This is a genomic window from Subdoligranulum sp. DSM 23681, assembly GCF_057005535.1.
The window spans coordinates 2,239,842-2,467,907 of sequence record NZ_CM168050.1; the positions used below are offsets into that span (position 1 = coordinate 2,239,842).

At 62.3% G+C, this 228,066-nt stretch carries 209 protein-coding genes, 2 tRNA genes and 2 riboswitches (2 of these 213 running past the window's edge); of the genes, 148 read left to right on the forward strand and 63 right to left on the reverse strand.

Annotated elements, in window-relative coordinates:
• From nifS to thiC, 10 genes are all read left to right on the forward strand, one after another.
• On the forward strand, positions 1 to 977 hold the 3' portion of the coding sequence (gene nifS / locus AC127K_RS10320) for a cysteine desulfurase NifS (protein WP_483720524.1). 214 nt of this gene lie to the left of the window's left edge; only the last 977 of its 1,191 coding nucleotides appear in the window; its start codon lies off the left edge, out of view; its stop codon occupies positions 975 to 977.
• Positions 978 to 987: 10 nt separating this feature from the next.
• Positions 988 to 1,383, forward strand: a complete 396-nt coding sequence (gene nifU, locus AC127K_RS10325) for a Fe-S cluster assembly scaffold protein NifU (RefSeq protein ID WP_483720525.1) — start codon at positions 988 to 990, stop codon at positions 1,381 to 1,383.
• Between the two features lie 75 nt (positions 1,384 to 1,458).
• The gene (locus AC127K_RS10330; RefSeq protein ID WP_483720526.1) at positions 1,459 to 1,878 is read left to right on the forward strand and encodes an RrF2 family transcriptional regulator; all 420 of its coding nucleotides are present in this window, start codon (positions 1,459 to 1,461) and stop codon (positions 1,876 to 1,878) included.
• A 411-nt stretch (positions 1,879 to 2,289) separates the two neighbouring features.
• On the forward strand, positions 2,290 to 4,782 hold the full coding sequence (locus AC127K_RS10335) for a glycoside hydrolase family 31 protein (RefSeq protein WP_483720527.1): 2,493 nt from the start codon (positions 2,290 to 2,292) through the stop codon (positions 4,780 to 4,782).
• A 97-nt stretch (positions 4,783 to 4,879) separates the two neighbouring features.
• Positions 4,880 to 8,290: a SpaA isopeptide-forming pilin-related protein gene (locus AC127K_RS10340; RefSeq protein WP_483720528.1), complete on the forward strand. Its 3,411-nt coding sequence runs from the start codon at positions 4,880 to 4,882 to the stop codon at positions 8,288 to 8,290.
• Between the two features lie 60 nt (positions 8,291 to 8,350).
• A riboswitch (TPP riboswitch) is annotated at positions 8,351 to 8,458 on the forward strand.
• Positions 8,459 to 8,740: 282 nt separating this feature from the next.
• On the forward strand, positions 8,741 to 9,259 hold the full coding sequence (gene thiW, locus AC127K_RS10345) for an energy coupling factor transporter S component ThiW (RefSeq protein WP_483720530.1): 519 nt from the start codon (positions 8,741 to 8,743) through the stop codon (positions 9,257 to 9,259).
• A gap of 10 nt (positions 9,260 to 9,269) precedes the next feature.
• A complete protein-coding gene (thiM, locus tag AC127K_RS10350; protein WP_483720531.1) occupies positions 9,270 to 10,091 on the forward strand; it encodes a hydroxyethylthiazole kinase in 822 nt (273 codons plus the stop codon).
• The gene (thiE, locus tag AC127K_RS10355; protein ID WP_483720533.1) at positions 10,078 to 10,719 is read left to right on the forward strand and encodes a thiamine phosphate synthase; all 642 of its coding nucleotides are present in this window, start codon (positions 10,078 to 10,080) and stop codon (positions 10,717 to 10,719) included. Before thiM ends, thiE begins: the two co-directional genes overlap by 14 nt.
• Positions 10,720 to 10,828: 109 nt before the next feature.
• Entirely contained in the window at positions 10,829 to 11,635 is an 807-nt protein-coding gene (thiD, locus tag AC127K_RS10360; RefSeq protein ID WP_483720534.1) for a bifunctional hydroxymethylpyrimidine kinase/phosphomethylpyrimidine kinase, read from the forward strand.
• Positions 11,636 to 11,657: 22 nt separating this feature from the next.
• A complete protein-coding gene (thiC, locus tag AC127K_RS10365; protein ID WP_294540246.1) occupies positions 11,658 to 12,968 on the forward strand; it encodes a phosphomethylpyrimidine synthase ThiC in 1,311 nt (436 codons plus the stop codon).
• Between the two features lie 90 nt (positions 12,969 to 13,058).
• On the opposite strand, the gene AC127K_RS10370 is transcribed toward thiC, so the two are convergent.
• Positions 13,059 to 13,868, reverse strand: a complete 810-nt coding sequence (locus AC127K_RS10370; RefSeq protein WP_483720537.1) for an MBL fold metallo-hydrolase — start codon at positions 13,866 to 13,868, stop codon at positions 13,059 to 13,061.
• A gap of 389 nt (positions 13,869 to 14,257) precedes the next feature.
• Here AC127K_RS10370 and AC127K_RS10375 point away from each other — a divergent pair, with 389 nt between their 5' ends.
• The 3 genes from AC127K_RS10375 to AC127K_RS10385 are packed head-to-tail and all read left to right on the forward strand — an operon-like array spanning position 14,258 to position 17,094.
• A complete protein-coding gene (locus tag AC127K_RS10375; RefSeq protein ID WP_294540250.1) occupies positions 14,258 to 15,304 on the forward strand; it encodes a TRAP transporter substrate-binding protein in 1,047 nt (348 codons plus the stop codon).
• Entirely contained in the window at positions 15,301 to 15,789 is a 489-nt protein-coding gene (locus AC127K_RS10380; protein WP_294540252.1) for a TRAP transporter small permease, read from the forward strand. Before AC127K_RS10375 ends, AC127K_RS10380 begins: the two co-directional genes overlap by 4 nt.
• Positions 15,790 to 15,792: 3 nt before the next feature.
• A complete protein-coding gene (locus AC127K_RS10385) occupies positions 15,793 to 17,094 on the forward strand; it encodes a TRAP transporter large permease (RefSeq protein WP_483720538.1) in 1,302 nt (433 codons plus the stop codon).
• Positions 17,095 to 17,178: 84 nt separating this feature from the next.
• Here AC127K_RS10385 and AC127K_RS10390 read toward each other — a convergent pair whose 3' ends face one another.
• Positions 17,179 to 17,379 (reverse strand): hypothetical protein, encoded by a 201-nt coding sequence (locus AC127K_RS10390; RefSeq protein ID WP_483720539.1) that lies wholly within the window; start codon positions 17,377 to 17,379, stop codon positions 17,179 to 17,181.
• 274 nt (positions 17,380 to 17,653) lie between these two features.
• On the opposite strand from AC127K_RS10390, the gene AC127K_RS10395 reads away from it, so the two are divergent.
• From AC127K_RS10395 to cysG, 5 genes are all read left to right on the forward strand, one after another.
• Entirely contained in the window at positions 17,654 to 20,227 is a 2,574-nt protein-coding gene (locus AC127K_RS10395) for an FAD-dependent oxidoreductase (protein WP_483720540.1), read from the forward strand.
• Between the two features lie 212 nt (positions 20,228 to 20,439).
• Positions 20,440 to 21,426, forward strand: a complete 987-nt coding sequence (locus AC127K_RS10400; RefSeq protein WP_483720541.1) for an ABC transporter substrate-binding protein — start codon at positions 20,440 to 20,442, stop codon at positions 21,424 to 21,426.
• Positions 21,389 to 22,411 carry a FecCD family ABC transporter permease gene (locus AC127K_RS10405; protein ID WP_483720542.1) on the forward strand — a complete coding sequence of 341 codons (1,023 nt, stop codon included), beginning with the start codon at positions 21,389 to 21,391 and terminating at the stop codon, positions 22,409 to 22,411. The genes AC127K_RS10400 and AC127K_RS10405 overlap by 38 nt, the downstream gene beginning before the upstream one ends.
• Positions 22,404 to 23,180: an ABC transporter ATP-binding protein gene (locus tag AC127K_RS10410; protein WP_483720543.1), complete on the forward strand. Its 777-nt coding sequence runs from the start codon at positions 22,404 to 22,406 to the stop codon at positions 23,178 to 23,180. The genes AC127K_RS10405 and AC127K_RS10410 overlap by 8 nt, the downstream gene beginning before the upstream one ends.
• Positions 23,181 to 24,497: a siroheme synthase CysG gene (gene cysG, locus AC127K_RS10415; RefSeq protein ID WP_483720544.1), complete on the forward strand. Its 1,317-nt coding sequence runs from the start codon at positions 23,181 to 23,183 to the stop codon at positions 24,495 to 24,497.
• Positions 24,498 to 24,536: 39 nt separating this feature from the next.
• Here cysG and AC127K_RS10420 read toward each other — a convergent pair whose 3' ends face one another.
• The 5 genes from AC127K_RS10420 to ptb form a co-directional block, all read right to left on the reverse strand.
• Complete coding sequence (locus AC127K_RS10420) at positions 24,537 to 27,551, reverse strand: GLUG motif-containing protein (RefSeq protein WP_483720545.1); 3,015 nt, start codon at positions 27,549 to 27,551, stop codon at positions 24,537 to 24,539.
• Positions 27,548 to 30,058 carry an efflux RND transporter permease subunit gene (locus tag AC127K_RS10425; protein WP_483720546.1) on the reverse strand — a complete coding sequence of 837 codons (2,511 nt, stop codon included), beginning with the start codon at positions 30,056 to 30,058 and terminating at the stop codon, positions 27,548 to 27,550. Before AC127K_RS10425 ends, AC127K_RS10420 begins: the two co-directional genes overlap by 4 nt.
• 204 nt (positions 30,059 to 30,262) lie before the next feature.
• Positions 30,263 to 30,338 (reverse strand) — tRNA-Pro (locus AC127K_RS10430).
• 70 nt (positions 30,339 to 30,408) lie between these two features.
• Positions 30,409 to 31,476 (reverse strand): butyrate kinase, encoded by a 1,068-nt coding sequence (gene buk / locus AC127K_RS10435; RefSeq protein WP_294540274.1) that lies wholly within the window; start codon positions 31,474 to 31,476, stop codon positions 30,409 to 30,411.
• A gap of 60 nt (positions 31,477 to 31,536) precedes the next feature.
• Positions 31,537 to 32,451 (reverse strand): phosphate butyryltransferase, encoded by a 915-nt coding sequence (gene ptb / locus AC127K_RS10440; RefSeq protein WP_294540276.1) that lies wholly within the window; start codon positions 32,449 to 32,451, stop codon positions 31,537 to 31,539.
• 514 nt (positions 32,452 to 32,965) lie between these two features.
• Here ptb and coaD point away from each other — a divergent pair.
• From coaD to acrA, 7 genes are all read left to right on the forward strand, one after another.
• Entirely contained in the window at positions 32,966 to 33,454 is a 489-nt protein-coding gene (gene coaD, locus AC127K_RS10445; RefSeq protein ID WP_294540278.1) for a pantetheine-phosphate adenylyltransferase, read from the forward strand.
• 105 nt (positions 33,455 to 33,559) lie between these two features.
• Positions 33,560 to 34,744, forward strand: a complete 1,185-nt coding sequence (locus AC127K_RS10450) for an acetyl-CoA C-acetyltransferase (protein WP_483720547.1) — start codon at positions 33,560 to 33,562, stop codon at positions 34,742 to 34,744.
• A 24-nt stretch (positions 34,745 to 34,768) separates the two neighbouring features.
• On the forward strand, positions 34,769 to 35,554 hold the full coding sequence (locus AC127K_RS10455; RefSeq protein WP_483720548.1) for an enoyl-CoA hydratase-related protein: 786 nt from the start codon (positions 34,769 to 34,771) through the stop codon (positions 35,552 to 35,554).
• A 36-nt stretch (positions 35,555 to 35,590) separates the two neighbouring features.
• Positions 35,591 to 36,463, forward strand: coding sequence for a 3-hydroxyacyl-CoA dehydrogenase family protein (locus AC127K_RS10460; RefSeq protein ID WP_294540285.1), 873 nt, complete (start codon positions 35,591 to 35,593; stop codon positions 36,461 to 36,463).
• A 73-nt stretch (positions 36,464 to 36,536) separates the two neighbouring features.
• Entirely contained in the window at positions 36,537 to 37,706 is a 1,170-nt protein-coding gene (locus tag AC127K_RS10465) for an acyl-CoA dehydrogenase family protein (protein ID WP_483720549.1), read from the forward strand.
• 15 nt (positions 37,707 to 37,721) lie between these two features.
• The gene (acrB, locus tag AC127K_RS10470) at positions 37,722 to 38,507 is read left to right on the forward strand and encodes an acryloyl-CoA reductase electron transfer subunit gamma (RefSeq protein WP_204647247.1); all 786 of its coding nucleotides are present in this window, start codon (positions 37,722 to 37,724) and stop codon (positions 38,505 to 38,507) included.
• Between the two features lie 17 nt (positions 38,508 to 38,524).
• Positions 38,525 to 39,631 (forward strand): acryloyl-CoA reductase electron transfer subunit beta, encoded by a 1,107-nt coding sequence (gene acrA / locus AC127K_RS10475; protein WP_483720550.1) that lies wholly within the window; start codon positions 38,525 to 38,527, stop codon positions 39,629 to 39,631.
• A 116-nt stretch (positions 39,632 to 39,747) separates the two neighbouring features.
• Here the strand turns inward: acrA and AC127K_RS10480 are convergent, their stop codons facing one another.
• Positions 39,748 to 40,431, reverse strand: a complete 684-nt coding sequence (locus AC127K_RS10480) for a hypothetical protein (protein WP_483720551.1) — start codon at positions 40,429 to 40,431, stop codon at positions 39,748 to 39,750.
• A 41-nt stretch (positions 40,432 to 40,472) separates the two neighbouring features.
• Positions 40,473 to 41,024: a 5-formyltetrahydrofolate cyclo-ligase gene (locus tag AC127K_RS10485; RefSeq protein ID WP_483720552.1), complete on the reverse strand. Its 552-nt coding sequence runs from the start codon at positions 41,022 to 41,024 to the stop codon at positions 40,473 to 40,475.
• A 205-nt stretch (positions 41,025 to 41,229) separates the two neighbouring features.
• On the opposite strand from AC127K_RS10485, the gene rfbC reads away from it, so the two are divergent.
• Genes rfbC through AC127K_RS10510 form a run of 5 tightly spaced genes read left to right on the forward strand, consistent with a single transcriptional unit; the run spans position 41,230 to position 47,143 of the window.
• The gene (gene rfbC, locus AC127K_RS10490; RefSeq protein WP_294542869.1) at positions 41,230 to 41,796 is read left to right on the forward strand and encodes a dTDP-4-dehydrorhamnose 3,5-epimerase; all 567 of its coding nucleotides are present in this window, start codon (positions 41,230 to 41,232) and stop codon (positions 41,794 to 41,796) included.
• Positions 41,797 to 41,817: 21 nt separating this feature from the next.
• Positions 41,818 to 42,618 (forward strand): ABC transporter permease, encoded by an 801-nt coding sequence (locus AC127K_RS10495; protein WP_294542870.1) that lies wholly within the window; start codon positions 41,818 to 41,820, stop codon positions 42,616 to 42,618.
• Positions 42,619 to 42,632: 14 nt separating this feature from the next.
• Positions 42,633 to 43,403 carry an ABC transporter ATP-binding protein gene (locus AC127K_RS10500; protein ID WP_294542872.1) on the forward strand — a complete coding sequence of 257 codons (771 nt, stop codon included), beginning with the start codon at positions 42,633 to 42,635 and terminating at the stop codon, positions 43,401 to 43,403.
• A 21-nt stretch (positions 43,404 to 43,424) separates the two neighbouring features.
• Positions 43,425 to 45,293 (forward strand): glycosyltransferase family 2 protein, encoded by a 1,869-nt coding sequence (locus tag AC127K_RS10505; protein ID WP_483720553.1) that lies wholly within the window; start codon positions 43,425 to 43,427, stop codon positions 45,291 to 45,293.
• A gap of 11 nt (positions 45,294 to 45,304) precedes the next feature.
• Positions 45,305 to 47,143, forward strand: a complete 1,839-nt coding sequence (locus AC127K_RS10510; protein ID WP_483720554.1) for a glycosyltransferase family 2 protein — start codon at positions 45,305 to 45,307, stop codon at positions 47,141 to 47,143.
• A gap of 72 nt (positions 47,144 to 47,215) precedes the next feature.
• Here AC127K_RS10510 and atpC read toward each other — a convergent pair whose 3' ends face one another.
• From atpC to AC127K_RS10560, 10 genes are read right to left on the reverse strand one after another with little or no spacing between them, the layout of a single operon-like run.
• The gene (gene atpC, locus AC127K_RS10515) at positions 47,216 to 47,617 is read right to left on the reverse strand and encodes an ATP synthase F1 subunit epsilon (RefSeq protein ID WP_294542648.1); all 402 of its coding nucleotides are present in this window, start codon (positions 47,615 to 47,617) and stop codon (positions 47,216 to 47,218) included.
• Positions 47,614 to 49,014 (reverse strand): F0F1 ATP synthase subunit beta, encoded by a 1,401-nt coding sequence (gene atpD, locus AC127K_RS10520; RefSeq protein WP_294542647.1) that lies wholly within the window; start codon positions 49,012 to 49,014, stop codon positions 47,614 to 47,616. The genes atpC and atpD overlap by 4 nt, the downstream gene beginning before the upstream one ends.
• A gap of 38 nt (positions 49,015 to 49,052) precedes the next feature.
• A complete protein-coding gene (gene atpG / locus AC127K_RS10525; protein ID WP_294542646.1) occupies positions 49,053 to 49,898 on the reverse strand; it encodes an ATP synthase F1 subunit gamma in 846 nt (281 codons plus the stop codon).
• A 21-nt stretch (positions 49,899 to 49,919) separates the two neighbouring features.
• Entirely contained in the window at positions 49,920 to 51,434 is a 1,515-nt protein-coding gene (gene atpA / locus AC127K_RS10530) for a F0F1 ATP synthase subunit alpha (protein ID WP_483720555.1), read from the reverse strand.
• Between the two features lie 12 nt (positions 51,435 to 51,446).
• The gene (gene atpH, locus AC127K_RS10535) at positions 51,447 to 51,986 is read right to left on the reverse strand and encodes an ATP synthase F1 subunit delta (protein WP_294542890.1); all 540 of its coding nucleotides are present in this window, start codon (positions 51,984 to 51,986) and stop codon (positions 51,447 to 51,449) included.
• On the reverse strand, positions 51,983 to 52,483 hold the full coding sequence (gene atpF / locus AC127K_RS10540; protein ID WP_294542889.1) for a F0F1 ATP synthase subunit B: 501 nt from the start codon (positions 52,481 to 52,483) through the stop codon (positions 51,983 to 51,985). The genes atpH and atpF overlap by 4 nt, the downstream gene beginning before the upstream one ends.
• A 43-nt stretch (positions 52,484 to 52,526) precedes the next feature.
• Positions 52,527 to 52,805 (reverse strand): ATP synthase F0 subunit C, encoded by a 279-nt coding sequence (atpE, locus tag AC127K_RS10545; RefSeq protein ID WP_204647263.1) that lies wholly within the window; start codon positions 52,803 to 52,805, stop codon positions 52,527 to 52,529.
• 48 nt (positions 52,806 to 52,853) lie between these two features.
• A complete protein-coding gene (locus AC127K_RS10550; protein WP_483720557.1) occupies positions 52,854 to 53,600 on the reverse strand; it encodes a F0F1 ATP synthase subunit A in 747 nt (248 codons plus the stop codon).
• Between the two features lie 4 nt (positions 53,601 to 53,604).
• Positions 53,605 to 54,030, reverse strand: a complete 426-nt coding sequence (locus AC127K_RS10555) for a hypothetical protein (protein ID WP_483720558.1) — start codon at positions 54,028 to 54,030, stop codon at positions 53,605 to 53,607.
• Between the two features lie 26 nt (positions 54,031 to 54,056).
• Positions 54,057 to 54,320, reverse strand: a complete 264-nt coding sequence (locus tag AC127K_RS10560; protein ID WP_483720559.1) for an AtpZ/AtpI family protein — start codon at positions 54,318 to 54,320, stop codon at positions 54,057 to 54,059.
• 253 nt (positions 54,321 to 54,573) lie between these two features.
• Here AC127K_RS10560 and AC127K_RS10565 point away from each other — a divergent pair, with 253 nt between their 5' ends.
• A complete protein-coding gene (locus tag AC127K_RS10565; protein ID WP_483720560.1) occupies positions 54,574 to 55,284 on the forward strand; it encodes a hypothetical protein in 711 nt (236 codons plus the stop codon).
• A gap of 87 nt (positions 55,285 to 55,371) precedes the next feature.
• Here AC127K_RS10565 and AC127K_RS10570 read toward each other — a convergent pair whose 3' ends face one another.
• Genes AC127K_RS10570 through AC127K_RS10580 form a run of 3 tightly spaced genes read right to left on the reverse strand, consistent with a single transcriptional unit; the run spans position 55,372 to position 59,484 of the window.
• Positions 55,372 to 57,258 carry an ABC transporter ATP-binding protein gene (locus AC127K_RS10570; RefSeq protein WP_483720561.1) on the reverse strand — a complete coding sequence of 629 codons (1,887 nt, stop codon included), beginning with the start codon at positions 57,256 to 57,258 and terminating at the stop codon, positions 55,372 to 55,374.
• 16 nt (positions 57,259 to 57,274) lie between these two features.
• Positions 57,275 to 59,014 (reverse strand): ABC transporter ATP-binding protein, encoded by a 1,740-nt coding sequence (locus AC127K_RS10575; RefSeq protein ID WP_483720562.1) that lies wholly within the window; start codon positions 59,012 to 59,014, stop codon positions 57,275 to 57,277.
• The gene (locus AC127K_RS10580) at positions 59,011 to 59,484 is read right to left on the reverse strand and encodes a MarR family winged helix-turn-helix transcriptional regulator (protein WP_483720563.1); all 474 of its coding nucleotides are present in this window, start codon (positions 59,482 to 59,484) and stop codon (positions 59,011 to 59,013) included. Before AC127K_RS10580 ends, AC127K_RS10575 begins: the two co-directional genes overlap by 4 nt.
• 180 nt (positions 59,485 to 59,664) lie before the next feature.
• On the opposite strand from AC127K_RS10580, the gene AC127K_RS10585 reads away from it, so the two are divergent.
• The gene (locus tag AC127K_RS10585) at positions 59,665 to 60,597 is read left to right on the forward strand and encodes a LysR family transcriptional regulator (protein ID WP_483720564.1); all 933 of its coding nucleotides are present in this window, start codon (positions 59,665 to 59,667) and stop codon (positions 60,595 to 60,597) included.
• A 141-nt stretch (positions 60,598 to 60,738) separates the two neighbouring features.
• On the opposite strand, the gene AC127K_RS10590 is transcribed toward AC127K_RS10585, so the two are convergent.
• Positions 60,739 to 61,110: a Fur family transcriptional regulator gene (locus AC127K_RS10590; protein ID WP_294541727.1), complete on the reverse strand. Its 372-nt coding sequence runs from the start codon at positions 61,108 to 61,110 to the stop codon at positions 60,739 to 60,741.
• Positions 61,111 to 61,356: 246 nt separating this feature from the next.
• Here AC127K_RS10590 and rbr point away from each other — a divergent pair, with 246 nt between their 5' ends.
• On the forward strand, positions 61,357 to 61,899 hold the full coding sequence (gene rbr / locus AC127K_RS10595) for a rubrerythrin (protein WP_294541725.1): 543 nt from the start codon (positions 61,357 to 61,359) through the stop codon (positions 61,897 to 61,899).
• 65 nt (positions 61,900 to 61,964) lie between these two features.
• Here rbr and AC127K_RS10600 read toward each other — a convergent pair whose 3' ends face one another.
• On the reverse strand, positions 61,965 to 62,738 hold the full coding sequence (locus AC127K_RS10600) for an HD domain-containing protein (protein WP_483720565.1): 774 nt from the start codon (positions 62,736 to 62,738) through the stop codon (positions 61,965 to 61,967).
• A gap of 208 nt (positions 62,739 to 62,946) precedes the next feature.
• Here AC127K_RS10600 and AC127K_RS10605 point away from each other — a divergent pair, with 208 nt between their 5' ends.
• The 6 genes from AC127K_RS10605 (at position 62,947) to mgtE (ending at position 68,631) form a co-directional block, all read left to right on the forward strand.
• Positions 62,947 to 63,525 (forward strand): TetR/AcrR family transcriptional regulator, encoded by a 579-nt coding sequence (locus AC127K_RS10605; protein ID WP_294541720.1) that lies wholly within the window; start codon positions 62,947 to 62,949, stop codon positions 63,523 to 63,525.
• 91 nt (positions 63,526 to 63,616) lie between these two features.
• Positions 63,617 to 64,123: a PTS sugar transporter subunit IIA gene (locus tag AC127K_RS10610; RefSeq protein ID WP_483720567.1), complete on the forward strand. Its 507-nt coding sequence runs from the start codon at positions 63,617 to 63,619 to the stop codon at positions 64,121 to 64,123.
• Positions 64,124 to 64,244: 121 nt separating this feature from the next.
• On the forward strand, positions 64,245 to 64,829 hold the full coding sequence (locus tag AC127K_RS10615) for a hypothetical protein (protein ID WP_483720568.1): 585 nt from the start codon (positions 64,245 to 64,247) through the stop codon (positions 64,827 to 64,829).
• 12 nt (positions 64,830 to 64,841) lie between these two features.
• Complete coding sequence (locus tag AC127K_RS10620) at positions 64,842 to 66,185, forward strand: transglutaminase-like domain-containing protein (protein WP_483720570.1); 1,344 nt, start codon at positions 64,842 to 64,844, stop codon at positions 66,183 to 66,185.
• 64 nt (positions 66,186 to 66,249) lie between these two features.
• Positions 66,250 to 66,888 (forward strand): RpiB/LacA/LacB family sugar-phosphate isomerase, encoded by a 639-nt coding sequence (locus AC127K_RS10625; protein ID WP_294541707.1) that lies wholly within the window; start codon positions 66,250 to 66,252, stop codon positions 66,886 to 66,888.
• 381 nt (positions 66,889 to 67,269) lie between these two features.
• Positions 67,270 to 68,631 (forward strand): magnesium transporter, encoded by a 1,362-nt coding sequence (gene mgtE, locus AC127K_RS10630; RefSeq protein ID WP_483720571.1) that lies wholly within the window; start codon positions 67,270 to 67,272, stop codon positions 68,629 to 68,631.
• Between the two features lie 70 nt (positions 68,632 to 68,701).
• Here the strand turns inward: mgtE and AC127K_RS10635 are convergent, their stop codons facing one another.
• Positions 68,702 to 69,751, reverse strand: coding sequence for an aldose epimerase family protein (locus tag AC127K_RS10635; RefSeq protein ID WP_483720572.1), 1,050 nt, complete (start codon positions 69,749 to 69,751; stop codon positions 68,702 to 68,704).
• 16 nt (positions 69,752 to 69,767) lie between these two features.
• On the reverse strand, positions 69,768 to 70,115 hold the full coding sequence (locus AC127K_RS10640) for a YerC/YecD family TrpR-related protein (RefSeq protein WP_483720573.1): 348 nt from the start codon (positions 70,113 to 70,115) through the stop codon (positions 69,768 to 69,770).
• 280 nt (positions 70,116 to 70,395) lie between these two features.
• On the opposite strand from AC127K_RS10640, the gene AC127K_RS10645 reads away from it, so the two are divergent.
• The 4 genes from AC127K_RS10645 (at position 70,396) to AC127K_RS10660 (ending at position 72,757) form a co-directional block, all read left to right on the forward strand.
• Positions 70,396 to 71,517 (forward strand): sodium ion-translocating decarboxylase subunit beta, encoded by a 1,122-nt coding sequence (locus AC127K_RS10645; protein WP_294542983.1) that lies wholly within the window; start codon positions 70,396 to 70,398, stop codon positions 71,515 to 71,517.
• A gap of 27 nt (positions 71,518 to 71,544) precedes the next feature.
• Positions 71,545 to 71,676: an OadG-related small transporter subunit gene (locus tag AC127K_RS10650; protein ID WP_294542982.1), complete on the forward strand. Its 132-nt coding sequence runs from the start codon at positions 71,545 to 71,547 to the stop codon at positions 71,674 to 71,676.
• A gap of 111 nt (positions 71,677 to 71,787) precedes the next feature.
• Positions 71,788 to 72,330 carry a sigma-70 family RNA polymerase sigma factor gene (locus AC127K_RS10655; protein WP_294542981.1) on the forward strand — a complete coding sequence of 181 codons (543 nt, stop codon included), beginning with the start codon at positions 71,788 to 71,790 and terminating at the stop codon, positions 72,328 to 72,330.
• 151 nt (positions 72,331 to 72,481) lie between these two features.
• Positions 72,482 to 72,757: a zinc-ribbon domain containing protein gene (locus AC127K_RS10660; RefSeq protein ID WP_204647283.1), complete on the forward strand. Its 276-nt coding sequence runs from the start codon at positions 72,482 to 72,484 to the stop codon at positions 72,755 to 72,757.
• A gap of 83 nt (positions 72,758 to 72,840) precedes the next feature.
• Here the strand turns inward: AC127K_RS10660 and AC127K_RS10665 are convergent, their stop codons facing one another.
• A complete protein-coding gene (locus AC127K_RS10665; protein WP_483720574.1) occupies positions 72,841 to 73,395 on the reverse strand; it encodes a hypothetical protein in 555 nt (184 codons plus the stop codon).
• 406 nt (positions 73,396 to 73,801) lie between these two features.
• On the opposite strand from AC127K_RS10665, the gene AC127K_RS10670 reads away from it, so the two are divergent.
• The 8 genes from AC127K_RS10670 to AC127K_RS10705 all read left to right on the forward strand — a co-directional run bounded on the left by AC127K_RS10670 (position 73,802) and on the right by AC127K_RS10705 (position 83,170).
• Positions 73,802 to 74,992, forward strand: coding sequence for a dihydroorotase (locus AC127K_RS10670; RefSeq protein WP_483720575.1), 1,191 nt, complete (start codon positions 73,802 to 73,804; stop codon positions 74,990 to 74,992).
• A gap of 14 nt (positions 74,993 to 75,006) precedes the next feature.
• Positions 75,007 to 75,873, forward strand: coding sequence for an orotidine-5'-phosphate decarboxylase (gene pyrF, locus AC127K_RS10675; RefSeq protein WP_294542826.1), 867 nt, complete (start codon positions 75,007 to 75,009; stop codon positions 75,871 to 75,873).
• Positions 75,854 to 76,639 carry a dihydroorotate dehydrogenase electron transfer subunit gene (locus AC127K_RS10680; protein ID WP_483720577.1) on the forward strand — a complete coding sequence of 262 codons (786 nt, stop codon included), beginning with the start codon at positions 75,854 to 75,856 and terminating at the stop codon, positions 76,637 to 76,639. Before pyrF ends, AC127K_RS10680 begins: the two co-directional genes overlap by 20 nt.
• Positions 76,632 to 77,549 (forward strand): dihydroorotate dehydrogenase, encoded by a 918-nt coding sequence (locus tag AC127K_RS10685; protein WP_483720578.1) that lies wholly within the window; start codon positions 76,632 to 76,634, stop codon positions 77,547 to 77,549. Before AC127K_RS10680 ends, AC127K_RS10685 begins: the two co-directional genes overlap by 8 nt.
• Positions 77,550 to 77,689: 140 nt before the next feature.
• On the forward strand, positions 77,690 to 78,286 hold the full coding sequence (gene pyrE, locus AC127K_RS10690) for an orotate phosphoribosyltransferase (RefSeq protein ID WP_483720579.1): 597 nt from the start codon (positions 77,690 to 77,692) through the stop codon (positions 78,284 to 78,286).
• 21 nt (positions 78,287 to 78,307) lie between these two features.
• Positions 78,308 to 79,438, forward strand: coding sequence for a glutamine-hydrolyzing carbamoyl-phosphate synthase small subunit (gene carA, locus AC127K_RS10695; RefSeq protein WP_294542979.1), 1,131 nt, complete (start codon positions 78,308 to 78,310; stop codon positions 79,436 to 79,438).
• A gap of 2 nt (positions 79,439 to 79,440) precedes the next feature.
• Positions 79,441 to 82,680, forward strand: coding sequence for a carbamoyl-phosphate synthase large subunit (carB, locus tag AC127K_RS10700; RefSeq protein ID WP_483720580.1), 3,240 nt, complete (start codon positions 79,441 to 79,443; stop codon positions 82,678 to 82,680).
• A 214-nt stretch (positions 82,681 to 82,894) separates the two neighbouring features.
• On the forward strand, positions 82,895 to 83,170 hold the full coding sequence (locus AC127K_RS10705; protein WP_204647292.1) for an HU family DNA-binding protein: 276 nt from the start codon (positions 82,895 to 82,897) through the stop codon (positions 83,168 to 83,170).
• 131 nt (positions 83,171 to 83,301) lie between these two features.
• Here the strand turns inward: AC127K_RS10705 and AC127K_RS10710 are convergent, their stop codons facing one another.
• The 3 genes from AC127K_RS10710 to AC127K_RS10720 form a co-directional block, all read right to left on the reverse strand.
• On the reverse strand, positions 83,302 to 83,964 hold the full coding sequence (locus AC127K_RS10710) for a hypothetical protein (RefSeq protein ID WP_483720581.1): 663 nt from the start codon (positions 83,962 to 83,964) through the stop codon (positions 83,302 to 83,304).
• Between the two features lie 18 nt (positions 83,965 to 83,982).
• A complete protein-coding gene (locus AC127K_RS10715; protein WP_483720582.1) occupies positions 83,983 to 84,393 on the reverse strand; it encodes a hypothetical protein in 411 nt (136 codons plus the stop codon).
• Positions 84,394 to 84,479: 86 nt separating this feature from the next.
• Positions 84,480 to 85,070 (reverse strand): TetR/AcrR family transcriptional regulator, encoded by a 591-nt coding sequence (locus AC127K_RS10720; protein ID WP_483720583.1) that lies wholly within the window; start codon positions 85,068 to 85,070, stop codon positions 84,480 to 84,482.
• A 141-nt stretch (positions 85,071 to 85,211) separates the two neighbouring features.
• A riboswitch (THF riboswitch) is annotated at positions 85,212 to 85,306 on the forward strand.
• Between the two features lie 139 nt (positions 85,307 to 85,445).
• Here AC127K_RS10720 and AC127K_RS10725 point away from each other — a divergent pair.
• The 18 genes from AC127K_RS10725 (at position 85,446) to AC127K_RS10810 (ending at position 103,852) form a co-directional block, all read left to right on the forward strand.
• Positions 85,446 to 86,015, forward strand: a complete 570-nt coding sequence (locus AC127K_RS10725) for a folate family ECF transporter S component (protein ID WP_294542481.1) — start codon at positions 85,446 to 85,448, stop codon at positions 86,013 to 86,015.
• A gap of 19 nt (positions 86,016 to 86,034) precedes the next feature.
• Positions 86,035 to 86,307, forward strand: a complete 273-nt coding sequence (locus tag AC127K_RS10730; protein ID WP_483720584.1) for a hypothetical protein — start codon at positions 86,035 to 86,037, stop codon at positions 86,305 to 86,307.
• A gap of 79 nt (positions 86,308 to 86,386) precedes the next feature.
• Positions 86,387 to 87,703: a BMP family ABC transporter substrate-binding protein gene (locus AC127K_RS10735; protein WP_483720586.1), complete on the forward strand. Its 1,317-nt coding sequence runs from the start codon at positions 86,387 to 86,389 to the stop codon at positions 87,701 to 87,703.
• An 82-nt stretch (positions 87,704 to 87,785) separates the two neighbouring features.
• Positions 87,786 to 89,336: an ABC transporter ATP-binding protein gene (locus AC127K_RS10740; protein ID WP_483720587.1), complete on the forward strand. Its 1,551-nt coding sequence runs from the start codon at positions 87,786 to 87,788 to the stop codon at positions 89,334 to 89,336.
• On the forward strand, positions 89,336 to 90,445 hold the full coding sequence (locus AC127K_RS10745) for an ABC transporter permease (protein WP_483720588.1): 1,110 nt from the start codon (positions 89,336 to 89,338) through the stop codon (positions 90,443 to 90,445). Before AC127K_RS10740 ends, AC127K_RS10745 begins: the two co-directional genes overlap by 1 nt.
• Positions 90,442 to 91,431 carry an ABC transporter permease gene (locus AC127K_RS10750; protein ID WP_483720590.1) on the forward strand — a complete coding sequence of 330 codons (990 nt, stop codon included), beginning with the start codon at positions 90,442 to 90,444 and terminating at the stop codon, positions 91,429 to 91,431. The genes AC127K_RS10745 and AC127K_RS10750 overlap by 4 nt, the downstream gene beginning before the upstream one ends.
• A gap of 280 nt (positions 91,432 to 91,711) precedes the next feature.
• A complete protein-coding gene (locus AC127K_RS10755) occupies positions 91,712 to 93,733 on the forward strand; it encodes a hypothetical protein (protein WP_483720591.1) in 2,022 nt (673 codons plus the stop codon).
• A gap of 83 nt (positions 93,734 to 93,816) precedes the next feature.
• Positions 93,817 to 94,509 (forward strand): ABC transporter ATP-binding protein, encoded by a 693-nt coding sequence (locus AC127K_RS10760; RefSeq protein ID WP_483722189.1) that lies wholly within the window; start codon positions 93,817 to 93,819, stop codon positions 94,507 to 94,509.
• Complete coding sequence (locus AC127K_RS10765) at positions 94,496 to 95,809, forward strand: ABC transporter permease (RefSeq protein WP_294540069.1); 1,314 nt, start codon at positions 94,496 to 94,498, stop codon at positions 95,807 to 95,809. The genes AC127K_RS10760 and AC127K_RS10765 overlap by 14 nt, the downstream gene beginning before the upstream one ends.
• A gap of 101 nt (positions 95,810 to 95,910) precedes the next feature.
• Entirely contained in the window at positions 95,911 to 97,266 is a 1,356-nt protein-coding gene (locus AC127K_RS10770) for an MATE family efflux transporter (protein WP_483720592.1), read from the forward strand.
• Positions 97,267 to 97,298: 32 nt separating this feature from the next.
• Positions 97,299 to 98,057, forward strand: coding sequence for an exodeoxyribonuclease III (locus AC127K_RS10775; RefSeq protein WP_294540065.1), 759 nt, complete (start codon positions 97,299 to 97,301; stop codon positions 98,055 to 98,057).
• Between the two features lie 99 nt (positions 98,058 to 98,156).
• Entirely contained in the window at positions 98,157 to 98,696 is a 540-nt protein-coding gene (locus AC127K_RS10780; protein WP_294540063.1) for an RNA polymerase sigma factor, read from the forward strand.
• Between the two features lies 1 nt (position 98,697).
• A complete protein-coding gene (locus AC127K_RS10785) occupies positions 98,698 to 99,240 on the forward strand; it encodes a hypothetical protein (RefSeq protein WP_483720593.1) in 543 nt (180 codons plus the stop codon).
• Between the two features lie 5 nt (positions 99,241 to 99,245).
• Entirely contained in the window at positions 99,246 to 99,812 is a 567-nt protein-coding gene (locus AC127K_RS10790) for a hypothetical protein (protein WP_294540059.1), read from the forward strand.
• Positions 99,813 to 99,857: 45 nt separating this feature from the next.
• Positions 99,858 to 100,802, forward strand: a complete 945-nt coding sequence (locus tag AC127K_RS10795) for a hypothetical protein (RefSeq protein WP_483720594.1) — start codon at positions 99,858 to 99,860, stop codon at positions 100,800 to 100,802.
• Between the two features lie 157 nt (positions 100,803 to 100,959).
• On the forward strand, positions 100,960 to 102,327 hold the full coding sequence (locus tag AC127K_RS10800) for an MFS transporter (RefSeq protein ID WP_294540055.1): 1,368 nt from the start codon (positions 100,960 to 100,962) through the stop codon (positions 102,325 to 102,327).
• Positions 102,328 to 102,440: 113 nt separating this feature from the next.
• Positions 102,441 to 103,376, forward strand: a complete 936-nt coding sequence (locus AC127K_RS10805; protein WP_483720595.1) for a zinc dependent phospholipase C family protein — start codon at positions 102,441 to 102,443, stop codon at positions 103,374 to 103,376.
• Positions 103,373 to 103,852, forward strand: coding sequence for a peptidylprolyl isomerase (locus AC127K_RS10810; RefSeq protein ID WP_294540052.1), 480 nt, complete (start codon positions 103,373 to 103,375; stop codon positions 103,850 to 103,852). The genes AC127K_RS10805 and AC127K_RS10810 overlap by 4 nt, the downstream gene beginning before the upstream one ends.
• Before the next feature lie 90 nt (positions 103,853 to 103,942).
• On the opposite strand, the gene AC127K_RS10815 is transcribed toward AC127K_RS10810, so the two are convergent.
• From AC127K_RS10815 to AC127K_RS10825, 3 genes are read right to left on the reverse strand one after another with little or no spacing between them, the layout of a single operon-like run.
• Positions 103,943 to 104,410, reverse strand: coding sequence for a hypothetical protein (locus AC127K_RS10815; protein WP_294540051.1), 468 nt, complete (start codon positions 104,408 to 104,410; stop codon positions 103,943 to 103,945).
• Positions 104,411 to 104,455: 45 nt separating this feature from the next.
• On the reverse strand, positions 104,456 to 106,000 hold the full coding sequence (locus AC127K_RS10820) for a sensor histidine kinase (RefSeq protein ID WP_483720596.1): 1,545 nt from the start codon (positions 105,998 to 106,000) through the stop codon (positions 104,456 to 104,458).
• Between the two features lie 16 nt (positions 106,001 to 106,016).
• A complete protein-coding gene (locus AC127K_RS10825) occupies positions 106,017 to 106,700 on the reverse strand; it encodes a response regulator transcription factor (RefSeq protein ID WP_294540049.1) in 684 nt (227 codons plus the stop codon).
• 246 nt (positions 106,701 to 106,946) lie between these two features.
• On the opposite strand from AC127K_RS10825, the gene AC127K_RS10830 reads away from it, so the two are divergent.
• Positions 106,947 to 107,786: a glycerophosphodiester phosphodiesterase family protein gene (locus tag AC127K_RS10830; protein ID WP_483720597.1), complete on the forward strand. Its 840-nt coding sequence runs from the start codon at positions 106,947 to 106,949 to the stop codon at positions 107,784 to 107,786.
• Between the two features lie 70 nt (positions 107,787 to 107,856).
• Entirely contained in the window at positions 107,857 to 108,453 is a 597-nt protein-coding gene (locus AC127K_RS10835) for a DUF4830 domain-containing protein (RefSeq protein WP_483720598.1), read from the forward strand.
• Between the two features lie 62 nt (positions 108,454 to 108,515).
• Here AC127K_RS10835 and AC127K_RS10840 read toward each other — a convergent pair whose 3' ends face one another.
• Together AC127K_RS10840 and thrS are read right to left on the reverse strand one after the other, a co-directional pair.
• Positions 108,516 to 109,874 (reverse strand): sodium-dependent transporter, encoded by a 1,359-nt coding sequence (locus AC127K_RS10840; RefSeq protein WP_294540043.1) that lies wholly within the window; start codon positions 109,872 to 109,874, stop codon positions 108,516 to 108,518.
• A 178-nt stretch (positions 109,875 to 110,052) separates the two neighbouring features.
• Positions 110,053 to 111,861, reverse strand: coding sequence for a threonine--tRNA ligase (gene thrS / locus AC127K_RS10845; RefSeq protein WP_483722190.1), 1,809 nt, complete (start codon positions 111,859 to 111,861; stop codon positions 110,053 to 110,055).
• A 706-nt stretch (positions 111,862 to 112,567) separates the two neighbouring features.
• On the opposite strand from thrS, the gene rny reads away from it, so the two are divergent.
• On the forward strand, positions 112,568 to 114,130 hold the full coding sequence (gene rny, locus AC127K_RS10850) for a ribonuclease Y (protein ID WP_294540039.1): 1,563 nt from the start codon (positions 112,568 to 112,570) through the stop codon (positions 114,128 to 114,130).
• A 163-nt stretch (positions 114,131 to 114,293) separates the two neighbouring features.
• Here the strand turns inward: rny and AC127K_RS10855 are convergent, their stop codons facing one another.
• Entirely contained in the window at positions 114,294 to 115,103 is an 810-nt protein-coding gene (locus AC127K_RS10855; protein ID WP_483720599.1) for a YesL family protein, read from the reverse strand.
• A 235-nt stretch (positions 115,104 to 115,338) separates the two neighbouring features.
• Here AC127K_RS10855 and AC127K_RS10860 point away from each other — a divergent pair, with 235 nt between their 5' ends.
• A complete protein-coding gene (locus tag AC127K_RS10860) occupies positions 115,339 to 116,646 on the forward strand; it encodes a DUF3048 domain-containing protein (protein WP_294540036.1) in 1,308 nt (435 codons plus the stop codon).
• A 119-nt stretch (positions 116,647 to 116,765) separates the two neighbouring features.
• Positions 116,766 to 118,160 carry a DUF3048 domain-containing protein gene (locus AC127K_RS10865; protein WP_483720601.1) on the forward strand — a complete coding sequence of 465 codons (1,395 nt, stop codon included), beginning with the start codon at positions 116,766 to 116,768 and terminating at the stop codon, positions 118,158 to 118,160.
• Positions 118,161 to 118,245: 85 nt separating this feature from the next.
• Here AC127K_RS10865 and AC127K_RS10870 read toward each other — a convergent pair whose 3' ends face one another.
• Positions 118,246 to 118,872 carry a histidine phosphatase family protein gene (locus AC127K_RS10870; RefSeq protein ID WP_483720602.1) on the reverse strand — a complete coding sequence of 209 codons (627 nt, stop codon included), beginning with the start codon at positions 118,870 to 118,872 and terminating at the stop codon, positions 118,246 to 118,248.
• 274 nt (positions 118,873 to 119,146) lie between these two features.
• Here AC127K_RS10870 and AC127K_RS10875 point away from each other — a divergent pair, with 274 nt between their 5' ends.
• Complete coding sequence (locus tag AC127K_RS10875; RefSeq protein ID WP_294540030.1) at positions 119,147 to 119,836, forward strand: helix-turn-helix domain-containing protein; 690 nt, start codon at positions 119,147 to 119,149, stop codon at positions 119,834 to 119,836.
• Between the two features lie 7 nt (positions 119,837 to 119,843).
• Here the strand turns inward: AC127K_RS10875 and AC127K_RS10880 are convergent, their stop codons facing one another.
• The 6 genes from AC127K_RS10880 to AC127K_RS10905 form a co-directional block, all read right to left on the reverse strand.
• Entirely contained in the window at positions 119,844 to 120,095 is a 252-nt protein-coding gene (locus tag AC127K_RS10880) for an AbrB/MazE/SpoVT family DNA-binding domain-containing protein (protein ID WP_294540028.1), read from the reverse strand.
• 259 nt (positions 120,096 to 120,354) lie between these two features.
• The gene (locus tag AC127K_RS10885) at positions 120,355 to 121,947 is read right to left on the reverse strand and encodes a hypothetical protein (RefSeq protein ID WP_483720603.1); all 1,593 of its coding nucleotides are present in this window, start codon (positions 121,945 to 121,947) and stop codon (positions 120,355 to 120,357) included.
• Positions 121,940 to 122,497, reverse strand: a complete 558-nt coding sequence (locus tag AC127K_RS10890) for a sigma-70 family RNA polymerase sigma factor (protein ID WP_483720604.1) — start codon at positions 122,495 to 122,497, stop codon at positions 121,940 to 121,942. The genes AC127K_RS10885 and AC127K_RS10890 overlap by 8 nt, the downstream gene beginning before the upstream one ends.
• 121 nt (positions 122,498 to 122,618) lie before the next feature.
• On the reverse strand, positions 122,619 to 123,029 hold the full coding sequence (locus tag AC127K_RS10895; RefSeq protein WP_483720605.1) for a pyridoxamine 5'-phosphate oxidase family protein: 411 nt from the start codon (positions 123,027 to 123,029) through the stop codon (positions 122,619 to 122,621).
• Positions 123,030 to 123,101: 72 nt separating this feature from the next.
• Positions 123,102 to 124,304, reverse strand: coding sequence for an LL-diaminopimelate aminotransferase (locus AC127K_RS10900; RefSeq protein WP_294541206.1), 1,203 nt, complete (start codon positions 124,302 to 124,304; stop codon positions 123,102 to 123,104).
• Positions 124,305 to 124,379: 75 nt separating this feature from the next.
• Positions 124,380 to 125,384, reverse strand: a complete 1,005-nt coding sequence (locus AC127K_RS10905) for a nucleoid-associated protein (protein WP_294541204.1) — start codon at positions 125,382 to 125,384, stop codon at positions 124,380 to 124,382.
• A gap of 118 nt (positions 125,385 to 125,502) precedes the next feature.
• Between AC127K_RS10905 and AC127K_RS10910 the strand changes: the two genes are divergently transcribed.
• The gene (locus tag AC127K_RS10910) at positions 125,503 to 125,790 is read left to right on the forward strand and encodes a hypothetical protein (RefSeq protein WP_483720606.1); all 288 of its coding nucleotides are present in this window, start codon (positions 125,503 to 125,505) and stop codon (positions 125,788 to 125,790) included.
• A 58-nt stretch (positions 125,791 to 125,848) separates the two neighbouring features.
• On the opposite strand, the gene AC127K_RS10915 is transcribed toward AC127K_RS10910, so the two are convergent.
• Both AC127K_RS10915 and AC127K_RS10920 read right to left on the reverse strand, forming a co-directional pair.
• The gene (locus tag AC127K_RS10915) at positions 125,849 to 126,208 is read right to left on the reverse strand and encodes a hypothetical protein (RefSeq protein WP_294541200.1); all 360 of its coding nucleotides are present in this window, start codon (positions 126,206 to 126,208) and stop codon (positions 125,849 to 125,851) included.
• A 31-nt stretch (positions 126,209 to 126,239) separates the two neighbouring features.
• On the reverse strand, positions 126,240 to 127,616 hold the full coding sequence (locus AC127K_RS10920) for a uracil-xanthine permease family protein (protein ID WP_483720607.1): 1,377 nt from the start codon (positions 127,614 to 127,616) through the stop codon (positions 126,240 to 126,242).
• Between the two features lie 164 nt (positions 127,617 to 127,780).
• Between AC127K_RS10920 and AC127K_RS10925 the strand changes: the two genes are divergently transcribed.
• Positions 127,781 to 128,725 carry an AEC family transporter gene (locus AC127K_RS10925; RefSeq protein WP_483720608.1) on the forward strand — a complete coding sequence of 315 codons (945 nt, stop codon included), beginning with the start codon at positions 127,781 to 127,783 and terminating at the stop codon, positions 128,723 to 128,725.
• 64 nt (positions 128,726 to 128,789) lie between these two features.
• On the opposite strand, the gene AC127K_RS10930 is transcribed toward AC127K_RS10925, so the two are convergent.
• Positions 128,790 to 130,163: a citrate synthase gene (locus tag AC127K_RS10930; protein ID WP_483720609.1), complete on the reverse strand. Its 1,374-nt coding sequence runs from the start codon at positions 130,161 to 130,163 to the stop codon at positions 128,790 to 128,792.
• 365 nt (positions 130,164 to 130,528) lie between these two features.
• On the opposite strand from AC127K_RS10930, the gene AC127K_RS10935 reads away from it, so the two are divergent.
• Complete coding sequence (locus tag AC127K_RS10935; RefSeq protein ID WP_483720610.1) at positions 130,529 to 132,775, forward strand: hydratase; 2,247 nt, start codon at positions 130,529 to 130,531, stop codon at positions 132,773 to 132,775.
• A gap of 59 nt (positions 132,776 to 132,834) precedes the next feature.
• Here the strand turns inward: AC127K_RS10935 and AC127K_RS10940 are convergent, their stop codons facing one another.
• From AC127K_RS10940 to AC127K_RS10950, 3 genes are all read right to left on the reverse strand, one after another.
• Positions 132,835 to 133,695, reverse strand: coding sequence for a C39 family peptidase (locus tag AC127K_RS10940; RefSeq protein ID WP_483720611.1), 861 nt, complete (start codon positions 133,693 to 133,695; stop codon positions 132,835 to 132,837).
• 235 nt (positions 133,696 to 133,930) lie between these two features.
• Positions 133,931 to 134,794, reverse strand: a complete 864-nt coding sequence (locus AC127K_RS10945) for a patatin-like phospholipase family protein (protein WP_294541188.1) — start codon at positions 134,792 to 134,794, stop codon at positions 133,931 to 133,933.
• On the reverse strand, positions 134,791 to 135,246 hold the full coding sequence (locus tag AC127K_RS10950) for a 2-thiouracil desulfurase family protein (protein WP_294541186.1): 456 nt from the start codon (positions 135,244 to 135,246) through the stop codon (positions 134,791 to 134,793). Before AC127K_RS10950 ends, AC127K_RS10945 begins: the two co-directional genes overlap by 4 nt.
• 124 nt (positions 135,247 to 135,370) lie before the next feature.
• On the opposite strand from AC127K_RS10950, the gene AC127K_RS10955 reads away from it, so the two are divergent.
• Positions 135,371 to 136,528 carry an AI-2E family transporter gene (locus AC127K_RS10955; RefSeq protein WP_294541184.1) on the forward strand — a complete coding sequence of 386 codons (1,158 nt, stop codon included), beginning with the start codon at positions 135,371 to 135,373 and terminating at the stop codon, positions 136,526 to 136,528.
• Between the two features lie 72 nt (positions 136,529 to 136,600).
• Complete coding sequence (locus tag AC127K_RS10960; protein WP_483720612.1) at positions 136,601 to 137,791, forward strand: AI-2E family transporter; 1,191 nt, start codon at positions 136,601 to 136,603, stop codon at positions 137,789 to 137,791.
• A 94-nt stretch (positions 137,792 to 137,885) separates the two neighbouring features.
• Here AC127K_RS10960 and AC127K_RS10965 read toward each other — a convergent pair whose 3' ends face one another.
• Together AC127K_RS10965 and AC127K_RS10970 are read right to left on the reverse strand one after the other, a co-directional pair.
• Positions 137,886 to 138,806 (reverse strand): SufB/SufD family protein, encoded by a 921-nt coding sequence (locus AC127K_RS10965; protein WP_483720613.1) that lies wholly within the window; start codon positions 138,804 to 138,806, stop codon positions 137,886 to 137,888.
• Positions 138,807 to 138,823: 17 nt separating this feature from the next.
• A complete protein-coding gene (locus AC127K_RS10970) occupies positions 138,824 to 139,558 on the reverse strand; it encodes an ATP-binding cassette domain-containing protein (RefSeq protein WP_483720614.1) in 735 nt (244 codons plus the stop codon).
• A 545-nt stretch (positions 139,559 to 140,103) separates the two neighbouring features.
• Between AC127K_RS10970 and asnB the strand changes: the two genes are divergently transcribed.
• Together asnB and AC127K_RS10980 are read left to right on the forward strand one after the other, a co-directional pair.
• A complete protein-coding gene (gene asnB / locus AC127K_RS10975) occupies positions 140,104 to 141,684 on the forward strand; it encodes an asparagine synthase B (protein ID WP_483720616.1) in 1,581 nt (526 codons plus the stop codon).
• Positions 141,685 to 141,705: 21 nt separating this feature from the next.
• Positions 141,706 to 142,194, forward strand: a complete 489-nt coding sequence (locus AC127K_RS10980) for an N-acetyltransferase family protein (protein WP_483720617.1) — start codon at positions 141,706 to 141,708, stop codon at positions 142,192 to 142,194.
• An 85-nt stretch (positions 142,195 to 142,279) separates the two neighbouring features.
• Here the strand turns inward: AC127K_RS10980 and typA are convergent, their stop codons facing one another.
• On the reverse strand, positions 142,280 to 144,106 hold the full coding sequence (typA, locus tag AC127K_RS10985; RefSeq protein ID WP_294542465.1) for a translational GTPase TypA: 1,827 nt from the start codon (positions 144,104 to 144,106) through the stop codon (positions 142,280 to 142,282).
• A gap of 196 nt (positions 144,107 to 144,302) precedes the next feature.
• On the opposite strand from typA, the gene AC127K_RS10990 reads away from it, so the two are divergent.
• The 13 genes from AC127K_RS10990 to AC127K_RS11050 all read left to right on the forward strand — a co-directional run bounded on the left by AC127K_RS10990 (position 144,303) and on the right by AC127K_RS11050 (position 160,835).
• The gene (locus tag AC127K_RS10990) at positions 144,303 to 145,964 is read left to right on the forward strand and encodes a putative manganese-dependent inorganic diphosphatase (RefSeq protein WP_483720618.1); all 1,662 of its coding nucleotides are present in this window, start codon (positions 144,303 to 144,305) and stop codon (positions 145,962 to 145,964) included.
• Between the two features lie 324 nt (positions 145,965 to 146,288).
• Positions 146,289 to 147,509, forward strand: a complete 1,221-nt coding sequence (locus AC127K_RS10995) for an MFS transporter (protein ID WP_483720619.1) — start codon at positions 146,289 to 146,291, stop codon at positions 147,507 to 147,509.
• 28 nt (positions 147,510 to 147,537) lie between these two features.
• Positions 147,538 to 148,272: a PASTA domain-containing protein gene (locus AC127K_RS11000; protein WP_483720620.1), complete on the forward strand. Its 735-nt coding sequence runs from the start codon at positions 147,538 to 147,540 to the stop codon at positions 148,270 to 148,272.
• Between the two features lie 197 nt (positions 148,273 to 148,469).
• Complete coding sequence (locus AC127K_RS11005; protein ID WP_483720621.1) at positions 148,470 to 149,690, forward strand: AfsR/SARP family transcriptional regulator; 1,221 nt, start codon at positions 148,470 to 148,472, stop codon at positions 149,688 to 149,690.
• A gap of 84 nt (positions 149,691 to 149,774) precedes the next feature.
• Positions 149,775 to 149,851 (forward strand) — tRNA-Arg (locus AC127K_RS11010).
• A gap of 191 nt (positions 149,852 to 150,042) precedes the next feature.
• The gene (locus tag AC127K_RS11015) at positions 150,043 to 150,312 is read left to right on the forward strand and encodes a permease of phosphate ABC transporter (RefSeq protein WP_294542974.1); all 270 of its coding nucleotides are present in this window, start codon (positions 150,043 to 150,045) and stop codon (positions 150,310 to 150,312) included.
• Positions 150,313 to 150,585: 273 nt separating this feature from the next.
• The gene (locus AC127K_RS11020) at positions 150,586 to 152,421 is read left to right on the forward strand and encodes an NAD(P)-binding protein (RefSeq protein ID WP_483720623.1); all 1,836 of its coding nucleotides are present in this window, start codon (positions 150,586 to 150,588) and stop codon (positions 152,419 to 152,421) included.
• The gene (locus tag AC127K_RS11025; RefSeq protein WP_483720624.1) at positions 152,415 to 154,181 is read left to right on the forward strand and encodes a [FeFe] hydrogenase, group A; all 1,767 of its coding nucleotides are present in this window, start codon (positions 152,415 to 152,417) and stop codon (positions 154,179 to 154,181) included. Before AC127K_RS11020 ends, AC127K_RS11025 begins: the two co-directional genes overlap by 7 nt.
• 363 nt (positions 154,182 to 154,544) lie before the next feature.
• The gene (locus tag AC127K_RS11030) at positions 154,545 to 155,456 is read left to right on the forward strand and encodes an ABC transporter permease (RefSeq protein ID WP_294538948.1); all 912 of its coding nucleotides are present in this window, start codon (positions 154,545 to 154,547) and stop codon (positions 155,454 to 155,456) included.
• A gap of 36 nt (positions 155,457 to 155,492) precedes the next feature.
• Positions 155,493 to 156,569, forward strand: a complete 1,077-nt coding sequence (locus AC127K_RS11035) for an ABC transporter permease (protein ID WP_366776618.1) — start codon at positions 155,493 to 155,495, stop codon at positions 156,567 to 156,569.
• 13 nt (positions 156,570 to 156,582) lie between these two features.
• The gene (locus tag AC127K_RS11040) at positions 156,583 to 157,596 is read left to right on the forward strand and encodes an ABC transporter ATP-binding protein (protein WP_483720626.1); all 1,014 of its coding nucleotides are present in this window, start codon (positions 156,583 to 156,585) and stop codon (positions 157,594 to 157,596) included.
• Between the two features lies 1 nt (position 157,597).
• A complete protein-coding gene (locus AC127K_RS11045) occupies positions 157,598 to 158,641 on the forward strand; it encodes an ABC transporter ATP-binding protein (protein ID WP_483720627.1) in 1,044 nt (347 codons plus the stop codon).
• A gap of 271 nt (positions 158,642 to 158,912) precedes the next feature.
• A complete protein-coding gene (locus AC127K_RS11050) occupies positions 158,913 to 160,835 on the forward strand; it encodes a peptide ABC transporter substrate-binding protein (RefSeq protein ID WP_483720628.1) in 1,923 nt (640 codons plus the stop codon).
• 147 nt (positions 160,836 to 160,982) lie between these two features.
• On the opposite strand, the gene AC127K_RS11055 is transcribed toward AC127K_RS11050, so the two are convergent.
• Positions 160,983 to 161,636 carry an HAD family hydrolase gene (locus tag AC127K_RS11055; RefSeq protein ID WP_483720629.1) on the reverse strand — a complete coding sequence of 218 codons (654 nt, stop codon included), beginning with the start codon at positions 161,634 to 161,636 and terminating at the stop codon, positions 160,983 to 160,985.
• A 220-nt stretch (positions 161,637 to 161,856) separates the two neighbouring features.
• On the opposite strand from AC127K_RS11055, the gene AC127K_RS11060 reads away from it, so the two are divergent.
• The 5 genes from AC127K_RS11060 to AC127K_RS11080 all read left to right on the forward strand — a co-directional run bounded on the left by AC127K_RS11060 (position 161,857) and on the right by AC127K_RS11080 (position 167,500).
• On the forward strand, positions 161,857 to 162,936 hold the full coding sequence (locus tag AC127K_RS11060; RefSeq protein ID WP_483720630.1) for a branched-chain amino acid aminotransferase: 1,080 nt from the start codon (positions 161,857 to 161,859) through the stop codon (positions 162,934 to 162,936).
• A 199-nt stretch (positions 162,937 to 163,135) separates the two neighbouring features.
• Entirely contained in the window at positions 163,136 to 164,641 is a 1,506-nt protein-coding gene (locus tag AC127K_RS11065) for an amino acid adenylation domain-containing protein (protein ID WP_483720631.1), read from the forward strand.
• Positions 164,642 to 164,659: 18 nt separating this feature from the next.
• Positions 164,660 to 164,896, forward strand: coding sequence for an acyl carrier protein (locus tag AC127K_RS11070; protein WP_294538925.1), 237 nt, complete (start codon positions 164,660 to 164,662; stop codon positions 164,894 to 164,896).
• 9 nt (positions 164,897 to 164,905) lie between these two features.
• On the forward strand, positions 164,906 to 166,474 hold the full coding sequence (locus AC127K_RS11075) for an MBOAT family O-acyltransferase (protein ID WP_483720632.1): 1,569 nt from the start codon (positions 164,906 to 164,908) through the stop codon (positions 166,472 to 166,474).
• Between the two features lie 9 nt (positions 166,475 to 166,483).
• A complete protein-coding gene (locus AC127K_RS11080; RefSeq protein ID WP_294538919.1) occupies positions 166,484 to 167,500 on the forward strand; it encodes an SGNH/GDSL hydrolase family protein in 1,017 nt (338 codons plus the stop codon).
• Between the two features lie 301 nt (positions 167,501 to 167,801).
• Here the strand turns inward: AC127K_RS11080 and AC127K_RS11085 are convergent, their stop codons facing one another.
• Together AC127K_RS11085 and AC127K_RS11090 are read right to left on the reverse strand one after the other, a co-directional pair.
• The gene (locus AC127K_RS11085) at positions 167,802 to 169,253 is read right to left on the reverse strand and encodes a cysteine peptidase family C39 domain-containing protein (protein ID WP_483720633.1); all 1,452 of its coding nucleotides are present in this window, start codon (positions 169,251 to 169,253) and stop codon (positions 167,802 to 167,804) included.
• Positions 169,254 to 169,265: 12 nt separating this feature from the next.
• Complete coding sequence (locus tag AC127K_RS11090; protein ID WP_483720635.1) at positions 169,266 to 170,096, reverse strand: DUF624 domain-containing protein; 831 nt, start codon at positions 170,094 to 170,096, stop codon at positions 169,266 to 169,268.
• Between the two features lie 161 nt (positions 170,097 to 170,257).
• Between AC127K_RS11090 and AC127K_RS11095 the strand changes: the two genes are divergently transcribed.
• The 23 genes from AC127K_RS11095 (at position 170,258) to cls (ending at position 196,167) form a co-directional block, all read left to right on the forward strand.
• The gene (locus AC127K_RS11095; protein ID WP_483720636.1) at positions 170,258 to 171,076 is read left to right on the forward strand and encodes a hypothetical protein; all 819 of its coding nucleotides are present in this window, start codon (positions 170,258 to 170,260) and stop codon (positions 171,074 to 171,076) included.
• A 412-nt stretch (positions 171,077 to 171,488) separates the two neighbouring features.
• A complete protein-coding gene (locus AC127K_RS11100; RefSeq protein ID WP_483720637.1) occupies positions 171,489 to 172,604 on the forward strand; it encodes a chorismate mutase in 1,116 nt (371 codons plus the stop codon).
• 33 nt (positions 172,605 to 172,637) lie between these two features.
• Complete coding sequence (aroB, locus tag AC127K_RS11105; RefSeq protein WP_483720638.1) at positions 172,638 to 173,669, forward strand: 3-dehydroquinate synthase; 1,032 nt, start codon at positions 172,638 to 172,640, stop codon at positions 173,667 to 173,669.
• 15 nt (positions 173,670 to 173,684) lie between these two features.
• Complete coding sequence (gene aroC / locus AC127K_RS11110) at positions 173,685 to 174,797, forward strand: chorismate synthase (RefSeq protein ID WP_483720639.1); 1,113 nt, start codon at positions 173,685 to 173,687, stop codon at positions 174,795 to 174,797.
• Between the two features lie 28 nt (positions 174,798 to 174,825).
• Positions 174,826 to 176,082, forward strand: a complete 1,257-nt coding sequence (locus AC127K_RS11115) for a shikimate kinase (protein WP_483720640.1) — start codon at positions 174,826 to 174,828, stop codon at positions 176,080 to 176,082.
• A 47-nt stretch (positions 176,083 to 176,129) separates the two neighbouring features.
• Positions 176,130 to 177,146, forward strand: coding sequence for a 3-deoxy-7-phosphoheptulonate synthase (gene aroF, locus AC127K_RS11120; RefSeq protein WP_294538896.1), 1,017 nt, complete (start codon positions 176,130 to 176,132; stop codon positions 177,144 to 177,146).
• Positions 177,147 to 177,178: 32 nt separating this feature from the next.
• Entirely contained in the window at positions 177,179 to 178,468 is a 1,290-nt protein-coding gene (gene aroA, locus AC127K_RS11125; RefSeq protein ID WP_294538893.1) for a 3-phosphoshikimate 1-carboxyvinyltransferase, read from the forward strand.
• Between the two features lie 4 nt (positions 178,469 to 178,472).
• Complete coding sequence (locus AC127K_RS11130) at positions 178,473 to 179,327, forward strand: prephenate dehydrogenase (RefSeq protein WP_483722191.1); 855 nt, start codon at positions 178,473 to 178,475, stop codon at positions 179,325 to 179,327.
• Positions 179,328 to 179,345: 18 nt separating this feature from the next.
• On the forward strand, positions 179,346 to 180,341 hold the full coding sequence (locus tag AC127K_RS11135) for a helix-turn-helix transcriptional regulator (RefSeq protein WP_483720641.1): 996 nt from the start codon (positions 179,346 to 179,348) through the stop codon (positions 180,339 to 180,341).
• Between the two features lie 23 nt (positions 180,342 to 180,364).
• The gene (locus AC127K_RS11140; RefSeq protein ID WP_483720642.1) at positions 180,365 to 182,437 is read left to right on the forward strand and encodes a hypothetical protein; all 2,073 of its coding nucleotides are present in this window, start codon (positions 180,365 to 180,367) and stop codon (positions 182,435 to 182,437) included.
• Positions 182,438 to 182,546: 109 nt separating this feature from the next.
• A complete protein-coding gene (locus tag AC127K_RS11145) occupies positions 182,547 to 183,953 on the forward strand; it encodes an undecaprenyl-phosphate glucose phosphotransferase (protein WP_294538882.1) in 1,407 nt (468 codons plus the stop codon).
• Between the two features lie 37 nt (positions 183,954 to 183,990).
• Entirely contained in the window at positions 183,991 to 185,145 is a 1,155-nt protein-coding gene (locus AC127K_RS11150) for a glycosyltransferase (RefSeq protein ID WP_483720643.1), read from the forward strand.
• Positions 185,142 to 186,194: a glycosyltransferase family 4 protein gene (locus AC127K_RS11155; protein WP_294538877.1), complete on the forward strand. Its 1,053-nt coding sequence runs from the start codon at positions 185,142 to 185,144 to the stop codon at positions 186,192 to 186,194. The genes AC127K_RS11150 and AC127K_RS11155 overlap by 4 nt, the downstream gene beginning before the upstream one ends.
• Positions 186,195 to 186,210: 16 nt before the next feature.
• A complete protein-coding gene (locus AC127K_RS11160) occupies positions 186,211 to 187,197 on the forward strand; it encodes a glycosyltransferase family 2 protein (protein ID WP_483720644.1) in 987 nt (328 codons plus the stop codon).
• Positions 187,181 to 188,317 carry a UDP-galactopyranose mutase gene (gene glf / locus AC127K_RS11165; protein ID WP_294538871.1) on the forward strand — a complete coding sequence of 379 codons (1,137 nt, stop codon included), beginning with the start codon at positions 187,181 to 187,183 and terminating at the stop codon, positions 188,315 to 188,317. The genes AC127K_RS11160 and glf overlap by 17 nt, the downstream gene beginning before the upstream one ends.
• Before the next feature lie 189 nt (positions 188,318 to 188,506).
• Entirely contained in the window at positions 188,507 to 189,169 is a 663-nt protein-coding gene (rpe, locus tag AC127K_RS11170) for a ribulose-phosphate 3-epimerase (protein WP_483720645.1), read from the forward strand.
• Positions 189,170 to 189,208: 39 nt separating this feature from the next.
• Positions 189,209 to 190,237, forward strand: a complete 1,029-nt coding sequence (locus tag AC127K_RS11175; RefSeq protein ID WP_294538866.1) for an RnfABCDGE type electron transport complex subunit D — start codon at positions 189,209 to 189,211, stop codon at positions 190,235 to 190,237.
• Positions 190,206 to 191,132, forward strand: coding sequence for an Rnf-Nqr domain containing protein (locus AC127K_RS11180; RefSeq protein WP_483720646.1), 927 nt, complete (start codon positions 190,206 to 190,208; stop codon positions 191,130 to 191,132). Before AC127K_RS11175 ends, AC127K_RS11180 begins: the two co-directional genes overlap by 32 nt.
• The gene (locus AC127K_RS11185; protein WP_483720647.1) at positions 191,113 to 191,763 is read left to right on the forward strand and encodes an Rnf-Nqr domain containing protein; all 651 of its coding nucleotides are present in this window, start codon (positions 191,113 to 191,115) and stop codon (positions 191,761 to 191,763) included. The genes AC127K_RS11180 and AC127K_RS11185 overlap by 20 nt, the downstream gene beginning before the upstream one ends.
• A gap of 33 nt (positions 191,764 to 191,796) precedes the next feature.
• Positions 191,797 to 193,071: a DUF1015 domain-containing protein gene (locus AC127K_RS11190; protein ID WP_483720649.1), complete on the forward strand. Its 1,275-nt coding sequence runs from the start codon at positions 191,797 to 191,799 to the stop codon at positions 193,069 to 193,071.
• Between the two features lie 48 nt (positions 193,072 to 193,119).
• On the forward strand, positions 193,120 to 193,650 hold the full coding sequence (locus AC127K_RS11195) for a hypothetical protein (RefSeq protein ID WP_483720650.1): 531 nt from the start codon (positions 193,120 to 193,122) through the stop codon (positions 193,648 to 193,650).
• Positions 193,647 to 194,486 (forward strand): putative RNA methyltransferase, encoded by an 840-nt coding sequence (locus AC127K_RS11200; protein ID WP_294538855.1) that lies wholly within the window; start codon positions 193,647 to 193,649, stop codon positions 194,484 to 194,486. Before AC127K_RS11195 ends, AC127K_RS11200 begins: the two co-directional genes overlap by 4 nt.
• A gap of 127 nt (positions 194,487 to 194,613) precedes the next feature.
• Positions 194,614 to 196,167, forward strand: a complete 1,554-nt coding sequence (gene cls, locus AC127K_RS11205; protein WP_483720651.1) for a cardiolipin synthase — start codon at positions 194,614 to 194,616, stop codon at positions 196,165 to 196,167.
• A gap of 60 nt (positions 196,168 to 196,227) precedes the next feature.
• Here the strand turns inward: cls and AC127K_RS11210 are convergent, their stop codons facing one another.
• Positions 196,228 to 196,476, reverse strand: a complete 249-nt coding sequence (locus AC127K_RS11210; protein WP_294538849.1) for a hypothetical protein — start codon at positions 196,474 to 196,476, stop codon at positions 196,228 to 196,230.
• An 81-nt stretch (positions 196,477 to 196,557) separates the two neighbouring features.
• Between AC127K_RS11210 and AC127K_RS11215 the strand changes: the two genes are divergently transcribed.
• Positions 196,558 to 197,439 (forward strand): hypothetical protein, encoded by an 882-nt coding sequence (locus AC127K_RS11215; protein ID WP_483720652.1) that lies wholly within the window; start codon positions 196,558 to 196,560, stop codon positions 197,437 to 197,439.
• Here AC127K_RS11215 and pdxR read toward each other — a convergent pair.
• The gene (gene pdxR, locus AC127K_RS11220) at positions 197,403 to 198,839 is read right to left on the reverse strand and encodes a MocR-like pyridoxine biosynthesis transcription factor PdxR (protein ID WP_483720653.1); all 1,437 of its coding nucleotides are present in this window, start codon (positions 198,837 to 198,839) and stop codon (positions 197,403 to 197,405) included. The genes AC127K_RS11215 and pdxR overlap by 37 nt on opposite strands.
• A gap of 189 nt (positions 198,840 to 199,028) precedes the next feature.
• On the opposite strand from pdxR, the gene AC127K_RS11225 reads away from it, so the two are divergent.
• Positions 199,029 to 199,709: an ECF transporter S component gene (locus AC127K_RS11225; protein ID WP_483720654.1), complete on the forward strand. Its 681-nt coding sequence runs from the start codon at positions 199,029 to 199,031 to the stop codon at positions 199,707 to 199,709.
• 62 nt (positions 199,710 to 199,771) lie between these two features.
• On the opposite strand, the gene AC127K_RS11230 is transcribed toward AC127K_RS11225, so the two are convergent.
• Complete coding sequence (locus AC127K_RS11230) at positions 199,772 to 200,311, reverse strand: TetR/AcrR family transcriptional regulator (RefSeq protein ID WP_483720655.1); 540 nt, start codon at positions 200,309 to 200,311, stop codon at positions 199,772 to 199,774.
• A gap of 145 nt (positions 200,312 to 200,456) precedes the next feature.
• Here AC127K_RS11230 and glgB point away from each other — a divergent pair, with 145 nt between their 5' ends.
• Entirely contained in the window at positions 200,457 to 202,223 is a 1,767-nt protein-coding gene (gene glgB / locus AC127K_RS11235; RefSeq protein ID WP_483720656.1) for a 1,4-alpha-glucan branching protein GlgB, read from the forward strand.
• Positions 202,224 to 202,358: 135 nt separating this feature from the next.
• Here glgB and AC127K_RS11240 read toward each other — a convergent pair whose 3' ends face one another.
• Entirely contained in the window at positions 202,359 to 202,502 is a 144-nt protein-coding gene (locus tag AC127K_RS11240; RefSeq protein ID WP_483720657.1) for a hypothetical protein, read from the reverse strand.
• 277 nt (positions 202,503 to 202,779) lie between these two features.
• On the opposite strand from AC127K_RS11240, the gene AC127K_RS11245 reads away from it, so the two are divergent.
• From AC127K_RS11245 to AC127K_RS11270, 6 genes are read left to right on the forward strand one after another with little or no spacing between them, the layout of a single operon-like run.
• Complete coding sequence (locus AC127K_RS11245; RefSeq protein WP_483720658.1) at positions 202,780 to 204,114, forward strand: RnfABCDGE type electron transport complex subunit C; 1,335 nt, start codon at positions 202,780 to 202,782, stop codon at positions 204,112 to 204,114.
• A 2-nt stretch (positions 204,115 to 204,116) separates the two neighbouring features.
• Positions 204,117 to 205,100, forward strand: coding sequence for an RnfABCDGE type electron transport complex subunit D (locus tag AC127K_RS11250; RefSeq protein WP_483720659.1), 984 nt, complete (start codon positions 204,117 to 204,119; stop codon positions 205,098 to 205,100).
• Positions 205,100 to 205,684, forward strand: a complete 585-nt coding sequence (locus tag AC127K_RS11255; protein ID WP_483720660.1) for an RnfABCDGE type electron transport complex subunit G — start codon at positions 205,100 to 205,102, stop codon at positions 205,682 to 205,684. The genes AC127K_RS11250 and AC127K_RS11255 overlap by 1 nt, the downstream gene beginning before the upstream one ends.
• Before the next feature lie 2 nt (positions 205,685 to 205,686).
• Positions 205,687 to 206,373 carry an electron transport complex subunit RsxE gene (gene rsxE / locus AC127K_RS11260; protein WP_204648154.1) on the forward strand — a complete coding sequence of 229 codons (687 nt, stop codon included), beginning with the start codon at positions 205,687 to 205,689 and terminating at the stop codon, positions 206,371 to 206,373.
• Entirely contained in the window at positions 206,370 to 207,008 is a 639-nt protein-coding gene (locus AC127K_RS11265; protein ID WP_483720661.1) for an electron transport complex protein RnfA, read from the forward strand. The genes rsxE and AC127K_RS11265 overlap by 4 nt, the downstream gene beginning before the upstream one ends.
• Before the next feature lie 20 nt (positions 207,009 to 207,028).
• Positions 207,029 to 207,865 (forward strand): RnfABCDGE type electron transport complex subunit B, encoded by an 837-nt coding sequence (locus tag AC127K_RS11270; protein WP_483720662.1) that lies wholly within the window; start codon positions 207,029 to 207,031, stop codon positions 207,863 to 207,865.
• Between the two features lie 89 nt (positions 207,866 to 207,954).
• On the opposite strand, the gene AC127K_RS11275 is transcribed toward AC127K_RS11270, so the two are convergent.
• On the reverse strand, positions 207,955 to 208,887 hold the full coding sequence (locus AC127K_RS11275; protein ID WP_483720663.1) for a nucleotidyltransferase family protein: 933 nt from the start codon (positions 208,885 to 208,887) through the stop codon (positions 207,955 to 207,957).
• Positions 208,888 to 209,132: 245 nt separating this feature from the next.
• Between AC127K_RS11275 and AC127K_RS11280 the strand changes: the two genes are divergently transcribed.
• Complete coding sequence (locus AC127K_RS11280) at positions 209,133 to 210,314, forward strand: patatin-like phospholipase family protein (RefSeq protein WP_483720664.1); 1,182 nt, start codon at positions 209,133 to 209,135, stop codon at positions 210,312 to 210,314.
• A 61-nt stretch (positions 210,315 to 210,375) separates the two neighbouring features.
• Entirely contained in the window at positions 210,376 to 211,971 is a 1,596-nt protein-coding gene (locus tag AC127K_RS11285) for a putative PEP-binding protein (protein WP_294541382.1), read from the forward strand.
• Between the two features lie 100 nt (positions 211,972 to 212,071).
• Here the strand turns inward: AC127K_RS11285 and AC127K_RS11290 are convergent, their stop codons facing one another.
• Positions 212,072 to 212,803 (reverse strand): RsmE family RNA methyltransferase, encoded by a 732-nt coding sequence (locus AC127K_RS11290; protein WP_483720665.1) that lies wholly within the window; start codon positions 212,801 to 212,803, stop codon positions 212,072 to 212,074.
• Between the two features lie 3 nt (positions 212,804 to 212,806).
• Complete coding sequence (gene prmA / locus AC127K_RS11295) at positions 212,807 to 213,724, reverse strand: 50S ribosomal protein L11 methyltransferase (protein WP_483720666.1); 918 nt, start codon at positions 213,722 to 213,724, stop codon at positions 212,807 to 212,809.
• Between the two features lie 73 nt (positions 213,725 to 213,797).
• Here prmA and AC127K_RS11300 point away from each other — a divergent pair, with 73 nt between their 5' ends.
• Genes AC127K_RS11300 through AC127K_RS11315 form a run of 4 tightly spaced genes read left to right on the forward strand, consistent with a single transcriptional unit; the run spans position 213,798 to position 216,257 of the window.
• The gene (locus AC127K_RS11300; protein ID WP_483720667.1) at positions 213,798 to 214,376 is read left to right on the forward strand and encodes a GNAT family N-acetyltransferase; all 579 of its coding nucleotides are present in this window, start codon (positions 213,798 to 213,800) and stop codon (positions 214,374 to 214,376) included.
• A gap of 43 nt (positions 214,377 to 214,419) precedes the next feature.
• Positions 214,420 to 214,863 (forward strand): SpoVA/SpoVAEb family sporulation membrane protein, encoded by a 444-nt coding sequence (locus AC127K_RS11305; protein ID WP_294541408.1) that lies wholly within the window; start codon positions 214,420 to 214,422, stop codon positions 214,861 to 214,863.
• 6 nt (positions 214,864 to 214,869) lie between these two features.
• Positions 214,870 to 215,904, forward strand: coding sequence for a stage V sporulation protein AD (locus AC127K_RS11310; protein ID WP_483720668.1), 1,035 nt, complete (start codon positions 214,870 to 214,872; stop codon positions 215,902 to 215,904).
• Positions 215,901 to 216,257, forward strand: coding sequence for a SpoVA/SpoVAEb family sporulation membrane protein (locus AC127K_RS11315; protein WP_294541412.1), 357 nt, complete (start codon positions 215,901 to 215,903; stop codon positions 216,255 to 216,257). Before AC127K_RS11310 ends, AC127K_RS11315 begins: the two co-directional genes overlap by 4 nt.
• 72 nt (positions 216,258 to 216,329) lie before the next feature.
• On the opposite strand, the gene rpsT is transcribed toward AC127K_RS11315, so the two are convergent.
• Positions 216,330 to 216,599, reverse strand: a complete 270-nt coding sequence (rpsT, locus tag AC127K_RS11320; protein ID WP_204648758.1) for a 30S ribosomal protein S20 — start codon at positions 216,597 to 216,599, stop codon at positions 216,330 to 216,332.
• A gap of 194 nt (positions 216,600 to 216,793) precedes the next feature.
• Between rpsT and spoIIP the strand changes: the two genes are divergently transcribed.
• The 10 genes from spoIIP to ftsZ form a co-directional block, all read left to right on the forward strand.
• Positions 216,794 to 217,939, forward strand: a complete 1,146-nt coding sequence (gene spoIIP / locus AC127K_RS11325; RefSeq protein WP_483720669.1) for a stage II sporulation protein P — start codon at positions 216,794 to 216,796, stop codon at positions 217,937 to 217,939.
• A 78-nt stretch (positions 217,940 to 218,017) separates the two neighbouring features.
• Positions 218,018 to 219,415: an asparagine--tRNA ligase gene (gene asnS / locus AC127K_RS11330; protein ID WP_483720670.1), complete on the forward strand. Its 1,398-nt coding sequence runs from the start codon at positions 218,018 to 218,020 to the stop codon at positions 219,413 to 219,415.
• Entirely contained in the window at positions 219,415 to 220,455 is a 1,041-nt protein-coding gene (gene mutY / locus AC127K_RS11335; protein ID WP_483720672.1) for an A/G-specific adenine glycosylase, read from the forward strand. Before asnS ends, mutY begins: the two co-directional genes overlap by 1 nt.
• Before the next feature lie 175 nt (positions 220,456 to 220,630).
• Positions 220,631 to 220,873, forward strand: coding sequence for a phosphatase (locus AC127K_RS11340; RefSeq protein WP_294541424.1), 243 nt, complete (start codon positions 220,631 to 220,633; stop codon positions 220,871 to 220,873).
• Positions 220,874 to 220,994: 121 nt separating this feature from the next.
• Positions 220,995 to 222,248: a murein hydrolase activator EnvC family protein gene (locus AC127K_RS11345; RefSeq protein WP_483720673.1), complete on the forward strand. Its 1,254-nt coding sequence runs from the start codon at positions 220,995 to 220,997 to the stop codon at positions 222,246 to 222,248.
• Between the two features lie 59 nt (positions 222,249 to 222,307).
• Entirely contained in the window at positions 222,308 to 224,344 is a 2,037-nt protein-coding gene (locus tag AC127K_RS11350; RefSeq protein WP_483720674.1) for a peptidoglycan DD-metalloendopeptidase family protein, read from the forward strand.
• Positions 224,345 to 224,494: 150 nt separating this feature from the next.
• Positions 224,495 to 225,277: an NAD(P)-dependent oxidoreductase gene (locus tag AC127K_RS11355; RefSeq protein ID WP_483720675.1), complete on the forward strand. Its 783-nt coding sequence runs from the start codon at positions 224,495 to 224,497 to the stop codon at positions 225,275 to 225,277.
• Positions 225,274 to 225,864, forward strand: coding sequence for a dipicolinate synthase subunit B (locus AC127K_RS11360; protein WP_294542808.1), 591 nt, complete (start codon positions 225,274 to 225,276; stop codon positions 225,862 to 225,864). The genes AC127K_RS11355 and AC127K_RS11360 overlap by 4 nt, the downstream gene beginning before the upstream one ends.
• A 63-nt stretch (positions 225,865 to 225,927) precedes the next feature.
• Entirely contained in the window at positions 225,928 to 227,241 is a 1,314-nt protein-coding gene (locus AC127K_RS11365) for a UDP-N-acetylglucosamine 1-carboxyvinyltransferase (protein WP_483720676.1), read from the forward strand.
• 224 nt (positions 227,242 to 227,465) lie between these two features.
• On the forward strand, positions 227,466 to 228,066 hold the start of the coding sequence (gene ftsZ, locus AC127K_RS11370; RefSeq protein ID WP_483720677.1) for a cell division protein FtsZ. The gene runs 620 nt beyond the window's last position; 601 of the gene's 1,221 nt are visible here — the first part of the coding sequence; the start codon lies at positions 227,466 to 227,468; its stop codon lies beyond the right edge, outside the window.

Genomic DNA, 228,066 nt, shown 5'->3' on the forward strand with positions numbered 1-228,066 from the left:
AGTCGGATAACCAGGCCCTGCGCTCGGCGGCCTATCTGGGCGCCCGCAAGGGCAAAAAGCATCTGGTCTCCACCACCATCGAGCACCACGCCGTGCTCCACACCCTGGCCGCCCTGGAAAAGGAAGGCTTTGCGGTGACCCTGGTGCCGGTGCCGGAAAACGGCATCGTCCGTCCGGCGGACATCGCCGCGGCCCTCCGGCCGGATACCTGCCTGGTCAGTGTGATGTTTGCCAACAACGAGATCGGCACCATCCAGCCGGTAGGGGAGATCGGCGCCCTGTGCCGGGAAAAGGGCATCCTCTTCCACACTGATGCGGTGCAGGCGGCAGGCCACCTGGACATTGACGTTCAGGCCCTGCACATCGACCTGCTCTCCCTCTCCGCCCACAAGTTCCACGGTCCCAAGGGGGCCGGGGTGCTCTACGCCCGCAAAGGGGTGGCCCTGACCCCCCTCATCGAGGGCGGTGCCCAGGAGCGGGGCCGCCGTGCCGGCACCGAAAACCTGCCCGCCATTATGGGCATGGCTGCGGCGCTGGAACAAGCCTGCGCCCACCGGGCCGAAAACGCCGCCCGGATGGCCGCCCTGCGGGATCGGCTCATCGAAGGACTTTCCGCCATTCCCCATTCGGTGCTCAACGGGGACCGGGAGCACCGTCTGCCCGGAAACGTGCACTTCTGTTTTGAGGGCATCGAGGGCGAATCCCTGCTGCTCCTGCTGGACGACGCGGGCATCTGCGCCTCCTCCGGCTCGGCCTGCACCTCCGGGTCCCTGGACCCCAGCCATGTGCTGCTGGCCATCGGCCGTCCCCATGAGATCGCCCATGGCTCCCTGCGCCTGACCCTGTCCCCCGATACCACCCAGGCCGAGATCGACCGCACGGTGGAAGAAGTGACCCGGGTGGTCACCTACCTGCGGGGAATGTCCCCGGTGTGGCGGGACCTGGAAGCGGGCAAAACACCTTTTGTAATTCAGTGAGGTAACGATAATGGCTCTGTACAGTGAAAAAGTCATGGATCACTTCCGCCATCCCCGCAACGTGGGCGTCATCGAGAACGCCGACGGCGTGGGTGAGGTGGGCAACGCCAAGTGCGGCGACATCATGAAGATCTATCTCAAGATCGAAAACGATACCATTCAGGACGTGAAGTTCGAGACCTTCGGCTGCGGCAGCGCCATTGCCTCCAGCTCCATGGCCACCGAACTCATCAAGGGCAAGCCGGTGTCCGAGGCCATGACCCTGACCAACAAGGCAGTGGCCGAAGCCCTGGACGGTCTGCCGCCCCACAAGATGCACTGTTCGGTGCTGGCGGAGGAAGCCATCCAGAAAGCCCTGCAGGACTACTACGCCCGCAGCGGCGCCACCCCGCCCACCGGCGTCTGATCCGGCCCGCCCTTGCAGCCTGTTCGCAAAATGATGTATAATCAGGAAGGAGAACGAACAGAGGTGTTGCAAGGAATGATTTCCACAAGAGGGCGGTATGCCCTGCGCATCATGGTAGATCTGGCGGAACACCGGGGGGAAGGCTATGTCCCCATGAAGGAAGCCGCCGCCCGACAGGGCATCTCCCTGAAATATCTGGAACGGATCCTGCCTGCCCTGACCCGGGGCGGCCTGGTGGAAGGCCAGCAGGGCAAAGGCGGGGGATACCGCCTGTGCCGGGAACCGGAACACTGCACCGCCGGGGAGATCCTGCGCCTGACCGAAGGCGATCTGGCCCCGGTGGCCTGTCTGTCCTGCGGGGCCGCCCCCTGCAGCCGGCAGGCCCAGTGCAAGACCCTGCCCATGTGGCGGGAGTTCTACCGCATGACAAACGAATATTTTGACGGCATCACCCTGGCAGACCTGGTCCGCAACGGCCCGGACGCCGCCGTGTGAATGCCTGTTTCCCCCAAAAGCCTTGCCGCACGCCGGCAGGGCTTTTTGCATATTGAAAACCACTCGTCAGACCAGTGGTTCAGGATAAGACTTTTGCCGATGATGCCAAACGTTACCCCCTGAAAATAAGAAGGGTTCAATGCGAGGATAAGAAAGCAGCTCCCAAAATGAAGCACATCCCCACTTTCGCAACTGGCAGACCCTACCAACGCCACATGAAGCGCGCGCTGGTATTCCAGGGGTTCAGTCATCTGTGAAAAAACGGTTTTGCCGGGGGGATGACTGCAGGCCCCGGTATGCGGAAGAAAAGTGTGGCCGGAAAATCCCGTGCAGGGCAAAAAGGGCGGGGAAATATGGTATAATGGGAAAAAACACCACAAGCCCGACACAGGGCGGAAGGGGACCTGTATCATGTATCTCTGCAAAGAATTCCGGGAGATGGAGCCGCTGGACGGCGGCTTCCTGATTCATACCAACTGTGCAGACATCAAGGTCTGCTTTGTCACCGATGAGATCGTCCGCATTCGGGTCTCCTTCGACCGAGAGATGGCCGAGGAATCCTATGTGCTGGCTACTACAGCCTGGGCCGACCGCCTGGACGGTCTGTTTGCCGGCGAGCGCACCCGCCTGCAGCCGGTGGAACCCCGGCTGCACGAAACGAAGGAGGGGTATGTCTTTGTCACCCCGGCCGTGCTGCTGCAATTCTGCAAGGACCCGCTGGGCTTCAAGCTGTACAACCGCGAATGGGACCTTTTGTACAGTGACCTGGCCGGCACCCCCTACACCCTGGATTCCAACCGCCGCATCACCCATTACAGCGCCATGAATGAGGATGACTGCTTCTACGGTTTCGGCGAAAAGACCGGCGTGCTGAACAAGAACAAGCATTTTATACGCCAGCGCGCCACCGACGCCATGGGCTATGATGCCGCCGCCATGGACACCCTGTACAAGCACATCCCCTTCTACATCCGGCTGAACCGGGCCACGGCCAAAGCGGTGGGGGTGTACTACAACAATTTCTACGAGTCCGTCTTCAACATGGGCTGCGAGAAGAGCAACTACTGGTCCCGCTATACCTACTGGCAGGCGGACGGCGGCGACATCGACCTGTTCCTGCTGGCCGGAGATACCCTGCGCCGGGTGCTGGACAATTACACCCGCCTGACCGGCCGTCCGGCCCTGCTGCCCAAGCGGGCCCTGGGGTATCAGGGGTCCAGCATGTACTATCCCGAGCTGGAAAAGGACAGCGATGAGGCGGTGCTGGACTTCATCGACACCGTCAAGGAGGAAGGATTTCCCATTGACGGCTTCCATCTTTCCTCCGGCTACACCAGCTGCAACAACAAGCGCTGCGTGTTTACCTGGAACACCGACCGCTTCAAGGATCCCCGGGCCTACTTCCAGGCCATGAACGAGAAGGGCGCCCAGAATGTGCCCAACGTCAAGCCCGGGGTGCTGCTGTGCCATCCCTGGTTCGACGAGTTCAGCGCCAAGGGCGTTTTCGTCAAGGATTCCACCCAGGACACCTACGCCGTGGGCAGATGGTGGGGCGGCGACGGCGCTTTCTGGGACTACACCAGTCCGGCGGGCCGCCGGGTGTGGAAGGAATACCTCACCAAACACATCATCGACGTAGGCACCGATTCCATCTGGAACGACAACTGCGAATACGACAGCCTGCTGGACAAGGACTGCCGCTGCGACTTTGACGGCAAGGGCGGCACCATTGCCCAGCTCAAGCCGGTCATGAGCACCCTCATGTGCAAGATCGGGGCCGAGGCGGTGGTGGAGCACAACCCCGACGCCCGTCCCTACATCGTCTGCCGCAGCGGCTCCGCCGGCATCCAGAAGTATGCCCAGACCTGGTGCGGCGACAACTTCACCAGCTGGAAGACCCTGCGCTACAACATCCCCACCATCACCGGCATGGGCCTGTCCGGCCAGCCCAATGAAGGCGCCGACATCGGCGGTTTCCACGGCCCCGCCCCGGAGGAGGAACTCTTTGTGCGCTGGGTGCAGAACGGCATCTTCCAGCCCCGGTTTTCCATCCACTCGGCCAGCACCGACAACACCGTCACCGAGCCCTGGATGTACCGTGGTTCCGCCCCCCTCATCCGGGATGCCATCCTGCTGCGCTACCGGCTGACGCCCTACCTCTACTCCGCCGAATATGAGGCCAGCCGCACCGGTGCGCCCATCATGCGCCCCCTGGTCTACGAATTCCAGAACGACCCCCGGGTGTACGACGAGAGCTTTGAATTCCTGTTCGGCCGGGACATCCTGGTGGCCAATGTCCTGGAACCGGGCGTCAGGACCTGGAAGGTCTACCTGCCTGCCGGCTGCAGGTGGTACGACTGGAACAACAACTATGCCTGCTACGAGGGCGGCCAGACCATTGAGGTGCCGGTGGACATCACCACCATTCCCATGTTCATCCGGGAAGGGGCCGTCATCCCCATGGCGGACAACCGGATCATGAACATGGCCAGGGATCCGGTGACCGACCTGCATCTGCTGCTGGCCCCCGGCAGGGAGAGAATCTACACCATGTACGATGATGACGGCGTGACCAACGATTACCGGAAGGGTGTGTTCCGCGAGACCATCATTGCCATGGAAGGCACCAGACTGGTGGGGGTGCGCATGATCTCCGAGGGGAGCTATGCCGATGTTGTGGAGCGTGTCACCGTGGAGATGATCCGCAAGGACCGCAGCCCCTTTTGGGTGGAGCTGGGGGATACCCCGCTGGAACACTTCCTCAACCGACGCAAATTTGAAGCCGCCGCTTCTGGCTGGTATTACAGCCAGACCAAAAGGGCCGTGCTCATCAAGTATCCCAACCCCCGCAGGAACCTGGACCTGACCGTGTCCTTTGAAGATTTCGACCTCATTGGCATGTAAATGAAACGCGCTTCTCTTTCCGGAAAGGCCGCAGCGTATGCTGCGGCTTTTCTGCTTTTCCGCCGCATTTTTTCCAAAACCGGGACCGGCGCGACAGATGACGCCACGATCCGCACCCCGCCGCCGCTATAATAGCAGGCATGGCGGGGGTGTCTCCGCCAAGACCAAGCGGAAGGTGGAGAGCAACACGAGGAAAAATCTACATACAAACGGCCGGCGGCTGTGGGCCCTGGCCCTGTCGGTTTTGCTGGGCGTTCTGCTGCCGGTGTCCATCGGAGCACAGCCGGCCACGGGGGAGACTGCCACCGGGGAAACGGCAGCGGTCTTGCCGGCCACGGGGGAAAGCGGAACACGTCCTTCTGCCGCGTCCCGGAAGGCGGACACGGCGGCGCCTCTGGCTTCGGACGGGGTGCTCACCGACGCCGTCTCCCCGGTGGGGACCACCATCAACCTGTTTGATTACTGGATCACCACCCAAAACGCCCCCGATACCACCAACCCGCCCGATATGGACCGGGGCATCAACCAGGGCAAGCTGCTGCAGTTCACGGCGGCGGCGCCCCGCAACCCCAACGGCGGCATCAACGATTACACCGGCAGCGCCAAGCCCCGCACCGGCATTGTGCAGGACCTGCTGCAGAACAATTACCCCATCCTCAGCCAGGGGAACCAGTCCCTGAATTACCTCTTCAACCCCAACCAGGCCAACCCGGGCAAGGCCTCCTACCCCAACGTGCGGGACCTGCTGCAGATCGACGACCAGGGCTACTATTACTACGACAGCGCCCTCAACTTCGCCCAGTATGACCAGGGCACCAACGCCTTCATCCTGTACGATTCCCCCGGGGTTCTCTCGGGCGGGTCCTCCGGGCAGGCGGGGCAGTTCTTTCCCTTCAACGTGTACAGCCAGGTCAAGAACCTGCGCTCCAACAATGCGGCGCTGAACCACTATTTCGGGGTCACCATGACCACCCGCTTTGTGCAGCAGCCCAACGGCACGGTGGACGGCACCGCCGGGGGTACCCCCGTGACCTACGAGTTCACCGGTGACGATGACGTGTGGGTGTTCATTGATAACGTCCTGGTGGGGGACCTGGGGGGCATCCATAACGCCGCCTCCCTGAAAATCGACTTCCAGAACGGGCAGGTGTTCATCAACGGAAATCCCGACGGCACCATTCGGGACAAGTTCCTGGCCGCCGGGGTCCCCTGGACCAACACCGGGTCGGATACCTTTGCGGACGATACCTACCACACCCTGAAATTCTTCTACCTGGAGCGGGGCAACTACGACTCCAACATGAAGCTGAAATTCAACCTGGTCTCCATCCCCCAGAGCGACCTCATCAAGGTGGACCAGATCGGGGACCCGGTGCCCGGGGCGGAGTTCCGGCTGTACTATGCCAACGACGATTATTCCTACGACCCCCAGAACCTCATTGCCACCGGCACCACCGGGGCCAACGGGTATTTTGTCTTCCAGAACCCGGACGGCACCCTGCTGAGCCTGAACAATCTGAAAAACGAGTACGGCGGCCCCGGCCAGACCGGCAAGTTTGCTCTGGTGGAAAGCGTCACCCCGGAAGGCTACCGTTCCCCGCCCCAGATCGACCTGTATTTCCCCCAGGGGTATGATGAGCTGGCTACCCTGCTTTCGGCCAAGCCCTGGGACACCGGGGCCTACGCCAGCCCGGTGGTCACCTCCACCCTGCCCGATTCCCCGGAAGGTCTGGACGGCACCACCTACTCCGCCGACGACGGCACCTATTTTGCGGTGGTGCTCAAGCGGCAGGATGCTGCGGGCAGCGGCAGCAGCACCGAAAGCCAGTGGTATCCCGTTTCCGGTGACCCCATCACCGGCTGGACGGTGCAGGCCGGCACCTCTTTGCAGGATGTGCTCAACGCCGCCCGGGCCAACCCCTATCTGTTCACCCTGGACAGCAGCGGCGCCTACAAGACCACCATCGACAACCTGCCCGGGGATATCCTGACCTACTACTATGTGCTGGCCACCAACGGCAAGCTCAGCGGGGACAATGCCCAGTACACGGTGGGCTTCTACCGCACCAGCGCCCCCAACCTGGCCGGGGCCACCCCCCAGAACACCGTCCGCCTCAACGATGACCTCACCGACCAGTACGGCAGCTTCCAGCGGGAATTTTCGGTGCGGCTGTTCGTGCCGGACATCAAGAACTACTTCTTTGTGCAGAAGGTGGGCGAGGACAACGCCGCGCCCCTGGACGGGGCGGTGTTCGGGCTGTATCTGGCCTCTGATGTCACCGACGGCCAGGTGAACCCGGGTGCCCAGCCCTATGACACCGTCACCACCGAAGACCTGAGCCAGGACAGGGGAGACATCATCACCCTGCCCGGGGCGGGGACCTTCCCCAACACCAGGACGGTCCTGCCCGCCGGCACCTACTACCTGAAGGAACTCAGCGCTCCGGACGGCTACGCGCCTTCCGGCCAGCTCACCCCGGTGGTGGTGGACAACACCGGCATCTATGCCGACGCAGGCACCCCCACCGACGATGTGACGGTGCTGCGGGGTGTGGGCAAGGTGGTGCGCAGCATGCTGCAGTTTGCGGTGCCCGACGACATCAACGCCACCCTCACCGACATCAAGGCGGCCCTGTACACCGCCAATACCTACACCCCGGGCACCGGCGACGACTGGGCGGTGTGGACGCCCTCCTCCGCGGCGCCTCTGGATCTTTCCTATTACAGCAGCAACCAGATCCTGGAATACGGCCCCACCACCCCCGGGGACCCGGTGTATTTCCTCGTCAACGCGGGGTGGTCCCGGCTGAAGATCACCCAGAACTACGCCGCCGGCACCGACCAGGACCTGAAAATCGACCTGGGAGACCAGGATATCAGCAACCTGTTCTCCCGCAGTACCATTGTGCGCTACCGCAACGACCCTACCCGGCTCACCGTGACCAAGACGGTGACCGGCTTCCGGGGGGAGACGGAACGGGACTTTGCCTTCACCCTGACCCTGACAGCCCCCGACGGTACCCCCCTGACCGGCGAGTATGGCGGCCTGACTTTTGACGCCGAGGGCAGGGCACAGACCACCCTGCGGGACAAGGAACGCCTGGTGTTTGAGGAGCTGGAACCGGGCACCGTTTTCACCGTCACCGAGGCCGAAACCGAAAACTATCGCACCACCGTGCAGCTCAACGGCGGGACCCCGCAAGAAACAAACGAACTCACCGTGACCCTGCCCGCAGGGGGCACCACCATCACCTTCACCAATGCCAGCACCCTGCAGCCCACCCCCACCCCGGCGCCCACCCTGACGGCCACTCCGTCACCCACCCGGACACCGGAGCCTGCCCCGGCACAGGAAGAGCCGCCCCGTACCACGCCCTGCCCCGCCGATGCGGATGCCCCCGCCACCGGAGACCCGGCCCGTCCCTGGTTGTGGGTGGTGGTGCTGGGTATCTCTGGTGCCGGACTGATGCTGTCGGAAGCCTTCCGTCAGCGCCGGCGGCAGGGGTGACGCCGGGATTTTGAAAAAACCATTGACGCCGCCGTCCGGCGGGACTATAATAGGCCCAAACAGAAAAACCGGGGGAGCTCGTGCTGACGGGCTGAGAGGAAGGAATCACCTTCGACCCTTACACCTGATGCGGATAATGCCGCCGTAGGAAGTTGTGGACGAAGCACTTTTTCGGGAGGCACCCTTTCGGGTGTCTCCCGTTTTTGTTTGTCTTTTTGGGAAAGGAAGTGGAAAACGGAAGGTCCGCGGCCGTCCGCGGCGGGCAGAGGGGGAGCGCCCTGTGCCCGGTACAGCCAGCGATGGGAAGCCGTGTTCCGGCGTGAGAGGAGGCCAGCAAGCCTCGACCGCAATTTTCCATGGGAGCCGCAGGAAAACCTGCGGGCAACTCTTGCGGGAAAGTGTCGCTGTGCCGGCCGTTTTCCGCAACCAAACCAAAAGGAGCGTTTGTATATGAAAAGCAACAAGACCCGTAAACTGGCCCTGGCCGGCGTGTTCTGCGCCGTGGCCGTGGTGGGCAGCATGTTCTCTTTCCCGGTGTTCGGCAGCAAGTGCGCCCCGGTGCAGCACATGGTCAACATCCTGTGCGCCGTGCTCCTGGGGCCCTGGTACGGGGTGGGGGTGGCCTTTGTGGCCAGCCTCATCCGCAATCTGACCGGTCTGGGCAGCCTGATGGCCTTCCCCGGCAGCATGTTCGGGGCGCTGCTGTGCGGTGTGGCCTACTGGCTCAGCAAGAACATCCCGCTGACCCTGGTGGCGGAAGTCTTCGGCACCTCCATCCTGGGTGGGCTGTGCGCCTATCCGGTGGCCATCCTGCTCATGGGCCAGAGCGTGGCGGATGTGGCCTTCTACGCCTACATCGTGCCCTTCCTGGTCTCCACCGCGGGGGGCAGCATCATCGCCGGGGCGCTGGTCTACGGCCTCAAGGGCACCGGGGCCCTTTCCACCATGCAGAAAACACTGGCAAGATAAGGAAGATTTCATGTTCGGACCTTACCTGGAAGCGGTGCGCCGGCAGGCCCCGCTCATCCACAACATCACCAATTATGTCACCGCCAACGACTGCGCCAACCTGCTGCTGGCCTGCGGGGCGTCCCCCATCATGGCCGACGACCCGGCCGAAGTGTCCGAGGTGCAGGCGGCCTGCGCCGGACTGCACCTGAATTTGGGCACCCTGCACACCGGCACCGTGCCCGCCCTGCTGTCGGCCGGGTGCACCGCCAACGCCCTGGACCATCCCATCGTGCTGGACCCGGTGGGGGTGGGCATCTCGGCGCTGCGGGGCACCACCGTCCGACAGCTGCTGGCGGAACTGCGCATCGCTGTCATCCGGGGCAACCTGTCCGAGATCAAGGTCCTGGCCCGGGGCAGCGGCACCGTCCACGGGGTGGACGCCGACGCCGCCGATGCCCTCACCGAGCAGTCTCTGGACCGGGTGATCCCCCTGGTACAGGACCTGGCACAGCGCACCGGGGTGGTGGTGTCGGTCAGCGGCGCCATCGACCTGGTGGCAGACGGGAAAACCGCCTATTGCATCCGCAACGGCTGTGCCATGATGCGCCGGGTCACCGGCACCGGCTGCCAGCTCTCGGCCCTGACGGCGGCCTTCGTGGCGGCCAGCCCGGACAAGCCTCTGGAAGCGGCGGCCGCCGCTGTCGCCGCCATGGGGCTGTGCGGGCAGATCGCCCGGAGCCGTCTCACGACCGGGGAGGGCAACGCCGCTTTGCGCAGCCGCATCATTGACACCATGTACAACCTGACGCCCCCACAGCTGGAGGAGGGAGAACGCTTTGAAACTCGATAACACCGCTATGCGGCTGTATGCCGTCACCGACCGCGCCTGGGTGGGGCGGCAGACCCTGTATGAACAGGTGGAAGATGCCCTGCGGGGCGGGGCCACCTGCGTCCAGCTGCGGGAAAAACAGCTGGACAAGGAGGCTTTTCTGGCGGAAGCCCGTCAGATCGCCTCCCTCTGCAAAGCCCATGGCGTGCCCTTCATCATCAATGATGATCTGGACATCGCCCTGGCCTGCGGGGCGGACGGGGTGCATGTGGGGCAGGACGATATGCCTGCCGCCGAGGTGCGCCGTCGGGCCGGCAGGGACCTGATCGTGGGGGTCTCGGCCCACAACGTGGCCGAGGCCTGCAAGGCCGCTGCCGACGGGGCCGACTACCTGGGGGCGGGGGCGGTGTTCACCACCTCCACCAAGCAGGACGTGACCGCCCTCTCCCATGCGGGACTCAAAGCCATCTGTGACGCCGTGGACATCCCGGTGGTGGCCATCGGCGGCATCAATGCCCAAAACCTGATGGAACTGCAGGGCACCGGGGTGGATGGCGTGGCCGTGGTCTCGGCCCTCTTCGGGGCCCAGGACATCGAGGCCGCCGCCCGCAGCCTGCGGGCCCTGTCCGAGGAAATGACCCGGAAATAAACAGAAAAAGACAGCGGGCCGCCCCGAAAGGGCGGCCCGCTGCGGCGGCAGACCGGGGGCACCACTCTCTGTCGCCTAAGAAAAAATAATGCAGAAGGAGTTTTTTCCCATGAGAACAGCATTATCCATCGCCGGAAGCGATTCCAGCGGAGGCGCCGGTATTCAGGCCGATCTCAAGACGATGACCATGAATGGCGTTTTTGCCATGACCGCCATCACCGCCCTGACCGCCCAGAACACCACCGGCGTACAGGCCATCCAGGAAACCACCCCCACATTCCTCGCCCAGCAGCTGGACGCGGTGTTTACCGACATCCGCCCCGACGCGGTGAAGATCGGGATGGTCTCCTCCCCCGAACTCATCCGCACCATTGCCGAACGGCTGCGGTTCTACCATGCGCAGAACATCGTGGTGGACCCGGTCATGGTGGCCACCAGCGGGTCCCGGCTCATCCGGCCCGAGGCGGTGGACACCCTGACCAAAGAACTGTTGCCTCTGGCCCTGGTGGTCACCCCCAACATTCCGGAAGCGGAACTGCTGAGCGGGCGCACCATCCGTGACCGGGCGGAGATGGAAGCGGCGGCCAAGGCCATCGGGGACGTCTACGGCTGCGCCGTCCTGCTCAAGGGCGGGCACAGCGTACAGGATGCCAACGACCTGCTGTATGCCGGCGGGACCCTGCAGTGGTTTGAGGGGGCGCGCATCCAGAACCCCAACACCCACGGCACCGGCTGCACCCTGTCCAGCGCCATTGCGGCCAACCTGGCCAAAGGGTTCTCTCTGCCGGAATCGGTGCGTCGGGCCAAGGCGTACATTTCCGGCGCCCTGGCTGCCATGCTGGACCTGGGGCAGGGGAGCGGGCCCATGAACCATGCCTGGACCCTGCAGGGGACCTTTGCCGAGGAATCGGACTGAATACAAAAAGGAGTGTCAAATCATGAGCGAACGGAACTATGCCACCCAGATGGAGGCGGCGCGCAAGGGCATCGTGACCCCCCAGATGGAGATCGTTGCCAAGAAGGAACGGATGACGGTGGAGGAGCTGATGCCGCTGGTGGCATCGGGCAAGGTGGTCATTCCGGCCAACAAGAACCACACCTGTCTGGACCCCGAGGGCGTGGGCTCCATGCTGCGCACCAAGATCAACGTGAACCTGGGTGTCTCCCGTGACTGCAAGGACTACAACGTGGAGATGCAGAAGGTGATGGAGGCGGTCAACCTGGGCGGGGAGGCCATCATGGACCTGTCCAGCCACGGCAACACCCAGCCTTTCCGCCAGAAGCTCACCCACGAATGTCCGGCCATGATCGGCACCGTGCCGGTGTATGACAGCGTCATCCACTACCAGCGGGACCTGGACACCCTGAGCGCCCAGGACTTCATCGACGTGGTGCGGCTGCACGCCCAGGATGGGGTGGACTTCGTCACCCTGCACTGCGGCATCACCCGCAAGACCATCGACCAGATCCGCAAGCACAAGCGCAAGATGAACATTGTCTCCCGGGGCGGGTCCCTGGTCTTTGCCTGGATGTGCATGACCGGCCAGGAAAACCCCTTCTATGAGTATTACGACGAGATCCTGGACATCTGCCGGGAATATGATGTGACCATCTCCCTGGGCGACGCCTGCCGTCCCGGCTGTCTGGCCGACGCCACCGACGTCTGCCAGATCGAGGAGCTGGTCCGGCTGGGCGAGCTGACCAAGCGCGCCTGGGAAAAGGACGTGCAGGTCATGGTGGAAGGTCCCGGCCATGTGCCCATGGACCAGATCGCCGCCAACATGAAGGTGCAGCAGTCCATCTGCATGGGCGCGCCCTTCTATGTGCTGGGACCCCTGGTCACCGACATCGCCCCCGGCTACGACCACATCACCGCCGCCATCGGCGGGGCCATTGCGGCCATGAACGGTGCGGCTTTCCTGTGCTATGTCACCCCCGCCGAGCATCTGGCCCTGCCCAATGTGGAGGACGTGAAGCAGGGCATCATTGCCAGCAAGATCGCCGCCCACGCCGCCGACATCGCCAAGGGGGTGCGCGGCGCCCGGGAGATGGACGACAAGATGGGCGACGCCCGCCGCGCCCTGGACTGGGAAGCCCAGTGGGCCTGTGCCCTGGACCCCGAGACCGCCAAGGCCATCCGGGCCGACCGTTCCCCCGAGCACGAGGATACCTGCTCCATGTGCGGCAAGTTCTGCGCCGTGCGCAGCATGAACAAGGCTCTCAACGGCGAACACATCGACATCCTGTGATGCCTTCCCGCTGCTGAATATCCCCAACAGAAAAGACCCCGCCCTCCGGCCATCTGCCGGAAGACGGGGCCTTTTGCATGGTAAAAAAGGTTACAGTACCAGTTCCTCGCCGCTGTGCAGCGCCCGCAGCCGGTCGCCCATGATCTGCTGCATCCGTTCCTGGGCGGGGCGGCCGGTGCAGTGCCCGGTGTAGAACAGGCATTTGTGATCCAGCAGGGCGTGGGCGGTGTCCTCAATGACCTGCCACTCCTCGGGGGTGTAGTCGGTGCCCTTTTTCATGTGGAAGCCGCTGATGACCACATCCGGGTCCCCGCCGAAGAGCTCGGCGTACCGGTCCAGAATGTTGAGAATCCCGTTGTGGGCACAGCCGGAAAGCAGCACCCGCTTGCCCTCGGCCTCCACCATCAGGCATTGCTCGTGGGCAAAGTCGTCCTGCACGGGCAGGCCGTTTTCCAGCACCCGCAGGGCCAGGTTGCTCTGGGGCCAGTACCGCCGCCCGGTGATGCCGCTGAACAGAACCAGCTCCTCATCCAGCCGCAGATCCCCGTCCGCAAAACGGACCTGGGGCAGGGCGAGAATGGCCTTGTTGATGCCGATGTACTTCTCCCCGTGGTAAAAGTCCCGTCCGGCACCCCGCTGCATCCAGATGGGGGCCTCCGGGGCCAGCTCGGCCATGCGCAGCAGCCCGCCGGCATGGTCGTAGTGCCCGTGGCTGAGCACCACCGTGTCCACGGCCCTCAGGTCGATGCCCACCGCGGCGGCGTTGTCCGCAAAGGCGCCGGTGGCCCCGGTATCCAGCACCAGACGGTGCCGGGGCGTCTGCACATACAGGCTCAGGCCGTGTTCGTGGGCGCAGCCTTCGGCGCCCGGGGTGTTTTCGATCAGGGTGACGATGCGCATACAGGACCCTCCCGCCCGGTATTTTTACTGTGTTTTCAGTATACCGCACAAACCCCGCCCGGACAAGAAAAAACCTTCCCATTGGACAGGGTCGGGGGTAAATCTTGGGTGAACTTCCAAAAAATAAGTCGCATTTTTAGCTGGTTTTCGTCTGGACTACAAAGAAAATCTATGGTAAGGTCTAAGTATGAAGTGCGCCGGTCTTACAGGGCCGGGGTTCGGATCTTGTACAAAAACGGCGGCGGTACCGTCCGGGGGACCGCCGCCGTTTGCTGCATCGGGATACAGGCAGATTCCGGTATAAAAGGAGGTGCATGACCGGAAAGCAAGGGTATCTGCGGCACAGGGTCCTTTGTTCAAAACCTGTTATGGAAAGAAGGGCAGAGCTAATGAAAAAGAAATTTCGTGCGGCATCCCTGCTGCTGGCCACGGTGATGGCGGCGGGCTTGCTGGCCGGGTGCGGCGGTTCCGGTTCGGACGGCAAGATGATCATCCGCATCGGCCACAACCAGTCCACCAACCACCCCACCCACATTGCGCTGGTGAAATTTGAGGAATTCATCGAGAGCAAGCTGGGGGACAAATACGATGTGGAAGTCTTCCCCAGTGAGCTGCTGGGCTCCCAGAACGAGATGGTCCAGCTGACCCAGACCGGTGCCATCAATTTCTGCGTGGCCTCCAACTCCCTGCTGGAGACTTTCAGCGATAACTACACCCTGTTCAACCTGCCGTATCTCTTTGCGTCCAGCACGGCCTACCACGCCGCCATGGATGACGAGAGCATCACCGGCCCCATCTTTGAGTCCACCAAGCAGGCGGGCTTTGAGGCCGTGACCTGGCTGGATGCGGGCACCCGCAACTTCTACACCGTCAACACCCCCATCGAGAGCCCTGCCGACCTGAAGGGCCTGAAGATCCGGGTGCAGCAGTCTCCCACCAACGTGGAGATGATGAACCTGCTGGGCGGGTCCGCCACCCCCATGGGCTTCGGCGATGTGTACACCGCCCTGCAGTCCAAGATCATTGACGGCGCCGAGAATAACGAATTGGCCCTGACCGACAACGGCCACGGCGATGTGTGCAAGTACTATTCCTACGACATGCACCAGATGATCCCCGACATCCTCATCGGCAACGTGGACTTCCTGGACGGCCTGAGCGAGGAGGAACGGGCCATCTTTGACGAAGGCTTCGAGCTGGTCAACCAGGTCCAGCGGGAAGAGTGGGGCACCGCCGTGGAGGCGGCCAAGGACCGCGCCCAGAATGAGCAGGGCGTGCAGTTCCTGTATCCGGACACCAAGCCCTTCCAGGAAGCCTGCGAACCCATGCATCAGGAAATGCTGGAAAAGTACCCCGACCTGAAACCCATCTATGATGCCATTCAGGCCTACAACGAGCAGTATCCCACCGATACCGAGGGAGGTGAAAACGGATGAAAGCCTTGAGAAATGTACTGACCAAAGCGCTGAACGTGCTGGCCGGTGTCAGCTTTATCGCCATGGTCCTGCTGACCTGCTGGCAGGTCTTTACCCGGTACGTACTGGCAAACCCCTCCTCCTGGTCGGAGGAACTGGTCTCCTACCTGTTTGCCTGGGCCAGCCTGTTGGGCGCTTCCCTGATCACCGGGGAGCGGGGCCACATGAACATCCCCATCCTGGTGGACCGCATGAGCCCGCCGGTGCAGAAAGCCCTGAACATCTTCGGCGAACTCATCGCCTTTGCCTTCTCGGGCATCATCCTGGTCTACGGCGGCATCGAGATCTCTCAGCTGGCCATGGGCCAGATGACCTCCTCCCTGGGTGTGGCCGTGGGCGTGTTCTATGTGGTCATGCCCCTGTGCGGCGTACTCAACATGATTTACACCGTCCTGAATATCGTGGATATCTGTAAGGGCGAAACCCAAGAAACAAAGGAGGCGTAAGACATGGCCATTCAATCTCTGATCATCATCGTCGTTGCGCTGGCGGTGCTGCTGGTTGTGGGCGTGCCCATCTCCTACGCCATCGGCATCTCCTCGCTGATCGCCATTCTGCAGACCGTTCCCCTGGACATCTCGGTGGTCACCGGTGCCCAGCGTATCTTCGTGGGCATGAGCAAATTCAGCCTCACGGCCATTCCGTTCTTTATCCTGGCCGGTAACCTGATGAACCAGGGCGGCATCGCCAAACGATTGGTGGACTTCGTCATGGCCCTGCTGGGCAAGCTGCCCGGGGCCCTGCTGGTCACCAACGTGGGCGCCAACGCTCTGTTCGGCGCCATCTCCGGCTCCGCTTCCGCCGCTGCCGCTGCCGTGGGCAGCATGGTGGAGGAAGGGGAGGAGGAGCAGGGCTACGACAAGGCCCTGTGCGCTGCCACCAACGGCGCCTCCGCCCCCTCCGGCCTGCTGATCCCGCCCTCCAACGCCCTGATCACCTACTCCCTGGCCGCGGGCGGCACTTCGGTGGCAGCCTTGTTCCTGGCCGGCTATGTACCCGGCATCATCTGGGCCATCGCCTGCATGGTGGTGGCGATCATCATCGCCAAAAAGAAGGGCTACAAAGGCACCCCCGGCAAGTTTGACTGGAAAAACCTGGGCCGCGCCACCCTGGCCGCCCTGCCCAGCCTGTCCCTGATCGTGGTGGTCATCGGCGGCATCGTGGGCGGTATCTTCACCGCCACCGAAGGCTCCGCCATCGCCGTGGTGTACGCCCTGATCCTGGGCATCTGCTACCGCAACATCACCCTCAAATCCTTCTGGAACATCGTGGTGGAAAGCGCCAAAATGAGCGGCATGGTCGTCTTCCTCATCGGCGTGTCCAACATTCTGGGCTGGGTCATGGCCTTTACCCAGATCCCCCAGGCTATCTCCGAAGCCCTGCTGGGCGTGACCACCAACCCCATCCTGATCCTGCTCATCATGAACGTGATCCTGCTGGTGGCCGGTACCTTCATGGATGTCACCCCCGCCATCCTTATCTTTACCCCGCTGTTCCTGCCCATCGTCAAGACCTTCGGCATGGACCCGGTGCAGTTCGGTCTGATCCTGGTGTACAACCTGTGCATCGGCAACATCACCCCGCCCGTGGGCAACACCCTGTTCGTGGCCATCAAGGTCGGGCGCACCAGCCTGTCCAAGGTCATGCCCTACATGCTGGCCTATTATGCGGCCATCCTGGTGGGCCTGCTGCTGGTGACCTATGTACCCTTCATCAGCCTGGGCCTGCCCCAGATGGCCGGACTGCTGTAAGCAGCAGACGGAGCTCCTTTCCCGGTACAACAGGGGAGAGGGCGCACCTGCGCGGTGCGCCCTCTCCTTTTTTCTTTTTATGCCTTATGCGCTGTGGTAGACCCACTGCCCGCTTCCGGCCTGGGTCTCCTCATACCAGCCGGCGGCTGCGGCGGTCCGGGTCGGGTCCAGAATCCGGACCCGGCGCACCGGCCGTGTACCCAGCAGGGCCACCAGCAGAAGCACCGAACACACAAGAAATAAAAGACTGGCCAGATGCCGCCTGAAAGTTCTGCTTTCCATCATTGAAAATCCCGTCCTTTCCGCGCCGGCGGGGCGCCCGGATGTTTTTGATGCTACCCAGCATACCGGGGCCATGTATCGGGAATGTATCGCCGGAGCAAAAAAGAAAAAATTCTTTTTTATAATCCAGATTTATCTGTATATAACCGGAATTTATTTGTGTTTTTTTCCAGTTTGCGGTATGATAAATACGATGTAAAACGCCGGGAAACTGTCCGGCAGAAACTCCGATTCGGAAACAGTGGGGGCGTTGCGCCACCCCCGGCAGGAGGTTTGTATGAAAGTTGTTGTCATCGGCGGCGTAGCCGCCGGTACCAAGGCGGCTGCCAAGCTCAAGCGGGAACAGCCGGATGCCGAGGTTGTCATCTACACCAAGGGGCAGGACATCTCCTACGCGGGCTGCGGCCTGCCCTACTACCTGGGCGGCGACATTCCCACCCGGGAGGACCTGATCGTCAACACCCCCCAGAAGTACGCCGGACTCACCCGGGTGCAGGTCCACACCGGCCAGGAGGCCGTCGCCCTGGACGCTGCTGCCAAGACCGTGACCCTGCGCGCTGTGGATACCGGCGCTGACCACACCGAAAACTACGACAAGCTGATCCTGGCCGTGGGCGCCGAGCCCTTCGTGCCCGGTGTGCCCGGAACCGACCTGCCCGGTGTCTTCAAGATGCGCACCCCCGACGATGCCATCGCCGCCCGGGATTATGTGGACAAGAACGCCTGCCGTCGCGCTGTGGTGGTGGGCGGCGGCTTCATCGGCCTGGAAGTGGCCGAAAACCTCATGGCCAAGGGTGTTTCGGTCACGGTGGTGGACATAGCCAACCAGCTCATGCCCAACATCTTTGACCCCGAAATGGCCGGCTACGTCAAGCGCAAGCTGCAGGAAGCGGGCATGCGCATCATGACCGGCACCGCCCTGCAGGGCATCACCGGCACCGACAAGGCCACCGGCATCACCACCGACGCCGGTCCCATCCCCGCCGACATGGTGGTGCTGGCCATCGGCATCCGTCCGGCCACCGCCTTCCTGGCCAACTCCGGCCTGGACATGTTCAAGGGCACCATCAAGGTGGACGACAAACAGCAGACCAACCTGCCCGACGTCTACGCCGTGGGTGACTGCGCCATGGTCCACAACGCCCTGACCGGGGCACCCCAGTGGTCCGCTATGGGCTCCACCGCCAACATCACCGGCCGCTGTCTGGCCCGCAACCTGGCCGGCCATGAAAGCCTGTACGGCGGCTGCCTGGGCACCGGCGTGGTCCGCCTGCTGGAAACCCTGAACGCCGGCCGCACCGGCCTGACCGAAGCCCAGGCCAAGGACGCGGGCTTTGACCCCGTCACCGTGATCTGCGTCACCGACGACAAGGCCCATTATTATCCGGGTGCCGACAGCTTCGTCACCAAACTCATCGCCGACAAGGCCACCCACAAGCTGCTGGGCATCCAGGTGCTGGGTGCGGGCGCTGTGGACAAGATGGTGGACATCGCCGTCACCGGCATCTCCCTGGGCGCCACCCTGGAAAGATTCAACACCCTGGACTTTGCCTACGCGCCGCCCTTCTCCACCGCCATCCATCCCTTTGTGCAGGCCTGCTACATTCTGGAGAACAAGCTCTCCGGCGCGTTTGAGACCTTCACCCCCGCCGAGTACGCCGCCGGCGCCGCCGCGGACTATCAGGTCATCGACGTGCAGCCCGAAGCCAAGATCCCCGGCGCCCGCTGGGTCAACCTGTCCCAGGTCACCGGACCCATCGAGGGCCTGGACAAGGACGCCAAGCTGCTGCTGGTCTGCGCCAAAGGCAAGCGTGGCTACTTCCTGCAGAACCGCCTGAAGTCCTTCGGCTACACCAACACCCGGGTGCTGGAAGGCGGCGCCTATTTCAACAAGGTGAAGGTCCCGGTCACCAAGGGCACCCTGACCCCCGAGGAGATCAAGCGGGTCAAGGGCCTGGGCTGCCTGCAGGACAAGCGGTACCCGGATGTGTTCAACGTCCGCGTCATCACCCGCAACGGCAAGATCACCGCGGCGGAACAGCGGGCCATCACCGAAGCTGCCGAAAAGTTCGGCTCCGGCGAGGTCACCATGACCACCCGGCTGACCCTGGAGATCCAGGCCGTGCCTTACGCCAACCTGGAAGACCTGATGGAATACCTGCAGCAGGCGGGCCTGCGCACCGGCGGCACCGGTTCTCTGGTGCGCCCGGTAGTTTCCTGCAAGGGCACCACCTGCCAGTACGGCCTGCTGGATTCCTTCGGCCTGAGCGAGAAGCTGCATGAGCGCTTCTACATCGGCTACCACAACGTCACCCTGCCCCACAAGTTCAAGATCGCCGTGGGCGGCTGCCCCAACAACTGCGTCAAGCCCGATCTGAATGACCTGGGCATTGTGGGCCAGCGGGTTCCCATGATCGACCCCGCCAAGTGCCGCAACTGCAAGATCTGCCAGGTGGAGAAGAACTGCCCCATCCATGTGGCCAAGCTGGAAAACGGCGTGCTGCACATCGATCCCGATGCCTGCAACCACTGCGGCCGCTGCAAGGGCAAGTGCCCCTTCGGCGTGACCGAGGAGTTCATGGACGGCTACAAGATCTACATCGGCGGCCGCTGGGGCAAGAAGGTGGCCCATGGCCATCCCCTGGACAAGATCTTCACCTCCGAGGAGGAAGTGCTGGACGTGGTGGAACGCGCCATCCTCTTCTTCCGCAATGAAGGCATCACCGGGGAGCGCTTCGCCGATACCATCGACCGCCTGGGCTTCGACTATGTGCAGAACAAGCTGCTCACCGAGCCCATGGACAAGGAAGCGGCCCTGAAGAAGACCGTGGTGGGCGGCGCCACCTGCTAAGCGCAGACAAGGCCGCAGACAATCACCGATTACCCGAAAAAAGCAAATACGGATCTGCCGGACCGCAAGACGGAAAAGGGCATTAAAACGATCCTCTGCTTGTCTGAAACACAAAGCAGCAGGGGCGTGGTGTACCCTCAACGCTGGGCGGTCCGGCTTTTTTCGGTCAAGAGGGGAAAATCTATCTTTGACAATCGGGAAAGGAACAACACATGAAAAAACTGCTTGCAACCCTTCTGGCCCTGGGCCTGCTGGCCGGCTGTTCGGCGGCACCCTCCGCCACCACCGCCGAAGAGGCCGACACCGCCGAGACCGCCGCGGTGACCACCGCCACCCCGGAATCCGCCGACGGCCCCGTGACCATCGTGGACGACCTGGGCCGCAGCGTCACCGTGGACCATCCCCAGCGGGTGGCGGTGCTCATCGGCAGCTTTGCGGATGTGTGGTGTCTGGCGGGCGGGTCGGACAGCCTGGTGGCCACTGCCCACGATGCCTGGACCTACTTCGATTACCTGCCCCTGGACAACGTGACCGACCTGGGCGCCAGCAAGGAGATCAGCCTGGAAACCCTCATTGCCACCGAGCCGGACTTCATCGTGGCCAGCTGCAACACCCAGCTGGACCTGGATTTCATGCCCACTTTCGAGGAGATGGGCATTCCCGCCGCCTACTTTGAGGTCAGCACCTTTGAAAGCTACCTGAGCATGCTGGACCGCTGCACCCAGATCACCGGGGACACCGCCGCCTACCAGACCAACGGCGCAGACGTGCAGGCCCAGGTGGACGAAGCCATCGCCCGGGCGGACGGCAGCCAGCCTTCGGTTCTCTACATCCGGGTGTCCAGCTCCGGCTGCAAGGTCAAGAACAGCCAGGACAACGTTCTGGGCGAGATGCTGGCCGCTCTGGACTGCGTCAACATTGCCGACCGGGAAAACTCCCTGCTGGAGGACCTGAGCATGGAAGTCATCCTGCAGGAGGATCCGGATTACATCTTCCTGGTCTACCAGACTGCCGACCCCTCCGTGGCCGAGGCGGTGGCCGACGAGACCCTGCGCAGCAACCCGGCCTGGAACAGCCTGCGGGCCGTGCAGGAGGGCCGCTGCTATGTGATGGACCAGACCTTGTACAACCTGAAACCGAACGCACGTTGGGGGCAAGCCTATGAACAGCTGGCGGATATCCTGTACCCGGCTGCGTGAGCACCCGGCGGCGGTGGCAGTGGCGCTGGCGGTGCTGACCCTGGCCCTGGCGGTGCTCAGCCTGTGTATGGGGGCGGTGGAAGTCACCCCTGCCCAGGTCCTGCAGGCCCTGTTCACCAATGACCCGTCGGAGGTCTCCGCCCGGGTGGTGCTGTACTCCCGCCTGCCCCGCACCTGCGGCAGCCTGCTGGCCGGGGCCGCCCTGGCCGTGGCCGGGGTGCTCATCCAGACGGTGCTGGCCAACCCCCTGGCAGCGCCCCATATCATCGGGGTCAACGCCGGGGCGGGGCTGGCCGTCACCATCAGCTGTGCCATTGCCCCCATGGCCGCCGTGCGCCCCCTGGCTGCCTTTGCGGGGGCCATGGCCGGGGTGCTGCTGGTACTTTTATTTGCCGAGAGCACCGGCGCCTCCCGCATCACCCTGGTGCTGGCGGGCGTGGCCATTTCCAGCATCTTCAGCGCCCTCATCGACGCGGTGACCACCCTCTACCCGGACGCCCTCATCGGCTACACCGACTTCCGCATGGGCGGTCTGGCCGGGGTCACCATGGCCAAGCTGGCCCCGGCGGCGGTGCTCATCGGCATCAGCCTGGTGCTGGCCTTCTCCCTGTCCGGCCTGCTGGATGTGCTGGCCCTGGGCCCCGAGACCGCCCAGAGCCTGGGCCTTTCGGTGCGGCCCACCCGGCTGCTCTTCCTCACCCTGGCGGCGGCTCTGGCCGGGTCAGCGGTGAGCTTCTGCGGGCTGGTGGGCTTTGTGGGCCTGCTGGTGCCCCATGGGGTGCGCTCCATCGTGGGGGAGGAGAGCCGCCCTCTCCTCCTCTGCTCCGCTTTGGGCGGCGCGGCCCTCATGACCTTGTGTGACCTGGTGGCCCGCACGGTGGCGGCTCCCTTTGAGCTGCCGGTGGGCACCATCCTGAGCATTCTGGGCGGGCCCTTTTTCCTGTGGCTGCTGGTCCGCCAGAGAGGAGGCCGCACCCATGATTGAACTGCAGCAGGTGCAGGCCGGGTATCATAACCGCCCGGTGCTGCGGGGGGTGGACCTGGCTTTCCGCCCCGGGGAGGTGCTGGCCCTCATCGGGCCCAACGGCAGCGGCAAAAGTACCCTGCTGCGCACCGCCTTGGGGCTGCTGCCCTGCACCGGTGGGCAGGTACTGTACGACGGTGTGCCCCTCACCCAACTTTCCCCCCGGCAGGTGGCCCGACAGGCCGCCTTTCTGTCCCAGAACCGGACCACCCCCAACATCACCGCCCAGCGGATGGTGCTCCACGGGCGGTTCCCGCACCTTTCCTATCCCCGGCATTACCGGCCGGAGGACAAGGTCATTGTGCGGCAGGCGCTGGAAGAGGCCGACGCCGCCGACCTGGCCGACCGCCCCATGAACGAGCTCAGCGGCGGCCAGCGGCAGAAGGTCTATCTGGCCATGGCCATCGCCCAGCAGACCCCCACCGTGCTCATGGATGAACCTACCACTTTCCTGGACATCGCCCACCAGCTGGGAGTCATGCAGATGGCCCGCCGTCTGGCGGCCGGGGGACGGGCGGTGGTGCTGGTGCTCCATGACCTGCCCCTGGCCATGGGCGGCGCCCACCGGTTGGCCGTCCTGCAGGACGGGCTGCTGGTGCAGAGCGGCACCCCCGAAGAAATCTACGAAAGCGGCGTGCTGGAACCGGTATTCAACATCCGGCAGGGCCGCACCCAGACCGCCGACGGCTGGCGGTATTACTGCGAGCTGCCGCATAAGGAGGAAGGATAAATGCCCCTGTTCCCCATGTTTGTGAATCTGCAAAATGCCCCGGTCCTCCTGGTGGGGGGCGGCACGGTGGCCCTGCGCAAGGCGGAAAAGCTGCTGCCTTACGGGCCGCACATCACGGTGGTGTCCCCGGCCATCGCTCCCGAACTGGCGGCGCTTCCCGGCCTGACCCTCTGTCGCCGTGCTTTTGCAGAAAGCGACCTGCAGGGCCCGCCCGCCCTGGTCATTGCCGCCACCGATGACGCTTCCCTCAACCACAGAATTTCCGCCCTGTGCAGGGCACAGCGCATCCCGGTGAACGTGGTGGATGACCTGGCAGCCTGCGGCTTTGTCTTCCCGGCCCTGGTGCAGCGGGGGCGGCTGTCGGTGGGCATCTCCACCGGCGGGGCCAGCCCCACGGCGGCGGTGTGGCTGAAGGAGCGCATCGAAGCCCTTCTGCCGCCCCACTTCGCGGCGGCTCTGGACCGGCTGGAAGCCCTGCGCCCGACCCTCAAGGCCCGGGTCCCTGACGAGCATGCCCGGGCTGAACGTTTCCGCGACGCTTTTGAGCGGGAGCTGGCGGTGCCTGCCGAACCTGCTGCCCGGACACCGGCCGGCCATGTGGCCCTGGTGGGAGCAGGGTGCGGCAAAGCGGACCTGATCACCGTGCGGGGGCTGCGGCTGCTGCGGCAGTGCACCGCCCTGGTGTACGATGACCTCATCGACGACAGTCTGCTGGATGAGCTGCCTGCCGACGCCCAGACCTTTTACATGGGCAAGCGCAGCGGCCACCATGCGGCCCCTCAGGGAGAGATCAATGCCAAACTCATCGAGTTGGCCCGGGCCGGACACCGGGTGGTGCGCCTGAAAGGCGGGGATCCCTTCGTTTTCGGCCGGGGCGGGGAGGAAGCCCTGGCTTTGCGTCAGGCAGGCATCGACTTTGAGGTGGTGCCCGGAATCTCCTCGGCCATCGCCATTCCCGGGGAGGCGGGCATCCCGGTCACCCACCGCGCCCTGAGCCGGGAGGTGCACATCATCACCGCCCACACCCGGGCCGAGAAAACCCCCGACTACCGCCGGTATGCGGCGCTGGAAGGCACCCTGGTCTTTCTCATGGGCCTGCAGCGGCTGGAGAAGATCGCCGCCGACCTGCAGGCAGGGGGCATGGCGGGGGATACCCCCGCCGCCGTCATCAGCGGCGGCAACGCCGCCCACCGGGCTGCCGTGCGGGCCTCCTTGTCCGGGATCGCGGCGGCTGCCCGACAGGCCGGGGTCCAGGCCCCCGCCGTCATTGTGGTGGGCCCCACCGCCGCCCTGGACCTGTACGCCGATTTCCAATAAAAGAAAAACGGGAGAGCGAATTTTCGCTCTCCCGTTTTTTCATGCCTTTGTGTGGGCTTTGCGCCGCCGCCGGAGCAGCGCCGCCGCTGCCAGCAGGACCACCGCGGCACCGATGCCGCCGATGGCCAGGGGCAGGGGGATCCGGGGCTGCACCACCGCGGCCAGGGTATCCTCCCCCGGCTGGACGGTGAACACCAGGTAGCTGCCATCGGCGGTGGTGTCGGCCCGCCGCCAGCTGCCGTCCGCATTTTTCAGGTAAACGGCGGTGTTTTTCTGCTGGGGCAGGTAGTGCAACTGCCAGGAGGAACCGGCCGTTTCGGGCAGGGTGAACTGCCAGTTCTCGGTGTGCTGTCCGGGCACCAGGGGGGCTTCGTCGCTGGCTGTCATGGTCAGGTCCCCGGTGCCGAAGCTGCCCTCCGCCAGCAGGATGGGGCGGCCGTCTGCCCGCTGCTCGGTGCCGGACACCACAGTGGAAAGGGGCGTGTATACCGCGTCAATGACCTGGTCAAAGCGGATGTTCTCGGTGACGAAGGCGGGCCAGGAGGCGGTGCAGCCGTCCTTGGCCGGAATGGCCGGGGCCGCACCGGCGTCAAAGCTGCCGCCGTAGTCCACTGTCACGCTGCCCACCACGGCGCCGTCCGCCCGGAAGGTCAGCACAATGGTCCGGAACGCTTCGGGAAGCCCTTCCTGCTCGGTCAGGGCGGCAAACTCCGCAAAAGACAGGGGTTCGGCCTGTCCGGCATAGCTCACCCCGTCAATGCCGCCCAGGGTGTCGCTGACAAAATAGTTGCCGCTCTGTTCCGCGTCTTCACTTTGCAGCAGGTCGGTCAGGGTTCCGGATTCCAGGCCACCGGCCACGGCGCCCACCTGTTCGGTGCCTTCGGCCAGCACCAGGGCCCGACAGCCGGTGATGGTGGTACCGCTGCCCGCAATGCCGCCCACATGGGCGGCTCCGTCCAGACGGCATTTGGCGGCGCAGTCCCGGATGGCGCTGCGGCTGCGCCCCGCAATGCCGCCCACATAGTTCACATCTTCCTCGCTCAGGTCGGCGTAGTTGCGGCAGCCCATCACCGTGCCCATGTCCATGCTGCCCACAATGCCGCCGGCAGCCTCCTTCTTCACCTGCACGGTGCCGGTGTTTTCGCAGTCCCGCAGGACCACCCGGGTCTTGTAGGTCACGTTCAGAGAACTGTTTCCGCTGATCTTGGTGTCGTCTTCCGGGTCCAGATCATTCTCCCGGGCCATGGCCCCGGCAATGCCGCCGGCATTCAGGTCGGCGTTCACGCTGCCCTCGTTGCGGCAGTTGAAAACCTTGCCCTCGGTATCGCTCTCGGTGTCACTGTCCGACACATCCTCAAACAGGTCGGAATTGTCCTGGGGTTCGGCGGCACCCAGCAGAGTGTTGCCGATGACATTCAGCTGGTCGGTGATGGCCTGGATGTCCTGGATCAGGGCTTGTGTGTGGTCCCCGGTGTTGGTGGTCAGGCTGCCCACCCCGTCCATGATGGAGGTCAGGCTGCCGTTCAGACTGTTGCGGGCGGCGGTGATCTCGTCCCGGCCGGTCACCTCCACGCTGGGCACGGTCAGGGTCAGCTGCCCGTCCAATGTCAGGGACCCTTCGTGCTGCAATTCGTTGTCGATATCCAGACTGGGGGCCCCGTGGGTGACTTCGCTGCGGTCCGCCGGTTCTTCTGCCGGTTCTTCGGGGACCTCCGGCACCGGTGTCTCTGCGGGCACCGGTGTTTCTGCGGGCTGGGGCGTCGGGGTGGCTTCCGATTCCGGCGGGGAAGACGGTTCCTGGGAAGGTACCGGCGTGACCTCAGGCGCCACGGTGGGGGTGGGGGAGGAATCGCCGATGCCCAGGTCGGTATCGGCGTTGGTGTCGCTGCTGCCGGTGAGCTTGGTCAGGTCGGTAAGAGTGACTTCCTGGGTGCCGATGCTGATGCTGTTGGCCAGTTTGTCCAGCAGGGAATCTACCGCCGTGCGGGCGGAGTCCACCTGGTTCTGCAGGTTGGTCAGCCGTCCGGTCAGTTCGCTGGAGGAGGCTGCCGCATCCTGGTTGGCCTTGTTCATCAGCCCCTGCAGGGTGCTCAGCTCCCCCTGCAGCTGCTGCAGGGTGTCGGCGCTGTACTGCAGCATGCTGGAAGGCTCCATCTGGCCCACGATGCCGCCGCCCTCCTTGCGGGCGTGGATGGTGCCGTAGTTGACGCAGCCTTCGATGTAGCCGGTCTGGCTGCCCGCAATGCCGCCCACGTTGTAGCCGATGTGGTCATACCCCACATCGCCCCGGTTGACGCAGGCCCGGATGACCCCGGCAGAGCTGCCCGCCACGCCGCCGATGTCGGTGATGTCGGCAGCGCGCTCGGTCTTGAGCAGGTCCTCCGCCGTCAGGTCTTCCAGTTCCACCTCGTTTTGGCTCACGGTGGTGTTGACCGCAGACAGGTTGCTGCACCCGGTCACCACACCGTCGTTGCTGCCCACAATGCCGCCGATGAAGTGGTCGCCGTAGACGCTGCCGGTGACCGTGCAGCCGGAAATGACCCCGTCGGCGGTGTTCACCCCGGCCATGCCGCCCACCTGGCTGGTGCCGGTGACGGTGCCGTCAAAGCGGCAGTTTTCGATGGTGCCGGCGTTCTGCCCCGCAAATCCGCCCACCTGGGCCCGGGTGCCCCCGGGCTGTACGGTGCCGGAAGCGGTGGTGTTGTACACAGACCCCGAGGTCTGAATGTACCGGAACAGTCCCTGCACGCTGCCGTCGGCGGTCAGGTTCAGGCCGCTGATCGTGTGGCCCTGGCCTTCCCACCGGCCGCCGAAGCTGGGAATGCCCCCGAAGCCGGTCCCGCTCAGGTCGATGTCTTCATCCAGGTAGATGATTTTGTCCTGGCTCCAGCTGTCCAGACGGCAGTTCTCCGCCAGTTGGACCAGGTCTTCGGCGTCGTTCAGATGGATCACGCCTGCCTCTTCCTCGGCCAGGGCGCCCAACGGCAGACAGCAGACCAGCAGGGCCGCGCTCAGCAGGGCACAAAGGCCCCGTTTCACTGTCTTGGTCATCATACTTCCTCCCCTTCGGTGTAGTTCTGGGCCCAGACCTCCGCGTCGGAAACCTCCTGCGGCAGGCAGTAGTCGGGCTGGGTGGGTTCGATGGTGGTGCCGGAGGTCACCGCCGCATGCAGGGTGCCGTTCAGGGTACCTTTGATCTCGGCGTCGATGACACCGTTCACATACCCGCGCACCCGGCCGCTTACGCGCATGCTGCCGCTGGCGGTGCGGTTGATGCGGGTCAGATCGATGGGGGCTTTCATGGCAAAGCTGGTGCGCTCCACGATCACATCGCCGATGAGCAGGATCTGGGGCAGCACCGCCAGCACCAGCAGGATGGAGACCACCGTGCCCCGGCCCAGGCAGGTGCCGATGGCCGCAATGACCGGGTTGGTGGTCATGACGCCGATCAGGGCGCCAGCCACCGCCAGGATGGTGCCGGAGGTGAAGATGGTGGGGAAGGCCTGGTTCAGCGCCGTGATCATGGCCTTCTGGATGGGCATTTCCTTCTTCAGGTCGGTGTAATGGCTGGAAATGACGATGGCGTAGTCGATGTTGGCGCCCATCTGGATGGCGTTGACGATGAGGTAGCCCAGGAAATACAGGGGTTCATTCTGCAGGGTGGGCACCGAAAAGTTGATCCAGATACTGCCCTGGATGACCAGGATCAGCAGGATGGACAGACCCACCGACTGGAAGGTGAACAGCAGGATCAGCACCACGAACAGGGCCGACAGCACGCTGATGAGCACGTTGTCCTGCACGAAGGAGCTGGACAGGTCCTTCACGTTGGTGGAGTTGCCTACCACATAGTAGTCTCCGCTGTAATACTGCCCGATGATGTTGTGCATGGTGGTCAGGAAGTCCATGGTCTCGTCACTTTCTTCCGGCAGGTTCAGGTAGACCACCATCCGGCTGTATCTGTCGCTCTGCAGCTGGACCTGGGCCCAGTTCAGCTGGTCGAACAGCTCGTCCAGGGTGTCCTGCATCTCCCCCTCCAGGGTGATGTTGCCGTCCTTCATCTCCCGCTGCAGGAACATGAACATGTCGAACAGGGGCACCTTGTAATCCCCGATGCCGCTGAGCACGCTGCCGTACTGGTTCTGGTCCACGGCGTACACCGCGTACAGGGCTTCCGCTGCCTCGTAGTCGATGCCCGCGATCTCCGAAAGCTGCCGCGGGGTCACGGCGTCGGCCAGCATGTAGCCGTCCAGGGCCTCGGTGTTGGCCAGCCCCTGGGCGGAATCCACCTCCGGGCAGGCTTCCAGCTGGTCCAGGATCTGCCGCTCGGCCTCGTAGTTGCCCTTGGGCACGATCACCGCCACCATGTTGTTGTTGCCGAAGGTGTTCTTGATCTTCTGGTGGGCGATCTGGCTCACGCTCTGTTTGGGTGTCACCAGGTCGGTGAAGCTGTAGCAGTAGGGGCACTGGTTGGCCAGCACGGCGGCAATGACCACCACCACCACAAAGATGGGCGGGATGATGAACCGGGTGGCCACGTCAAACTTGCCCAGGAAGGTGATCTGGGGAATGAGCTTGCGGTGGCGGGTGGCGTCGATCTTGCGGCTGAAGACCATGAGCAGCCCGGGCATGAGGGTGAACACCGACAGCAGGCTGAACAGGATGGCCTTGATGAGCACGGTGGCCATGTCCCGCCCGATGCCGAAGTGCATGAAGGCCAGGGCCGCCAGACCGGAGATGGTGGTCAGTGAGGAGGAACTGATCTCCGGAATGGCCTTGGACAGGGCGGCGATGCAGGCCTCCCGGGTGTCCTTGGTCTCGTGCTCATCGGAAAAGCGGTGGCACAGGATGATGGCGTAGTCGATGGCCAGGGCCAGCTGCAGGATCACCGTCACCGAGTTGGAGATGAAAGAGATGGTGCCGCACAAGAAGTTGGTGCCCATGTTCAGCAAAGCGGCGGCCCCGAAGGTCAGGATCAGCACCGGCACTTCAGCGTAGGAGCGGGAGGTCAGGGTGAGCACCATCACGATGATCACCGCGGCAATGACCAGAATGACCCCCATCTCGTTGGCCAGGTCGGCGGACATGTCCTGCCCAACCTCGGTATCCACATAGACGTCATACCCGGCCAGCGCCTGGTCGATGCCGTCCAGGGCCTGCAGGCTGATCTCATCGGTGGCTGTCCCGTCAAAGGTCACGGTATACAGGGCCGAAGCCTGCTTATAGTGGTCGGCGGTGTCGTCGAACTCCACACTGTACACCCCGTCCACCCCTTCCAGGGTCCCGGCCAGGTCCCGGGCCGTGTCGTAGGTCACGTTGGAGACCATCACCCGGGCCGTGCCGAAGGTGGTGAAATTGTCGTTCATTACGGTCAGACCCTGGCGGGTCTCGGTGTCGGCGGGCAGGTAGGTGGTGATGTCGTTCTCCACCTTCACCCAGCCCGACGCCACAACACTGAAAATCAGCGCCAGAGCGTACAGCAGGAAGAAAAGATTGCGCTTGTCCACAATAAAGGTGGCAATCTTTTCCATCCCGCCGGTTTTCGGCTTCTTTTCTTCCATGGCAGAAAAATCCTCCCGTTGCAAGGTAAAAAAGCAGCCTTTTCCAAGGCTGTCATTCTATCTTAATACGGGAACCCTGCAAAAACCATATACAATTTTGAACATCTGTCAAAAGAAAGAAAGAAAATGAGCAAGGCAGACGGACTGATCCCGCCGGCACACAAACAAAAAAAGCAGGCAGAAACTTTCGTTTCTGCCTGCTTTTGGTCGAGGTGACAGGACTCGAACCTGCGGCCTCCTGGTCCCAAACCAGGCGCGCTACCAGCTGCGCAACACCTCGGCGGTATTACTCATTATAACCGCTGAGGCGGCGCCCGTCAAGCGCGGGGCCGGGGTTCCGTCCATTTGAATCAATAGGTCTGGGGCTGTTCTTCGCCAGTCATGACGCGCAGGGCACCCTGGGCCAGAGCCAGCAGTTCGTCCTCACCGGGATAGACGGTGATGGGGGCGATCCAGCCGATCTTCTGCTGCAGGATCTCCCGGGTGTAGTCGCTGTAGGCGATGCCGCCGGTCAGGATGATGGCATCCACCTTGCCTTCCAGCACGGTGGCCATGGCGCCGGCGTCCTTGGCGATCTGATAGTAGAAGGCATCCTGCACCAGCTTGGCGAACTTGTCGCCCTCGTGGGCCATCTTGTCCACCACACGGGCATCGTTGGTGTGCAGATAGCCGTTGAAGCCGCCGTTGCCGCAGATCTTCTTGTAGATCTCCTTCTGGGTGTACTTGCCGGAGAAGCACATCTTCACCAGATCACCGGCGGGCACGGTGCCGGCGCGCTCGGGGCTGAAGCAGCCCTCGCCGTCCAGGATGTTGTTCACGTCGATGACCTTGCCCTTGCAGTGGGCGCCCACGGACACGCCGCCGCCCATGTGGATGACGATGAGGTTCAGGGCATCATAGGTGGTGCCGTGCTCCTTGGCATACCGGCGGGCCACGGCCTTCTGGTTCAGGGCGTGGAAGATGCTGCGGCGGGGCAGTTCGGGCATGCCGGACAGACGGGCCTGGTCGGACAGTTCATCCACCACCACGGGGTCTACAATGTAGGAGGGCTTGCCGATGGCGTCGCCGATCTCCCGGGCCAGGATGCCGCCCAGGTTGGAGGCATGCTGCCCCTGCACACCGGCGATCAGGTCGGCCAGCAGGGCGTCGCTGACGGGGTAGGTGCCGCCCGGAATGGGCTTGAGCAGGCCGCCGCGGCCCACGATGACATCAAAGGAATGGATGTCGCAGTTATCTTCCTTCAGGGCGTCCAGGATGATCTGCTTGCGGAAATCCTTCTGGTCGATGATGGAGGCATACTTGGCGATCTCCTCGGTGGGATGACGCAGGGTCTTGTCGAACAGCAGGGTCTCGTCCTCAAAAACGCCGATCTTGGTGGAGGTGGAACCGGGGTTGATGATAAGGCTCTTGATAGACATGGTAGCTCGCTTCCTTCTTCAAATGTTATTCTTCTCTTACCGTTCTCGCGGAATCAGCGCTCACTTATTCAGGGCAGCTGCCACCACAGCGGCCAGGGCGATGGAGTTGACCTTGGTCTGGAAGGAGTCGGAGCGGCTGGTCAGGATGGCGGGCACCTTGGTGCCGGTCAGGATGCAGCCGTTCTCGCACTTGGCGGTGTGCACCAGGGTCTTGTAGACCAGGTTGCCGGCCTGGATGTCGGGGAACAGCAGCACGTCGGCCTTGCCGGCGGCGGGGCGGTCCTGGGCGCCCTTGTGGGCAGCGGCTTCGGGGTCAATGGCAATGTCCATGGACAGGGGGCCATCCACCACGCAGCCGGTGATCTTGCCTTCTTCACACATCTTGCGCAGCTCGTCGGCGTCCACGGTGCAGGGCATCTTGGGGTTGACAACCTCAACGGCGGCCAGGGGCGCCACCTTGGGGCATTCCACGCCGCAGGCATGGGCCACTTCCACCGTGTTCTCGATGATATGGACCTTGTCCTCCAGGGTGGGGTAGGTGATGAAAGCCACGTCGGACAGGAACAGCAGCTGCTCCACGCCCTCGATCTGGAACACGGCCACATGGCTCAGGGTCTTGCCGGTGCGCAGGCCCACTTCCTTGTCCAGGATGCTCTTCAGGAAGGTCTTGGTGTCCAGCAGGCCCTTCATGTACATGTCGGCTTCACCGTCGTGGGCCAGCTTCACGGCCTTCAGGGAGGCGGCGGTCTTGTCCGGCTCGTTGATGATGCGGTAGTCGGACAGGTCGATGTTCATCTCGGCGGCGATGGCGCGGATCTTGGCCTCGTCACCCACCAGGATGGCGTCGGCGATGCCCTGCTTGTGGGCTTCGGCAACGGCTTCCAGAACGGCGTCGTCCTCGGCGGCGGCCACCGCAATGGTCTTCTTGCCGCATTCCTTGACCTTGGAGATCAGTTCGTCAAAACTCTTGACCATAAAAAAACACCTCGTTTTGTCATCACAAAGCTGAGTGGCCGCGGCGGGAATACCGCGGCACAGGCAGTATCTGTTAAAAGAATAACACCTGCCGGCCGGACGGTCAAGCCCCCTGCAGGAATTTGTCGCCGGATTGTGAAGAAAGTCACTGCAAAGGGAAAAGTGAAACATTTTACAAAGGGGGATTGTACCGCCTTGCTATTTTATAGGTATGGAAAAAGGCGAATTTGGGCAAAAAGACAAAAAGAACCGGAAAAAGAAGTTGAATTTGAACAAGTTCGGGTATTGACAAAACCTTAACAACATGCAAAAATAAAGGTATCAGCGCGGAGACCAGAAAAGCCCGCCTGACTGTATGCACCCAGCCACCGCGACCCGGCCCGGCGCCCCTTGAAAACGCCGATCATGCACCGTATGACAGACCGTAACGGGACGGGTGCTATATTTGCGCCCCAAGCTGTTAGAATTTTAACAGTGGCGGCGGCAAACCAACAGGAGAAGAAGGCCCGAATCAATGACAACAGCCATGTATCCCGGCAGCTTCGACCCGGTCACCCGCGGTCATCTGGACATCATCAAGCGCGCGTCCCGCATGTTTGACAAGCTCATCGTGGCGGTGCTGAACAACAGCGCCAAGACGCCGCTTTTCACGGTGGAACAGCGGGTGGAAATGCTCCGGGAATGCTGCAAGGACATCCCCAATGTGGAGATCGCCAGCTTTGACGGCCTGACCGTCAACTTTGCCAAGGCCCAGGGAGCCACCGTCATGGTGCGGGGCCTGCGCGCCGTCACCGACTTTGAAAACGAGATGCAGCTGGCCCACACCAACCACGCCCTGCAGCCCGGGATCGAAACGGTGTTTCTGGCCACCTCCATCAAGTGGAGCTACCTGTCCAGCACCATCGTGAAGGAGGCTGCCCACTACCGGCAGGATGTGTCCCAGTTCGTCACCCCCAATGTGGAAGCCGCCCTGCAGGCCAAACAGCGCTGCGGCGACGTGTAGTTCCATTTTTCCAACGTCCGTTTCCGCCCTCCGGGGCGGTTGGAATAGAACCCCGAAACAGGCTATCCATCGAATTTCAATCTAATTTCAGGAGGCTGCTTACTTATGAAAAAGATCGTTATCGCATCCGCCTGCCGTACTGCCATCGGCAAGTTCGGCGGCACCCTGTCCAACGTTCCCGCCGCTGAGCTGGGCTCCATCGTCATCAAGGAAGCCATCGCCCGCGCCGGCATCACCGCTGAGCAGGTCGATCATGTGTACATGGGCTGCGTCATCCAGGCCGGTCTGGGCCAGAACGTCGCCCGTCAGGCCTCTCTGAAAGCCGGCCTGCCCGTCACCACCCCGGCCGTCACCGTCAACGTGGTCTGCGGCTCCGGTCTGAACTGCGTCAACATGGCGGCCCAGATGATCGAGGCCGGCGACGCGGACATCGTCGTCGCGGGCGGCACCGAGAACATGGATATGGCTCCCTTCGCCATGATGAAGGGCCGTTACGGCTACCGCATGGGCTATCCCATGGGCAAGAGCGAACTGGTTGACACCATGGTCAACGACGCTCTGTGGGATGCGTTCAACAACTACCACATGGGCATCACCGCCGAGAACGTGGCCGAGCAGTGGGGCCTGACCCGTGAGCAGCTGGATGAGTTCGCTTACAACAGCCAGGTCAAGGCCGACGCCGCCATCAAGTCCGGCGCCTTCAAGGATGAGATCGTCCCCGTCACCATCAAGACCAAGAAGTCCGAGATCGTCTTCGACACCGATGAAGGCCCCCGCCTGAGCCCGATGGAAGTGCTGGGCAAGCTGAAGCCCGCCTTCAAGAAGGACGGCATCGTCACCGCCGGCAACTCCTCCGCCATCAACGACGGCGCTGCCGCTCTGGTCATCATGAGCGAAGACAAGGCCAAGGAACTGGGCATCACCCCCATGGCTACCTGGGTCGGCGGCGCTCTGGGCGGCGTTGATCCCTCCATCATGGGCGTCGGCCCCATCGCCGCCACCCGCAAGGTCATGGCCAAGACCGGCCTGACCGTTTCCGATATGGACCTCATCGAAGCCAACGAGGCTTTCGCTGCGCAGAGTCTGGCCGTTGCTCATGACCTGGAATTCGACATGGACAAGGTCAACGTCAACGGCGGCGCCATCGCTCTGGGCCATCCCGTCGGCGCTTCCGGTGCCCGTATCCTGGTCACCCTGCTGTACGCCATGAAGCATCGCGGCGCTCACAAGGGTCTGGCTACCCTGTGCATCGGCGGCGGCATGGGCTGCGCCACCATCGTCGAGATGTAATTCGCGAACGGAGGAACATCCACTATGTCTTTTGTGAATACGGAAGTCCAGGGCGCTGTGGCCGTGGTCACCATCGACCGTCCCAAAGCCCTGAACGCCCTGAACCCCGAAGTCCTGGCCGACCTGAAGGCCGCCTTTGAGGGCATCGATCAGAACACCGTGCGCTGCGTCGTGCTGACCGGCGCCGGCGACAAGAGCTTCGTGGCGGGCGCGGACATCGGTTCCATGTCCACCATGACCAAGGCGGAAGGCGAGGCCTTCGGCAAGCTGGGCAACGACATCTTCCTGATGATCGAGCACTTCCCGCTGCCCGTCATCGCGGCGGTCAACGGTTTCGCTCTGGGCGGCGGCAATGAGCTGGCCATGAGCTGCGACATCCGCATCTGCTCCGACAACGCCGTCTTCGGCCAGCCCGAAGTGGGCCTGGGCATCACCCCCGGCTTCGGCGGCACCCAGCGTCTGGCCCGCCTGGTGGGCATGGGCATGGCCAAGCAGATGGTCTACTCCGCTCTGAACATCAAGGCGGACGAAGCCCTGCGCATTGGTCTGGTCAATGCGGTGTACCCGCAGTCCGAACTGATGGAGAACGTCATGAAGCTGGCCACCAAGATCGCCAAGAACGCTCCCATCGCGGTGCGCAACTGCAAGAAGGCCATCAATGACGGCATCTCCCTGCCCATCGACAAGGCCGTGGAAGTGGAAGAGAAGCTCTTCGGCGACTGCTTCGAGACCCACGACCAGGTGGAGGGCATGGGCTGCTTCCTGAGCAAGGAAAAGCCGAAACCCAAACCGGTTTTCACCAACAACTGATTTACTTATAAAACATTATTCAGGAGGGTTACTACTATGAAGGTAGGCGTTATCGGCGCTGGCACCATGGGCCAGGGCATCGCAAAGGCTTTCGCTCAGTGCGAAGGCTACACCGTCGCGCTGTGCGACATCAAGCAGGAATGGGCCGAGGGCGGCAAGGACAAGATCGCCAAGGGCTATGCCAAGCTGGTTGCCAAGGGCAAGCTGGACCAGGCTGAAGTGGACCGCCGTCTGGCTGCCATCACCGCTGGCCTGAAGGAAGACCTGTGCGCGGACTGCGACCTGATCGTGGAAGCCGCTTTCGAAGATATGAAGGTCAAGCAGACCACCTTCGGCGAGCTGGACAAGATCTGCAAGCCGGAATGCGTCTTCGCTTCCAACACATCCTCCCTGTCCATCACCGAGATCGGCAAGGGCCTGTCCCGTCCTCTGGTGGGTATGCACTTCTTCAACCCCGCTGACCGCATGAAGCTCATCGAGGTCATCGCCGGTGTGAACACCCCCGCCGAGACCGTGGAGACCATCAAGAAGATCAGCGTGGAGATCGGCAAGACCCCCGTTCAGGTCAACGAGGCTGCTGGCTTCGTGGTCAACCGCATCCTGATCCCCATGATCAATGAGGCTGCCTTTATCAAGATGGAAGGTGTTTCCGACATCGCCGGCATCGACACCGCCATGAAGCTGGGCGCCAACCATCCCATGGGCCCCCTGGAACTGGGCGACTTCGTCGGTCTGGATATCTGCCTGGCCATCATGGACGTCCTGTACAAGGAGACCGGCGACAGCAAGTACCGTGCCTGCCCGCTGATCCGCAAGATGGTCCGCGGCGGCAACCTGGGCTGCAAGACCGGCAAGGGCTTCTATGTCTACAACGCTGACCGCACCAAGACCCCGGTCGACGCCCTGTAAACAGTAAGACGAGTTTCTCCCGCCCCCCAGACGGCGGCGGGGGAATTTCGTTTGCATAAGGAGGATTATCGCTATGGATTTCACCCTGTCCAAACAGCAGCAGATGGTACAGAAAATGTACAAGGAGTTTGCCGAAAACGAGGTCAAACCCCTGGCCAAGAAGGTCGATGCTGAAGAGTATTTCCCCATCGAGACTGTCCAGAAGATGGCCAAGCTCGGCATGATGGGCATTTATTTCCCCAAAGAATACGGCGGCGCCGGCGGCGACGTGCTGTCCTACGTCATGGCTGTTGAGGAAATGAGCAAGGTCTGCGGCACCACCGGTGTCATCATCTCCGCTCACACTTCTCTGTGCGCTGCTCCCATCTACGAGAACGGCACCCCCGAGCAGAAGGCCAAGTACCTGCCCAAGCTGTGCAGCGGCGAATGGATCGGCGCTTTCGGCCTGACCGAACCCGGCGCCGGCACCGACGCCCAGGGCCAGCAGACCTTCGCTGTGGATGAAGGCGATCACTGGAAGCTCAACGGCTCCAAGATCTTCATCACCAACGCCGGCTACGCCAACGTCTTCATCATCATCGCCGTCACCGGCTTTGTCACCGACAAGCGCGGCCGCAAGCAGAAGGAAATTTCCGCCTTCATCGTCGAGCGCACCGACCCCGGCTTCAAGGTCGGCAAGCCCGAAGACAAGATGGGCATCCGCGGTTCTTCCACCTGCGAACTGATCATGGAAGACTGCATCATCCCCAAGGATCGTCTGCTGGGCGTCAAGGGCAAGGGCTTCCAGCTGGCCATGGCCACCCTGGACGGCGGCCGTATCGGCATCGCTGCCCAGGCTCTGGGCATCGCCGAGGGCGCCATTGACGAGACCGTTGCTTACGTCAAGGAACGCAAGCAGTTCGGCCGCTCCATCTCCGCCTTCCAGAACACCCAGTTCGAGCTGGCCGAGATGAAGGCCCGCGTGGAAGCCGCCAAGTACCTGGTGTACGCCGCTGCTCTGAAGAAGCAGGCCATCATGAACGGCGCCAAGGGCCGCTACAGCGTGGAGGCCGCCGAGGCCAAGCTGATCGCCGCCCGCACCGCCAGCGACGTGACCCGCCGCTGCCTGCAGCTGTTCGGCGGTTACGGCTACACCCGTGACTACCCCATCGAGCGGATGATGCGCGACGCCAAGATCACCGAAATTTACGAAGGCACCAGCGAAGTCCAGATGATGGTCATCTCCGGCGCGATGCTGAAGTAAGGAGGGCGCAGTACAATGAAAGCTATCGTTTGTGTAAAACAGGTCCCTGATACGCAGGGCAAAGTCGCCGTCAAGGCGGACGGCACCATGGACCGTGCGGCCATGGCCACCATCACCAACCCCGACGACCTGAACGCCGTGGAGGCTGCTCTGCAGCTGAAGGAACAGACCGGCTGCGAAGTCGTCGTCGTCACCATGGGCCCGCCGCCGGCCGAAGGCATGCTGCGTGAGCTGATCGCCCGCGGCGCCGACCGCGGCGTGCTGGTGTCCGGCCGTGAATTCGGCGGTTCCGACACCTTCGCTACCTCCCAGATCCTGGCCGCTGCCGTCAACAAGATCGGCGTCGGCCCCGACGACATCGTCTTCTGCGGCCGTCAGGCCATCGACGGCGATACCGCCCAGGTCGGCCCCCAGATCGCCGAAAAGCTGCATCTGCCCCAGGTCACCTATGTCACCGAGATCAAGAAGGACGGCAACAGCCTGACCGTCAAGCGTCAGCTGGAAGACGGCTACATGGAACTGAAGGTTCAGACTCCCTGCCTGTTGACCTGCATCAAGGAACTGAACACTCCCCGCTACATGAGCGTGTCCGGCATCTTCGAGTGCTTCGACAAGCCCATCGAGGTGTATGACTACAACGCTCTGAAGGACGATCCCCTCATCGAGACCGACACCATCGGCCTGAAGGGCTCTCCCACGAACGTCTACAAGTCCTTTGCTCCCCCGGTCAAGGGCGCCGGCATGATGGTCGAAAGCGCCAGCCAGCTGGTTGGTCTGCTGAACGACAAGCACCTGATTTGAGGAAGGAGAGTACTACAATGGCAGAATTCAATGCTATGGACACCGCCGCCTTCAAGGGCGTTTGGGTCTTCTGCGAACAGCGCGAAGGCCAGATGCAGACCATCAGCTATCAGCTGCTCAGCGAAGGCCGCAAGCTGGCCAATGACCTGGGCGTGGAGCTGTGCGGTGTTGTGATGGGCAGCGAGCTCAACGAAGATTACATCAAGGCTCTGGGCGGCTACGGCGCCGACCGCGTCTACTACGCCGACAGCCCTCTGCTGAAGGACTACACCACCGACGGCTATGCCAAGGTCCTGTGCGACCTGGTCATGGAGAAGAAGCCGGAAATCGTGCTCATCGGCGCCACTAACCTGGGCCGTGACCTGGGCCCCCGCTGCGCCGCCCGCCTGCACACCGGCCTGACCGCCGACTGCACCCATCTGGATGTGGATGTGGAGAAGTACAAGGAATTCCTGCGCACCACCTCCAACATCGATGTGGACAACACCAAGTTCGAAGAGAACACCAACCTGAAGATGACCCGTCCCGCCTTCGGCGGCCACCTGATGGCCACCATCATCTGCCCGCGTTTCCGCCCGCAGATGTCCACCGTGCGTCCCGGCGTCATGCAGACCCAGCCCTACGATGAGGCCGGTGCTGCCAAGGTTGTGGTGGAGAAGTTCACTCCCAACCTGACCGCCGAGGATATCCATGTGGAGATCCTGGACATCAAGAAGAGCGCCAAGAAGCTGGTTGACCTGATCGGTGCCGACGTGGTCGTCTCCGTGGGCCGCGGCATCAGCTCCGACGTGGACAAGGGCATCGCCCTGGCCGAGGAACTGGCCGGTGTTCTGGGCGGCGTCGTGGGCGCTTCCCGTGCCGTCACCGATGCCGGCTGGCTGTCTGCCGACCACCAGGTCGGTCAGACCGGCAAGACCGTCCATCCCCGCATCTATGTGGCTCTGGGCATCTCCGGCGCCATCCAGCATGTGGCCGGTATGCAGGACTCCGACACCATCATCGCCGTCAACAAGAACGAGAGCGCTCCCATCTTCGAAGTGGCTTCCTACGGCATCGTGGGCGACCTGTTCAAGGTTGTTCCCGAACTGATCAAGGAGATCCGCGCCGCCAAGAGCGCTGAATAATCCGGCTTCGGGCCCGTCGGCCTGAACCAGCCTCCGCAACACAAAACCGCCCTGCCGGGTACGCCGGCAGGGCGGTTTTTGCTTGCAGATTTAAAAATGGGGGAGAGGCAATCCCATCAGCCCGCCACCGGGTTGTTCATCTCCTCCTGGGAGGGGACCATGGCGTCATCGGCGGCCACGTCTGCGGACTTGTCGTAGGTGAACTCCACGCCCAGGGCATCGGGCACAGCGGCAAACAGGGCATCGATGTCGGTGAGCTCGGAATCGGTCATCACAAAGAGCACCTTGTCGTCAAAGGTGGCCACCCGCATCTTGTCCGCCATGACGCAGACCCACCGGGCCGGGTCCATCTTGTCCAGCATGGCGTCGGCAACGGTCTGGGCGTCGGCGGCATCCTTCACCCGCAGCAGCACCAGGGTATAGGCCTGACTGCCGGTCATGGACTCGCTCTTCACCCCGGCGTCCACCAGGGCGGCCTCCTCGGCGCTCAGGCCGGTGTTGTAGGTCAGCCAGGTTTCATCCTTCAGGTCAATGGCGGTGGTCTGCATCATCATCAGTTCCACCGGATAGGCTTCGTAGATGCTGTCCACCATGGCGGACAGCTCGCTGTCCGGTTCCGCCACTTCGGCCACGCCCATATCGTCGGAAACACCGTCCTCGGCGGTGGAGGTCTCCGGGGTAGCCGTGGGAGCCGGGGTGGCCGTGGTGGACTGGGAGGAAGCGCCGCAGGCGGCCAGAGAGAGGGCGGCAGCCATGGCCAGCGCCAGCAGAGAGGTCTTGGTCATCAGATTGCGTTTCATGTGTTTGTTCCTTTCCTGTTAAAAAAATAATTCGGGCAGGGTTACCGGTCGGTGAGCAGTTCTTCCGGGGCAAAAACCGCGTCCCAGGGGTCCCGGGGCAGCTCCTCGGCCAGCAGGGCGGCGGGACAGACCAGCAGCCGCCTGCCTTTATACTGTGCCAAAAAACGGTCATAATACCCGCCGCCCCGTCCCAGGCGCACCCCCTGCCGGTCCGCTGCCAGACAGGGGACCAGGGCCAGCGTGTCCGGAGGCAGGGCAGCCGGGTCCAGCACCGGGCCGGAAACCGGTTCCCGGATGCCGTAGGCCGCCGGCCGCAGGTCGTCCAGGCTGTCCAGTGCCACCCACTCCATCCGGCCTTCGCCCAGCACCCGGGGCACGGCCAGCACCTTGCCTTCGGCCAGAGCCCGGTCCAGGGCAGGGGAGATGTCCGGCTCGGTGGGCAGGGGCACAAAGCACAGGATGGTCCCGGCCTGCTGCCATTCCGCCCGCACAAACAGCCGGTCGCACATCCGCTGCCCCATGCGGCGCAGTTCTTCTTTGGTCTGTGCCCGCCAGATGCGTCGGGCGGCAGCCCGGGCTTCGGTTTTGGTCATGAATGCTGCCTCCTGTTTTCGGGTTGGGTACGCCCATCATCATACCATGCCCGCCCGTATCCATCAAGACGGAATTCCTGTGAAAATGTTACACCTTGCCCGCTTTGTCTTGCGTGTGGGGGTAAAAAAGAGTACAATAGGAACGTAAAATCGAATCAGTGTGCCGATTTATGGAGAATCGGTATCGGAAGGAGTCATATATACCATGGGCAAATTCAATTTTATCCAGACCGAGATCCCCGGCGTTGTCGTCATCGAACCCACCGTCTTCGGGGATGACCGGGGCTACTTCATGGAGACCTACCAGATCGACGATTTCGTCGCCGCCGGCATCGACAAGCCCTTCGTCCAGGACAACCAGAGCCGCTCCACCAAGGGTGTGCTGCGGGGCCTGCACTTCCAGAAGAACCACACCCAGGGCAAGCTGGTCCGGGTGACCATGGGCGAAGTGTACGACGTGGCCGTGGACTGCCGCCCCAACTCCGCCACCTTCGGCAAGTGGGTGGGCGTGACCCTGTCCGCTGAGAACAAGAAGATGTTCTACATCCCCGAAGGCTTTGCCCACGGCTTCCTGGTGCTGTCCGACGTGGCAGAATTCTGCTACAAGTGCACCGACGTCTACGACCCCACCAGCGAGGGCGGCATCCCCTACGATGACCCCACCGTCAACGTGCAGTGGCCGGACTGCGGCTGTGAGCACAAGACCAGCGCCAAGGACAAGGAGCACACCCCCTTTGCCCAGCAGAAGTTCGAGTACTTTGAGAAATACTGAGATATAAGGTAGGGCGCCAACGTGCAAAGCATCAAAAATTCACTGGCAGGCTTCTGGAAGTACCGCTATCTTCTGCAGAACCTGATCACCCGGGATTTCAAGCTGAAATACCGCCGCAGCGTGCTGGGCGTTGCCTGGAGCATCCTCAACCCGCTGCTGACCTGTCTGGTCATGTTCCTGGTCTTTGATTCCATCATGCGCGGCCTGCGGGGGGAGGGCATCCCCAACTTCGCGGGTTTCCTGATCATCGGCCAGCTGCTGTTCAACTTTTTCCGGGAATCCACCAGCATGGCCATGGAAAGCGTGCTGAAAAACGCCCCCCTGCTGCGCAAGGTCTATATCCCCAAATACATCTTCCCCATGGAGAAGGTGTGTTTCGCCATGGTGAACTGCGCCTTCAGCTTCATCGCCCTGGTCATCGTCTTTGTCATCACCTGGACGCCGGTGACCTTCGCCACCGCCTGGATGGCTCTCTACCCGCTGATCATGCTCTTTTTCTTCAGCCTGGGCATTGGGCTGCTGCTGTCGGCTTTGTATGTCTTTGTGCGGGACATCATGCACATCTGGGAAGTGTTCTGCACCCTGCTTGTGTATGCCAGCGCCATCTTCTATGACCCCGAGACCCTGTCCGGCATCATGCAGAAGCTCATCCACATCAACCCCATGTACTGGTTCATCACCGCCTTCCGCAGCTGTGTGCTGTGGGGCGAGGGCCTGACCCTGAGCATGGTGGTGGTCTGCTTTCTGTGTGCCGCGGTCAGCATGACCGTGGGGGTCATTGTGTTCAAGAAAAACCAGGACAAGTTTGTCCTGTACATGTAAAGGGGGCCGGGAAGATGAACCAGCAACAGCCCATCATTTCGGTGGACCATGTTTCCATGCGTTTCAACCTGGCCAAGGAAAAGCACGAAAGCCTGAAGGAATACTTCGTGGCCCTGATGCACGGCGGCGTCCGGTTTGACGAATTCTTTGCCCTGTCCGACGTGAGCCTGGACATCATGCCCGGGGACTTCTACGGCCTCATCGGCCTGAACGGCAGCGGCAAGTCCACCCTGCTCAAGATCATCTCCGGCGTGTACAAACCCAGTGCCGGCAAGGTCACGGTGCGGGGCACCATCGCCCCCCTCATCGAGCTGGGCGCCGGGTTCGATATGGACCTTACCGCCCGGGAGAACATCTACCTCAACGGCACCGTCCTGGGCTACACCCCCAAGTACATCGACAGCAAGTTCGAGGACATTGTGGAATTCAGCGAACTGCGGGAATTCCTGGACGTGCCCTTGAAGAACTATTCCTCCGGTATGGTGGCCCGCCTTGCCTTTGCGGTGGCCACCATGACCAAGCCGGACATCCTCATCGCCGATGAGATTTTGTCGGTGGGTGACTTCCTGTTCCAGCAGAAGTGCGAAAAGCGGATGGCCGAACTCATGAGCGGCGGCACCACCGTCATTCTGGTCAGCCATTCCATCGAGCAGATCGAGCGGATGTGCAACAAGGTGGCCTGGCTGGACCACGGCCATCTGCGCCGCAACGGCCCCACCGCCGAAGTCACCGCCGAGTACAAACATTTTGAGAAGAAGGACAGCATGAAGGCGGACCACGCCTGATGCCTGCCCGGGAGGGTCCCTATGGCCAAAGAAACTGAAAACCGCCCCGCCGATGTGGCCGCCCAGGACAGTGTGGGGGGCATGGCCAAGCGTCTGCTGAATCCCGCCCATCTTCGGGACCTGGCTCGGCGCAGCGCCGCCACCCTCCGGGAGCAGGGGGCGGAGCAGCTCTGGCGGGACGTGATCTTCCGGGTGGGGCTGGCCTTCCATCACGATTCCTGGCGTCACCGGGCGGATATCCCTCTGCGCCGGGAACTGAAAGCCCAGCGGGCCGCCCGCCTGCAGGGGCCGTTGGTCAGCGTGGTGGTGCCGGTGTACAACACCCCGGAAACTTTCTTCCGCCAGATGGTCAAAAGCGTGCAGCGCCAGACCTATTCCAACTGGCAGCTGGTGCTGGTGGATGCTTCGGATGATGCCCACCCCGTTCCCGGCCGTCTGGCCCAAAAGCTGGCCGAAAAGGACAGCCGGGTGGTCTACCGCAAGGTGGAAAACAGGGGCATTGCCGCCAACACCACCGCCGGCTTTGCCCTGGCCGCCGGGGATTATCTGGCCCTGCTGGACCACGACGACCTGCTGTACCCCAACGCCCTCTTTGAATGTGTGCAGAGCATCCAAACCACCGGGGCGGACCTTGTGTACAGTGACGAGATCGTTCTTTCTGCCGACCTGAAACAGCTGGGCGGCTACCACTTCAAGCCGGACTTTGCCCCCGACTACCTGCGGGGGTGCAACTTCATCACCCATCTGGCGGTGTTTTCCCGCCCGCTGCTGGATGCGGCCGGGGCTGCCGAGTACAAGGAATTCGACGGTGCCCAGGACCATGATCTGCTGCTGCGCCTGACCGAGAAGGCCGCCCGCATCGAGCATATCAAGAAGGTGCTGTATATCTGGCGGGGCCACGCCGGGTCCACCGCTGCGGGCATGGAGGCCAAACCCTATGCCCTGGAGGCGGGGGTGCGGGCCATCGACGCCCAGCTCCAGCGGCTGAACCTGCCCGGTAAGGCGGAACTGGTGCCCGGTGCGCCCGGGGCTTTCCAGGTGCGGTATGAGCTCACCGGCCACCCGCTGGTCTCGGTGCTCATCCCCAACAAGGACCACACCGACGACCTGGAACGCTGCCTGTCCAGCCTGTACCGGAACGCCGGGTATGACAACTTCGAGGTGCTGGTCATCGAGAACAACTCCACCGACCCCGCCACCGAGGAATACTACAAGACCCTGCCCGACCGGTACCAAAACTGCCGGGTGGTGCGGTACCAGGGGCCCTTCAACTTCTCCGCCATCAACAATTTCGGCGCGGAACAGGCCAGGGGCGAGCACCTGCTGCTGCTCAACAACGATATTGAGGTTCTCTCTCTCGATTTCCTGCGGGAGCTGCTCAGCTACAGCCAGCGGGCGGACGTGGGGGCGGTGGGCGCCAAGCTCTATTACCCCGACGACACCATCCAGCACGCCGGGGTCATCATGGGCATCAACGGCTCGGCGGGGCACAGCCACAAGAGCTACCCCCGCAAGGCGGTGGGGGACCTGTACCGTCTGGTCACCACCCAGGACTATATGGCCGTCACCGGCGCCTGCCTCATGACCAAGGCCAGCCTCTACCGGGCGGCGGGCGGCCTGGACGAAGAGAACTTTGCCGTGGCCTACAACGATGTGGACTACTGCCTGAAACTGTGGCAGCAGGGCCTGCTCAACGTCTTTACCCCCCGGGCGGAGGCCTACCACTACGAGAGCAAGAGCCGGGGGCTGGATACCCTTTCGGAGAACGCCCGCCGGTATGAGCGGGAGAAAGCGGCCTTTTACGCCAAGTACAAGGCCTATATTGATAATTACGATCCGTATTATAATCCGCATTTCAACAATCTGTTTGAAAACTTCGGCCTGAAGTGAGGAGCACCGCCATGAATCTGCAAGCCAAGCGCATGAAGGAACTCTTCGGCTACGCCGCCACTCTGACCAAAGAGCAGGGGCCCGTCGTCATGGCGGGTCGGGCCGCGGGCTTTTTCAAGCGGCGGTTTCTGGGCAAGCGGGCCCGGTATCTGCCTTCCTCCAAGGCCTTGGCCGCCCAGCGGGCGGCGGATACCTCCGGCTTTCCGGTCATCAGCATCCTGACCCCCCTGTACAACACCCCCAAACCTTTTCTGGAACAGTTTCTGGACAGCGTACAGAACCAGACCAGCCCCCGCTGGCAGCTCTGCCTGGTGGATGCCTCGGATGAAGCCCACCCGGAGGTAGGCCAGCTGGTGCAGGCCCGGGCGGCCAAGGACCCCCGCATTGTGTATCAGAAAATCGAGAACGGGGGCATTGCGGCCAACACCAACGCCGCCGCCAGACTGGCCACCGGGGAGTATCTGGCCCTGGCTGACCATGATGACATGCTGGCGCCCCACGCCATCTACTGCATGGGCAAAGCCCTGGCCCATACCGAGGCGGACTTTGCATACAGTGACGAAGCCCTCTTCCGCAAGACCCCGGCGGGGGCCCATGTGGCCCATTTCAAGCCGGATTACGCCCCCGAATACCTCATGTCGGTGAATTACATCTGCCATCTGGCGGTGTTCCGCCGCAGCCTGTTCGAGGCAGTGGGCGGGGAGCGCCCCGAATGTGACGGCGCCCAGGACCACGATCTGTTCCTGCGCCTCATCGACGAGATGCAGCGCACCGACCCCAAGGCCAAGCCCCTGCATCTGGCCCAGGTGCTCTATTACTGGCGGGTGCATGCGGCGTCCACCAGCGGCGGCACCGGGGCCAAGCCCTATGTGCTGGCAGCGGCCCGCAAGGCGGTGGCCGACCATCTGGCCGCCACCGGGCGGCAGGGCAGGGTGGAGGACGGTCTCTTCCCCGGTACCTGCCATGTGGTCTGGGACCTGCCCGACCCGGCGCCTCTGGTGTCCATCCTTATCCCCAACAAGGACCACACCGACGACCTGGAAAAGTGCCTGCACAGCCTGTATGCCAAGACCTTCTACGAGAATTTCGAGGTCATCATCATCGAGAACAACTCCACCGACCCCGCCACCACCGCCTATTACAAGACCCTGCCCCAGCGGTACGACCGCTGCCGGGTGGTGGGCTTCAACGGCAGCTTCAACTTCAGCCGCATCAACAATTTCGGCCGCAAGTTCGCCCAGGGCAAGTTCCTGCTCATGCTCAACAATGACATTGAGGTCATCCGGGGGGACTGGCTCACCCAGATGGTGGCCGAAGCCTCCCAGCCCGGGGTGGGTGCCTGTGGTGCCATGCTCTATTATCCCGACGATACCATCCAGCACGCCGGCATCATCACCGGCCTGGGCGGCTACGCCGGACACAGCCACAAATACCACAAGCGGGGCGGCAGCGGCTATATGTTCCGTCTGGCCACCGTGCAGGACTTTTCCGCCGTCACGGCGGCCTGCCTGCTGGTGCGCACCGCGGTGTTTGATGCGGTGGGCGGCATGGATGAGGCCTTCACCGTGGCTTTCAACGACGTGGACTTCTGCCTGCGGGTGCGGGATGCCGGCTGGCGCATCGTCTGGACGCCCTACGCCGAACTCTACCACCACGAGAGCAAATCCCGGGGCTCCGATGAGGAGGACCCGGCCAAGAAGGCCCGTTTCGCCAAGGAGCAGGCCCGCCTGTATGAGGTCCACGGGCGGGACAACATCCTCCGCGACCCCTACTATAACCCCTGCCTGTCCCTGGATTATGAGGACTTCCGGGAAAGCGGCGACCTGCGCCGTCTGAAAAATCCGGACTGAACACAAAAACAACCCGCCCCCGCAAAGCAGCTGCCTTGCGGGGGCGGGTTTTCGCTTTTATGAGATTGCCGTTCAGCGGGCCACGCTGGTGCGCACCAGGGCGCGTTTCAGGCGGGCCTGGGCCATTTCCAGTTCCCGGGCATCCAGCTCCTTGCGGGCCAGGATCTCCTCGGCACGCTGGCGGCTGGCCTCGGCCCGGGCCTTGTCGATCTCCTCAGCCCACTCCCAAGTGGTGGCCACCAGACGGGCGGCACCCTTGGTCACAGCCAGCAGACCGCCGATGCAGGCGGCCCGACGCACCGTGCCGTCCTCCAGGGTCAGACGGGCTTCGCCCATGCCCAGTGCGGTCATATAATCGCAGTGGCGGGCCAGGATGCACACGTCCCCGGCGATGGTGCGGCAGAACAGCCGTTCGGCCTGGCCGTCAAAGATCAGGCCGTCGGGCGTCACGATCTGAATGGGAAAGGTCATCATTCATCACCCTTCTTGGCGCGGGCCACCACATCGTCGATGGTGCCGGCAAAGAGGAAGGCGCTTTCGGGCACGTCGTCGTGCTTGCCTTCCAGAATCTCCTTGAAGCCGCGGATGGTCTCCTTCAGCGGCACATACTGGCCGGGCATGCCGGTGAACTGTTCGGCCACCGTGAAGCTCTGGCTCAGGAAGCGCTGGACCTTGCGGGCGCGGTTGACGGTGAGCTTGTCCTCCTCGCTCAGTTCGTCCATACCCATGATGGCGATGATATCCTGCAGTTCCTTGTAGCGCTGCAGCACCTTCTGGACGCTGCGGGCCACTTCGTAGTGCTCGGTGCCCACCACGTCGGGGGACAGGATGCGGCTGGAAGATTCCAGCGGGTCCACGGCGGGGTAGATGCCCTGGGACGAGATGGCACGGCTCAGAACCGTGGTGGCGTCCAGATGGGCGAAGGTGGTGGCCGGGGCAGGGTCGGTCAGGTCGTCGGCGGGCACATAGACGGCCTGCACACTGGTGATGGAGCCCCGCTTGGTGGAGGTGATGCGCTCCTGCAGGGCGCCCATCTCGGTGGCCAGGGTGGGCTGGTAGCCCACGGCGGAAGGCATACGGCCCAGCAGAGCCGAAACCTCACTGCCGGCCTGGGTAAAGCGGAAGATGTTGTCGATGAACAGCAGCACGTCCTGGTTCTGTACATCGCGGAAATACTCCGCCATGGTCAGGCCGCTCAGGGCCACCCGCATACGGGCTCCCGGGGGCTCGTTCATCTGGCCGTAGACCAGGGCGGTCTTGTTGATAACGCCGCTCTCGCTCATTTCGCCGTACAGGTCGTTGCCCTCACGGGTACGTTCGCCCACGCCGGTAAAGACCGAGTAGCCGCCGTGCTGGGTGGCCACGTTGTTGATCAGTTCCTGGATCAGAACCGTCTTGCCCACGCCGGCGCCGCCGAACAGGCCGATCTTGCCGCCCTTGGCGTAGGGGCAGATCAGGTCCACGACCTTGATGCCGGTTTCCAGGATCTCGGTGGTGGTCTCCTGCTCGTCATAGCTGGGCGGGTCGCGGTGAATGGGCCAGCGCTCCATCCCTTCGGGGGCGGGCTTGTTGTCGATGGCGTCGCCCAGCAGGTTGAACACACGGCCCAGGCAGGCATCGCCCACCGGTACGGTGATGGGGCCGCCGGTGTCCACGGCTTCGGCGCCGCGCACCAGGCCGTCGGTACTGCTCATGGCAATGCAGCGGGCCACATTGTCGCCAATGTGCTGTGCCACCTCCACCACCAGACGCTGGCCGTTGTTGTCCAGCTCAATGGCGTTGCGAAGGTTGGGCAGCTGCCCGTCCGCAAAGCGAATGTCCAGTACCGGCCCGATCACCTGGACCACGGTTCCCACATTTTTATTGGACATGGTAGTCTCTCCTTCATTTAGTATCCCGGCACAAAGCGTTACGCTTCGCCGCCCGCCACGATCTCGGTGATCTCCTGCGTGATCGCGGCCTGACGGGCCCGGTTGTAATGCAGGCTGAGGGTCTCGATCATCTCGCCCGCGTTCTTGCTGGCGGCGTCCATGGCGGTACGCCGTGCACCCATCTCGCTGGCCACGCTCTCGCACAAGGCACCGTACACCAGCCCTGCCAGATATTCCGGCACAATGGCATTGTATACCGATTCGCAGTCCGGCTCATACAGGATGAGCTGGTGCGGACCGGGTTCGGGGCGCTTGGGGGCGTTCAGCGGCAGCAGCCGCAGCACAGCCGGGGTCTGGGTCAGCATGGAAACAAAATTGGTGTACACCACATAGACTTCGTCGTATTCGCCGTCCAAAAATCCCTTGGCCAGCATCCGCGCCATGGTGAAGCAGTGCCCCACCGAAACATCCTCCGCCTCGTGGAACTCCTTGCTCAGGATCTCCACATTCTGGCGCTGGTAGTGTTCCAGGGCCTTTTTGCCCACCGGCAGCACGCAGCAGTCCCGCCCCTGCATGTGGGCGGCGGCCGCCTTGAATACGTTGGCGTTGTAGCCGCCGGCCAGACCGCGGTCACCGGCAATGACCACATAGCAGGTGCGTTTCACCGGCCGGACCACCGTGTAGACCGAGGAAAAATCCGTGTTGCTGGCAGCGATGTCAGCCAGTGTCTGGTGCAGCACCTCAAAGCAGGGGCGGCTTTTTTCCACCCGCAGTTTGGCGTGCCGCAGCTTGGAGGAAGCCACCAGCTCCATGGCCTTGGTGATCTGCATGGTGCTCTCTACGCTTTTGATGCGCAGTTTGATGTCTTTCATGGAACCAGCCATGCGTTTGTCCCTCCTTTACACTCAATGGGACCGCACGAACTGGTCGGTGTACGCCTTCAGGGCGCTGTTCAGGGTCTCCTCGTCGGCGGATTCCAGCTTGCCGGTCTCCCGGATGGAGCGCAGCAGGGCGTCGTTGTTGGTATCCAGATACTCATACAGCCCCTGCTCGTACTCCTTGACCTGCTCGACTTCGATCTCCTGCAGGTACTTGTGGGTGACGGCGTAGATGATGCACACCTGCTTTTCCACCGGCACGGGGGCATTGCGGTCCTGCTTGAGGATCTCCACAATGCGCTGGCCCTGGGCCAGACGGAACTTGGTGTCGTCGTCCAGGTCGCTGCCGAACTGGGCGAAGCTCTGCAGTTCCAGGTACTGGCTGTAGATCAGCTTCAGGGTACCGGAGACCTTTTTCATGGCCTTGATCTGGGCGTTGCCGCCTACACGGGACACCGAGATACCGGGGTTGACCGCGGGCATGACGCCGGAATGGAAGAGTTCGCTTTCCAGGAAGATCTGGCCGTCGGTGATGGAGATGACGTTGGTGGGAATATACGCCGAAACGTCACCGGCCTGGGTCTCGATGATGGGCAGGGCGGTCAGACTGCCGCCGCCCTTTTCCTCGCTCATGCGGGCAGCGCGTTCCAAAAGACGGCTGTGCAGGTAGAAGACGTCGCCGGGGTAGGCTTCGCGTCCCGGCGGACGGCGGATCAGCAGGCTCAGGGCACGGTAAGCCACGGCGTGCTTGGACAGGTCGTCGTAGATGACCAGCACGTCCTTGCCCTTCTGCATGAAGTATTCGCCCATGGCGCAGCCCGCGTACGGTGCGATGTACTGTACGGGGGACAGCTCGCTGGCGGTGGCGCTGACCACGATGGTGTAGTCCATGGCGCCGCCCCGCTCCAGGGTGTTCACCAGCTGGGCCACGGTGCTCTGCTTCTGGCCGATGGCCACATAGATGCAGATGACGCCGGTGCCTTTCTGGTTCAGGATGGTATCGGTGGCAATGACAGTCTTGCCGGTCTGGCGGTCGCCGATGATCAGCTCACGCTGGCCGCGGCCGATGGGGATCATGCTGTCGATGGCCTTGATGCCGGTCTGCAGGGGCACATTGACCGGCTGGCGGTCGATGATGCCCGGGGCCGGACTTTCGATGGGACGGTATTCGGCGGCGTCGATGGGGCCCTTGCCGTCCAGGGGCTGGCCCAGGGCGTTGACGACGCGGCCGATCATGGCTTCGCCCACCGGCACACTGACCACGCGGCCGGTGCGCTTGACGGTGCTGCCTTCGCGCACCCCGTCGTCGCTGCCCAGCATGACGATGGAAACGGTGTTCTCTTCCAGGTTCTGCGCCATGCCGTAGGTGCCGTTTTCAAATTCCACCAGCTCGCCGCTCATGCACTTTTCCAGCCCGCTGGCCCGGGCGATGCCGTCGCCCACCAGGATGACGGTACCGGTTTCGCTCTGCTCGATCTGGGCCTCGTAGTGCTTGATCTGCGATTTGATGATTTTGGTGATTTCTTCGGGTTTCAGTTGCATGCTCTCACTCCCTTACAATACGATGGTCTCCAGATCGTGCCGCAGCCGTTCCAGGCGGCCCTCCACGGTGCCGTCAAAGCGCACGCCGTCCATCTCCAGGCGGATGCCGCCCAGGCAGGCGGGGTCCACCGCCGTGGTAAGGTCCACCTTCTTGCCGGTCAGGCTTTCCAGTTTTTCCTTCAGGCGGACGGTATCCTTGTCCGAAAGGGGCACCGCGCTCACGGCCCGTGCGGGCAGAATGCCCCGGGCTTCATTGAAGCGGGCGGTGAATTCCTTTTCGCAGCTGCTCAGTTGGCGCAAAGTCCCGTTTTCGCACAGGATCTTCAAAAAATTCAGCACATACGGTTCGACCCGGCCGCGCAGCGCCTCATCCAACAGGGCGCAGCGCTCGGTCTTGGGGATACTGGGGGTGCACAGCAGCTTTTCATAGTCGGGATTTTCCCGCAGAAGTGTCACCACTTCCCGCAGTTGGCCGCGCGCTGCTTCCTCGCACCCGTCTTCGGCGGTCAGTTCATACAGCGCGCCGCCGTACATCTTGCCCACGTCGGTCATGATGCGTCACCCACATTCCTGATGAACTCGTCGATCAGGTCCTGATGGACCTTGGGGTCGATCTCGCGCTCCACCACCTTGGACGCAATGTCCATGGCAATGCCGCCGATCTCGTCCTTGACCTCGTTGATGGCCTTCTTGCGCTGCTGGGCAATGTCGGCGTCCGCCTTGGTCTTGATGCTGGCGGCGTCGGCCTGTGCCTGACGCACGATCTCCTCGCCGCGCAGCTGGGCGGTGCGGGTGGCAGACTGCACCAGCTGGGCAGCCTCCTCCTTGGCCTCGGCCAGACGCTGCTCATAATCGGTGCGCATGGCTTCGGCCTCGGTGCGGGCCTTCTCGGCATCCGCAATCTGGGCGTCGGCCATCTGCTGGCGCTGGGCCAGCACCTTTTGCACCGGCTTGAACAAAAACTTCTTGATCAGCCACATCTGGATCAGCAGGTTGCAGATGGCCGCGACAAAGTTCCAGGGTACGATGGTTACCAGTTGCTGAAACATCTGTTCGTCAAGCCTCCTTGCTCTGTTTGTTGGTCATGGCGCATCAGCCCAGCAGGTTCATGAACATGCCGGGGGCCACGAAGATCAGCAGCAGGCCGGTGACGAAGCCGTAAATACCGGTGGTTTCGGCAATGGCGCAGCCCAGCAGCATGGTGCTGGTCACGTCGCCCTTGCATTCGGGCTGGCGGCCGATGGCCTGGCAGGCGGCGGCAACGGCGTTGCCTTCGCCGATACCGGGGCCGATACCGGCGATCAGGGCGCAGCCGGCACCGATGGCGCAGCCGGCGAGGGTGATGCCTTTAGCCAAAATTTCGAAATCCATAACAAGTACCTCCAAAAATAATGTTTGATGTCAGAGATGGGGGCAGGCTCATTCCTCGCCCGCCGCGTTGGCGATATACAGGGTGGTCAGCATACAGAAGATGAAGGCCTGCATAAAGCCGGAGAACCAGTCGAAGTACAGCCCGGTGAAGGCCGGGATGCCCACCGACAGGAAGGGGATCTGGCTGAGCAGGTCGCCCACGGCGCCGGGAATCAGGCCGAAGAGGGCGTGGCTGGCCAGAGAGAGGGCTGCGTACAGCAGCGCGCTGATGACCGTGCCGGACAAGATGTTGCCGAAGTGACGGCAGGCCATGCTGATGGGGGTGGCAATCTCGGACAGGATATTGAAAGGGGTGAGCACAAAGATGGGCTCGGTAAAGCCTTTCAGGTATCCGCCCAGACCGCCGGAACGGATCTTGGCGCGGGTGATCAGGATAAACACCATCACCGCCCAGGCCGCTTCCACCGAAAGGTCCGCCGTGGGGCTCCACAGACCCACCAGGCTGAGCAGGTTGCTGACCAGACTGGTGGAGAACAGGGCCGCCACGAAGGGGATGAAGGAATCAAAGCGAACGCCCATGTTGCCGCGGACAAAGTTGGTGGCCAGGTTGACCAGGTACTCTGCCGCGGCCTGCCGTTTGGAGATGTTGGTCACCTTCAGGTCGTGGGTCAGCCAGATGCACAGCCCGGTGATGAGGAGCATGACGATCCAGCTGCTGACGATGGTGGCCGAGATGGGAATACCGGGGCCGATGGGGATGGTGTAGATCGGTGCGCCGTTGATGGTCACATCCATGTGATTAAGTTTCACCTCCCTTGTTCTGGGATGGTTTGCGCCGCAGCGCATACATGACAAAGATGGTCACCTGGGGGAACAGCAGCGGAATGGCTGCCGCCACCCAGTTGAATGCCGGGATCAGGAACATGGCAATCAGAAAAAGGCCAAGGCCCAGCTTGCGGTACAGCTCCGAGGTGCGCATGAGGCTGCGCCCGCGGGCCTCATCGGCACCGGCCGCCATCTTCTGCAGGGTCAGTGCCAGACCGAAAAAGTTCAGCCACGCGGCACAGGCTCCCAGCACCGCGCTCAGCGGCACTTTCCAGCTGAACCCGAAGGGAGCACCCAGGGCCCAAGCCAGCGCCCAGCCGGCGACCAGCACCACGGTACCCACCGCGCAGCCTGTTCCGATGTGGACCAGTTCCTTTTTTACATCCGGCTGCAGTTGCATCGCATTACACTCCTTTCCGGACGGCATCAGAGATGATCGTTGAATCCAACCGGCTTGTCCGGCTGGCGCTTTTCGGCCTTGCGGCGTTCGGTCAGGTAAAACCGGCGGGCGGTGGCCCCGGCGGTGCCCAGCCCCAGCACAAAAGCCGGAAACATCACCCACATGGGCGCGCCCAGAGCATTGACCAGCCATGCGCCGCCGCCCACAAACAAAAGCAGCGGCACGACCAGCGAAATCCCAAGCTGGGTGAACCACACCAGCCCGTTCAGCAGTTGCGCCAAATCTTTCAAATCCGGTCGGCGCTCCTTTCCGCGGTATGCCGCTCTGATGCAAACAAATCCTGTCAACAGTATACCAAAAAAAACTGGCAAGCTCAACAGAAAAATAAGAAAAAATATCGACTTGGAGCCGTAATACTGCCGGTTTTTCGCTGTAAGATTTTGGGAATACTGCCATCTGGAAAAGCCTGGGTGCAGGGTGTATATTGAAAGCAGGAATGTTGTGTGTAATGCCGGGGCTGCACCCGGCAGCGGAGGTGGCGACATGAAAAGTAAGATGGTGGCAGCCGGCGCGGTTCTGGCGGTGGCCCTGACCCTGGGCGCCTGCGGCGGACACCCCGGCGCCGAGACCATGGAAGCCCCCGGCTATCCCTGGACCACCACCCGGGAAGAGCTGACCGCTTCCCTCACCGAACAGGGGCTGCCCTATACCGAGGAGGAAAACAAGATCAAGGTGGAGCAGGCGGAATTCTTTGATCTGCCGGTGTACAACCTGACCTTCGACTACAACACCCCCACCGGCGAGCTGCAGGGGGTGCTGTGGAACCTGGACGCCGGTGACAAGGAGGCCATGGAGAAAAAGCTCACCGCCTACCTGGGCGACCCGGTGGACAGCTGCCGTCCCGCCACCTTTGACACCATTTCGGAGGCATTGTCGGTACATCTGGCCAGTGATTATGTTTCGGAAGATCTGATCTGCTGGCATTCTGCCCAGCCCTTGTCCCAGACCTGGGACGAGGAACAGCGCACCCGCTTCCAGGAAGGCTATGTGGCCCGACAGGCGGAAAACGGGGTGGCCTTTGTGGACCAGCCGGCGGACACCATCACCCTGAACGGGGAGGAGACCACCCAATGGTACGGGCAGGAGGCCATGGATGCCTGGTTTGAGAACAACTGGGATGTGACCGTCTGGCTGACCAGGGCGGACGAGGATACCTGGGTGGTCAGTTTCGGCAAGGTGGTCTCGCCCTTCTGAGCCCTGCAATCCTTATGAACAAGAAAAAGCCGCGGAGGCTCCGAAAATTTGGGAGCCTCCGCGGCTTTTCTGTATGGGGATAGGGAATCAGGCCGGTTCGTCGGCAAAGTTGCCGGTGTACAGGCGGTAATACATGCCCTTCTTGGCAATAAGTTCGTCGTGGGTGCCGCGCTCGATGATGCGTCCCTGGTCCATGACCATGATGCAGTCGGCGCTGCGCACGGTGGACAGACGGTGGGCGATGACAAAGGTGGTGCGCCCGTACATCAGGGCGTCCATACCGTCCTGCACCAGCTTTTCGGTGCGGGTGTCGATGGAGGAGGTGGCCTCATCCAGGATCAGCACCGGCGGGTCGGCCACGGCCGCCCGGGCAATGGCCAGCAGCTGCCGCTGGCCCTGGCTCAGGTTGGCGCCGTCGCCGGTGAGCATGGTGTTGTAGCCGTCGGGCAGGCGGCGGATAAAGCCGTCGGCGTTGGCCAGCCGTGCAGCGGCGATGCACTCCTCGTCGCTGGCGTCCAGGCGGCCGTACCGGATGTTGTCCATGACAGTGCCGGTGAACAGGTGGGTGTCCTGCAGCACGATGCCCAGGCTGCGCCGCAGATCGGGCTTCTTGATCTTGTTGATGTTGATGCCGTCGTAGCGGATCTTGCCGTCGGCAATGTCGTAGAAGCGGTTGATCAGGTTGGTGATGGTGGTCTTGCCGGCACCGGTGGCGCCCACAAAGGCGATCTTCTGGCCCGGTTTGGCCCACAGGCTGATGTTGTGCAGCACCAGCTTGTTCTCATCGTAGCCGAAGTCCACGTCGTCCAGGACCACAGCGCCTTCCAGCTTGGTGTAGGTCACGGTGCCGTCGGCCTTGTGGGGATGCTTCCAGGCCCAGGTGTTGGTCCGTTCCTTTTGCTCGGTCAGGCTGCCGTCGGCTTCCTCCCGGGCGTTGACCAGTTCCACATAGCCTTCGTCCTTTTCGGGGGTCTCGTCCATCAGGTCAAAGACACGCTGGGCGCCGGCCGCCGCGTTGACCACAAAGTTCAGCTGGGTGCTGATCTGAGTGATGGGCTGGGTAAAGCTCTTGTTCAGCCCCACAAAGGTGATGACGGTGCCCAGGGTGACTCCGGCCATGCCGTTGATGCCCAGGATGGCGCCCACCACGGCCACCACGGCGTAGCTCAGCCAGCCGATGTTGCCGTTGACGGGCATGAGCAGGTTGGCGTAGCGGTTGGCCTTGTCGGCGCTGTCCCGCAGGGCTTCGTTCACCCGGTGGAAGTCCGCCTTGGCAGCTTCCTCGTGGCAGAAGACCTTGACCACCTTCTGGCCGTCCAGCATCTCCTCAATGAAGCCGTCCACAATGCCCAGGTTCTTCTGCTGTTCCACATAGTACCGGCCGGACAGGCGGGAGAAGTTCTTGGCCACCGCGGCCATGATGATGGCGGTGAGGATGGAAATGACGCTCAGCGCAGGGTTGAGCATGAGCATGGTCACCAGAGTGACCACCATGGTCAGGCCGGAGTTGATGACCTGGGGGATGCTCTGGCTCATGAGCTGGCGCAGGGTGTCAATATCGTTGGTGTACACCGACATGATGTCGCCGTGGGCGTGGGTATCGAAGTATTTGATGGGCAGGGATTCCATCTTGCCGAACAGGTCGTCACGCAGACGGCGCAGGGTGCCCTGGCAGATGGTGACCATGATGCGGTTGTAGGCAAAGGAACCCACCACGCCGATGGACAGCAAGGCGATCAGGCCCAGCAGGGCGTGGGCCAGCTGGCTGAAATCCTGGCTGCCGCCGGCCAGCATGGGGGTGATGTAATCATCCACCAGGGTCTGGGGAAAGGTGGCCCCGGCCACGGTGGCGGTGGAGGAAATCAGGATGCAGGCCACCACGGCCAGGAACGGCCATTTGTAGGTGTGCATCATGTACCCCAGCACACGCTTGAGCACGCCCAGAGAGGCGCCGCGGGATGCTTTTTGATTCATGGTTTCAACTCTCCTTTCAGGCCGGCTGGTCAAAGTCGCCGCCGCCCTTGACCTGGGATTCGTAGATCTCCCGGTAGATGGCGTTGGTCTTGAGCAGGTTTTCGTGGGTGTCGAAGCCGTTGATGCGGCCGTTGTCCAGCACCAGGATGCGGTCGGCGTTCTCCACGCTGGAAATACGCTGGGCAATGATGATCTTGGTGGTGCCGGGGATCTCCTTGGCAAAGGCGGCCCGGATCTTGGCGTCGGTGGCGGTGTCCACGGCGCTGGTGGAGTCGTCCAGAATCAGCACCTTGGGTTTCTTCAGCAGGGCGCGGGCAATGCACAGCCGCTGCTTCTGGCCGCCGGACACGTTGGCGCCGCCCCGCTCGATGCGGGTGTGGTACCCATCAGGGAAGCGGTCGATGAACTCATCGGCGCAGGCGGCATGGCAGGCTGCCTTGCACTCTTCCTCGGTGGCATCGGGGTTGCCCCAGCGCAGGTTGTCCAGGATGGTGCCGGAGAACAGGGTGTTCTTCTGCAGTACCACCGAGACCTCGTTTCGCAGGGTCTCCATATCATACTTGCGCACGTCCACGCCGCCTACCTTGACGGTGCCCTTGTCGGTATCGTACAGCCGGCAGATCAGGTTGACCAGGCTGCTCTTGCCCGAACCGGTGCCGCCGATAACGCCGATGGTCTCGCCGGAACGGATGTGCAGGTCAATGTCGGACAGGGCGTTCTTGCCGCTGCCGTGCTTGTAGGAAAAGTCCACATGGTCGAAGTCGATGCTGCCGTCGGCCACCTTGTACACAGGGCTTTCGGGCTCGGCCAGGTCGGGGGTCTCGTTGAGCACCTCGCTGATACGGCGGATGCTGGCCATGGACATGGTGATCATGACCACCACCATGGAAAGCATCATCAGGCTCATCATCAGGCTCATGACGTAGCTGAACAGGCTGGTCAGCTCGCCGGCGCTCATGCTGCCGCTCACGATGAAGTGGGCGCCCAGCCAGGACACCATGATGATGCAGAAATAGACGGCCAGCATCATGGCCGGGTTGTTGAAGGCCAGCAGGCCCTCGGCCTTGACAAACAGGCGGTACAGGTTCTGGGACGCCTTGGCAAACTTCTTGTCCTCGTAATCCTCCCGCACAAAGGCCTTGACCACCCGGATGGCGGACACGTTCTCCTGCACGCTGGCGTTCAGGTCATCGTACTTGCTGAACACCTCGGTGAAGATGCGCATGGTCACCACCATGATGACGCCCAGCACCACGGCCAGGAACAGCACCGCCAGCAGGAAGGTCAGGCTCAGCTTGGGGCTGATGATCAGGCACATGATGTAGCTGAACACCAGCATCAGGGGGGAGCGCACCGCCACCCGGATGAGCATCATGTAGGCGTTCTGTACGTTGGTGATATCGGTGGTCATGCGGGTGACCAGGCCGGGAACGCTGAACTTGTCGATGTTGGAAAAAGAAAATGTCTGGATGTTGTTGTACACGGCCTCCCGCAGGTTGGCTGTCAGGCCGGAAGATGCGCTGGCCGCAAACTTGCCGCCCAGCGCACCGAAGGCCAGACTGCAGAAGGACATGACCACCATCAGAGCGCCGTACCGGTAGACGGTAGGCAGGCTGGCTGCCTCCAGGCCCTCGTCAATGATGAGGGCGGTGATGAAGGGCAGCAGGATCTCCATGATCACTTCCAGGGTGGTCATGGCAATGCAGAGCCAGGTATCCCGCCGGTAGCGGCCCAGCTGACGCAATACTGTTTTCACGATTCAGATGCCTCCTTGTTGTGTTTCTGTTCCGATAATGCTGCCAGATTCTGCAGCATTTTCTTTTGCAGGCGATCCAGGCTCTCCAGCTCTTCGGGGGAAAAGCAGTCGCACAGCCTGTCCTGGGCGTTGTCGATGGCCCGGTCCAGATAGGCCCGCATTTCCTCTCCCTGCAGGGTGCCGAACAGCAGCTTGCGGCGGTCGTCCCCGTCGCAGGGTTCCACCCGCACATAGCCTTTCTTTCGCAGCCGTTTGAGCATGCCGGACAGCGCCGCCATGGAATACCCGAATTCCCGATGAATGGCCGTCAGGGAAGTGCCCTCTTCGGAATGGCGCAGGATGTAGCGCAGCATGTTGGCCTGCATGGCGGTCAGGTCCTGTTCGGCCATGGAACTGTTGGCCATCTGCTCGATCTGGATGCTGATGCGCCGGTTGTCCCGGATCAGTTCTTCCCGGTTCACGGCTGCCATGGTCTCACCTCTTTGCGGATTGTTTGAAGCTGAACAATTTAGCTCCGTACTGTTTTATAGCACAATTTCCCTTGCATGTGAAATTCAAATCTGTTATATTCTATAAAAGAAATTTATAGATAAAAGTTATTGCAGGCCCAGGCTGAACCTGTGCCCGCAGTTTTGGGAGGCTTTCCTGATATGAACACAACCCAGCTGGAATGCTTTATGGCCGTGGCCAACTATCTGAACTTTTCCCGGGCGGCGGAGCAGCTGCGCCTGACCCAGCCGGCGGTGAGCCACCAGATCTCCACGCTGGAGGACGAACTGGGGGTCAGACTGTTTCGGCGCACCAGCAAGAGCGTGCGTCTGACCCAGGAGGGGTTCCAGTTCACCCAGTATGCGGGGGAGATCCTCAAGCTGTCCGAACTGTCCAAGGCCCGGATGAAGAAATTCCGCACCGAGGAACTTTCCCGGGTGGTCATCGGCTGCCGCAACACCACCGAACTGCGGGTGCTGCGCCCCGCGCTGGAGCGGCTGCGGGTGGAGGAGCCGGGGCTGATGCCGGTACTGCGCCTGATCCCCTTTGATGCGGTGCGAAACCTGCTGGCGGACGGGGACATCGACATGATCTTTTCCTTCCGGGCGCCGGGACGCAGCAGCGGGGAGGAGGCCAAACAGAAGTTCCGCACCCTGACCCATTGTCGGGCGGTGTGCGTCTGCAGTGAGGGGCATCCCCTGGCCGGCCGCGAGAGCCTGACCGTGCAGGAGATGTCCGGCTGCGGGCGGATTGCGGTCTGCCGTCCGCCCATCTGTCCGCCGGCCCTGTTTGCCATCCAGAACCGGACGGTGGGCACCCGCGGTCCGGAGCAGATCCTTTTCTGCGACAACCAGGACGTGGTGGGTACCCTGGTGGAGACAGGCTACGCCTTCGCGGTCATGGCGGATTTTCCGGCTGCCCGACGGGAGGGATTGCGCTACATCCCGCTGCCGGAATTTGATCTGCTGACCTTCGGAGCGCTGTACCTGCCGGACAACCGCAATCCGGCCCTCAAACGATTCCTGGACCTGCTGGAACAGACCCTGGCCGCACCGGCGCCCGGGCACACCGCAGAGACCCGAGGCATAGACTGACAGCACAAGGGCGCACAGACCGGAATCACCTCCGCGCCTGTGCGCCCTTTTCCTCTGCCCATTTATAATAAGGAATCCAACAAAAAAGAAAACGCCCGGTCCCCGGCGGGGGACTGGGCGGCGGGCACATGGCCCATACTGTTACTGTGCGTTCTTGGCCCGACAGGCGGGGCACAGGTAATGGATGGTCAGCTGGTAGCTGCGCACCTCGGTGCCGATGGCGTTCTCAATTTCCTTGACCAGTCCCACCACCGGAATGTCCTGCAGATCTCCGCAGCCGTCGCAGTACAGATGGCCGTGGGGGGCCGAAGTCTTGTCATACCGGTCGGGTCCCTGCGGCATTTCCAGCCGTGCGATCTCCCGGGCCTGTTCCATCAGCTTCAGGTTGCGGTACACGGTACCGCGGGCAATGCTGGGCATCTGCTGGCGTGCCTGGGCGAAGATCTCGTCGGCCGTCATGTGGCGGGGACTTTGGCGCATCAGGTCCAAAATCAGGCGTCTTTGACGTGTCATGGAAGTCCCGTCCTTTCTTATGGGTCTGGATACAATAAGATTGTATCCTATAAATACTCTACTCTATCCGGGGCGGCTTGTCAATGCAAATGCTCTTTGTTTGAGCATGTTTCACAAATTTATGCGGGAAAAAACGGCGGAAACAGGCTTGACATCCCACCGGGATTCCTGTATACTAAGGTTAAGACAAAGTCTTAAACTTACAGTATGATACACCACAAACCAACAAAAAGGAGAGATTGTAATATGGAACTCAAAGGCAGCAAGACCGAAAAGAACCTGTGGGAAGCTTTCGCCGGTGAAAGTCAGGCCCGCAACAAATACACCTACTTCGCCTCCAAGGCCAAGAAGGAAGGCTACGAGCAGATCTCGGCCATTTTCAACGAGACCGCCAACAATGAGAAGGAGCATGCCAAGATCTGGTTCAAGCTCCTGATGGAAAACGGCGAGATCCCCGACACCCTGACCTGCCTGAAGATGGCCGCCCAGGGCGAAAACGAGGAGCACACCTCCATGTATCCCCGCATGGCCGCCGAGGCCAAGGAGGAGGGCTTTGATGAGATCTCCGCCCTGTTCTCCATGGTGGCGGGCATCGAGAAGGAGCACGAGGAGCGCTACAAGGCCCTGGCCGCCAACATCGAGGCCGGTAAGGTCTTTGCCCGTGAGACCGAGCAGGTCTGGCAGTGCCGCAACTGCGGCTTCATCTACATCGGCACCCATGCTCCCGTCAAGTGCCCGGTGTGCGCCCATCCCCAGGCTTACTTTGAGCTGAAGTCCAAGAATTTCTGATGCACCCTTAACAAGCCGAACACCCCCGATGCAGACCGCATCGGGGGTGTTTTTATCTTCTGCAGTCAGCACACGGCCTTTGCCAGCCAGGTGTGCATATGGTCCCGCAAAGCGGCAAAATCCCGGGCGGTGTCCGGGTTTTCGGTCTTGAAATCCAGCAGCTGCCACAGATACCCCTGCCGGCTCACCTCCCGCAGGCTTTCGGGATAGACCAGCTCGTACACCAGGGAGGCGTGCCCCACCACATTGTCGGCGGGGGTGCGCTTCAGGGCCCGCAGCACCGTGTGGTGGGCATAAAAGGCTTCCAGCACGGCAGGGGTCACGGGGGCGGTGCGCAGGGCTTCGGTGGTCACGTTGTAGATCTCCTCCAGCGGGGTCTCCACGTTCACCCGCAGGATGTCGATCTTGTCCGCGTCCCGCAGGATGTTGCACAGCCGCAGGGTGGCGTCGTCCAGGCCTTCGGGCAGGCGGTAGGCGCTGTGCCAGCGCACGGCGGTGCGCAGGGGCTCGTCGGCAGAGGCGTCGTCCAGGTAGTCCCGGATATGCCCTTGCCGGAAGAGCACTTCCTCGCTGCAGGCGGCATGGTCAATGGACCTGGCATCTTCAAAGGTGCCGTACCGGCGCAGCTGCTCGAACCGGCCCACATCGTGCAGCAGGCCGGCCAGCCAGGCCAGGTCGGTGTCTGATTCGGACAGGGAAAGGCTGCGGGCAATCTGCTCGCACAGTCCGGCCACCCGGTAGGTGTGTTCGATCTTCAGGCGCACCTTGGGGTCGGTGGGGTCGTAAGCCCGGGTATAATCAGCAAAAGCGCGGCGGGCGCGGTCACGGTCCAGGATCATGAAGGTACTTCCTTTCCAGAATAAGGGACTTTTTTGCATTATAACACTGTCATACAGGAATGAAAACCCGTCTGCAATGCACAAAAACGGGAATACTTCACATCTTTTTTTGAACAAAGTGCCCGTTTTTCCTTGACAAATGCCGCCCGCACCACTACTATGGAAGTAAGAAACCGCGCTGAAAACGCGGGAAAGGACGGAACATACAATGAACAGCAAAGGCGAAGCCAACCGCAGCGTTCGCGCCACCCGCCGGCGTTTGTGCGACGCGCTGGTGTCTTTGCTGGTGCAGAAACCTGTGCGGGACATCACGGTGCGTGAACTCACCCGCCTGGCCCGCGTCAGCCGGGGCACTTTCTATTTCCATTACCGGGATATTTATGAGCTGCTTGACCGTCTGGAACAGGAACAGGTGGACCAGCTCAATCTGTTCATGGATGCCCTGCTGCCCCGTCTGGACAGCGACACCACGCCCAAAGCCCTGCTGGCCCTGTTTGAATATCTGGATCAGAATGACGCCATCTGTGCCGCCCTGCTGGGCCCCAACGGGGACCCGGCCTTCGTGCAGCGGCTGCAGACGGTGATCTCGGAGCGGTGCCTGGGCTACATGGCACCGGACGGCGGCACGGCCCGCCAGCATTACCTGACCTCCTTTGCGGTGCAGGGCTGCTTCGGGGCCATCGGGCTGTGGCTGCAGAAACAAAAGCCGGAATCGGTGGAGCAGATGGCCGAGATCACCTGGCAGGGGATCCGGGCCGTACAGCGGCAGATTGCCGCAGAGGAATAACGGATTTCTCATTGATTTTACACGGATTTTCATGTACAATAAGGGTATCAACTTGCCCGCCGCGCGGGCCAGCAAAGAAGGAGAGACCATCATGGGATTTTTTGACATGTTCAAGAAGAAAGCAGAGCCCGCTCCGGCTGGGCCGATCATGGTCGCGGCGGATGCCAAGGGCGCCGTTGTCAAGATGGAAGACATCCCCGACGAGGTGTTTGCCCAGGGTATTCTGGGTCAGTGCTGCGGCATCGATCCTTCTGTGGGTGAGGTGTATGCGCCCATTGACGGCGAGATCACCCAGGCTCCCGACACCCTGCACGCACTGGGCATCCAGGGCGCCGGCGGCGTGGAAGTGCTGATCCACGTGGGCGTGGACACCGTGGAGATGAAGGGGGACGGTTTTGTTGCCAAGGTCAAGCTGGGCGACAAGATCAAGAAAGGCCAGTTGCTGCTGAAGATGGATCTGGACAAGATCAAGGCCGCCGGTCATCCCGCCGTGGTCATCACCGTCATCACCAACACCGACGATTTCGCCAGCGTGGATCTGGTGGCTTCCGGCGATGTGGAGCCGGGTGCCGATATGCTCAAGATCACCAAGGGCTGACAATTCGTACACAACCTTTCCCGGCAGGGAAGGGTGGGGGCGCAGATGCGCCCCCCTTTTCATTTGCGGGGCGGTATGCTACAATGGTCCCGAAACAGAATGATAAAGGATGGTTGAAAGTATGAGTGCGATCCTGGCAGTATGCGGGGAGGCTTTCTGTGCCATGGTCAGTGATGGCCGCATGGTGGAGGAACCGGTCCTGGACGGCAAGCCCAAGGTCATCACCAACGATCTGCCCAAGCTGCGCAAGGTCAACAAGAATATCCTGGTGGGCTTTGCGGGGGACACCATGGCCGCCGTGCAGATCGTCAACGCCCTGGATGAGTATGATACCCGTTACCTCACCCTGGAAAAGGCGGTGCGGGTCATGGCCGAAAAAGCCCGTACCGTTGCGGATATCCGGCCGGTGGGGGTGCGCATCCTGGTGGGAGGCCGGGGCCGCAAGGGCGGTTTTCTGCTCACCAGCATGGGCAGCGACAACGGGTTTGAACCTCAGACCCAGCCCGCCAGAGAGGGCGCCTACCTGATCGAGGGTGCCTGTTCCCACACCGATATCGGACCGTATCTGGAAGAAAAGGTCAAGCCCGCCGCCGCCCAGTGGAAGAGCCTGGACGATGTGGCCAAGACGCTGGACGGCTGCATCGCCGCCATCGCCGAAGTGGACAAGACCGTCAACACGACGTATTACCGCGAGATCGTGATGTGAGGGGGAATTTGCATGGACCGGAACGCGGTCTTTGCCGACCTGGCGGCCGGCGTGCCTGCCGATGTGCAGCGGCTGTACACAGCGGGATATTTTTTTGCCGCCAATGCCCGTATTGATCAACTGCTGGCCGGGGACCGCCTGCCCCGGACCGGGCGGGGCGCCCTGCTGGCGCTGCGCCAGATCATGCACCGCATCCCGTACAACTATACCCTGGACCGGGACGCTGCCATCGCTCTGGTGCGCCAGGAGATCCCCGACTTTGCCCCGGAGGAATTTGATGCCCTGGTGGAAGCCGACCGGGTGGACTGGCGCTATATTGAAGGCAAACCCTACTATCTGGACCGCTTCCTGGAGGCCCTGCGCCTCTACCCGGACATGATCGCCCGGGGGCTCACCCCTGATCCGGCTTCCGGGGTCCGGGGCAAGGTCATTGCCGCCATGAAGGAACAGGGGCATCTGGATGCCACCATCACCCTGCGGGCCACCATCGGCCCGGAACACCCCGCCGACCCGGAAGCCGAGATGCTGGTCTGGCTGCCCATCCCGGCGGCCTGTGAACAGCAGAGCGGTATCGAGATCCTGGATGCCACCCCGGGGGCGGAATTCGCCCACAGCGACGCCGAACAGCGCACCGTGTTCTGGCACGGCAAGGCGGGGGATGGTCCCTTCTCGGTGACCTACCGCTACCATATCCGGGCGGAGTATCTGGACATGGACCATCTGACCCCGGATGCGGTGCAGCCCACCTTCTGCACCGAAGAACAGGCGCCCCACATCCTCTTCACCCCCTGGCTGCGGAGCCTGTGCGCCGAGCTCACCGAAGGCTGCGACGGTCCGGTGGAAAAGGCCCGGGCGATTTACGACTATGTGACCACCCACACCAACTACCGCTACCAGCCCGCGTATGCCTGCCTGGAATCCATCGCCGACAACTGTGCCAAGTCCGGCTGGGGGGACTGCGGGGTCATGGCGCTGCTGTTCATCACCCTCTGCCGCATCGCCGGCATTCCGGCCCGGTGGCAGAGCGGCCTGTATGTCACCCCCCAGGGGGCGTCCAGCCACGACTGGGCCCAGTTCTACATTGCCCCATACGGCTGGCTGTGGGCGGACTGTTCCTTCGGCTCCGGCGCCCACCGCCGGGGGGACGAGGAGCGCCGCCGTCACTATTTCGGCAATCTGGATCCCCTGCGCATGGTGGCCAACCGGGAATTTTATGCCCAGCTGACCCCGCCGGATGAGTTCTGGCGCAACGACCCTTATGACAACCAGGTGGGGGAGGCCGTGGTCAACGGCCAGCCCCTGCAAGGCGACGATCTGCATTATCTGCGGGAAGTCCTCTCGTTTGAGATGGAATAAATTTGCTGTTATACCTTTGTTTCCGTATCGAATATCAACCCACATCAAAAAAGGAGAAATCAACATGAAGATCGCACTCATCAACGAAAACAGTCAGGCCGCCAAGAACGCCCTCATCGAAGCCACCCTGCGCAAGGTGGTGGAGCCCATGGGCCATGAGGTGGTCAACTACGGTATGTACACCGCCGACGATGCCGCCCAGCTGACCTATGTGCAGAACGGCATCCTGGCCGCTGTGCTGCTGAACTCCGGCGCTGCCGACTATGTCATCACCGGCTGCGGTACCGGCGAAGGCGCCATGCTGGCTCTGAACAGCTTCCCCGGCGTCATCTGCGGCCATGTGGAAGATCCCGTGGATGGCTACACCTTTGCCCATGTGAACGACGGCAATGCCGTGGCCATGCCCTTTGCCAAGGGCTTCGGCTGGGGCGGCGAGCTCAACCTGGAATACACCTTTGAGAAGCTGTTTGGCTTCGGTCATGGCCAGGGCTACCCCAAAGAGCGGGTGGTCCCCGAGCAGCGCAACAAGAAGATCCTGGACGGCGTGCGCGCGGTGGCTTACCGTGACCTGTGCGACATCCTGAAGGACCTGGACCGTGACCTGGTCAAGGGCGCCTTCGCAGGCGAGCACTTCGCCGAGTACTTCTTCCCCGCCTGCAAGGACGAGAAGATCGCCGCCTGCGTCAAGGAACTGATGGCGTAATCTGCGGCAACCAGCATACAATCCCAGAAACGGGAACGGATCGGGCAGCCTTCGGGCTGCCCGATTTTGTTTGCCCGGGCGTAAAAATTTTCTTTTCGGCCGGGGTTGACTTGGCCGGTTTCCCATGGTAGAGTTATGATGCCTGGGGCTTTGCCTCGAATTTTGCAAGGAAAGGACGGTGGTTGACGAATGGAACTTCCCGGTAGTCCTGTGAACCGATGTGAATACCAGTCGGCAGCCGCCGTTTCGGATAAGTTCGGCGGGGCAAGTGTGCGGTTGTGAGCAAGCGCACCTTTGCCCCACCGGGCTTGGCCACGCATTGCGTTGGCTGAATCTTATTCCCCGAACAGCAGGCTGCCGCCGAAAGGAGGCAGCTTTTTTATGTCTGATACCACGATCCAGACCATCAAGACCATGCTGGCTCATCTGGATGATGCCAAGAAATACCAGAGCCTGCGTGATGTACTGCAGACCCTGCCGGCGCCCGACGTGGCCGCCGTATTCGAGGATCTGCCCCCGGAAAAACTCCCGGTCCTCTATCGCCTGTGCCCCAAGGACCTGGCGGCGGAGATTTTTGCCGAACTGACCCCCGAGACCCAGCAGAGCCTCATTGAGGGTCTGTCCGATAAGGAACTGAAAGTGGTGGTGGAGGAGCTCTGCGCCGACGATGCCGCCGACCTGGTGGAGGAGATGCCCGCCGGGGTGGTCAAGCGCATTCTGGCCCAGGCCGGCCCCGAGACCCGCCAGATGATCAACGAACTGCTCAAGTATCCGGAAGATTCCGCCGGCGGCGTTATGACGCCGGAATTCATGGAACTTTCTCCCGACTGGACGGTCCGGCAGGCCATGGATGCCATCCGGCAGAACGGTTTTGACAAGGAGACCATCAACAACTGCTATGTCACCGGTCCCGACCGCACCCTGGAAGGGGTGGTCTCCCTGCGGGCCCTGGTGCTGGAAAAGGATGAAACCCGCACCGTCCGGGAACTGATGGAACCGGGCGTCATCAGCGTGCACACCTCCACCGACCGGGAGGAGACCTCCCAGCTGTTTGAAAAATACGGCTTTCTGGCCATTCCGGTGGTGGATAACGAAAAGCGTCTGGTGGGCATCGTCACGGTGGACGACGCCATCAGCATCCTGCAGGACGAAGCCAGCGAGGACTTCGCCAAGATGAACGCCATGTCGCCGGTGGACAAGCCCTACTTCCGCATGAGCATGTGGGAGCTGTACAAGAGCCGTACCCCCTGGCTGCTTTTCCTCATGCTCAGCGCCACCTTCTCCAGTCTGGTCATCCGCGGGTATGAGAATGCCCTGGCCGCCGTGACCGTGCTCACCGCCTACATCCCCATGCTCACCGACGCCGGCGGCAACGCGGGCAGCCAGAGTACCTCCACCATCATCCGCGGGGTGGCGGTGGGGGATATCCGCCCCCGGGACCTGCCCCGCATCCTCTGGCGGGAAATGCGGGTCGCCCTCATGTGCGGCGGTACCTTGGCCGTCTGCAACATTATCAAACTGTCCCTGTTTGACCGGGTGGGGTTGGGCGTGGCCCTGGTGGTCAGCCTGACCTTGCTGTGCACCGTTCTGCTCTCCCAGCTCATCGGCGGTGCGCTGCCCCTGGCTGCCCGCAAGATCGGCATCGACCCGGCGGTCATGGCTTCGCCCCTCATCACCACCATCGTGGATACCACCACCCTGCTCATCTACTTCAACTTTGCACGGCTGATCCTGCATCTGTGACAGCCCTCACTGCATAAAAACAAAACCGCCGTCCGGTCTGACAAAGACCGGACGGCGGTGCTTTTTTGTTTTACAGGGGTGCGGTATCAAACCGGTACAGGGTGGTGGCGCTGTAGGCCGCCTTGGGGGTCACGGTGGTGTCCGGGAACTCCATATGGTTGGGGGCGTCAGGGAAATCCTGGGTCTCCAGGCAGACAGCATCCCGGCCGTGGTACTCGGTGCCGTCCTTGCCGGGACAGTTCAGGTCCAGGCTGTTGGCCGTGTACACCTGTACACCGGGCTGGGTGGTCAGGGTCTCCATCCGGATACCGGTCTGGGGGCCGGTGAGCCATGCGGCGTGGCGCAGGCCGCTGTCCGCAATGACGAAGCAATGGTCATAGCCGCCGCCCATCTTCAGGGCGGGGTAATCGGCCTCGATGTCCCGGCCCAGGGTCTTTTCCTCGGTGAAATCCATGGGGGTGCCGGCCACCGGGATCAGCTTGCCTGTGGGGATCAGGTTTTCGTCGGTCTCCAGGTAGGAGGGGGCGTTCATCTGCAGGCGGTGTCCCATGGCGGTGCCCGAGGCATGTCCGTTCAGGTTGAAGTAGCTGTGGTTGGTGATGTTGATGACGGTGGGGGCATCGGTGGTGGCGGAGTACTGGATCAGCAGACCGCTGCCCACCAGGCTGTACTCCACCTCCAGGGTGACCTTGCCCGGAAACCCGTCGGTGCCGTCGGGGCTCACGGCGCGCAGCAGTACGCCGTCGTCACCGCTGCGGGAAAGCTCCATCTCAAACACCGCCCGGTGAAAACCGTGCACACCGCTGTGCAGGCAGTTGCCGTTGTTGTTGACGGTCACATGGTATTCCTCGGCGTTCAGGAAGAATTTGCCGCCCGCAATGCGGTTGGCGTACCGGCCCACCACCGAGCCCAGGAATCCGCCGTTGGTCTCGTAGCCGGCCACATCGTCAAAGCCCAGCACCACGTCCACCGGGCTGCCTTTGCGGTCCTGCACGATCAGTTTCTGGATGGCGGCGGCATAGCTGATGATATGCGCCTGGATAATGCCGTTGTCCAGCACGGCCAGCTTTACGGGGGTGCCGTTGCTGGTCCGGCCGAAATCTTGGATACGTACGCTCATGGTCAGGGACCTCCTTTTATGTTTCGGGCTGCGCGGTGTCCGGCCCGTCAGGGGAGGGGACCGCGTGTTCCAGGTCATAACGCACGCTGGCGGCCACGCTGCCGGTGCCGTAATTCAGCATGCGGTTCACGCGGGAAACGGTGGCGCTGGAAGCGCCGGTCTCCCGCCGGATCTCGCTGTACACCTTGCCTTGCAAAAGGCAGCTGGCCACGTCATAACGCTGTTCCAGGGTGCGCAGTTCGGTCACGGCACACAGGTCGTCAAAAAAGCGGATGCACTCCTCCAGAGTATCCAGCCGCAGGATCGCTTCATACAGGGCGGTGCTGCGTTCGTCCGGGGAGCTGTTGGGGTTTGCTACGCGCATGGGCGCTCTCCTTTACTGATAAAGACACCCCTGCGGCACACAAGCCGGAAGCGTGTCAAACTTGGTAAGCGTGCCCAAAATTCAAAGGGCCTGCCGCTACCATTGTAGCAATTTCACCATAGCAAGTCAAGGCGTTAAAGCGGTGAACCGCGGCTTTTACAACCGGGGCCGCCATGGCAAAAAAGCGGATAAAAAGGCCGTGATGCCCTTGACACAGCCAATGGCGTCGGCCATAATGGACATAAAGTGAATCAATGTCAAAAAGGAGGTTCGTCTCGCTATGGAGGCACTTTTCGGCAATGTATTGAACCTGCAGTGGCAGCAGGTGGTCATGTGGATCATCGGTGCGCTGCTGATCTGGCTGGCAATCAAAAAACAGATGGAACCCTCGCTGCTGCTGCCCATGGGCTTCGGCGCCATCCTGGTCAACCTGCCCCAGTCCGGCGCGGTCACCCAGATCATCGACGGCGTCACCGAGCTGGGCCCCATCGACGTGCTGTTCGACTCCGGCATCGCCAACGAGCTGTTCCCGCTTTTGCTCTTTGTGGGCATCGGCGCCATGATCGACTTTACCCCGCTGCTCTCCAACCCAAAGCTGATGATCTTCGGTGCGGCGGCGCAGTTCGGCATCTTCTTCACCCTGTGTGTGGCCACCCTGCTGGGCTTTGACATCAAGGACGCCGCCTCCATCGCCATCATCGGCGCTGCCGACGGCCCCACCTCCATCTTTGTGGCCAACTTCTTCCAGTCCAACTATCTGGGCGCCATCGTGGTGGTGGCCTACTCCTACATGGCCCTGGTGCCCATCATCCAGCCCACCGTCATCCGTGCCGTCACCACCAAGGCGGAGCGGCGCATCCGTATGGGGTATGCCGACCGCCCGGTGAGCAAGACCACCAAGATCCTGTTCCCCATCATCATCACCATCATTGCCGGTCTGGTGGCGCCCCGCAGCGTGGCCCTCATCGGCTTTCTGATGTTCGGCAACCTGGTGCGGGAATGCGGCGTTCTGGAAGGCCTGTCCGAGACCGCCCAGAAGGACCTGGCCAACCTCATCACCCTGCTGTTGGGCCTGACTGTCTCCACCAAGATGCAGGCGGCCAGCTTCCTTACTGTGCAGACCCTCATGATCCTGGGCCTGGGCCTGGTGGCCTTCGTCTTTGACACGGTGGGCGGCGTTGTGGTGGCCAAGATCTACAACCTCTTTGCCAAGACCAAGATCAACCCCATGATCGGCGCGGCGGGCATCTCCGCCTTCCCCATGTCGGCCCGTGTCATCAACAAGATGGGCCTGCAGGAGGACAACCAGAACTTCCTGCTCATGCATGCGGTGGGCGTCAATGTTTCCGGCCAGATCGCCTCGGTCATTGCCGGCGGCATGATCCTGACCCTGTTCGCCTGATTCTTTATATAATAAGGAGTGTACGCCATGCTGAATATTCAAAATCTGCTGGAAGTCCTGCCCAAGGCCGGCATGGGCTGGGGCGGCGTTTTTGTGGTGACGGTGGTCATCATCCTGGCTGTGGAGCTGCTGAACTACTTCACCGGGCGGAATAACTGAGCCGAAAAAGCCCTTGCCTGCGGCATTATCCGGCAGAAAATGATTGACAAACGCGGGCACAGCCGCTACAATGGGAACTACCGTAACCGCACCGTCCCAAAGGAGCCGTCTATGCAGCCGATCAGTGAGGAAATGTTGCAGCGCGCCGCCAACGGGGACGAAGCCGCTCTGGCGGCGCTGATCGCCCGCATGATGCCTGTCATCCGCAAAGGCGCCTGGTCTGCCCAGGCTCCCGGCCTGGAATTTGACGATGCCGTGCAGGAAGGGCTCATCGGTCTGTTCGGTGCGGTACGAGGGTATGATCCTTCACGCGGGGTGCCGTTTGCGTCCTATGCGGCCAACTGCATTGTCAATGCCCAGCGCGACGCCCACCGCGCCGCCACCCGCAAAAAGCACGCGCCGCTGAACGACAGCGTGCCGCTGCCGGAGGACGAAGCTGCGCCCGGTCCGGAGGAACTGGCCATTGCCAGTGAGAACCGCACCGATGTGCTGGCGCAGATCGACACCCTGCTTTCCCCGCTGGAGCGCGCCGCGCTGCTGGCCAGTCTGGACGGGCTTTCTCCCGCCGAGACCGCCAAGGTGCTGGACCGCCCGCCCCGTGCGGTGGAAAACGCTCTGGCCCGTGCCCGCCGCAAACTGCGCGCCGCGCGCTGACCACCTTTTGGACTTGGACGGTTCCCGCCGCCTTGGTCATATAGTAACCTGCCCCAAGTAGCTTAGCAATCAGTTCTTCCTTTGGTCCTTACCAAGCAGGCGTTGGTTGAAATCTTCCGCGGGCAAATATTTTTAAGAGGAGATACCCATTATGTTCGAAGACAAGACTTTGGTATGCAAGGATTGCGGCAAAGAGTTCGTCTGGACCGCCGGCGAGCAGGAATTCTACGCCAGCCGCGGTTTCGAGAACCAGCCCCAGCGCTGCAAGCCCTGCCGCGACGCCCGCAAGAACGCTGTCCGCGGTGAGCGCCAGATGTTTGACGCTGTCTGCGCCAGCTGCGGCAAGGCCTGCAAGGTTCCCTTCCAGCCCCGCGAAGACCGTCCGGTCTACTGCAGCGAGTGCTTCGCCAAGATGAAGGAAAACTGATTCATCTGACCTGAATGCCAAATAAACCCCGCCGTCCGAAACAAAGGATGGCGGGGTTTTTGCATGTCAGACCGTAAGCTGCGTTACAGGGGGCGGCACAGGGCAAGTACCTGCTGCCGGATGGCCTCGGTGCCTGCCGGGTCATTCTTGTCGGCCAGGGAGTGTCCCACCCCCGGGCAGATCAGGCAGGGGATGCCCCGCTCTTTGCAGAAAGCCTGCACCCGGTGCCAGTCGATGTACCGGTCCCGGGTGCCCACAGCCATGCCCAGCACGGTATCTCCGGGCCTGGTCAGGTCCAACGTTTCGGGCAGGGGCGTCAGGGGCAGCATCCGGGGATGCAGGCCCAGGCGGGCGGCGCAGCGGGCTGCCGCCACCGTGCCCATGCTCTTGGAGAAAAAGACCAGGTCGTCACAGTGTTCCAGGTCCACCCCCGCCAGCTGTTCCAGGGCGGCGGCCTCCACCCGGTCGAAGGCCTCGGCAAAGGTTCCGATCTGCGCGAAGGGGATGGCGGAAAAATCCAGGGGCAGGACCCGGTATCCCAGCTCCTTCCACCGCAGGATGCCGTCGGCCAGCAGGCCGGTGGAACAGGTATACCCTCGGCCGGGAAAGACCACGGCCAGTTTGCGGGTGTCGGACATGGAAAAACAGCTCCTTTTTTCGGCCGGCAGCAGCGCCGGCCCGGGTTTTCTTCATCCTACCACCGGCCGCCGGAGCCGTCAACCTTCCGCCTTTGTCAGATTGCCCAAAAACCTTTCCACAAAGACCCCGAAAGACGGCGGTCGGGGCGGGCTGCCTTGCCTTGACAGGGGGACAGGGGCGTGGTAGAATAATAAAAATCATGCAAAATCCCCGTAGAAGCTGTCAGAAAAGAGGAGGCACAGTCATGCAGTTCCGCTCGGCCCGAATGTCCAGCGTTCTGAATTTTGACGGTGCCGTGTTTTTTCCTGACGCCGCGTGCGTGCGGTTTTTTTGACTTTTCCTCATCGGGGAAAAGTTTTTTTTTGCCCAAACGGGCTTAGAACCACCACAAAGGGAGGCTGTATCATGCTGATCCGCAATGCCAAGGACGCCAACGGCAGCGTCTGCGATGTCTGGGTCAAAGAGGGGAAGATCGCGGCGTTGGGCGTCGGTCTGCCCGCCGATCTGGACGCCGAGGTCATCGACGCCGCCGGACTCACCCTTCTGCCCGCTTTCATCGATACCCACTGCCACTGGCGCACCCCCGGCCTGGAATACAAGGAAGACATCGCCACCGGGTCCGCCGCGGCTGCCGCGGGCGGGTACACCTTCGTCAACCTGATGCCCAACACCAAACCGGTGTGCTCCACCCCCGAGATCGTCTACGCGGTGCAGGACAAGGCCAGGGAGATCGGCCTGTGCGACGCCAACCAGACCGTGTCCATCACCAAGGACTTTGACGGCAAGACCATCGACCATCTGCTCACCCTGCCGGAGGATATCCGCTTCATCACCGAGGACGGCAACGGCGTGATGAACAACGCGGTCATGGCCCGGGTCTTTGCCATCGCCACCGAGCGGGGCCTCACCGTCATGTCCCACGCCGAGGACCGGGAGATCAGCCCCTGGGACTACCGTCTGGCCGAAAACATCGAGACGGTGCGCAACTGCCACCTGGCTGAATATTACGGCACCCGGCTGCATATGTGCCACGTCTCCACCGCCGAGGCGGTGGACGCGGTGCGCCAGAGCCGCCGCCGGGGCGCCCGGGTCTCCTGCGAGGTGACCCCCCACCACCTGTGGTTCGACGACAAGCGCCTGCAGTACAAGGTGAATCCGCCCATCCGCACCGACAAGGACGTGAAAGCCCTGGTGGAGGCCATCAAGGACGGCACCGTCACCTGCATCGGCACCGATCACGCTCCCCACACTGCGGAGGAAAAGGAAAAGGGCGCCGCGGGCATGGTGGGGCTGGAGACCGCCTTCGCCGCCTGCTACACCAAGCTCTGCCGGATGGAGGGCCTGCCCCTGGAGCACCTGAGCTTCCTCATGAGCGCCGGTCCTGCCGCCGTCATGGGTCTGGCCGACCGCAAGGGGCTGCTCTGCCCCGGCTACGACGCCGACCTGGTGCTGGTGGACATCGACCACATGTATACCGTGCATGCCGACCAGCTGCACAGCAAGAGCAAGAATACGCCCTTTGACGGCGAAAACCTGTACGGCCGCATCAAGATGACCATCAAGGGCGGCAAGATCACCTATCGGAGCGAAGAGTAAGGAGGCAACTTCCCATGACCAATATGGACAAACTGTATGCCAGCGTGGCCGCCAACGGTCCCGTCTGCGTGGGCCTGGACACCGAACTGAGCTACCTGCCCGAATCCGCCGTGGATTCCACCAAGACGGCGGGGGAGAACGTGGTGGCCTACAACCGCGCCCTGATCGACGCCACCAAGTCCGCCGCAGGCTGCTACAAGGTGCAGATTGCCTACTATGAATCCCTGGGTCTGGACGGCATGCGCGCCTATGCCGAGACCCTGCGCATGGTGCGGGAGACCGGCCTGCCGGTCATTGCCGACATCAAGCGCGGCGACATCGCCAAGACCGCCGAGATGTACGCCAAGGCCCACTTCACCGGCGACTTCGAAGCCGACCTCATCACCCTGGCCCCCTACATGGGCCTGGATTCCATCAGCCCCTACCTGCCCTACTGCAAGGACCAGGGCAAGGGTGTGTTCGTCCTCTGCCGCACCTCCAACCCCGGCGCCAAGGACTTTGAGTACCAGAAACTGGCCGACGGCCGCCACGTCTACGACCTGGTGGGGGACAGCATCTCCGCCCTGGGCCAGGACTACATCGGCGAGACCGGCTACACCAGCCTGGGCCTGGTCATCGGCGGCACCCACACCGAGGAGGCTTCCGCCATCCGCGCCGCCTACCAGAACACCTTCTTCCTGATCCCCGGCTATGGCGCCCAGGGCGGCAAGGCCGCCGACATCGCCCGCTACCTGAACAAGGGCAACGGCGGTGTGGTCAATTCCAGCCGCGGCATCCTGCTGGCCTGGAAGAAGCAGCCCGGTGTGGATTACGCCGAGGCCGCCTATAATGAATGTGTCCGCATGAGGGAGGATATCCAGAGTGAGTGCGATAAACTGTAAGGCAAAGGTCCTCGGCCAGCAGGCCGTGGCCGCCGACATCCGCCGCCTGACGGTGGAATGGGCCGACCCCCGGCCGGAGTTCCAGCCCCACGCCGGCCAGTTCTATATGCTGCGCTGCTGGGCTGCTGACGAAGCCCCGGTGCTCTCCCGCCCCATCAGCGTCCATGATTTTGATGCCGCTTCCAGCACCCTGACCTTCCTGTATCAGGTCAAGGGCCAGGGCACCGAGAAGCTGGCAGCCCTGAAGGCAGGGGACACCCTGTCCCTCACCGGCCCCTGCGGCAACGGCTTTGATGTGGCCGCAGCCGCCAAGAGCGGCACCGGCCGGGTGGCCGTGGTGGGCGGCGGCATCGGCACCGCGCCCCTGCTGCTCCTCTGCAAGGAGCTGGCCGCCGCCGGCGCCAAGCCGGAACTGTATGTGGGCTTCCGGGATGAGCCCTACGGGCTGGAAGAATTCCTGCCCTACTGCGCCGCTGTCAGCGTGGCCACCGATTCCGGTGCTGTGGGCTACCACGGCCTGGTCACCGGCATTCTGCATCCCGAAAACTTCGACCTGGTCCTGGCCTGCGGCCCCAACGTGATGATGAAGGGCGTGTACAAGCTCTGCGCCGAGCACAACACCCCCTGCATCGTCAGCCTGGAGCGGAAGATGGCCTGCGGCCTGGGCGCCTGCCTGGGCTGCACCTGCATGACCAAGGTGGGGCCCCGCACCGTCTGCAAGGACGGCCCGGTCTTTGCTGCTGAGGAGGTGTTCGACCTTGACTAATGTGGATCTGCATGTGGACCTGCTAGGCAAGCGTCTGGCCAGCCCGGTCATCGCGGCTTCCGGCACTTTCGGCTTCGGCCCCGAGTACGCCGATATCCAGGACCTGCGGGTTCTGGGCGGCATCTCCGGCAAGGGCCTGACCCTGAACGGCCAGCCCGGTAACCCCGGGGAGCGGCTGTACGAGACCCCTTCCGGCCTGATGAACTCCATCGGCCTGCAGAACCCCGGCGTGGCCCACTTCATCGAGCATGAACTGCCCGCCATGAAGACCCTGGGCACCACCGTCTGGGCCAACCTGGGCGGCCACACCATTGAGGAAAATGTGGAGGGCGTCCGGATGCTCTGCGAAGCGGGCATCGACTTCCTGGAACTGAACATCAGCTGCCCCAACGTCAAGCAGGGCGGGCTCGCCTTTGGCATCCGGGCCGCCGACGCTTCCGAGGTGGTCGCTGCGGTGCGCAAGGTCTGCACCGTGCCCCTGGTGGTCAAGCTCAGCCCCCAGGCCGAGAACCTGACCGAGATGTGCAAGGCGGTGGAAGCCGCCGGCGCCGACGGCATCAGCCTGTGCAACACCTTCCAGGCCTGTGCCATTGACCTGGAACGCCGCAAGCCGGTGTTCGCCAACACCTTCGCGGGCCTGTCCGGTCCGGCGGTGCGGCCCATTGCCCTGCGCATGGTCTGGCAGGCGGTGGGTGCCGTGAACATCCCGGTCATCGGGCTGGGCGGCATCAGCACCGGCAAGGACGCCCTGGAATTCATCATGGCCGGTGCCGCCGCCGTGCAGGTGGGCACCGCCAACTTCCTGGACCCCCGCGCCTGCACCCGCATCGTGAACGAGATGGCGGACTGGATGCAGGCCCACGGGGTGCACAGCCTGGATGAGATCCGCGGCTGTGCCCGGAATGACTGATAATTTATGCAATAACATTGCAAAATTATACAAACAATGCTATCATAAGGCAAAGAGTGGAAAGAGCGGACAAGTGTGCCCCTAGGCCGTGTCCGCACAGGATAACCGGTATACGGAAACATAGTATGGAGGGTTTTACGATGGCAAGAGATGCAAAAGAAATTCTGAAGGAATGCGGCGCTTTTCTGGAAGGTCACTTCCTTCTTTCCAGCGGCCGCCACTCCGGGGCCTACTGCCAGATGGCCTATCTGCAGCAGTACCCGGACAAGTGCGCCGAAGTCATGGCGCCGGTGGCCGAGAAGCTGAAGGAGATGGACGTGGACCTGTTCGTGGGGCCCGCCATGGGCGGCATCGTCTATGCCTATGAGCTGGGCCGCCAGTGCGGCAAGCCCGCCATCTTCACCGAGCGGGTGGACAACGTCATGACCCTCAAGCGCTTCCAGATCAAGCCCGGTACCCGCTGCATCATCGCCGAGGACGTGGTCACCACCGGTGTGTCCAGCCTGGAGACCAAGCGGGTCATTGAGGAAGCCGGCGGCATCTGCCTGGGCATTGTCTGCGTGGTGGACCGCACCACCGCCTCTGCGCCCTCTCCCATTCCCATCCTGACCAGCGCCCTGAAGCTGGAGCTGCCCAACTACGCCCCCGACGAATGCCCCATCTGCAAGGAAGGCAAGCTGCCCCTGGTCCATCTGGGCAGCCGCAAGATGCAGGAAAAGGCGAAGCAGAAGCTGTAATTTTTTGAAGCGAGGCAAACTATGCAGGCATATCTGATTTTGGCAAACGGGACGGTGCTCACCGGCAGCAGCATCGGTGCCGAAGGCACCACCGTGGGCGAGGTCGTGTTCGCCACCGGCATGGTCGGCTTTCAGGAGACCCTGACCGACCCCAGCTACTACGGCCAGATCATCACCCAGACCTACCCGCTGATCGGCAACTACGGCATGAACAGCGAAGATATGGAAAGTTCCCGCATATGGGCGCGGGGGTACATCGTGCGCGAAGCCTGCACGACCCCCAGCAACTTCCGCTGCGAGATGACCCTGGACACTTTCCTGAAAAAGCATAACATCATCGGCATCGAGGGCATCGACACCCGCAGCCTGACCCGCACCCTGCGGGAGAGCGGCGTCATGAACGGCGCCATCACCACCGAGTTCGACCCCATCGCCGAGCCGGACAAGATGGCGGAACTCATGCCCGCCATCCAGGGCTATGCGGTGACCGAGGCGGTGAAATCCACCACCTGTGCCGCGCCCAAGACCTTTGAGCCCACCGCCGAACCCAAGGACGGCGGTCCGGTGCTGCATGTGGCCCTGCTGGACCTGGGCTGCAAGAACAACATCGTGCGCTGCCTGCAGAAGCGTGGCTGCCGCGTCACCGTTCTGCCCGGTACCACCACCCCCGAGGAGCTGGCGGCCCTCAAGCCGGACGGCCTCATGCTGTCCAACGGCCCCGGCGACCCGGCGGAAAACACCCAGATCATCTCGAACATCCGCAAGATGCTGGACACCGGCATCCCGGCTTTCGGCATCTGCCTGGGCCATCAGCTCACCGCTCTGGCCGCCGGTGCCAAGACCAGCAAGATGAAGTACGGTCACCGCGGCGCCAACCAGCCGGTCACCGACTTTGCCACCGGCCGCACCTTCATCACCAGCCAGAACCACGGCTATGCCGTGCTGGGCGGCACCCTGCCCGCCGGTGTGGGCCGGGTGAGCCATGTGAACGCCAACGACAAGACCTGCGAGGGCGTGGAGTATATGCAGTGGAACTGCTTTACCGTGCAGTTCCACCCCGAGGCCAGCGGCGGCCCCCGGGACACCGAGTTCCTGTTTGACCGGTTCATCCAGAACATCCGCCGCATCAATCGTGTTAAAGGAGGGCTGTAAGAATGCCGAAAGACCCGAAAATTAAGAAGGTAATGGTCATCGGCTCCGGCCCCATCATCATCGGTCAGGCTGCCGAGTTCGACTATTCCGGCACCCAGGCCTGCCGCGCTCTGAAGAGCGAGGGCATCGAGACGGTGCTGGTCAACTCCAACCCGGCCACCATCATGACCGACCCCGACATTGCCGACCATGTGTATATCGAGCCCCTCACCGCCGAGGTGGTGGAGCGCATCATTGAAAAGGAAAAGCCGGACGCCATCCTGCCCAACCTGGGCGGCCAGATGGGCCTGAACCTGTCCATGGAACTGGCCCGCAACGGCTTCCTGGACCGTTCCGGCGTGCGGCTGCTGGCCTGCCGTCCGGACACCATCGACCGCGCCGAGGACCGTCAGCTCTTCAAGGATACCATGGAGAAGCTGCACCAGCCCATCGTGCCTTCCAAGGTGGTGGAAGAGCTGGAGGATGCGGTGGAATACGCCGCCACCATCGGTTACCCGGTCATCGTCCGTCCCGCCTTCACCATGGGCGGCACCGGCGGCGGCATCTGCGAGGACGAGGAGAAGCTGCGGGAGATCGCCACCAACGGCCTGCGTCTGTCTCCCATCACCCAGATCCTGGTGGAAAAGTGCATCGCCGGCTGGAAGGAAATCGAATACGAGGTCATGCGTGACTCCAAGGGCAACGTGATCACCGTCTGCAACATGGAGAACCTGGACCCCGTGGGCGTGCACACCGGCGACTCCATCGTCGTGGCGCCCAGCCAGACCCTGTCCGACAAGGAATACCAGATGCTGCGCACCGCCGCTCTGGACATCATCACCGAGCTGGGCATCGAAGGCGGCTGCAACTGCCAGTTTGCCCTCAAGCCGGACAGCTTCGAGTACGCGGTCATCGAGGTCAACCCCCGTGTGTCCCGCTCCTCCGCTCTGGCCTCCAAGGCCACCGGCTACCCCATCGCCAAGGTGGCCACCAAGATCGCCCTGGGCTACACCCTGGACGAGATCACCAACGACGTCACCGGCGAGACCTGCGCCTGCTTTGAGCCCGCCCTGGACTACGTGGTGGTCAAGTATCCCAAGTGGCCCTTCGACAAGTTCGTCTATGCGGACAAGTCCCTGGGCACCCAGATGATGGCCACCGGCGAAGTCATGGCCATCGGCAACAACTTCGAGCACGCCATGATGAAGGCGGTCTCCTCCATCGAGCTGGGCATGGATACCCTGACCCTGCCCGATTTCGAGAAACTCTCCACCGAGGAGATCATCGAGCACCTGCATGTGCAGGACTCCGAGCGCGCCTTCTGTGTCTATGAAGCCCTCAAGCGGGGCGTGGACCACAAGACCATCTATGACATCACCAAGATCGACTGGTGGTTCCTGGACAAGATGCAGCATCTGGCCAACCTGGAACTGGGCCTGAAGCAGGGCGAGCTCACCCGTGAAAAGTATCTGGAAGCCAAGAAGTACGGCTTCTTGGACAAGACCATCCTGCGCCTGTCCGGCGCCTCCGAGCTGCCGGTGAAGGACCTGCATGCCGGGTTCAAGATGGTGGACACCTGCGCCGCGGAATTTGCCGCCCGCACCCCCTATTTCTACTCCACCTACGACGAGGACAACGAAGCCGCCGGCTTCATCGCCGACCACAGCGACAAGTGCCGCAAGAAGGTGCTGGTTTTCGGTTCCGGCCCCATCCGCATCGGCCAGGGCATCGAGTTCGACTACTGCTCGGTCCACGCCGTCTGGACGCTGAAGAAGCACGGCTGTGAGGCCGTTCTGGTCAACAACAACCCCGAGACCGTCTCCACCGACTTCGACACAGGTGACCGCCTGTACTTCGATCCCCTGAACCCCGAGAGCGTGGACAATGTCATCGCCACCGAAAAGCCCGACGCCTGCCTGGTGCAGTTCGGCGGCCAGACCGCCATCAAGCTGGCCAAGCATATGGATGAAGTGGGCCTGCCCATCCTGGGCACCCCCGCCGACGCCATCGACGAGGCCGAGGACCGGGAACGCTTCGACGAGCTGCTGGAGCGCTGCGGCATCCCCCGTCCCGAGGGCCGCACCGTCTTCACCCTGGATGAAGCCCTCAAGGCCGCCGAGGAAGTGGGCTATCCCGTTCTGATGCGTCCGTCCTACGTGCTGGGCGGCCAGAACATGATCGTGGCCTACAACTCCGCCGACGTGGTGGAGTACATGGGCGTCATCACCGCCCATGTGGACATGTCCCACCCCGTGCTGATGGACAAGTACATCTACGGCACCGAATGCGAGGTGGATGCCATCTGCGACGGCGAGGACTATCTGGTCCCCGGCATCATGGAGCAGATCGAGCGCACCGGTGTGCACTCCGGCGACTCCATCTGCGTCTACCCGCCCTACGACTTCCCCCAGAGCGTCATCGACACCCTGGTGGATTACACCGGCCGTTTCGCCCGGGAACTGAAGGTGGTGGGCCTGGTCAACGTGCAGTATGCGGTGCAGAACGGCAAGGTCTACGTCATTGAGGTCAACCCCCGTTCCTCCCGTACTGTGCCCTACATCAGCAAGGTCACCGGTGTGCCCATGGTGGACCTGGCCGTGCGCTGCACCCTGGGCGAAAAGCTCAAGGATATGGGCTACGGCACCGGTCTGTGGCGGGGCGGCAAGAGCCCCTACTACGCTGTCAAGGTGCCGGTGTACAGCTTCCTGAAGCTGCACGGTGTGGACACCATGCTGGGCCCCGAGATGAAATCCACCGGCGAAGTGCTGGGCATTGCCCCCACCTTCCACGAGGCCATGATGAAAGGCCTGGTGGGTGCCGGTTACCAGTTCAAGACCCCCGGCCCCGGCTCCTGCGTCATCATCTCGGTGAAGGACGCGGACAAGAAGGAGGCCGCCGAACTGGCCTGGAAGCTGCATGACTACGGCTACAAGATCTACGGCACCGCCGGCACTGCCCGGTACCTGAACAGCCAGATGATCCCCTGCAGCGTGGTGCGCCAGGTCAGCGGGGAACGCCCCAACGCCATCGACCTGCTGGAAAGCGGACTGGTGGATTACATCATCTCCACCAGCCCCCACGGCCGTGACCCCCACCGGGATTCGGTCAAGTTCCGCCGTAAGGCCACCGAGCTTTCCATCCCCTGCATCACCGCCCTGGACACCGCCCGTGTGCTGGTGGACGCCCTGCGTGGCGACCACGACATCAGCAAGATGGAGCTGGTGGATATCGCCACTTTGCACCGCGACCCGACGGTGAAATAAAACACATTTTTCTCAATCCGCCAAACTTTGACGCGCCCTTGTCCGTGCTTTTTATCACAATTGACAATTTTTGTTTCCGGGTTGCCGATTTTTGCAAAATCCCTTGATTCTGCGCCATATTTTTCATATAATTGGTAGCGACAATCTAAACGGATGCCCGCTGCGGGACAGGGAAAGCCCGCAGGCGGCCCGATGAAACAGGAGATAAAAGCAAATGACAAGATCGCAGTTGATTACCAAAGTCGCCAACGATTCCGGTCTGAGCGCCGCCCAGGTCGAAAAGGTCATGGATGGTATTTTCGGTACCATCGGGGATGTCCTCCGGGATGGGGAAAAGGTCACCATCGCCGGCTTTGGCCGCTTTGAGATGCGTGAGCGCCAGACCAAGAACTTCACCAACCCCAAGACCAAGGTCACCAGCCAGCTCAAGCCCACCGCCATTCCGGGCTTCAAGGCCAGCGGCCGTCTGAAGGAAAAGGTTGCGAAGTAAGCAGACCTTACAGGCCCCCGTCCCAACGGACGGGGGCCTTTTGCGTGCAAACCCCTGTAAAGTAAAAATGCCGCCCGGGCAGGAATGACTTCCCGCTCGGGCGGCATTTTGTCAAAAACGGGGGATAGGGTTCAGGCTTCGGCCTTCATGGCCCGCCAGCCGATGACCACCGTCCACACATAGGCGCAGGTCTTGGGGATCATCAGCATGCCGATCATGGGCACGGCGTCCGCCCACAGCACCACCGGAATGTAGAAGGCAAAGCTCAGCACAATGGTCAGCCACATCCAGCGGAAGGCCTTGTCCCCGTGATCCCGGGCGCTGCGGTAAAACAGGACAATGATGACAAGGCCCAGCGCCGCAAAGGGCAGATTGCGCCAGATACCCCAGCTCAAGGGGGCATCGGCGCTGAGCCAGCGGTTCTGGGGCATCATGCACAGCCCGATGCGCAGGGCTGCCAGCACCCACACCAGCCCGGTCAGACCCCGGCGCCCGCTGACCTCATACCGCAGCCGCCAAACATAGTACAGCAGCACGTAGAAAACCGTCATGGTGATGGAGGTGATCCACTTGCCGGCGCCCAGGGCCACGGTGTAGTTTTCCAGCCCGGTGGTGCACAGCGCCACCGCCCGGGGTACCAGGTGGAAAGCGTCGCCCGCCCCCAGCACCACCGCCATGGCGCCGAACAGCCGGAACTGGGCCCGACCGCCGCACTGACGCAGCATTTTGATGCCCAGGGTCAGCACCGTGGCCAGATAGAGAATGTCAAAACCGGTTTCCATAATTGCCTGCATGGCAAAGACCTCCTTTGTTTAAGTCCGGACCGCCCGCACAAAGCGGAGGCCGAACAGCAGTCCGGCCAGCAGCAGAGCAGCCCCCATGCCGGAATAAAAGACCGCGATGAACCCCTGGGGCGCCAGTCCCGACGCCCGCAGGCCGATGCCGCCCGTCATCATCACCGCCATAATGGCGAAGGAAGGGGCGTCTAAGAAATTCCAGAAATACTGCCGTTCCTGTTCATACCCCAGGATGCGGGCGGTGTGCTTGTGGACCAGCCGCCCGAAGACGAACCGGCGGAACACCTCGAACACCACGGCGGACAGCAGCAGGTTCCAGAGGGTGACCCGCCCGGGATAGCAGGAAAGGCCGATGCGCAGGATGTTGAACCCGGCGGCGGCCCATACCAGACAGGCCAGCAGCAGAAGCGTATGTTTTTTAACCAAGGAAAGACTCCTTTCTGTGACAAAAAAAGTTTTTGAACATTGTTCATTTATCGGCGAAAAAGAACCCGCTTCCTGCGGGTCCGGTTTTATTGGTACAGCGTCCGGCGGGTTAGTTCCAGGGCCGCGGCGGGGTCGTAGTCCTCCCGCATCATGGCGCAGAACATCATGGAAAAGAGCACCTCGGCGTACTGTTCGGCACTCAGCGCACCGTCCAGGGCACCGGGACACACCTTGGGGTCGGCACGCATCACCCGGCACAGCTCCTGGGGGATGTGCCGCCAGGTCTGCTGCATCAGCTGTTTGCCTTCCTCCTTGCCCACGCCGGAAAAGCTCACCGAATGCAGGCTGAAAAAGCCGGGGTAGTGCTCGGCCCCGTAGGCCATCCGCCCGTACAGCCAGACAATGCAGGCCAGGGTGTCGGTGAACAGCGCCGGGTCTGCGGGGGGCTGAAAGATCTCCGCCCACACGCTTTCCACGGTGGCCGCCACCAGTTCGCTCTTGTTGGCAAAATAATTGTAGATGGATCCGATGGACACACCGCAGGCGTTGGCTACCGTGCGGATGCCCACGGATTCCCAGCCGTGGGCCCGGATCAGGGCGCGGCTGGCCTGCAGGATCTCCTGCCGGGATGTGACCGCTGGTTTCAATGGCATCACCTCAATCTGAACAATGTTCACTATACAGGGTTCTCCACCTCTTGTCAACCCCGGCAAGCAGCGGGCACAGAAACATTTTGCCCTCCATCTTGCAAAAACCTTCTCCGGGTGTATAATAAAAGGCGTATGTTTGGGGCTGCGGGTCAGCCGCCGCCCCGAACAGGCAGAGTAGGGGCCCGCGCGTTAAGTGCCTGACCAACGGGGAGTTGTGGCAGGACGAAGCCTTGTGCGCGGTGCGGGTTCCGCATCCCACTGCTGCACACGGAAAGAGCGCTGCCGCAGAAGGGTACCCGCATCACCTTTTGCGTTGGGTGCTCTTGTTTTTTTGCCCCGCAGCGGGGCAGGGGAGTGCGCGGTCCGGGTGCGGCCCAGCCTGTACAAGGAGGGCAAAAAAACATGACCCAGCACACCCTTTCCACCCGCAGCACCCTGTATGACCGGCTGTTCGTCCAGGCCGTGCAGGAACTGCACCGTCCCCGGACCCTGGCCACCGCCGCGGTGTTGTCGGCGCTGCACCTCATCCTGAATCAGTTCACCATCCCGGTGTCCGGCCTTCTGGAGGTGGGGTTCGATTTCCTGGCCACCGCTGCCATGGGCTATCTGTGCGGCCCCTGGGTGGCCGGACTCTCCGGCATCGTCACCGATATCTTCGGCTATGTCCTGCGCCCCAACGGCCCCTACTTCCCCGGCTGGACCCTCAGCGCCATCCTGGCGGGGATCCTGTACGGGGTATGGTACTACCGCCGTCCGGTCAAACTGTGGCGGGTGGCGGCCTGTAAGGCCATGGCGGTGGTGCTCTTCAACTTCCTGCTCACCCCGCTGTGGCTGCATTTCCTGTACGGGCAGGCCTTTGTGGTGCTCAGCAGCCTGCGGTTTGTGAAGAACATCATCAAATTCCCCATCGACGTGGCCCTGCTCCTGCTGGTACTCAAGACCTGCGAAAGTTACCGGGCCCGACAGCGATGAGCCGGGATTCCTTTGTGAAATGAGACTTTGGGCCGGTGCCTTCGGGCACCGGCCTTTTGCTTGCCCGCACAGACCCGGAACCCTGGCGGCCGCCCTATGGCTGTCCTTCCGTAAAAAACAAATGCCCTCGCAGGAACGGCGAAAAAGTCGTACTTTTTCAAAAATTCCTTGTGCGTTTTTTCCAGAGACACGCCAAAAAAATGACGATGAAAATTACAAATTCACAGTTTTTTTACAATTGACCCGAAAAGCATTGAAAATTGCCGGCAAGGTGTCTACAATTAAGCAGTAAGGGCGGCATGCCGGATTCGGCGCGCCGCATGTTTCATTTTGTTTTGCTTGCAAAAATGAAAAAGAAGGAGAACCAACTTATGAAGAAATTGCTCGGCATTCTGATGGCCGGCGCCATGATGCTGTCCCTGGCAGCCTGCGGCTCCACCGGCAGCACCTCCACTGCCGCCACCGGTGACACCGCGGACGCCTCTGCCGCCTCCGCTTCCACCGACCTGAAGGTCGGCGTCATCCTGGTGGGTGACGAAACCGAAGGCTACAGCGCCGCCCACATCAACGGCATCAAGGAAGCCGCCGCTGAAGTCGGCCTGCCCGAGGATCAGATCATCTGGAAATACAAGGTTCCCGAAAGCGCCGAATGCTCCGACGCTGCGGAGGACCTGGTCGGCCAGGGCTGTGACCTGGTCATCGCCAACTCCTACGGCCATCAGACCTACCTGGTGGAAACCGCCGAGAAGTATCCCGACACCACCTTCGTTTCCATGACCGGCGACTTTGCCGCCATCAGCGGTCTGGACAACTTCAAGAACGCTTTCACCGCTGTGTATCAGTCCCGTTACGTCTCCGGCGTGGTGGCCGGCATGAAGCTGAAGGAACTGGTGGACAACGGCACCCTGACCCCGGAGACCCAGCCCAACTCCTTCGACGCTGACGGCAACGTCAAGATCGGCTATGTGGGCGCCTTCCCCTATGCGGAAGTCATCTCCGGCTACACCGCCTTCTATCTGGGCGTCAAGAGCGTGTTCCCCACCGTCACCATGGAAGTCATGTACACCAACTCCTGGTTCGATATCGACAAGGAAGGCGCTGCCGCTGAGGCTCTGATCGCCAACGGTTCTGTCATCGTCGGCCAGCATGCCGACTCCACCGGCGCTCCCGCTGCCACCCAGCGTCTGAAGGATGCCGGCACCATCTGCTACTCCGTCGGCTACAACATCGACATGCTGGAGACCGCTCCCACCGCGGCTCTGACCTCTTCCACCAACGTCTGGAAGGTCTACTACAAGGAACTGTTCACCGCGGCCATGAACGGCGAGGAAATCCCCACCGACTGGGCCAAGGGCTATGAGGACGGCGCTGTGGCCATCACCGAGCTGGGACCCGAATGCGCCGAAGGCACTGCCGACAAGGTCGCCGAAGTGGAAGCCGCTCTGAAGGACGGCAGCCTGCATGTGTTCGACACCTCCACCTTCACCGTGGACGGCCAGACCGTGACCAGCGCCCCCATCGACCTGAGCTACTATGATTACTCCAGCGGCGAGGCTGTCGCCGTGTACCAGGGCGAGACCAAGGAAGCCATCCATGACGGCTACTTTGACGAAAGCACCCTGCGCAGCGCTCCGTACTTCGCTCTGCACATCGACGGCATCGTCGAGGACAGCGATCCGGTGGCCTGAACCAGTCTGAACATGAATTTTCGGGAGGGAAGCTCACGCTTTTGCGGGCTTCCCTTCCCGTTGTGAAAGGAGAAGGCAGCGCATGCCGAACACCCAGTATGCCATCCGGCTGGAACACATCACCAAGACCTTCGGTGAAGTGACGGCCAACCATGACGTGACCCTTGAAGTCCGCCGCGGCGAGATCCTTTCCCTTCTGGGAGAGAACGGGTCGGGCAAGACCACCCTGATGAACATGATCGCCGGCATCTATTACCCCGATGAGGGCGAGATCTATGTGGGGGATGAAGCGGTGGATATCCGCTCCCCCCGGGATGCTCTGCGCCTGGGCATCGGCATGATTCACCAGCACTTCAAGCTGGTGGATGTCTTCACCGCGCTGGAAAACATCGCCCTGTGCATGGAACCCGGGGAAAAGTTCGACCTGAAAAAGGTCCGCAGCAAGGCCCGGGCCATCTGCGAAAAATACGGCTTTGCCCTGGACCTGGACCAGAAAGTCTATGAGATGAGCGTCAGCCAGAAGCAGACCCTGGAGATCGTCAAGGTGCTGTTCCGCGGCGCCGACATCCTGATCCTGGACGAACCCACCGCCGTGCTGACCCCTCAGGAGACCGAAAAGCTCTTTGCGGTCATGCGCAACATGAAGGCGGACGGCAAGGCCGTGGTCATCATCACCCACAAGCTTCACGAGGTGCTGAGCATCAGCGACCGGGTGGCCATTTTGCGCCGGGGCGAATATGTGGGCGACGTGGCCACCAAAGACGCCAACGAGGCCATGCTCACCGAGATGATGGTGGGCAAGAAGGTGGAGCTGGACATCGAGCGCCCCCTGCCGGTCAACCCGGTGCGGCGGCTGTCGGTGCATCACCTGAGCGTCACCGGTCCCGAAGGAGGCCGGGTGCTGGACGATGTGAGCTTTGACGCCTACGGCGGTGAGATCCTGGGCATTGCGGGCATTTCCGGCAACGGCCAGAAGGAACTGCTGGAAGCCATCGCCGGCCTGCAGCGGGCGGACGGCGGCGCCCAGATCCAGTTCTTCGCCCCCGGGGCGGAGGACAAGCCCACCTCCCTCATCGGCAAGACGCCCAAGGATATCCGGGACGCCGGCATCCACCTCTCCTTCGTGCCGGAGGACCGTCTGGGCATGGGCCTGGTGGGCTCCATGGGCATGACCGACAACATGATGCTCAAGAGCTACGGCAAGGGCCATTCTCCCATCGTGGACCGCAAGACCCCCCGGGAACTGGCCGAGGAAGTGCGGGAAGAGCTGGGCGTGGTTACCCCCGGCCTGAACACCCCCGTCTCCCAGCTGTCCGGCGGCAACGTGCAGAAGGTCCTGGTGGGCCGGGAACTGGCCGCCTCTCCCATCGTGCTCATGACCGCCTACGCCGTGCGCGGGCTGGATATCAACACCTCCTACACCATCTACCACCTGCTCAACGAGCAGAAGAAAAAGGGTGTGGCCGTCATTTATGTGGGCGAGGACCTGGACGTGCTGCTGGAACTGTGTGACCGCATCCTGGTTCTGTGCGGCGGCAAGGCCAACGGCATTCTGGACGCCCGTACCACCACCAAGGAGGAAGTCGGCCTGCGTATGACCGACCTGCAGAATAAAAAGGAGGTGCGCGCCTGATGGCAGCCCAAACTACTCATACGGCCGAACCGCTGGTGCGCATTGCCCGACGGGAAGCCGCCCCCCTCAGCCGTAAGATCGCGGTGCGTGCCGCCGCCGTCCTGCTGGCTTTGGTGGTGGATGCTCTGTTCATCTTCTTGGTCACCGGCCTGAACCCCATCAACGTCTATGTGGTCATGTGGGGCGGTACCTTCTCCACCACCGTCCGTTTCTCCTGGGCCATGCGGGATCTGTCCACCCTGCTGTGCATCGGCATCGCGCTGGCACCCGCTTTCAAGATGCGCTTCTGGAACATCGGCGCTGAAGGCCAGGTCCTGGTGGGCGGCCTTGCCACCGCCCTGATCATGGTCTACTTCGGCAACAGCCTGCCGGCCCCCGCCCTGTTTGCGGCCATGGTGCTGGGCAGTCTGGCTGCCGGTGCCCTGTGGGGCTTTGTGCCCGCCTGGTTCAAGGCCCGCTGGAACACCAACGAGACCCTGTTCACCCTGATGATGAACTATGTGGCCACCAGCATCGTGGCCTGCATGACCAACATCATGCGCGGTCAGGCCTCCAGCCTGGGCACCCTGAACAAGGCCACCAAGGCCGGCTGGCTGCCCATCCTCTTCGGGCAGCGGTACACCATCAACATCATCGTGGTGCTGGTTCTGACCTTCGCCATGTATGCGTACCTGAAATACTCCAAGCATGGCTATGAGATCGCCGTGGTGGGCGAGAGCGAGAACACCGCCCGCTATGCCGGCATCAACGTCCGCCGGGTCATGGTGCGCACCATGATCATCAGCGGCGCCATCTGCGGCCTGACCGGCTTCCTCATCGTGGCCGGCAAGGACCAGACCATCTCCACCAACTCGGCGGGGGGCAACGGCTTCACCGCCATCATCGTGGCCTGGCTGGCCAAGTTCAACACCTTCTACATGGCACTGATCTCCTTCCTGCTGGTCTTTCTGGAGCGCGGTGCTTCCGAGATCGCCTCGGCCTACAGCCTGAATGAATATGCCGCCGATATCATCACCGGCATCATCCTCTTCTTCATTCTAGGCAGCGAGTTCTTTATCAACTACCGCCTGATCTGGCGTGGCCATCACAAGGAGGTGAAGGGCGAATGAGCAGTCTGATTGCATGGATCATGCGCGCGATCCCCTTCGGCACCATCATCATGTACGGTGCCATGGGCGAAACCGTCACCGAAAAGTCCGGCAACCTGAACCTGGGTGTGCCCGGTATCATGTACCTGGGCGGCTTTGCCGGCTTTGCCAGCGCATATTATTATGAAAACAGCGTGGCCAACCCCATTCCCGCCCTCAGCGTTCTCATCGCCCTGGTCTGCGCCCTGGTGGCCTCGGCTCTGGGCGGTCTGATCTACGCCTTCCTGACCATCAGCCTGCGGGCCAACCAGAACGTGACCGGTCTGGCCCTGACCACCTTCGGTATGGGTGTGGCCAACTTCTTCGGCGTCTTCATCCTGGACGGTGCCACCTACAGCGCCGCTCCCATCGCCAACAAGGCCTTCGCCGCCAAGATCCCGGTGCTCTCCCAGATGGGCGTGCTGGGCCAGACGGTGTTCTCCTACGGTTTCCTGGCCTACGCGGCCATCGTGCTGGCCATCGCGCTGCACTGGTTCTTCAACCGCACCCGCGTGGGGCTGAACCTGCGGGCTGTGGGTGAAAACCCCGCCACCGCCGACGCCGCCGGCATCAACGTCACCCGGTACAAGTACCTGGCCACCTGCATCGGCGCTGCCATCTGCGGCGTGGGCGGCCTGTACTATGTGCTGGACTACAACCAGGGCATCTGGGCCACCACCGGCCAGATCGAAGCCCTGGGCTGGCTGGCCCTGGCCCTGGTCATCTTCACCACCTGGAAACCCCTCAATGCCATCTGGGGCGCCTACCTCTTCGGCATCCTGTACTGGCTGTACCAGTTCCTGCCCAGCATGCTGGGCATCACCGTGTCCAGCGCCATGACCGACCTGGTGCAGATGGTGCCCTATGTGGTCACCATTCTGGTGCTGATTGCCGTCTCTCTGCGCCGCAAGAAGGAGGACCAGCCCCCTGCTCACCTGGGTCTGGCCTATTTCCGTGAGGAACGCTGACCTTTCTGAAACTCCAATGCATAAAAATGCCTGCCGCATTGTCCGGCGGGTATTTTCTTTTGCGGAATTTTGCCGGTTTTGTCCCCGAATTCACAGATTGTTTCTTGCTGTTTTTTCTGCAAAAGTATACAATTGAACCAATATCGCTGTATAAAAAGGGGATATCTGAAAGGTTTTTCACATTCGTTGCACCCTTTCAACACATTTTTCCCGTACACTGAAAACGGCTATCAACGGAAATCTCATTCTTATAAGAATTGCAGAGAGGCAGGAAAACTTCATGTTCAAACCGTTCAAAAAGCACCAGGCTGTGGAGGTGCAGGACCCCGAACAGCCGGATACCGTCTCCGGACAGGGGGCGCAAGCGGCCGGCGATACGGACTATGAGGCGGAAGAAAACCTCCCGGCACCGCCTGCCGGACATCCTCTTCCCGCACGTCTGGCCGGCTGGCTGGGCCGGCACAAAAAGCTGGTCATTGCCGCCGTGGTGATCGTGGCCGCAGCCGGCATCATCTCCTGGCGGATGCGGGCGGTACCCGCCGCGGCGGATGCCGAGTACCAGTACATCCGCACCACCACCCTGACCAAAGGCAGCCTGAATGACTCGGTGACGGTCAGCGGCACGGTGGTCTCCGGCGATGAGGCGGACGTGACCGTGTCCGACAGCGTCAAGACCTACAAAGTGGCCACGGTGGAAGCCCAGGTGGGGGATACGGTGCAGGAGGGGGATATTATTGCCACCCTGGACACCACCGACCTGGAAAAGCAGATCGAGGACGCCCAGCAGAGCTACAACGATACCCTGCAGTCCGCCCAGACCAGCTATGACCGGGCAGTGGATGACTACAATACCTCCCTGGTGCAGCACGACAACAACCTCATCGACCTGCAGGCCAAGATCGACCAGGCGGACCAGTCCCTGGCGGACGCGGAGCAATCCCTCTCCGACGCAAAATCCAAGCGGGATGCCGCCAAGAGCGCCTACGATACGGCGGTGAGCGAGTACAACTCCATTTCGGCAGATTTCAGCACCATCAAGGCCCAGATCGACAGCTATACCACCGCCTACAACAACGCCAGCGATGCGCTGAACGCAGCCCTGGCCGCCTGGAACGCGGTAAAGCAGGAGCCGGACCCCACCACGGCGCCTGCGGAGGGCACCGAAGGAACGGCGGACACCCAGGACAGCAGTACCGCTTCCCCGGAATATGAAGCCTATGTCAGCGCCCAGAGCGCTGCCCAGAAGGCGGAGCAGGACCTGCTCACCGCCCAGAACAACTGTTCCATCACCTCCCGGGGGCTGTACGGTTACACGGCCATTGAGCAGGCGGTGAATGCGGCGGAACAGGCCAAGACCTCCGCCGAGACCGCCTACAACCAGGCTGAGAGCACCGTCAAGACCGCCGAGACCCAGGTGGAGACGGCGGAGCAGCAGGTCAAGAGCGCCCATGACGCCTACGACAACGAGAAGAACTACTCCACCATCAAGTCCAAGGCCCAGGCGGTGGAGGACGCCCAGACCAAGCTGGAACAGGCCAAGCGCACCCCGGACAATCTGGAAACGCTGCAGGACACCCTGGCGGACTGCACCCTGACCGCCACCATGTCCGGCACCATCACCGCCCTGGATGCCACCGTGGGTTCGGTGTGTGCGGGGACGGTGGCCACCATCCAGGACACCGACGCCCTGGTGGTGGAGGTCACCATCCCGGCGGATGATGTGCCCGGTCTGGAAACCGGCATGTCCTGCCTCATCACCTCCGATGCCACCGGCGACACCGAGATCGCCGGCACCCTGACCCAGATCGACCCTGTGGCCAACGACCAGGGGTCTTTCGGCGCCAAGGTGCGGGTCACCGGGGAAGCGGGGGACCTGCTCATCGGCATCCAGGCCCAGGTGGAGATCATCAAGAGCCAGGTCACCGACGTGTATGTGGTGCCCATCGACGCGGTGGCCACTGCTGAGGACGGCAGCCAGTATGTGCTGCGCAAGACCGGCGGCGAGGGTGTGGACATGACCTTTGAACAGGTCACCGTCACCACCGGCGATTCCAATGATTATTACGTCACCATCTCCGGCGCCGACCTGCAGGAAGGGGACGTGATCCGTTCCAGTGCCGACCTGACCCAGGGCATCGTCACCACCACCGATCCCATGGAGCAGATGATGCAGGCCATGGGCGGCAGCGGTACTCCCGGCGGCGGGCAGGCTCCTGCCGGGGACCGGCCCACCGATATGGGCGGCGCACAGGCCCCCTCCGGCGGTGGCGGCGCTCCCGGCGGCGCGGCGGGAGGAATGTGACCATGGCCGAAAGCAGAGAATTTGCCGCAGCCGTTGCCCGCCGCATCCATGCCCCCGCCCCGGCCCGCCGGCCTCTCATCGAGATGCACGGCATCCGAAAAAGCTATTACATCGGCCAGCCCAACGAGCTGGAGATCCTGCACGGCATCGACCTGCAGGTATATCCCGGAGAGTTCGTGGCCATCGTGGGGGAATCCGGCTCCGGCAAATCCACCCTCATGAACATCATCGGGGTGCTGGACAAACCCACCCGGGGCAGCTACGTCCTGGACGGGGTGAACATCCACGACGCCAAGGACAACCAGCTGGCGGCCATCCGCAACCGGAAGATCGGCTTTGTGTTCCAGACCTACAACCTCATCGGCCGGCAGAGCGCCCTGAAAAACGTGGAGCTGCCCATGCTCTATGCCGGGGTCCCCGGTGGCGAGCGGGCCCGACGGGCCAAGGACTGGCTGACCCGGGTGGGCATGGGGGACCGCATGCGCCACCAGCCCAACGAGCTTTCCGGCGGGCAGAAGCAGCGGGTGGCCATTGCCCGGGCCATGGTCAACAATCCGGCCCTGATCCTGGCGGATGAGCCCACCGGCGCCCTGGACAGTGAGACCAGCCGGGTGGTCATGGATCTGTTCCATGAGATGCACCGGCGCTACCATAAGACCATTGTGCTCATCACCCACAACCCCACCCTGGCCAGGGAATGTGAGCGGGTGCTGACCCTGAAGGACGGGCGCATCGTGGCCGAGCAGAGAGGGGAGGGCGCCCATGGGACTTTCTAACATTGCCGAAAACATCAGCATGGCCCTCACCAGCCTGAAAAGCAACAAGATGCGCAGCCTGCTCACCATGCTGGGCATCATCATCGGCATCGCGGCGGTCATTGCCATCGAGACGGTGGGCGGCAGCCTGACCGGCACCGTCACCGACAGCATGTCCGGCATGGGGGTGGCCAACATCACGGTGAGCCTGACCCAGAAGGACAGTGATGACACCAGCGGCACCTCGGCGGGGGTGACCCTGCGCCGGTTCATGGACAGCACCCCCGGCGGGGATGACCTGATCACCGACGCCATGATCCGGGAGTTTGAGGCCACTTTCCCGGACAAGGTGGAACGGGTGGAACTGACCCGGGAAGCGGGTACCGCCACCATCGACAAGGTCGGCGACCCGGACACCACCATCTCCGCCACCCTGACCGGCGCGTCTCCCGCCACCCTCAACGCCCTGGAATCGGATACCCCCATCCTGGCCGGACGGTGGCTCACCGATGCGGACGACGGCAAGTATCTCTGCGTGGTGTCGGAAAAATTCGTGGAGCAGGCCATCGGCACCACCAACGCCGGCGCCCTGGGCACCCGGGTGGTGCTCACGGTGAACGGGTCCCCCTGTGCCTTCTATGTGGCGGGGGTGTACGAGTATGTGGAAAACGAGTATGCCAGCCTGATGGGCGCCCAGGATGACGATTCCATCCAGACCACCATCTATATCCCTCTGGAGACCGCCCGCGCCCTCACCGGGGCGGACGAAGGCTACCAGAGCCTGACGGTGGTGGCGGCCAGCGGGGTGGATGTGACCGACTTTGTGGATGTGGTGGGGGACTATTTTGCCAGCTACTACACCCGCAATGATACCTGGACCGTCCAGGCCACCAGCATTTCCAGCCTGGTGGAATCCATGACCGAAATGCTGGATACCATCTCCCTGGGCATCTCCGCCATCGCGGCCATTTCGCTGCTGGTGGGCGGCATCGGCGTCATGAACATCATGACCGTCTCGGTGACCGAGCGCACCCGGGAGATCGGTACCCGCAAAGCCCTGGGCGCCCCCAGCTCGGCCATCCGGCTGCAGTTCATCACCGAATCCATCGTGCTCTGCGTCATCGGCGGCGCCATCGGGGTGGCCCTGGGCGTTTCTTTGGGCATGTGGCTCAGCAGCCTCATCGGATTTGCGGCCAAACCCAGTCTGTCCGCCATCCTCATTGCGGTGGGCTTCAGCATGGCCATCGGCGTCTTTTTCGGGTATTATCCCGCCAACAAGGCCGCCAAACTGGACCCCATCGAAGCCCTGCGCTACGAATAAAGAATCTTTGTCAGCCCGCCGCCGGCCCGCGGCGGGTCTCTTTTGTTTTGTCCCGGTTTGTGGTATACTGAGGGGCGGTATAGAGGAAAAGAGGAGTTTTCATGGAAAAAGAACGATTGTTTACCAACCGCCAGCTGATCCGTCTTCTTTGGCCGCTGGTCATTGAACAGGCATTGGCCATCCTGGTGGGCATGTCCGATACGGTCATGGTCTCCAGCGTGGGGGAGGCCGCCATCTCCGGCGTCTCTCTGGTGGATATGATCAACAATCTGATCATCAATATCTTTGCAGCACTGGCCACCGGCGGCGCCGTGGTCACCAGCCAGTTCCTGGGCGCCCGCAAACCGGAGGAAGCCTCCCGCAGCGCCGGACAGCTGGTCACCCTCAGCGCGCTGCTGGGCGTGGCGGTGGCGGCTTTCTGCCTGCTGCTCCGTGCCCCCATGCTGCGGCTGTTCTTCGGCAGCATTGACGACAGTGTCATGCACGAGGCCCTGATCTACTTCACCATCACCGGGCTTTCCTATCCCTTCCTGGCCCTGTACAACGCCGGCGCGGCCATCTTCCGCTCCACCGGCAACAGCGCTGTTTCCATGAAGGTCAGCGTCTTCATGAACCTGATCAACATTGGGGGCAACGCCCTGTGCGTCCATGTGCTCAGGATGGGCACGGCGGGCGTGGCGGTGCCCACCCTGGTCTCCCGCGCCCTGGGTGCGGTGATCATCCTGTATCTGGCCGCTGCCCATCATGACAACCCGGCCCGGGTCACCTGGGACGGCGTACGGCATCTGCAGCCCACCATGGCCCGCAACATCCTGTACATCGGCATCCCCTCGGCCATGGAAAACAGCCTTTTCCAGCTGGGCCGTGTGGTGGTGGTCAGCATGATCAGCATCTTCGGCACGGTGCACATCTCGGCCAACGCCGTGGCCAACAACCTGGACAATGTGGGCTGCATCGTGGGGCAGGCCATGGGTCTGGCCATGATCACGGTGGTGGGCCGGTGCGTGGGGGCAGGGGACCTGCAGCAGGCCAGCTACTTTACCAAAAAACTCATGCTGTGGGATTATATCGCCCAGGGTGCCACCAATGCCCTGGTGCTGATCTTCCTGCCCCAGCTGCTCAGCCTGTACACCCTGTCCGACGAGACCCGCCAGCTGGCCTGGCTGCTGGTCATGATCCATGCCGGCTGCGGTATCCTGCTGTGGCCCTCCGGCTTCGTGCTGCCCAACGCCCTGCGCGCCGCCAACGATGTGAAGTTCACCATGATGACCTCCATCCTGTCTATGATGATCTGGCGCCTGGGCTTCTCCTATGTGCTGTGCGTGCAGATGGGCATGGGCGCCGTGGGCGTCTGGATCGCCATGGTGGTGGACTGGGTCTGCCGTGTGACCTGCTTTGTGGCCCGGTTTGTCTCCGGCGCCTGGAAAAAGCGCTGCACGCCGGTCAGGACTGCCTGAACGATTTACAACCATTTTGAAAGGACACAACTATGAAGAGATTCATCAGCTGGAATGTCAACGGCCTGCGGGCCTGCCTGAAAAAGGGCTTTGCCGACGCCTTTGCCGCCTTTGACGCCGATGCCGTCTGCCTGCAGGAGACCAAGATGCAGCCCGGTCAGGCGGACTTCGACCCCGAGGGCTACACCGAATACATCAACAGCGCCGAGAAGAAGGGCTATTCCGGAACCCTGATCTACACCCGGCTGCAGCCCCTCAACGCCTGGAACGGCATCGGGGTGGAGGCCCACAGCCATGAAGGGCGGGCCATCACCCTGGAATTTGACAACTTCTATCTGGTCAACCTGTATGTGCCCAACGCCCAGAACGAGCTGGCCCGCATCGACTACCGCATGGAGTGGGAGGATGACCTGCGCGCCTACCTGCTGGACCTGGACGCCAAAAAACCGGTCATCGTCTGCGGGGACCTGAATGTGGCCCACCAGGAGATCGACCTGAAGAACCCCGGCCCCAACCGGGGCGCGGCGGGCTTCTCCGACCAGGAGCGGGGCAAGATGACCGAGCTGCTGGCCGCCGGCTTTACCGACAGTTTCCGCTACCTGCACCCGGACGTGACCGGGGCCTACAGCTGGTGGAGCATGCGCTTCCGCGCCCGGGAACGGAACGCGGGATGGCGTATTGACTATTTCCTGGTCTCCAACCGCATTGCGGACAAGATCCGGGTGGCCGACATCCTGCCCGACGTGATGGGCAGCGACCACTGTCCGGTCCGCCTGGAAATCGATCTGTAAAAAAGACATATTTTTTAGGACCCGCTGCAAAATGCCGCGGGCCTTTTTCGTAGTATAGAATAGAAACGTTTCGAGCAAGGAGGTGAGGGGCACGGCATCATGAACAACCAGGATTTTTCCGAGCTGATGCGGCAGTATCAGAAACTGGTCTACACCGTCTGCCTGCAGTTTGTCCGCGACCCTCACACCGCCGAAGACCTCACCCAGGACACCTTCCTCTCCGCCTACACCAGCATCGACCGATGTGATGCGGCCTACTACAAACAATGGCTGGTGCGTGTGGCGGCCAACAAGTGCAAGGACCACCTGAAAAGCGCCTGGGCGCGCAAGGTGGAGGCCCAGGACCACGAAAGCCTGCCCGAACCCAGGGGCACACCCCCGGCGGGCAGTGCGCTGGCCGCTGCCGACCCGGATCCCCAGGACCTGTTTTTGCAGAAGAGCAGCGCCGAGGAGCTGGATGAGATGGTCCGCACCCTGCGGGAACCCTACGGCAGGGTAGCCACGATGTATTTTCTGGAAGAGCGGCCGGTGGCGGATATCGCACGGCTGTTGGGGCGGCCCCCCGCCACGGTACAGAATCAGCTGTTCCGGGCAAAAGCCATCCTGCGCAAGCAGATCACCGAAAGGAGGCAGGAGTAACATGACCGAGAGCATGGCCCCTTATTTTGACAACAACAACCTGTTTGACACCGTCGGCTGCCTGACCCAGAGTGGTCTGGAAGCCCTGCGGGATGACCGCCTGGATGACCTGGGCCGGCTGGAAGCCGCCGAACACCTGACCTTCTGTGACCGGTGTCTGGCCCGGTACACCGCTTTGCTGGAAAGCATCCAGCTGTCGGCCCCCATGCGGGACCTGATCCCCCAGGTGCAGGCCCTCATGCGGCTGCGTGCCTTCCGGGTCATGACCAACCGCTATGTGTCGGTGGCGGCCGCCATCGCCCTGGCCCTGGCTTTGTGGCGGTTCGGCCTGTTCGGTGCCGCTCCTGCCGCAGCCCCCAAAGAGGTACAGGAATCCCGGCCGAACACCAGCATCAGTCAGATGCTAGGCAGCGCCCTGGACGGCGCCAGCGAAGGGCTGCAGAATGTGCTGGGCAGCATCCAGGACACCGCCCTCAGCGGCTGGGCACAGCTTTCCGATAATAACCGGCAAAATCACGGCCAAGAGGCCGCCACTGGAGAGTGAAGAACATGAAAAAGAACGCATTTCTGACCTTTATCTTTGCCTGTATCCCGGGTGCAGGGCAGATGTACTACGGCTATATGCGCCGCGGTCTTTCCCTCATCACCCTGTTCTGCGTGGCTTCCGGCATTGGAGCCATCATCCCGCCGGTACTGCTGGCTGCCCCCATCATCTGGATGTATGCCTTCTTTGACACCTACGACCTGATCCGGTATCTGGTGTCCGGCAGCCCCAAACCGGATGATTTCATCTGGGGTGACCGCATCGACCTGGGCCGGTTCAAGGCCTTCACCCCCCGGGGCAACCGGATCATCGGCTGGGTGCTGGTGGCCTGCGGCGTGTGGGTGCTCTTTGACAGCTGGATCGCCCCCATGCTCTACGACCTGCTGGACAGCGTGGGAATGGCCTATCTGTACTACAACATCATCGGTCAGCTCCCCACCATCATTGTGGCCGGTCTGCTGATCTACTTCGGCATCCGGCTGCTGAACCGCACGGCGCCCTCCCAAAGCGATACCGCCGCCATGCCGCCCTATCCCGGTGGAAACCACGACGATCCGGACCAGCCGCTGTGAGCCCGGACCGGCAGATTCCGTCCCTATTACAATACGAGGTGTATCATGATCGATGAAAAATACAGTGGGGAAACCCACCAGACCGTCCCTCCCACGCCCAATCCGGTGCCCCAGCCTCCCAAAAAGGTCCGTCGGGTGGGCACCTTCACCTTCGGGCTGCTGCTGGTGGCCGCCGGTGTGCTGCTGATCCTGCGGGCAGTCATGCCCACCCTGGACCTGCGGTTTGTGGTCAGCCTGATGCCCGTGGCCCTCATTGCCCTGGGCATCGAGGTCCTGATCTATGCCGCCCGCCCCGACGTGCAGCTCCGGTATGACGGGGTGAGCATCTTTGTCTGCATCCTGATTCTTTTCGGGGTAGGGGGTTCCTCGGTGATGCTGCAGCTGTGGAATGAGTATGGCCCTTCCGCCCGTGTGGCCGAAATGCGCCTGGGCGACGAGCTGCAGTCGGACGCCACCGCCGCTCTGCGGGCGGCCCCCGGCCTGGGGGACAACATCTATGATGTGAGTGTGGTGCTGGACTTCAACCACGGGGTCACCAACCCTGCCACCGAGACCGTCCAGCCCGGGGACCGGGCCCAGCTGTACGTCACCGTCTACCAGGGCCGGTACGATTCCGCGCTGGAGTTTGCCGCCATGGCCCGCCAGGTGGTGGACGCCTGTCAGGCGGACGGCCTGCCCTTCAATGAATACCGCTTCGACACCTACACCTGCGAAGTGCCCGACGGCACCGTGACCTACTCTCTGGATATGGAGACCGCCTGGCAGATCACCGCCGGAGCCGACGCCCTGGCCGAGAATGTTTACCAGTCCTACTGGTATGACGGAAACGCCTTCTCCGGCTATGAGAATATGGCCAACTACCAGCAGGAGATGATCCGCCAGGATCTGATTGAGGACTACCAGGAAAAATTCGGGGAATCTCCCACCGAGGAATGGCTGGAGGAACAGATGTCCGCCCTGGGCATGGCCACTGCCGAATCCGCCGCCTGAAAAATGATTGCTCTCTTGTTTTGATTTTGCCGATTCTTGACAGGAATTTCACCGTCCGATGGCCTTTTGTGCCGTTGGGCGGCTTGTTTTTTTGGTGACAAAATGTTACACTTATACAAGGTTTGCAAATTTGTATAAACGGGAGGCTTGATTCCCTATGGGGCTTCTGAAAGGGTATACCAAACAGGAGATCAGCTGGATGATGTACGACTGGGCCAACAGCGCCCACTCGGTCATTGTGGTCACCCTGCTGCCCATCTTCTTTGACACTGTGGCAAGTTATACGGCGGACAGCGTTTCCAGCATGTCCACCTGGGGCTATGCCACCAGCATCGCCATGGCCATCGTGGCACTGGCAGCGCCGTTTCTGGGGGTCTTCGGGGATATCCGGGGCATGCGCAAGCGGCTGTTCACCGGCTTCATGGTCCTGGGCGTGGTGGCGGTGGCCCTCATGTCCTTCACCCCGCTGATGGACTTCACCTCCTCCACCTCGGCCGCCGGCCGGGTGGCAGGCCTGATCCTGGTGCTGTACATCCTCAGCGTCATCGGCTTTGACGCTTCCGCCATCTACTACGACGCCTTCCTCACCGATATCACCACCCCCGAGCGGATGGACCGGGTCTCCACCATGGGCTACGGCCTGGGGTACATCGGCGGCTCCACCATCCCGCTGGTCATTTTCCTGGTCATGAACCTGGCGGGGGTGCCCATGCTCACCTGTCTGGCCGTGATTTTTGCCATCACCGCTGTGTGGTGGCTGGGCTTCAGCCTGCCGCTGCTGAAAAACTGCCAGCAGACCTCCGGCAAGCCCTATGAACAGGGCGATGTGGGCCGCAGCATCCGGGGCGTGGGTTCCACCATCAAGGAGATCATCGCCAACAAGCCCATGCTGGTGTACATCCTGGCCTATTTCTTCTACATCGACGGCGTGCACACTGTCATCAGCATGGCCACCACCTACGGTACCAATCTGGGTCTGGACTCCACCGGCATGATGCTGGCGCTGCTGCTGGTGCAGGTGTTGGGCCTGCCCTTCTGCCTGCTGTACATCCGCCTCAGCGCCAAGTTCGGTGCCCGGTTCATGGTGGGCGTGGGCATCTGCGTGTACATGTTCATCTGCGTCTTTGCCTTCTTCATGCGGGATCTGTGGCAGTTCTGGGTGCTGGCCGTTCTGTGTGCCACCAGCCAGGGCGGCATCCAGGCCCTGTCCCGCTCCATGTTCGGCAAGCTGATCCCGGACAAGGACCGCAGCGGCGAGTTCTTCGGCTTCTTTGACATCTTCGGCAAGTTCAGCTCCATCATGGGTCCGGCCCTGGTGGGTGTGGTCAGCGCGGCCGTGGCCAACGGCATGCTGCAGTCCCAGGGCCTGACCGCCCAGACCGCCACCGCCGAACAGATCGATGCCATCAACGCGGCGTCCAGCCCCTTCGGCATCGTGTCCATCCTGCTCATCATCGGCATCGGCGCGGTGCTCTTCTTCGGGGTGCTGCCGCGTACCCTGAAGGGCAAGGACCTGTCGATTTAAGGAAAATTTGCCCGCATTGACAATCCATCCGGCGGGCAGTACAATAATGGGGTATGCGGGTCTGTGGACCCACATACCCCGTTTATGTTATCCGAACAGGAGGGCATTTCTCTATGCCGGAAGGCTATACCCATGTCCGCACCGCCCGACGGGCAGCCGAATCCATCCATTACAAGCTCCATTGTCCGGCGGCCTTTGCGGCGGGCGCCAACGGTCCGGACAGCTTTTTCAGCTTTGAAGTGTGGAAGAGCAAAGCCAAGCGGCGGTACGATCTGCCGGCGCTGGGCGACCGCATGCACGAGGAGGCCACCGGCGCCTTTTTGTGCAGTCTGGTCCGCCATGTGAAGACCGGTGCCCAGATCGAATACGCGCTGGGATTTCTCAGCCATTACGCCGCCGACACGGTGCTCCACCCCTATGTGGTGGCCATGTGCCAGTCCGGTCAGCCCTACGCAGGCAAGGGCGGCCACGGGTATTTCGAGATCGCCCTGGACTCCACCCTCCATGCGGAGGACACCGGCGTCTCCCAGGTGCCGGCGGACGACGCTTCTCCGGTGCCCCAGGGCACCGACCTGGCGGATATTGCCACCCTGCTGCACACCGTGCTGCTGGAAGTGTACGGCGCCGATGTGACCCAGGAATGTCTGGCCGATGCCTTCTACTACCTCAACCGGGTGCGGCGCCTGTTTCCCAGCCGCCACGGCATCCGCAAGGCCTTGTTCTATGTGGTGGAAACCTTCTGGAAAGGCCGTGGGTTCCTCACCGGGCATGTGTCCCCCCGGGCTCTGCGCCTGGACCTGCCCGATGAATGGACCGACCCGGCCACCGGCGAGGCCCGCCATGGGGGTGCTTTCGCCCTGCTGCGGGAAGCCGAGCGCCGCAGCGCCGTGTATATGACCGCGGCCCTGGAATTCTGGATGGGCCACCTGACCGAATCCGAACTGTGCCGCCTGCTGGGCAGCATGGACTATACCACCGGGACCCCCACCGAGCTGAGCACCAAGCCGGCGGTGGCGGCTCCGGCCCAAGAAAAGGAGACTACAACATGATCCGCATCACCATGGAAAACGGCAAGACCATCGACATCGAGCTGGACCCCAGCGCCGCGCCCATCACCTGCGAAAACTTTGAAAAGCTGGTCCGTCAGGGCTTTTACGATGGCCTGACCTTCCACCGCATCATCCCCGGTTTCATGATCCAGGGCGGCTGCCCCCTGGGCAACGGCACCGGTGGCCCGGGCTGGCAGATCAAGGGCGAGTTCTCCGCCAACTTTGTGCCCAACCCCATCAAGCACACCCGCGGCGTCATCAGCATGGCCCGTGCCCAGAACCCCAACAGCGCCGGCAGCCAGTTCTTTATCATGCACGCCGATGCGCCCCATCTGGATGGCCAGTATGCGGCCTTCGGCCATGTGGTCTCCGGCATGGACGTGGTGGATGAGATCGCTTCCGTTCCCACCGACTGGAACGACAAGCCCCTGAAGCCTGTCCGCATGCAGACCGTACGCATCATCGACGAGGACTGATCCCGCCCCCATCCAGAAACAAACAAGCCCGCTCCCCCCGGCAATGGCCGACAGGGGAGCGGGCTTTTTCTGATTTATGGGAAATGGCGGTCAGCGGAACAGACCGCCCAGGCCGCTGAACCAGCCGGTGATCTGGCTGGTCTGGCTTTCCAGGTCCTCCACTGCCTGCATCAGGTCGGGCATTTCGCTGATGACCTGGTTCAGGGCGTCCACATCCAGCTGAGAAAGCTTCTCGGCAATATCGGGCAGGGACTGCAGCAGCCGGTCCAGCTCTCCGGGCTCCATGCTGTCCAGACTGTCCTGCAAAGTGCCGGCAAGGGTATCCACCTGCTCGGTGGCCTGCAGCAGGCTGCGGTAAGCCACACTGCCGTGGTAGAACAGAACCCCGAACCCTACACAGAGCACCGCGATCAGCCCGATGAGCAGGCCGATGCAGATTTTCAGCAGACGGTTGTTGCGGTCGGTTTTGGCTTCCAGCCGGTCCAGCTGGGCTTTCCAGTCGGGGGCGGCGGCTTTCTCCTCGGGCAGGGGAACGGGCAGATGACGGGGCTCCTCCATGGCAGTATCCTCCTTTTCGGGTCACGGTAACAGGGAACGGAACACTTATTCTTTGGGCGGGGATTGGGGAGCGGGGGCGGTCATCTCAAACCAGAACAGGGAACCGCGGCCCACCTCGCTCTGCACCCCGAAGGGGAATCCGTGCTGCTGCAGGATGGCCTTGGTGATGGAAAGTCCCAGCCCGGTGCCGGGTTTGCCCGCGTTCTTGCGGGCACGATAGTACCGGTCAAAAATATACGGCAGGTCCTCCGGCGGGATGCCGGGGCCGTGGTCCTCCACCTCGATGCGGCAGCCGCCGGCGGGCAGGGGAATGGCCCGCAGGGCAAAGAAGCCGTCCTCTCCGATATGATGGGTGGCATTGCCCAACAGATTGTGCAGCACCCGCTCCATCATGGCCGGGTCCGCCCGGACCATGCACTCCTTGTCCGCCTCCAGATGCAGGGTCCAGTGGTTCTGCTCGCATACGGCGTCGTAGAGACCTGCCACCTCAAAGCAGAGGCCGCTCATGTCAAAGTCCACCAGATTGGGCTTTTCCACGCCGCTCTGCACCTTGCTCAGCTCCATCACGCTGTTGACCAGGGCCGAAAGCCGGTCGGTCTCATCCACAATGATGTTGCACTGTTCGGTGCGTTTTTCTTCGTCCATGCCGGACAGGTCCCGCACCGTCTCGGCGTATCCCTTGATGAGGGTCAGGGGGGTGCGCAGGTCGTGGCTCACGTTGGCCAGCAGTTCCTTTTCCAGCGCGGCGGAGCGCTGCACCGCCCGGGTCATGTGGTTGAACTCCTGGGCCAGCAGCCCCAGTTCGTCCCGGCGCTTGACCTCCACCTGCACATCGTAGTTGCCGGCGGCCATGCGGCGGGCTCCGTCGGCCAGCTGGTACACCGGATGGGTGAACCAGCGGCTGAACAGGATGGCCGCCAGTACGTTCAGCCCGAAGAGCAGCAGGGCCACCGGCGGCAGCACACTGCGCAGCACATCGGCGGCGGTGGTGATCTGGGCCAGACTGGTGGACACCAGCACCGCATACTGCCCGTCGGCAGTGAGCTTGCCCACCACCATCTGCAGGTTGCCGCCGGAAGAAACCGTTTCGTACACGCTCTTTTTGGTGAACACCAGGCCCCGCAGGCGCACCACCTCGGGGGTGTCCTGCTTCAGGCTGATCTTGCCCCCGAAGGAATACTCGCTCTGGTGCAGCACGCAGGGGTACAGGCTCTCCAGACACTGGACGTTGCTCAAGGTGGAGTCACTGATGTCCACGCAGCAGTTTTCCAGGTCCAGGGACCCGTTGACGGCTTTCTCCAGAAAGGAAAGCCAGAAATCCTCGTCCAGTACAAGTTTGCCCAGGACACGGCTGGATACCGGTCCGTCGTTGGCATCAATTAAAGCCACCACCGCGTCAGCCTTGGTTTCCAGGCTGGTGCGGATCTTGCGGTTGTACATAGGCTCCAGGGCATAGGTGATCAGCGTCCAGACCAGCCCCAGGGTGAGCAGGGTCACGGCGCACAGAAACAGCATCAGCTGGCCCCGGACCCCCATCCGCGGAGCGGCTTTTTCGGAGGTCCGGCGGGCAGACTTCACCTTTTTCCACATACGGAATCCCCGTCTTTCACAGTACGTCCGGGTCGAACTTGTAGCCGATGCCCCAGACCGTCACAATGTACCCGCGGCAGGGTCCCAGATGGCCCCGCAGCATCTTGATGTGGGTGTCCACGGTGCGGTCCTCGCCGTAGTAGTCGTAGTTCCACACCTTCTGCAGGATCTTCTCCCGGGACAGGGCAATGCCCCGGTTGCTGACCAGGAACACCAGCAGGTCAAATTCCTTGGGGGTCAAAGGGGCCTCCTGTCCGGCCACCTTCACGCTGTGGCTGGCGGTGTCGATGACCAGATCCCCGAAGGTGTACACCCCGCCGGTCTCGGCGGGGGCGGGCATGGTGCGGGCCAGCACCGCCTTGACCCGGGCCACCAGTTCCCGGGGAGAGAACGGCTTCACCACATAGTCGTCGGCACCGCCTTCCAACCCGGCCAGCTTGTCATATTCCTCGCTGCGGGCGGTGAGCATGATCACCGGGGTGTTGATCTTGCGGGAACGCATCTCCCGCAGGCAGGTCATGCCGTCCATGAACGGCATCATGATGTCCAGGATCACCAGATCAATGCCTCCCTGGGACAGGATGGAAAGCGCCTGGGTGCCGTCCCCGGCCTCGGCACAGGTGTAGCCGCTGTGCTGCAGATGTTCCCGGATCAGGTCCCGGATACGCGGTTCATCGTCAACGACCAGAATTTTTGCCATAGTAAAACCCTCCAAACAACAGCGCAAGTCCGGCGCAGCGTCTTCCGTCCGTACCTCTTGCGTCATAGGTCGCTCTTCTTCATATAGTACCATAATAACCCGCATAGGTGGGGGATTTGTGAAAGTTTTCTTAAAATGTATTTCATGAATTTTACAGAATCCTGTCTTGCCTGGGCCGCCGGGACGCGCTACAATAGTGTGGCGGCGGGACATCCAGTCTGCCGCGGAAAGGCTGAATCGATCCCTATGGCGTTGTGCTTTGCAGCAGTTGTTCTGATCCTGGCGGCGCTGACCGTCTTTCTGGTGGCACCGGGGCGGCCCCGCCGGCCGCTGCGGACCCCTTTTTTGCATTATAACTTTGCCCACCGGGGCCTGTTCACACAGGACCAGTCGATCCCCGAAAACAGCCTGCCGGCCTTTGCGGCGGCGGTGGCCTGCGGCTGCGGCATCGAACTGGACGTGCAGTTCACCGCCGACCGGCAGCTGGTGGTCTTTCACGATGACACCCTGGACCGGATGACCGGGGCCACAGGCTGGGTGCGGGACCATACCTGGCAGCAGATACAGGGCCTTTCCCTGGCGGGCACGGCCTGCACGCCGCCTCTGTTTGCCCGGGCCCTGGAGGAGATCGGCGGCAGGGTGCCCCTCATCGTGGAGATCAAGAGCCGGCAGGAGTACGGCGGGGCCTACCTGGATGCCCTGTGCACCGCCACCCTGCAGGTGCTGCAAACCTACGCCGGACCCTATTGCATTGAGAGCTTTGATCCCCGGGTGGTCCGGCGCATCCGCCGCATGGCTCCCGGCGTGCTGCGGGGCCAGCTGGCAGACAGCTACCGGGCCAACCGCAGGCTGGGGGTGCACCCGGTGCACGCCTTCCTCATCAGTCACTGCTTCGGCAACTTCCTGGGACGGCCGGACTTCATCGCCTGGTGCCCCGAACGGGAAAACGGGGCCGTGGCCCTCTGTCGGGCCATGGGCGCCATGATGGTGCAGTGGACCATTCTGCCCCAACACGACCACAAAGCCTGTCAGCGGCGGTACGACGCCCTGATCTTCCAGTGGTACAGCCCTGCGCCCCGGTATTGAGCGGCATAAACAGCAGCCCTCCCGCATACCTTGCATTGAAAGTTCTGTAAGGCAAGCGAGGGGGCTGCTTATGTTTTTGTTTACTGTAACCAAACCCAGGCTGCGGCAGGCCGGGGCGCTGGCCCTGTGTGCTGTCTGTCTGGCGGGCACCATCACCGCCGCCGTGCATTTTGCCAACGACAGCGTGACCGCATCTGCCGGGGTATCCGAACAGACCACCATTGAGACCACCCAGGACATCGCCACCTACTTCACTGGCTACGGCTTTGAGGTGGACCTGGCCACCGCGGCGGTAGATAAGGTGAAGATCCCCAAACAGTGGGACGACAGCTTTGCCGCCTTCAACCAGGTGGTGGAGGAGAGCGGCCTGACCCTGGAAGGCCACAAGGGCAAGACGGTGGAAAAGTGGACCGCCCTGTGTCCCACCCTGTCCGACGGGGAAAACGACACCTACTGCGTGCTGCTGGTGTATAAGACCAAGCCGGTGGGCGCCTACCTGCTGGCAAAGCCGTCGGGGGAGGTGACCGGGCTGGTCTCTGCCGCCCAGCAGAATGCCGCCGACGCCGAGACCGCCGCCTCCGCCGATGTCCCGGCGGACACCCTGACCGACGACACCGCCCAGACCAGCGCAGGGGTGGTGGAGGAGAGCGCTTTTCCCACCGAATAAAAAACAGCCGGTACCATTCCCCAAACGGGAAGGGTACCGGCTGTTGCGATGTCAGCAGGGAATCACAGCAGGCCGCCCAGCAGGATGACCACGATCAGGATGGGCACCACGAACTGGAAGTAGGGCTTGAGCCAGCGGGGCATCTTGATGCCGCTGCCGGTGTTGGCTTCTTCCAGATACTTGTCGAAGCCCCAGCCCCAGCGGGTGACGCAGAACAGCAGATAGATCAGGCTGCCCACCGGGAGCAGGATGTTGCTCACCAGGAAGTCCTCGCCGTCCAGCACGGTGCTGCCCGGGCCCAGGGGCTGCAGGAAGCTCCACAGGTTGTAGCCCAGCACACAGGGAATGCTGGCGATCAGGATCACCACGCCGCCGATGAGCACCGTCTTGCGGCGGTCCAGACCGAACTGGTCCATCAGGCAGGCAATGATGTTCTCAAACACCGCAATGACGGTGGTGAAGCTGGCAAAGGTCATGAACAGGAAGAACAGGGACCCCCAGATGCGGCCGCCGGCCAGACTGGCAAAGACGTTGGGCAGGGTCACGAAGACCAGCTGGGGACCGCTGTCCGGGCTGACGCCGTAGGTGAAGCAGGCAGGGAAGATGATCAACCCGGCGCAGATGGCCACAAAGGTGTCCAGGGCGCAGATGCGCACCGCCTCGCCGGTCAGGGCAAAGTTGCGGTTCATGTAGCTGCCGAAGATCTCCATGGCGCCGATGCCCAGGCTCAGGGTAAAGAAGGACTGGTTCATGGCGGCCACGGCCACGTTGATGATGCCGGCCTCGCTGGCACGCTCCCAGTCGGGCAGCAGGTAGAACTTCAGGCCGTCCCCGGCGCCGGACAGGGTCAGGCTGTGCACCACCAGGATGAGGATGAGCACCAGCAGTGCGCCCATCATCCATTTGCCGATGCGCTCCACGCCGTTGCGCAGCCCGAAGCTGCACACGATGAAGCCCAGCACCACGGTCACGGCCATGAACAGGCCCATCTCTCCGGGGTTGGCCAGCATGGCGCTGAAGGTGGCGGCCGAAGTGTCGGCAGTGGCGCCCTCAAAGGTACCGGTCAGGAACTTGAAGAAGTAGCTGATCATCCAGCCGTTGACGGTGGTGTAGTACATCATCAGCACCACACAGCCCAGCAGGCAGGCCCAGCCGTGCAGGTGCCACACACTGCCTTTGGGTTCCAGGGCCTGGTACGCCTTGCCGGCACTGCCGCGGCCCGCACGGCCCACGGCCAGTTCCATGGTCAGCACGGGCACCCCCATGCAGACCAGGAACAGCAGGTAAAACAGAACAAACACGCCGCCGCCGTTTTCGCCGGTGACGGTGGGGAAGCGCCAGACATTGCCGATGCCGATGGCGCAGCCCGCGCTGATCAGGATAAACCCGAGGCGCGAGGCAAAAGATTCACGGTTCTCCAAAAAAATTCCTCCTTCTGATTTCAAACACCGCTTTTCTATTATAGCGGCTGCACCCGGCACAGGCAAGAAGATTTTTTGACGCTGAGGCGAAAGCTGTACAAAAACAAAAAGCCGCCGCCTGCGGCGGGCAGGCAGCGGCTTGCAACGTGTTCAAATAGAGGAAAATGTCCTGAAAAAATCAGCGGCGCTCGGCGATCTCTTCCTTGACGCTGTTCAGGAACTCATCAGCGGACATGGTCGTGGTCTCGCCCTTGCGGTCACGGACGCTGACGGTGCCGGCTTCGGCTTCCTTGGCGCCCAGAACCAGCATATAGGGCACGCGGTCCACCTGCTGGGCCTGACGGATCTTGTAGCCGATCTTCTCGTTGCTCTCATCCAGAACAACGCGCACACCGGCGTTCTCCAGCTTTTCGGCCACGCCGCGGGCGTAGTCCAGGGTCTTTTCGCTGACGGGCAGCACCTTGACCTGGACGGGAGCCAGCCAGGTGGGGAACTTGCCGGCGTAATGCTCGGTCAGGATGCCGATGAAGCGCTCGATGGAACCGAAGCAGACGCGGTGGATCATGATGGGGCGTTCCTTCTCGCCGGCCTCGTTGACGTATTCCAGATGGAAGTTCAGCGGCATCTGGAAGTCCAGCTGGATGGTGCCGCACTGCCAGGTACGGCCCAGGCTGTCCTCCAGGTGGAAGTCGATCTTCGGGCCGTAGAACGCGCCGTCGCCCTCATTGATGATGTAGGGCATGTTCAGCTTTTCCAGGGCGTTCTTCAGGCCGTTGGTGGCGTCCTCCCAGTCCTCGTCGGAGCCCATGGAGTCCTCAGGACGGGTGCTCAGCTCCACAAAGTATTTGAAGCCGAACTTGTCGTACACCGAGTTGATCAGGTGCACCACGTTGGCGATCTCGTCGGAGATCTGGTCGCGGCGCATGAAGATGTGGGCATCGTCCTGGGTGAAGCAGCGCACGCGGAACAGGCCGTGCAGGGCGCCGCGCAGCTCGTGGCGGTGCACCAGGCCCAGTTCGCCCACGCGCAGGGGCAGTTCGCGGTAGCTGTGGGGCTGGCTGCGGTAGACCAGAACGCCGCCGGGGCAGTTCATGGGCTTGATGCAGTAGTCCTCGCCGTCAATGACGGTGGAGTACATGTTGTCCTTGTAATGGTCCCAGTGGCCGCTGGTCTCCCACAGATGGCGGTTCATGATCAGGGGAGTGGAAACCTCCACATAGCCCGCCTTGCGGTGGATCTCACGCCAGTAGTCGATCAGGGTGTTCTTCAGCACCATGCCGTTGGGCAGGAAGAAGGGGAAGCCGGGGCCCTCGTCGCAGAACATGAACAGATTCATTTCCTTGCCGATCTTGCGGTGATCCCGGCGGGCGGCCTCTTCCAGCAGCTTCAGGTGGGCTTCCAGCTCTTCCTGGTTGTGGAAGGCGATGCCGTTGATGCGGGTCAGCATCTTGTTGTTCTTGTCGCCGCGCCAGTAAGCGCCGGACTGCTGGGTGATCTTGAAGGCTTTCAGGGCCTTGGTGTAGGTCAGGTGAGGACCGACGCACATGTCGATGTACTCGCCCTGCTGGTAGAAGCTGATGGTGGCGTCCTCGGGCAGATCCCCGATGTGCTCCACCTTGTACTTCTCACCGCGCTCCTGCATGAGCTTGACGGCCTCTTCCCGGGGCAGAGTGAAGGCCTTGATCGGCAGGTTCTCCTTGCAGATCTTCTTCATCTCTTTTTCGATCTTTTCCAGATCTTCGTCGGTGAGCTTGGTATCGCCCAGGTCCACGTCATAGTAGAAACCGTTCTCGGTGGCGGGGCCAAAGGCGAAATCGGCTTCGGGCCACAGGCGCTTGATGGCCTGGGCCATGATGTGGGCGGCGGTGTGACGGATGACGTGCAGTTCCTCTTCCTGCGGGCATTCCTTGACGGTGCCGTCATTGTAGATGACTTTCATACTTGCAACCTCCCTAGCTGCGGCGGCCCGCGGCCGCCAGAATAAAATAAAAAACGCTTCACCCCATTCAAACACGGGGTGAAGCGGTAAGCTCCACGGTTCCACCCGAATTGCGGGCAACAGCCCGCCTCTCGTATCGGCTGTAACGGGCCGTCCCGGCGGGGGTTCGCCCCCGCGCTCTGCGGTGGTAAGAAACGCGCCGTCCGCCAAGCCGCTTGCAGCACGCCGTTCTGCACGGCGGCGGCTCTCTCTGAAACGCCGGTCAGCCTTTCCGTTTGTCCGCATCATCGCATTCATCAGGATGAAGTTACCGCTATTGTAGCGCGGCGGTTTTCAAAAGTCAAGTCCGGTACAGGACCTTTATGATTCTGTAACAATTTCTTGACAACCATCTGAAATGAATATAAACTATAATCAGTATACAACGGTGTATGCAGTTTGACCGCACGGTTCGGGCGGCACCGCATCGCCGAAGGGCCGCCGTCGGGGCGGGCACTGTATTTTATTTGGTATGGCATGCACGCAGGTTTGCATTGAAATAAACATGCTTTCGTTGTTTTTATAAGACTTTTCCCACCGGGAACCCACGCGTCCCGCCGTCTTGCGGCAGGTGTGTTTCGGTGTACCATCGGCCCGCGGCCGGCTTTGGCCGCGTCTGAGCAAACAACTGAATCGAATAAAAGTAAGGCCCCGCCATGGCTGCGACCCTCAGGTTTACGCGCATTTTCTGAATAAATTTGAGGAGTTGAAACAAATGTCCATCACCGCCATCATTGTACCGGTGCTGGTGGTCGTTGTTGTCGCCGCCGTATGCGGGGTCGTCTGCTTTTATGCGGGCATGACCTACCGCAAGCGCACCGCCGAGGCCAAGCTGGGCTCAGCGGAGGAAGAGGCCAAGCGCATCGTCAACGACGCCATCAAGGCTGCCGAGCAGAAACGGAAAGAGACAATCATTGAAGCCAAGGACGAAGCCTTCAAGCTGAAGAGCGAAGCGGACAAGGAGATCAAGGACCGCCGCGCCGAGGTCAGCCGCCAGGAACGCCGCATGGATCAGAAAGAAGAGGCCCTGGACAAGCGCACCACCGCTGTGGAGCGCAAGGAAGAGGACCTGAAGAAGCGCGCCGAGCTGGTGGAAGCCCGCCTGGACGAACTGGAACAGCTCAAGCTGCGCCAGACCGAAAAACTGGAAACCATCGCCGCCATGACCCAGGAAGATGCCCGGGCCGTCCTGCTCAAGCAGATCGACGATGAACTCACCCACGAAAAGGCCATGCGGGTTGCCGCCTTCCAGGCCAACATGAAGGATGAATGCGACAATCTGGCCCGGGATATGATCGGGCAGGCCATCGCCCGCTGCGCCGCCGACGCCACCAGTGAGGCCACCGTCTCGGTGGTGCCTCTGCCCAGTGACGAGATGAAGGGCCGGATCATCGGCCGCGAGGGCCGCAACATCCGCGCCCTGGAAACCGCCACCGGCTGCGACCTGATCATTGACGACACCCCCGAAGCCATCACCCTGTCCAGCTTCGACCAGACCCGCCGGGAGATCGCCCGTCTGGCGCTGGAACGCCTCATCGCCGACGGCCGTATCCATCCGGCCCGCATCGAGGAGACGGTGGACAAGTGCCGCCGGGAACTGGAACTGCAGATGAAGCGGGAAGGCGAGAAGGCGGTCATGGATCTGGGCATCCACAGCCTGCATCCCGATCTGGTCAAGCTCATCGGCCGTCTGAAGTACCGCACCAGCTATGGCCAGAACGTGCTGAGCCACAGCCTGGAAGTGGCCTGGCTGGCCGGCCTGATGGCGGGCGAGCTGGGGCTCAACGTCCAGCAGGCCCGCCGTGCCGGTCTGCTGCATGACATCGGCAAGGCTCTGGACCACGAGATCGAGGGCAGCCATGTCCAGATCGGCGTGGACATCTGCAAGAAATACCGGGAAAATCCCGCTGTCATCCATGCCATCGAGGCCCACCACGGCGACGTGGAGCCCAAGACGCCGCTGGCTTTCGTCATCATGGCGGCCGATGCCATCAGCGCGGCCCGTCCCGGCGCACGGCGTGAGAACATGGAAAGCTATATCAAGCGCCTGGAAACCCTGGAAAGCCTGTGCAACAGCTTTGAAGGGGTGGAAAGCTCCTACGCTGTCCAGGCCGGCCGCGAGGTCCGCATCCTGGTCCAGCCGGACAAGATCAGCGACGATCAGGTCATTCTGCTGGCCCGCAGCATTGCCAAGAAGATCGAGGACGAGCTGGATTACCCCGGCCAGATCAAGGTCAGCGTCATCCGCGAAAGCCGTGCCACCGAATACGCCAAGTAAAATATGCCAAAAATCAGCAGCCCCGGCCATCCGGCCGGAGCTGCTTTTTGCTGCGGAAAGGGTTTGTCCGGACAAGGCCGGCTGATGGACCGGCTGTTTTTGGCCGCAGGCAGAACAAAAGCCGGGACGGCCTGATGCGGCGTCCCGGCTTGCAGGGCAGGATTCAGTTGTGGGAATCGGTGCGGCTGTTTTCCAGTTCGGCGTCCCGCATCTGTTTGATGGTGGCTTCCAGATTGAAGCTCTTTTCCATGGGAGCGTAGACGATCAGCAGGCTCAGCACCATGGGCAGCCACAGGTTGGTGATGGGCAGAATGTACATGGACAGGGGAAAGTAGAGCAGGAACAGACCCCAATAGACCACCTGGACCGCAATGGCGCCCACGCTGCGGGGCAGATAGCCCAGGAACAGCAGGATGGCGTTTTTCAGGATGCCGGCCAGGGGCATTTCCAGCAGGGCCAGCTGCGGGATGATGTAGGTGATCAGGCCCAGCACCAGCACCAGTCCGGCAATGAGGATGGCCCAGCTGATCACCGAAGTTCCCAGGCTATCCATATGGAACAGGGTGAACACCTGCATGCCCAGGATCAGGCCGAACACGGCACCGGGCAGCAGACAGGCCCGGGTGTTGCGCTTCCAGGCGCGGCGGTAGGTGGGCCACCAGTATCCGGGCTCATCCCGCAGGCTGCGCAGAATGGTATCGGCCATACCGCACAGCTGGGGCGCCGCAATCATGCCGCCGATGAGCCCAGCGGCCAGCACAAAAATCACGGCGTGGGTGGTGACGGCCAGAATCATGCCGAACAGGAAGGGCAGCATACTGACGTATGCCAGAAGTCCGGCCTTGAAGAAGGACCAGAAATCCCGGCCCAGAATTTCCAGCAGGCGCATGAATCCTTTTTTGCGGGGCTCGTCCGGGCGCACGCCGGGACCCGGACGGTTATACCCCCCGAAAAACGAAGAAAAAATGGACATACTGTATCTGACTCCTTTGCGGATGAATCTTGCTCTATTGTAACAGAACCGGCCATTTTGTACAACCATTTCTTGTCAGGTTGCATTGCGGGATTGTAAAATTCCCCTGGGCGGCTTTACAAAACGGGCAAAAAAAAGTACAATAAGAACTATGACATTCCGGTTACAAAACACCGGGCCGTGGGCGTACCCTAGCGCCGCGAAGAAAAGAATCAAGGAAAAGAGGATCTAGCCTATGAAACGTACCCTCCTTTGTGTGCTGGCTGTTCTGGCGGCGTGTGCCATGCTGGTGGCCTGCAAGAAGTCTGGGACCGAGACCGTCACCTCGGATGCACCCTCGTCCTCTCAGGAGGTCCAGGCCACGCCGGAACCCACCCTGCCTCCCTATGAGGCCAATGTGCTGACCGGCGAGGCCCAGGACGAAAATTACCCGGCAGGGCAGCGCATCACCGCGGTTATGGTCAACAACATCACCGTGGCCCGTCCCCAGCGCGGCCTGTCCCGTGCCCAGATGCTGTTTGAGATCAAGGTGGAAGGCGGCATCACCCGGTTTATGCCGGTGTTCAATGACTACAATGACATTGAGGAGATCGGACCCGTCCGCTCCGGCCGTGACCAGTTCTTCCAGCTGATCCTGCCCTGGCAGGCCCTGTATATCCATGAGGGCGAAAGTATCTTCATGCGCCAGTATGCCAAGGAATATGAGTACGGCAACCTGAACAACTGCGACGGTGCCAACGGCTACCGTGATTACAACCGTGTGAACTGGCAGGGCCTGAGCTACGGCAACGGTCTGGCTCTGGAGCACACCATGTACACCAGCGGCGAAAACATCAAGAAGTATATCGAAGACAATGATGTGGATATGAACCGCGAGTACAATTCCACCTTCTTCAACTTCGTGGACTACCGCACCAACGAGGTGCGCGACCTGTCCAACAGCCTGGACAGCGCCTACAGCGACAAGTACGGCCCCGTGGTCCAGAACGGCGAGTATGTGGCCATCACCCATTCCCAGAGCTACAAGACCCGCTTCCTGTATGACGCCGCTTCCACCACCTACAAGATGCAGCAGTACTACTCCAACGACGGTTCCTGGCGGGATACCATCGACGAGGAATACGACCAGCAGCTGGCTTTCACCAACCTGGTGATCCTCTACACCGATATGGCCGCTTACCCCGGCGACAGCCATGACATCCAGAACGTGGATTACGGCAACGGCGGCATCGGCTACTACTGCTACGGCGGCAAGATCGAAAAGATCTACTGGCAGAAGGGCACCCCGCTGGAAGCCCTGCGCCTGTACTATCTGACGCCGGACGGCCAGTGCAGCGATCAGCAGCTGGACGTGAACATCGGCAAGAGCTATGTCACCGTGGTGGACATTGAGGAAGCCGAAAAGCTGGAGACCGGCACCCTGGCCGACTATGACCTGGCGGCCAGCGATGCGGCCACCAGCGAAGCCGTTGTGAATGAAGAGGACGTGGAGGCCGGCGAAGGCGAAGAGCTGGGCCAGACTCTCGACGAGATCAACGGCTGATCCTGAAACACAACCGCAACACCGAAAGGCGCACAGCCGCTGTCCGGCATCCGGGCAGGCCGTGCGCCTTTGCGGCTATCATCCGGGGCGTGTGCCCTGCACTGTATAGAGGGAACCGTATGAGAAAAACCATCCGTTTGGCGGCCGCAGCGCTGTCTGTCATGATGCTGGCCGGCTGTACGCTGCCCGGTTTGCCTGATGAAACCGAGGAGGCGGCCGGCAGTGCCACGGCCTCTCCCACAGCGGCGCCGACCCCCACGCCGGCACCGGCCAACAACACTAACCCGCTCACCGGCCAGACCACCGAGACCGATTACAACAACCAGCGCCCGGTGGCGGTGACCCTGCGCAGCGGGGACGGCTCCACCCCCCAGTGGGGCGTGGGCAAGGCCGATCTGCTGGTGGAGGGCGTCAGCGAGGGGTACGATACCAGCCTGACCGCCGTATTTGCCACCCGTGCCGATATCAGCAAGGTGGGGCCTGTGGGCAAGGTCACCGACCTGAGCCTGCAGTTCTCTCTGCCCCTCAATGCGGTGCCGGTGCATATCGGCAAGACCACCTATGCCTCCAACCTGCTCAATGTGCTGACCTACCAGGACATGGACGGCCTGAATGTGGGCACCTCCGGCTTTGCCTTTGACGCGGACCGCTACGCCAACGGCTACCGGGAGGAAAACTGCTGGTACACCACCGCGGACCTGATCAGCGGCGGTCTGGCCAACTACAGCATGGATACCACCGGGGCCAACATGCCTTTGTTCCACTTCGAGGAGAAGCAGGCTCCCGCCGCCCAGAACGGTACCGATCTGTATATCACCTTCTCCCAGACGGCCGGGACCGAACTGAAGTACGACGCCGCCAACGGGGTGTATCTGCGCCACAACGTGGACGGCACCCCCACCATGGACACCGACAGCGGCCAGCAGGCTTCTTTCAAAAATGTGCTGGTGCTGTACGCTTCCAGCGGCATCAAGGATGACGGCTATACCCGCCAGTATGATCTGTCCGGCGGCACCGGGCTGTACCTGACCGATGGTGCCTGGGAGCAGATCAACTGGACCAAGGGGGATGCCACGGCGCCCCTGTCCCTGACCGATGCCTCCGGCGCCACGCTGGCCGTCAATCCCGGCAAGACCTATCTGGCCGTATGGGGCGGCTATTACGGCCAGTCCCTGCAGCTGTTTGCCGCTGACGGCACCGAGCAGTCCCTGCCGGTGAAGCCGGTCCTGCTGGAAAGCGGCGTTCCGGATGATGTGGCTGCGGCTGCCCAGCACAACCAGGACATCCAGAATGCCCTGCTGGCCGCCCAGGCGGAGCTGGCTGCTGCCCAGCAGGCGGTGACCGATGCCGCTGCCACCGAGGACACCGCCGACGATGAAGCGGCCGCCCAGCGGCTGACCGCCGCCAACGATGCTCTGGCCACGGCTCAGGCAAACTATGATGCGGTTTTCGGTACGCCCACACCGGCCCCGGAACCCACGCCCGCGCCGGAAGGGGAGACCCCCGCCGAATGAGGCCTTACCTTATATAGGAACAAAAGAAATTCCCGGCAGGTATTTTTCCTGCCGGGAAATTTTTATGCGTTTTGCAGGGATCCTGTCAGTCCAGGTATCCCCGGGGCACCACATCGTAGGCCTCGGCCAGATGATCCCGCATCCACATGGCGGTGTCCAGCCGCAGACTGTACCCGCAGCCCGGATCGGTCATCCACTCCTCGGGGCGGCGCTGGGGCAGGGCGTGGCGGGCCAGCATGTTCATGATGACCCCGCCGTGGGTCACACAGGCGGCCTCCTCGGTATGGGTCTTGATCATGAACTCAAACAGTTTCATGAGCATGCCGCCGGACCGGTCGGCAAAGGACTGCCGGCTTTCGGCCCCTTCGGGGACCTTCTCGCTGGTGGGGTCCATCCAGGCGGCAAAGTCCGGGTCCTGGGCCAGCTCGGTGAGCAGACGATTCTCGAACACGCCGAAGCCCATCTCCCGCAGATCCTGCAGCGCAATGGTGCGCACCCCCGGATACAGGATCTCCGCCGTCTCCTTGGCCCGCAGCAGGGGAGAGGTGAACACCAGTCCCACCTGAGGGTACTCGAATTCCCGTTTCAGTTCCAGCAGTCCGGTCCGGCCCTCCTCACACAGGGAAAGATCGGTGCCGCTGCCGATATAACGGCCTTCCAGGTTGGCGGCGGTCAGGCCGTGGCGGATCAGATGAAGCTTGAAATATTTCAAAATACGTCCCTCCTGTGGGAAAAATGTCGAAATGGGAAAAAATAAAAGGTTACAAAATTATTACAATTTTGAAACTTCCTTGGGGTTGGTAAAATTTGGGGACACAATATTTGTACCCTTGGTTTGTGCAAAAGGCCAATATCTAGTTTGTTCAGCAACTTTTTGCACAAACTGCCGAAAAAAAGCCGAAAAACTTGGCGAAACCGGTCTTTACAAAGCGTTTTTTCGCAGATATAATCAACACTATGTAAAGAGTGTGAAGGACGGCAACGAGATGGCAATGGAATTCAACCGAATCATTACCCTGCTGCGAAAAGAACGTGGCATCACCCAGAAACAGGCGGCCAGTGACCTGGGCATCAGTCAGGCGCAGCTTTCCCACTACGAAAAAGGCATCCGGGAATGCGGCCTGGAATTCGTGGTGCAGGTGGCCGATTATTACGGGGTCTCCTGTGATTATCTGCTGGGGCGCAGCGCGGAACGCAGCGGTCAGACCATCACGGTGGAGGACCTGCCCGAAGGCAGTTCCACCTCCGGCAGTGTCTACCGCGGCAGCGTACTGCCTACCATGTACAAAAAACTGATCGAAAATTCGTTGGATATCCTGTTTGACAAGCTGGACCAGTGTCGGGACAAACGGGTGGTCACGGCGGTGAGCAACTATCTCATGCTGGCAGTCTATGGTATGTTCCGCCAGCTGTACCAGTCTGCCCCCAAGAATGTGGCCAGCCTGTTCCGGGTCAGTCCGGCCCGGTGGCAGCATGCCGCGGATGCGGCCATGGCAGCCCAGCAGGGGGAACTGGCCGCGGTGCTGGCCGGGGAAGATGAGGGCGGTCCCGCCCCCGACCCGGCGGTGTTCAGCATGACCACCGAAAGTCTGGCCCGGGAATATCCCCGCCATGCCACCAGCCTGATGAATCTGGTCAAAAACAGCGAGGAAGCCGTGCGCGGCCTGCAGCGCTGATCCCTGCTTACATCGAAGCCAAGGCCCGACGGCAGGCCCCGCAGATGGGCTTGCCGTGGAATACCACCACGTCATCGGAGACATCTCCGCAGAATTCGCAGCAGCCTGCCGGCCGATATTTGCGCAGGACGATGCAGTCTCCGTCGGTCATGATTTCCAAAGGTGTATCCGGCGTGACGCCGAACTGTTTGCGCAGATCCTTGGGCAGCACGATGCGCCCCAGACCGTCCACATTGCGGATGATGCCTGTCGATTTCATACTGGGTTCCCTCCCGCTCCATGCCCGCCGCGCCAAAAGGCGGTACCGGGCTTTCTTGATGGGCCGAAAAACTATATTTGCTGTCGTATTCTGACGCCGGCCGCAACTTCTTGTGGATAGTATACGATATTTTGGAAGATTTGTCAATATTTGGAAATAAAACCAGACTGTTGGTTTTTTATGCAAAAAGCCGCCGTCCCGCGTGATGCAGGGCGGCGGCTTTTCGTATGCCCGGAATCCCGGACAGAAAATTCTCTTCTCAGTTTTGGGCGCTCAGGGGCAGGGTCAGGCTGTGGGCGGTATCTGCCTCGTAGCCTGGTTCAAAGTAATAGCGCCAGGTGGCAATGGATTCCAGTTCCTCGTCGGTGGCGGCGTAATAGTCCAGGCGGCAGCTCCACACGCCGGTCCTGGGGTCGGCGGTGGCGCTGGACATGGCACTGTGGCCGTTGATCATGGTCACCAGATCATCATCGTCGGGAATGATCTCGGTGGGGCTGGACAGCCCGTAGGGGACCAGCTCGTAGCTGATGGAGCCGTTCTCCACTTTGTAGTTGCGCACGGTGAAGCCGCTCACGTCGGTGGTGGCCACGGTCACGCCCTGCTTCATCTCCTCGGTGGTCAGGGTGCGTTCCTGGGGATCATATTCCCCCTTGTGCACCACGGGGGTCAGGGTCAGTTCGGTGGCGCCGTCTGCCGGCGGGGTAACGTCGTAGACGGCAGGTTCGCTGGAGGTATAATACCCCTGCGTATGGATGGTGTATAGTTCCTTGCCGGTGTTGTCGCTGATCAGGAGCAAACCGGGGAACAATCCCGCAGTGCTGCCGGTCACGGTGACGTTGTCCGGTTCCAGCATGGCCGGGTCATCCCCGCAGTCCACCACCATCACGCCGCCCACCGGGCCGAAGGCCAGACGCCGCAGGCGCAGGGGCGCGTCCAGAACCACCTTGCCTTCCAGGTCTGCGGTGTAGGTCTGCCCCATATCGTAGATGCCGGGTTGGGCACTCAGGCTCTGGGCCCGCACCTGGGCGGCGTCCAGGGTGAAGGTGAAGGACCAGCTTCCGTCCACGCCCAGGGCGTTGTAGCATTCGTCCAGATCAACGGTCAGGGTGTCGCCTTCCGGCAGGCCGGTGAGGCTGTAGTGCACCCAGACCTGCAGGGTGTTGTCGTCCACCCGGTAGAAGTCCTGCACCTGGTAGCTGGCCGAACAGACCGCCTGACCGTTGATGAGGGGCCCCTGGCCTGCATCGCCGCCAAAGGTGGGCATCCAGCCCAGCAGGGCGCTCAGGTCGCTCTGGCCGAAATAGTCGCTGCCCCCCGGACGGTCCAGCAGGTCGGGGATCAGGTTGTCCTTGCGGATGGTCAGGAACAGGTTCATGGCGGCGGTGTCCATGGAAACGCTCTCCAGCGTCATGGAAAGGCCATTGCTCTCGCAGGTCTGGCCGATGGCCACGGTGTGGTCGGCCATGGCCTCGGCGGCAGTGGAAAAGCTGCCGTGGGGGGCATCCAGGGCATTTTCCGCGGTGGCGGGGTCGGGGGCATTATTAAAAAAGTCGATTTCGCCGCGGCCCAGCTGCAGCAGGGCGGGGCCCACCGCTGCCACCCCCAGGGACAGGGCGCACACAGCGGCCACGGCCGCCGCCAGGACGCCTGCTTTGCGCAGGGGACGGCGGGGAGCCTTGTACACCGCCGGGGCGGCATCGGGTTCCTCCTCGGTCTGCGGGGGTTCCAAGCCGGCCTTCTCGCAGGCCATGGCCAGGATGCGGTCGCGCTGGTCGGCGCGCAGGGGTGCCTGCCCCACCGGCATCTCGCTCAGGCGGGCGGCCACGGAATCGGGATGTTCAGATTTACGCATGGCGGGTTTCCTCCGTTTCGCTTTCGGTGAATCTCCGGCGCAGCTTGGCGCGCCCGCGGGATAAGCGCACGTTGACGTTGTGTTCGGTCATATGCAGCACCAGGGCGATCTCCCGGGCCGGTTCCAGCAGGTAGTACCGCCGCAGAAAGATGGTGCGGTCCGGTTCCTCCAGTTCCAGCACCAGAGCCTGGATGCGCTCCTCAGCCTCGGTGGGCTGGGGTGTCAGCAGCCAGTCCCCGGCGATGGCTTCGTCCAGGGGGACCGTGCCCTTGCGGCGCAAGGCACGCCAGCGGGTGATGGCGGTGTTGCGGGCGGTGACGCACAGCCAGCCTTTCAGGCTACCGGCTTCCCTTTGCAGGTCCGGCGCATGGCGCCAGACCGCCACCAGCACGTCGGCCACACATTCCTCCGCATCCTGGGCGGCGTCCGGCAGCACCCGCCGCACGATGCCGTGGATCATGGCGCCGTAGTTGTCCAGCACGGCGGCCAGCCCGGTCTGAGGGTCACGGCAGAGCAGCGCCAGCAGCTCTTGGTCATTGACAGTGTGCAAGTTGGTTTCCTCCTTTGTTGGGCCCTTCATCCATCCAGACGCCCAACCGGGGCGAAAAGTCACGCGTAAATCAAAAAAATCCCCGCCCTTTTTGCAAAGGACGGGGAAATCAACGAAAAACTCAGTAGCTGAGAATGTCCTTGACGGTGCCGGACATGGAGAACAGCTTGGCCGAGATATGGTCCAGATAGACGATACCCAGCTTCAGGCCGCTCTCGTCGTTGTAGATGTCCTCCAGCTGCGGGGCGGTCTTGAAGGCCGCCTCCTGGGCTTCGGGGCTGTTGTCAAAGTTGGCGGTGCCCTGGATCCGCATCCACTCGCCGCGGTCGTTGGCGGCGCAGATTTCCAGATTGGTGTTGTCCAGCAACTGTTTGTAGGTAGCCTTGTGCTTGCCGATGGCCAGACACAGGTGGTCCTTGTACCACATGGCAAAGCCCATGGGCCGCACCCGCGGCAGATATCCGTCCACCGTGGCCAGATAGAAAGTAGGGTTGTCTTTCAGGAATTTCATGATCTCTTCGCTGGGCTGCATAACGGTCCCTCCCCGTTTATATGTGATGAAAAAGGTTGAACCGGTGTTGCCGAAAGGCCGCAAAGCGGTGGTTCAGCAGCCGGACGGAAGCGTCTTGATGGCCGCCAGAATCCGGTCGGCGGCTTCCTTGGTGCGGTCGGCGTCGCCGAAAGCGGTCAGGCGGAAATATCCTTCGCCGCAGGCGCCGAAGCCCTCGCCGGGGGTACCCACCACACCGGCGGTCTCCAGCAGCCAGTCAAAGAACTGCCAGCTGCCCATGTTGCCGGGGCACTTCAGCCAGATGTAGGGGCTGTTCTTGCCGCCGCAGTACCACACACCGGCCTTGTCCAGCGCTGCGCCGATGACGGCGGCGTTGCGGCGGTAGTAGTCCAGGTTCTCCTGGATCTCCTTCATGCCTTCCTCGGTGAAGACGGCGGCCGCCGCCCGCTGCACGATGTAGGCAACGCCGTTGAACTTGGTGGTCTGGCGGCGCAGCCACATCTTGTTCAGGCTCATGCCTTCCCGTTCCAGGGCCTGGGGCACCACGGTGTAGCCGCAGCGGGTGCCGGTGAAGCCGGCGATCTTGGAGAAGCTGCACACCTCGATGGCGCACTCCTTGGCGCCCTCCACCTCAAAGATGCTGCGGGCCAGACCGGGCTCGCTGACAAAGCACTCGTAGGCGGCGTCAAACAGGATGACGGCGTTGTTGGCCTTGGCCCAGTCCACCCAGACCTTCAGCTGGTCCACGGTGTAGGTGGCGCCGGTGGGGTTGTTGGGGCTGCACAGGTAGACGATGTCCCCCTTCAGGGAATCGCTGGGCATGGGCAGGAAGCCGTTGTCCGCGTTGGCGGGCATGTAGGCGATGCGGCGGCCGGCCATGACGTTGTCGTCCACATAGACGGGGTAGACGGGGTCGGGCACCAGCACGGTGTTGTCCACGTCAAACAGGTCCAGCAGGTTGCCCAGGTCGCTCTTGGCGCCGTCGGAGATGAAGATCTCGGCGGTGTCCAGCGCCACGCCGCGGCCGGCGTAGTATTTCTGGATGGCTTCCCGCAGGAAGGGATACCCCTGCTCGCTGGGAATGTAGCCGTGGAAGGTCTCCTTGTGTCCCTGTTCCTCGCTGGCCTCGTGCAGGGCCTTGACCACGCTCTTGGCCAGAGGCAGGGTCACGTCGCCGATGCCCAGCCGGATGATGTCCTTGTCGGGATGAGCGGCCTGGTAGTCCGCCACCTTGTGGGCGATGGTGCTGAACAGGTAGCTCTCTTCCAGCTCTGCGTAATGCTTGTTGACTTTCATATGATTTCCCCCCTGAAAAATGGAACTAAGAAATGAATTTATTTTAACACAAAACCCCGGATGGTGCAATGCGCTTTACACAAGAACGTCCTTGATCAGGATGGACAGCCCGCCCCCGGCGCTGTGGATGAACTCCACCGCCTCGTCGCTGTTGCACAGCTCGGCAGGGATCTTGATCTCGATGCCCCGCTCGGTCTTGAAGCTGCGGCTTTCCAGCCGCTTCATCCGGGCAGGGGAGACGGTCACCCGGTCGGTTGGGGTCACCCCGGTCTCGGCCAGGGCCTCGTCAAAGGCGGGGGCGGCCAGGGGATACTGCTCCTCAATGCGGGCACGCACGTCCTCCACCGCAATGGTATTCTCCACCGCCTGGTTGCGCACCATCAGCTCCACCGCCGTCTCGGTGCCGCCGTCAAAGGGAGGCACGTCCTCCAGCTCGGCGGCTTCGGGGTAGGCGGCCTGCACGGCGGCCACAGCGGTCTCGCACACGGCCTTCAGCTTTTCTTTTTCCGGCAAAGCCTGGGTGCAGCTGAACACCCGGGTGGACAGGTAAAAGTCCTTCTTGTCGTCCATGGTGTACCGCTTTTCGATCAGCCGGATGGTCAGGTTGGCCCGGTCAATGAGGGCGGCCTCGTCGGCCTTGGGGTTACCCGGCAGAATGGTCCGCTGGGGGGCGATGGTGCTGCACTGGCCGTTGCCCATGACGTTGGTCACATGGGTGTAGCCGGGGCGGTAGTTCAGCTTGAGCACCCCGTAATAGGGCACCCCCTGCACGCTGAAATCCACAATGGCCAGATCGCCGGAAGGAATGTCCGGGTACTGGAGCATCTGGTCAAAAACCACCCCCGCAATGCGGCGGGACAGATCGATAAAATCCTGGTTCTGCTGCATCTCCTGCAAAAAGGCGGAATCGGGCAGGAACCGGCAGTTTTTGCCGTCGTCGCTGGCAAAGGCCTTTTCCAGGCAGAGGGTGAAGTATTCGTACAGGTTGGCGTCCATGTCCATGGGGCGGTCGGACAGCACCGGTTCGGATGCTCCCGAGTCCAGCAGATGGAAGATGACCTGGTTCAGTTTGATGTCCATGCAAAGGGTTCCTTTCGTTTGATGTCTTGCCCCAGTATACCACATTTTGGCGCCCTTGGACAGAGGATAAGATTCCCGGCGGGGGAGATACTGAAGGGTGAAAGGATGTGACCGCCCCATGATTTTTTCTTTCTGCGGCCCTGTGACCGTCTGCCATGCCACCGACCTGCGGGGGGCACAGCCGGACCCCCATGCCCCCGCCCCGCCCCACACCCCGCGGTATGACGAGTACCTGCGCCGGACCCTGCCCTGCCGCCAGAAGGCGGCCAAAGCCTTCCTGGACGGCAGCAGCCCCGGGGTGATGCAGAGCTATGCCCCCGGCGCCCGTCCCGGGGAGGACGGCTGGGTGGAGGACGACGACACCGTGCGTCGGCTGATGAAATGGCGGGAGGAAGCCATCTATTGACCGCTGCACCCGCAAAAAAACAGGCCCTGCCTTTTCGGCAGGGCCTGTTTTGGGTTTGTCACGGCATCTGGAAGCCCGGTTCCCCGGGCAGGATCAGATGGTTGTTTTCCAGCAGACGGCGGAATTCCTCCTCCGGCATCTCAAAGGTCACATCCCGGACCATGGAAGTCTCATGGAGGAGTACCTGCCAGGGGGCGCCGTCGGGCTGCTGCAGGAACAGCAGTCCCACCACTTCCCCCAGGTCTTTCACCGCCGGATCTTCCAGCAGGGAGGGGGCGGGCACCACAAAGTAGTGATCCACCATCCGCCCGTCTGCAAAGTCATGCTCGATGGCGGCGGGCCATTCCTCCTCCGTCTGGGTGTTTTTGTACTGCATGCGCAGGGAAAGAAAGTCGGCTGCGGAAAGCTGACTGGGCATGGAACCCGCCTCCTTTGGAAAAAAGATAGGATCAGACGCGCAGGCTGGCACCCTCGCCGGTGCCGGTGCCGTCGTCGAACTCGTAGGTGTTTCCGGGCAGCAGGGCGTTGAGCAGGATGCCGGCGATGGCGGCGATGGCCAGACCGGACAGGTTGATGGACACACCGGCCACCATGAAGGTCAGACCGCCCACCGAGTTGAAGCCCAGGGCGCAGACCAGGATGACAGCGGCGATGATCAGGTTGCGGGAGTTGGTGAAGTCCACCTGGTTTTCCACCACGTTGCGCACGCCGATGGCGGAGATCATGCCGTACAGCACGAAGCTGATGCCGCCGATGATGCCGGCGGGGATGGAGTTGATGATGGCGTCAAACTTGGGGCTGAAGCTCAGCACGATGGCAAACACGGCGGCAATGCGGATGACCAGGGGATCGTAGATCTTGGTCAGGGCCAGCACGCCGGTGTTTTCACCGTAGGTGGTGTTGGCGGGGCCGCCCAGCAGGCCGGCCATGCTGGTGGCCAGACCGTCACCCAGCAGGGTGCGGTTCAGGCCGGGGTCACGGATGAAGTTCTTGCCGGCGGTGGCGCTGATGGAAGCGATGTCGCCGATGTGCTCCATCATGGTGGCCAGGGCGATGGGCACGATGGTCAGCATGGCGCTGATGAATTCGGGGCTGCCGTCAATGGCGAACAGACCCATGGACTGGGGATGCACCGGAATGCCGAACCAGGCGGCGTCAGCCACGCTGGAAAAGTCCACCGCGCCGGTGACCAGAGCCACCACATAGGACACGATAACACCCAGCAGGATGGGCAGGATCTTGACCATGCCCTTGCCCCAGATGTTGCAGACGATGACGGTGCCCAGGGCCACAAAGGCCAGCAGCCAGTTGGTCTCGCAGTTGGTGATGGCGGAAGGCGCCAGGATCAGGCCGATGGCAATGATGATGGGGCCGGTGACCACGGGCGGGAAGAGCTTCATGATGCGGCGGATGCCGAACACCGAGATCAGCAGGCTGAACAGCACATATACCAGACCGCTCAGGGCCACACCGGCGCAGGCATAGGGCAGCATTTCGGTGTTGGGAATGGTCTGCTGGCCGTTTTCATCCAGCAGCATGGGGGCCACGATGGCAAAGCCGCCCAGATAGGCGAAGGAGGACCCCAGGAAGGCGGGGACCTTGCCGCCGGTGATCAGGTGGAACAGCAGCGTGCCCAGACCGGCACACAGCAGGGTGGTGGAAACGCTCAGGCCGGTGATCAGGGGCACCAGGACCGTTGCGCCGAACATGGCAAACATATGCTGGATACCCAGCACCAGAACCCGGGGCTTGCCCAGGGTCATGGCGTCGTAGATGCCCTGGGAATAATCGGGCTTCTGCGGCGTCTGTTTCTTTTCTTCACTCATGGAACAAACATCCTCCTCAATTTACACATGGCCCCGCAACGGCTGCGGGTATTCTCCGCTTCATCATAGCAGAAACCGCCTGCCCTTGCAAGTCTGCCCTTGCCCCCGCGCCCCGGTTGTGCTAGGATAAAGCAGGATCATGCCAACCAAAGAAGGGCTTTATTATGGAAAATTTTGTCTTCAGCATCAACGCCACCCTGCCGGTGTTCCTGGTCATGGCCATCGGCTGGGGGCTGCGCCGCCTGGGGTTTCTGCCCCCGGCCTTCTGTACCGCCGCCGACAAACTGGTGTTCAAGGTCACCCTGCCCGTCATGCTCCTCTGCGATATGGCTTCAGTGGACCTGGTCCATGATTTCGACGGCAAATATGTGGCCTTCTGCTTCGGCGTCACCATCCTGTCCATCCTGGTCATCTGGGCTCTGGCCCACCGCTTTCTGCGGGACAAATCCCTGGTGGGGGAGTTCGTCCAGGCCTGCTACCGCAGCAGCGCGGCCATCCTGGGGGTGGCCTTCATCCAGAACATCTACGGCAATGCCGGTTCCGCCCCGCTGATGATCCTGGGCAGCGTACCCCTGTTCAACATCTTTGCGGTGACCATCCTCACGGTGGAAAATCCCACCCGCCAGGGGACCCTGAACCCGGGAGCGGTACTCAAAGGGGTGGTGACCAACCCCATCCTCATCGGCATTGCGGCGGGGGCGGTGCTCAGCCTGCTGCCCTTTGAACTGCCCACCCTGGTCAGCAAGACCTTTGACAGTCTGGCCTCCCTCACCAGCCCCCTGGCCCTTTTGTCCATCGGTGCTTCTTTTGAAGGAGCCCGGGCGGTGCGCAAGATCGTTCCCACCCTCCTTGCCTCGGTGTGCAAGGTGGGCATCCTGTGCGCTGTCTTCCTGCCTTTGGCGGTGCGGCTGGGCTTCCGGGACGAACAGCTCATCGCCCTGCTCATCATGCTGGGCAGCCCCACCACCCCCACCAGCTACATCATGGCCAAAAACATGGGCCACGAAGGGGTGCTCAGCGCCAGCGTCACGGTGGTCACCACCCTGCTGTCCGCCCTGACCCTCACCTTGTGGATCTTCCTTCTGCGCAGCGGCGGGTATATCGCCTGACCCTTTCTTGAATTAAAAAAGAAAAAAGCCGCCCCGGCCGGGGCGGCTTTTTTGTGTACAAAGGTTACCGTTCGTCCAGGGGGACGTACTCCTGGGCATGGCCCACATACTTGTAGGCGGGGCGGATGATGCGGTTGGCAAACTCCACTTCCTCCACCCGGTGGGCACACCAGCCCGGGACACGGGCAATGGCGAACAGGGGGGTGAACAGGTCGTTGCTGATGCCCAGCATGCGGTAGATCAGCCCGCTGAACAGGTCCACGTTGGCACACACCCGCTTGCCGCTGGGGTGTTCCTCCGCAAAGATCTCGGGGGCCAGCCGTTCAATGCTGCACAGCATCTCGTACTCCTCATCAAAGCCCTTGGCGTAGGCCAGACGGCGGGCGTGGGTCTTGAGGATCTGAGCGCGGGGATCGCTGAGGGTGTACACCGCGTGGCCCATGCCGTAGATCAGGCCGCTGCCGTCCCCGGCTTCCTTGCGCATGATCTTGCGCAGGAATTCCCGCACTTCGCCGTCGTCCTTGGGGTTCTCCACGTTTTCCAGAATGTAGTCCAGCTGCTGCATGACCTTCAGGTTGGCGCCGCCGTGCTTGGGGCCCTTCAGGGCGCCGATGGCCGCCGAGATGGCCGCGTAGGTGTCGGTGCCGGAGCTGGACAGCACGCGGCAGGTGAAGGTGGAGCAGTTGCCGCCGCCGTGGTCGGCGTGGACCAGCAGGCACAGGTCCAGCAGGCGGGCTTCCTCGTGGGTGAACTTCTGGTCCGCCCGGTAGGTGGACAGGATATGTTCCGCCGTGCTCTGGCCCGGGGTGGGCAGGTGGAAATACATGCTGCTGCGGTCATACACCCGGCGCTTGATCTGGTAGGCGTTGACCATCATGGTGGGCATCTCGGCGATCAGGTTGATGCTCTGGCGCAGGATGTTGGGCAAAGAGGTGTCCTCGGCGTGTTCGTCATAGCTGTACATGGCCAGCACGCTGCGGGCGATCTTGTTCATGATGTTGGGGGAGGGGGAGTTGAGGATCATGTCGTCCGCAAAGCCCCGGGGCAGTTCCCGGTGGGTCTCCAGCAGTTTGCGGAACCGGGCAAACTGCTCGGGGGTGGGCAGACTGCCGAACAGCAGCAGCCACACCGCTTCCTCAAACATGAACCGGTCGTGGGCGTCGGCCTCGGCCACCAGGGTATCGATGTCGATGCCGCGGTAGATCAGCCGCCCGGGAATGGGTTTGACCGTGCCGTCGGGCTGCTTGTCGTAGCCCACAACGTTGGACACGTTGGTGATGCCGGCCAGTACGCCGGTGCCGTCCGGGTTGCGCAATCCGCGCTTGACGCCAAGGCGGTCCGCCTCGCGGGGGTCAAGGTGGGCGTTGTGGGCCAGATATTCGCCGCACAACAGCTGGATGTCCTCCGGCTCCAGGGCCGGTACGTCGGGATAGTACATCGTCTCACGCCTCCTCTATGCGGGCATGCACGGGGCATGCCGGGTGGAGCGCTTTACCTCTCAAAAGCGCCGATAAATATAATTTTATAGGATAACCGGCCTGCCGTCAAGTCTTTTTCTTAAATTAAGAAATCGAACGCCGAAAGCGGACTTTATTTTATTAAGTTGACATCCCGCTTTAGCCGGCCAAACATTAAAAAGATTCGTTGACAAGGGCCGGCAAAATGGGTATACTCAAAGAACAGGCTTATAAAATAAATGACCCTGCGGCGCCATTTGCCGCCGGTTCCCACCTGAAAATACACAAAACTGCGGCCCCGGCGCTCCCTCGCGCCCCGCCGCGGAACTATGAAACGGAGGTACGCATGAAACTGCATCAGAACGGCGTGTATCTGGTCAACGGCAAACTGACCGATACCGCTCCCGCCGGCATCACCAAGGAGAAGGCCGCCGAAGGCACCATCGCCTACGGCATCCTGAAAGCCCACAACACCGCGCCGGACATGAATGACCTGCGCCTGAAGTTCGACTCCATGACCAGCCACGACATCACCTATGTGGGCATCATCCAGACGGCCCGGGCGTCCGGCATGGAGAAGTTCCCCCTGCCTTATGTGCTGACCAACTGCCACAACAGCCTGTGCGCCGTGGGCGGCACCATCAATGAGGACGACCACCAGTTCGCCCTGTCCGCCGCCCACAAGTACGGCGGCATCTATGTGCCTCCCTGCATGGCGGTCATCCACAGCTATAACCGGGAGATGATGGCCGGCTGCGGCAAGATGATCCTGGGCTCCGACTCCCACACCCGCTACGGCGCCCTGGGCACCATGGCGGTGGGGGAAGGCGGCGGTGAGCTGGCCAAGCAGCTGGTGGGCCGCACCTATGATATGGCCCGCCCCGGCGTGGTGGCCGTTTACCTCACCGGCAAGCTGAACCCCGGCGTGGGCCCCCACGACGTGGCCCTGGCCCTGGTGGGCGCCACCTATGCCAACGGGTATGTGAAGAACAAGGTCATGGAATTTGTGGGCCCCGGCGTGGCGGCTCTCTCCGCCGACTGCCGCAACGCCATCGACTGCATGACCACCGAGACCACCTGCTGGTCCAGCATCTGGCAGACCGACTCGGTCACCGAGGAATACCTGACCATCCGGGGCCGCGCCGACGATTACCGTCAGCTGTCCCCGGCGGATGTGGCCTATTACGACGGCTGCATCGAGCTGGACCTGTCCACCATCGAGTGCATGATCGCCCTGCCCATGCATCCCAGCTACGCCTATCCCATCCGCGCCCTGAAAGAGGACCCCTACACCATCCTGAAACAGGCCGAGGACCGTGCCAACGAGCAGCTGTCCGGCAAGGTCCATATGGACCTGGTGGGCAAGATCGGCAAGGACGGCCAGATCCATGTGGATCAGGGCATCGTGGCGGGCTGCAGCGGCGGCACCTACGAAAGCCTGTGCGCCGTGGCCGACATCCTGCGGGGCAAGAGCTGCGGCAACGGCCAGTTCAAGTTCAGCGCCTACCCGGACAGTATGCCCACCTACCTGGAGCTGGTCAAGAACGGCGCCGTGGCCGATATCGTCTCGGCGGGCGGCATCTTCCGGGAAAGCTTCTGCGGCCCCTGCTTCGGCGCCGGCGATACCCCTGCCAACGGGGAGTTCTCCATCCGCCACACCACCCGCAACTTCCCCAACCGGGAAGGCTCCAAGCCCGGCGAAGGCCAGATCTCCGGGGTGGCCCTCATGGATGCCCGCAGCATTGCGGCCACCGCTGCCGCCGGCGGCGTGCTGACCGCCGCCAGTGAGGTGGTCCACGATGACTTCGTGGCCCCGCCCTATCACTTCGACAAGGGCGTGTACGACAAGCGTGTCTACAACGGCTGGAACCATGCCGAGCCGGACCACGAGCTGCGCTTCGGCCCCAACATCAAGGACTGGCCGGAACAGCCTGCCCTGTCCGACGACCTGCTGCTGCGCATCGTCAGCCACATCACCGACCCGGTCACCACTACCGATGAGCTGATTCCCTCCGGCGAGACTTCCTCCTTCCGCTCCAACCCCCTGCGTCTGGCGGAGTTCACCCTCTCCCGCAAGGACCCGGCCTACGTGGGCCGTGCCAAAGCGGTGAAGGCGGACGACGACGCCCGCCGCGCCGGCAGCCTGCCCGCAGAGATTGCTGCCGTGTACGACGCCCTGAAGGCCGCCGGCTGCACGGTGGATGCGGCCAACACCAACATCGGTTCCGCCATCTTTGCCAACAAGCCCGGTGACGGCTCCGCCCGGGAGCAGGCTGCCAGCTGCCAGCGGGTGCTGGGCGGCGCAGCCAACTTTGCCCTGGAATACGCCACCAAACGGTACCGCTCCAATTGCATCAACTGGGGCATGCTGCCCTTCCTGACCACCGACCCGGACGCCCTGCCCCTGGACGGCTACGTCTTCCTGCCCGGTGTGCGGGCAGCCCTGCTGAACAAGGACGACACCATCCCCGGCTACGCGGTGCTGCCTTCCGGCGAGGTCAAGGCCATCACCCTGCGCCTGGGCGCCCTCACCGACGCCGAGCGCCAGATCCTGGCCGACGGCTGCCTCATCAACTACTACAAGCACAACTGATTCCCATAGAAAAAGGCCCCGGCGCACTGCGCCGGGGTCTTTTTATCGTGTCTGCGCGATTATCGGACGGAAAATGCCCACAGGTTGCGGATCTGGGGTTCCAGCTCATCGTAGGTCCAAAGGCGGTCACTGTTCTGGGGACTGTTGGGGTCGTTGACCCGGATGCCGTCCTCCTCCGTTCCGGCCAGCAGGATGAAATGCCCGGTGGTGGTGAAATCCCCCGGCCGCACGCTGCAGATGATGGGGTGCCCTTCCGACAGGGCTCCGGTGACGGAACTTTCGCTCAGGGGCAGCTCCTCGCTCACCAGGCCCCAGGCTTCGCAGCCGGTGCGCATCAGCTCCCAGCTGGTCACCCCGTCCACCCAGTATCCGTCCCGCTGGGCCCGGGCGGCCACGGCGGCAGGGGTGATGGTATCGTCCCCGGTCAGTCCGGCCGCCGCCATGGACAGACAGGTGGGCCCGCAGCCGGTCACGGCCAGCAGGTCGTCTCCGTACCGGGTATAGCCCCAGCGGGCGTCCCACTGAAGCAGCAGGGGAAAGCTCCCCGCCTCCACCGTCCCGATGCTGTCGGCGGGGGCGTCGTCCTTGTGTTCGGGGTAGCCCTCCACAAAAGCCAGGGCGTCCGGGTGACGTTCCAGCAGTTCCCGCAGGCTCTGGGGCCAGGTGCCGCCGGTGTCGGCCAGAATGGCCTGCCGGCGGGTCTCCTCGTCCCCGGTCATGGTGGCGGCAGGGGCAGGGGAACGTTCCATGGCTACATCAACCGGCCCGGCGGACCGGAACCGTCCGGGCGCCCTCACGGCCCACACGGTGCCCAGAATGGCCAGCAGACAGCAGAACAGAATCCGTCCGGCTCTTCGCCGTCTTGCCCGGATACGGGCGGCGCGGCGGCGGGAATATGGCAGGGAAGATTTGCGGGTCATGACAGGGAACCTCCCGGAACAGAATCGGCGGCCGGCTGCCGCCCTGTTCCCACTGTACCACCCTTTCCATGGCAAGATATGCCGGACCCCTGCCCGAAGTATGGGAACTTCCTTGCGCAATTCTTGCAAATTTCTGTCGGCCGGCAGCAAAACCGCACAAAAAGGCGCATCTGTCCCCAAAACGGGCAGATGCGCCAAAAATGCGGAAAATGATTCGTCTATGTAACCGGATGCCTCAGTCTTCCAGCCACTTGTGCAAAGCGGGCAGGGCGGCCAGGGCGTCGGTGCGGCCCAGCTCATACTGGGCGTTGATGCGGTCCATGTCCCGTTCCATCCGCCCCACTTTCAGGGCTTTGCTGGGCCGGATGAGGAAGGCCTCGCCGGTTCCGGCGGCCTGCTCCACCTCGCACACCTGGGCGTTGTACACCCGGGCGCGGTCGGCCATGGCCTGCACAAAGCGGGGATAGCGGCGGTACATGACCTGGAAGGGCAGCATGTTGGCGGGCTGCTTGAGATACCCGGCGGGCTGGGTCAGCACCACCAGACGGCGCTTGCAGCCCAGTTCCCCGGCAGCCCGGTAGGGGATGCTGTCGGCCACGCCGCCGTCCAGATACAGCTGGCCGTGATACGCCACCGGCCGGGAGCACAAAGGCATGGAGGCCCCGCCCCGCAGCAGGTTCATCTTGTCGTCCAGGCGCAGATTGTCGCACAGGATGTGCTCCGCCTTGCCGGTGTTCAGGTTGGTCACGGTGGTGTAGAAATCCACGGGGGAGGCCTCAAAGGCTTCCTCGTCAAAGGGATCCAGCCAGGAAGGGATGTCCTCGTAGCAGAACTTGCGGCCCACCACCTCCCCGGTGGTCAGCAGGGAATAGAACCCCATGAAATGCCGGTCATTGCGGTATTTGCGGTAATAGCGGATGCTGCGCCCTGCCTGACCGGACACATAGTTGCAGCCGTGGATGCACCCGGCGGAGGTGCCGATGACCATATCGGCCTTGAGGCCGTTTTCCATCAGCACATCCAGCACGCCGGCGGTGTAGATGCCCCGCACCGCACCCCCTTCCAGCACAAGACCGAGTTCGTATTTGACTTCCTTCATTGTTGCTGCGCCTCCCCGGGCAAAAGCTCTTGAAAATTTTCTTCGGTGTACACGGCAATCCCGGCCGCCTTCAGCACCTGGGCGGCCACGCCGTCCCCGGGTACCTTCCGGTGGGAAAAACTGCCGTCGTAGATGGTACCACAGCCGCAGCTGGGACTGTTGGCCTTGAGGATAGCCGCCCTGCATCCGTTCAGTTCGGCCATGGCCAGGGCCTCTTCGGCGCCTTTCCGGTACTGGGCGGTCACGTCGGTGCCGGCTTGGGTCACCACCCGGTCACCCTGCCGTTCGGCCGGGGGGCGGGGGGTGGGCAGGCCGCCGTAAATTTCCGGACAGACGGGCACGGCGGTGTGTCCGCCGGCGCGCAGGGCGTCCAGCAGGGCAGAACAGCGGTTGTTTCCGCCGGAATATTTGCAGCATGCGCCCAAAAGACAGGCACTGACCAGAATGTTCATAAAATCTCTCTTTCTGTACAGGTCGGGCTGTGGTATGATAAACACGTATGGTATTATAGCATAAAATGGATGGAATAATCAAAGCATACGGTGCATAACAATGCGCCTTCCTAAGGAGGAACTGATGAAAAACTGGCTTGACCGTGTCCCTTCCACCACCCGGGACTGGCTGCATCTGATCACGGCCGCTGCGCTGATCTGGCTGGTGGTGAACGCCCTGCCCAACGCGGCCGGGGGCGTCATGGCGTTTTTGGGCGCGCTTTCTCCCTTTGCGGGGGGCATCGTGCTGGCCTATGTGCTGGATATCCCCACCCGCTTTTATGCCGAAAAACTCTGCCGGGGCAAGCGCGGTCCGGCCATTGTGCTGGCCTACCTGTCCTTCCTGGCAGTGGTGGCGGCGTTGGTGGGGCTGGTGGTGCCCCAGCTGTTCCAGAGCATCGCCACCTTTGCCAACGCCCTTCCCGGCTACCTGGAAAACGCCACCGTGACTCTGGAAGGTCTGATGGCGGACGTGAATGTGGATGCCTCCATCACCCAGAAACTCACCGAATTTGTGGAAAACTCCGGTGACACCATCCAGGAATTCATCAAGAACAGCATGCCCGCTGTGGCCGGTGCCGCCGGTCAGGCGGCGGGCCAGGTGCTGAACTTTGTGGTGGCTCTGGCGGCCAGCATCTATCTGCTGGCGGAAAAGGAGCCCCTGCTCCGGGCCTGTCGGGCCCTGCTGCGGGCGCTGTTCCCGCCCCGGGCGGCGGCCAGTGTGCTGTCGGTGTTCCAGCTGGCCAACCGCACCTTCAGCAGTTACATCGGCGGCCAGCTGCTGGACGCCCTGCTGGTGGGATGTGAGACCTTTGTGGCTATGCTCATCCTGCGCCTGAACTATGCCCCCATGATCGCGGTGCTGGTGGCGGTGACCAACATCATCCCCATTGCCGGCCCGTACATCGGCGCGGTGCCCAGTGCACTGCTGCTTCTGCTCAGCGGTGAGCCGCTGCAGGCGGTCATCTTCTGCATCCTGATCCTGGTCATCCAGCAGATCGACGGCAACTTCATCGCGCCCCGCATCCTGGGCGGTGCCACCGGCATTTCCGGTCTGTGGGTGCTGGTCGCCATCATCGTGGGCGGCGGCATGTTCGGCATTGCGGGCATGGTCATCGGCGTGCCGGTCATGGCTGTGTTCGCCGCCCTGCTCAAGCAGGCGGTGGGCGCGGGCCTGACCGCCCGGGGCCTGGACCCGGAGACCGGCGGCGAGACCCCGCTGCCGGATCACGATCCGGACTGATTTTTCCTTGCATTTTTCCTACGGCGGGAGGAACCCCGCCGCCTGACTGGTACAGACAGGAGCGCATACCCCATGAATACGAAACATTGGCTGGATCAGAAACCGCAGACCATCCGGGACTGGCTGGGAATGGCTTTGTTGTGCGGCGCTTTTTATGCCGTGATCCTGCACCTTCAGCCGCTGCTGAAAGGTCTGGGAACGGCTTTTCATCTGCTTTCTCCCTTTGCGGGGGCCATTGTGCTGGCCTATGTGCTGGATACGCTGGTAAGGCCCATCCACAGCATTTTCCTGGGCGGCCGGCCCCGGCTGCGCTGGGTGGCCATTCTGGCAGCTTATGTGCTGGCGGCGCTGGCCGTCATGCTGCTGGCCTGGCAGATCCTGCCCAAGGTGGGGGCCAGTATCACCACCCTGTTCAAGAATTTCCCCGGGTATGTGGAAAATACCCAGAAAGCCCTGCTCCTTGTGCAGCAGCAGTACCCGGTGGACCTCAAACCGCTGATTGATCTGCTGGATGATTACGAGCGCATGATGGCCAACGCCTACGACCTGCTCAAGGATATGACGCCCCAGCTGGCCGGATACCTGGGCAATGTGGCCACCTACGCGCTGCATTTTGTGATCGTGGTGGCTGGCAGTGTGTACATGCTGGCCGACAAGACCCATCTGCTGCGCCAGATGCGGATGATCGTGCGGGCGGTGCTGCCCAAAAAGCAGGCGGATGACCTGTTGTCCATCTGCAGTTATGCCAACCGCAATTTCTCGGAGTTCTTCTTCGGCAAGATCTTTGATGCGGTCATTATCGGTGTGCTGCTGTTTGCGGCCATGAGCCTGCTGGGACTGAGTTTTGCCCCCCTCATCAGTGTGCTGGTGGGCTTCTGTGCCCTGATCCCCATGTTCGGTGCCTATATCGGCGCCATTCCCGGATTGCTGATCCTGCTTTTTGTGGATCCCTGGCAGGCGCTGGTCCTGCTGGTTCTGCTCATCATCCTGCAGCAGCTGGACAGCCGTCTCATTGCGCCCCGGGTGCTGGGCCGCTCGGTGGAGGTGTCGGCGTTTTGGGTGCTGTTCGCGGTGGTCGTGGGCGGCACTCTGCTGGGCCCGGTGGGTATGGTGCTGGGGGTGCCGGCCTTTGTCACCCTGTACGGTCTGCTGCGCGGGCTCATCTACTGGGTGCTGGACCGCCGGGGCGTGACCGCCCGGGACCTGGACGGCACGCCGCCGGAAGAAAGGGCGGAAGAAGAAAAAGAGACCGCCACCGTATGACAAAATCAAAACGGCCGTTCCCGTGTTGCCGGGAACGGCCGCTTTCTTTTTAACAAAAATCCCCGCTTTTGTGGAAAAGCGGGGAAGGGAAATCTTATTTCAGGAACCCGTTGACGATCTGTTCTTCGGCTTCCTGCTCGGTCAGGCCCAGGGTCATCAGCTTGGTCAGCTGTTCGCCCGCGATCTTGCCGATGGCAGCCTCATGGATCAGGCTGGCGTCGATGTTGTTGGCGATCAGGCCCGGGGTGGCAATGACCTGGGCGTGGTCCATGATGATGGCGTCACATTCGCTGTGACCGGCGCAGGCGGCGTTGCCGTTGATGTAGCTCTTGAACTCCTGCACGCTGTGATCCTTGGCCACACTGCGGGAGATCACGTTGGCAGAGCAGCCTTCGCCGTTCAGGTCCACCACAAAGTCGGTGACGGCATGCTGGTCGCCCACCGTCATGATCTTCTCCCGGATGACCAGGGAAGCACCTTCGGCCAGATCGCCGGAGGTCTTGCGGATGGTATCGTCAATGCCGGCGATCTGGGTGGTCTCCATCTCCATGGAAGCGCCTTCCTCCAGGTGGACGATGGTGGTGGGGTTCATAATCTGCTTGCCCCGGCCGTCGCCCTCGCCGTAATGCTTCTCCACATAGCGCAGCTTGGCGTTCTTGCCCAGGAAGAAGGTGTGAATGCCGTCGTGTTGGGCGTTGCCGCCGCCGCAGTTGTGGATGCCGCATCCGGCAATGATGGTCACATCGGCGCCTTCGCCGATGTGGAAGTCGTTGTACACCAGATCGGTCAGGCCGGTCTGGCTGATGATGACCGGAATGTGTACGCTCTCGTTCTTGGTACCCGGCTTGATGAAGATGTCGATGCCCGGTTTGTCGGTCTTGGTGACAATGTCAATGTTGGCGGTGGTGTTCCGGCTTTCCAGCTGGCCGTTGGCGCGGATGTTGTAGGCGCCCACCGGCAGGGCATCCAGCTCTGCAATCTCATGCAGCAGGTTCTTTTCAATGGCGTCGATCATGGGGCGTCGATCATGGTTTACACCCCCTCGATCTTGCTGGTCAGGACATCGCAGCCCGGGTTGGCGGCGTCAGCGCTGCCCAGCAGGGCGGGCAGCAGCTCGGCGCGGGAACCGGTGCGGGCCACCTGGCCGTCCTTGATGACCACAATGGTATCGGCAATGTTCAGAATGCGCTCCTGGTGGCTGATGATCAGGATGTTGCCCTTGGTCTGCTCGTACATCTTCTCAAACACCCGGATCAGGTTCTGGAAGCTCCACAGGTCGATGCCCGCTTCCGGTTCGTCAAAGATGGACAGCTTGGTGCCCCGGGCCAGCACCATGGCGATCTCGATGCGCTTGAGCTCGCCACCGGACAGGCTGGCGTTCACTTCACGGTCGATGTAATCCCGGGCGCACAGGCCCACCTCGCTCAGGTAGGAGCAGGCCTCGTTCACGCTGGTGTCCTTGCCGGCGGCCAGACTCAGCAGGTCCTTGACCCGCAGGCCCTTGAACCGCACCGGCTGCTGGAAAGCGTAGCTCACGCCCAGGTTGGCGCGCTCGGTGATGCTCATGTGGGTGATATCCACCCCGTCCAGCAGGATCTGGCCGGAAGTGGGCTGATAAATACCGGCAATGATCTTGGCCAGGGTGGACTTGCCGCCGCCGTTGGGGCCGGTGATGGCCACAAAGCGGTCGTTCACCGTCAGGCTCACATCATGCAGGATCTCTTTGTTATCGTCGGTCTCGTAGCCGACGTGTTTCAGTTCAAGCATGGGTTTCCTCCGAATCAAAATAGGTTTATTCCCATTGTTGGTAAGTTTTGTTACGGCTAATACTATACCATGCCGGCGGGGAAAGTACAAGTCATTTCCTTGCAAAATACTAGGAATTAAATACGGGCCATTTTTGTGCAACTCCACAAAGGGGCAGGGGATTTGTTCTTGACACAGGCGGATTCCGGTGCTACCATAGCAATTGAGAAAAGCGTTGAACGGGAAAAGTACCGCCCAACACGCACCGCACAGAGAGCCCGACAGATGCTGTGAGCCGGGACGATGCCAGGGCAGGGAAGAACACCCGCGAGCTGCAAACGGAACCCCCGTCACGGGGCAGTATGGGCGCCGCAGGCCGCGCGTTACAGCGGCAGCGTTTCAAAGGTGAACGTATACGGAAAGGGACCGTATGCTTTGGTCGGCATGCGGTAATTTAGGTGGCACCGCGGATCAAGACAGCGATTCGTCCTAAAGAAGTCGGGACGAATGGGCTGTCAATTTTTTTGCCATTCGTTCAAAGAAACGGCAAAAAGGAGTGCTGCCAAATGTGTTGTGTCATGGGCTATGCGGGGCATGATCTGACCCGCGAACAGTTTACCGCGTATCTGCTGCGTACCGCTTCCCGCGGACCGGACGACCACCGGGTACTGGAAACCGAATTCGGCTTCTTAGGCTTCGGGCGTCTGGCCATCATGGGCGTCACCCCCGAGGGCATGCAGCCCTTCGAGCGGGACGGAAGTCTGGTGGTGTGCAACGGCGAGCTGTACGGCTTCCGCCCGGTGCGGGCCCAGCTGCAGGCCGAAGGCTATACCTTCCAGTCGGATTCCGACTGCGAGATCATCCTGCCCCTGTATGAAAAATACGGCCTGGACATGTTCCGCCATCTGGATGCGGAGTTTGCCATGGTGCTGTACGACGCCCGCAAAAAGTGGATCATCGCGGCCCGGGACCCCATCGGCATCCGGCCTTTGTTCTACGGCTACAGTGACAGCGGCGCCATCGCCTTTGCCTCCGAGGCCAAGAACCTGGTGGGCCTGTGCAAGAAGATCTATCCCTTCCCCATCGGCAGCTACTACTGCAACGGCCGGTTCGTGCGGTACTGCGATATCGCCGACACCCCCGCCTACAACCGGGACGATATGCCCACCATCCTCAAGAACATCCGGGAAAAGCTCATTGCCGGTGTGGAAAAGCGGCTGGACGCCGACACCCCCGTGGGCTTCCTGCTGTCCGGCGGCCTGGATTCCAGCCTGGTCTGCGCCATTGCGGCCAAAAAGCTGCGCAAACCCATCCGCACCTTTGCCATCGGCATGAGCGGCGACGCCATCGACCTGAAGTATGCCCGCCAGACCGCCGAGTATCTTGGCGCCGACCACACAGACGTCATCATCGACAAGGATACCGTCCTCAACTCCCTGGAGGAAGTGGTGGCCATGCTGGGCACCTGGGACATCACCACCATCCGGGCTTCGGTGGGCATGTACCTGGTCTGCAAGTATATCCACCAGCACACCGACATCCGGGTGCTGCTCACCGGGGAGATCAGCGATGAGCTCTTCGGCTACAAGTATACCGATTTCGCCCCCAGCGCCGCCGCCTTCCAGGCCGAAAGCCAGAAGCGGGTGCGGGAGCTGTATATGTACGACGTCCTCCGGGCGGACCGCTCCATCAGCGTGAACAGTCTGGAAGCCCGGGTGCCCTTCGGAGACCTGGATTTCGTCAAGTACGTCATGTCCATCGACCCGGCCCACAAGCTGAACACCTACGGCAAGGGCAAGTACCTGCTGCGCAAGGCTTTTGAGGGCGACTGGCTGCCCGAGAACATCCTCTGGCGGGAAAAGGCCGCCTTCTCCGACGCGGTGGGTCACTCCATGGTGGACATCCTGAAGGAGTACGCCGAGGAAAAGTACACTGACCGGGAATTTGCCGAGCGCGCCGGCCGCTACACCTACTGCCGTCCCTTCACCAAGGAAAGCCTGCTCTACCGGGAACTGTTTGAGAAGTACTATCCCGGTCAGGCCGGCATGATCGTGGATTTCTGGATGCCCAACAAGGCATGGCCGGGATGCGATGTGGACGACCCCAGCGCCCGTGTGCTGAAGAACTACGGCGATTCCGGCAAATAATTTCTGTAAGGAGTTTCATTCATGACCATCCGCCCTGCCACACCCCGGGACCTGCCGGTCCTGCTGGACATCTTCACCGCCGCCAAGGCCTTTATGGTGCGCACCGGCAACCCCCACCAGTGGCGGGAAGGTTACCCCGGGGTGGCCCTGATGGAGGAAGAGATCGCCCGGGGCGTCTGCTATGTGGTGGAAGAAGCGGGGGAGATGGTGGGGACCTTCTGCGCCATCCCCGGGGCGGAACCCACCTATCAGGTGATCTATGACGGCGCGTGGCCCAACGACAATCCCTATCTCACCATCCACCGTCTGGCCTCCAACGGAAAGGCCGCGGGGGTGGCCCGGGCCTGCTTTGCCTTCTGTGCGGCCAAAGGCCTGCCCCTGCGGGCGGACACCCACGCCGACAACCATGTGATGCAGGACCTGCTGGCCAAAAACGGGTTTGTGCACTGCGGCCGCATCCTGCTGGCCAACGGCAGTCCCCGGCTTGCCTACTGCCGTCCGGCGCTGTAAAAAACAAAGAAAAACCCGCCGCCCGTAAGCAGCTGCTTGCGGGCGGCGGGTTTGTTTTATCTCACAGGGCAGGCATCCGAAGAGATTACTTCTTCTTGCTGGCGGCCTTCATGCGCAGGTCGTGGTCCAGGATGCGCTTGCGGATGCGCAGATTCTCGGGGGTGACTTCCAGCAGTTCGTCGGGAGCCAGGAATTCCAGGCAGGCTTCCAGGCTGAACTTGGAAACGGGCACCAGGCGCAGGGCATCATCGCTGCCGGAGGCGCGGGTGTTGGTCAGGTGCTTGGTCTTGCAGACGTTGACGGTGATGTCTTCACCGGTGGGGGTGTAGCCCACGACCTCGCCGGCGTAAACCTTTTCGCCGGGGGTGACCAGCAGGGTGCCGCGCTGCTGGGCGTTGAACAGCCCGTAGGTCACGGCATCGCCGGTCTCAAAGCTGATGAGGGAGCCGGAGGACCGGGTGGCGATGTCGCCGCACCATTCTTCATAGCCGTCGAAGATGGTGTTCATGATGCCTTCACCGTGGGTGTCGGTGAGGAACTGGCTGCGGTAACCGAACAGGCCGCGGCTGGGCATGCGGAACTCCAGACGGGAACGGCTGTTCATCATCTGCATGTTCATCAGGATGGCCTTGCGGGCACCCAGAGCGGTCATGACGGCGCCCTGGTAGGTTTCGGGCACGTCGATGACGACCCGCTCCATGGGCTCCATGGTCTTGCCGTCCTCCTCATGGGTCAGAACGTGCGGGGGAGAAACCTGCAGTTCGTAGCCTTCCCGGCGCATGGTCTCGATGAGGATGGACAGGTGCATTTCGCCGCGACCCATGACCCGGAAGGAGTCGGTGGTGGCGGAATCCTCCACCCGCAGAGCCACGTCCTTCAGCAGTTCGCGGTTCAGACGGTCGCGGATCTGGCGGGAGGTGACGTACTTGCCTTCCTTGCCCGCAAAGGGAGAGTCGTTGACGCTGAAGGTCATTTCCACGGTGGGGTCGTTGATCTTCACAAAGGGCAGGGGCTGCACCTTGCTGGGATCGCACAGGGTGTTGCCGATGGAGATGTCCGGCAGACCGGCAAAGGCCACGATATCGCCGGCCTCGGCCTGCTCGATGGGCTCACGGCCGTTGGCCTTGAAGTCGAACAGCTTGGTGATGCGGCCGGTCATATGCACGTCGGGGTTGTGCCAGTCGCACACCTGCACGCTCTGGCCCACCTTGATGACGCCGTTCTGCACACGGCCCACGCCCATACGGCCCACAAACTCGTTGTAGTCCACGCTGGAAACCAGCATCTGCATGGGAGCGTCGGGGTCGCCTTCCGGCGGCGCCACATACTTCAGGATGGTGTCGAACAGGGGCTTCAGGTCCTTGCCCTCTTCCGGCTTGGTCCAGTCGTAGCTGGCGGTGCCGTTGCGGCCGGAGCAGAACACCATGGGGCTGTCCAGCTGTTCGTCGGTGGCGCCCAGGTCCATCAGCAGTTCCAGGATCTCGTCGATGACTTCCGCAATGCGGGCGTCGGGACGGTCGATCTTGTTGACGGCAATGACCAGGGACAGGTTCTGCTGCAGGGCCTTCTGCAGAACAAAGCGGGTCTGGGGCATGCAGCCTTCCGCCGCATCCACCAGCAGCAGAACGCCGTTGACCATCTTCAGAACGCGTTCCACCTCGCCGCCGAAGTCGGCGTGGCCCGGAGTGTCCACGATGTTGATCTTGACGCCTTCATATTCACAGGAGCAGTTCTTGGCCAGGATGGTGATGCCGCGCTCACGCTCGATATCGCCGGAGTCCATGACGCGCTCCGCCACCTGCTGGTTGGCACGGAAAGCGCCCGACTGCTTCAGCATCTGGTCGACCAGGGTGGTCTTGCCGTGGTCAACGTGGGCGATAATAGCAATGTTGCGAAGATTTTCCCGAATCATATACTTGTTATCCCTCTTTTTCGTCTTTCACAAATCCAGCAAGGGGCGGCAAAAGCCAACCTCCATGCACACACATTTTAATTGTACGTCAGAACGCGTTTGTTGTCAAGAATCGCAAAAAAGATTTTGGCATGTTATAATCATAACAAATCCGGGGGCCTCGTGCCCCCGAAGGGAAAGGGAAAGGGGTTGTACTATGTCAAACACCCGCCGTAAGGTCAATATCATCGGGCACCAGAACCCGGACACCGACTCCATCTGTTCGGCCATCTCCTACGCTTGGCTGAAGAACAAGCTGGGAGGGGCCACCTATGAAGCCCGCCGTGCCGGTGTGCCCAACCGGGAAACCGCTTTTGCGCTCAAGTATTTCGGGGTAGAGGCACCCCGTCTGTGCACCGACATCAGTCCCCAGATCAAGGATATCGACATCCGCCGCCAGCCCGGTATCGGGGAAGAGATGAGCGTGCGTGCCGCCTGGAACATGATGCGGGATACCGAGATCGATACCCTGTGCATCGTGGACGACGCCAAGGAGCTGCTGGGCCTCATCACCGTCAAGGACATCGCCAACGCCAACATGGACCTGTTTGATACGGGGGTGCTGGCTTCGGCCAACACCAGCTACCGCAACGTGCTGGAAACCCTGGAAGGGGAGATGCTGGCCGGGGATCCGGATGCCCGCATCACCGCAGGTCGGATATTCATCGGTTCCAGCCCCGAAGTCATGGAGGACAACGTGGGCCCCGCCGACCTGGTGCTGGTCACCAACCGGTACGAAACCCAGATGTGCGCCATCGACTGCGGCGCCGGGTGCATCGTAGTCTGCTGCGGTGCCGCCGTGCCCCGCACCATCCTGGCCCGGGCCAAGGAGAAGGGCTGCTTTGTCATCACCACCCCCTATGATTCCTACGCTGCCGCCCGCCTCATCTCCACCGCCGCCCCGGTGCGCCACTTCATGCGCCGGGACGACCTGCTCAAGTTCAGCGTCAATACGCCCATCGAGGACGCCCGCAAGATCATGGCCAGCGTCCGCCACCGCTATTTCCCCATCCTGGATGAAAAGGGCTGCTACTGCGGTGTGGTCAGCCGCCGGAACCTGCTGAACCTGCACCGCAAGCAGGTCATTCTGGTGGACCACAACGAGCGAACCCAGGCCGTGGACGGTCTGGAACAGGCCGAGATCCTGGAGATCATCGACCATCACCGCATCGGCAGCCTGGAGACCGGCAGCCCGGTGTATTTCCGCAACGAGCCGGTGGGCTGCACTGCCACCATCGTCTGGCGGATGTACGGGGAACACGGCATCACCCCGCCCAAGCAGATCGCGGGGCTGCTGCTGTCGGCCATTTTGTCCGACACCCTGATGTTCCGTTCTCCCACCTCCACCCCTCTGGACAAATCCGCCGCCGAGGCCCTGGCCGCCATCGCGGAGGTGGATATTCCCACCTACGCCGAACAGATGTTTGAGGCCGGCGCCGACCTCACCGGCCGCACGGCGGAGGAAGTTTTCCTCTCCGACTTCAAGGTGTTCAGCCGGGGCGATGTGAAGTTCGGTGTGGGCCAGTCCAGCTACATGACCGCCCGCTCCCGCGCTGCTGCCGAGGAGCTGGTGGGACCCTTCCTGCCCGAAGCCATCGGCCGGGAAGGCCTGCCCATGATCTTCTATATGTTCACCGATATGCAGAACCAGGCCACCGACCTGATGTTCTGCGGCCATGGGGCGGAGAACATCGTCCGGGACGCCTTCGGGGTGGAACCCAAGGACGGCAAGGCGGTGCTGCCCGGGGTGGTCAGCCGCAAAAAGCAGCTGATCCCGCCGCTGATGGCCGCCCTGCAGGCCCAGCAGGAGCATTTCTGAGTCCCGCATTTTCCCCTTGCACGGACCGGCCGGTCCGTGGTATACTGTTTCCAATCTGAGTTTGCCGTTCGGCGGAAAGGAGTACACCCCATGGGATGGGCACTGTGCAATTTGTACCAGGTTAAAGGCAACAAATAAGCAGTTCCGTCTCGAAGTGTACCCTTTTTTAGCCCGGGTGCGGTTTTGCCGCGCTCCTTTCGGCAAACGCTGTGACGGAACCTTTCCGCGCTCCGGCGTTTGGCCGAGGCGCGTTTTTTGTATCCGTTCCGGCATAAAAGGGAACACCTGTCCATTTTGTACTTGATAACGAAAGGTGTTCCGACCATGAATGCACAATCTCTGCGCCGCCAGCTGCGGTGCTCGTATACCTATTCCTTTGTTCTCACACTCAACATCACCGGCGCCGTCTGGGTGGCCCTGCTGGCCGCCCGGGGGTACAGCCTGTGGCAGATCGGCGCCTCTGAAGGCGTCTTCCATGTGGTCAGCCTGCTGGCCGAAGTACCCAGCGGCATGGCCGCCGACCTGCTGGGCCGCCGTCGGGCACTGGCCCTGTCCGGCGTGGCGGCAGCGGTGGCCGCCCTGCTCATGGCCTTTGAGCAGAACTTCCTGTGGGTCTGCGCCTCCATGGCCCTGTCCGCCCTGGCCTACAATCTGGTCTCCGGAACCCAGGAGGCCCTGGTCTACGACAGCCTGAAGGAGGCCGGACAATCCGAGCGCTTCCTCTCGGTGGAAACCATCACCACCCAGGTGGAGACCGCCGGTGCCGCCCTGGGCAAACTGGCCGGGGCTCTCACCGGGGTGCTGGGCTTCACCGCCTTCTACCTGGTGGATGCGGGGATCAGCCTGCTGCGCACCGCGGCGGCCATGGGCCTGCGGGAACCCGCTGCCACCCCGGAACAGCAAGTCCGGCGGGCGGCGCCCCTGCGCACCCTGCTGGCGGAACTGCCCGCCAGCCTGCGCACCCATGTGACCGAGACGGTGGACTTTCTGCGCCGCAGTCCCCGGGTGGTGCAGTATATCTTCGCGGGGGCGCTCATCGACCTGCCCGCTTTTCTCACCCTGATGTACCTGCAGCAGCGCCTGACCGACATCGGCCTGCCCACGGCCTTTCTGGGCGTGGTGCTCATGCTCTGCGAGGTGGGCTACCCGCTGGGCTGCTGGATCGGCGGCCGGCTGCGTCCCCGCCGCCTGGGGTGGCTGTACGCGGTGTGCACCGCCGGGTGCGGCCTGTGCACCCTGGCCATGGGCGCCGCCCCGCTGGCCGGGGTGGTGGCCGGCGGCGCCGGGTTTGCCATGTTCGGCACAATCTGGTCCCTGCATGCCCGCAAACGGCTGAACGACTGGTTCCCCAGCGAGCGCCGGGCCACCCTGATCAGTGTGGACAGCATGGCCTACAGCCTGCTCATGATCCCCGCCTCGCCCCTCACCGGCTGGATCGGGGATGTGGCGGGCAGCGCCGGTGCCGGACTCATGGCGCTGGGAGCCGTACTGCTGGCGGCGGCTTGCATGGCCGCCCTGCGGGCACTGAAAAACCAAAACACCTGATACATGACCGGGGAAGGGGAGAGGTTCCGTGACCCAATTGAAAATCCGCCTGCCGCACCTGACGGTGCTGCGGGTGCTGGCTGTTCTGGCACTGCTTTCGGTGCTGGTATCGGCCGGGTGTGTGTGGCATATCCTGGGGCAAAGCACCAACCCGTTGTTTTCCCGTCGGGCGGATGTGACCGTGCCGGACCTGACGGGACTCTCCCGGGAAGAAGCGGAAGCCGAACTGCAAAACAGCGGCCTGCACCTGGTGTGGGAGGATGTGTACAACCCGGCGGTGGACCCGGGGCAGGTTTGTGCCCAGCGGCCCGACGCCGGCCGCACGGTGAAACAGGGGCAGACCCTCACCGTCAGCGTCAGCCTGGGGACCCAGTGGCTCACCGTGCCGGATCTCACCGGTAAAGACCGGGACGAAGCCCTGCAGACCCTGCGGGACCAGGGCTTTGGGGTGGCGGTGGAATTCCTGCACGACAACACCCTGACCCCTTATACGGTGGTGCGCACCGAGCCCGCCGCCGGGGAGCAGATCGCCGCCGGACAGATGGTCAAGGCGGTGGTGGCCCGCCCCATTCCCGACCCCAACCGGCAGGTGCCGGATCTGACCGGGCTCACCCTGGCCGATGCCCGCAGCCGTCTGCAGGAGCGGGGTCTCACCGCTGTGGTGCGCCCCGCCGGTGCCGCCGAAGGTACCGTGTATTCCCAGCAGCCCTACGCCGGAGCGCTGGTCAAGGTGTTCTCCCGGGTATATCTGTATGTGCGGTAAAAAAGGAAAAAATCCTGACCTTTCTTTCCCGCCTCTTTCCCGCATAGAAAAGCCGTCTGCTCTTTCGGAAAAGCAGGCGGCTTTTCCCTTTGTATCGCTTGAAAAAGCTCGCTATTTTCTTTATACTTGTAACAATACAACAACCGTGCAACAAACAAGGTTGCCCCGGAAGGAAAAAATAGGAGAGTAATCCGCCCATGACACAGCCCAAAATTCAGATCACCCTGCTTGGCAAGTTTGCAATCACCATTGACGGACGCCCGGTCCTGGCCGGCATGGCGCAGTCGCGCAAGATCCAGCTTCTGGTACAGTACCTTCTGCTGCAGTATGGCCGTCCGGCCAGCCACGGGGAACTGACCGCGGCGCTGTGGGGCAATGCGGGAGATGCAGACATGTCCCTGCGGGCGGTGCTGCACCGGTTCCGCACCATGGCCGCCAAGGAAAGTCCCGCTTTGGAAAACTGCATCCTGACCAGCCGGGGGGCCTATGTGTGGAACATGGACCTGGACTGTGAGGTGGATATCTTCACCATCCGCCGTCTGGCCGAACAGCTGGACGGGGAACAGGACCCGGACCGGCGCGCGGACCTGTGCCGTCAGACCATTGCGCAGTACAGCGGCCGCCTTTTGCCGGATTCGGCGGGGGAACCCTGGGTGGAGCGGCAGCGGGTCTGGCTGCACAACCTGTACAAGGACACCCTGTTCACTCTGATCGAATACTGCAAGGAGCAGGAAGACCCGGAGCAGGTGGTGAACCTGTGCCGTCAGGGGCTGCGTGCCGACCCCTTCGACGAACGGCTGTATGTGGAGCAGATCCTGGCGCTGGAAGGCATGGGACGCATGGAGGAAGCGGAGATCCTGACCCGGCAGGCCTCGGAAAGCGGCTGCCTGCACGGCGATGGCCGGGTACGCAACCTGAACGGCAGCTACAAGCGGATGCAGCAGAGCGAACTGGCCATGGAGACCGATCTGGAACGCATCCTGAAGGAGGTCTGTGAGCCGGACGCGGATGGGGCCTATCTCTGCGGGTATGAGACCTTCCGCAGCATCTGCCGGGTACAGCTGCGCATGCGGGTCCGGTTTGACCTTTCCCTGTTCCTGGTCACGGTGAGCATTGTTCCGCCGGTGGCCAGACCCGGTGCGGCCAGGACCGCAGCGGCCATGCGTGTGCTGGAAAATGTGCTTTGCCGCACCCTGCGGGGCAGCGATGTGGTGGCCCGGTACAGCGACACCCGCTTTGTCCTGCTGCTGGGCGGGCTGGCCTGCGACGGAAGCAGCCCCATGGAACGGGTGCGCGCGGAATTCTATCGCCGTCCCGAACATGACGGGTACCTGCTGATCTACCGCCTGCATACCCTGGAAAACACCCCCACACCCCGCCTGACCCAGCGCGGACGGGGTGGCAAGAACAAGAAATGAGCGATTCTTGGATTAGGCGACAAAAAATGTGCGAAAAAATCCTTGACATAGGCAGGTTGGTCTGGTATTATAATACTCGCACTTGCGCCGGTAGCTCAGCTGGATAGAGTGTCTGACTACGAATCAGAAGGTCGGGGGTTCGAGTCCCTTCCGGCGCACCAAGGTTTCCCAGAAATGGGAAACCTTTTTTGTTGTTATCCTCCGGAAGGCAGCCAAACCTCGCTTTTTGTTTTTCCCGGCACATGGCATTGCGAAGTGCCTTTGCCTGTGCTACACTGAGGGCGGAAGACCCCTTCGCCCCCAGCGGGGCAGGGGAGACAGGCGCAGTGTGACGCCCAGGGAGGTCAATGCCATGAAACTGTTTACCTATGCGGACCGGTATCTCAAACAGAGCAGCTGGAAGGATATGGCCCTGCTCAAGTTCTGCCTGTGTGCCATGGGGGTGCTGATCGGGCTGGCGGTACCCCGCAGCCGGCGCCGGCAGTTTGCCTTCGGGGCGCTGGTGGTGTTCCTGACCACCTATGTGCCGCTGATGAGCAAATTTGCCCATGTGGTCGTGCAGGCCCGGCGGGAGGAAGTGCTGGCAGAGGCGGACGAGCCCACGGCAGAAACCGGAGTGTAACCAAAAGAGATTCTTATTATAATAAGAAAGGCGGCACCCTGCGGCGCACAGCGCGGTGGGGCGGCCGCCTTGTCTTTTTGTTGGCCCTGGGCTGGCGTCACATCGGTTTTGAACATAATGAAAAATAATTATGAACATGTTGAAAATTTATTGAACTTTTTCACAAAATCCCCTATACTGGAAACAGTGTGACGGCGGCCATGGCTGTGCCGCCTTTCTGATCCAGGCACCGGGAACCAAGAACGCCGGTGCCCGAACGGAGGATTTTGTTGTATGCGAAGATTGTCTATCGAGACCCCGGACCGGGCCCAGCAGGTCGTACAGGACCTCTGCCGGGATATGGGGCACCGTGTGGCCGCCAACCCGCCGGGGCTCTGCCCGGTGGACCTGGCCCTGAACTTCCTGCGTCTGTGCCATGCCCAGACCTGCGGCAAATGTGTGCCCTGCCGCATCGGCCTGTCCCAGCTGGAAACCCTCATCGAGAGCGTGCTGGACCAGACCGCCCCCGAAGGCACCATCGACCTGATCGAATCCACAGCGGCCGCCATTGCGGATTCCGCCGACTGCGCCATCGGTTATGAAGCCGCCGCCATGGTGCTGGAAGGGGTGCGGGGCTTCCGGGAGGACTACGAGCTCCACGCCAGGGAAGGGCGCTGTATCTGTTCCCTCAAGCAGCCGGTGCCCTGCGTGACCGTCTGTCCGGCTCATGTGGACATCCCCGGGTATATCGCCCTGGTGCGGGAAGGACGCTTCCAGGACGCGGTGGACCTTATCCGCAAGGACAATCCCTTCCCCTATTCCTGCGCCTATGTGTGCGAGCACCCCTGTGAAAAGCAGTGCCGCCGCCGGCTGGTGGATGACGCCATCAACATCTGCGGCATCAAGCGGTATGCGGTGGACCACTGCGGGGACGAGACCCCGCCCGCACCTGCCGAAGCCACCGGCAAGCGCATTGCGGTGGTGGGCGGCGGCCCCAGCGGGCTGACGGCCGCGTACTATCTCCAGCTCATGGGGCACAGCGTCACCGTCTTTGAACAGCGGGACCGCCTGGGCGGCATGCTGCGCTACGGCATCCCCGACTATCGTCTGCCCCCGGAGGTGCTGCAAAAAGACATTGATTACATTCTCAGGACCGGGGTGGAGGTCAAAACCGGCGTCTGCATCGGCACCGATATCCAGGTGGAACAGCTGCGCCGGGATTACGACGCGCTGTACGTGGCCATCGGCGCCCACGCCGACAAGAAGCTGGGCCTTCCCGGAGAGGACAGCGAAAATGTCCTTTCTGCCGTGGAGTTCCTGCGGGACTGCGGCGAAGGCCGACCCCTGGACTTCACCGGCAAGCGTGTTGTGGTCATCGGCGGCGGCAACGTGAGCATGGATGCCACCCGCACCGCCATCCGCCTGGGGGCCGAAAGCGTGATCTGCGTTTACCGCCGCCGTCTGGATGATATGACCGCCCTGCCGGAGGAGATTGCCGACGCCCAGGCCGAAGGCTGCCAGATCCTGCCCCTGCAGGCGCCCCACCGCATCGAAGCCGATGAGAAGGGCAGGGTGGCGGCCCTGTGGACCAAGCCCCAGATCATCGGCGGCTACGGCCGGGACGGTCGCCCCGGTCCCCGGGATGCCGCCGAGCGGGAGTTCCGCATCCCCTGCGATTACCTCATCATCGCCATCGGCCAGCGCATTGAGTCCGACAACTTTGAAAAGGGCGGCATCGGCACCAGCCGGGGCGCTCTCAAGGCCGACCTGTCCGGCTATGTGCCCGGGACCCCCAACGTTTTTGCCGGTGGTGACGCGGTCACCGGTCCGGCCACCGTCATCCGGGCGGTGGCGGCGGGCAAGGTGGGCGCTGCCAATATTGACAGTTTCCTGGGCTTTGCCCATACCATCCGCTGCGATGTGCAGATCCCTCCGGCCCGACTGTCCAACACACCGCCCTGCGGCCGCATCCAGCTCAAGGCCCGCAATCCGCTGGAATCCAGGACCGACTTTGCCCTGGCCACCTGCGGCATGACCGAGGAGGAAGCCATGCAGGAAGCCGGCCGCTGCCTGCGGTGTGACCACTTCGGCTACGGCATCTTCAAAGGAGGGAGGACGACCCAATGGTAAACGTGACCGTCAACGGCAAGGCGGTGGCCGTGCCCGAGCGCACCACCATCCTGGAAGCCGCCAAAGCCGCCGGGGTGGAGATCCCCCATCTGTGCTACCTCCGGCACCTCAACGAGATCGGTGCCTGCCGTGTCTGCTGTGTGGAGATCGAAGGGGAGCGCAACCTGGTGCCCAGCTGCAACAACCCTGTGTTCGAGGGCATGGTCATCCGTACCAACACCCCCCGGGTGCGCCGTACCCGCAAGATCAATGTGGAACTCATCCTTTCCCAGCACGACTGCCACTGTGCCACCTGCCTGCGCAGCGGCAACTGCCATCTGCAGAACATCGCCAATGATCTGGGCATTCTGGAAAATCCCTATCCCCGGGACCTGGTCACCGGTGCCCGGGCCCAGTGGCCCAAGGATTTCCCCCTCTACCGGGACACCAACAAGTGCATCAAGTGCATGCGCTGCATCCAGGTGTGCGACAAGGTCCAGGGGGTCAATGTGTGGGACCTGTCCGGCACCGGCAGCCGCACCCGGGTGGATGTGAGCCATAACCGCCGCATCAAGGAGTCCGACTGCGTCCTCTGCGGCCAGTGCATCACCCATTGTCCCACCGGGGCCCTGCGGGAGCGCAGCGACACCGAAAAGGCTTTTGCCGCCCTGGCCGATCCCAATCTGGTCACGGTGGTGCAGATCGCCCCGGCGGTGCGCGCTGCCTGGGGCGAAAGCCTGGGCTTGCCCCCGGAAAAGGCCACCGTCAACCGGATGGCCGCGGTACTGCGGGCACTGGGCTTCGACTATGTGTTCGACACCTCCTTCTCCGCCGATCTGACCATTATGGAGGAGGGCACCGAATTCCTGCACCGCTTCAAGGCGGGGGACACCCAGTTCCTGCCCATGTTCACCAGCTGCTGCCCCGGCTGGGTGCGGTATCTCAAGGGGCATTACCCGGACATGACCGCACGGCTGTCCACCGCCAAGAGTCCCCAGCAGATGTTCGGCGCCGTAACCCGGAATTATCTCTCCCGCAAGATCGGGGTGCGCCCGGACCAGATCTACAGCGTTTCCATCATGCCCTGTGTGGCCAAAAAGGCGGAGTGCGACCTGCCCACCATGCAGACCGAAGCGGGCCGGGACGTGGACCTGGCGCTGACCACCCGGGAACTGGTGCGGATGATCCGCGCCGAGCACCTGCACCCGGAAATGATGGCAGAGGAAGCCTTTGACTCCGTTCTGGGACCCTACAGCGGGGCGGGGGTGATCTTCGGCGCCACCGGCGGCGTCATGGAGGCGGCTTTGCGCAGCGCCTATTATCTGGTCAACAACCAGAATCCGCCGCCGGAAGCCTTCCGGGCCGTGCGGGGGACCGCCGACGGCACCCCCGGCTGGACCGAAGCGGAATTTGACCTGGGCGGTGCCTGCGTCAAGACGGCGGTGGTCAGCGGGCTGGCCAACACCCGCCGCCTCATCGAGGCGGTGCGCGCCGGCCGTGTGCACTACGATTTCGTGGAAGTCATGGCCTGTCCCGGCGGATGTGCCGGCGGCGGGGGACAGCCCCACAGCCCCGACGATGAGGAGCTGGCCCAGAGCCGCGGACAGGTACTGTACAGCATCGACAAGGGTTGTGCCCTGCGCTTCTCCCACGAAAATCCCGCCATCCAGGCCCTGTACCGGGAAGCCCTGGGCGCTCCTGGCAGCGAGACAGCTGAAACCTGGCTGCACACCGATCACTTTGGCTGGGAGATGCCCTCTCAGGCCGGAAAAAATGAATAAAAATACTTCCTGAAAAAGGCTTTACACAAAGAATAAAGTTGGATTTTTATGCCCGGTGCCGGCAGGCACCGGGCAAATTTTCACATTTGAAGGGTCTTTTCTGTCCGGCGGAAAAGTTGACAACGTTACAATCTTGTGATATTTTATTGAAGATTCCTTTGCTCAAACGATGGCGTTTGATCAAACGCTGTCGTTCCTTTTTTTTTGTGATGGGGTGTCCGCCGAAGGCACACAAACGTGTTCCGGACCCGGCACCCTCCCGAAACGGGGAACAGGCGGGGAAAACGGGCGGCGGCCCGTTCAAAACACGCAGCCAGCGCGGGTCCTGCAGGGCCCCGTATTTAATGAGGAGAGTGAACGAACGTGACCCGATATGTCGTAAAACGTGTGTTGCTGGCGATCGTGACCGTGATCATTATCAGCTTGATCACCTTCTTCGCGATGAATGCGATCCCCGGCGGCCCCTTCAACAAGGAAAAGGCTCCCAGTCCCCAGGTCCAGGCCGTGCTGGAAGCACGTTACAACCTGGATAAACCGGTGGGGGAGCAGTACATCCTGTATATGAACAATATCCTGCACGGTGACTGGGGCGTGTCCCTGAAGACCGGCCGTGATATTACCTCCACCCTGATCACCCGCTTCGGCGTTTCTTCTCAGCTGGGTCTGCAGGCTGCCGCGGTGGCGGTGGTTCTGGGTCTGGTTCTGGGCAGCATTGCGGCCCTGAACCGCAACAAGCTGCCGGACCGGCTGATTATCTTCTTCACCACCCTGTTCACCGGTGTGCCCAGCTTCGTTCTGGCCACCCTGCTGCTGCTGGTATTCTGCGTGCAGCTGAACATTTTCCCGGTGTGGAGCGCGGAAAACCCCAACTACTTCCTGCCGGTGGTTTCCCTGTCCTTGTACCCCATGGCGTACATCACCCGTCTGACCAAGACCAGCATGCTGGACGCCCTGGGCCAGGATTATGTGCGTACAGCCCGGGCCAAGGGCGTGCCCCAGGTCAAGGTGATCTTCAAGCATGCCCTGCGCAATGCGCTGATCCCCGTTGTCACCTATGTGGGCCCCATGATCGCCTACATCATCACCGGCTCCATGGTCGTTGAGAGCATCTTCACCATCGGCGGCCTGGGCACCCAGTTCGTCAACAGCATCAATAACAGCGACTACCCCCTGATCATGGCCACCACCCTGTTCCTGGGCATCCTGATGGTGTCGGCCAACCTGATCACCGACCTGGTGTACAAGCTGATCGACCCGCGCATCGAACTGGAGTAAGAAGGAGGAAAGAAAATGACCTACGCAGAAAACGGTATGCCCGAAAAGAACCCTCTTTCGGTCCAGATCGATCTGTCCAAGTTCAGCTCCGCTGACTTTGAACCCGCCACCGACGAAGAAAAGGCACAGCAGGAGGTCATGGGCGAAAGCGTGACCTTCTTCAAGGACGGCTGCCGCCGCCTGATGAAGAACAAGCTGGCCGTGGGCAGCATCGTCGTGCTGGTCCTGCTGCTGCTCAGCATCATTATCATTCCGTTCTTTGTCCCCTACAGCTATGAGGACATCATCACCGTGGACGGCCGCCGTGACAAGACTGCCACCAACCTGGCTCCCTTCGAATGGTCCGACCGCGAACTGCAGTATATGGAAGAGACCGGCGAACAGCTGTTCCCCCATGTGATGGGCACCGACAGCCTGGGCCGTGACTACTTCATCCGCGTCATCTACGGCACCCGCGTCTCCCTGGCCGTCGGCCTGGTGGCATCCATCATGGTGCTGATCATCGGCTTGATCTACGGCTCCATCTCGGGCTGGTGCGGCGGCACGGTGGATATTATCATGATGCGTATCGTGGATATTATCTACAGTCTGCCGGACACCCTGATGATCATTCTGCTCTCCGTTGTTCTGAACGAGACCCTGAAGCCGGTCATTGAAAAGGTTCCCATGCTGCAGTCCCTGGGCACCAACATGATCGCCCTGTTCATGGTCTTCGGCCTGCTGTACTGGGTGGGCATGGCCCGTCTGGTCCGCGGTCAGATCCTGACCATCAAGCAGAACGAGTACGTTCTGGCGGCCCGCACCATCGGCACCCCCAGCGGCCGCATCCTGCGCAAGCACATCCTGCCCAACTGCCTGTCCGTCATCATCATCTCGGTGGCGCTGCAGATCCCCTCTGCCATCTTCACCGAAAGCTACCTGTCCTTCCTGGGCATCGGCGTCAAGGTGCCCATGCCTTCGCTGGGTTCTCTGGCCAACGAAGCCCGTGCGGGTATCAACAGCTATCCCATGAAGCTGGTCTTCCCGTCGCTGATCATCTGCCTGATCGTTCTGGCCTTCAACCTGCTGGGCGACGGTCTGCGCGACGCGTTCGACCCCAAACTGAAGCGCTGAGGAGGGGCAAAGTATGAGTGAAGTAAAAACCAGCCAGGACTGGAAATACCTCCTGGAAGTCAAGGACCTGCATACCACCTTCTCCACCGACAAGGGCGGCGAAGTGCATGCGGTCAACGGCGTCTCCTTCGCCCTGGAACCGGGCAAGATCCTGGGTATCGTGGGCGAATCCGGCTCTGGCAAGTCCGTCACCGCCTATTCCATCATGGATATCCTGTCCGAGAACGGCGGCATCACCGGCGGTCAGATCCTGTACAAGGGTCAGGACATCACCAAGTGGGATGAAAAGCAGATGCAGTCCTTCCGCGGCAAATGCTGCTCCATCATCTTCCAGGACCCCATGACCAGCCTGAACCCCGTGTTCACCATCGGCAACCAGCTGATGGAAGCCATCATGCTGCACACCGACCGCAACAAGGCCCAGGCCAAGGCCCGTGCCATTGAGATGCTGGAACTGGTGGGCATCAATGAACCGGAAAAGCGGATCAAGCAGTATCCCTATGAGCTGTCCGGCGGCATGCGCCAGCGTGTCATGATCGCCATGGCCCTGGCCTGTGAACCCGACATTCTGATCGCCGACGAGCCCACCACCGCTCTGGACGTGACCATCCAGGCCCAGATCCTGGAACTGATGCAGGATCTGCAGAAGAAGCTGGGCATGGCCATCATCATCGTCACCCATGACCTGGGCGTCATCGCCTCCATGTGCGATGAGATCATCGTCATGTACGGCGGCCGTGTGTGTGAGCGCGGCACTGCCGACGACATCTTCTACGCCCCGGCTCATGAATACACCAAGGGTCTGCTGCGTTCCATCCCCTCCGGCTCCAACATGAAAGAGCGGCTGATTCCCATCGGCGGCACGCCCATCAACATGCTGGACCTGCCCGCGGGCTGCGCGTTCTGCCCCCGGTGCGATTCCGCCATGAAGATCTGCCTGCGGGAAGTTCCCCCCGAACTCCAGGTGGGCGAACACCATATGGCTTCGTGCTGGCTCAACGTAAAGAATGCAAAGGAGGGGAAGTAAGATGGCAAACAGCGAATACCTTTTGCAGGTCGAGCATTTGAAGGAATATTTCCCCGTTCGTGCCGGCCTGGCCAAGACCATCCACCTCAAGGCTGTGGATGATGTTTCCTTCGCCATCCGCCCGGGTGAGACCCTGGGTCTGGTGGGCGAATCCGGCTGCGGCAAGACTACGGTCGGCCGCACCCTGCTCCAGCTGTACAAACCCACCGCCGGCCGCATCACTTTCGACGGCAAGGTCATCTATGACAGCGGTGAACAATACGACGAAAACGGCCAGCTGAAGGTGGATGCCAACGGCAAGCCGGTCATGGGCAAGAAGGTCCATGTGGACATGCTGCCTTACCGCAAGGAAATGCAGATGGTCTTCCAGGATCCCTACTCTTCCCTGAACCCCCGTATGACCGTCGAGGACATCATCGGGGAACCTCTGGATGTGCACAAGCTGTGCAGCAACAAGAAGGAACGCCACGAGCGCGTCATGGAACTGATGGAACTGGTCGGTCTGAACGCCGAGCACGCCATGCGGTATCCCCATGAGTTCTCCGGCGGTCAGCGTCAGCGTATCGGCATTGCCCGTGCCCTGGCGGTCAACCCCAAGTTCATCGTCTGCGACGAGCCCGTCTCCGCTCTGGACGTTTCCATCCAGGCCCAGGTCGTCAACATGTTTGAGGACCTGCAGGAGAAGCTGGGCGTTGCCTACCTCTTCATTGCCCACGACCTGCTGGTCGTGCACCACATCAGCGACCGCATCGCCGTTATGTACCTGGGCAAGATGATGGAGATGGCCGACGCCGACGAACTCAACGACAATCCCATCCATCCCTATACCCAGAGCCTGCTGTCCGCCGTGCCGGTGCCCGATCCGCGTACCGCCCGTGCGTCCAAGCGTATCGTGCTGGAAGGGGACGTGCCCAGTCCGCTGCATATGCCCAGCGGCTGCCCCTTCCGTACCCGCTGCCGTTACGCCACCGAGCAGTGCGCCAAGGCCATGCCTCCGTTCACCGACCGCGGCAACGGCCACTATGTCGCCTGCTGGAACAAGTAAGCAAGCCGGCCCGATAAAAGGGAAATTCTGCCTGTCCGTTGCCCATGGGCAGGCAGTTGCATAACAGAACACCCAAAGACAAGGCGCTTGCCGTGTGCGAATTTTGGCACCCTGCCCAAAAATGGTGACTGAAAAGCAACAGCTTGGCCACTGGCATTGCAAATGCCGGAGCCAGAAATTATAATGGGCATTGTATCAGGAGGAGTCCAGACAAGGGCGGAACGTCCGCTTTTGTCCGGGTTTCTGATAGAATCTCTAGGAGGAAAGAACAATGAAAAAGCTCATGGCATCTGCACTCGCTGCCGCCATGGTCGTCAGCCTGGCTGGCTGCGGCGCTTCCAGCACCGCTACCACCGGCGAGACCGGTTCTGCGGCTGCGACTTCGGAGTCTGCTTCCACTGAGTCTGTGCTCAACACTGACACCAGCACGTTGTACATCAACCTGGCGTCTGAGCCTGACCGTCTGGACCCGGCTCTGAACTCCGCCGTTGACGGCGCCGTTCTGGCCGTCAACAGCTTCGTTGGTCTGCTGACCTACGATGAAAACGGCCAGCTGGCCCCGGGCGTGGCGGAAAGCTACGACGTCTCCGAGGACGGCATGACCTACACCTTCCACCTGCGTCAGAGCAAGTGGAGCGACGGCACCGACCTGACCGCTAAGGACTTCGTCTACAGCTGGAACCGTGCCGCCAATCCGATGACCGCTTCCGACTACAGCTACCTGTTCGACGGCCTGATCGCCAAGAACGAGGCTGCCGAGGAAATGGTTGCCAACCCCGAATATGACGCTGCTGCCGCTGAGGCTGCCGCTGCTTCCGGCGAAGAGTACAGCACTCCCGCTGAAGTGTACAGCGACGCTGCTCTGGCTGAGCAGGAAGCCAACAACATCCTGGTGGGTGTTGAGGCTACCGCCGACTACACCCTGACCGTCACCCTGGTCAGCCCCTGCCCGTACTTCCTGAGCCTGTGCGCTTTCCCGACCTTCTTCCCGGTCCCGCAGGCTTCTGTGGAAGCTGCTAACACCGACGGCACCAACCCCGGCGCCTGGGCTCTGGAAGCCGGCTTCGTCTCCAACGGTCCCTACACCTGCACCGCTTGGAACCATGACGAGAGCATGACCTACACCAAGAACCCCAACTACTACGATGCCGACAGCGTTTCCATCGAGACCCTGCAGTTCATGCTGAGCGCCGATGACACCGCTATCTACAACGCCTACATGGCCGGCAACCTGGACTTCATCGATACCATCCCCAACGAGCAGATCCCCAAGCACAACGGTACCGATCCTGAGTTCTACATTGCCACCAACATCGGCACCTACTATGTTGGCTTCAACGTGAACTCCAAGCTGTTCGAGGGCAAGACCCCCGAGCAGGCCAACGCCATGCGTGAAGCCATCAACCTGCTGATCGACCGTCAGTACATCGTTGACACCATCGGTCAGACTGGCCAGGAACTGGCCAACACCTTCGTTCCTGCCGGCATGAGCGACTCCAACGGCGCTGAATTCCGTCAGAACACCGACAGCTACACCTATCCCGATGCCGAGGCCGTCGGCTACTTCGATCCCGCCGAGGATGCCTACGAAGAAAACCTGCAGACCGCTATCTCCCTGCTGGAGAGCGCTGGCTACGAGTTTGACGACAACGGCATGCTGAGCTCCTCCACCCCGCTGTCCTTCACCTACCTGACCAACGAAGGCGCCGGCAACGAGGCCATCGGTGCTGCTATCCAGCAGGATATGGCCGCTGTTGGCATCACCGTCGACGTGGAGACCCAGTCCTGGAACGTCTTCCTGAACGAACGTAAGGCCGGCAACTACGACGTCTGCCGTCAGGGCTGGCTGGCCGACTTCGATGACCCCATCAACATGCTGGAGATGTGGACCACCGATTCCGGCAACAACGACGCTCAGTTCGGCCGTCCCGATGAGACCGGCTCCGTGCCTTCCTATGCTCCGCAGAACTGGGATACCTACAACGATCTGATCGCCAGCATCAAGGCTGAGACCGATCTGACCAAGCGTGTTGGTCTGATGCACCAGGCTGAGAACATGCTCATGGAAACCTGGGCTGTTGTGCCTCTGTACTACTACAACGACCCCTACATGCAGAAGTCCAATGTGGAAGGCGTCTACACCAACTCCTTCGGCTTCAAGTACTTCCACCATGCCACCAAGACCGCTGCCTGATCTGATCAGCACAACGGCTTGAACAGCAAATAAGAACCGCCCCCGTGCTTGGCACGGGGGCGGTTTTTTTGTCTGTCAAAGGCAGCGGCTGAAAATGGCGACAATAAAAAAGTTCTGCCGGATTCCGGCAGAACAAGGGCAGGTACTTTACAGCTTGCCTTCCTCCAACAGCTGCCGCACTTCCAGCAGATCGTGGCAGCAGCAGGTGTAAAGCTGTTTGATTTCCTCGTCGGGCTGGGCCAGGTCGGGCACCATCACGGTCACGGCACCCGCTGCGTGGCCGGCCCGTACCCCATTGAAGCTGTCCTCCAGCACCAGACAGTCCTTGGCGGGCAGCCCCAGCTGGGCGGCCGCTTTCAGGAAGATATCCGGGTCCGGTTTGGAGTGTTCCACATCGTCCCCGCAGACGATCCCCTGAAAATACCCGTCCACCTGGTCATTTTTCAGATTGTTTTCGATCATGTGACGGGGGCTGGAGCTGGCCACGATGCAGGGGATTTGGTGTGCTTTCAGCCATTCCAGCAGTTCGTGCAGACCGGGTTTGCAGGGAACGGGATGGGTGAAGCGCTCCGCCGCGATGTCATAGACTTCTTTTAGCATCACCTTGGGGTCGATCTGGGGATAGAACTCCGCCAGATGCCGCAGCAGATTTTCCCCGGCCAGACCCCGGCCGCTGGCCATGAATTCCGGCCCCGGCTGGGGCAGACCCAGCTTGCGGCAGCAGGGAGCCCAGAAGGTATCCCACAGCCGTTCGGTGTCGAACATCAGACCGTCCATATCAAAAATAACGCCCTTGACCATACTACTTTCTCCTTCTCCTGTGCGGTTGGAATCGCGCCCTTATTGTACCGCAAAAATCTGCCGCTTGCAACAAAAGTTCCTTCCTGGGGCTTGTATTCACCACTTTAGAGCGCTATAATAAGGCATAGCTATACGGACCGCTCCCCCGCGGTATGGCGCCAGACGGCCGCATATGCTGTTTTGTGCGAATATTTGTGCGATAGTAAGGAGAGAAGGAAAAATGTTGGACATCAAAATCACGCGTACCACAACGCCCAAAGAAAAACCTCAGGACGAGAGCAAGCTCGGGTTCGGCAAGATCTTTACCGACCATATGTTCCTGATGGACTATACCGCCGGCGAAGGCTGGCATGACGCCCGTATTGTGCCCTACGGGAGCCTGCCCATGGACCCTGCCACCACCGTTTTCCACTATGCCCAGGAGATCTTTGAGGGCATGAAGGCGTACCGCACCGCGGACAACACCATCCAGCTGTTCCGCCCCGACTGCAACGCCAAGCGCTTCCAGGATTCCGCCGACCGTCTGTGCATGCCTCCCATCCCGGTGGAGGATTTCATCCAGGCCGTGGAGACCCTGGTGGATGTGGATCGTGACTGGGTGCCCCACAGCGACGGTGCATCGCTGTACATCCGTCCCTTCGCCTTTGCCACCGATGTGGGCCTGGGCGTGCATGCTTCCCGCCATTATCTGTTTGTCATCATCTGTTCTCCCTCCGGCGCCTACTACGCCGAGGGTCTGGACCCCGTCCGCATCTATGTGGAAGATGAATACATCCGTGCCGCTCCGGGCCTGACCGGCTTCACCAAGTGCGGCGGCAACTACGCCGCTTCCATCAAGGCCGGCGAACTGGCCGAGGAAAAGGGCTTCAGCCAGGTTCTGTGGCTGGACGGCGTGGAAAAGAAGTACGTCGAGGAAGTCGGTTCCATGAACATCATGTTCAAGATCGACGGCAAGATCTACACCGCCGCCTGCACCGGCACCGTCCTGCCCGGTGTTACCCGCCGCTCCATCATCGAACTGCTGAAGGACTGGGGCTATGAGGTCATCGAAGGCAAGCTGGCCATCGCCGATGTGATGAAGGCTGCCGACGAAGGCAAGCTGGAAGAAGTCTTCGGCACCGGCACCGCCGCCGTGGTCAGCCCCGTCAAGGAGCTGGACTGGGAAGGCAAGGTCGCCAACATCGGCGACGGCAAGATCGGACCCCTGACCCAGAAACTGTACGACACCCTCACCGGTATCCAGTGGGGCAAGCTGCCCGACACCAAGGGCTGGACCGTCAAGGTGGAGCACAAGAACTGATAGGCAAGGCTCCTTCGCAAAACTTTTACAATTGAAAACGAATTGAAAAAAGCGCGCAGCTGTGTATAAATACGGCTACGCGCTTTTGCGCGTTCCGGCTGGGGGGCGGGTCTTTGCCGTTTCTTTGCCGGTTTCGCGGAGGGCCCGTGGTATAATAAGGCCTACACCCGAACCCGGGACAGGAAAGGAGCGCATACCCGTGCATCATATTCTGGAATTGCTGGACCGCACTGCCGGGGCGCAGCCCCGGAGCGCCGGATTCTGTGACGAAACCACCGCCCTGACCTGGCAGCAGGCCGCCCGTTGGGTGTACGGGGTGGGTACGGCGCTGGATGCTCTGCCGGGAGGCGTGCTGCATCGCCCGGTGGGGGTGTACATGGAGCGGGGAGCCGCAGCCCTGACCGCCATGCTGGGGGTGCTGGCTGCCGGCGGTTTTTACACCGTGCTGGATACCGCCCAGCCGCCGGAACGGGTCCGGGCCATTCTGGACCAGCTGGAACCCGCCGCCCTACTCACCGACGCCGCCCACGCTGACGCGGCCCGGGCACTGGCAGGGCCGATTCCGGTGCTGGACTGCCAGACAGCGGCCGCGGTGCCGCCTGATGACGCCCGCATGACGGCGCTGCGGCAGGCCGTCCTTGACACCGACCTGGCCTATGTGCTGTTCACCTCCGGGTCCACCGGTCTGCCCAAGGGGGTGGCTGTGACCCACCGGAACGTGCTGGCCTACAGTGAATGGGTGGTTTCCACCTTTGGCTTTTCACCGGATACGGTGCTGGGCAACCAGACGCCTTTCTATTTTTCCATGTCGGTCACCGACCTGTACGGGGCCCTGCGCAGCGGCGCCTGCCTGCAGGTGCTGCCCAGGCGGCTGTTCAGTTTTCCGGTGCAGCTGCTGGAATATCTGTGCGCCCGCCAAGTGAATACCCTGTACTGGGTGCCGTCGGCTCTGGGCATCGTGGCCAACTGGAAAGCCCTGGACTACACCGCCGCCCCGCCCCTGCACACCATCCTCTTTGCGGGGGAGGTCATGCCCACCGCCAAGCTGAACTACTGGCGCGCCCATTACCCCCAGGCCCGGTTTGCCAACCTGTACGGACCCACCGAGACCACGGATATCTGCGCGTATTATGAATTGGACCGGGACTTCCGGGATGACGAGAGCCTGCCCATCGGTCGGGCCTGCGAAAACTGCGGGCTGCTGGTGCTGTGCGGGGACCGTCCTGCCGCCCGGGACGAGGCCGGGGAACTGTGCGTACGGGGCAGCTTTGTGGCGGCGGGGTATTACCGCCAGCCGGACAAGACCGCCCAGCGCTTTGTGCCCAATCCGGTCCAGACCGCCTACCCGGAAATCATCTACCGCACCGGGGACCTGGTGCGGACCAACGAGAGGGGAGAACTGGTCTACTGCGGGCGCCTGGACAACCAGATCAAACACATGGGGTACCGCATCGAGCCCGGGGAGATCGAGACCGCGGCCTTCGGCCAGGACAAGCTGGACGACTGTGCCTGCGTGTACGATGCCGCCCGGGACAGGCTGGTGCTGTTTTTCCAGGCCAAGAGGGACGTGACCGAAGCGCTGCGTGCCCGTCTGGCCGGACGTCTGCCCGCCTACATGCAGCCTGCCGAGTACCGGCGCCTGCGCCAGATGCCCCACAATGCCAACGGCAAGGTGGACCGCAAGGCCCTGACTGCCATGCTTTGAACCAAAAGGAGAGTACTTATGCATACCATCGAAGAAATCATTGCCATGATCGAGGAAGTGAAACCCGGCCTGCATCCCGCACCGGAGGAAGAACTGGTCAAGAGCGGCAAGCTGGACTCGGTGGACATCATGTCCCTGGTCATGGCGCTGACCGGCGAATTTGACATCGAGATCACCCCGCTGGACCTCAAGGAGGAGAACTTCCGCACACCCCAGGCCATTCTGGCCATGGTGCAGCGGCTGGAAGAAGAGTAAGGGGCAGCCATGTCTTACAATTCTTTTATCTATCTGTTCGGATTTCTGGTTGTGGCTTGGCTCTTGTGGGCCTTTGCACCCCAGAAATGGCGTCCCGGCGTGCTGCTGGGGGCCAGTCTGGTCTTTTATTTTGCCAGCACCAAACGGTATATCGTGTATATTCTGCTGGCTGCGGCCATCGCCTGGGGCGTGGGACTGCTGCTGGGCAGGTTGGATGCTTTACAGGCGGATACCCGCCCCGCCCTGCCGGCGGACCGGCGCAAGCCCTTCAAAAAAGAGGTGGGAGCCCTCAAAAAGATGGCGGTCACCGGTGGTGTGGCAGCCATGGCGGGCATTCTGCTTTTTGTGAAGTACCTGCCTTTCGGGGCCAGGGTGCTCTCCCAGCTGATGGAATCCCTGCCCGGGTCCCCGGTGTTCACCGTGCCCACCCTGGTGCAGCCCATGGGCCTGAGCTTCTTCACCCTCATGGCCATCAGCTATATGGTGGACGTGTACCGTGGCAGCTGTAAAGCGGCGGAGCGCTACTGGCAGGTGCTGCTCTTCCTGAGCTTCTGGCCCCATGTGGTGGAAGGTCCCTTCGACCGGTACGGTTCGCTGTCGCCGGCTCTGCTGGACCCGCCGCCGCCCTCTTACCGGAACCTGACCTTCGGCATCCAGCGCATCGTCTGGGGCCTGTTTAAAAAGATGGTCATTGCCGACCGTGCCAACATGTACGTCAAGGCCACCTTCGACGACTGGACCCAGTACAGCGGTGCCGCCACCGCTCTGGGGGTGCTTCTGTATACGTTACAGCTGTACGCGGAATTTTCCGGCTGCATGGACATCGTCTGCGGCTCGGCGGAGCTGTTCGGGGTACATCCGGCGGAAAACTTCCGCCAGCCTTTCTTTTCCGCCAGCGTGGGCGAATTCTGGCGCCGCTGGCATATCACACTGGGGGCCTGGCTGCGGGAATATGTCTTCCAGCCCCTGATCCTCAGCAAGCCCATGCAGAAGTTCGCCCGCCTGTGCCGGGACAAGGTCAGTCCTGCCGCTGCCCGTCAGTGGCCGGTGTGGGCGGGCCTGGGCATCACCTGGGCACTGATCGGCCTGTGGCACGGGGCGGGGTGGCTGTACCTTTTGTATGGCCTTTACTACTTTGCCCTGCAGTGGCTGGGGGAACTGGCCGAACCGGCCCTTCTCCGGGTGCTGCCCCGCCTGCCCGTCTGGCGCAAGGCACGCTCTTATCGCCTGTGGCAGGTGCTGCGCACCTTTGTGCTGGTCAACTTCGGCATGCTGCTCTTCCGCGCCAACGGGGTGTGGGCGGCCGTTGACATGCTCCGCAGCCTGACAGTGCCGTATACGGGCAGCCTGCTCATCAAGCTGGATGCCCGTGACATGGCGGTGCTGGCGGCGGGAGCGGCGATTCTGTTTGCTGTGGACTGGCTGCATCACCGGGGCCATCAGCTCCGCGCGGAACTGGCGGTGCGCCCGCTGGTCCTGCGCTGGACCGTGTACATTGCAGCGGTGCTGGCTATCATGATTTTCGGCGCTTACGGGGACAATTACGACCCCGCAGCGTTTATCTACGCGCAATTCTAAGGGAGTATTATGAAATCCTGCATCAAACATATCCTCCACGTCACGGCTTTCCTGCTGGTACTGGCCATGGCCGTGTTCCTGGCGGGTCATTACCTGATGCCCCACTCCAACCGGTATCTGTCCGGCTACACGGCAGGCGGCATCCTGGGGGAGGACTTCGACACCATCGACGTGCTGGTCATGGGGGATTCCAACGCTGCCCAGGGAATTTCCCCCATGCAGTGGTACTGTGACAGCGGCGTGACCGGCTATACCTATGCGTCCGGGTGGCTGTCGGTGTACAATATTTATTATCGCCTGCGTTCCATCTATGAGGAGCAGTCGCCCAAGGTGGTGGTCCTGTGCACTGATGTGGTGTACAGCCGTATGGGGGATGAGACCGAACTGCAGGCGGCCATCGGGGACATCACCGACGAACTGATCCCACTGGTGCGCTTCCACGACAACTGGAAGGACCTGACCTGGGACAATCTGCTGGAAGAGCATGATTACAGCTGGCGGGACACCAACAAGGGCTTCACCCCCATCACCACGGTGGGGGCCAGCATGCGGGGAGACTACATGTACGACGACGGCAGCCGGGAGCCCATTCCGCTGCTGGTGCGCCTGTACCTGGACCGAATCGTCAAGCTGTGCCGGGACCATGACAGTGAACTGCTGCTCATCACGGTGCCGGCCTCTTCCAGCTGGAATCTGGCGCGGCACAACGGCATCCAGAGCTTTGCCGACGAAAATGGCCTGACCTATCTGGATTACAACATGGCCGACACGGACCCCGGCATCAACTGGAAGACGGATACCCCGGACGGCGGTTCCCACCTGAATGTGCTGGGCGCACAGAAACTCACCGCCGCCCTGGGCACCTACCTCACCGGGCACTATGCCCTGGAGGATCATCGGGGCCAATCCGGCTTTGAAAGCTGGGATCAGGACGCCGCCGCCTACACCCAGTCCATGACCGACGCGCTGGCACAGAATCAGCAAGCCGCCGACTACCAGCTGTCCGTACTTGAGCAAACCGCCTGAGCAGAGGGGGTCTGTGTGCAAGGATGTTGTACACTGTGCCCTCTTGCATGGCGGGATGCAATGCGCTATAATACAAGAAAAGCAAAGGTGCTTTGGAGTGTACCGCTCGAAGTACCTTTGCTTTTTTGCATATCAGAAACAGGATAAGAAGAAAACCAGAGCGCCTCGGGGTTCCGTAGAACTCAGAGGGGTGGGTTTTGCCAGACGGGACTGTGCAAACGGGACGCTCTGTTTTTCTCCTTCTTCTCAGGCGGGGTGAGTGCTGAACGCTCCGCCTGCTCTTTTTTTGTCCGGAAGATGTTTACACCATCACGTCGCCCACCAGCATGCGGCCGGCGGGATCAATGGCATATACGGTATATTTGGTAGGTGGTTCATCGGGGGCGGTGCGGGTGCCCAGATGGATGCCGCCGCTGACCGGGCGGGTGAAATGCAGGGTCCGGTGCGCGGTGGTGGCGTGGGGCCGCTCGTCCGGGATGGACCAGGCCAGCACCCCCACGGCAGCGGGACGTGCGGGGGCTTCCGGTGCGGGGGAAGCGGGGGCCTCCTGCGGTGCATCCGCGGCTTCCCCGGTCTCCTCAGGGTGGGGCGCCGGCACCTCTGCTCCGGGGGCCTCGTTGGGGGCTTCCCCGCAGAAGTCGTCGGGCAGGGGATGGGCAACGCCGCCCAGATACATCTGATACAGCCCGTCGGGGGCGTCCTTTTCGTGGCGCAGCCATACGGAGGAACGCTCCGGCCGTCCTTCCGGCAGTTCCTTGCAGCGCTGGCGCATGCACAGGGCCAGATTGGTCCAGGCCACCAGAAATTCATCCAGGGGCATCTGGGTCTCGGCGTCAAAGTTGCTGATACCCGCCCAGGGATCAATGAGCAGGGCACAGGGCGACCCGTCCATATTGGCAAAGCCCCGCAGCGCCGCATACCGGATGGGGGGCATACCGGCGTCGATCTCTACCGCACGGCGGCTCAGCGCCACGATCACACCGTATCCGGCCCGGACTTCGGCACGCAGCAGGGCCAGATCTGCCCAGCAGGCCCAGGCGGGAAATCCCCAGCATCCGGCGGCAGCCGCCGCAAAACTCAGGTTCCGCGGGTCCTGCCCCGGCTGGAAGTCCCGCATGGCCAGGGCAAACTCTTCGGGCAGGATGTCGGCCCCCCAACGGTTGGTCAGGCTGGTCAGGCAGATGGCCAGGTCCATCACATCGTGCAGGGCGGGGGAGCGGGGCGCCACCGTATAAGGCATCAGATTCAGTTTGGCGTTTACGGGACGTCCGCCGGCGGGGATCACATCCACCGCATGGACACTGACCCCCAGCAGACTTACGGTGGGGGTCTTTTTTTCATCTTTGGTGTACAGGTAGATCCGCAGCTGTACCTGCATGCCCACCTTGGAATCCAGGGTCAGGTGGTCGGAGGAAAGGACCAGCGGTCCGCGGGTGACAGGACGTGCGCCTTCCCGGTCCAGATAAGGGCTCCACCGTCCGAAGCTGGACCAGGCGCTCCAGTTGCCGTCCACCAGCACCCGGGCCTGGGCCTCCACGGCGGTGTCCGGCGGGGTGCCGGCATTCCAGCTCACCCGCACCGCATCAAAGGCAGGCAGAGAGATGGCCGGACTGGTGTAGCAGCCGTAGGGCACATGCCCGCCCTGCACAATGTCCAGCAGGATCCGGCCGCCGGCCACCGTTACATTGTCCAGTTCTCCCCGCATGAACATTTCGGTGTCCTGCAATAAAAAGGTGTTTTTGCTGTCCATCAAAGACTCACCGCCTTACGTTTCATCCTGATCGTCCCGCTGCGCCATGATCTGCTGCAGCTCCTCGTCCCGCCGCTGCCGGATGGTGGATTCCAGCGCAAAGGCGCGGTCCAGACCCGGGTACAGCACCTGCAGCCCGATGGTCACCGGCAGCCAGAACCCGGTCACCAGCAGCACGGGCAGGGTATAGGGCATATACATCAGAACCGGCACCCAGTACACGCACTGGACCAGGGTGGCGGCCAGAGTGCGGGGGAAGAATCCCAGGAAAAACAGCCCGCTGTTCTTCAGCAGTTTGGGCAGGGGCAGGCTGACCAGCACCAGCTGGGCAAATACATAGGTGAAGAACCCTACCAGCACCGCGCCGCTCACGATCATGCACACCCACACCGAAGTGGGCACATCGTTCATATCGGGCAGGGCGGTCAGCACCCAGCTCCACAGTCCCAGGGCCGCACCGGCCAGGGCACCTGGAGCCAGGGCATCCCGCCAGTTCTGCTTCCAGGCATTGCGGTAGGTGTGCCACCAGTAACCGGGTTCGTCCCGCAGGGCGCGCAGCACGGTATCGAACATGCCGCACAGGAAAGGTGCGGCGATCATGCCGCCCAGTGCGCCGCCCAGCAGGCTGATCCAGACGGCCCCGGACAGGATGCCGAAGAAAACCGCCAGAAATCCGGGCACGAAGCCCACACAGCAAAGGATGCTGGCTTTATAGAAGGGCCACAGGTCCCGCCCCATCAGTTCAAAAAAGCGGGCAACGCCCACCTTGCGGGGCGTGGCGGCAGAGGCCGGTGCCGTATCCGGACCAGATACGGCGGTGGGCTGCGTCTTTTCGGTGTCAGTCATGGTGTTTCCCCCATCCATGGATATAATAATACATTTTTATGATATCCTTTTTTGTCGGCCGGTGCAAGGCGCGGGCGTAAAATGGTCAGAATATTTTTACAAATTACACATGGTTTTGTGTTACAATCAATACATCACAGTTTGGAAAGGGGAACCCGCCCATGGCCTGGGTCACAAAAAACAGTCAGGAAACCTATACAGAAACCGAACCGGAACGTACATACACCAAGGCGGAAAAGGCCGGAAACTGGTGGCATTACCATAAGTGGCAGGTGGTGGCGGTCCTTGTGGTGCTGGGCATTCTGGCCAGCATTATCAAGGAATCCTTTTTCCGCACAAAGCCGGACTATCAGGTCGGCTACGTGGGCCAGCAGGAACTGCCCACCGATACCGCCAATGCCCTGACCGCTGCGCTGGAATCCTTCTGCGATGACCGCAACGGTGACGGCAAGGTGGTGGTTCAGCTCAACCAGTATGCCATTGATCTGGCCACCGAGGCCGGCACCGCCGAGACCGCCCAGACCACAGAGGCTTCCTCCGGGTCCGAGACCTCCGGCCTGGAAGACAGCACCGACGCCTATGTGCGCATGGCGGTGCTGACCCAACTGAGCACCGATATTTCCAGTGCGGACGGCAGCTATATTTTCCTGCTGGAAGACCCTGCCAGCTTCCAGGACAACACGGCGGTGCTGCGGTATCTGGACGGGACCATTCCGGGGCAGGACTCGCCCGCTTCCGACTGGCAGAACATGGTCTACCGCTGGACCGACTGCCCGGTGCTGACCGGTCTGGACCTGGGCACCTATACAGGATACACCATCATGGACGATACCACCGGCAGCAACCAGGATGTGCTGAGCCGGCTGTACATCGGCTGCCGGGGCACCTGGACCGACAAATCGGCGGAATCCTACGCCGATGACGATGTCCTCTGGCAGAAGCTGACCCAGGGCGCGGTGTCTACCGCGGGGCAGGGCTGATGCGCTGGCGTCCGTGCCGCGGCCGGCCGGAATCCGCCGCCCCAAAGGCTCCCGTACCGGCACCCCCGGCACCGCTGCCGGAAAATCCCTACCGCCGTTTTTACACACAGATGCCAACCTTTGAGGAACTGGTGCGCCGTACCAAAAACGATGCACCGGACAAAAAACCATGACCCCCTGTTCCGTCAGGCGGCTGCCGCAGACCGGCAGCCGCTTTTTGTGTTTCCCTGCGGCCCGGAAGCTGCGTTTCCGGCAGATGGAACATGTACATTTCGTACACACAAAAATAAAAGTTCATATTGTATAGAGCACGCAAAATCTCCCGACATTTTTCACGGTTTTTACTTGAGATACAGACCGGTTTATGGTATATTGAATCTGTATACGTATCATAACGGCAGGGGGTATCAGAATGGATCAGCTGCAGCAGGCGCGGGAGACCATTGACGAGATCGACGCTCAGATGGCCGCGCTGTTTGAACGGCGGATGGAGGCCGTGGGTCAGGTGGCGCAGTACAAGGCGGCCACCGGCAAACCGGTGTTTGACGCGGCCCGGGAGGACGTGGTCCTGGCCAAGAACACCGCCCGTCTGCACAACGAGGAACTGCGCCCGTATTACCGCCATGTCCTGCAGGAGATGATGGCGGTGTCCCGGGCTTACCAGCACAAGCTGCTGGGGCGGGATGTGGCCGCTTATCAGGGGGTGCAGGGGGCTTGGAGCCACATTGCCCTCACCCGGCTGTTCCCCTTTGCCCGGGCCAGAGCCTTTGACACCTGGGCCGAGGTATTTGATGCCGTGGCGGCAGGGGATGCCAGCTTCGGCGTGCTGCCCTTTGAAAATTCCAACGCGGGGGATGTTTCCACCGTGCTGGATCTGCTGTATGCCCACCCGGAATTGAGCGTGGCCCGCATGTGTGACCTGCCCATCCGGCAGGACCTGCTGGCGCTGCCCGGGGCACAGCTTTCGGACATCCGCACCGTCATCAGTCACCAGCAGGCCCTGGCCCAGAGCAGCGTGTATATCAAGAGTCACGGTCTGGCCACCCGGGTGTGGGGCAACACCGCCGAGGCGGCCCGCTATGTGGCCGAAACGGGGGACAAGTCCCTGGCGGCCATTGCGTCGGCCCAGACGGCGGAACTCTACGGTCTGCAGATCCTGGCCGAGGGCGTCAACGAGGACGGGGACAACACCACCCGGTTCATCGTCATCACCCGCACCGACGCCGCCGCGCCGGTGCCCCCGGCTCCCGGCCGCCGTATGGCCATGCTCTTTACCGTGGACCACAAACCGGGCAAACTGGCGGATGTGATCCGCCTCATCGGGGAACAGGGCTTCAACATGGAAAACATCAAGAGCCGCCCGCTGCCCCATGTCTCCTTTGAATATTACTTTTACGTGCAGCTGGTCTGCCCCGACACCGACGCCCCCGCCACCTGCGAGGCGCTGGTGCAGGCCATGCAGAAGGTCTGCCGTACCGTGCGGGTGCTGGGGGTATTTGCCACCGGTCCGGCCGATGAAATGCAGTAACCAAGGTCACTATATAAAACAGGAGGGTCCCTTATGAAAATGACGATGAATCTCGGTACCCGCAGCTATGACATCATCCTCAAGCGCGGCTGCCTTTCGAACCTCCATCAGTTTACCGACCTGACACACCGCCGGGTCTTTGTGCTCACCGATTCCGGTGTGCCCGCCCAGTATGCCCGGACCGTGGCGGACCAGTGCGAAAACGGCACCGTCTACACCATCCCCCAGGGCGAAGGCAGCAAATGCCTGAAGGTCTACGGCCAGGTACTCACCGCCATGCTGGAATTCGGCATGGACCGCAAAGACCTGCTGGTGGCCGTGGGCGGCGGCGTGGTGGGAGACCTGGGCGGTTTCTGCGCTGCCAGCTATATGCGGGGCATCGACTTTGTCAACTGTCCCACCACCACCCTGTCCCAGATCGACTCCTCCATCGGCGGCAAGACGGCCATTGACCTGGGCAGTGCCAAGAACATCGTGGGCGCCTTCTGGCAGCCTCAGGTGGTGCTGGTGGACCCCGACACCCTGACCACCCTGCCCCGCCGCCAGTATATCAACGGTCTGGCCGAGGCGGTCAAGGCCGGCCTCATTGCCGACCCGGAACTCTTTGATGTGTTTGAGCACGGGGATGTGGACAAGGACATCGAAACCATCATCTACCGCAGCCTGCTGGTGAAAAAGAAGATCGTGGAGCAGGATGAACGGGAATCCAGTGCCCGCAAGGCACTGAATTTCGGCCACACCATCGGCCACGGCATCGAGGCCGTCAAGGGGGTGCGGGGACGCCGCACCAACGGTCTGTATCATGGGGAATGCGTGGCTCTGGGCATGCTGCCCATGATCGAGGACCGGTCCCTGCAGAAGCGGACCCGGGCGGTGCTGCGCAAACTGGGCCTGCCGGTGCGCACCGGTGTGGACAAGCACAAGGTGCTGGAATATATGCGCCATGACAAAAAGAGCGGCGGCAAGAGCATCACGGTCATCCGGGTGCCGGGGCTGGGCTGCTGGCGGGCGGATACCCTGCCCATGACCCAGCTGCCCGCCCTGCTGGGCCTGGAAGAGGAATAAGGGGGCTGACCACCGATGAAAAATACTTTTGGCAGTGCGGTGTCCCTGACCATCTTCGGCGAAAGCCACGGTCCGGCCATCGGTGCCGTGCTGGACGGTCTGGCCGCCGGACTGCCGGTGGATACCGATTTCATCAACATCCGCATGGACCGCCGTCGGGCCCGGGGCGACGGGCTTTCCACCGCCCGCACCGAGCCGGATGAGGTGGAATTCCTTTCCGGCGTGCTGGACGGGCACACCACAGGCACCCCCCTGACCCTGATGGTGCGCAACACCAACACCCGCAGCCAGGACTATGCCAAAACCGCGGCGCTGCTGCGCCCCGGTCACGCGGATTACACCGCCTTCGCCAAGTATGAAGGGTATCAGGACGCCCGGGGCGGGGGACATTTCTCCGGCCGGATCACCGCCGCCGCCGTGGCGGCCGGGGCCGTCTGTGAGCAGGTCCTGCAAGGTCTGGGCATCCGGGTGTACACCCACATCGCCGCCTGCGGCGGTGTGCAGGACGCGCCCCTGTCCAGCGCCGCCGGACTGGTCATGCCCGAGCCGGAACCGGGGCATTTCGCCCTGCTGGACCCGGACAAGGAAGCCCCCATGCAGGCGGCCATCCGGGCTGCCGGGTCGGAGGGAGACAGCGTGGGCGGTATTCTGGAAACGGTGGTCACCGGGCTGCCGGCCGGGGTGGGAGAACCCTGGTTCGACAGTGTGGAGAGCACCCTGGCGCACCTGATGTTTGCGGTACCCGCCGTCAAAGGCATTGAGTTCGGCGCCGGGTTCGGCTTTGCGGAACTGCGGGGCAGTCAGGCCAACGACGCCTTCCGTATGCGGGAAGGGCAGATCTGGACCGCCACCAACCATAACGGCGGCATCAACGGGGGCATCACCAACGGCATGCCCATCGTGCTGCGTACGGTGGTCAAGCCCACCCCCAGCATCTACCGCCCCCAGGATACGGTGGACTATCCCGCCAGACAGGACGCCGAGATCCAGATCAAAGGCCGGCATGATCCCTGTATCGTGCCCCGGGCGGCGGTGGTGCAGAACAGCCTGACGGCTTTCGGTATTCTGGACCTTATCAGCATCCGTTACGGCACGCTGGCGCAAAAGCACGGCCTGCCCCGGTTATAAACGGCAAGGGAAAGGGGAGAATCGGAACATGGAATATGGTTTGATCGGTGCCAAGCTGGGACACAGCTATTCCCGGCAGATCCACCAGCGGGCGGGCGGCTACGCCTATGAGCTGCGTGCCCTGCCCACCGAGGCCGACGCCCGTGCCTTTCTGCAGGCCCGGGCCTTCAAGGCCATCAACGTGACCATTCCGTACAAGAAGCTGGTCATGGAATACTGCGATGTCATCGACCCGGCGGCCAAGGCCATCGGTGCGGTAAACACCGTGGTGCAGCGGGACGGCCGTCTCTACGGCTACAACACCGACTACGCCGGCTTTGCATGGCTGGCCCGCCGCCACGGCGTGGACTTTGCGGGGCGCACCGTGCTGGTGCTGGGCACCGGCGGCACCTGCGCCACCGTCAGCGCCGTCTGCCGGGACGCCGGCGCCAAAGCGGTGCTGCCGGTCAGCCGGCGGGGCGGCAAGAACGTCCTGACCTACGATCAGGCAGCCCAGTGCAAGGAAGCGGAGATCGTGGTCAACACCAGTCCGGCGGGGATGTTCCCCCATGTGGGGGAATGCCTGCTGGACCTGAGCGCGCTGCCCAACCTGAAGGCGGTGCTGGATGTGGTGTACAATCCCTTCCGCACCGAGCTGCTGCTGCGGGCGGAGGACCGGGGCATCCCGGCTTACTGCGGCTTTGAGATGCTGGTGGCCCAGGCGGCCTACGCCTCCGAACTGTTCACCGGCACCACCATGGATAAAGATACCTTCATCCGCACCACCAGCCGGGACCTGAAGCGGGAACTGAGCAACGTTTCCCTCATCGGCATGCCCGGGTGCGGCAAGAGCACGGTGGGCGAAGGGCTGGCCAAAGCCCTGAACAAGACCTACGTGGATCTGGACGAATGGATCGAACAGCACGCCGGCATGCCCATCCCCGACATCTTTGCCCGGGAAGGGGAGGCCGCCTTCCGCCGGTATGAGGCGGATGCCCTGTCCGAAGTGTCCAAGCAGAGCGGTCAGGTCATCGCCTGCGGCGGCGGTGTGGTCAAAACCCCCGGCAACACCCGCCTGCTGCGCCAGAATGGCCCCGTGCTGTGGGTGCGCCGTCCGGTGGAGTTCCTGGCCATGGGCGGACGCCCCCTTTCCACCGGCCGGGAAGCCCTGCGCCGGATGGAAGCGGAGCGGGAACCCGCCTACCGCAGCGCCGCCGACGGGGTGGTGGACAACACCTCCACCCTGGCCAACGCGGTGAACGCTGCCCGCGCCGCCTTTGAAAAGACCTTTGATTATACCCGCTGACGCCGTACCGTCACAAACCAAAACCATAGAGAGAGGGACATGTAACCATGATTATTTCTACCAAAAAAGGCACTCCGCAGGTCGAACTGGACCGCATCATTGACAGCTTCGAAAAACAGGGCCTTTCGGTCACGCTGATCCGCGGCACCGACTACAACGTGTTCGGTCTGGTGGGCGATACCACCAAGATCGCCGAAAAGGACGTCCTGGCCAACCCCTGGGTGGAAAACGTCACCCGTGTGTCCGCCCCCTACAAGCGGGCCAACCGCCTGTTCCACCCCGATGACACCGTCATTGATGTGAACGGCATCAAGATCGGCGGCAACTCTCCGGTGGTGGTCATGGCCGGTCCCTGCAGCGTGGAAGGGGAGGACCACATCATCAAGATGGCCAAGCTGGTCAAGGAAGGCGGCGCCAACTTCCTGCGCGGCGGCGCCTACAAGCCCCGCACCAGCCCCTACTCCTTCCAGGGCCTGGGCACCGAGGGCATCATGGACATGGTCAAGGCCCGGGAAGTCACCGGCCTGCCCATTGTCAGCGAGCTGATGGACGAGACCCACATCGACGAGTTCGAGGAATACGTGGACATCGTGCAGATCGGCGCCCGCAACATGCAGAACTTCCAGCTGCTCAAGGCGGTGGGCAAGATGAGCAAGCCCATCCTGCTCAAGCGCGGCTTTGCCAACACCATCGAGGAATGGATCATGTCCGCCGAGTACATCATGGCCGGCGGCAATGAGAAGGTCATCATGTGTGAGCGGGGCATCCGTTCCTTCGAAAAGTACACCCGCAACACCCTGGACCTGTCCGCCGTACCGGTCATCAAGGAAAAGACCCATCTGCCGGTCATCGTGGACCCCAGCCATGCCACCGGCGACTACAAGTACGTGGAAAGCATGGCCCTGGCGGCGGTGGCCGCCGGTGCTGACGGTCTGGAGATCGAGGTGCACGACAATCCCCAGTGCGCCTGGAGCGACGGCGCCCAGTGCCTGAAACCGGACAAGTTCGCGGATACGGTGGCCAAGTGCCGCAAGGTGGCCGCTGCCATCGGCCGCGCCATGTAAGGGCCAATTTCTTCCAAAAAGGTGGTGTCAGTTTGGACGCAATCCTGCATGCCAGCCGTCTGGGCGGCACGGCCTGTGTTCCGCCCAGCAAGAGCGCGGCACACCGGGCGGTGCTGTGCGCGGCGTTGGCCGGCGGTACCAGCCGCATCGAAAACATTGAATATTCCGACGACATCCGTGCCACCCTGGGGGCGGTGTGTCAGCTGGGCGCCCAGGTTCAGCAGGAAAAGCATGCCGTGGTCATCAAGGGGCTGGGCTCGGACGGATTTCCCACCGTCACCCGCCCGGTTTTCTGCAATGAGAGCGGCAGCACTCTGCGGTTCCTGATCCCGGTGTTCAGCCTCACCGCCCAGAAGATCCGCTTCACCGGGGCGGGGCGGCTCATGGACCGTCCCCAGGAAGTCTACCGGATGCTTTTCAACCGGCAGGGCCTGCGGTTTGAGCAGTCCAGCGAGGGCATCACCGTCTTCGGGCGGCTGCGTCCCGGCGGGCTCACCCTGCCCGGGGATGTATCCAGCCAGTTCATCAGCGGGCTGCTCTTTGCGGCGCCGCTGCTGGAATCCGAGACCACCATCGAGGTCCTGCCCCCCTACGAGAGCCGCAGCTATGTGGACCTGACCATCGCCGCCATGCAGCGGTTCGGGGTCAAGGTGACCCAGCGGGCCAAGAAAAACGGCGGTGTCATCTACCGCATCCCCGCGCCCCAGCGCTACCTGCCCTGTGATATGGCGGTGGAAGGGGACTACAGTCAGGCGGCCTTTCTGGCCGTGCTGGGGGTGCTGCTGGGCGGCATCTCGGTGTCCGGGCTGGACCCCGCCAGCCGCCAGGGGGACCGGGTCATCCTGGATATCCTCAAGGGCTGCGGCGGCAAGATCGCCAACGTCAACGGCGCCCTGCGGTTTTCCCGCAGCCTGATGAAGGCGGGGGACATCGACCTGGCCGACTGCCCCGACCTGGGCCCGGTGCTCATTTCTCTGGGCTGCCTGTGCGGCGGCACCACCACCATCCGCAATGCCGGACGCCTGCGCATCAAGGAATCCGACCGCATCGCTTCCATGCAGCAGGAGCTGGCCAAGATGGGCGGGCGGGTGCAGGTGGACGGGGATACCCTGACCATGACCGGCGGGGCGCTGCACGCCCCCGCAGAACCCCTGTCCGGCCACAACGACCACCGCATCGTCATGGCATTGACGGTGGCCGCCCTGGCCGCCGGGGTACCGGCCACCATCCGGGGGGCCGAGGCCGTGCGCAAGAGCTGGCCGGATTTCTTCACGGTGATGCGCTCTCTGGGCGCCAACATCGACCTGGTGGAAAGTGAGTGATGTTCTGATGGATCACAGCCATACCTATCTCATCGTCGGTCTGGGGCTGTTGGGCGGCAAATACGCCCAGGTGCTCTCCGGCAAGGGATACCGGGTCACCGGCATCGACAAGGACCCTGCCGCCGTGGCCTGGGCCCTGGAAAAGGAATATATCTGCGCCGGGGCAGACCAGGATTTTGAAGACCTGGTCACCGGGGCAGACCGGGTCATCTTCGGGCTGTACCCCACCGCCTTTCTGGACTGGGTGCGGCAGTACGGACATCTTCTGCGCCCCGGTACCCTGGTCACCGACGTGTCCGGCGTCAAGCGCGGGGTGGTGGGCCCGGTGCAGGCCATGATGCCCCAAGGGGTGGAGTTCATCGCCAGCCATCCCATGGCCGGACGGGAGACCAGCGGCATCACCCACAGCGCCGAAGTGGATTTCGCCCCCGCCAACTTCATCATCACCCCCACCGACAAGAACACCCCGGAAGCCATCCAGTGGTGTACCGAGCTGGCCGGGGTGCTGGGCTTTGCCCGCATCACCACTCTGACCCCCGCCGAGCACGACCGGATGATCGGTTATGTGAGCCAGCTGTGCCATGCCATCGCCGTCTGCCTGATGTGCGCCTCGGACAACAGCGAGCTGGCCTGCTACACCGGCGATTCCTTCCGGGATCTGACCCGGATCGCGCGCATCAACGATAAAATGTGGGCGGAATTGTTTTTGTGGAACAAGGATAACCTGATCGGTGAGATCGACATGTTCTCGGCGGCGCTGGACCGTCTGCGTGACCGTCTGGCGGCCGGGGACCGGGAAGGCCTGGAAGAGATGTTCCGCCTTTCCACCAAACGCCGTGAAGCCTTCGATCGAAAATAAAGCGAGGAGGAGACCGCTATGCCCCGCAAAGAAGGACAAAAACTCAAACTGCTGACCCTGCTGGAGATCCTCTCTCGGGAGACCGACGAACAGCATCCCCTGAGCGTACCGCATCTGGTGGAACTGCTGCGGGAACGGGGGGTGGATGCCGAGCGCAAGAGTGTGTATGACGACATCCAGACCATTAATTCCATGCCCGGTGCTCCTTTTGAGATCGTGCAGCAGCGTGGCCGCGGCGGCGGTTATTATATGACCGACAGCCCCTTCGAGTTCGCCGAACTCAAGCTGCTGGTGGATGCGGTGTATGCCAGCAAGTTCATCACCGCCCGCAAGAGCCGTACCCTCATCGACAAGCTGGGCAAGTTCACCTCCCGCTACCGGCAGGCGGAACTGGACCGCACCGTGCTGGTTTCCGGCCGGGTGAAAAGCCAGGACGAAAAGATCCTGTACAGCGTGGACGCGCTGCACACCGCCATCACCACCGGGGTGCAGGTACAGTTCAAATACTGTGACTGGGATCTGCAGAAGCAGATGGTCCCCCGCCACAACGGACAGCTGTACAAGGTTAGTCCCTGGGCCCTGGTATGGGAGAACGGGAACTATTACCTCATCGCCTACACCGAAGGACATCTGCGCCATTACCGGGTGGACAAGATGCAGAAGGTGGAGCCTCTGCCCGAAGTTCCACGGGAAGGCGCCGAGGAGTACGCCGATTTTGATGTGAACAGCTATACCCAGCAGATGTTCGGCATGTTCAACGGACCCCTGAAAAAGGTCACCCTGAAATGCGAAAACCGTTTTGCCGGGGCGATGATCGACCGTTTCGGCACCGGCCCCACTCTGGTGCCCTGCACCGGCGGCGAGCATTTTACCCTGACGGTGAACGTTCAGATCAGTCCGCAGTTTTTCGGCTGGGTGGCCGGGTTCGGCAAAGGGGTGGAGATCCTGACCCCGCCGGAGGTGCGTGCCGAGATGCGCAAGACCCTGGATACCCTGCAGACCATCTACCGCTGAACCGGGAAGGGAGAGCCTGAATCTTGAAACAAACCCTCAAACGCGTTCTTCCCTGGGTGCTGCTTCTGGCGGTTCTGGCAGGGCTGGCGGCCGTGCACGGCCTGGATGCCAACTTTGACGCCAGTTACGAGATCATGAACGGCGATTTCCAGAACTACAATCCGGTGCGGCATCTGCTGGCCGGACAGGCACCTTATCAGGATTTTGCGGTGTACCTGGGGGCAGGGGAGCTGTACAGCGTGGGCGGTCTTTTGCTGGTGCTGGGCAACAGCTTTGGCCGCAGCGTCTTTGCCACCAACTTCTGTACCTGGTTTTACTTTGAGCTGCTGGTCCTGGCCGCCTGTGCGGCGGTGCTGGGCCGGGGCCGTCGGGCTCTGTTTGCCTGTCCGGCCCTCAGCGCCTGGTTTTTGCTTATTGCCCATGATGTGCCGGTGCCGCTTCAGGCCCAGCTGCGCCCGCTGATCGAGTACGCAGCCAGAAATGGCAACAGTGCCCGCATGATGCGGGGCGCCGCCCTGCCGCTGGCAGTCCTGCTCATCCTGCTGGGGCTGCGTGTCTGGGCACGCCGGGACCGCACCGCCCAGCGGGGCAAAGCCGTCGCTCCCTGGGTTCTGGTGCCTGCCGTGGCGGGATTCCTGGTGCCATGGAGCAATGATATGGGCGCTGCCATGTACATTTCTGTGGCGCTGGGCTACGGACTGTTCCTGCTGCGTCAGTACGGTACAGCCTGGAAGCGGGTTCTCCTGCGGGTGGGACAGTATATCCTCATCAGCTGTGTGGGGCTGGGGGTGTCGGTGCTGCTCATCAGCTTCGGCCATCCCATCGCATGGCTGCAGCAGACCCGGGGGGTCAGCGCCTTCCAGGGCTGGTATTACGGCACTTCCGCTGACGGAAAACTCTGCTATCTCACCGATTACATCCCCCAGCCCGCGGGTGCCCTCTGCCTGGTGCTGGCGGTGCTGTTTGCGGTGGGCATCTTCCGCTGCCGCCGCAATCGCTCGGCGGCGCTGGCGGCAGCCGGGTTTGCCCTGTGCCTGGGCATGCCTTTGTGGAATCTTCTCTACTGCATCCTTTCTGGTTCCCGGGAAGGCGGCCCCACCGGCGGCGCCCAGGCCCTGCTGGCCATCCTGCTGCCGCTGTTTGTGCTGCGTGCCGTGCTGGAACTGGCCGGACGCCTGCTGCAGGGGCATACAAAGCCGGCCCGCCTTCTGGGATATGCCGCGGCCGCGGCGTGCACTGTGTTTGCCTGCGCCGTGCTGGCCGTGGGCATGACCGGCCAGGTGCAAAGCCGCCTGGGCGGCCACGGGAACCTGACCTATGTGCCGGAGCTGGGGGGCTGGTTCGGGGACCAGGCGGACAAGCTGGCCACCGAGAAGGCCATGAACGAGGGAAAGACCCTCTTCGGGACCTATTCCAGCGCCCTGGAAGCAATGACCGGCCAGCTGCAACCCACCGGGGTGGATTACATCATCCACGCCATGGGGGACCGGCAGCGGCTGGCCTACCTGACCGCCTTCCAGACCGGCACCTTTGACCGGGTGGTCACCCCCAGTGCCAAGGTGGCCCTGTCCGAACGCTGGAGCCGCAACGCCAACTGGTGGTTCTACCGGGAACTGTACCGCTGGTGGAGCCCGGTGGCCAACACCTATAACAGCGGCGGCATGCACCTGTTCTGGGAACGCACCGGCGTCTGCAATGATCTGGCCCAGCCCTGCACGGTGGACCTGGCCCAGGACGGCAAGACGGTGACCCTCACGGTCACGACGGATGACCCCACCTTCTGCGGGGTGGCGGACGTGGCCCTGGATTACACCTTCTCGGTGGACAGCGGCTACACGCTGCGGGGCGGGCTGCACAGCTTCCTGTTTTGCACCGCCGTCACCGAAAACGAGCTCTGTGTGGCCGCGGAGCGGGACCCGGATCAGGGCAACTTCTTCCTGCCCACCGACCGCTCCGTCTACAATGTGCCGGTGACCATCTCCGACGGTGTGGGCTCCATCACCCTGGAGGCTCTGCCCCAGGATGCGGCCCATGTCACCGTCAACGCGGCCACGGTGGAAGCCACTTACTTTGACTGGGAATACTTCTTTGAATGACCCCCGCTGCCTGCGGGGCCGCCTTGCAACCTGGGCGGGAGTATGCTATTCTATATAAATGCCCATTTCTTACGCAGTTCCGAATTTGTTGTGAAAGGAGGCCGGCGGTATGCTGGAAAAGAACAAACGCATCCGTGCCTGGTTCAGCAGCGGACTGGACGCGGTGCTCCTGTTCGTGGCGTATCTTCTGGCCAACCATCTGCGGTTCAATTATCTGCGCTTTTTCCAGCCCGGCGGCGCCGGCCCTGCCCTGGACATCGCCCAGGAAACGGTTTTTGCCGGTGGGGTCTATGCCGTGGTGGCGGTGGCCGTATTCTGGCTGTGCGGGTTGTATGATGCTTCCCGCCTGCGGGGATTCTGGCGGCGCTGCCGGCTGATCCTGCTGGTCAACGCGGTGTGCATCCTGGGCTTTGAAGCCCTGCTTTACCAGTTCCGGGTGGTCAACTTCTCCCGTCTGGTGGTCATTCTGTTCTATGTGTTCGGCACCGGCCTGCTGATCTTCAAGCGGATGCTGCGCCGCTGGTATGACCGCTGGCGCCATCGCCGGGGCATGGACTTCCATCACGTTCTGCTGGTGGGCGGCGGCAAGGCGGCTGCCCAGTACCTGCAGGCGCTGGAACAGAATCCGTATTACGGGTACTATGTGGACGGGTATCTGGCCGACAACCCCAACAAGGCCCTGAAGGCCGAGTACCGGGGCCCGTACACCCAGCTGGACGAAGTGCTCAGTGACCCCGGCATCGAAGAGGTGGTCATTGCGCTGGATGCGGACGAGATGCAGATGATCCCCCATGCGCTGGCTGCCTGCGACAAGCAGGGGCTGCGCATCACCATGCTTCCTTTCTATAACGATTATATGCCCGCCCGTCCCACCATCGACGTGCTGGGCAGCTGCAAGCTCATCAATGTGCGGCAGACGCCTTTTGACAACATCCTCAATGCTTTTGCCAAACGGCTGTTTGATATTCTGGGCAGCCTGTTCCTCATTGTGCTCACCAGTCCGGTCATGCTGGCGGTGGCCATCGGGGTCAAGCTGTCCAGCCCCGGTCCGGTCATCTTCTGCCAGAAGCGGGTGGGACTGAACAAAAAGGAATTCATGATGTACAAGTTCCGGTCCATGCGTGTGAACACGGACGAAAAGACCGGCTGGAGCACCAATTCCGACCCCCGCAAGACCCGTTTCGGCAGTTTTATCCGCAAATTCAGTCTGGATGAGCTTCCCCAGTTCTTCAACGTCCTCAAAGGCGATATGAGTCTGGTGGGGCCCCGGCCGGAAGTGCCCTTCCATGTGGAGCACTTCAAGGAGGAGATCCCCCGCTATCTGGTGCGCCAGCAGGTGCGCCCCGGTGTGACCGGCTGGGCCCAGGTCAACGGCCTGCGGGGCGACACCGACATCGCCGAGCGCATCCGGTACGATATCTGGTACATCGAAAACTGGACCCTGGCCCTGGATATCAAGATCATCTTCCGCACTGCGTTCGGCGGCAAGATGATCAATGATGAAAAACTCGTCTGAACTGCCCGTTTCGCCCCATCCCATAAGGAGGCAGCTAATGCAAAACAACAAGCTCAAGGTCGCCATTGTGCATGACTGGCTGGTATCCTATGCGGGCGCCGACCGCGTGGTGGACTGCATGCACCACGTGTTTCCCGACGCCCCCATCTACACCCTTGTCTATGACGAGAAGAAGATGCCCGCCTGGTTCCGGGATTACGACATCCGCACCACCTGGGTGCAGAAGATCCCCTTTGCCACCAGACTGTATAAAAAGCTGCTGCCTTTGATGCCCGGTGCCTTTGAGGCACTGGACCTTTCGGAATACGACCTGGTGCTGTCCTCCTCTTCCTCCTGCAGCAAGGGGGTCATCACCCGGCCGGACGCGGTGCATATCTGTTACTGCCACACGCCCATCCGGTATGTGTGGGACTTTTATTATACCTACCGGGCCAACGCCAACCCGCTGGTGCGGGCGGTCATGCCCGGACAGATGCACAAACTACGGCAGTGGGACAAGTGTGCCGCCGACCGGGTGGATTATTTCATCGCCAATTCCCGGTATATTGCCCAGCGCATCAAAAAGTATTATCGCCGGGACAGTGATGTGATTTATCCCTGTGTACACATCAACCAGAGCCCCTTTGTGGCAAAGGAAGACTTTTACCTGGTGGTGGGTCGCTTTACCTGGTACAAGCGGATGGACCTGGCCGTGGCGGCCTGCACCAAACTGGGCCGGCGCCTGGTGGTTATCGGCACCGGCGACGAAGAATCCCGGCTGAAAGCCATGGCCGGACCCACGGTGGAGTTCAAAGGCGGCGGACTTTCGGATGAAGAAGTCCGCGGCTATTACCTGCGTGCCAAGGCGTTCCTTTTCCCCGGGGAAGAGGATTTCGGCATCACGCCGGTAGAAGCCCAGAGCGCCGGAACGCCGGTCCTGGCGTACGGCCGGGGCGGCGCCTGCGAGACGGTGGAAGACGGCCGCACCGGGCTGCTTTTCCATGCCCAGACGGTGGACAGTCTGGCCGAATGCATTGAAAAATTCGAGGCCGAAGGGGTGGCCTGCACCAAAGAGGAGATCCGCGCCCACAGTCTGCAGTTCAGTGAGGAACGCTTTGAGTCCCAGCTGCGCGACTATTGTGCGCGCCGTGTTGCGGATTGGCGCCGTGAACTGCATGACTGTGCCCATCTGCCGAAGGAGGAAACAATTTGAGACCCATCGTGATCAACGGCACGGTGCTGTGTGATCCCATCACCGGCATTCCGCGCTATGTCTATGAGGTCGTGACCCGGTTGGATGAGCTTCTCACCGGCACGGGCCTGGACGTGCGGCTGTGCTACCGGGATGACGGCCGTCCCTTGCATCTGCCGCCGCTGAAAAACATTCAGGTCGTGCCGCTCAAGGCCATCAAATACAGCTACAATCTGTTTGTGCTGCCCCGGTATGTGCGCAAGCATGATGCTTTCTATCTGGGTCTGGCCAGTGATATGCTCATGGGCCGTCCCAGTGCCGTGGTGCTGCACGATATCCGGCCCCTGGTCATGAATACCGACCGGGCCTTTTTCCGGTTCAAGTTCTGGGTGCACTGCCTGAGCATCCGGGCCTTTGCCCAGCGGGTGTATACGGTGAGCGATGACCAGCGTCAGCTCATTTCCCGGCGGCTGCACATTCCCACCGCCCGCATCGGCCTGACCTACAATGGCTGGGAACACCTGCAGCCGGTTGAGCCGGACGAAGGGGTGTTCGACAAGCTGCCCGGTGTGCACAAGGGAGAATACTTCTATGCCCTGGGCAGTCTGGCCGGACACAAGAACTATAAGTGGATCCGGGAAGTGGCCGCCCGCAATCCGGACAAGGTGTTTGTGGTGGCCGGCGGCAAGGACCTGGCCGCTTTCGGGGATGACGAGCAGGCGGTGAGCGCCGGCAACCTGCATTATCCCGGCTATGTCACGGACGGGGAGAACAAGGCCCTGATGCAGAACTGCCGTGCTTTCCTGCATCCGGCGCTGTTTGAAGGGTTCGGCATCCCGCCGCTGGAAGCCCTCAGCCTGGGGGCCCAGGTAGCGGTGTCCAACGCCTCCTGCCTGCCGGAACTCTACGGCAACACGGTGCGCTATTTTGACCCCATGGATTACGATGTGGACCTGGACGAGCTCATGTCCCGCCCGGTGGAGTCTCCCCAGAAGATCCTGCAGAAATACAGTTGGCCGGTGACGGCGGCGTTCTGGCTGGATGAGATCCGCCGTTTTGCGGCCCAGTGAGAGAGGGGAGAAGGATATGGACCGGATCGCAGTGCTGATCCCCTGTTACAATGAGGAAAAGACCGTGGCCAAGGTGGTGTCCGACTATCGTGCCGTCCTGCCGGAAGCTGCCATTTATGTCTATGACAACAACTCCACCGACCGCACTGCCGAACTGGCCGCTGCGGCCGGGGCGGTGGTCCGCCACGAATACCAGCAGGGCAAGGGCAACGTGCTGCGCCGGATGTTCCGGGAGATCGATGCCGACTGCTATCTGCTGGTGGACGGAGACGATACTTACCCCGCATCCGCCGCGCCGGAACTGGTGCGGCCCGTTCTGGAGCGAGGAGCGGATATGGTGGTGGGGGACCGCCTTTCCAGCACCTATTTTACCGAGAACAAGCGCCCCTTCCACAACTTTGGCAACAGCCTGGTACGGTTTTCCATCAACCGGCTGTTCGGCAGTCAGATCCAGGATATCATGACCGGATACCGGGCGTTCAGCTTTCAGTTTGTCAAGACCTACCCGGTTTTGTCCCGCGGTTTCGAGATCGAGACCGAAATGTCCATCCACGCGGTGGAGCGGCGCATGCAGATCGAAAACGTGGTCATCGAGTACCGGGACCGTCCCCAGGGCAGCGTGTCCAAGCTGAACACCTACAGCGACGGTGCCAAGGTGCTGCGCACCATTGCGCGGCTGTACAAAAACTATCGGCCTTTCGCCTTTTTCACCATTCTGGCTCTGCTGCTGGCCCTGGTCAGCACCGGGTTCATGGTGCCGGTGGTGGCGGAATATTTCCGCACGGGTCTGGTGCCCCGTTTTCCCACCCTGATCGTATGTGCCTGCGGCATGGTCGCGGCGCTTCTGTTGTTTATTTCGGGCGTGATCCTGTCCAGCCTGCTGGCCCAGGATGCCCGTGATTTTGAGTTCAAGCTGCAGCAGGCCGAACGCTGGAAGCGGGAGGCCGATGCGCTGCAGGGTTCCAGTCAGAAGGAGGTCGTTTCTGATGGCAAAACAGTATGATTATCTGATCGTTGGTGCCGGTCTGTTCGGCGCGGTGTTTGCCCATGAGGCCACCAAGGCCGGCCGTACCTGCCTTGTGATCGACAAGCGGGATCACATTGCCGGCAACATCTACACCGAAACCATCGAGGGCATCAACGTTCACAAGTACGGCGCCCACATCTTCCATACCAACAACAAGAAGGTCTGGGATTATGTGAACAACTTTGCGGTGTTCAACCGCTACACCAATTCTCCGGTGGCCAACTACAAGGGCGAACTGTACAACATGCCCTTCAACATGAACACCTTCAACAAGATGTGGGGGGTCATCACGCCGGCCGAAGCCGCCGCCAAGATCGCCGAACAGCGGGCCGCCCACTTCACCGCCGAGCCCAAGAACCTGGAAGAGCAGGCCATCAACCTGGTGGGCACCGATATCTATGAGAAGCTCATCAAGGGGTATACCGAAAAGCAGTGGGGCCGTCCCTGCGACCAGCTGCCCGCCTTCATCATCAAGCGGCTGCCGGTGCGCCTGACCTTTGACAACAACTATTTCAACGCGCTGTACCAGGGTATTCCCAACGGCGGCTACACCGCCATGGTGGAAAAGATGCTCCATGGCATCGAGGTCCGTCTGGGAGTCAACTATCTGAAAGACAAGGCGGAGCTGGATGCCCTGGCCGGCCGGGTGATCTACACCGGCCCCATTGATGCCTACTTCGACTATGAGCTGGGCGCACTGCAGTACCGCAGCGTGCGCTTTGAGACCGAAGTCCTCAACTGCCCCAACTACCAGGGCAACGCGGTCATCAACTACACCGACGCCGAGACCCCCTACACCCGCATCATCGAGCACAAGCACTTTGAGTTCGGTTCCACCGAGCCAGGTACCAAGACGGTGATCAGCCGGGAGTACTCCGCCGAATGGAAGCCCGGGGATGAGCCCTATTACCCGGTCAACGATGAGCAGAACAATGCCCTGTATGCCCGCTACAAGGCCATGGCCGACGCCGAACCCCATGTGGTCTTCGGCGGCCGTCTGGGCGAGTATCGCTATTACGATATGGACAAGGTCATCGAAAGTGCCCTGGATTGTGTCCGCGTGCAGCTGGACAAGATCAATCAGTACGGCATCTGATTTTTTTCAAAAATTTTCACAAATCAGGCGGCAGCCCCGTCGGCATGGGGCTGCCGCCTGATTTTCCAGACAGGGGTCTGCGATAAATATTTGATTTTTGTGCCGTATTACGGTACAATAAAACATGTATGAGTGTGCGCAGGGGTGCCCGCGCGGGAAAGTGTATCAAGGATAAAGGAATTTGGAACTATGCAAACAAAACTGAGCGTGTCGGTCCTGTCGGCCGACCTGGCCAATCTGGCCGCGCAGAGCCGTGCCGCCCTGGATGCCGGCGCGGATATGCTGCACATCGACGTGATGGACGGCCACTTCGTCCCCAACATCAGCTATGGTGCCCCGGTACTCAGCTGCCTGCACAAGGCCCTGCCGGATGCCTTCTACGACGTGCACCTGATGATCGAGGACCCGGCCTTCTACGCCAAGGATTTCGCCGCGGCGGGGGCAGACCTCATCACCGTTCACCTGGAAGCCGAAGGGGTGCGCAAGGACCCCCGGGCTGTGCTGCGCACCATCCGGGAACTGGGCTGCCGCACCGGCCTGAGCATCCGTCCCGGCACACCGGTGGAAGAACTGTTCGATTACCTGGACGAGGTGGACCTGGTGCTCATCATGAGCGTGGAGCCCGGTTTCGGCGGTCAGTCCTTCCTGCCCCAGACCCCCGAACGTCTGGCCGCCGTGCGGGCCGAACTGGACCGCCGCGGCCTGTCCGTCATGCTGCAGGTGGACGGCGGCGTCAACACCGACACCGCCCCCCTGTGCACCCGTGCGGGCGCCGATGTCCTGGTGGTGGGCAGCGCCCTGTATAAAGCACCCGATATGTCCGCCATGGCGGCGGGCATCCACGCCCTGTAAGCAACCGCCGCCCGCACGGCGGGCAGCAAAGGAGAGCTTATGCCAAACCGTAACAAGATCGAGCGGAGCGCCAACTACAACTACTATGCAGACGTGCTCTGGTGCTGTGTCCCGCTCATGGCCATGGCCTGGTTTTTCTATGGTCCGCGGCCGATTTTGCTCATGCTGGTGGGTCTGTTCACCGCCTATGTCTGCGACTGTCTGGTCACTCCGCTGCATGGCGCGGGTTACCGGCCCCATGAACCTTCCAGTGAATGCTTTGCCGCGCTGATTGTACTCATGATGCCGGCTTCGGTTTCCTATTTCATGGTCGTCGCCGCGGTCATTGTGGCGGTGCTCATCAAGGAGACCTTCGGCGGTGAAGGTCACTATCCCTTCCACCCGGCTGCGGTGGGCGTGGCAGTGGCGGCCCTTTCCTGGCCCAACCAGATGACCCGGTATCCCACCCCGGGCACGGTGCTGCCGCTGTGGGGAATCACTTCCGACACCACCCTTGCTGCCGGCATGAACACCACCCTGTCCAGCGGCGGTCTGCCTTCCGCCACCACCATGAACCTGCTCACCGGCAATGTCAGCGGCCCGCTGGGAACCGGTGCTTTCCTGGTCATTGTGGCCTGCGGCCTGTTCCTGCTCTGCCGGGGCCATCTCCAGCTGTCCACCCTGCTGCCGTACCTTATCGTGTGTGTGGCGGTGCCCTGGCTGCTGCCCAACCTGAATGACCTGCCTACGCTGAGCCTGCCCTGGGAGTTCATCCGCCAGCGCGTTTACCTGGAAAAGTATATCCTGCTCACCGGCGGCATGGCCTTCGGCGGTGTGTTCCTGATCTGTGAACCGGTCACCCAGCCCAACCGTTTTACCAGCCGGCTGATCTATGGTCTGCTTCTGGGTCTGGCAACCACCGTCTTCCGTTACAATACCGTCTATGAGACCGGTGTCTGCTTTGCACTGCTCATCGTCGGCGCCGTGCCCGAATGGCTGGACCGTGTGTCCCGCCGTGCGGAGCGCATGAAGTTCATGAAGAAGGAGGCGAAACGGCTTGCAAAACGAGCAAAACCGGAAGCCCTCTAAACCGGCGGCCCGCACCGGGCGCAGGAAGAACCAGCCGGAACATTCCCAGACCGTCATTATTCCCCAGCTTTCTCCCGAAGTGCTGGAGCGTGCCCGCCGTGCCGCTGCGGAAGGCAAGACCCCGCAGCAGATCGACGAGGAGGCTGCCGCTGCCGCGCGGCAGGCGGCCCAGGCCCAGTCCGCTGCGGAGCAGGCCGTTGAACCCAAACCCCAGCCCAAACCCCAGGCCAAAGCCCGCAAGACTCGGGCGGAAGCCGAGGCCGAACTGGCCCAGAGCATCCACGATGACCATCTGTGGCTGAACAACCCGGTCATGGTCCGCGGCCTGGGTCTGGCCCCGATTGTGGCCATGGCCAGCGACGGAGACCGCGCCCTCATGCTCTGCGTGCTGTCCATCCTGCTGCTCACCGCCACCCGTATGCTGGCGGTGGCGGTCTGCCACATCACCGGCAACCGGTTCCGCCCGGTGGTGTATGCCTACTCGGCCGCCATCCTGTATATCCCGGTGTATATCATCATGTACAATATTTTCGGCACCAACCTTTCCGTCATGGGAATCTATCTGCCCATGATGGTGGTGGAACCGGTCATTGTCAAGCGTATGGAAGCCACCGAACTGGAAACCATCGGCGAAGCCTTCCGCAAGGGCATCAACAACACCATCGGCCTGTGCATCGCCATCCTGCTGGTGGGAACCCTGCGGGAGCTGCTGGCTTACGGCACCGTCTTTGAAAAGCCGCTGCTGTCGGTGGGGCTGCTGCCCCTGGCTGCCCAGCCCGCGGGCGGGTTCCTGCTGCTGGGTCTGCTGGCCGCCGGCTGGACGGCCGTGGGCGGCGCCTATGTGCATTATAAACAGGAGGAGGTGCGTCACCTGTATGCTGACCGTAAGCAGTGATCTCACGGTGGTGCAGGGCGTGGCGCAGTTCGTCTCCTACGCGATCCTGGCCATCTTTGCCGAAAACGTCGTATTCTCCCGGGCTATGGGTGTTTCCCGCCTGATCAAACTGGTGAGCGACCCCGAAGTGCGCACCTGGCAGTACTGCACCCCGGTCATCCTGGTGCAGCTGTTCAGTGCCCCTCTGGGCTGGGCCTGCATGACCTATCTGGCGCCGCTGCTGCGCCTGTATCTGCCGGACTGGCTGCCCATCGCCTCTCTGCGTCCCATCCTCTACCTGACCTGTGCGGTCATTGCCATGGGGGTGGTGTGGGTGCTGCTGGGCATTCTGCCCGCCGTGCACCGGTCTGCCTGCCGGGAACAGCTGCCTCTGGCCACCTGTACCTGCAGTGTGCTGGGTACTCTGCTGCTTTGCTCCAACCAGAACTACAACCTGCTGCAGTGCATCGCCTTCGGTTTCGGCAGCGGGCTCGGTTATCTGTTTGCGGTGCTGGTGGTGGATGAGGGCCGCCGCCGTCTGGGCAGTAAGGATGTGCCCGCCATTTTCCGAGGTCTGCCCAGTTCCCTGATCTACATCGGCATTCTGTCCCTGGCCATCTATGGTCTGGTGGGACATGGCGTTGCGCGGTAAGCGGGCGCCCAGTCTGAATCGGAGTTGATACCAATGTCCAACTGCTTTTTGCCGGCCGATATCCTGCTGCCCGATGCCTCGGTCCCTCTGGACCCCTGGGCCAGCATTGCCGTCGACCAGTTCACCTCTCAGCCGGACTACTGGCAGCGCGCGGAAGCCTGCGCGGCCGGCAAACCCAGCACCCTGCACATTGTCCTGCCCGAAGCCTACCTGGGCACCCCCGGGGAAGGGGAACGCCTGAAGCAGATCCGCGCCGCCATGGCGGAATACCGCCGGACCGTGCTCACCCGCCAGGTCCACGGCTATGTGTATGTGGAACGCACCCAGCTGGACGGCAGCGTCCGTCAGGGGCTGGTGGGAATGGTGGACCTGGAAGCCTACAGCTATGAGCCGGGGGCAAAGACCCCCATCCGTCCCAGCGAAAACACGGTGGTGGAGCGTATCCCGCCCCGTTTGGCCATCCGCCGCGGTGCGGAGCTGGAAACACCCCATGTAATGATGCTAGCCGACGACGAAAAATGCACGCTGATCGAGCCTATCGGCAGCCGCAAAGCCGAGCTGACCTGCCTGTATGACGGGGATCTGATGCTGGGCGGCGGTCATCTGGCCGGCTGGGCCGTGGAGGACCCGGCCCTGATTGACCAGATCGACCGGGCACTCACCGCTTTGGGGGATGCCGGCGCTTTCGCCGCCCGTTGGCCGGGAGCCGCCGGTCAGCCGCCCATGGTGCTGGCGGTAGGGGACGGCAACCATTCTCTGGCCACCGCAAAAGCATACTGGGAGGAACTGAAACCCACTCTGACCCCCGAGGAACAGGCTGTTCACCCCGCCCGCTACTGTCTGGCGGAGGTGTGCAATGTGCATTCCCCGGCCATCGAGATCGAGCCCATCCATCGGGTGGTTTTCGGTATGGGGGTGCAGGCGGTGTGTGAAGCCTTTGATGCCTGGACCGAGCAGCACAAGGCCCGCGGCCGTATGCCGGTGCAGACCTTCACCATCTTCGGACCGACCATGGCCCGCCGTTATACCCTCGACGATGCACCCTGCCCGCTGGCTGTGGGCACGGTGGAAGCATTTCTCACCGACCTGTGCGCCCGGAACCCTGTCTGCCGGGTGGATTACATCCATGGTCAGGTGGCCGCCTGCAGTCTGGCGGGGGAGAACGCCACCGCCATCCTGCTGCCGCCCTTTGAGAAAGCGGATCTGTTCCGGGGGGTGGTCCTGGGCGGGGTGCTGCCCCGCAAGACCTTCAGCATGGGCCATGCAGAGGAAAAACGCTACTACAACGAATGTCGGGCCCTGGTATAAGGGGGCTCCGGTTTGTCATATTTACCCGCAGGAAGAAGAGGAATACGCATGCCGAATACGAAACCCGCCCAACCCCAACAGAATCAGCATAAGGAGAAAGCTCCCGGCGAGCAGGAACAGCACCGCCGTCGCCGCCGCCGTTCCCGCGGGCCGGGAGCCGCCCCGCAGGGGCAGGCCGCGGCCAAAACGTCCCAGCAGCCCCAGCAGGGCAAGAATGCCCCGGCTGCCGAAAAGAACGGTCAGCCCCGCAAGGGCCGGAACCCCCAGAACAACGGCCAGAGCGGCACCCAGAACGGCGGCCGCCGTCAGCAGCCCCAGCAGCCTGCTCAGCCCAAGAACCAGCGCCGCGGGGGAGAACAGCGTCCCGCCCGCCAGCCGGAATCCCAGTCCGGCCGCCGTGCCGGCAATGCCCGTCCTCGCCGGGAATCCCAGCCGGAGGACGTGGGTCTGCTGCTGATCACTCGCCGTCCGCCCAAACAGAAGTTTGCCAACTTTGAAGAGTACATTGCCGCTCATGGCGGTGTGACCGTGCCGGTGGAGGGCGACCCTGCGCCCGAAGCCCCGGCCGACGCCGAATGAACGCCGCACAGGCGGCCGGCCTGCGCTGTCCGGTGTGCGGCGGGGCCCTGGGCATCTGGGGCAGGACCTTGCGCTGCGCCAAAAATCACAGCTTTGATATGGCCAAGGAAGGGTATGTGAACCTGCTGCCCATCCAGAAGCGCCACGCCGCCGACCCGGGCGACGGCAAAGCCATGGTGGCGGCCCGCCGGTCCTTTCTGCAGAGCGGTGCCTACGACCCCTTCCGCAAGGCCCTGGGGGAGCTGTGTGCCCGGGCCGGGTATGCCGCGCCCCACATCGTGGACGCAGGCTGCGGGGAAGGCAGTTATGACCGGACGGTGCTGGACACCCTGGCCGCTGCCGGACAGGAAGCCCAGCTCATCGGGTTTGATCTCTCCAAGTCGGCGGTGCGTCTGGCAGCCAAACTGGTGCCCCAGGCGGCCTTTGCGGTGGGGGGAAGCTTCTGCGCTCCGGTGGCCGATGGCTGGGCGGATATCCTGCTCAACGTCTTTTCTCCTTTTGCCGAAGCGGAATTCTCCCGCATGCTGCGCCCCGGCGGGCTGCTGATCTATGCCGTGCCCACACCGCGCCATCTTTTCGGCCTCAAGGAAGTGCTGTACGACCAGCCCTATGAAAACCCGGACATCCGTACCCAATACCCCGGTTTTGTGCCGGCGGGGGAGCAGACCGTCACCGGGACCGTCACCCTGGACAATGCCATGGCTCTGAACCTCTTTGCCATGACGCCCTACTATTACAACACGCCGACAGAAGGTGCGCAGCGGCTGGCACAGTGCCCGGAACTGACCACCGAGATCGGCTTCCGCTTTTTGCTTTATCGCCGCGCCGCATCCTGAATCCAAGGCCCCGTCCGGGGCCTTTTTTAATTGGTTCAGCCGGAGGGTTTTGCCCATTTACAAAGGGCATCTTTTGGGCTACAATGGCGGCATGACCCCGCACAGCGGGCCGAAAGGATGTGTAACCATGGAGACCGAAGAAAAACGCCGTCAGATTCCCAACAGCATCGGGCGGGCCGTGTTTGTGGCCCTGTCTTTCCTGCTGCAGGTGGGGTGGATCCTGGGCTTTGCCCTCTACCTCACCCGGTATTATGCCGTGATTCAGCTGGCATCCAGCCTGCTGGCCCTGCTGCTGGTCTTTTCGGTGTACGGCCGCAACATGAACTCGGCTTTCCGGCTCAGCTGGATCATCCTGATTCTGCTGTTCCCGGTGCTGGGAACCTGCCTGTATCTGCTTTTCGGCCGGCCGGTGGCCCTGTGGCCTCTGCGCCGCCGCCTGCGTGCCGCCGACGCCGCCCTGGAACCCGCCAGACAGCGGGAACGGGAGGCCGGCACCGCCGTCACCCGGGACATGCGCGCCGCCGCCCCCGACCTGGGCGGACAGGTGACCTATCTGCAGGACCGGGCGGGATATCCGGTGTACCACAACACCCGGGTGCGCTTTTACGGCGACACCAATGAAGCCCTGGAAGCCCAGCAGGAAGCCCTGCGCAGCGCACAGCACTTCATCTTTATGGAGTACCATGCCATTGAGGATTCCATCGCGTGGCAGAGTCTGGAAGATATCCTGACCGAGCGGGCCCGGGCCGGAGTGGACGTGCGGGTCTTTTACGATGATGTGGGCAGTATGGGCTTCATCAGTCCGCCCTTTGCCCAGCGGCTGCGGGCCAAGGGCATTCAGTGCCGGGTGTTCAACCCCCTGATCCCGGCCATGAATATCATCATGAACAACCGGGACCACCGCAAGATCACGGTGGTGGATGGCCGGGTGGGCTTCACCGGCGGGTACAATCTGGCGGATGAATATTTCAACCTTACCCATCCCTACGGCACCTGGAAGGACACCGGCCTGCGGCTGGAAGGGGAGGCTGTCCGGGGTCTGACCCTGATCTTCCTGCAGATGTGGGGTGCCACCCAGAAGGAACCCCTGGACCCCGCGCCCTTCCTGCCGCCGGTGCAGCCGACCCTGCGCTCGGACGCAGTGGTGGTCCCCTATGCGGACGACCCTCTGGATGAGGAACCGGTGGGGGAAAACGTGTACATGAACCTGATCACCCATGCCGACCGGTATGTGTGGCTGACCACCCCGTACCTGATCATCAGCGATGAGATGCAGCGTGCCCTGACCCTGGCTGCCCGGCGCGGGGTGGACGTGCGGATCATTACCCCCGGCATCCCGGACAAGAAGATGGTGTTCCGGGTTACCCGCAGCCATTATGCCCGTCTGGCCGCGGACGGTGTGCGCCTGTTTGAGTACACCCCCGGTTTCATCCATGCCAAGCAGGCGGTAGCCGACGATAAGGCCGCGGTGGTGGGCACCATCAACCTGGATTACCGCAGTCTGTACCTGCATTTTGAGAACGCCTGCTGGTTTTCCGGCTGTGAGGCGGTAGGGGATGTGCGCCGGGATTTTGAAGGGCTCTTCCCCCAGTGCCGGGAGGTCACGGCTTTGTACAAGGAACGTCCGGCGGCGGTACGCGGGGTGGACTGCCTGCTGCGTCTGTTCAGCCCTCTGATGTGACAAAACAAAAAGGCGGTGTGCTGTTGCGGGCACACCGCCTTTTTGTCTGCTGCGGAAAAATCAGAGATCCGGGTCCTCCGGCTGTGCTTCCATCTCAAACCATTCCCGGTTCTCGGTGGTTTCGGTATCTTCGGTTTCCTGGGTGGTTTTGGTGTCTTCGGTCCGGTTCTGTGCCTCCCGGCGGGCTTTCATTGCATCCGGGTCGGAAGGAATCATCCCGGGGATCATGTCGCTCCCCTCCATGATATCGGTCCAGAAATCTTCCTGTTCGCTCTCGGCGCCGCGGGGGCCGTAAGGTCCGTGATACATAAACGTTTGCCTCCTTTGTGCATAAGGCCGGGGCAGATTGCCCAAGCTATGACTACATTTTGCAGCAAAGAGGTGTTTTTTATGCATAAACGCCGCGGACTTTTTTTTCAGAGCCTGGTTCTGACCCTGATCCTGGTGGTTCCCATGATGGGTACGGTGGTCTTTTTGGCTTCCCAGCGCACCGAGCAGCAGATGCTCCGGCAGGCGGCGGCCGACCAGGCCCAGCTGGCGGAGCCGGCAGGCGCCCGACAGACCCACCGCCTGCTTCTGGCCGTGCAGTCCGACGCGCCGGCATTCCTGCTGCTGCGGCTGGATGGTCCCGAGCAGGCGGCGCTTTTCTGCGCGCTGCCGGGGGATCTGGTCCTGCAGGCGCCTGCGGGCACCACCACCCTGTCCGAGTGCTATCTGGCCGCAGGTCCGGCCCGGGCGGAGGAACTTCTGGGGCAGACCCTGGGCGTTGCGCCGGATGCCTACCTGGCCGCCACGGCCAACACCTATGCCAGTCTCTGGGGACTGGAGGACGCCGTCCGGTTTGATACCGCTGCCGTCTTTACCGCCGAAGAGCGCCGGGAACTGGACTGCGGGGAAGAGTCGGTGGTGGAGCTCACCGTCGCCCAGGCATCGGAATTCCTGGCGCGGGCGGCGGCGCTGCCGGACCAGACCCCGGCTGCACTGGCCCGCGCCCGGGGGGCACTGTGGGCGGCCTTTTTCCGGCAGTTTCCGGATCATCTGGCGGACCTGGCCGCCGGTGCCCGCAATGTGAGTAGCCAGACCCTCACCGACCTGCGGGCCCAGGACCTGTATGAACTGGAAGAGACCCTGACCTGGCTTTCGGGAGCCACCGGCTACCATGTGGATTACCAGACCCTGGAACTGCAGCAGACGGCAGGGGGCAGCCGCCTGACCGACACGGACCTGGAAACGGTTCAGGCTTTGCTGGCCGGTGGGACCGCCGTGGAATGAGCCGACCACGCCCGCCCCAGAGCCGCGGCCACGGCGGCAATGTCCCCGGTGCGCAGGGCGGCATAGCCGGCCACCACCGTGTCGGGGCGGCAGCTCTCCGGGCGGGCCATGTAGTATTCGCTCAGCCCCCGCAGCTGGACCCCTTCGGTCCGGGCGGCGGCCACCATGGCCTGTTCTCCGCCGGCTCCCGGCAGGGTCAGCAGAAAATGCAGCCCGGATTGGGTACCGTCCAGTACCATCTTCGGACCCAACGCCTCCCGCAGTGCGGCGGCAAAGGTCTCCATCCGCCGTTTGTAGGCCAGACGCATCCGGGCAATGTGCCGGGTGAAATGCCCCTGGGCCATGAACCGGCACAAGGTCTCCTGCTCAAACCGGCTCACCGTGTTGGAATACACCGCAAAATCCCGGCGATAGCGTTCCAGCAGATGGGGCGGCAGTACCATGCAGGCGATCCGGATGCCCGGGGCCAGACTTTTGGAGAAGGTGGTCAGATACACCACCGGTCCGTCAGCCCCGGCCATGCCCTGCAGGCTGGGCAGGGGGCGGGTGCTGAACCGGAACTCCGAGTCATAATCATCCTCCAGAATGTACCGTCCCGGTCTGGCGGCGGCCCAGGCCAGCAGCTGGGCCCGACGCCAGGCCGGCATGGTCACCCCGGTGGGAAAGTGATGGCTGGGGGTTACATAGCACAGGTTGGCCCCGCAGGCTTCCAGGCCGTCGGCGGGCAGACCGTGACGGTCGATGTCCACCAGCCGGCAGGGAATGCCGTTGTTTTCCAGGATAGTGCGGGACCGGGTGTACCCCGGGTTCTCCACTGCGGCGGCCGACCCGGCAAACAGATGGGCCACACAGCCCAGAAGGTACTCGATGCCCGCCCCCACCACTACCTGTTCCGGGGTGCACACCACCCCCCGGTACTCGGCCAGATACCGGGCGATCTCCCCCCGCAGGTCCTCGTCTCCCTGCATGGGCCCGCGCTGCAGCAGTTCCGGGGCCTGGTACAGCAGTTCCTTCTGGATGCGTCCCCAGCTGCGGGCGGGGAAGAGCTCGGTGTCGATGCTGCCGGTGGACAGGTCATACCGGGGCGCCGCCTCTGGCCGGACAGGTTCGGCGGAAACCGCCGGCTCCGGTTCCGGGGCGGCCGGGGCAGGGCAGAGCATTCCCCCGGTGTCCTGCACATAAAAACCGCTGCGTGGCCGGGATTCCGCCAGCCCCTCGGCGGCCAGCATCTGGTAGGCAGCATCCACTGTGTTCACGCTCACCCCCAGCTGGCTGGCCATGGTCCGGCGGCCGGGCAGGGGACTGCCGGGGGCCAGGGCGCCGCTGCGGATATCCGCAGCCAGTCGGGCATACAGCTGTTCATACATGGGGGTACTGCTTTTGGCAGACAGTGTGATCATGAAGGCCCTCCCTTCCTGTTCTGCAAACTGGCCCCATGAAAAATTCAAATACTGGATATTCACACAAGGCCAGAAACGATTATAATGAGAGCATACCCCGACGGCGGGCAAATGTCAAGCCGCCGGGAAAATCACCGCCGGCAGGCGCAAGGCGCCGCGCACAGCCGGCCATGAGGGGAGATTTCAACTATGCAGCCTGCTCTGATCTGGCTTTTGTTCTTTTGCGTGGTGGTGCTGGTCCTGGTCTTTGCCGCCTTGTCCCGCACCCGGTTTACGGTCCAGAAGATCGCACTCATCGGTGTGATGGCCGCACTCAGCTTTGTGGCTTATGAGTTCTTCCGGATTCCCAACATTCTGGGCACCGGTTCCTCCTTCCATCTGGGCAACACCTTCACCGCCCTTACCGCCATGCTGCTGGACGGCGTTTCCGGCGGTCTGGCCGGTGCCATCGGTCTTTCTCTGGCGGATATCGTGGCCGGCGACCCGGGATATGCCATCACCACCTTCCTGCTCAAGTTCATCATCGGTCTGGTGTGCGGTGCTGCCAGCCACCGCCTGTTCCATCTGGCGGACCGTCATCCCGCCCGCAAGGTGGGCGCGGACCTGAAGTATCTGTCAATGGTCACCGGCAGCGCCTTCAGCGGCCTGCTGGTCAACGTCTTTACCGACCCCTTTATCGGCTACTTCCGCAACCGGTACATCTTCGGGCAGGATGTGGATCTGGCCGCCACCATGACCAAGGTGGCCAGCGGGGTGACGCTGGTCAACTCGCTGCTGTCCACCGTCTGCGCCGTGGTGCTCTATCTGGCCCTGCGCCCTGCCCTGGAAAAAGCCCGCCTGCTGCCCGGTACTCGCCGCATGCACGCCTGAGACAAGCCCAGCAAGCAACCGAAAAAACCGCCGGTCCCGTATGGGACCGGCGGTTTTTGCTTTCAGAAATCCGGTTTGGCGGTAATGCGGTCGGTGATCTCGTCCAGGGCGGCCAGCACCTGCTCCGCACCGAACTTTTTCTGGTTTTCCGTATAGGTGTAGTAGGCTCCCTGCACCTGGTAGGTCAGCATGATGTTGAACCGGGCGTCGTTGCGGGTTTCGGGCACAATGGAGAAGATATGCTCCTTGATGCCCCGCTCGATGCTGATGGGCAGTACCGCAGCCTGGGACCCGGAAAACAGGATGTTGGTCAGATTTTCGTGGGCGGCAAAGGAAGCAAACAGCTCCCGGGTGAACCGCTTGCGGTCGGTGAGAAAGCTGTCCGGCTGCTCCAGGCTGTCCAGCATCATCCGGATGACCTCGCTCTGCATCTGTTCCGACAGATCATAGATGTCGTGATAATGCAGGTAAAAGGTGGCTTTGCTGATCTGGGCCAGTTCGGCCAGCTCCTTCACCGTGATGCGTTCCAGGGGCTTGTGGGCCCGCAGCTGCAAAAAGGCGTTGCGGATGCTCTGCCGGGTCTTTTTTTCTCTCATGTCCATGGCTTCGCCTCCCTTGTCGATTTTTCAAAAGCGTCCAGTATTGTACACATTGTCAAATCCGCAGATGGTACAGCTGTGTGGTGTCTGCTATATTGATTATAGTAAATTACTGGACGACAGTCAAATAAATATGGAGGCAACCCCTATGGATTTTTACGGCTTTTACACCGGGCAGCTGTTTGATGCCTATGAATTTCTCGGGGCCCATCCCGGGGTGGAGGGAACGGTGTTCCGCACCTTTGCCCCCGGGGCGGCGGGGATCGACCTGCTGCTGGACGGCCAGCCCCGCCCCATGCACAAGATGGGGGACGGCAATTTCTATGAGCTGACGGTACCCGACGCACCCCCCGGCACCCTCTATGAGTACCGGATCCACACCCGGGACGGGCAGTTCACCGACCACTGCGACCCCTATGGATTCGGCATGGATCTGCGTCCGGCCCACCGGTCCATCGTGCGGGATCTGGGAGAGTATACCTTCCGCGATGCCCACTGGATGCGCACCCGCACCGACCGCCGCAATGAGCCCCTGAACATCTACGAGATGCATCTGGGGTCCTGGCGGCGCAAGCCGGACGGCACGGTATACAATTATGAGGAACTGGCCGGACCCCTGGCCGACTACCTGTGCGAGAGCGGCTACAACTATGTGGAATTCCTGCCCCTGGCGGAACATCCCTGTGACGAAAGCTGGGGCTATCAGATCACCGGGTTCTTTGCCCCCACCAGCCGGTACGGTACCGCCGCCCAGCTCATGGCCCTGGTGGATACCCTCCACCGCCGGGGCATCGGGGTCATCATGGACTTTGTGCCCGCCCACTTTGCCCTGGACCCCTACGCCCTGGCCCGGTATGACGGCACCGCCCTGTACGAGTATCCCCACAACGATGTGGGGGTCAGCGAGTGGGGCAGCTGCAACTTCATGCACTCCCGGGGGGAGGTGCGCAGCTTTCTGCAGTCGGCGGGGCATTACTGGCTGGAAAAGTTCCACTTTGACGGCCTGCGGTACGACGCCATCAGCCGAATCCTCTACTGGCAGGGGGACGAGCGCCGGGGCGTCAACGGCAACGGGGTGGAATTCCTGCGCACCATGAACCGGGGGCTCAAACAGCGCCACCCCGGCTGTCTGCTGGCAGCGGAGGATTCCACCTGTTTCGAGGGCATCACCCGTCCGGCGGAGCAGGGAGGACTGGGCTTTGACTACAAGTGGGATCTGGGCTGGATGCACGACACCCTCTCTTTCCTGCAGACTGACCCGGAATACCGCCCGGACAACTACCACAAGCTGACCTTCTCCATGATGTACTATTACAAGGAACGGTATCTGCTGCCCTTCTCCCACGACGAGGTGGTCCACGGCAAGGCCACCATTTTGCAGAAGATGAATGGCGGCTACGACGGCAAGTTCCCCCAGGGGCGGGCGCTGTACCTGTATATGATGACCCACCCGGGCAAAAAGCTGAATTTTATGGGCAGTGAGATCGGCCAGCTGCGGGAGTGGGACCCGGCCCGGGAACAGGACTGGTGTCTGCGCAGCTACCCCAACCATGACGGATTCTACCATTATATCCAGGCGCTCAACCGGCTGTATCTGGAGGAGCCGGCACTGTGGCAGCAGGATGAGGACCCGGCAGGCTTTGTCTGGCTGGACTGCCACCGGGAAAGCCAGTGCGTCTATGTGTTCGAGCGTTGGGCCGGACACCGTCGGGTGGCTGCGGCCTTCAATTTCAGCGACAAGCCCCAGACTTTCGCGGTGCCCGTCCAGCCCGGGACGGCCCGGGTGCTGCTGTACAGCGACTGGCAGCCCTACGGCGGCATGACGCCGGAAGGGGAGTGCCCCTGCACGGTGGCCGGACAGAAACTGGAAGGGACGCTGGCACCCTTCTCCGCCGTTCTGCTGCGGCTGGAATGACCCTAAGCACAGACACAAAAAAGCGCGCCCTGCATGGCACGATGGCCATGACAGGGCGCGCTTGACTTTGCATTTCTTGCACCGCGATTCTTGCGGATATTGCCTAAATGCGGACGGCCGTCCGCCGCCGGACACTCAGGCGTCGGCTTCGTCGGGGCCGCCGTACAGGGTGATATATTCGGTGGGGTCGGGCTTGCGCTTGCACAAAACAGCAGCCGCCAGCGCCAGAACACCGGCCAGAACAGCCAGCACAGCGATCATCTTGAGAACGGTTTTCATCAGGCATACCTCCCTGCCCCGCAAAGGGCCCGCGATATCATATTACGCTTGCGTACAGTATACCACACAGGCGGGCAAAAGGCAATGCAAAACCCCTGTATGGGACCGCGCAGGGCAAAGAAAATGTTTCCAAACTATGGACATTGTGTAAAATTTGACCACTGCCGCGGCCTTGACTTGGCAGGATAAGCGCATTAAAATAAACCATGTATAATTTTGTCTTTTTGGCGGTGGAAGCCGGCAAAAAGAGCAACAAAGGAATGGGGGAACAGGATCCATGTTGAAAATCCTGAAGCGCTCCGCCAAGGGCGCCCGTGTCCCGCATGAGAAATCGACGGCCGACATGCCCACCGTGCGTATGCCGGTGCCCAAAAACGTCGTCATTCCCATGTCGATGCACATCGGCGCTCCGGCGGAACCCGTCGTCAAAAAAGGCGATCAGGTGTTCGTTGGCACCCTGATCGGCAAAGCCGGCGGTTTTGTCAGTGCCAATATCCACTCCAGCGTGTCCGGCACGGTGGTTGACGTGGCGCCCATGCGCATGGTCAACGGTCCGGTCTGTCAGGCTGTGGCCATCCAGTGCGACGGCAACCAGACCGTGGACCCGGCCTGCGTGCCGCCCACGGTCACCGACAAGGAATCCCTGCTGGCTGCCATCCAGGCCTGCGGCCTGGTGGGTGTGGGCGGCGCGGGCTTCCCGACCCACGTCAAGCTCATGGCCAAGGTGGACACCCTGCTGATCAATGCGGCGGAGTGCGAGCCCTACCTGACCACCGACGCCCGTGAAATGCTGGAATGCAGCGACACCATCCTGTCCGGCATCCAGGCTGTCATGAAGTACTGTGAGATCCCGCATTGCATCATCGGCATTGAGCGCAACAAGCCGGCATGCATCGACCTGATGTGCTCCCTGACCCGGGACATGAAGGGCGTTTCGGTCAAGCCGCTGCCCATGCGGTACCCCCAGGGCGCTGAAAAGACCCTGGTGGAGACCTGCACCGGACGGGAAGTGCCCCAGATCGGACCTTCCGGCAAGGCGGGCCTGCCGGCGGACTGCGGCTGCATCGTCATGAACGTCACTTCCGTGTCCACCCTGGGCAAGTATCTCAAGACCGGTATTCCTCTGGTCAGCAAGCGTGTCACGGTGGATGGCGATGCCATCGCCAAGCCCCAGAACATCGAAGTGCCCATCGGCACCCTGTACCGGGATGTCATCGAAGCCTGCGGCGGCATCAAGCCGGACGTGGAACTGGGCAAGATCATCTTCGGCGGTCCCATGATGGGCGGTGCTTCGCCCAGTGCGGACTTCCCGGTGCTCAAGCAGAACAACGGCCTGCTGCTGTTCAGCCGCAAGGCGGCCGTTCTGCCTGCCGCCCAGCCCTGCATCCGCTGCGGCCGGTGCATCAGCGCCTGCCCCATGGGTCTGGAACCGGTGGTCATTGTGGAAAACCATAACAAGAAGGATACCGCGGCCCTGAAGAGCCTGTGCGTGGACCTGTGCGTTGCCTGCGGCAGCTGCACCTATGTCTGCCCGGCCAAGCGCCCGGTTTCCCAGGCTGTGACCCAGGCCAAGGCCTGGTATCTCAGCGAAATGCGCAAGGGAGGTAAGTAACGATGGACCAGGTTTTGTTCGTAACTGCCTCGCCCCATATCCGGGACGATTCCAGCACCCGCGGCCTGATGGGCAACGTCCTCAAGGCGCTGGTGCCCTGCATCGTCGCGGCAGCGCTGATCTTCGGCTATGAAGCCCTCATCAGCGTGGCCGTCACCACGCTGGCCTGCGTGGCTTTCGAGTATCTGTACTGCCTGATCATGAAGAAACCCAACCCGGTGGGCGACCTTTCCGCCTGCGTCACCGGCGTGATCCTGGCACTGAACTTCCCCGTGGGTCTGCCTCTGTGGATCTGCGTGGTGGGTGCCTTTGTGGCCATCGTGGTGGTCAAGCAGCTGTTCGGCGGCATCGGCTTCAACTTTGCCAACCCGGCACTGGTGGGCCGTATCGTGCTGTTCCTCAGCTTTACCGCCCGCATGACCGCTTATGTCTACCCCGACATGGCGGTGGATGCCCTGGCTTCCGCCACCCCGCTGGCTGACAGCGTGGACAAGACCACCGTCAGCCTGCTGGACCTGTTCCTGGGTCTGCACGGAGGCATGATGGGTGAGACCTGTATCCTGGCCATCCTGCTGGGTCTTGTTTACCTGCTGGCCACCGGCACCATCGGCTTTGCCATTCCCGGCAGCATCGTGGGCACCGTCTTTGTGCTGTCCTGGATCGCCACCGGCAGCCTGCATGCCGCTGTGGCCGAGATTCTGGCCGGCGGCCTGATGTTCGGCGCCGTCTTTATGGCCACCGACTACGTCACCAGCCCCTTCACTACCAAGGGCAAGCTGATCTATGGCATCTTCATCGGTCTGGTGACCTTCGCCATCCGCTATTTCGGCAGCATGAACGAAGGAATGAGCTTCGCCATCCTGCTGGGCAACCTGATGGTGCCCTGGTTCAACGCCTGGAGCCACCAGATCCCGCTGGGCTACAAGAAACCCAAAAAGCAGAAAAAGGCCGCCAAAGCCGCGGCCAAGGAAGGGGGCAACGCCTGATGGCTGAGAAGAACGCAAAGACCCCCGCGCAGGAGTCCGCTTTCAAGACGATGATCTACCCGGTCATCATCCTGGTTGTCATCTGCGTGGTGTGCAGCGCCGCTCTGGCGGCCCTGAACGACGTCACCAAACCCATCATCCAGGCCAACCAGGAAGCCGCCACCCAGGAAGCGTACATGGGCGTTCTGCCCGGTGTCACCGATCCTTCCGCCCTGACCACGGTGGAAAACATCCAGACCCCCGGTGTGCAGGGCGCCGTGACCACCGCCGACGGGCTGGTGGCCATCAAGGCTTCCGCCGCCGGTTACAGCGGCAAGGAAGTGGTGGTCTATGTTTCCTTTGACGCTTCCGGCAAGATTCTGGCCACCAGCGTGGACGCTTCCTCCCAGACCACCGGCATCGGTTCCAAGACCATGAACGAAAGCTTCTGGTCCGGTTTCCTGGGTTGGGATGCCTCCCAGCATATGTCCGCCGGCAACCCCGTGGATACCATCGCGGGTGCCACCATTTCTTCCAACGCTGTCATTTCGGCCTATAACAGCGCCATCGACTGCTACAACAATGAGATCAAGGGGGTGGCCTGACCATGAGCGAAAAACAAAGCCTGTGGAAGATCTTCACCGCCGGTATTATCCGTGAAAACCCGGTCCTGCGTCTGGTGCTGGGCTGCTGCTCGGCCCTGGCCGTCACCACCACCGTTTCCGGCGCCCTGGGCATGGGCCTGTCCATGACCTTCGTGCTGGTGTGCTCCAACATCGTCATTTCCGCCCTGCGCAAGGCGATTCCCGACAAGGTCCATCTGCCCTGCTACATCGTCATCATCGCCACCTTCGTCACCGTGGTCCAGATGGTGCTGGAAGCCTACGCCCAGGATCTGTACGACTCCCTGGGGGTGTTCCTGGCCCTGATCGTGGTCAACTGCATCATCCTGGGCCGTGCCGAGATGTTCGCCTGCAAGCACACGGTGGTGGAATCCGCCGTGGACGGCGTGGGCATGGGTCTTGGCTACATCATCACCATGCTGCTCATGTCCAGCGTCCGTGAGATCATCGGCAACGGTTCCTGGATGGGCATCACCATCATCCCCGAAAGCGTGGATCGCATGGGCCTGATGAACCAGGCTCCCGGCGGCTTCTTCGTCTTCGGCTGCCTGATGGCCCTGTGCGTTTTCATTGAGAAAAAGACCAACCATCCCATTGAGCGCAAAACCTGCGGCGAAGTCATGCTGGACGAGATCGACGCCGCCAAATCCGAAGGAGGTGACCAGGCATGACCAACTTTGCTGTGTTTGCAACCATCTTCTTCAACCTGATCCTGGTCAACAACTACGTTCTGGTCCAGTTCCTGGGCATCTGCCCCTTCCTGGGCGTTTCCAAAAAGGTGGATTCTTCCACCGGCATGGGTCTGGCGGTCATCTTCGTCATGGTCATTGCCACGGCGGTCACCTTCCCGCTGCAGATCTTCCTGCTGGATGCCTATGACCTGGGCTACATGCAGACCGTCGTCTTCATCCTGGTCATCGCCGTGCTGGTCCAGCTCATCGAGATCACCCTGAAAAAGTATGTGCCTGCCCTGTACACCGCCCTGGGCGTGTATCTGCCCCTGATCACCACCAACTGCTGCGTGCTGGGCGTCACCATCCTGGCCGTGCAGGATTACTCCGATATCGTGGCGGAGCAGGGCTTTGGTCTGGCGTATGCCGAAGCGCTGATCTGCGCTGCCGGCGCCGGCGTGGGCTTCCTGGTGGCCATGCTGCTCTTCTGCGGCGTGCGCCAGCGTGTGGAGTCCTCCAACCCGCCGGAAAGCTTCAAGGGCCTGCCCATCACCCTGGTGTCGGCGGCCATCACCTCGATGAGTTTCATGGGCTTCGGCGGCCTGGTTGAAAACATCATCAATGCACTGGTCTGAGATAAGGAGGGGGACTAAGTATGAATCCGATCATTCTTGCGGTCGCCGTCCTGGCGGTGCTGGGTCTGGTGGGCAGTATCGTGCTGGTGCTGGCTTCCAAGTTCATGGCTGTGTATGAGGACCCGCGCATTGCGGAAATCACCGCCTGTCTGGCGGGCGCCAACTGCGGCGGCTGCGGCTACGCCGGCTGTGCCGACTACGCCAAGGCCATTGTGGAGGACGGCGCGCCCACCTTCAAGTGCGCACCCGGCGGCGACAAGGCTGCCGATGCCATCGACACCATCATGGGCAGCGAGACCAGTGACCGTCCCAGCCTGAAAGCGGTGGTCCTGTGCAACGGCGGCGAAAACTGCGGCAAGCGGTTCAGCTACCAGGGCATCCAGACCTGTGCCGCTGCGGCTTCTGTGGCCGGCGGCCCCAGTGCCTGCGCCTTCGGCTGCCTGGGCCTGGGTGACTGCACCCGTGCCTGCATGTTCGACGCCATCCATGTGGTCAACGGCGTGGCCGTGGTGGACCGTACCAAGTGCACCGGCTGCTCCGCCTGCATGAACGTCTGCCCGCGCCATGTCATCGACATGAAGCCCATTGCCCCGCAGCCTGTGGTGGAATGCTCCAACACCGACCGCGGCGCCATCGTCAACAAGACCTGCAAGGTGGGCTGCATTGCCTGCGGTCTGTGCGTCAAGAACTGCCCGCAGCAGGCCATCTTCTTCAAGAACAACGTGGCCGTCATCGACTACACCAAGTGCAACGGCTGCGGCACCTGCGTGACCAAGTGCCCGAAGAAGGTCATCCACTGGGTGGAAGGCAAACCCACCTCGGTGGACGCTCCGGTGCCCGAACACCAGGTCCTGTAATGGCTTTTGCCTGAACAAACCCAATAACAACGCCGCCCCGGCAGGGAACATCCCGTGCCGGGGCGGCGCTTTTTGTATATGCGTTTTTCTCAGAACAGATGGTCCGCGGGGTAGAGCCCTTCCGCGCTCATGCGGCGCAAGGCTTCCACCAGTTCGGGTTTGTCCTCCCGGTAGGTGATGCCGTGCCAGCGGTCGGAGCTGGTGAGCACGGTGACCTGGGCGGTACCCTTTTCCAGGGCGGCGGTGACTACGCTGGGCAGGTAATATTCACACTTCAGCGGATTCACCGGCAGGCTGGCGTCCAGGAAGGCGGCAAAGCCCTCCCGGGCACGGTCGAGAAAATCCGGGGTGAAGCCCCACAGGTTCATGGACACCACCGCGTCGGCGGGCAGGTCGGTCCAGTGGGTGCCGTCGTCCTCGGTAAAGTGGATGCCGCCCGCGTAGGTCTCAATGCGGGTGCGTTCGGTCACGCTCACCAGACGGTTGTTCCCGTCCAGGGTGCACACGCCCCGGGACACCGACCCATTGGCGCTCACCGTGTTGCCCAGCAGAAAGCCCACCATGCACCAGGGGGCGGGGGAGCCGTCCATGGCCCGGGCATTGGCCAGATGTTCATAGATCAGCCGGAAACCCTGGGGCCCGTAGTAGTCGTCGGCATTGATGACCGCAAAAGGCGCGTCGATCACATCCGCCGCCGACAGGATGGCGTGGGCGGTGCCCCAGGGCTTGATGCGGCCCTCCGGCACGGCAAAACCGGCGGGCAGTTTGTCCAGGGTCTGGTAGGCATAGCGGACTTCCAGGCCGGCTTTTTCGGCCCGGGCACCCACGCTGGTGCGGAACGCCTCGTCAATCTCCGGCTTGATGATAAAGACCACCGTCTCGAACCCGGCACGGCGGGCATCATACAGGCTGTAATCCAGGATGGCTTCCCCGGCGGGACCCACCGGGTCGATCTGCTTCAGGCCGCCGTACCGGCTGCCCATACCTGCCGCCATCACGGCCAGGATCGGTTTGCTGTTCATAAAAATCCTCCCCATCTGTACGGATGTCTGTTGCTTTTATTGTATACGTTTGCCCGCCGGGATGCAAGCACCGGAACGTGATGGCAGGGAACAGTTAAATTCCGGTAAATTGCGGCGAAAACCGATAGTATTTTTGACACAGACGTGCTATAATGTATACCAACTAATGTACCAACTGAAAATTCCAGGAATCTTTTTTGCCGCGTACAGGCGGCCATTCTGCTGTGGATACGGAGGGGATGAAGATGGGCACAACCTGCAGGGGTCTGGTGCTGGCCGGCGGCGGCGCCAAGGGCAGTTACCAGGTCGGGGCATATCGGGCACTGAAGGAGCTGGGCTGGCAGCCCGACATCATCACCGGCACCAGCGTGGGCTGTCTGAACGCGGCCCTTTTTGTGCTGGACAAGGTCTCCGAGGCAGAAGAACTGTGGAAGAACCTGGACATCCATGGCGTGCTGGAAATGCCGGACGGCAAGACGCCGGAAGAACTGCAGAACTTTCTGCTGGATACGGTGCGCAGCGGCGGGCTGGATCTGGAACCTTTGGGGGATGTGATCGACCGCTACCTGGACGAGGATGCCATCCGCGCCGCGCCGGTGCGCTACGGTCTGGTCATGACCGAGATGAACACCCTGAAGAGTGTGCAGCTCCCCCTGGAACAGATCCCCCAGGGCCGCCTGAAGGAATACATGATGGCCTCCAGCGCCTGTTTTCCGGCCCTGCGGCCCCGCACCATCGACGGGGTGAAGTATATTGACGGCGGCTGGCGGGACAATATGCCGCTGACCCTGGCCGCCAGCATGGGCGCCACCGAACTGGTGGCGGTGGACATTGAAGGGGTGGGCTACAACAAGCCCAACCGCACCGGCCTGCCCACCCGGGTCATCCGCAGCCATTGGGACCTGGGTCCCATGTTTGACTTTGACGGGGTGCGGGCCGTGCGCAATATGGCCCTGGGCTACCTGGACACCCTGCGTGTCTTCGGCCGGGTGGGCGGCACGGCTTACGCCCTTCTGCCGGACCCGGACGGCTTTTTGCCCAAGTTTGCCGCCGCTTATCAGCAGCAGCTTTCGGCAGCCGTCTCCCGGGCTCCCACCCTGGCTTTGGCCGAGACCATGGCCCGACAGCGCCGGGACTATCCGGCCCCGTTCTCTCAGAATCTGCTGGCCCCCACCCGGGGGGCCTCCGCGCCGCTGGAACTGGCAGCGGAGAAGATGAACGTACCGCCGGAGGAACCCTACACCCCGCGCCTGCTGGCACTGACCTTCTTGGGCAGCTTTGACCGGGATCCCGCAGACCGCTTCCGCGTGCTGCTGGGCAGGGAAGAGGGCAACCACATCGGGGAGACGGCCATGGCCGCCGCCGCACCGGATGATTTTGTCACGGCGCTGGTGTCCCACACCTTGCAGGAAATGCGGTTTTTCTGATGGGGCACCCGGTCCGGCAATGCCGTCATATTGCCGTATACAGGAAAGGAGCGTGCAGCCTATGCGTACATTTACAGGAACCACCGCTTCCGGCGGGCTGACCATCGGCCCCGTGGTGCGGATCGACCGCGGCCTCATCGGGCTGCACCGTATCGTCAGCGACCCCTATCAGGAGCGGGCCCTGTATGATGCCGCCATCGTGCTGGCCAAGGATGAACTGGCCATGCTGCGCAAGCGGGCCCAGGACCCCAAGGATGCCGATATTCTTCTGTTTCAGATGGCATTGCTGGAGGACGAATCCTTCACCAATGAGATCGGCGATTATATCGCCGCGGGAGCGGGCAGCGCCGCTGCTGTGGAGCGGGCCGAACGCATCTTTGCCGGCCGCATCAGCAACATTGACGACGACTATATAAAAGAACGCAGTGTGGACGTGTGCGACGCCTGCCGCCGGGTGGTGGACATTCTGGACGGCCGGTCCCGCCGTCCTTTGCAGCTGGATCAGCCCAGCATCCTGGCGGCGGACCTGTTCTATCCCAGCGATCTGTTCGCCCTGGACCGCAGCATGATCCTGGGGCTCATCTCCGACCGGGACAGCGTCACCAGCCACGCGGCCATCATGGCCCGGGGAATGGGCATCCCGGCTCTGTGCCGGTTGGGAGAAGGCGTCTCCAAAAGCGCCGAAGGCCATACGGTGGTGCTGGATGCCGAGCGCAGCAGCCTGGTGGTGGACCCCACCCCCGAACAGGTGGAGGCGGCCCATCACCGCATGGAGCAGCTTCAGCACCGCCGGCGCCGCCCGGACCCGCGGATCAACAAGCCCAACCGCACCCGGGACGGCACAGCCTTCGTGATTCTGGGGTCGGCCAATTCCAGCGAACCCAGTGAGATCCGGGCTGCCCTGGACAACGGCGCCAACGGCGGCATCGGTCTGGTGCGTACCGAGTCCATGATTCTGAACAATTACGATGAGGAACGGCAGGTGGCCGAATACCGCAAGCTGCTGGAAAGCGCCGAAGGCTGGCCGGTGGTGGTCCGTCTGTATGACCCCGGTGCCGACGACGGCGCGCCCTGGGTACAGACGGTGCAGACCCTGGCCGCCCGGGATTCCCTGTACAAGACCCAGAAGCGGGCCTTGCTGCGGGCCGGCGGGTCCGGGGTCCTGCGGGTGGTGGTGCCCATGATCTGCGGTGTGCAGGGCTGGGACGAGTGCATGCACAGTTTTGAGGAATGCAAGCGGGAACTGCGCCGGGAAGGCATCCCCTTTGATGAGGATCTGCCGGTGGGCTGCATGATCGAAGTGCCCGCCTCGGCGCTGGAAGTGTCCGAAATCATCGAACACGGTGCCCGCTTCCTGTACATTGACCTGGACGATCTGGCCAACTTCATCTATGTGCAGCCCCAGAATGAACGGGAGGAGCGGCGCAAGACCGACACGCCGGTGGTCAAGCGGCTGGTGCGGGATGTGCTGGATGCCGCTTCGGCCCACAACACCGATGTGACCCTGTGCGGCATCCCGATGAATCAGCTGGACGCCATGCCCGGGTATATGTTCCTGGGGGCCCGCAGCTTCTGCGTGGAAAACGCCTGCCTGACCGAACTCAAGGGCAGCCTGCTGCAGCTGGATCTGTCCGGTCAGCGGGGACAGGAAGCCTGAAAAACAGTTGAAAAAAGCCCCCGTGCCGCATATACTGGGCCGGGGGCAGGAAAACGCGGGGGACGCCGTCCGGCATCCCCCGCGTTGTTGTCTGTCTGGTTTATTCCAGGTCCCCCGTCAGGGTCATCACGGCGGCCAGCGCCGCCAGGGGGGCTGTCTCGCACCGCAGGATGCGGGGCCCCAGGCCCACCGTCACCCCGCCGGAAGCGGCGGCCTGCTGGGCTTCCTCGGGGGCAAACCCGCCCTCGCTGCCGGTGACCAGGGCAATGCGGGCGGCATCCGGCGTGTTTGCTATAATCTGCCGCAAAGACCTTCCGCCGCCCTCGTAAAAGAAGAGCACCAGGTCATACTGCCCGAACTCGGCACAGACCGAGGCAAAATCCGGCAGGGGCATCCGCACATCCGGCACCAGCCCCCGGCCGCACTGCTTGGCGGCCTCGGCGGCAATGCGGTTGTACCGCTCATTCTTTGCCTCCTCCTTTTTGGGGGCGGCCACACAGTACCGGCTGAAGAAAGGCACCACCTGCGCCACCCCCAGTTCCACGCCGTGGCGGATGACCTCTTCCAGCTTCCCCTGTTTGGGGTAGGCGGCGTACAGGGTCACCCGGGTCCTGGGCTCGGCGGTGCTGGGATACCCCTCGCTCACCGTGAACAGGACCCGGTCCCCCTGGATGCTCTCGATGCGGCCGGTGTATTCCAGGGCATCCGGACCGCACAGGACCACCTCATCCCCGATGCCCGCCCGCATCACATGGACCAGGTGATGGGCGTCGGTACCCTGCAGGACCGCATGGCCGTCGGCCACGTCCCGGGTAAAATAGCGGTGGGGCATCTCTCAGTCCTCCTTGCGGCAGACGATGCACACCCAGCCGCGCTTCTCGTGCACTTCAAAGGGATCCAGTCCGGCGGCGCGCAGGCCTTCCAGCACTTCCTCCTTGCGGGTGTCGATGATGCCGGAGGCGATGAACACCGCACCGGGGGCCATCAGGGCGGGCACATGGGGCGCCAGGGACAGAATGGCCGACGCCACGATGTTGGCGGTGATGATGTTGTATACACCGCTGGCCTTGTCCGAAAGGTCTCCCACCAGCACTTTGAACCGGTCCTGCACCCCGTTGCGCTGGGCGTTCTCCCCGGCGGTGCGCACGCACATGGGATCAATGTCCACGCCCTCGGCCTCGGCGGCGCCCAGCTTCAGGGCCGCAATGGACAGAATGCCCGACCCGGTGCCGATATCCAGCATCCGCTCGCCGCCCTTGATGCGGGCGTCCAGCACCTCCAGACACAGGGAGGTGGTTTCATGGGTGCCGGTGCCGAAAGCCATGCCCGGGTCCATGGTAATCACGGTGCGGTCAGTCTGGTATTCCTCCCAGCCGGGAACGATGGCCAGCCGCTGACCGATGTCCATGGCGTGGTAGTATTTTTTCCAGGCGTTCTGCCAATCCTCCTGTTCGACACCGGTGGTGGAAAGGGTGTACTCAATGCCCGAAGCATCCAGCCGCTCCCGGAACAGGGGCAGCACCTCGGCCAGGTTCTCGTCCGGGGCCAGATACATGTGCACCTTCACGACATCCCGGGGCTGGTCCAGCAGATCCTGCTCGATCAGGTCCACATGGGCAATCTCCCAGGCCTGCTGTTCCAGATCGCTGTAATCTTCAATATAAATGCCGCCGTTGGCCACCATGGTGGCGATGGCTTCGGCGGTGTCGGCGTACTTCTGGGGTACGGTGATGGTAATGTCGGTCCACTCCATAATTCGGAATCCTCCTGCTGCAAGATAGTTGTATTATACCGCATCCCACGCGGCTTGGAAAGGGGCGCTTTGTATGAACCTGAGGCTTTTGCCGCTGGACGCGGCACAGACAAAAGCGGTGTATGACCGCTGGATGAAGGCGGATTTCCCGCCGGAAGAGCTCAAACCCTACGCCAGTATGGCCCAGATGATGGAAAAAGGCTGGTACGAACCCCTGGCCCTGCTGGACGGCACCACCGGCGCCATGGCGGCCTATGCCTTCCAGACGGTCATGCCCGACTGCCGGTGCGCTCTGCTGGATTATTTTGCGGTCCTGCCGGACCGGCGGGGCCACGGCACCGGCACGGCGGCCCTGAAAGCCTTGGCCGGACATTACCGGGACCGGATGGAGGCCCTCATCATCGAGTGCGAACACCCCGCCGAAGCCCCCGACCCGGAGACAGCCCGACGGCGCATCGGGTTCTATCTGCGGGCGGGGGCCCGCACCACCGCCATCGAAAGCCGGCTCTTCGGGGTGCGGTATCTGGTTCTGGCCCTGCCCTGCGGGGATGCCGTGCCGGATGCGGCGGTCAACGCCGACCTGCGGCGCATCTACCGGATGACAGTGCCGGAACCCTACTACCGGGGCAACGTAATATTTTACGGCGGCTGAGGGCATACTGGGAACAAACACCTTTTATAAAGGAAGTGTTCCCGTGAAACTGGACCCCAAAACCTATGCCAGGATGGTCCGGCATGCCATGCCCCATTCTCCCGTTCTCAAGGACTGCCTGTGGGCGTTCCTTGTGGGCGGCGGGATCTGTCTGGCGGGGGAGATGCTGCGGCAGACCTACCTTGCCTGGTATGATGCAGAGATGGCCGGCACCCTGACCAGCATCACCCTGATCTTTGCCTCGGCGGTGGCCACCCTCTTCGGCTGGTACCAGAAACTGGCCGTCCACGCGGGGGCGGGTACCCTGGTGCCCATCACCGGCTTTGCCAACTCGGTGGTCAGTCCGGCCATTGAGTTCAAGACCGAAGGCTGGGTCACCGGCATCGGTGCCCATATCTTCGGCATTGCCGGACCGGTTCTGGCCTTCGGTACCCTGGCCAGCTGGGCCTGGGGCGTGATCTACTGGGCCATGAGCAAAGGAGGGTGAGGAAAGATGTCGGTCCGCCGCAAAGATACCATTGTTTTTGAGCACCCTCCCGTCATCTCCACCTGGGCCGCCGTGGGCGGCAAGCGGGAAGGGGAAGGTCCGCTGGCCGCCGGTTTTGATCTGCTGGTGGAGGACGCCTCCTTCGGGCCGGAAGGCTGTTCCGGCTGGGAAAGTGCCGAGACCATGCTCCAGTCCAAATGTGCCAAGATCTGCCTGCGCAAGGCGGGCATCTCCGCCCGGGAGGTCACCCTGGCCTTTGCCGGGGACCTGCAGGCCCAGTGCACCGCCAGCGCCTACGCCATGCGGGCGCTGGGCGTGCCCTTTGCGGGGCTGTACGGGGCCTGCAGCACCATGGCGGAATCCCTCTGCCTGGGAGCGGCCTTTGCCGGAGCTGGCTACAGTGAGCGTACCCTGGTCATGACCAGCAGCCACTTCTGCGCCGCCGAACGCCAGTTCCGCACCCCGCTCACCTACGGAGGCAAGCGCACCACCACCGCCCAGTGGACCGCCACTGCCGCCGGGGCCTGCCTGCTGCGTCCGGCGGGAGCGGAGGGGGTCCCTGTGCTGTCGGTGACCTTCGGCCGGGTGCAGGACTACGGGGTGCACGATATCAACAATATGGGCGCCGCCATGATGCCAGCTGCGGCGTCCACCCTGCTGGCTTATTTTCATGCCTTTGACGCCGCACCCCAGGACTTCGACGCCATCCTGACGGGGGATCTGGGGGAGGTGGGCAGCGAGCTGCTGCACACCCAGATGCGCCGGGAAGGCTACGACCTTTCCAACCACTGGGACTGCGGCTGCCTGCTCTACGATACCTCCCGCCAGAACGTACAGGCAGGGGGCAGCGGTCCGGGGTGCAGCGCTGCGGTGCTGTGTGCCCGGGTGCTGCCCCGGCTGCAGCGGGGAGAGTGGAAACGGGTGCTGTTCCTTTCCACCGGTGCCCTCATGAGCCAGACTACCTTTCTGCAGGGGGAAAGCATCCCCGGCATCGCCCATGCGGTGGAGCTGGGCGCACCAAAGGAGGGGAAAAAGGCATGAGTTACCTGTGGGCATTTGTCATCGGCGGTGCCATCTGTGTGGTGGGCCAGCTGCTGCTGGACTACACCGCCCTGAGTCCGGCCCGCATCCTCACCGGGTATGTGGTGGCGGGGGTGGTGCTCAGCGCGGCGGGACTGTACCAGCCGCTGGCCGATCTGGCCGGGGCGGGGGCCAGCGTGCCCCTGCTGGGGTTCGGCCATCTGCTGGCCCAGGGGGTCTGCCGCGCCGTGGACCAGACCGGTCTGCCCGGAGCCTTTACCGGGGGGCTGTGCGCCGCTTCCGGCGGTGTGACGGCCAGCCTGGTTTTTGCCCTGCTGGCAGCATTGGTGGGCCACAGCCGGGACCAAAATTGAAAAGCATCCGCAAAAACGAAAATTCCCGCCCCGGGGTCGAGACCCTGAGGCGGGAATTGTTCTTGCTGGAATTTACTGCGCAGCGTTGACCTTGTTGTTGCGCTTGGCCATGCGGCTGACCTTGCGGGAAGCAGTGTTCTTATGGATGACACCCTTGCTCTTCGCAGAGTCAATGGCAGAGACGGCCGCACGGATGACGGCGTCCTTGTCAGCAGCATTGCTGTCGATGGCAGCGTCTGCCTTCTTGATCACTGTTTTCAGGCTGGTCTTGATGGCCTTGTTGTGCATAGCCTCTTTCTTGGCCTGCACCACGCGGTCCTTCTGGGATTTAATGTTAGGCATTCGTTCCACCTCCTTGGTTGACCCATAACAGTACAAATTATACTAGCATATTTTTGGGCGCGTTGCAAGACCTTTTTTGAAATTTTTTGGCGTATCCCTTCCGGTTTTCGGCGTTTGGCGGGGCATTTCCGTCCCGTGGGCAAATCCGGGGCCCTCCCCGCATATACTCAAATTCAGGGAGAGGAGGGATCGCCATGTTGGAACTGCGCCGTGGGCTGGCCCGCCTGGGGGCCGGAACGCTGGCGGCCGTGCTGGGACTGGGCTGCGTCTGGGCAGCGGGGCGGCTGCCGCCGGGGAACTGGGGGCTGCGGGCGGCGGCTTTTGTGGTGGCACCGGCAGCCACCCTGCATGTCTGGCAGGAAGAACTGGCGCCCGTCGACCATACCACCCGCACCATGGCGGCGGCCAGCGCCACGCCGGTCCCGGCCGGGGAACCGACCCCCGCCCCGGTCGCTACACCGGACCCGGCGGCAGCTTCCACACCGGAACCCGCCGCCACGGCGTCTCCCTCCGTCACCGCTCTGCCGGATCTGGCCAACGCCGGGGCCATCCGCGCCCAGTTCTACTCCCAGGGCAGCGGGGAAGGGTATGTGCAGCTGGATGCCGGCAGCATCAAGAACTCCACCCAGCACACCGATGCCGAACTGGCCCGGGCTGCGGACGGCCCGCTGCCTTTTGAGGTGGAACTGGACAGTGAGGAGCCCCAGGTGCTGATCCTGCACACCCACGCCACCGAGACCTACCAGACCTGGGACGACCTTGTCTATGACCCGGACTTTTCCGCCCGCACCACCGATGCCTCCCTGAATATGTGTGCGGTGGGGGACCGCATGACCGAGATCCTGAACCAGGCAGGCATCCGCACCGTCCACGACACCACCCTCCATGATTCTCCCAGCTATACCGAAAGTTATGCCCGCAGTGCCCAGACCGCCCGGTCCTGGGTGGAAAAATACCCCAGCATCAAGGTGATCCTGGATGTGCACCGGGACGCCATCGAAAACTCTGACGGCACCCGCGTCAAACCTCTGTGCCAGATCGACGGGCAGGACACCGCCCAGGTCATGATCATCGCCGGATGTGACAACGGCGGCACCGTCAATCTGCCCCACTGGCAGCAGAACCTGAAATTTGCCGCCGCCTGGGAGACCGAGATGGAGACCCTGTACCCCGGTCTGACCCGCCCGGTGCTGTGCGGGTACCGGTTCTACAACCAGGATGTGACCACCGGCAGCCTGCTCATCGAGATCGGCGGCCATGCCAACACCCTGACCGAGGCGGTGCGCGGGGGAGAGTACGCTGCCCGGGCTCTGGCAGCCCTGTTCCGGGGACAGGGGTGAGAATTTTGGGCTGTACATTCCCGCTCCGATGCGCTATAATTACCCATATCTATATTGTTTAGAGGAGAGGGGACCCCCATGGATTACCTGAAAAACCGGATCGAGTTGTCCAAGCTTTACACCGACACCCCCGCCGATGGCACCGTTGTGACCGTCTGCGGCTGGGCCAAGACGGTGCGTGATTCCAAGCAGATCGGCTTCATCTCGCTGACCGACGGCAGCTGCTTCAAGCCCGTGCAGATCGTGTTTGAGGCCGCCCGTCTGGAAAACTATGCCCAGGTGGCCAAGTGCGGCCTGTACACCAGCTTCGCGGTCACCGGCCGCCTGGTGCTGACCCCCGGCGCCCGCCAGCCCTTTGAGATCAACGCCGACGCCATCGAGATCCTGGGCACCTGCGGCCCCGAGTACCCGCTGCAGAAGAAGAAGATGAGCACCGAGTACCTACGCACCATGACCCATCTGCGTCCGCGCACCAACACCTTCCTGGCGGCTTTCCGCCTGCGCGGTCAGGCCGCGTACGCCCTGCACCGTTTCTTCAACGAGAACGGCTTTACCTATGTGCATACCCCCATCTTCACCAGCTCCGACTGCGAGGGCGCCGGTGAGATGTTCCAGGTCACCACCATGAACCTGTGCGACGTGCCCCGCAACGAGGAGGGCAAGGTGGATTTCAGCCAGGACTTCTTCAAGTGCCCGGTGAACCTGACCGTGTCCGGTCAGCTGGAAGCCGAAGCCCTGGCCATGGCTCTGGGCAAGGTCTACACCTTCGGCCCCACCTTCCGCGCCGAAAAGAGCTATGATACCCGCCATGCCGCCGAGTTCTGGATGATCGAGCCGGAGATGGCCTTCGCCGACCTGGATACCTATATGAACACCGCCGAGGCCATGACCAAGTATGTCATCCGCTACCTGCTGGACCACTGCGCCGACGAGCTGGCCTTCTTCAACCAGTTCTTTGACAAGGGCCTGCTGGAGCGGCTGCAGCTGGTGGCGGACAGCGATTTCGCCCGGGTCAGCTACACCGACGCCATCGAACTGCTGAAAAAGAACGATGCCAACTTCCAGTACAAGGTGTACTGGGGCATGGACCTACAGACCGAGCACGAGCGCTATCTCACCGAGCAGGTGTTCCAGAAGCCGGTCTTTGTCACTGACTATCCCAAAGAGATCAAAGCCTTCTATATGCGCATGAACGACGACGGCAAGACTGTGGCCGCCGCGGATATGCTGGTACCGGGCATCGGCGAGCTCATCGGCGGCTCCCAGCGTGAGGAGCGCCTGGATGTGCTGACCCAGCGCATGCAGGAACTGGGCCTGAAGCAGGAAGACTACGACTGGTACCTGGACCTGCGCCGGTTCGGCAGCGTCAAGCATGCGGGCTACGGCCTGGGCTTCGAGCGCCTGCTGATGTACGTCACCGGCATCCCCAACATCCGTGACGTCATTCCCTTCCCGCGCACCTGCGGTGGTTTCTGATGCGGGGCGTCGCCGCAAAACTGCTGCCCTGGTTTGAACAGAATCGAAGGCTTCTGCCGTTCAGGCAGGAGCCTTCGGCTTACCATATCTGGGTCAGCGAGATCATGCTCCAGCAGACCCGGGTGGCCGCCGCTTTGCCCTACTATGAGCGCTTTGTGGCCGAGCTGCCCACCCCGGCAGACCTGGCGGCCTGCCCGCCTGACCGCCTGCGCAAACTCTGGCAGGGGCTGGGCTACTACAGTCGGGCCGCCAACATGCAGAAGGCCGCCCAACAGGTGTGCGACCTGTACGGCGGGGAACTGCCCGCCGACTGGGAGGCCCTGCGGGCCCTTCCCGGCATCGGGGATTACACCGCCGGCGCCATTGCCAGCATCGCCTTCGGCATTCCCGCCCCGGCGGTGGACGGCAACGTGCTGCGGGTCTTTGCCCGTATTTTTGATGATGATGCCGACATCACCCGCCCTGCCACCAAACAGCTGTTCACCCGGCGGGTGATGGAGGAAATGCCCAAAGCCACTCCCGGCCCTTATAATGAGGCCCTCATGGAGCTGGGCGCCCTGGTCTGCGTTCCGGGTGCGCCCCAGTGCCAGGTCTGCCCGCTGCAGGAACTGTGCAGCGGCTATGCTTCGGGACGGGCGGCCTCCCTGCCGGTGAAGCCGCCCAAGAAGGAAAAGAAAAAGGTCCCGGTCACGGTGGCCCTCATTGAAAGCGAGGCCGGGTATCTGCTGCAGCGCCGTCCGGCCCGGGGGCTGCTGGCCAATCTGTGGCAGCCCCTGTGCTTTGAGGGCGAAAGCCTGACCCGGGAGGAACTGGCCGGCCGGCTGGAAGCCCTGGGGGTGGCCGTCACCTGGCAGCAAGCCCTGGCACCGGCCCGCCATGTGTTCACCCACCGCATCTGGGAGCTGTCCGGCTGGCGGGGCACCGCGTCCGCCTGTGACCTGCCGGAAGGTCTGGACTGGGGCCGTGCGGACGATGCAACAGGAAATTTCACCGTGCCAAGTGCTTTTGCAGCTTATGTGCCGGGAGCCGGAAATCAATAAATTTTCACAGGTTTTCCCGGTAGCGGTTGGTAAAATTTTACGTTTGCGTTGTTGTATTCTAATCCGGGGTCGGTTATAATAAAAGCAGCTGACCCCGGTATGCCCGCTCAAAGGGCTTGGCATGCCCACACAATGCGGTCCGCCCTGGCGGCCCGCCGGTTCGGAGGAATGTATTATGATGAAAAAATCCACGTTTGGCGTTGCTCTGGCTTTCATCGCGGCTGCGGCCGGTGTTTTGACCGCCGTTGCGCTGTATCTGCGCCGCCGCGAAAAGGAACTGGACGAGTACGAGCGCCTTCTGTACAGCGACAATGAGTTTGACGACGACGAGGATGAGGACACCATCTACGAGCCCATCGAGACCGAGCCGGCCAAGCCCGAAGACGGTGAAGCCGGCGACGAGTCGTCTGCCGACTGATTCCATCGCCGCATAAGACCTGTGCAGAAACGGCCAGGTGCGGCCGGGGCGTGCTTTCGGACACCCCGGACCGTACCCGGCTTTTGCTTTCGGCGTTCGGCCGCAACAGGAAGGAATCGGTATGAAAAAATTGCTGCTTTGGCTCCTGATGGTGGTTGTGATGGTCGCTCTGCTCCTGGGCGGGGCGGCCGCGGCCCTGTATGCCATGACGGGGGAAAACAAGCTGCCGCAAAATCATCCCACTCTCGGGGAGGCCGCGCTGGAACCCAACGGATATGACTGGACGGTGCCGGTGCTGGGACATGTGGTGGAACGCAATTTTTCCAGCCTGACCAACCTGACGGTCCAGAAGCTGGGAGATATGGGGGATACCTCTCCCGTGCTGACCCTTCCCGACTGGGTCAACCGTTCGGAGATGACCCTGACCGGTCCGGACGGTACCGTGGCCGCCCAGGGGGACGCCTCCGCCTACATGGAGTATGTCTACACACAGAACGGCCAGTATCAGCTGGACCTGACCCTGTACCGGGACGCCCAGCCGGATGTGAACGGTGTTTCCACCGGCTGGTATGCCTATCGTGTCAACTATACCGTGAACATCCAGCCCAAGGCCACCCTCAGCACCACCAGTGCACCCCAGGGAACGGTGGTGGCGGTGTCCGTCACCGGGATCCTGGACGGCAGTACCCCCACCCTGGAAAGTGATCTGGGCACCGTCTGGTTCCGCAAGACCACCGATGGATTTATGGGATACATCCCCATCACCTACAACACCTCCGGCGGGGAACACCAGCTGACACTGACCTGCGGGGAGCTGGTCCAGCAGCTGGCCCTCTCGGTCACCGAAAACAAGGTCTCCACCGTGCAGGTGGAACCGGAGGCGGAGGTCACCGTACCCGGTGCTTCCGACCAGTACAAAAATGCCATCTGGCCGCTGTATGCCCAGGGCAGCAGCGATAAACTGTGGCAGGGTGCCTTTGCCGCCCCCTGTACCAGCCTGCCTACCGCCCAGTACGGGGACCGTCTGATGACCGACGGCGCCGTGACCAGCCGTTCCACCGGGCTGACCTACGCTGCGGCGGAACCGGGCAGCACGGTGAGCGCACCGCAGAACGGGACCGTCGCCTATGCAGGGGAACTGGCCCTCACCGGCGGCACCGTGGTCATCGACCACGGCTGCGGCGTCAAGAGCTATCTGTTCGGTCTGGGCACCGTCAGCGTGCAGCAGGGCCAGACCGTTGCCCGCGGGGACACCGTGGGTACCACCACCGATGTGCATGACCTGATTTATGAGCTGCGCATCGGCAATAAATCTGTTGATCCCGCCGCGGCCATCAAGGGCTCCAGCGGTTTACAATACCAGGAAAACAAATGAGCGTGTCCTTTTCACGGCCGCCGTTTGGTTGTTGCGCATAGATATGGGACGGGTTAGTTATGGAGGAAAAGACTTTCGAAAAAGAAAAAGCACCGGCCGTGGGACAGAACAGTTCTCCGGCCGGACATAACAGGCGTCGGCGCCGGCGCAAAAAGAGCGGGGCCCAGCGTGCTGCTTCCGCACAGTCCGGACAGAACCGGGAGACGCTGAAAGGGGAGGCTCCTGCCGGGGACAAGGCGGAAATTTCCCCGGTGGACCGGCCGGAAGAGACGCCCGCCGGTCAGGTGCCGGCCCCGGCGGCCCAGACCCCGGCCCCGGCGGAAGAACCCGCCGAAACGCCGGCACAGCAGCCGGACAAAGAGCCTGCAGCCCCGGAAGAGCCGCAGGCACCGGAACTTCCGAAATTGCCTGAGGAGGAACCGCCCCGCGCACCGGAAAGCCCGGAACCGGCTGAATCCGCAGACCCGGCAGAGGAGGCCGAACCGGCCCGGACGCCGGACATTCCCCAAGGGGACGATGCGGAGGAGAAGGTGTCCTCCGGGGCGGAGGACGCGTCTGAGGAAGCCGAGGAGGAGGCCGACGGGGAGGCCGAATCGGCCGAACAGCAGCAGCGCGCCGCACAGATGACCCGCACGGTCCAGCTTTCCATTGAAAAAATCGTGGAAAAGATCGAGGAGGAAGAGTCCATCCCCGAACCGGACACCGCCGACTCCGACGGGAGCGGCGAGGAGGAGGGAGACCCCGATTCCGCCGATCCGTCTTTGCCCGCCCGTCTGCGGCGGCTGCACCGCCGCGTCGGCGACAGCATGTGGAGTCTGCTGAAGTGGGTCGCGTTTGTGGTGGCGTTTGTGGCAGTGGTGGCCGGTGCCGGCATCGCATGGCTGTACAAGGGAGCCACGCCGGATTCCATCCCCAAGGTCTCGGCCGAATTCAACGGCGAGGAACTGGAGCCTACCTCCTACAGCTGGCATGTGCCGGTGGTGGCCAATGTGTTCAAGCGCACCTACGCCAAAACCGTCTCCAAGGAACCCACCCAGATCGCCGCGACCATCGAGACAGCACAGGTGGACCTGAGCGTGCGCCACACCGACTGCGACACCAGGCTGACGGTGGAGGACAGCGACGGGGAGTCGGTGTTTGAAGGCACGGCCGAAGAATTCGGCAACTACACCTTCACCAAGAACGACACCTACACCGCCGAGCTGGTCATTTTCCGCAATGAGAAAAAGATCAGCCACACGGCGGAAGTCTCCGGCAAGCAGACCTATCTGTTCAGCTTTACGGTCAGTCTGCGGCCTTCCATCCGCCTGAACACCGTGTCTGCCACCCAGGGCAGTGTGGTGGCGGTGCGGGTCAGCGGGGGCGTATCCGATCAGGTGGCTCCCACTGCCAGCAGCAAGCTGACCGCCACGGCCTTCCACCGGGGCGAAAACGACTGGGTCTGCTATCTGCCCATCGGGGTCAACCAGGAACCGGGGGATTACACCATTACCGTCAGCTATGCGGGCTATGAACAGGAACTCAGCCTGACCGTCAAGGCCCGGGCCAATGTGTATAAGGATTATTCCAGCAAGAGCAAACTGACCAGCCCGTATATTGCCGAAAGTGATACCCCGGCCAAGGTACTGGCGGTGCTCAAGACCGGGGACGAGCAGCCCGCCTGGACGGAGGACGGCTTCAATCTGCCCTTCACCGAAAAGGCGGAAGTGGAGCTGGCCTACGGCACCACCGAGTACGTGGGCCGCACCCGGTCCGAGCGGGTGGCAGGCACCGGCACCGGACGGATCAGCAACAATGTGATCGTGTCCACCACCCGGAACAGCAGCCTGCTGGCCCCGGCGGCCGGCAAGGTCGTCCTGGCCGAAGGCCTGGGCGGTACCGCCGGTTATACGGTGGTCATCGACCACGGCGCCGGCGTCAAGAGTGTTTTCTATTGCCTGCGCAGCGTTTCCGTCAAGGTGGGCGCCACCGTCAAGAAAGGGCAGGAGATCGCCCAGACGGACCGCACCACCATCGGAGAAGTCCGTGTGGGTACCGTCCCGGTGGAACCGCTCTCTGTCTGGCGCGGTGAATGTGACGCCCTCAACCATTATTGATCTTTTGCTTTCAGAGCCTCTGCTTCGGCAGGGGCTTTTTTCTTTTGTCAAAACCGGCGCTTCCGCAGTGCAAAAGGCCGGCAAAGCTGGTTTTCCGTCACCCTGCCCGCCGTTCGGGCATAAGATGGCTCAGAACACGGGGGTGGAAATATGTCCTTTACATTTTGTATGGCTGACGGCGATGCCCGTCAGCAGGCTGCCGGCCGTGCTCTGCGGGAAGCCGGGTGCACCCGCGGGGCACCGGAACGTGCCGATTTTCTTCTGCTGCCCATGCCTCTGCGCACCATCACGCCGGGACAGCTGGACCTTCTGCACCGGATGCGGCCGGACACACCGGTCTTCGGCGGGCTCATGGCGCCGCAGGCACGCAGCACCATCCAGCGTACCGGCGGGGTGCCGGTGGACTATTATACCCGCAGCGAACTGGCCAGCCTGAATGCGGTCCCCACGGCGGAAGGGTGCCTGTGCCTGCTCATGCAGATGCGCACCCGCACCTTGTGGGAAAGCCCGGTCCTGGTGCTGGGCTTCGGCCGGGTGGGGCAGGCGGTGGCCCGACGTCTGGCGGCGCTGGGGGCAAGGGTCACGGTGGCGGCCCGCAGCGCCGACCAGCGGGCCGGGGCCCGGTGCTGCGGCTGCCACGCGGCACCGCTGACCGCCCTGGACCGGCTTCTGCCCGGATTTGATGCGGTGGTCAATACCATCCCGGCGTTGGTGCTCCCGGCCCAGCTGCTGGGATGCCTGCCCCGCGGGGCGGTGATCATCGATCTGGCCAGCGCTCCGGGCGGTGTGGATTTTGACGCCGCCCAGGCCATGGGCCTGCAGGCACGGCTGGCCCCGGGGCTTCCGGGACGATGTGCACCCGATACGGCAGGGGAACTCATCGCCCAGACCATATTGACCATCTTGCAGGAACAGGGGAGGGTGACGGTATGACACAGACATGGCAGGATACACCCCGCGCGGTGGTGTTTGCCCTGTGCGGCAGTTTTTGCAGTTTCGGGGCTGTGCTGCCCCAGATCCAGCGCCTTTGCCGGGACGGATGGGATGTGCTTCCGCTGCTCAGTTCCAGCGCGGCCACACAGGATACCCGGTTCGGGACGGCGGCTTCCCTGTACCGGACTCTGGAAGAGATGACCGGCCACCCGCCCATGACGACCCTGCAGCAGGCGGAACCCCTGGGCCCCCAGAAACTGGCCCGGGCCATGGTCATCGCCCCCTGTACCGGTACCACCATGGGACTTCTGGCCAACGGGATCAGCAGTACGGCAGTCACCCTGGCGGCCAAAAGCATGCTGCGGGGCGGCCGGCCCCTTCTGCTGGCCCCCTCCACCAACGACGGCCTTTCGGGCAGTGCGGGCAGTCTGGCCGCCCTGTTGCAGCGCAAAAACATCTATTTTGTGCCCTTCGGCCAGGATGACAGTTTCAAAAAGCCCCACAGCCTGAAGAGCGACTTCACCCTGCTGCCGGACGCCCTGGAAAGTGCCCTGCGGGGTGTGCAGCTTCAGCCGCTGCTTTTGTAACTTTCGGCGGAATGACGCATATATTGGTATGGTGTGACGGATATTTCGAAAGGCGGTGCGGCGATGGAACGGATCAAGATCACGGGCGGGCGGGTACTGGAGGGCCGGATTCGCCCCGCAGCGGCCAAAAACAGCGTGCTGCCCCTTTTGGCGGCCAGTCTCTTGTGCAGCAGACCCTGCGTGCTGCGGGGGGTACCCAGGCTGTCGGACGTGGATGCCAGTCTGGCGCTGCTGCGGGCGGTGGGGGCCGGACCGGTGCGCCGTGGCCCGGATATCCTTCTCCCGTCTGCTGCAGTCTGCGGCCATGTCCCGCCGGAGCTGGCGGGGGCCATGCGGGGGTCGGTATTTTATCTGGCGCCGCTGCTGGTGCGGGCGGGGACGGTGGAGCTGCCCCTGCCCGGAGGCTGCCGCCTGGGCCCCCGCCCCATTGACATCCATCTGGCAGGGCTGGGCGCCATGGGGGCCGAGATCTCCGAGAGTGAGTCTGCGGTGACCCTGCGCCGGCAGGGGTCTCTGCATGGGGTCGATTTCACCCTGCGCCTTCCCAGCGTGGGTGCCACCCTGACCCTGCTGATGGCCGCCGCCTGTGCCCGGGGCGAGACCGTGCTGCGCGGTGCCGCCTGTGAGCCGGAAATTGCAGATACCGCCGCTTTTCTGCGCATGGCGGGGGCGCAGATCGAAGGGGCCGGCACCCCTGTGATCAGGGTGCGCGGGGCGGCGGGACCGCTTCCGGGCGGCGGCGTGCACCTGCCTTTGCCCGACCGCATTGCCGCCGCCACCTATGCCGCCGCGGTGGCGGTGGCGGGGGGACGCATTGCGGTGGAACACTGCCGCCCCGGGCACCTGGCGCCTTTCCTGCGGTTCCTGCGCACCGCCGGCTGCGAGATCACCGCAGGACCGGACGGATTTACGGCGGCCCGGGAGCCGGATATCCCGCTGTGGGGTGGGGCGGACCTGTGCACGGGAGCCTGGCCGGGATTTGCCACCGATACGGCGCCGCTGGCGGCAGCGGTGCTCCTGTGCGCCCGGGGCGAAAGCCATATCCATGATGCCCTGTTCCAGAACCGTTTCGCCTGTGCCGAAGGGTTCGCGGCCATGGGCGCCCGGGTCCGGGCCGATGGCCGGGACCTGTGGATCGGCGGCGACGCGCAGCTGCATGCCGCCTGCGTGACGGCCCCCGACCTGCGGGGCGGGGCCGCGCTGGTGCTGGCGGCGCTGGCAGCCGGGGGAACGGGGACCGTTATGGACTCCGGTCACATCCGCAGGGGCTATCAGGACCTGCCCGCGGAGCTGGCGACCCTGGGCGCGCGCTGCACATATGTCAAAACAATGAGCGATGCCACGATGAAAACTGCCTCTGCTATGCAAATGCGATAAAATCCGCGCTGCCATGTAAACTCTTTTGGATATTTCAACGGGCTGCGGCGCAAATTTTGATTTTTTGCGCCGCAGCTATTGAAATTGTGTTGGGAATTTGGTATTCTAATAATCAGTTATATGTTAAAAATACAGGGCCAGTGTGCCTCTGGGTCATAACCGCATTGCGGCGGCCCGGGTTGTCGGGCCCATCGAAACTAACAACTGTTTAGGGGGATACACTCATGGCGTTCGTTCTCGATGAAGAGATGCAGAATGTAACTAACATCAAGGTGATCGGCGTCGGCGGCGGCGGCGGCAACGCTGTCAACCGCATGGTCGATGCAGGCCTTGGCGGCGTGGAATTCGTTGCGATGAACACCGACCAGCAGGCCCTGATCAACTCCAAGGCGACCCAGAAGGTCCAGCTTGGCGCCAAGCTGACCAAGGGCCGCGGCGCCGGCGCTGACCCGGAAGTGGGCCAGCGTGCAGCGGAGGAGAGCAAGGACGAGATCGCCAACGCCCTCAAAGGCGCTCAGATGGTCTTTATCACCGCCGGCATGGGCGGCGGCACCGGCACCGGTGCGGCTCCCGTGGTGGCTGAGACTGCCCATGACCTGGGCATCCTGACCGTCGGCATCGTCACCAAGCCCTTCAGCTTTGAGGGCAAGCGCAAGATGAGTCTGGCTGAACAGGGCATCGCCAACCTGATGATGCATGTGGACAGCCTGATCGTCATCCCCAATGAGCGCCTGAAGCTCATCAGCCAGGAAAAGATCACCCTGATGAACGCTTTCGAGGCCGCGGATAACGTGCTGCGTCAGGGCGTGGAGAGCATCTCCAGCC

What these genes read in the sequence shown, in the direction of transcription:
- nifU (WP_483720525.1), top strand. Translation starts at nt 988, where the DNA reads ATGGCTCTGTACAGTGAAAAAGTCATGGATCACTTCCGCCATCCCCGC.
- AC127K_RS10330 (WP_483720526.1), top strand. Translation starts at nt 1,459, where the DNA reads ATGATTTCCACAAGAGGGCGGTATGCCCTGCGCATCATGGTAGATCTG.
- AC127K_RS10335 (WP_483720527.1), top strand. Translation starts at nt 2,290, where the DNA reads ATGTATCTCTGCAAAGAATTCCGGGAGATGGAGCCGCTGGACGGCGGC.
- AC127K_RS10340 (WP_483720528.1), top strand. Translation starts at nt 4,880, where the DNA reads ATGACGCCACGATCCGCACCCCGCCGCCGCTATAATAGCAGGCATGGC.
- thiW (WP_483720530.1), top strand. Translation starts at nt 8,741, where the DNA reads ATGAAAAGCAACAAGACCCGTAAACTGGCCCTGGCCGGCGTGTTCTGC.
- thiM (WP_483720531.1), top strand. Translation starts at nt 9,270, where the DNA reads ATGTTCGGACCTTACCTGGAAGCGGTGCGCCGGCAGGCCCCGCTCATC.
- thiD (WP_483720534.1), top strand. Translation starts at nt 10,829, where the DNA reads ATGAGAACAGCATTATCCATCGCCGGAAGCGATTCCAGCGGAGGCGCC.
- thiC (WP_294540246.1), top strand. Translation starts at nt 11,658, where the DNA reads ATGAGCGAACGGAACTATGCCACCCAGATGGAGGCGGCGCGCAAGGGC.
- AC127K_RS10370 (WP_483720537.1), bottom strand. Translation starts at nt 13,868, where the DNA reads ATGCGCATCGTCACCCTGATCGAAAACACCCCGGGCGCCGAAGGCTGC.
- AC127K_RS10375 (WP_294540250.1), top strand. Translation starts at nt 14,258, where the DNA reads ATGAAAAAGAAATTTCGTGCGGCATCCCTGCTGCTGGCCACGGTGATG.
- AC127K_RS10380 (WP_294540252.1), top strand. Translation starts at nt 15,301, where the DNA reads ATGAAAGCCTTGAGAAATGTACTGACCAAAGCGCTGAACGTGCTGGCC.
- AC127K_RS10385 (WP_483720538.1), top strand. Translation starts at nt 15,793, where the DNA reads ATGGCCATTCAATCTCTGATCATCATCGTCGTTGCGCTGGCGGTGCTG.
- AC127K_RS10390 (WP_483720539.1), bottom strand. Translation starts at nt 17,379, where the DNA reads ATGATGGAAAGCAGAACTTTCAGGCGGCATCTGGCCAGTCTTTTATTT.
- AC127K_RS10395 (WP_483720540.1), top strand. Translation starts at nt 17,654, where the DNA reads ATGAAAGTTGTTGTCATCGGCGGCGTAGCCGCCGGTACCAAGGCGGCT.
- AC127K_RS10400 (WP_483720541.1), top strand. Translation starts at nt 20,440, where the DNA reads ATGAAAAAACTGCTTGCAACCCTTCTGGCCCTGGGCCTGCTGGCCGGC.
- AC127K_RS10405 (WP_483720542.1), top strand. Translation starts at nt 21,389, where the DNA reads ATGAACAGCTGGCGGATATCCTGTACCCGGCTGCGTGAGCACCCGGCG.
- AC127K_RS10410 (WP_483720543.1), top strand. Translation starts at nt 22,404, where the DNA reads ATGATTGAACTGCAGCAGGTGCAGGCCGGGTATCATAACCGCCCGGTG.
- cysG (WP_483720544.1), top strand. Translation starts at nt 23,181, where the DNA reads ATGCCCCTGTTCCCCATGTTTGTGAATCTGCAAAATGCCCCGGTCCTC.
- AC127K_RS10420 (WP_483720545.1), bottom strand. Translation starts at nt 27,551, where the DNA reads ATGATGACCAAGACAGTGAAACGGGGCCTTTGTGCCCTGCTGAGCGCG.
- AC127K_RS10425 (WP_483720546.1), bottom strand. Translation starts at nt 30,058, where the DNA reads ATGGAAGAAAAGAAGCCGAAAACCGGCGGGATGGAAAAGATTGCCACC.
- buk (WP_294540274.1), bottom strand. Translation starts at nt 31,476, where the DNA reads ATGTCTATCAAGAGCCTTATCATCAACCCCGGTTCCACCTCCACCAAG.
- ptb (WP_294540276.1), bottom strand. Translation starts at nt 32,451, where the DNA reads ATGGTCAAGAGTTTTGACGAACTGATCTCCAAGGTCAAGGAATGCGGC.
- coaD (WP_294540278.1), top strand. Translation starts at nt 32,966, where the DNA reads ATGACAACAGCCATGTATCCCGGCAGCTTCGACCCGGTCACCCGCGGT.
- AC127K_RS10450 (WP_483720547.1), top strand. Translation starts at nt 33,560, where the DNA reads ATGAAAAAGATCGTTATCGCATCCGCCTGCCGTACTGCCATCGGCAAG.
- AC127K_RS10455 (WP_483720548.1), top strand. Translation starts at nt 34,769, where the DNA reads ATGTCTTTTGTGAATACGGAAGTCCAGGGCGCTGTGGCCGTGGTCACC.
- AC127K_RS10460 (WP_294540285.1), top strand. Translation starts at nt 35,591, where the DNA reads ATGAAGGTAGGCGTTATCGGCGCTGGCACCATGGGCCAGGGCATCGCA.
- AC127K_RS10465 (WP_483720549.1), top strand. Translation starts at nt 36,537, where the DNA reads ATGGATTTCACCCTGTCCAAACAGCAGCAGATGGTACAGAAAATGTAC.
- acrB (WP_204647247.1), top strand. Translation starts at nt 37,722, where the DNA reads ATGAAAGCTATCGTTTGTGTAAAACAGGTCCCTGATACGCAGGGCAAA.
- acrA (WP_483720550.1), top strand. Translation starts at nt 38,525, where the DNA reads ATGGCAGAATTCAATGCTATGGACACCGCCGCCTTCAAGGGCGTTTGG.
- AC127K_RS10480 (WP_483720551.1), bottom strand. Translation starts at nt 40,431, where the DNA reads ATGAAACGCAATCTGATGACCAAGACCTCTCTGCTGGCGCTGGCCATG.
- AC127K_RS10485 (WP_483720552.1), bottom strand. Translation starts at nt 41,024, where the DNA reads ATGACCAAAACCGAAGCCCGGGCTGCCGCCCGACGCATCTGGCGGGCA.
- rfbC (WP_294542869.1), top strand. Translation starts at nt 41,230, where the DNA reads ATGGGCAAATTCAATTTTATCCAGACCGAGATCCCCGGCGTTGTCGTC.
- AC127K_RS10500 (WP_294542872.1), top strand. Translation starts at nt 42,633, where the DNA reads ATGAACCAGCAACAGCCCATCATTTCGGTGGACCATGTTTCCATGCGT.
- AC127K_RS10505 (WP_483720553.1), top strand. Translation starts at nt 43,425, where the DNA reads ATGGCCAAAGAAACTGAAAACCGCCCCGCCGATGTGGCCGCCCAGGAC.
- AC127K_RS10510 (WP_483720554.1), top strand. Translation starts at nt 45,305, where the DNA reads ATGAATCTGCAAGCCAAGCGCATGAAGGAACTCTTCGGCTACGCCGCC.
- atpC (WP_294542648.1), bottom strand. Translation starts at nt 47,617, where the DNA reads ATGATGACCTTTCCCATTCAGATCGTGACGCCCGACGGCCTGATCTTT.
- atpD (WP_294542647.1), bottom strand. Translation starts at nt 49,014, where the DNA reads ATGTCCAATAAAAATGTGGGAACCGTGGTCCAGGTGATCGGGCCGGTA.
- atpG (WP_294542646.1), bottom strand. Translation starts at nt 49,898, where the DNA reads ATGGCTGGTTCCATGAAAGACATCAAACTGCGCATCAAAAGCGTAGAG.
- atpA (WP_483720555.1), bottom strand. Translation starts at nt 51,434, where the DNA reads ATGCAACTGAAACCCGAAGAAATCACCAAAATCATCAAATCGCAGATC.
- atpH (WP_294542890.1), bottom strand. Translation starts at nt 51,986, where the DNA reads ATGACCGACGTGGGCAAGATGTACGGCGGCGCGCTGTATGAACTGACC.
- atpF (WP_294542889.1), bottom strand. Translation starts at nt 52,483, where the DNA reads ATGTTTCAGCAACTGGTAACCATCGTACCCTGGAACTTTGTCGCGGCC.
- atpE (WP_204647263.1), bottom strand. Translation starts at nt 52,805, where the DNA reads ATGGATTTCGAAATTTTGGCTAAAGGCATCACCCTCGCCGGCTGCGCC.
- AC127K_RS10550 (WP_483720557.1), bottom strand. Translation starts at nt 53,600, where the DNA reads ATGGATGTGACCATCAACGGCGCACCGATCTACACCATCCCCATCGGC.
- AC127K_RS10555 (WP_483720558.1), bottom strand. Translation starts at nt 54,030, where the DNA reads ATGCAACTGCAGCCGGATGTAAAAAAGGAACTGGTCCACATCGGAACA.
- AC127K_RS10565 (WP_483720560.1), top strand. Translation starts at nt 54,574, where the DNA reads ATGAAAAGTAAGATGGTGGCAGCCGGCGCGGTTCTGGCGGTGGCCCTG.
- AC127K_RS10570 (WP_483720561.1), bottom strand. Translation starts at nt 57,258, where the DNA reads ATGAATCAAAAAGCATCCCGCGGCGCCTCTCTGGGCGTGCTCAAGCGT.
- AC127K_RS10580 (WP_483720563.1), bottom strand. Translation starts at nt 59,484, where the DNA reads ATGGCAGCCGTGAACCGGGAAGAACTGATCCGGGACAACCGGCGCATC.
- AC127K_RS10585 (WP_483720564.1), top strand. Translation starts at nt 59,665, where the DNA reads ATGAACACAACCCAGCTGGAATGCTTTATGGCCGTGGCCAACTATCTG.
- AC127K_RS10590 (WP_294541727.1), bottom strand. Translation starts at nt 61,110, where the DNA reads ATGACACGTCAAAGACGCCTGATTTTGGACCTGATGCGCCAAAGTCCC.
- rbr (WP_294541725.1), top strand. Translation starts at nt 61,357, where the DNA reads ATGGAACTCAAAGGCAGCAAGACCGAAAAGAACCTGTGGGAAGCTTTC.
- AC127K_RS10600 (WP_483720565.1), bottom strand. Translation starts at nt 62,738, where the DNA reads ATGATCCTGGACCGTGACCGCGCCCGCCGCGCTTTTGCTGATTATACC.
- AC127K_RS10605 (WP_294541720.1), top strand. Translation starts at nt 62,947, where the DNA reads ATGAACAGCAAAGGCGAAGCCAACCGCAGCGTTCGCGCCACCCGCCGG.
- AC127K_RS10610 (WP_483720567.1), top strand. Translation starts at nt 63,617, where the DNA reads ATGGGATTTTTTGACATGTTCAAGAAGAAAGCAGAGCCCGCTCCGGCT.
- AC127K_RS10615 (WP_483720568.1), top strand. Translation starts at nt 64,245, where the DNA reads ATGAGTGCGATCCTGGCAGTATGCGGGGAGGCTTTCTGTGCCATGGTC.
- AC127K_RS10620 (WP_483720570.1), top strand. Translation starts at nt 64,842, where the DNA reads ATGGACCGGAACGCGGTCTTTGCCGACCTGGCGGCCGGCGTGCCTGCC.
- AC127K_RS10625 (WP_294541707.1), top strand. Translation starts at nt 66,250, where the DNA reads ATGAAGATCGCACTCATCAACGAAAACAGTCAGGCCGCCAAGAACGCC.
- mgtE (WP_483720571.1), top strand. Translation starts at nt 67,270, where the DNA reads ATGTCTGATACCACGATCCAGACCATCAAGACCATGCTGGCTCATCTG.
- AC127K_RS10635 (WP_483720572.1), bottom strand. Translation starts at nt 69,751, where the DNA reads ATGAGCGTACGTATCCAAGATTTCGGCCGGACCAGCAACGGCACCCCC.
- AC127K_RS10640 (WP_483720573.1), bottom strand. Translation starts at nt 70,115, where the DNA reads ATGCGCGTAGCAAACCCCAACAGCTCCCCGGACGAACGCAGCACCGCC.
- AC127K_RS10645 (WP_294542983.1), top strand. Translation starts at nt 70,396, where the DNA reads ATGGAGGCACTTTTCGGCAATGTATTGAACCTGCAGTGGCAGCAGGTG.
- AC127K_RS10650 (WP_294542982.1), top strand. Translation starts at nt 71,545, where the DNA reads ATGCTGAATATTCAAAATCTGCTGGAAGTCCTGCCCAAGGCCGGCATG.
- AC127K_RS10655 (WP_294542981.1), top strand. Translation starts at nt 71,788, where the DNA reads ATGCAGCCGATCAGTGAGGAAATGTTGCAGCGCGCCGCCAACGGGGAC.
- AC127K_RS10660 (WP_204647283.1), top strand. Translation starts at nt 72,482, where the DNA reads ATGTTCGAAGACAAGACTTTGGTATGCAAGGATTGCGGCAAAGAGTTC.
- AC127K_RS10665 (WP_483720574.1), bottom strand. Translation starts at nt 73,395, where the DNA reads ATGTCCGACACCCGCAAACTGGCCGTGGTCTTTCCCGGCCGAGGGTAT.
- AC127K_RS10670 (WP_483720575.1), top strand. Translation starts at nt 73,802, where the DNA reads ATGCTGATCCGCAATGCCAAGGACGCCAACGGCAGCGTCTGCGATGTC.
- pyrF (WP_294542826.1), top strand. Translation starts at nt 75,007, where the DNA reads ATGACCAATATGGACAAACTGTATGCCAGCGTGGCCGCCAACGGTCCC.
- pyrE (WP_483720579.1), top strand. Translation starts at nt 77,690, where the DNA reads ATGGCAAGAGATGCAAAAGAAATTCTGAAGGAATGCGGCGCTTTTCTG.
- carA (WP_294542979.1), top strand. Translation starts at nt 78,308, where the DNA reads ATGCAGGCATATCTGATTTTGGCAAACGGGACGGTGCTCACCGGCAGC.
- carB (WP_483720580.1), top strand. Translation starts at nt 79,441, where the DNA reads ATGCCGAAAGACCCGAAAATTAAGAAGGTAATGGTCATCGGCTCCGGC.
- AC127K_RS10705 (WP_204647292.1), top strand. Translation starts at nt 82,895, where the DNA reads ATGACAAGATCGCAGTTGATTACCAAAGTCGCCAACGATTCCGGTCTG.
- AC127K_RS10710 (WP_483720581.1), bottom strand. Translation starts at nt 83,964, where the DNA reads ATGCAGGCAATTATGGAAACCGGTTTTGACATTCTCTATCTGGCCACG.
- AC127K_RS10725 (WP_294542481.1), top strand. Translation starts at nt 85,446, where the DNA reads ATGACCCAGCACACCCTTTCCACCCGCAGCACCCTGTATGACCGGCTG.
- AC127K_RS10730 (WP_483720584.1), top strand. Translation starts at nt 86,035, where the DNA reads ATGAGACTTTGGGCCGGTGCCTTCGGGCACCGGCCTTTTGCTTGCCCG.
- AC127K_RS10735 (WP_483720586.1), top strand. Translation starts at nt 86,387, where the DNA reads ATGAAGAAATTGCTCGGCATTCTGATGGCCGGCGCCATGATGCTGTCC.
- AC127K_RS10740 (WP_483720587.1), top strand. Translation starts at nt 87,786, where the DNA reads ATGCCGAACACCCAGTATGCCATCCGGCTGGAACACATCACCAAGACC.
- AC127K_RS10745 (WP_483720588.1), top strand. Translation starts at nt 89,336, where the DNA reads ATGGCAGCCCAAACTACTCATACGGCCGAACCGCTGGTGCGCATTGCC.
- AC127K_RS10750 (WP_483720590.1), top strand. Translation starts at nt 90,442, where the DNA reads ATGAGCAGTCTGATTGCATGGATCATGCGCGCGATCCCCTTCGGCACC.
- AC127K_RS10755 (WP_483720591.1), top strand. Translation starts at nt 91,712, where the DNA reads ATGTTCAAACCGTTCAAAAAGCACCAGGCTGTGGAGGTGCAGGACCCC.
- AC127K_RS10760 (WP_483722189.1), top strand. Translation starts at nt 93,817, where the DNA reads ATGCACGGCATCCGAAAAAGCTATTACATCGGCCAGCCCAACGAGCTG.
- AC127K_RS10765 (WP_294540069.1), top strand. Translation starts at nt 94,496, where the DNA reads ATGGGACTTTCTAACATTGCCGAAAACATCAGCATGGCCCTCACCAGC.
- AC127K_RS10770 (WP_483720592.1), top strand. Translation starts at nt 95,911, where the DNA reads ATGGAAAAAGAACGATTGTTTACCAACCGCCAGCTGATCCGTCTTCTT.
- AC127K_RS10775 (WP_294540065.1), top strand. Translation starts at nt 97,299, where the DNA reads ATGAAGAGATTCATCAGCTGGAATGTCAACGGCCTGCGGGCCTGCCTG.
- AC127K_RS10780 (WP_294540063.1), top strand. Translation starts at nt 98,157, where the DNA reads ATGAACAACCAGGATTTTTCCGAGCTGATGCGGCAGTATCAGAAACTG.
- AC127K_RS10785 (WP_483720593.1), top strand. Translation starts at nt 98,698, where the DNA reads ATGACCGAGAGCATGGCCCCTTATTTTGACAACAACAACCTGTTTGAC.
- AC127K_RS10790 (WP_294540059.1), top strand. Translation starts at nt 99,246, where the DNA reads ATGAAAAAGAACGCATTTCTGACCTTTATCTTTGCCTGTATCCCGGGT.
- AC127K_RS10795 (WP_483720594.1), top strand. Translation starts at nt 99,858, where the DNA reads ATGATCGATGAAAAATACAGTGGGGAAACCCACCAGACCGTCCCTCCC.
- AC127K_RS10800 (WP_294540055.1), top strand. Translation starts at nt 100,960, where the DNA reads ATGGGGCTTCTGAAAGGGTATACCAAACAGGAGATCAGCTGGATGATG.
- AC127K_RS10805 (WP_483720595.1), top strand. Translation starts at nt 102,441, where the DNA reads ATGCCGGAAGGCTATACCCATGTCCGCACCGCCCGACGGGCAGCCGAA.
- AC127K_RS10810 (WP_294540052.1), top strand. Translation starts at nt 103,373, where the DNA reads ATGATCCGCATCACCATGGAAAACGGCAAGACCATCGACATCGAGCTG.
- AC127K_RS10815 (WP_294540051.1), bottom strand. Translation starts at nt 104,410, where the DNA reads ATGGAGGAGCCCCGTCATCTGCCCGTTCCCCTGCCCGAGGAGAAAGCC.
- AC127K_RS10820 (WP_483720596.1), bottom strand. Translation starts at nt 106,000, where the DNA reads ATGTGGAAAAAGGTGAAGTCTGCCCGCCGGACCTCCGAAAAAGCCGCT.
- AC127K_RS10825 (WP_294540049.1), bottom strand. Translation starts at nt 106,700, where the DNA reads ATGGCAAAAATTCTGGTCGTTGACGATGAACCGCGTATCCGGGACCTG.
- AC127K_RS10830 (WP_483720597.1), top strand. Translation starts at nt 106,947, where the DNA reads ATGGCGTTGTGCTTTGCAGCAGTTGTTCTGATCCTGGCGGCGCTGACC.
- AC127K_RS10835 (WP_483720598.1), top strand. Translation starts at nt 107,857, where the DNA reads ATGTTTTTGTTTACTGTAACCAAACCCAGGCTGCGGCAGGCCGGGGCG.
- rny (WP_294540039.1), top strand. Translation starts at nt 112,568, where the DNA reads ATGTCCATCACCGCCATCATTGTACCGGTGCTGGTGGTCGTTGTTGTC.
- AC127K_RS10855 (WP_483720599.1), bottom strand. Translation starts at nt 115,103, where the DNA reads ATGTCCATTTTTTCTTCGTTTTTCGGGGGGTATAACCGTCCGGGTCCC.
- AC127K_RS10860 (WP_294540036.1), top strand. Translation starts at nt 115,339, where the DNA reads ATGAAACGTACCCTCCTTTGTGTGCTGGCTGTTCTGGCGGCGTGTGCC.
- AC127K_RS10865 (WP_483720601.1), top strand. Translation starts at nt 116,766, where the DNA reads ATGAGAAAAACCATCCGTTTGGCGGCCGCAGCGCTGTCTGTCATGATG.
- AC127K_RS10875 (WP_294540030.1), top strand. Translation starts at nt 119,147, where the DNA reads ATGGCAATGGAATTCAACCGAATCATTACCCTGCTGCGAAAAGAACGT.
- AC127K_RS10880 (WP_294540028.1), bottom strand. Translation starts at nt 120,095, where the DNA reads ATGAAATCGACAGGCATCATCCGCAATGTGGACGGTCTGGGGCGCATC.
- AC127K_RS10885 (WP_483720603.1), bottom strand. Translation starts at nt 121,947, where the DNA reads ATGCGTAAATCTGAACATCCCGATTCCGTGGCCGCCCGCCTGAGCGAG.
- AC127K_RS10895 (WP_483720605.1), bottom strand. Translation starts at nt 123,029, where the DNA reads ATGCAGCCCAGCGAAGAGATCATGAAATTCCTGAAAGACAACCCTACT.
- AC127K_RS10900 (WP_294541206.1), bottom strand. Translation starts at nt 124,304, where the DNA reads ATGAAAGTCAACAAGCATTACGCAGAGCTGGAAGAGAGCTACCTGTTC.
- AC127K_RS10905 (WP_294541204.1), bottom strand. Translation starts at nt 125,384, where the DNA reads ATGGACATCAAACTGAACCAGGTCATCTTCCATCTGCTGGACTCGGGA.
- AC127K_RS10910 (WP_483720606.1), top strand. Translation starts at nt 125,503, where the DNA reads ATGATTTTTTCTTTCTGCGGCCCTGTGACCGTCTGCCATGCCACCGAC.
- AC127K_RS10915 (WP_294541200.1), bottom strand. Translation starts at nt 126,208, where the DNA reads ATGCCCAGTCAGCTTTCCGCAGCCGACTTTCTTTCCCTGCGCATGCAG.
- AC127K_RS10920 (WP_483720607.1), bottom strand. Translation starts at nt 127,616, where the DNA reads ATGAGTGAAGAAAAGAAACAGACGCCGCAGAAGCCCGATTATTCCCAG.
- AC127K_RS10925 (WP_483720608.1), top strand. Translation starts at nt 127,781, where the DNA reads ATGGAAAATTTTGTCTTCAGCATCAACGCCACCCTGCCGGTGTTCCTG.
- AC127K_RS10930 (WP_483720609.1), bottom strand. Translation starts at nt 130,163, where the DNA reads ATGTACTATCCCGACGTACCGGCCCTGGAGCCGGAGGACATCCAGCTG.
- AC127K_RS10935 (WP_483720610.1), top strand. Translation starts at nt 130,529, where the DNA reads ATGAAACTGCATCAGAACGGCGTGTATCTGGTCAACGGCAAACTGACC.
- AC127K_RS10940 (WP_483720611.1), bottom strand. Translation starts at nt 133,695, where the DNA reads ATGACCCGCAAATCTTCCCTGCCATATTCCCGCCGCCGCGCCGCCCGT.
- AC127K_RS10945 (WP_294541188.1), bottom strand. Translation starts at nt 134,794, where the DNA reads ATGAAGGAAGTCAAATACGAACTCGGTCTTGTGCTGGAAGGGGGTGCG.
- AC127K_RS10950 (WP_294541186.1), bottom strand. Translation starts at nt 135,246, where the DNA reads ATGAACATTCTGGTCAGTGCCTGTCTTTTGGGCGCATGCTGCAAATAT.
- AC127K_RS10955 (WP_294541184.1), top strand. Translation starts at nt 135,371, where the DNA reads ATGAAAAACTGGCTTGACCGTGTCCCTTCCACCACCCGGGACTGGCTG.
- AC127K_RS10960 (WP_483720612.1), top strand. Translation starts at nt 136,601, where the DNA reads ATGAATACGAAACATTGGCTGGATCAGAAACCGCAGACCATCCGGGAC.
- AC127K_RS10965 (WP_483720613.1), bottom strand. Translation starts at nt 138,806, where the DNA reads ATGATCGACGCCATTGAAAAGAACCTGCTGCATGAGATTGCAGAGCTG.
- AC127K_RS10970 (WP_483720614.1), bottom strand. Translation starts at nt 139,558, where the DNA reads ATGCTTGAACTGAAACACGTCGGCTACGAGACCGACGATAACAAAGAG.
- asnB (WP_483720616.1), top strand. Translation starts at nt 140,104, where the DNA reads ATGTGTTGTGTCATGGGCTATGCGGGGCATGATCTGACCCGCGAACAG.
- AC127K_RS10980 (WP_483720617.1), top strand. Translation starts at nt 141,706, where the DNA reads ATGACCATCCGCCCTGCCACACCCCGGGACCTGCCGGTCCTGCTGGAC.
- typA (WP_294542465.1), bottom strand. Translation starts at nt 144,106, where the DNA reads ATGATTCGGGAAAATCTTCGCAACATTGCTATTATCGCCCACGTTGAC.
- AC127K_RS10990 (WP_483720618.1), top strand. Translation starts at nt 144,303, where the DNA reads ATGTCAAACACCCGCCGTAAGGTCAATATCATCGGGCACCAGAACCCG.
- AC127K_RS10995 (WP_483720619.1), top strand. Translation starts at nt 146,289, where the DNA reads ATGAATGCACAATCTCTGCGCCGCCAGCTGCGGTGCTCGTATACCTAT.
- AC127K_RS11005 (WP_483720621.1), top strand. Translation starts at nt 148,470, where the DNA reads ATGACACAGCCCAAAATTCAGATCACCCTGCTTGGCAAGTTTGCAATC.
- AC127K_RS11015 (WP_294542974.1), top strand. Translation starts at nt 150,043, where the DNA reads ATGAAACTGTTTACCTATGCGGACCGGTATCTCAAACAGAGCAGCTGG.
- AC127K_RS11020 (WP_483720623.1), top strand. Translation starts at nt 150,586, where the DNA reads ATGCGAAGATTGTCTATCGAGACCCCGGACCGGGCCCAGCAGGTCGTA.
- AC127K_RS11025 (WP_483720624.1), top strand. Translation starts at nt 152,415, where the DNA reads ATGGTAAACGTGACCGTCAACGGCAAGGCGGTGGCCGTGCCCGAGCGC.
- AC127K_RS11035 (WP_366776618.1), top strand. Translation starts at nt 155,493, where the DNA reads ATGCCCGAAAAGAACCCTCTTTCGGTCCAGATCGATCTGTCCAAGTTC.
- AC127K_RS11040 (WP_483720626.1), top strand. Translation starts at nt 156,583, where the DNA reads ATGAGTGAAGTAAAAACCAGCCAGGACTGGAAATACCTCCTGGAAGTC.
- AC127K_RS11045 (WP_483720627.1), top strand. Translation starts at nt 157,598, where the DNA reads ATGGCAAACAGCGAATACCTTTTGCAGGTCGAGCATTTGAAGGAATAT.
- AC127K_RS11050 (WP_483720628.1), top strand. Translation starts at nt 158,913, where the DNA reads ATGAAAAAGCTCATGGCATCTGCACTCGCTGCCGCCATGGTCGTCAGC.
- AC127K_RS11055 (WP_483720629.1), bottom strand. Translation starts at nt 161,636, where the DNA reads ATGGTCAAGGGCGTTATTTTTGATATGGACGGTCTGATGTTCGACACC.
- AC127K_RS11060 (WP_483720630.1), top strand. Translation starts at nt 161,857, where the DNA reads ATGTTGGACATCAAAATCACGCGTACCACAACGCCCAAAGAAAAACCT.
- AC127K_RS11070 (WP_294538925.1), top strand. Translation starts at nt 164,660, where the DNA reads ATGCATACCATCGAAGAAATCATTGCCATGATCGAGGAAGTGAAACCC.
- AC127K_RS11075 (WP_483720632.1), top strand. Translation starts at nt 164,906, where the DNA reads ATGTCTTACAATTCTTTTATCTATCTGTTCGGATTTCTGGTTGTGGCT.
- AC127K_RS11080 (WP_294538919.1), top strand. Translation starts at nt 166,484, where the DNA reads ATGAAATCCTGCATCAAACATATCCTCCACGTCACGGCTTTCCTGCTG.
- AC127K_RS11090 (WP_483720635.1), bottom strand. Translation starts at nt 170,096, where the DNA reads ATGACTGACACCGAAAAGACGCAGCCCACCGCCGTATCTGGTCCGGAT.
- AC127K_RS11095 (WP_483720636.1), top strand. Translation starts at nt 170,258, where the DNA reads ATGGCCTGGGTCACAAAAAACAGTCAGGAAACCTATACAGAAACCGAA.
- AC127K_RS11100 (WP_483720637.1), top strand. Translation starts at nt 171,489, where the DNA reads ATGGATCAGCTGCAGCAGGCGCGGGAGACCATTGACGAGATCGACGCT.
- aroB (WP_483720638.1), top strand. Translation starts at nt 172,638, where the DNA reads ATGAAAATGACGATGAATCTCGGTACCCGCAGCTATGACATCATCCTC.
- aroC (WP_483720639.1), top strand. Translation starts at nt 173,685, where the DNA reads ATGAAAAATACTTTTGGCAGTGCGGTGTCCCTGACCATCTTCGGCGAA.
- AC127K_RS11115 (WP_483720640.1), top strand. Translation starts at nt 174,826, where the DNA reads ATGGAATATGGTTTGATCGGTGCCAAGCTGGGACACAGCTATTCCCGG.
- aroF (WP_294538896.1), top strand. Translation starts at nt 176,130, where the DNA reads ATGATTATTTCTACCAAAAAAGGCACTCCGCAGGTCGAACTGGACCGC.
- AC127K_RS11135 (WP_483720641.1), top strand. Translation starts at nt 179,346, where the DNA reads ATGCCCCGCAAAGAAGGACAAAAACTCAAACTGCTGACCCTGCTGGAG.
- AC127K_RS11145 (WP_294538882.1), top strand. Translation starts at nt 182,547, where the DNA reads ATGCTGGAAAAGAACAAACGCATCCGTGCCTGGTTCAGCAGCGGACTG.
- AC127K_RS11150 (WP_483720643.1), top strand. Translation starts at nt 183,991, where the DNA reads ATGCAAAACAACAAGCTCAAGGTCGCCATTGTGCATGACTGGCTGGTA.
- AC127K_RS11160 (WP_483720644.1), top strand. Translation starts at nt 186,211, where the DNA reads ATGGACCGGATCGCAGTGCTGATCCCCTGTTACAATGAGGAAAAGACC.
- glf (WP_294538871.1), top strand. Translation starts at nt 187,181, where the DNA reads ATGGCAAAACAGTATGATTATCTGATCGTTGGTGCCGGTCTGTTCGGC.
- rpe (WP_483720645.1), top strand. Translation starts at nt 188,507, where the DNA reads ATGCAAACAAAACTGAGCGTGTCGGTCCTGTCGGCCGACCTGGCCAAT.
- AC127K_RS11175 (WP_294538866.1), top strand. Translation starts at nt 189,209, where the DNA reads ATGCCAAACCGTAACAAGATCGAGCGGAGCGCCAACTACAACTACTAT.
- AC127K_RS11185 (WP_483720647.1), top strand. Translation starts at nt 191,113, where the DNA reads ATGCTGACCGTAAGCAGTGATCTCACGGTGGTGCAGGGCGTGGCGCAG.
- AC127K_RS11190 (WP_483720649.1), top strand. Translation starts at nt 191,797, where the DNA reads ATGTCCAACTGCTTTTTGCCGGCCGATATCCTGCTGCCCGATGCCTCG.
- AC127K_RS11195 (WP_483720650.1), top strand. Translation starts at nt 193,120, where the DNA reads ATGCCGAATACGAAACCCGCCCAACCCCAACAGAATCAGCATAAGGAG.
- AC127K_RS11200 (WP_294538855.1), top strand. Translation starts at nt 193,647, where the DNA reads ATGAACGCCGCACAGGCGGCCGGCCTGCGCTGTCCGGTGTGCGGCGGG.
- cls (WP_483720651.1), top strand. Translation starts at nt 194,614, where the DNA reads ATGGAGACCGAAGAAAAACGCCGTCAGATTCCCAACAGCATCGGGCGG.
- AC127K_RS11210 (WP_294538849.1), bottom strand. Translation starts at nt 196,476, where the DNA reads ATGTATCACGGACCTTACGGCCCCCGCGGCGCCGAGAGCGAACAGGAA.
- AC127K_RS11215 (WP_483720652.1), top strand. Translation starts at nt 196,558, where the DNA reads ATGCATAAACGCCGCGGACTTTTTTTTCAGAGCCTGGTTCTGACCCTG.
- pdxR (WP_483720653.1), bottom strand. Translation starts at nt 198,839, where the DNA reads ATGATCACACTGTCTGCCAAAAGCAGTACCCCCATGTATGAACAGCTG.
- AC127K_RS11225 (WP_483720654.1), top strand. Translation starts at nt 199,029, where the DNA reads ATGCAGCCTGCTCTGATCTGGCTTTTGTTCTTTTGCGTGGTGGTGCTG.
- AC127K_RS11230 (WP_483720655.1), bottom strand. Translation starts at nt 200,311, where the DNA reads ATGGACATGAGAGAAAAAAAGACCCGGCAGAGCATCCGCAACGCCTTT.
- glgB (WP_483720656.1), top strand. Translation starts at nt 200,457, where the DNA reads ATGGATTTTTACGGCTTTTACACCGGGCAGCTGTTTGATGCCTATGAA.
- AC127K_RS11240 (WP_483720657.1), bottom strand. Translation starts at nt 202,502, where the DNA reads ATGAAAACCGTTCTCAAGATGATCGCTGTGCTGGCTGTTCTGGCCGGT.
- AC127K_RS11245 (WP_483720658.1), top strand. Translation starts at nt 202,780, where the DNA reads ATGTTGAAAATCCTGAAGCGCTCCGCCAAGGGCGCCCGTGTCCCGCAT.
- AC127K_RS11250 (WP_483720659.1), top strand. Translation starts at nt 204,117, where the DNA reads ATGGACCAGGTTTTGTTCGTAACTGCCTCGCCCCATATCCGGGACGAT.
- AC127K_RS11255 (WP_483720660.1), top strand. Translation starts at nt 205,100, where the DNA reads ATGGCTGAGAAGAACGCAAAGACCCCCGCGCAGGAGTCCGCTTTCAAG.
- rsxE (WP_204648154.1), top strand. Translation starts at nt 205,687, where the DNA reads ATGAGCGAAAAACAAAGCCTGTGGAAGATCTTCACCGCCGGTATTATC.
- AC127K_RS11265 (WP_483720661.1), top strand. Translation starts at nt 206,370, where the DNA reads ATGACCAACTTTGCTGTGTTTGCAACCATCTTCTTCAACCTGATCCTG.
- AC127K_RS11270 (WP_483720662.1), top strand. Translation starts at nt 207,029, where the DNA reads ATGAATCCGATCATTCTTGCGGTCGCCGTCCTGGCGGTGCTGGGTCTG.
- AC127K_RS11275 (WP_483720663.1), bottom strand. Translation starts at nt 208,887, where the DNA reads ATGAACAGCAAACCGATCCTGGCCGTGATGGCGGCAGGTATGGGCAGC.
- AC127K_RS11280 (WP_483720664.1), top strand. Translation starts at nt 209,133, where the DNA reads ATGGGCACAACCTGCAGGGGTCTGGTGCTGGCCGGCGGCGGCGCCAAG.
- AC127K_RS11285 (WP_294541382.1), top strand. Translation starts at nt 210,376, where the DNA reads ATGCGTACATTTACAGGAACCACCGCTTCCGGCGGGCTGACCATCGGC.
- AC127K_RS11290 (WP_483720665.1), bottom strand. Translation starts at nt 212,803, where the DNA reads ATGCCCCACCGCTATTTTACCCGGGACGTGGCCGACGGCCATGCGGTC.
- prmA (WP_483720666.1), bottom strand. Translation starts at nt 213,724, where the DNA reads ATGGAGTGGACCGACATTACCATCACCGTACCCCAGAAGTACGCCGAC.
- AC127K_RS11300 (WP_483720667.1), top strand. Translation starts at nt 213,798, where the DNA reads ATGAACCTGAGGCTTTTGCCGCTGGACGCGGCACAGACAAAAGCGGTG.
- AC127K_RS11310 (WP_483720668.1), top strand. Translation starts at nt 214,870, where the DNA reads ATGTCGGTCCGCCGCAAAGATACCATTGTTTTTGAGCACCCTCCCGTC.
- AC127K_RS11315 (WP_294541412.1), top strand. Translation starts at nt 215,901, where the DNA reads ATGAGTTACCTGTGGGCATTTGTCATCGGCGGTGCCATCTGTGTGGTG.
- rpsT (WP_204648758.1), bottom strand. Translation starts at nt 216,599, where the DNA reads ATGCCTAACATTAAATCCCAGAAGGACCGCGTGGTGCAGGCCAAGAAA.
- spoIIP (WP_483720669.1), top strand. Translation starts at nt 216,794, where the DNA reads ATGTTGGAACTGCGCCGTGGGCTGGCCCGCCTGGGGGCCGGAACGCTG.
- asnS (WP_483720670.1), top strand. Translation starts at nt 218,018, where the DNA reads ATGGATTACCTGAAAAACCGGATCGAGTTGTCCAAGCTTTACACCGAC.
- mutY (WP_483720672.1), top strand. Translation starts at nt 219,415, where the DNA reads ATGCGGGGCGTCGCCGCAAAACTGCTGCCCTGGTTTGAACAGAATCGA.
- AC127K_RS11340 (WP_294541424.1), top strand. Translation starts at nt 220,631, where the DNA reads ATGATGAAAAAATCCACGTTTGGCGTTGCTCTGGCTTTCATCGCGGCT.
- AC127K_RS11345 (WP_483720673.1), top strand. Translation starts at nt 220,995, where the DNA reads ATGAAAAAATTGCTGCTTTGGCTCCTGATGGTGGTTGTGATGGTCGCT.
- AC127K_RS11350 (WP_483720674.1), top strand. Translation starts at nt 222,308, where the DNA reads ATGGAGGAAAAGACTTTCGAAAAAGAAAAAGCACCGGCCGTGGGACAG.
- AC127K_RS11355 (WP_483720675.1), top strand. Translation starts at nt 224,495, where the DNA reads ATGTCCTTTACATTTTGTATGGCTGACGGCGATGCCCGTCAGCAGGCT.
- AC127K_RS11360 (WP_294542808.1), top strand. Translation starts at nt 225,274, where the DNA reads ATGACACAGACATGGCAGGATACACCCCGCGCGGTGGTGTTTGCCCTG.
- AC127K_RS11365 (WP_483720676.1), top strand. Translation starts at nt 225,928, where the DNA reads ATGGAACGGATCAAGATCACGGGCGGGCGGGTACTGGAGGGCCGGATT.